A 228,335-nucleotide genomic window follows, 5' to 3' on the forward strand; every position below is an offset into this window, starting at 1 on the left:
GGTTGAGTCACTCGATGTGATGAACGCGGCCGAACGCGTGGTGGCATCTCGTACGGGTGCCTACGATCAGTGATCGTGAAGCTGGTGGTGCAGGTCAAACTGGAGCCGACGCCCGCACAGGCGGCGGCGCTTGAGGCGACCCTGCGCGCCTGCAACGAGGCCGCCACCTGGGTGAGTGAGATCGCTTTCGAGCGCGGGGAGTTCAAGAACTTCCCCCTGCGCAAGCACACCTACGATGCCGTCAAGTCCCGCTGGAACCTGGGTGCGCAGGCCGCCCAGCACGTGATCAAGAAGACCTGTGATGCGTACACCACGCTGAAGGCGAACCTGAAGGCCGGCAACCTCGGCAAGCCCGGCTCGAAGCGCTACCGCAAGGCCACCGAGAAGCCGATCGCCTTCCGCCCGCAGGGCGCCCAGCCCTACGACGACCGGATGCTCTCGTGGCAGATCGTCGAGCGCACGGTGTCGGTCTGGACCACGTCGGGGCGGGTCAAGAAGGTGGCCTTCACCGCCTCGGTGGAGCAGCTCGCCACGCTCGCCCTGTACCGCAAGGGCGAGTCCGACCTGCTGGAACGCGATGGCATGTGGTTCCTTAGCGCCACATGCGAGGTCCCCGAGGCGGAGCTGAACACGGCTCCGGTGGACTTCCTCGGCATCGACCTGGGCATCGTGAACATCGCCACCACCTCCGACGGCGAGATCATGGCCGGGCGCGAACTCAACCGCGTCCGGGTCCGCGAGCGCGGCCTGCGCACCAAACTGCAGAAGAAGAACACCCCGTCCGCCAAGCGTCGGCTGAAGAAGCGGCGGCGCAAGGAGGCGCGGCGGGCGCGGGACATCAACCACAAGATCGCGAAACATGTGGTGGCCGAGGCAGAACGCACCGGTCGCGGAATCGCCCTGGAAGACCTGACGGGCATCCGCGAGCGGGTACGGCTTCGCAAGCCCCAACGGGCCACCCACTCCAGCTGGTCCTTCGCCCAGCTCGGCAGTTTCATCGCGTACAAGGCCCGCAAGGCCGGGGTGCCGGTGGTGCACGTCGATCCGGCGTACACCTCCCGCACCTGCGCCGAGTGCGGGCACATCGACAAAGCGAACCGGGTCTCGCAGGCCTGGTTCGCGTGCCGGAACTGCGGATTCGTTGATCACGCAGACCGGAACGGCTCCCGCAACATCCGCGCCAGAGCGTGGCAGTTGTGGCGACGCGGGGCCCAGTCAACGGCCCCTGCCCCACCACCGGAGCATGTGCGCCGGGGTGGGGCTGGACGCAAACGCAGCATCACCGCCAGTGATGCCCGTTGTGCAAGCCCGTCGCTTTAGCGACGGGTAGTTGACCTCCCGTCCGAGGCCTCCAGCACGAAGACCGGAATCTCCCGGGATGTCTTCTCCTGGTAGTCGGCGTACGGGGGGTACGCGGCGACGGCGCGCTCCCACCACTCGGCCCTCTCCGCGTCGGTGGCCTCACGGGCCGTCATGTCCTGCTTGGCCGGGCCGTCCTGGAGTTCCACGTGGGGATCGGCCTTGACGTTGTAGTACCAGACGGGGTGCTGGGGCGCTCCGCCCTTCGATGCCACCACGGCGTACTTCCCGTCGTGCTCGACGCGCATGAGTGGCGTCTTGCGTATCTTGCCGCTCTTCGCGCCCTTGGTCGTCAGCAGGACGACGGGCATTCCCGTGTCCATCAGCGTCGTTCCCTTGGTGCCGCCGGAGCTCTCGTACAACTCCACCTGGTCGCGCACCCACTGCTCCGGGCTGGGTTCGTACTCGCCCTCGAGAGGCATTGGTATCCATCCCATCGTCATCGACTACGGCTTGCTCGTACGGCAGTTCAACATTGTACGAACGGCTTTCATCCATACCGCGTTCCCGACGGCCCCAAAGGGAGTCATCCGGCCATTACTTCGCGGGTAATCGCCCCGGCCCGGCGTGTACGGCACAGTCGTGACCGCACCGCACGACAGCCGTCCGTCCCAGGGAGAGGGCCCATGACCACGACGACCCCCGACACGGCGACTCCCGCCACGACGACCCGCGCCGTGGTCGAGGAACTGCTGCTGAGGATCGGCCGGGGAGAACCGGAGCGGATCGCCTTGCTGTACGCCGAGCCCGCCGACTGGAAGCTGGACTGGCCCGAGGACGAGCACGGCAGCGGCGCGACTCCGTGGATCCGGCACCGCGCCACCCGCGCGGATGCCGCCGCCCACTACCGGGAGGTGGCCGCGCACCACGTCCCGGGAGAGGCGGCGACGGAGATCGAGCGCATCCTGGTGGACGGCGCCGACGCCGTCGTGCTCGGCGAGATCCGGCAGACCGCCGCCACCACCGGGCGCGCCTATCGCGCCAGGTTCGCCCTGCATCTCACCGTCGAGGACGGACTGGTCGTCCGCCACCACGTCTACGAGGACAGCCTCGCGGTGGCCCGCGCCTTCGCACCGTGACCGCCGGCCCGCTCACGAGGGACCCACCAGCATCCGCACGGCCAGCGCCGTCATCACCCCGCTCGACAGCAGCGCCGTCGCCAGCCGCCCCCGACGCCCGGTCAGGGCCCGGCCCAGCAGCGCACCGCTCCCGGCGAGCAGCAGCTGCCAGCTCGCGGACGCGACGAACGCCGCCAGCACGAACGCCCCTTGTTCCAGGGGCCGTACGCCTTCCTGGGCACGGGTGCCGAGCACCAGGGCGGCGAAGTAGATCACGGTGGTGGGGTTGAGCAGGGTGATCCCGAGCAGCGCCAGAAAGGCCCGCGCGGGGCTCGGGGGCGGCGGGTCGACCCGGGTGGCGAACCGGTGGCCGCGGTATCGCCGTACGGCTGTGACCGCGCCCAGGACCGCGAGCGCCACCAGCACCAGGGCGGAGGCCCAGCGCAGCGGCCCGAGCGCCGGCCGCAGCGTGCCGGCGAGGGCGGAGCCGCCGAGGGTGGCCACGAGGGCGTAGAGTCCGTCGGCGGCCGCGACGCCGAGCGCGGCGCAGGCGCCGGTCCGCAGGGACGTACGAGCGGTGAGGGAGACCAGATAGGCGCCGACCGCGCCGACGGGGATGGCGATGCCGTACCCCGCGAGCAGCCCCGCGACGAGCGCGGCGGTCATGAGCGCGCAGGCGTGGGCCTCCATGGACGGCCGGGCTGCTGCTGGACGCGCACCGGACGAACGGCGGTGGCGGTCGGCGGCAGCGGGGTATCGGGTTTCAGCATGGGCAGATCCTGGGGGTGGCGGCCGTGCGGGGACAACCGAATTTCCGAGGTGCGACGACCGGCCCCGGCCGGGCGGTGAATCCGGCCGTCCGATTCACGCCCGAGCAGCGGCGGTCCCCGGCCATATCGCCCTCGCCACCGATCTGGCCGAACTTCTCGTCCCCCCATAGATGCCCGGGGCATCTAATAAAGATCTGCACGACGCACCCTTCGTCTGCGAGGTCTGTCATGACGGAAACGGAACCGGTCGCCTTCCCCCAGAGCCGGACCTGTCCCTACCACCCGCCGCCCGCCTACGACCCGCTGCGCACCGCCCGCCCGCTGACCCGGATCACCCTCTTCGACGGCCGCCCGGCCTGGCTGGTCAGCGGTCATACCGCCGCCCGCGCCCTGCTGGCCGACCCGCGCCTGTCCACCGACCGGACCCGCCCCGAGTTCCCCGCGACCACGGCGCGCCTGGCGGCCGTACGGAACCGGAAGACCGCGCTGCTGGGCGTCGACGACCCCGAGCACCGCACCCAGCGGCGGATGATGATCCCCAGCTTCACCCTCAAACGCGCCACCGAACTGCGTCCGCGCATCCAGCAGGTCGTGGACGAACGCATCGACGCGATGATCGCGCAGGGGCCGCCCGCCGAGCTGGTGACCGCCTTCGCGCTGCCCGTGCCGTCGACGGTGATCTGCGCCCTGCTCGGCGTCCCGTACGCCGACCACGACTTCTTCGAAGGACAGTCCAGGCGTCTGTTGCGCGGTCCGACGGCCGCCGACACCTTGGACGCGCGCGACCGACTCGAGGAGTACATGGGTGAGTTGATCGACCGCAAACAGAAACAGCGCGAGCCCGGCGACGGCGTGCTCGACGAACTCGTCCACCGGCAACTGCGCGACGGCGAGGTCGACCGCCAGGAAGCGATCGCCCTGGCGATCATCCTGCTGGTCGCGGGTCACGAGACGACCGCCAACATGATCTCGCTCGGTACCTTCACGCTGCTCCAACACCCTGAGCGGCTGGCCGAGTTGCGCGAGTATCCCGCCCTCCTGCCCACCGCGGCGGAGGAACTCATGCGGATGCTGTCGATCGCCGACGGTCTGCTGCGGTCGGCGACCGAGGACATCGAGGTCGCGGGCACCACGATCCGGGCCGGCGAGGGCGTGGTCTTCGCGACCTCGGTCATCAACCGGGACGAGGACGTCTACCCCGACCCCGACACCCTGGACTGGCACCGGCCGGCCCGTCACCACGTCGCGTTCGGCTTCGGCATCCACCAGTGCCTCGGCCAGAACCTGGCCCGCGCCGAGCTGGAGATCGCCCTGCGCACGCTCTTCGCCCGGCTGCCCGGGCTCCGCCTCGCCGCCCCCGCCGACGAGATCCCCTTCAAACCCGGCGACACCATCCAGGGGATGCTGGAACTCCCCGTGACCTGGTAAGAGGCTCCGGTCATGCACATCGACATCGACAAGGACGTCTGCATCGGCGCGGGCCAGTGCGCCCTGGCCGCCCCGGACGTCTTCACCCAGGACGACGACGGCTACAGCACCCTGCAGCCCGGCCGGGAGGACGGCGGCGGCGACCCCATGGTCCGGGAGGCCGCCCGGGCCTGCCCCGTCGGCGCGATCACGGTGTCGGAGACGGTCGGCTGACGCCCTCCGGTCGGCAGGCGAGTTCAGTAGGGTGCCGGGGTGAGCGAACCGGACGGGAAGCCCTTCCTCTACGTCGTCGTCTGCGCCGCCGGGATCGCGGCGGACGTCAGCAAGTTGATCACCGCCGCTCAGGAACGCGACTGGGAGGTCGGCGTGATCGCGACGCCCGTCGCGACGAACGGCTTCTTCGACACCGAGGCCGTCGAGGCGCAGACCGGACGGCCGATCCGTTCGGCCTGGCGCAGCCCCGGCGACCCGCGCCCGTTCCCGCCGCCGGACGCCGTCGTGGTCGCTCCCGCCACCTTCAACACCGTCAACAAGTGGGCGGCCGGGCTCGCCGACACCCTCGCCGTGGCGACCCTGTGCGAGACGTACGGCCTGGGCGTCCCGGTCGCCGCCCTGCCCTGCGTGGCCGACGCGCTCGCCGCCCACCCCGCCTACCAGGACAGCCTGATACGACTGCGCGCCATGGGCGTGAAGTTCGGCGAGCCGTACTCCGGCGAGCCGGGGGAGGACGGCACACGCCCGGAGTTCGGCTGGGAGCGCGCGCTCGACCTTCTGGGATGAACCCCGGGACGCGCTGCCGGACTTCGAGCGGGGGTGAAGTCGTACGCTCCCTTTCGTACCCATCCCGAAGGCAGGAGCAGCGACGATGCAATACGTGAAGCTCGGTTCGACGGGCCTGGACGTCTCGCGGATCTGTCTGGGCTGCATGACCTACGGCCTGCCCGGCCGCGGCGTGCACGAGTGGACCCTCGACGAGGAGGCGTCACGTCCCCTGATCCGGCAGGCGCTGGAGGCCGGGATCAACTTCTTCGACACCGCCAACGTCTACTCCGACGGCACCAGCGAGGAGATCGTGGGCAGGGCGCTGGCCGACTTCGCCCACCGTGACGAGGTCGTGCTCGCGACCAAGGTGCACGGTCGGATGCGGCCCGGGGTCAACGCCGCCGGACTGTCCCGCAAGGCGATCATGACCGAGATCGACCACAGCCTGGCCCGCCTCGGCACCGACTACGTCGATCTCTACCAGATCCACCGCTTCGACCCGCACACCCCGGTCGAGGAGACGATGGAGGCGCTGCACGACCTGGTGAAAGCCGGCAAGGTGCGCTACATCGGGGCGAGTTCGATGTACGCCTGGCAGTTCTCCAAGATGCAGTACACGGCCGAGCGCAACGGCTGGACCAAGTTCGTCTCCATGCAGAACCACTACAACCTCCTCTACCGCGAAGAGGAGCGCGAGATGCTGCCGCTCTGCGCGGACCAGGGCGTCGGTGTCCTGCCGTGGAGCCCGCTGGCCCGCGGCCGCCTGACCCGGGACTGGGGCACCGTCACCGAGCGCAGCGCCACCGACGACTTCGGCAGCCGTCTCTACGCGGAGGGCGACCGCACCATCGTCGAGGCCGTCACCCGCATCGCGGGCGACCGGGGCGTGCCGCGCGCGCAGGTGGCCCTCGCCTGGCTGCTGCACCAGAAGACGGTGGCCGCCCCCATCGTCGGCGCGGCCAGGCCGCAGCACATCGAGGACGCCGTGGCCGCCGTCGAACTCGAGCTCAGCGACAAGGAGATCGAGGAATTGGAGCAGCCCTACGGCCCGCACCCGATCGTCGGTCACTCCTGATTCGCTCAGTGCGGTCCGTGCGGTGCGAACAGAGTGCCGCACGGACCCGGGCCGGTGCCCAATGGTTGACAGGTGAACCGGGAAGACCCGCCGGAGGTGCGGTGGGGTGGCCGTTCAATGGTTGGCGCGAAGTCGACGCGCAACCAGGTGAATACCGTTCCCATTTACAAAAGCGATACCGCGGCATCTGTAAAGGTGCCGCAAAGGGGTCGCTATTGACCCGTTGTCGAATACCGTCGACGCGAACGCTATGGACAAAACCGCGAGATCCCTTGTTACGTCTCGCTGACCTGTGTAAAGGTGTGTGCTGTCGGCGCGCGGACAATAACTTTTCCGGTGCGCACGAGGCCTCTCCCGTACGCTCCTCACGCTTCAAAAGAGCTGCCCCTGGCGGGCGTTCGAGATGCCGAACCCTTTGCGGACAAACCCCGGCGTCTTGTCGGCGGCACCGCATACCCTTTGGTATGGACTTTGTGCAGAACGCCCTCGGAGGAATGCCGCTGTGAAAGACGCAGGCCTGTCGAATTCCCCGACTCCCGCTCGTCCCTCCGACGCCACGGACGAGCAACTGAGCGCCGAGCTCAAGAAGTGGAGCGGGGCGACACCGGCGCTCCAGCCTGTCGGTGAACTCCTCGACCGGCACTGGGAAGCGGCCTTCGCCTACGCGCGGCTGTGCACCGACGGCCCCCGCCCCGCGGGAATGCTCACCACCGCCGCATTCACCCGGCTCTTCGGGGAAACACTGCGCCAGAACGGGCCGACGTCAGCCTGGCGGCCCCAACTGCTCGTCACCGTGCGCCGTATCGCGGCCGAGTGGGACGCCGACCACAGACGCGAGCTGCTGCACCCGGCGTTGAGAACGGAGGGCAGCGGGGACCGTGCCGTCGCCCGCCTGCTGCCCCCGGCCCACCGCCGCCTGCTGTCCGGGGCGTTCCAGCGGCTGCCCCAGTCGGCCCGCTGTCTGCTGTGGCACACCGAGGTCGAGTCCGAACCGCTCGCCCTGCCCGGTGCGCTGCTTGGCCTGGACGAGGAGGACGCCGGCGTCGAACTGCAGCGCGCCCGCGAGCGGTTGCGGGAGGAGTGCCTCCAGGTCCACCGCGAACTCGCGCCCGAGCAGGAGTGCCGCCACTACCTCCGGCTGCTGGACGTGACCTATCGGCGCGGCGCTGTCGACATCGACGCCGACCTGCGCGCACACCTGGAGGGCTGCAAGCACTGCCGGTACACCGCCGACCAGTTGCACCAGTTCAACCAGGGCCTCGGCGGCGCGCTCGCCGAGGCGGTGCTCGGCTGGGGCGCGCGTGCCTATGTGGAGGTACGCGCACGCGTGGACGACGTTCCCGACGATGCGCAGGCGCAGGCGGTGCTGGAGGCGCAGGCCCAGCGCCCGGTCGTCGTGGGCGAGTCCTTCATGAGCGGGACGGAAGCCCGGCCCCCGGTCGGCCCGGGCGAGTCCTTCGTTCCGGTGCCGGACGCCCGGCCGCCCGCGGTCGCGGCCTTCGGGGTGCCCGCCCGTCCGGCCTCCGCACCACGTACCGGCCGGCGCCCCGGCTCCCGCCGCTCAGCCCACAAGGCCGCCCGCCGCACGGCCCGCCGCAACCTCTCCGTGGCCGTGCTGACCGTGAGCGGGCTGATCGTCCTGCCGCTGGTCCTGTGGTCCTCGCTCGGCTCCTCCGACGACAGCCCCCAGGCCGACGACGGCCGCACCTCCGACGCGCCCGGCGGCGACGCGGGCACCGCGACCTCCAACCCGTCCTGGGCCGGCTCGGGCGACGCAGAGCAGGGCACCCTGCACGGCCGGCTGCACAACGTGGCGTCCGGGCTGTGCGTCGGCGTGGTCGGCGAGAAGGCCGTCAAGGACGCGGAGACCGAGCTCACCGACTGTTCCTCGGCGCCCGCCCAGCAGTGGACGTACGACCCCGACGGGCTGCTGCACAACGCCGAGGACCCCGATCTCTGTCTGGACTCCCACCTCGGCTACTCGGTGCGGCTGGCCCCGTGCACGGGCGCGGCCAAGGCGGCCGACAAGAGCATCCGCTACGACTTCACCCTCCAGGGCACCCTGGTGCCGCGCTGGGACCAGGACCTGGCCCTGACCCCCGCCGCCACGGACGGAGCGGGCTCGCTGGTCGTGAAGACCCGCGACGACGGCCCCGCGCAGCGCTGGGTGATCGACACATCGCGGACCGACCTCCAGATGGAGGTGGTCAACTGGGGCGCGGACAGCACCCTGTCGAGGGTGCCCGCGCCGGCTCCCGAGCCGTCGAGGACACCGAGCCCGAAACCCACGCCCACACCCACGCCGTCCGCGTCGACCCCCGCGGCCTCGCCCACACCGACGCCGACGTATCCGTACCCCACCAACGGTTCCTGCTACTACAACCCGTACGCCTGCTCCTGGAACGGCCAGAGCGGCGGTCAGTACGGCGGCGGCCAGTACGACGGCGGCGGGTCCGGGTACGGCTCCGGCGGCGGCCGCGGCGGCTACTGACCGCCCTCGCATCGACCGGGCGCTTCAGGCCCCGACGACCTGGAGCGACGCCCACAGCGCCACCACGGCGGGCACGAGCGCGGCCGGCGTGGCGAGCAGACCGAGCCGGGTGAACTCCTTGAGCCCGACCTCGTGCCTGTGGCCGTGGGCGATGCGCCGCCACAGCAGCGTGGCCAGTGATCCGGCGTAGGTCAGGTTCGGGCCGATGTTCACTCCGAGCAGCACCGCGAGGAGCGCGCCGGGTCCGGCGGACGCGGTCAGCGGCAGCAGGACCAGGACCGCGGGGAGGTTGTTGATCAGGTTCGCCAGTACGGCGGCCAGCGCGGCGATGCCGAGCAGCGCGGCCAGTCCCGTCCCCTCGGGCAGCGCCTGCCGCAGCGCGTCGGCGAGGCCGTGGTCCACCACCGCCCGCACGACGACGCCGAGCGCGAGCACGAACGCGAGGAAGGCGGGCGCCGCCGCCCGCACCACGGTGAGCGGGGTGGCCTGCCGCCGGAGAAGAGCCCGGCCGGCCAGCACGAGCGCCCCCGCCAGCGCTGCCCAGGCCGGCTCGACACCGAGGGCGGAGGTCACCACGAACCCGGCCAGCGTGCCGACGACGGTGACGAGCGCGAACAGTGGCGGTTTCGGCGCCTCGGCGGTCTCGGGGGAGTGGGTGACCTCGTCCAGGTCGCGCTCGAAGAAGCGCCGGAAGACCGCGTACTCGGCGACGATCGCGACCAGCCACGGCAGTGCCATCAGCGCCGCGAACCGCGTGAAGCTCAGCCCGCTCGCCGCGAACGCCAGCAGGTTGGTGAGGTTGGAGACCGGCAGCAGCAGCGAGGCCGTGTTCGACAGGTGCGCGCACGCGTAGACGTGCGGCTTGGCCGGGACCCCCGTGCGAGCCGCGGTGGCGAACACCACCGGCGTCAGCAGCACCACGGTGGCGTCCAGACTGAGCACGGCCGTGATCGCCGAGGCCAGCACGAAGACCCCGGTCAGCAGCCGCCCGGGCGACCCCGCCGCCCGCCGGGCCAGCCACGCCCCGCACGCCTGGAAGAGCCCCTCGACGTCGCAGAAGTGGGCGAGCACCAGCACCGCGGCGAGGAACCCGATCACCGGCCCCAGCTGCTCGGCCTCCGCCCGCGCGTGTGCCGGCGAGATCGCCCCGATCGCTGTCACCACGCCCGCGGCCGGGACCGCCAGCACCGCCTCCGGCCATCCGAAGGGGCGAAGTACGGCCCAGGCGAGCACGGCGACGAGCAGAGCGACGGACAGGACTTCGGCGAGCGGGGCGTTCAGGGCGGATCCTTCGGGAACGTGATCAGGCGGTGCCCGGCCATCAAAGCAGGCGCCGGTAAGAGTCGGGCGAGGGCCCCTTCAGCGCCTGGTACCGGCGGCGTGGACCGTCAGGCACACCGAGGACGCCTCGCGTCGCCGGACACCGTCACCTGAAGTGCGTGCGCCGTCTACTCCTCGTCCACCAGGCTGATCTCCGACCAGATCGTCTTGCCGTCGGTGGTGTGCCGGCTGCCCCAGCGCTGGGTGAGCTGGGCCACCAGCAGCAGACCGCGGCCGCCCTCGTCCCACGTCTTGGCGCGGCGCAGGTGCGGGGCGGTGTGGCTGGTGTCGGACACTTCGCAGATCAGCGTGGTCTCGTCGTGGATCAGGCGCAGCCGGATGGGCTGGGAGCCGTACCGGATCGCGTTGGTGACGAGCTCGCTGACCACCAGCTCGGCGGTGAACGTCGCCTCGCTCAGCCACCAGCGGTCGAGCTGGGCGACGACCTGCTTGCGGATCGGGGCGACGAGCGCCGGGTCGGCCGGGATGTCCCAGGTGGCGACCTGGGAGGCGGGCAGCCCCCGGGTTCGGGCCAGCAGCAGCGCCACGTCGTCCAGCGCGCCGCCCTGCGGCAGCAGACCGTGCAGCACCCGGTCGCAGGTCTCCTCCAGCGAGGCGGAGGGAGCCGCCAGGGCGTCGCAGAGCAGGGCGTGGCCGGCGTCCACGTCCCGCTCCCGCGACTCGATCAGCCCGTCGGTGTACAGGGACAGCACGGTGCCCTCGGCCAGTTCCAGCTCCGCGGACTCGAACGGCAGCCCGCCCAGGCCCAGCGGCGGCCCCGGCGGCATGTCGACCTCCTGGGGTGCGCCGCCCGGCAGGAGCATGACGGGTGCCGGATGCCCGGCCCGGGCCAGCGTGCAGCGCCGGGACACCGGGTCGTACACCGCGTACAGACAGGTCGCGCCGACCTCACCGGGGCGGCCTTCGCCGCCGGCCTCCGTGGACAGCCGTACGACGAGGTCGTCGAGGTGGGTCAGCAGTTCGTCCGGGGCCAGGTCGATGTCGGCGAGGGTGCGTACGGCGGTGCGCAGCCGGCCCATCGTCGCCGAGGCCTGGATGCCGTGGCCGACGACGTCCCCGACGACCATCGCCACCCGCATCCCGGACAACGGGATCACGTCGAACCAGTCGCCGCCCACCCCCGCCCGCGCGGCCGGAAGGTAGCGCGAGGCCGCTTCCACGGCGGCCGTGCGCGGCAGCGACCGCGGCAGCAGGCTGCGCTGCAGGGCGAGGGCGGTCTCGCGTTCGCGGGAGTAGCGGCGGGCGTTGTCGATGCAGACAGCGGCCCGGGCCGTGACCTCCTCGGCCAGCAGCACGTCGTCCGGCGTGAACGGGTCCGGCCGCCTGAACCGGGTCAGGACGGCCACGCCGAGGGTCTGGCCGCGGGCCTGGATCGGCACGGACATCGTGGAGTGGACGCCGTACTCCTTGATGCGGTCCTTGCGCACCGGGTCCCAGGCGAGCCACTCGGCGATGTCGCGGGTCTCGGTCGACGCCACGATGGTGTGGCCCGCCACGAGGGAGTCGGCCTGGGGGGAGGGGGCGGGGTAGACGTCGGTTTGGCCCGGCTTGGCCACCGCCTCGGGGGTGCCCGGGTTCACGGACCGGTGGGCCGCGCGGCGCAGCCTGACGGGGGCGGTCAGCCGGCCCGTGAAAGGCTCGCCGCCGTCCGGGGGGTCCAGCAGGTCGACGCTGACGAAGTCGGCGAGGGCGGGGACGAACACGTCCGCCAGTTCCTGAGCCGTTCGGGTGACGTCCAGGGTGCTGCCGATGCGGATGCTGGCCTCGTTGACCAGCTGGAGCCGCTCCCGGGCCAGGTACTGGTCGGTGAAGTCGTGAGCGGCGACGCAAACCCCCCGCACCCGTCCCTTGGCGTCGGTGATCGGCGCCATCCGGGCCAGCCAGGCGTACATCCGGCCGTCGCCGCCGATCGGCACGTACGTCCGCACGTCGTGCCCCCGGCCGGTGGCGAGCACCCGGTGCAGATGCTGCTCGATGTCCTCGCTCTGCAATCTGCCGCTCATCTCGGGCACCCGCAGCCCCCGCACCCGCTCCTCCGGCAGCCCGAGCACCTCGGCCATGGCGGCGTTCATCCGGCGCAGCCGCAGCCGCTCGTCGTAGATCGCGACGGCGCAGGGGGACTGGACGAGCTCGGCCCTGTACAGCGGGTCGTCGGGCGCGTGCGGGCCGTCGCCCGTGAGCGGGGTGACCAGGAGCCAGTGGTCCGGGCCGTCCTCGGGCTGTCTGCGATGGGCGAGCAGCCACACGGACACCGTCGAACCGTTGCGGTGGCGCAATGTGAGAGTGCCGTCCCAGCGGGCCTTCTCCGGCAGCTGAAGCTCCCCCGGGTCGGCCAACAGTTCGAAGGCCGGGCGGCCCACGACCTCGGCGGCGGGCCAGCCCAGGAGCAGACGGGCGCCCTCGTTCCACTCGACCACCATGCCCGCGTCGTCGATGACAGCCCGCGCCGTCGCGGCATCGTCGAACGGATACACCGGGCTCATCGTCGCCACTCCATCGCGGACACTCACAGTGAACAGGCGCGCAACTTCGGTCCCAGCCTAGTGGGTCGCGGCCGCGCGCGAACGGGGAACGGCAGTGCCGGTGGGAGCCGGCCTCGAGCCGTGGTCAAGGGGGAAATCCGGCCGTTGTGACGCCCGGGGCGGAAGCAGCTCACCGCACCCTTGACGGACGCGAGTGGCACACCGTCAGAATCTGTTTGTTCACGATCAGTTGTGAGTACTTCTGGGCCCTAATGAGGGAGAGCCGCCATGACGGTCACTCGCAGATCGCTTTTACTCGCCTCCGCGGCCGCACCGACGGCCGGGGTGCTCCTGGGCACGCCGACGGCGTGGGCGGCCGATGCCACCGATGCCGCCGGGGGTGCCTCCGGCCGCCGTACGGTCGCGCTCCGCGACGGCTGGCGCTTCGCGCTGGTCAATCCGGGCGGGATCACCGACCCGACCGGTGAGTACGCCGACGCCGCCGCCCCGGCGTACGACGACTCCGGGTGGCGCGAGGTCGCCGTGCCGCACGACTGGAGCATCGAGCTGGCGCCGACCACGCAGAACGGCACCACCAGCGGCACCGGGTTCTTCCCCGGCGGGCTCGGCTGGTACCGCCTCGCCTTCACGTTGCCGCCCACCCTGGCCGGCAAGCGCATATCGGTGGAGTTCGACGGCGTCTACATGGACTCCTACGTCTACTGCAACGGCACGGAGGCGGGCCGGCACCCCTACGGCTACACCGGTTTCGCCTTCGACGTCACCGACCTGGTGCACACCGACGGCACCACCGAGAACGTGATCGCGGTCAAGGTGCACAACCGGCTCCCCAGCAGCCGCTGGTACTCCGGCAGCGGCATCTACCGCGAGGCCCGCCTGGTGGTCACCGACCCAGTGCGGGTGGCGCGCTGGGGCACGTACGTCACCACGCCGGACATCACCGAGGAGCGGGCGCTCGTCCAGGTGCGCACCTCCGTCGTCAACGGGACCGGCACCGCGCGCGAGGTCGAGATCCGATCCCGGATCAAGGACGCCGCCGGCCGCACGGTGGCCCGGACGGCCACCACGGTCGCCGTCGACACCGAGGCGACCGAGACCCATGAACTGACCGTCACCAGACCCAGGCTCTGGGACTTCGCCTCGCCGCACCGCTACACCCTGGAGACCGAACTCCGGGTCGGCGGCAGGACGGTCGACACCTACCGCACCCCCTTCGGTATCCGCACCTTCCGCCTCGACCCCGACGAGGGCTTCCACCTCAACGGCCGCTACGCCAAGATCAAGGGCGTCGACCTGCACCACGACCTGGGCGCACTGGGCGCCGCGGTCAGCATCGACGCGATCCGCAGACAGATGACCATCATGAAGTCGATGGGCGTCAACGCCTTCCGCACCTCCCACAACCCGCCCTCCCCTCAGATGATCGAGGTCTGCGAGGAGCTGGGCATCGTCATGATGGTGGAGGCGTTCGACTGCTGGAAGAGCCCCAAGACGCGCTACGACTACGGCCGGTTCTTCGACGAGTGGGCCGACCGGGACATCACCGAGATGGTGCTGGCCGCCCGCAACTCGCCCGCCGTCATCATGTGGTCGATCGGCAACGAGATCTCCGAGTTCACCTCCACCTTGGGCCTGGCCATGGCGGACCGGCTGATCGCCGCGGTCAAGGCGTCCGACGACACCCGACCGGTCGTGATCGGCTCCCACCGGCACCGCAGCGTGCCCGCCGTGGGCTCCCCGGGCGACCTGATCCTCGCCAAGCTCGACGGACTCGGGCTCAACTACAACACCGCCAAGTCGGTGGACGCCCTGCACGCCCGCTACCCCCACCTGTTCCTCTTCGAGTCGGAGTCGTCCTCGGAGACCTCCACCCGCGGCACCTACCAGGAGCCCGAGCGCCTCAACACCGGCGAGAACCACACGCCGGGCAAGCGGGCGACCTCCTCGTACGACAACAACCTCGCCTCCTGGACCATGAGCGGCGAGTACGGGCACAAGAAGGACCGGGACCGGAAGTGGTTCGCCGGGGAGTTCCTGTGGTCGGGGATCGACTACATCGGGGAGCCGACCCCCTATGACGTCTTCCCGGTGAAGGCGTCCTTCTTCGGCGCGGTCGACACGGCCGGTTTCCCGAAGGACATGTACTACCTCTTCCAGAGCCAGTGGACCGGCGAGCCCATGGTCCACCTGCTGCCCATGACCTGGAACCACGAGCAGGGCGACACGGTCGAGGTGTGGGCGTACTCGAACGTCGCCACCGTCGAGCTCTTCCTCAACGGCAAGTCCCTCGGCACGCGGACCTTCGACACCAAGAAGACCATCGACGGCCGGGAGTATCTGGAGACCACCGAGGCGACCGGCGACGACAAGACCTTCACCGACGGCCCCTACCCCGGCAGTTACACCAGCCCGAACGGCAGCGCGGGCAAGCTCCACCTCACCTGGAAGGTGCCGTACAAGCCCGGTGAGTTGAAGGCGGTGGCGCGCCGCGACGGCAAGGTGGTCGCCACCGACGTCCTGCGCACCGCCGGCAAGCCGCACGCCGTACGCCTCACGCCCGACCGCAAGTTCCTGGCGGCCGACGGCCGTTCGCTGGTCTTCGTGACCGCCGACATCGTGGACGCCCGCGGAGTGGTCGTGCCCGACGCCGAGCACCTGATCTCCTTCGACGTGACGGGCGGCTCCCTCGCCGGTCTCGACAACGGCCGTGAGGAGAGCGCCGAGCGCTACCAGGCGAGCACCCGGACCGCCTTCCACGGCAAGGCCCTCGCGATCGTCCGGTCCGGCACCGGGCCGGGGTCCCTGAAGGTGACCGCGCGCGTGGAGGGCTTGCGGTCGGACACGGCGACCGTGCGCACCACGCCCGTCAGGTCGGCCGCCACCACCCCGTCGGCAGCCTTCCAGACCGACCACCCGGCGCCCGCGAACTACCCCTGCGCGGACGCCAGTTACTGCGGCCGCCCCGACACCCTCCCCGCCGCGATGCTCGACGGCGACCCGGCCACCGGCTGGTCCAACGCCTTCACCAAGGCGGCCACCGCCCTGCTGCCCGCGTTCAACGGCGCCAGGGCCGAGGACTGGGTGTCCGTGGACTTCGGCCGGACGCGGACCTTCGACCGCGTGGAGGTCTCCTTCACCCTGAGTACGACCCACAGCCCGCCCGCCTCCGTCGAGGCCGAGGTGTGGGACGGCGGCCGGTACGTGCCCGCCGAAGGGGCGGCCGTCGACTGGGGCACCGCCTCGGACGAGCCGACGGTCATCACCTTCGACGCCGCCCGCGGCTCCCGGCTGCGACTCACGCTGACCAGCGCCTACCCCGGCGAGGCCCGGGGCGCGGTGCGCATCAGCCGGCTGGAGGTTCCGGCCGGCTAAGAGCTCCGAACAAAAGTGGAGCCCGGCTCGCGACGCCTGGCACGCACGCTCGCCGCGTTGCCGAAAGCCCCTAGTAGCTCCGCTACGAGGAGCTTCCGGCGCCTTGCGATCGCACGCACCAGACGCCGCGAGCTGATCGGACTCCACCTTTGTTCGGAGCTCTAAGCGGCTCCCGGTGCGGTCCGGACGGGAACCGGTCCCGTCCGGACCGTTGACTGGGTGTCATGACTCCAACAAGCATGGCCTGCGCCCGCATCTGGGAGCGCTCCCACGACGAGCGTCACCCCGCACCTCCCCCGAGGAGCCCAGACGTGAAACGACGCAGAACCGCCTTGCTCTCCTTGACCGCCCTGCTGGGGGCGGCACTCGTGGGCCTTCCCGCCCCCGGGGCCGCCGCCGACGAGGTCGAACAGGTCAGGAACGGCACCTTCGACACCACCACCGCCCCCTGGTGGAGCACCAGCAACGTCACCGCGGGCCTGTCCGACGGACAGCTGTGCGCGGACGTGCCGGGCGGCACCGCCAACCGCTGGGACGCCGCCGTCGGCCAGAACGACCTCACCCTGGTCAAGGGGGAGTCGTACAAGTTCTCCTTCACCGCCACCGGTTCGCCCGACGGACACGTCCTGCGCGCGATCGTGGGCCTGTCGGCGGCCCCGTACGACACCTACTTCGAGGTGAGCCCGCAGCTGAGCGTGTCGGGGAACGCGTACTCCTACACGTTCACCTCGCCCGTCGACACCGCCCAGGGCCAGGTCGGCTTCCAACTCGGCGGCAGCGCCGACCCGTTCCGCTTCTGCATGGACGACGTGTCGCTGCTGGGCGGGGTGCCGCCCGAGGTGTACGAGCCCGACACCGGACCCCGGGTGCGCGTCAATCAGGTCGCCTATCTGCCCGCGGGCCCGAAGAACGCCACCCTGGTCACCGACGCGACCACGAAACTGCCCTGGCAGCTCAAGAACTCCGCCGGCGCGGTGGTGGCCCAGGGCTGGACCGTGCCGCGTGGCGCCGACGCCTCCTCCGGGCAGAACGTCCACTCGATCGACTTCGGCGCCTACCAGAAGCAGGGCACGGGCTTCACCCTGGTCGCCGACGGCGAGACCGGCCGCCCCTTCGACATCGGCACGGGCGCCTACGAGAAGCTGCGCCTGGACGCCGCGAAGTACTACTACACGCAGCGCAGCGGCATCGCGATCCGCGACGACCTGCGCCCGGGCTACGCCCGCCCCGCCGGCCATGTCGGCGTCGCGCCCAACCAGGGCGACTCGAACGTGCCCTGTCAGCCGGGCGTCTGCGACTACACCCTCGACGTCACCGGCGGCTGGTACGACGCCGGCGACCACGGCAAGTACGTCGTCAACGGCGGCATCTCCACCTGGGAGCTGCTGAGCACCTACGAGCGCTCCCTGACGGCCCGCACCGGACAGCCGGCCAAGCTGGGCGACGGCACCCTCGCCATCCCGGAGAGCGGCAACAAGGTGCCGGACCTCCTCGACGAGGTCCGCTGGGAACTGGACTTCCTACTGAAGATGCAGGTACCGGACGGGCAGCCGCTGGCCGGCATGGCCCACCACAAGATGCACGACGAACAGTGGACCGGGCTGCCGCTGCTGCCCAGCGACGACCCGCAGAAGCGTGAACTGCACCCCCCGAGCACCCAGGCCACGCTGAACCTGGCGGCCACGGCCGCGCAGGCGGCCCGCCTGTACGCACCCTACGACAAGGCCTTCGCGGCCAAGGCCCTCGCCGCCGCCCGCAAGGCATGGACGGCGGCCCTCGCCCACCCCGAGATGTACGCCGACCCCAACGACGGCATCGGCGGCGGCTCCTACGCCGACTCCGACGCCACCGACGAGTTCTACTGGGCTGCGGCCGAGCTGTACCTGACCACGGGGGAGAAGTCCTTCGCCGACCACGTCCTCGCCTCGCCCGTCCACACGGCCGACATCTTCGGCCCGCTCGGCTACGACTGGGCCAGGACGGCGGCCGCGGCCCGCCTCGACCTCGCGACCGTACCGAGCAAGCTGCCCGGACGGGACAAGGTGCGCCAGTCCGTGATCAAGGGCGCGGACCGCTACCTGACCACCCTGAAGGCACAGCCGTACGGCATGCCGTACGCCCCCGCCGACAACCTCTACGACTGGGGTTCCAACCACCAGGTCCTGCACAACGCGGTCGTCATCGCCACCGCGTACGACATCAGCGGCGCCTCGAAGTACCGTGACGGCGCCGTCCAGAGCATGGACTACATCCTCGGCCGCAACGCGCTGAACATGTCGTACGTGACCGGTTATGGCGAGGTCAACTCCCACAACCAGCACAGCCGTTGGTACGCCCGCCAGCTCGACCCGAGCCTGCCGGCCCCGCCCGACGGAACCCTCGCGGGCGGGCCGAACTCGTCCATCCAGGACCCCTACGCACAGAGCAAACTCCAGGGCTGCGTCGGCCAGTTCTGCTACATCGACGACATCCAGTCCTGGTCGACGAACGAGCACACCATCAACTGGAACTCGGCCCTGACCCGGATGGCGTCCTTCGTGGCGGATCAAGGCTGACGCTCACCATCCACCAGTTCCTTCGGCCGCTCATGCTCCACGAGCTCCCCTGGCCGCTCATGGGCGGTCAGGGTGTGGAGCCGGGCCTGATCGAGCGGCTGGTGCACCTCGACGTACTCGCCGTGCGGCAGCCGCTTGATCACGCCGGTCTCGCGACCGTGCAACACCAATGCCCTGTCGCGGAGTTGGAGACCGAGACAGATACGCCGGGTGACGACGAAGACGGCCACCGGAACGACGAACACCGCGACGCGGACCGCCCACGTCACCGTGTTGATCGACAGATGGAGCCGGGTCGCCACGATGTCGTTGCCCCCGCCCGCCAGCAGGATCAGGTAGGCGCTGATCCAGGCCGCGCCGATCCCGGTACGGACGGGCCGGTTGCGTGGGCGGTCGAGGAGGTGGTGCTCGTGCTTGTCACCCGTGATCCGGGCCTCCAGGAACGGGTACACGCCGATGAACAACAGGAGCAGCGGGAACACGACGATCGGTATCAGCACACCGAGGACGAGGGTGTGGCCCCACAGGGTGATCTCCCACCCCGGCATGACCCGGACCAGGCCCTCCGCGAACCCCAGATACCAGTCGGGCTGGGCGCCCGTGGAGACCTGGTCGGCGCGGAAGGGGCCGTACTCCCAGACAGGATTGATCGACGCCACGGCCGCGATCAGCGCGAGCGCCCCGAAGACCAGGAAGAAGAAACCGCCCGCCTTCGCCATGTACACCGGGAAGAACGGGGCACCGACGACATTACGTTCGCTGCGCCCGGGCCCCGCGAACTGGGTGTGCTTGTGGTAGACGACCAGCAGTACATGAGCCACCACGAGCGCCGCCATGATGCCCGGGATCACCAGGATGTGCAGCGAGTAGAAGCGGGCCACGATGTCGTCGCCGGGGAACTCGCCGCCGAACAGGAACATCGAGAGGTACGTCCCCACGACCGGGACCGACAACAGGGCGCCGTCGACGAACCTCAGGCCCGTCCCCGACAGCAGGTCGTCCGGCAGCGAGTAGCCGAAGAGGCCCTCGAACAGGCCGAGGAAGAGCAGGGACCAGCCGAACAGCCAGTTGATCTCACGCGGCTTGCGGAACGACCCCGTGAAGAAGTGCCGCATCATGTGCGTGAACATCCCGGCCACGAAGACCAGCGCCGCCCAGTGGTGCAGCTGCCGGATCAGCAGCCCGCCGCGCACGTCGAAGCTGATGTCCAGCGTGGAGGCGTACGCCTCGGACATGCGGACGCCGTTGAGCGGGGTGTAACTGCCGTGGTATGTCACCTCGTTCATCGACGGGTGGAAGAACAGTGTGAGCCACACGCCGGTGATGATCAGGACGACGAAGCTGTACAGACAGATCTCGCCGAGGAGGAAGGACCAGTGGTCGGGGAAGACCTTGCGCAGGTACCGCCTGCCGAGGGTGTGGATGCCGACACGGCCGTCGAACCAGTCGGCCACTCGCTCGCCCTTGCTTGTCACGTCTCCTCCCGCTGCACGTGCGTGAGCTTCTCGGGGTTGGTCACGATGTAGACGCCCGACACCTGGTCGCCCTGAGGGGTGAGGTCCATGACCATCACCGCGTACGGCGAGTCGCCCTCGAACAGCACGGCCGCGTCGTCGCCGTTGACGCGCCGGTAGCGCAGGTCCAGGTTCTGCGGGCCGCGCCGGCCGGCGTACCCGGTGATGAGGCGGACGGCCTTGTCCCGGCCGTGCACCGGGCGCAGTCCCGCCGGTTTGCGCAGCCCCCCGCCGTCCGTCCACACCGTGACGTCCGGCGCCAGGATCTCCATCAGCTCGGCGATGTCCCCGCCGAGCGCGGCCCGCACGAACCGCTCGGTCGCCTCCCGCCGCACCCGCGGATGGGCCCGGTACAGCGGCCGCCGCGCGTGCACATGGCGCCGCGCGCGATGCGCCAGCTGCCGTACCGCAGCCGGGGTTCGGTTGATGATCTCCGCGATCTCGGTGTGGGCGTACCCGAACACCTCGTTCAGGACGAACACCGCCCGCTCCAGCGGAGACAGGGACTCCAGCACCACCAGCATCGCCATCGACACCGACTCGGTACGCAGCGCCGGATCCTCAGCCCCGCCGTCCTCGCCGGCGACCAGCGGCTCGGGCAGCCACGGACCGACGTACGTCTCCCGGCGGCGACTGACCGCGGCACGGCGGGCCAGCGCGTGGTTGACGGCGATACGGACCAGATAGGCCCGCCGGTTGTCGATCCCGTCGAGCGAGGCGCCGCCGCGCCGCCCCGTCCACGACAGCCAGGTCTCCTGCAGCACGTCCTCGGTGTCGGCGACGCTGCCCAGCATGTTGTAGACGACGCCGAACAACAGTTCGCGATGCCCGACGAACACTCCGGTCGCGTCGACGGACGGTCCGCCGGTCTCGGAACGGTCGGGAACGGTGTGCTCGGACATGTGTGGGCCTCCCCAGTGGCGCGCTCACCACTGCGACGCCCCGCGGGGGCCGGAGTGTGACATCAGACCGGTTGAATGTGACCCACGCCTCATCCTGGACGCGTCGTGATCAATGCACCTGGGACGCGTCGTGGAAGACGATCCCCAGCGCGTGACCTCGCCCCCTCGCTTCCTCGCCCCCTACCGTTCGCGGTCTCTCGCCTACGAGTCTGCCGTCCCGCCCCCCGGGCGTCCGGCGGGAACCGGACACGGCGTTCGCACCCTCCGGTACCGCTGCATTACCGGTGTGACCTGGTGATATTTACGAGTAAGTACCCGCGCGGTACCGTGAGGGCATGCCAGCTCTCAATGTGGAGTTCAGCGACCGCGAGCTAGAGGACCTGCGGCAGATCGCCAAGGAGCGGGGTACGTCCATGAAGGCCCTCGTGCGTGAGGCGGCCGCCGCCGACATCGCCCGGCACCGAGCACTGCAGGAGGGCGCGGAGGCGTTCCGCCGGTTCTTCGCGTCCCACGCCGACGAGTTCGCCGAGGCCTTCCCGGACGACGAACCGGCCGCCAAGGGCGAGGGGCGGGTCGCCTGACCCATGGCTCCCGTCGTTCACATCGACGTGCCCTGGCTGCTCCAGCGGCACGAAGAGGTTCTGCCCGACCAGCCCACGATCAACGACTTCTCCGCCTTAGTGGCCGCCGTCGCCCGGCACCGCGTCGACCCGCCCCGCCTCGGCGTGGACTCCGACCCGGCTTGGCGGGCCGCCGCACTGCTGCACACCCTCGCCCTGCTCAAGCCGCTGCCGGCGGCCAACGCCCGCTTCGCGTGCGCGACGGCGGTGGCGTACATGTTCGTCAGCGGCGTCGGCATCGACCCGCCCTACGGCGCCCTCGTCGACCTCGCCCGGGACCTGATCTCCGGGAAGGTGGACGTGTACGGCGCGGCCGACCGGCTGCGTTCCTGGCAGATCTGACGCTTCCCACGCGTGGGATCCGCCGCCCGCCCCGGGGCCGCCGGCCGAGGGCGGGAGGAACGGGGCCGGCGGCCGGCTGCGCGCAGGAGAGCCGCCGTCCTGCGCGGGGGCCTCCGAGGAAAAGGCCGGTTCCAGTGCACTACGCGGCGGTGTGCGCCGGGAGCGTGCGTACCGCTCCGGCGCGTGCGCGTGAATCACACGGGGCGCATGCGAGGCGAAAATCCGTACGGGCCCGATGAGTTGCCCGCTGCCTCGGCGCCGTATCTGACTTTCTTTCAACGGTGTGGATGTTTCCCAAGTGCCTTGTTGGTCATGAGTGACTGTGCGAGGGTGAACAGCCGGTGTGGGGGGTAAGGGGCCGACTCGCATTCGTGCCGTGGGGAACCGGGACGGACGGACGTCGGTGAATTCACGCTCCTCGCGCCGCGCCTGAAAAGTGAGCGCCCGTCAGGGCTTCTTTTCCGGCGACCAGAATCTGTGTCCCCATGCGCGTGGGAAGGAATCCGCTCAGTGCCCACCCCCCACCCCCCTCGCCCTCCTTACCCCCCGGTCGGCGGGGTTCCCGAAGAATCCGACGAGGCCCTCGGCGCCGCGCTCAGAGGCCGCCCGGACGTCGAGGCCGGCAAGTCCGTCGCGCTGCTCATGGCGCGGCACTGGCGGCCGGTCCACGAGTACGCGGCGATCTGCCTTGCCTCCCCGCAGGACACCGCCTCCATGGTCACCGCCGCCGCCTTCCACCAGGTGTTCGACCGGCTCACCGTCGGCGAGCCGGCCGTGGCGCTGCGCCCGCGGTTACTCGTGACAGTGCGGGACACCGTCAGACAGTGGTCGGCCGAGGAGCACATATCGGAAGTACTGCCGGAATTGGGGAAACCCTCCGGAGGTCGCGGTATGCGCGCGGCCAAGTCGCTGACGCCCGAAAATCGCATGTTGGCGGAGCGTTCATTCCACGCGCTTCCCGGACTCGCTCGGTGTTTGCTGTGGCACGTCGAGGCCGAGGCGGAGGGTATTGCCGTACCCGCCGCTCTCCTTGGCATGGATACCGGCACCGCGTCGGCGGCACTCGAACAGGCGCGTGAAAAATTCCGCGAAGGTTGTGTACATGCCCATCGGGAACTCGCGCCGACCAAGGATTGCCGCTTCTACAACCGGCTCCTCGACGTCCCCATTCGCCGCGGCGGAGCCTTGCTGCCGGATGTGCAACAGCATCTGGGGGAGTGCCGCCACTGCCGAAACGCCGCCGAACAACTGAGCCATTTCGAGGGCGGTTTGGGCGTACTTCTCGCCGAGGCGGTGCTCGGCTGGGGCGGCCGGCGCTATCTCGAGTCCCGTCCGGCACGGGCGCAGCAGCCGCGCACGCGCGGCTCCTCCCGGCACGGCGGCGGACGCCGTCGGCTGCTGCCGGGGATCCCCGCGCCCGGCCGCCGGATCCCGGGCGGCCTGCGGTCCTCGAGGACGCTCCTGACGGGAGTGGGCCTGGCCTCCGCCGGACTGCTGGCGACCGTGCTCGTCGCCAGCATGTGGTCGGGTGAGGACGGCGTCGATCCGGCCGCCTCGACGAGCGCGACCGGCGGCGTCGGCGCGGCCCCGGGCGCCGGCTCCCAGGCCCCGCCGACGGCGTCCTCCGGCACCGCCCAGCTCCCGGGCGCACCGGGACGCACCAGACTGCGCAACATCGACGCCGACCTGTGCCTCGACATCACGGGCGCACCGAAGTCCGGCGCCGGTACCGAACTGGCGGCATGTTCGTCCGCGCCCACGCAGCAGTGGTCGTACGAGAGTGACGGGCTGCTGCGCAGCGTGGCGGAGCCCGACCTGTGTCTCGACTCGCACGCCGACGCCGGTGTGGTCATCCTCGGCACGTGCGCCGGGGAGAAGGCGAAGCGGGCCGACGACGTGCGCTACGACCTCACCGTGCAGGGCGAGTTGCTCACCCGCTGGGACGCGCAGCTCGCCCTCGCCTCCACCACCGACGACCCGGGCGCCGACATCGTCGCCAAGGTCCGCGACGGCTCCGCCGGCCAACGCTGGCTGACCGACCCGACGTCGACGGCGACCCCCGGCTCTCTGTCGGTCACCGGGACACAGACGCCCGGCGCGCGGGTGGTGGGGATGTCGGACCAGGCCTAGACGGAGCCCGCCCGGCTCTCAGGAGGGGTCCTCCATCAGGTCGGCGGGGCCGACGGTCGCCGGTGTGGCGTGTCCGGACAGGGCCAGGGTGAGGTCCAACTCCGCCAGCAGGCAGCGGATCACGTGCTCGACGCCCGCCTGGCCGTCGAGTCCGAGCCCGTAGACGTACGGCCGTCCGACCAGGACCGCTCGGGCGCCCAGGGCGAGGGCCTTGAAGACGTCGTCGCCGGTGCGGATGCCGCTGTCGAACAGGACGGTCAGGCGGTCGCCGACCGCTGCCGCGACCCGGGGCAGCGCGTCGGCCGCCGCGACCGAGCCGGCCACCTGACGGCCGCCGTGGTTGGACACCACCACGCCGTCCATCCCGGCGTCGGCGGCGAGCCGGGCGTCGTCCGGGTGCAGGACGCCCTTGAGGAGGATCGGCCCGTCCCAGTTCTCCCGCAGGAACGCCAGGTCCGGCCAGGTCTTGGCGGGATCCGCGAACATGCCGACGAAGTGCATGACCGCCGCGTTCGGATCCTCGTGCACCGGCTTGGCCAGACCCGCCTGGAACGCCGGGTCGGAGAAGTAGTTGGCGGTGCCCACGCCGTGCAGGAACGGCAGATACGCCTGGTCGAGGTCGCGGGGACGCCAGGACAGCAGGGGCGTGTCGAGCGTGACGACCAGGACGGTGAACCCCGCCGCCTGCGCCCGGCCCAGGAAACTCCGGGCCACCTCGGGGTCCTTCGGCCAGTACAGCTGGAACCAGCGCTCGGCGTCGCCCATCGCCGCGGCGACCTGCTCCATCGGAGTGCTGGACGCCGACGACAGGATGTACGGCACGCCCTGCGCGGCGGCGGCCCGTGCGGCGGCCGGCTCGGCGTCCGGGTGCATGATCGACAGCACCCCGACCGGTGCCAGCGCCAGCGGTGCGGGCAGCGCGCGGCCCGACACCTCGACGGACAGGTCGCGTTCGTGGACATCCCGCAGCATGCGCGGCACGATCCGGCGGCGCTCCAGCGCGGCCCGGTTGGCGCGGGCCGTGCTGCCGTCGCCCGCGCTGCCCGCCACATAGCCGACCGGGCCGGGGCCGAGCCGCTGTTCGGTCAGCTCCTCCAGTCGCGTCAGATCGGTGGGCAGGCGCGGTACGGCGCCCGACATCCCGTTCAGATAGATCTCGTACTGGAAGTCCGCCCAGTGCTTGCCCATCCCTACCGCCCTGCCTCTCCTCGTCGAGCAGCGTCGCCGCGACCATACCGGCGAGTACGCGCGAGTCCGCCCACCGGGAGCGAACTGACTCAGCCGACGACGTATCCGACGGACAAGGGGGCTTCAGCGAGGGGACGGCGGTGGAGAGCCTCCCGGTCACTCACTGTCCGACGCCGGCTCCTCCGGCTCGGTGTCGGGCCCCTGGGCACGCACCCGCTGAACGTGTTCGAGGGAGTCCCGCAGTTCGGCCAGCCAGTCGTCGGTGTGGCGCTGGACCAGGCGGACGCACCAGGCGAGGGCGTCGCTGCGGCTGCGGGCCACGCCGGCGGCCACCAGGGTGTCGAGGACCTGGCGCTCGGGCTGGCGCAGGCGGGTCATCACGGGCGCCGCCACGTGCGTGAACAAGACCCGCTCCGCCCCGCACTCCACACCCCAGGACACCTTCCGGCGGAACCGGTGCTGGGCCTCCTGCGCCACCGTCATGCGTGCCTCCCGGGTGCGCTCCCGGAATTCCTGGACCCGGCCCTGCACGGCCGCCTCCCGCTCGGCGGCCGATACGTCCTCGGCCAGCCGGGGTTCGGGGATGCGGCCGATCACGGTGATCTCCTCGCGGTCGGCCGTCACCTCGACCAGCGCCTCGAAGAGGTCGTCCGGCACGCGGCCGGCGAACCAGCCGCGCAGCTTCTCCTGCTGCTCTGTCGTAATCATGTAATCACGATTACTCGGCTGGACCGAGAACGCAAGGGTCGAAGCGGGAGTGCGCTGACGGCTGAAGTGGAATGTTTCAGGACTATTAACTGACAGGGGGAATCCGGCCATCCGGCCGGAACGGGCGATCAAGAACCGCGCGATTCCAGGGTCGCAACGTTCGAATTCCGTTACTTCGCGCCACTGATTCAATACGCAAGGTTACCGAAACCGGTGGGGTCGATGTGAGTTCCGGTGCCGGACTCGGCAGACTCGCGCTCGCCGCACCGGCACCGACCGAGCCGGATCGCGGCGCATCGACATCTCGTCGAACCGAGCGGAAGGATGCACACAATGCGGAACACCGCGCGCTGGGCAGCGACCCTGGGCCTCACGGCCACCGCAGTCTGCGGACCCCTGACAGGCGCCGCCCTCGCCGAACCCTCCACCACCCCGTCCGCGCTCTACGCCCCTTCGGCCCTGGTACTCACCATGGGCCACGGCGACAGCGCCGCCACCGTCACCCCGGAACGCGCCGTCACCCTGAGCTGCGCCCCGACCGCCTCGGGCACCCATCCGGCCGCCGCCTCCGCGTGCCCGGAACTGCGCGCCGCCGCCGGGGACTTCGACGCCCTCGCGGTGAGAGACGGCGTCCAGTGCACCAAGGAGTACGACCCTGTCGTCGTCACCGTCGACGGTGTCTGGCGCGGCCGGCGCGTCTCCTACCAGCGCACCTTCGCCAACGAGTGCGTGAAGAGCGTCCACGGGAGCAGCGTCTTCACGTTCTGAGGGACCGGGATCGCACGTTCCCCGGGAACGTCCCGAGGGGCCCGCAGATGGGGAGTGCGGCCCCCTGTCACGGGGACCTGTGATCCCGCACCGGGGGTCGGCGGGCGGAGTGGGGCCGCCCGCCGATTCCTCCGGTTCATTCCCCGTCCTTCTCCATTGGGGATGTCCGCCGGCGGAGGAAAACGGACCGACAGGCCCGAGGTATGCGGTCGTTGGTGAATTTCCGCGGGTTCGATCGACGAACCGCGTGCTGTCAGCGCCGTTCGCGGTGGCTGGTGTCGCACCAGGGATACCGCCGGCTGCGGCGGCAGGTGCACAGGGCCACGCGGAAGCGGTCGGAGGACACCGTGGTGCCGTCCTCCAGTTCCACTTCCACCGGACCCTCCACCAGCAGGGGGCCCCGGCGCCGCACGGTGATCCGGCGGGGCCTGTCAGACGGGGAGTTCGGCACGGACGACCACCAGCTCTTCCTTCTCCTCGGCGGGAGACAGCAGCCCGCGCTCCCGCAGCCAGTGCTCACGCCCCCGCAGCACCGGGCCGAAGCCGATCCGGCACCGCCGGGTCACGGACGCCTTCAACCCGGCCGCACGCAGGTGCTCCAGCGTTCGGCCGGGGTCGCTCAGCGCGGAGTGCACGATCAGCAGGACGCCCCCGGGGCGCAACAGGGCGGGCGCCTCCCGGCAGATCCGGTCCAGTACGAACCGCCCGTCACGGCCCGCGTCCCAGGCCCGGGCCGGCCCGTGCGGCAGCCGCACGCCCAGGGGCGCCGGCACGTATGGCGGGTTGGTCAGAATCAGATCGAACGACTGGTCCCGTACCGGTCCGAAGAGGTTCCCGCGCCGGATGCGCAGCGGCACCCCCGCCAGCCAGGCGTTCAGCCGGGCCGTCCACACCGCCCGCCAGGACACGTCCACCGCGGTCACCCGGGTGCCGCGGCGCGCGGCCTCGAGCGCCAGCGCGCCGGACCCGGTGCCCACGTCGAGCACGTCCGCGCCCGGTGGCAGCGGCTCTTCCGAAAGGGCCCCGGCGAGCAGGGCGGTGTCCTCCTGAGGGGCGTAGACGCCCGGCAGGACCAGCGGCAGTACCAGTGGAGTCACGTCGCTCGGGTACCCCGACAATCAGGAGGTATGGGGTGTTTCGGAAGCGATGGGTGTTCGCAGTGACGATCGTCCGGCCCGCCAGTCGGTGAGCAGGCCGGCGGCCAAGCGGTCCTCGAGGTGGCCCGTGGCGTCGACGCCGAAGACGACATCGGTCGCCAGATCCGGCTCCTGGGCCAGCAGCCCGCCGATGACCTCGTGGCGTACGACCTGCTCGTGCACCGCGTCGGCTTCGACGTGTTCGTCGTAGAAGAACTCGGCGGCCCTGCCGGCGCCGGTCCGGCGCATCGCCTCGGCCAGCCGCCGGGAGCCCGGCGACGAGGTGATCTCGACCGCCGCGAAGTGGCCCACCAGGGCGCCCCGGAGGGATCGGTGCAGGCCGAAGAGGGACATGAGGTTCACCGTGGCCAGTACCTCGGCGGACGCCGCGTCGAGGTAGCGGCCGTACGTCGTGTCGAGGCCCAGGTCCGTCATCAGGTCGGCGAACAGTCGCGCGTGCACGCGGTCGGGGCGGCCGCCGCCGTACTCGTCGAACTCCACCGCCGCCATCCCCGCCTTGGCCCGGCCCCACAGCCGCGGCAGCACCCAGGCGTGCGGATCGGCCTCCTTGAGGTGGTACAGCGACCGTTGCGCGGCGTACTCGCGCAACTGCCACAGCTCGCCCTCCTTGGAGAGGTAGTGGCTGACGCCCGTACCGTCGACGGGTTCGACGAGGAGCTCCGCGAGCGAGTCGTCCACGCTCTCGTGTACGGCGGTGTCGGCGCGCAGCGTCGACAGGAAGCGATGCTCCAGCGCGGCACGGGTGCGCAGCAGGTCCGGGTCCCACTCGCGGTCCGGGGCGACGCCCTCGAAGCCGCGGTAGTGCAGCTCGTAGCAGAGGTACAGAGAGAGCTGGAGGTCGTCGCCGTACACGGTCGCCCCGGCGACCTCCTCTTGCGGCGGCAGCGGTCCGGCACCTCGCAGGTACTCCGCCACGGCTGCCGACACGGGCCCTCGGGCGGGGGGCAGCCGTGGTTCCTGGCTCTTGTGTGGCATGAGCCCCGGGTACCCCGCTCCGGTGGGCTGCCACTCCCGGCGTGGAGCCGGCCCAAACGGGTACTCCGCGTCGGCATGAAGGCACTCGTGATCAACTGCACACTCAAGAGGTCGCCGAATCCCTCCAACACCGAGGCCCTCGCGAGGGTCGTCGCCGAGCGGCTGGAGAAGGACGGCGTGGACGTCGAGATCGTGCGGGCCGTCGACCTGGCCATCGAACCCGGCGTGATCAGCGAACCCGTACGCGCGGGCGACGCCTGGCCGGGCGTCCACGACAAGCTGCTGGACGCCGAGATCCTCGTGATGGCCTCGCCGACCTGGCTCGGCCGGCCCTCCTCCGTCGCCCAGCAGGTCCTGGAACGGATGGACGCGCTCATGTCCGAGACCGACGACGAGGGCAGGCCGGTCGCCTACAACCGGGTCGCCGGCGTGGTCGTCACCGGCAACGAGGACGGCGCCCACCACGTCATCAGCGAGATCTCGGGCGCGCTCGCCGACATCGGCTACACCATCCCCGGGCAGGCGTGGACCTACTGGCACCTCGGGCCGAGCCCCGGCCCCGACTACCTCGACGACGAGCAGGGTCGCGGCTGGTCGCACCGGACGGGCCGGGCCATGGCGGCCAACCTGTACGGCGTGGCGAGTGCCCTGGCGGCGCGCCCCTTGGGCGCACCGCCAGGCTAGTCAGTCGCCCTCCGACTCCTCCTGGGCGCGGGTGTTCGGGGTGATGGCCTCCGATGCCTCACCCCGGTGCCGGCGCTGCTCGGCGGAGTCCCGGGTACGCGTCTCGGCGTCCTCTATCTCGCGGAGGACCTCTTCGAGCGCCGTCTCGGGCCCGTCCGTCCGGTCGTTGTTCCGGCCGTCGTTCCTGTCATTCCGCTCGGCGTTCTTCTTGGCGTCGGACACGGCTGTCTCCCTTCTCAGGTTTCCTCCGGCTTCTCCGGCTTCCCCGGTTCAGTCGGTCGCCGTCGCGATGCGCAGCGGTACCGGATCCGGAGGAGCCGCTTCCTCATTGCGGCGGATGATCTCCGCCCACCAGGGCGCCCCGTCCTCGATGTGACGCAGCAGCACCCCTTCGCGGATCGCCCACGGGCAGAGCGTCAGCGTCTTGATCCCGGTCAGCTTCATGGCCGTGTGCCCGACCACCGCGCCGGCCAGGCTCTGCACCGCTCGGGGCGCGGAGATGCCGGGCAGCGCGGCGCGTCGGTCGGCCGGCAGGACGGCCAGCCGGGCGACCGCCTCCCGCAGGTCGGCGCGGTGCAACCGCCGTTCCATGAACGGGCCGTGCCGCCCGGGCGGGGCCCCGCACAGGCGGCCCAGCTGCTGGAAGGTGCGCGAGGTGGCCACTGCCGTGTGCGGTCCTTCCCAGCGGATCCGCGCGGCCACGTCCCGCAGTTGATGGCGGACCTTGCGGCGCAGCGCCCGCACCTGCTCAGGCGGCGGCGGGTCCTGGCCCTCGAAGAACTCGTGGGTCAGCCGGCCCGCGCCGAGCGGCAGCGAGGCCACGAAGTCCGGCAACCGGCCGCGCCCGAAGGCCACTTCGAGCGAGCCGCCGCCGATGTCCAGCAGTGCGAGCGGCCCCGACCGCCAGCCCATCCAGCGCCGCGCCCCGAGAAACGTGAGCTCGGCCTCGACCTCGCCCGGCAGGGTGCACAGCCCGACTCCCGTCCGGGTCCGTACGGTACGCAGCACCTCCTGACGGTTCGGGGCGCTGCGCACCACCGCGGTCGCGAAGGCCAGGGGGCTCGCGGCGCCCCAGCGGGTCGCGGTCCTGCTCGCCTCGGTGACCGCCTCGACGAGCCGTTCGACAGCTTCCCGCGGCACCGGGCCGCCGGGCTTCACATGATCGGACAGCCTCAGGCGCCACTTGGCGGTGTGGACGGGCAGCGGCACCCCACCCTCCGCGTCCGCGACAACCAGTCTGACCGTGTTCGAGCCCACATCAACGACGCTGATTCGCATGGCCCGTGAGTACCCGGTTGCGGGACCGTCCAACGTCATCCGCCGCGCCGCGGCCACCCGCCCGCCACCCGGACGGTCACCCCGGCACCAGGACGGCCACGGTGCCGGGGGAGGTGGCGAGCGCGGGAAAGAACGTGCTGCCGAGCGCCGCGACCGGTCTGTGCATCCGGCCACGACGGCGCTCGCTCCTGCGCCCACCATGGCCCCGGCGCCCCGGACAGCGAAGAGGGGCCGCCGTCTCCCTGCAGACGGCGGCCCCTCGGCCCTACGGCGGCTCGGTCGAGCCGGATCACATGTGGACGACCTGCGCGGCGTCCGGGTCCTGCTCCGGCACCCCGCGCCGGTAGAGCAGGAAGGCGATCAGCGCGCCGGCGGTGAAGAAGCCCGCCGACCACCAGAAGGCGGTGGTGTAGCTCTCGATCGTCGCCCGGGCCCGGACCAGCTTGTCGGTGGGGTCCTTGCCCACCAGGTAGTCGGTCGCGGCGCTCGCGGCCAGCGTGTTCAGCAGGGCGGTACCGATCGAACCGCCGACCTGCTGCATGGCGTTGACCGTGGCGGAGGCGACGCCCGCGTCCTCGGCGGCGACCCCGCCGGTGGCCATCTGCATGGCCGAGGGCATGACCAGGCCGAGGCCGGCGCCGATGATGATCAGCTGCGGCAGCACCGCGGTCGTGTAGTCGGAGCCCACGCCGATGTCGGTCAGCCAGGCCATGCCGGCCACGGCGACCGCGAAGCCGAACGGGATGACCGCCTTGGGGCCCATCCGCGGGACCAGAGCGGTGGTGCCGACCTGTGCCGCCACCATCAGCGCGGCGACCATCGGCAGGAACGCCACACCGGTCTTGGTCGGGCTGAAGCCCAGGTTCAGCTGAAGGTAGTAGGTGAGGAAGAGGAACACGCCGAACATGCCGGCGCCGGAGATGAGCACGGCCAGGAACGAGGCCGCCCGGTTGCGGTCCAGCAGGATGCGCAGCGGCAGCAGCGGGTGCTCGGCGCGGGTCTGCCACCAGGCGAACGCGGCCAGCAGGACACCGCCCGCGATCAGGAAGCCCCAGGTCGCGGGGGAGTTCCAGTCGTGCGTCTCCGCGTTGGAGAAGCCGTAGACCAGGGAGAACAGACCACCGGCGACCAGCACGGTGCCCGGCACGTCCAGCTTGGAGTTCGTGGCGTCGCGGCGGTGGGTGAGCAGCATCCAGCCGCCGACGAAGGCGACGACGGCGATGGCGACGTTGACGTACAGGGTCCAGCGCCAGTCGAGGGCGTCGGTCAGGACGCCGCCGAGCAGCAGGCCCACCGCGCCGCCCGCACCGGCGATGGCGCCGTACACGCTGAACGCCTTGGCACGCTCGCGGGCGTCGGTGAACGTCGTGTTGAGCAGGGAGAGCGCGGCGGGTGCGAGGAGCGCGCCGAAGGCGCCCTGGAGGGCACGGGCTGTGACCAGCATTTCGAAGTTGGTCGCGGCACCACCGAGGGCGGAGACGGCCGCGAAGCCGACGACACCGACGAGGAAGGCGGGCTTGCGGCCGAACAGGTCGGCGATCCGGCCGCCGAGCAGCAGCAGGGAGGCGAACGCCAGGGCGTACGCGGTGACGATCCACTGCCGGTTGCCGTCGGAGAACCCGAGGTCGGCCTGGGCCGAGGGCAGGGCGATGTTCACGATGGTGGCGTCCAGGACCACCATCAGCTGGGCGAGGGCGATGACGGCGAGGATCCACCACCGCCTGGAGGAGGCGGCGGCGGGTGCCTGGACGGCGCCCTCGGGGCCGCTGTCGGTCAGTGTCTTGTCGGACATCGGGGGACTCCAGGGAAATCGGCCGAAGGCAATGGGTACCTAAACGAAACCGTTTCGTACACGTTGAGGTTAGACCACATTCAGCGAAACGGCAAAGTTTCGTTGGAGCGCCCTGGAGGCGGTCTACGCCATCTGTCGCCGCACCAGCTCGTGCAGCCGGCCGCCGGTGTCCGCGAGGAGCTGCGCGGGCGGGCCCTGCTGGGCGACCTTGCCGTCCTCCATGACGATCACGCGGTCCGCGTCCAGCACGGTCGACAGGCGGTGCGCGATGACGATCCGGGTCGCGTTGAGGGCCTTGGTGCTCTCGATGACCGTGCGCTGCGTCTCGTTGTCGAGGGCGCTGGTCGCCTCGTCGAAGAAGAGGATGCGCGGCCGGCGGATCAACGCCTGGGCGATCATGAGCCGTTGGCGCTGGCCGCCGGAGATCGCCCCGCTGCCCGAGACGATCGTGTGCAGGCCCATCGGCATCCGCTTGATGTCCTCGGCGAGCCCCGCCATCTCGGCCGCGGCGAGGGCCTCCTCCGGCGTGTACGGCTCGGTGCCGCAGATGACATCCAGGATGGAACCGGTGAACGGCTGCGCGTGCTGGAGCACCACACCGCACTGCCGGCGTACGGCGGACTGGTCGAGGGCGGCCAGGTCCTGACCGTCGTACAGCACGCTGCCCGAGACCGGCCGGTCGAAGCCGATCAGCAGCCTGAGCAGGGTCGACTTGCCGCAGCCGCTCGGGCCGACGATCGCCACGAACTCGCCGGGCCGTACGTCGAAGGACACGTCGTCGAGGACCAGTGGACCGTCGTCCGAGTAACGGAAGGAGAGCCGGCGGGCCTCGATCCCGCCGGACAGGGGACCGGGGCGGGTGCTGGCCGTGCGCACCTCGGGCGTGGCGTCCAGCACCGGCTTGATCTCCTCGAACAGCGGCAGCGCGGCCACCACCGAGACGAAAGAGCCGGTCAGCTGGGTGACGGCGGTCAGCAGCATCGTCACCGAGGTGTTGAAGGTGAGGAACGCGGCCGCCGACATCGCCCCGCGCGCCGGACCTGCCAGCAGCATGAACATCACCAGGGTGCACAGCGGCAGGTACACCGCGCCCATCACCGTGGTCAGGTTCTTGATGCGGCCGACCTTCTGCTGCAGCTCGCGGCTGCGCGCGAACTGAGAGGCCCAGGCCGCGTAGGCGTAGTTCTCCGCCGCCGCCACCCTGAGCTTCGGCAGGCCGCGCAGGGTCTGGAACGCCTGGTTGTTCAGCTTGTTGCCGAGCACCACGAGACGTCGCTGCCAGCGCACCTGCCACAGCCCGAGCCCCAGGAACACCGCGGCGATGACGACGAGCATGCCGATCGCCGCCAGTGCCATCGAGGCGCTGTACCAGAACAGCAGTCCCAGGTTCATCGCGCCCACGGTCACCGACTGGGCGACGACCGGTCCGATGCCCGCCATCATCCGGCGGATCGCGCTGATGCCCATGGCCGCGCTCGCCAGCTCGCCGGTCGAGCGCTCGGTGAAGAACTTGGTCGGCAGCCTCAGCAGCCGGTCCCACACCGCCGGTTGGAGCGTCGACTCGATACGGCCCTCCATGCGGAGCATGGTCAGGTTCTCCAGCAGCATGAAGGCCGCGGCCACCACGCTGCTGATCATCACGGCAAGACACACCTGCACGATCAGGTCGGTCTGCGCCCTCGGCACGTACTCGCCGAGCACCTTGCCGGTGGCGATCGGCACCAGCGCCCCGATCGCGACCGTCACCAGCCCGCTGATCAGCAGGTTCCTGAGGTCTCCGCCCGTGCCGCGCATGCTGAAGCGGAGCAGCCCGAGGGGAGTGAGCGGCCGGTCGGGCAGAGGACGGTAGAACATCACCGCGCGCGGCTCGAACTCCTCGGCGTTGGCCTTCTCGATCGGCGTCTCCCGACCGGTCGCCGGGTGCACGGACACATAGCCGCCGCGCCGCCACAGCAGCGCGACCGGCGCACCGGACAGGGTCCGGTGGCCCACCAGCGGGCCGACGTTGTCCCGCCACCAGCGGCCGTCGAGCCGTACGGACCTGATCCGGACCCGGGAGGCCAGGGCGATCCGCTCGACCGGGTCGAGACGGTCGCTCTCGGTGCCGGACTGCGCGGGCTCGGCGAGCGGGATGCCGGCCGCGCGGGCGACCAGCCTGCACGCGGCGTAACTGGCGTCCGCGTCGGCGGCCGTCGCGCGCTTCGACGACTTGCCGATGGACGCCAGCAGGGTCCGGTCGGCCTGGGCGCGGACCGCTTCACCGGCCTTGATGCCGGCGGCCGTCCGCGTCTCGTGGGTGTGCTCCAGCTGCTCGATCCACCGGTCCAGCGTGGTCAGCAGCCGGTACTGCTGATCGACCATGCTCTGCCACACGGCGGGGTCCATCAGCAGGTCGGACGCAGCCTCCGCACCGTACAGCGAGCCGTACTGCACGCTGCCCGGCGGCACCTGCATCCAGAAGACGTCGTCGTCGGTCGGCGCCGCGGCCCGGTCGGTGGCCATCGGTGCCTGGAAGAGGATGGACAGACTGCGGCCGACGCCGAGGGCGAGGGCGTACTCCAGCGGGCTCGTCGTCGGCGGCACGTACTGGGGGTTGCCGTACTCGTCGTAGGACCACGTCTGGGTGTCCGCCGGCTGGTACAGCTCCCGCAGGTTGATGCGGTGCACCACGCAGTCCCTGAGCGGGCGGGCGACCAGGGTGTGCTGGGGCCCCGCGACCGGCCCGAGCAGCAGCGAGCCCGCCTCCAGGCGGCCGAGGTGGTGCCAGTGGCCCTGTAGCTCGGCGTCCACCGCGAACAGGTCCACGGCGCCCGCCGCCACCAGCCACAGCACCTGTGGCCCTGCCAGCTCGATGCGGCTCAGGCCGGTGCAGTCGATCGGCGTGCCCATGGACCCGAGCGCGCCCAGAACGAGGTCCGGCTCGTGTGCGGTCGTCATCTCACCGCTCCCTGACCAGCTCGGCGTACGCGCCACCGCGCACCACCAGCTCCTCGTGCCGCCCGCGCTCCACGATCGTGCCGTGCTGGAGTACGACGATCTCGTCGCTGTCGCGCACGGTGCTGAGCCGGTGTGCGATCACCACACAGGCACAGCCGCGCTTGCGCAGGTTGTCCATCACCGTCAGCTCGGTCTCCGCGTCCAGCGCGCTCGTCACCTCGTCGAGGACCAGGATGCTGGGCCTGCGCACCAGGGCCCGGGCGATCTCCAGACGCTGGCGCTGCCCGCCGGAGAAGTTGCGGCCGTCCTGCTCGACCTTGCTGTGGATGCCGCCCGGGCGGCGCATCACGACGTCGTACAGGGCGGAGTCCCGCAGCGCGTCCACCACGGCGTCGTCGGGGATCGACGGGTCCCACAGCGCCACGTTGTCGCGGACCGAGCCCTCGAAGAGGAAGACGTCCTGGTCGACGAAGGAGACGGACGCGGCCAGGGCCCCGCGCGGAATGTCGTCGATGCGCTGCCCGTCGATGCGGATCACGCCCTCCCACGGCGCGTACAGCCCGGAGATCAACCGGGACACCGTGGACTTGCCGCTGCCGGAGCCGCCGACCAGCGCGACCTGCCGGCCCGGACCGACGGTCAGGTCGAAGCCGGACAGCAGGGGCTTGTCGAGCGGGTTGTAGCCGAAGGAGATGTTCTGCAGCTCGACGTGGCCCTGCAGACGCCGCGTCGACTCGCCGGCGCCGGGGCGGCCGTAGAGCGGGTCGGCCTGGAAGCTCTCCACGTCCTTCAGCCGCGCCACGTCGGCCGCGAAGTCCTGGATGCGGCTCGCGACGCCGTTGAGACGGGTGATCGGGGCGGTGAAGCGGGTCACCAGCGCCTGGAAGGCGACAAGGAGGCCGACCGAGATGCCGCCCTCCACGGCCCGCATCCCGCCGATCCACAGGATGAGCGCGCTGTTCAACGAGGCGAGCGTCGGCGCGACCACGCCCAGCCAGGCGCTCGGCACACCGAGCCGCTGCTGCTCTTCCAGTGTGGTGGCGTGCTGCCCGGCCCACTTGCGGAAGTAGCCGTCCTCGCCGCCGGTCGCCTTCATCGTCTCGATCAACTGCAGGCCCGTGTAGGCGGTGTTGGTGAGCCGGGCGCTGTCGGCGCGCAGCTTCGCCGTACGGGTGGCACGCAGCCGGATCACCACCCGCATGGCCACCACGTTCAGCAGCGCTACACCGATGCCGACGTAGGTGAGTTGCGGATCGTACGTGTACAGCAGCACCGCGTAGAGGGCCACGACCACGGCGTCCACGCCCGCCGCCGCGAGGTCGCGGGCCAGCGTCTCGGCCACCTGATCGTTGGACTGGAGGCGCTGCACCAGGTCGGCCGGGCTGCGCTGGGAGAAGAAGGTGACCGGCAGCCGCAGCAGATGGCGCAGGAAGCGGGCGCTGGAGAGGGTGGAGGAGATGATGCGGCCGTGCAGCAGGTTCGCCTGCTGCAGCCAGGTCAGCACGAGGGTGAGCAGCACGGACGCGCCCATCGACGCGAACAGCACGCCCAGCAGGGACGTCTGGCCCCCTATCAGGAACATGTCGATATAGGTACGGCTGAGCGCGGGCACGGCCGCGCCGACCAGCACCAGCAGCAGGCTCGCCAGCACCGCCGCCGGCATGGTGCCCGCGGTGCCGCGCAGCCGGGCCGGCATCGCGCCCAGCACACCCGGCTTGCGCCCGCCCTTGGTGAAGCTTTCGCCGGGCTCCATGACCAGGACGACACCGGTGAAGCTGCCGTCGAAGTCCTCCATCGGTACGAAACGGCGGCCTTTGCCGGGGTCGTTTATGTACACGCCGCGCCGCCCGAAACGGCGCCCCATGCCGTCGTAGACGACGTAGTGGTTGAACTCCCAGAACAGCACGGCCGGCGTGCGCACCTCGGCGAGGGCGGCCGTGTCCATCTGCATGCCCTTGGCGGTCAGGCCGTAACTGCGGGCCGCCTTCAGCAGGTTGCTGGCCCGCGAGCCGTCCCGGGACACACCGCAGGCGATGCGCAGCTCCTCCAGCGGGACGTGCCTGCCGTAGTGGCCGAGCACCATCGCCAAGGAGGCGGCGCCGCACTCGACGGCCTCCATCTGGAGCACGGTGGGGGTATGGACCGTCTTGACCCTGCCCTTGGGGACCGGTCGCTTGGGCGGGGCGGCTCTGCGCCTGCTTCTGGTGTCCTGTGCGGCACTCACGGCAGCAGCCAGTCGACGGGACGCTGGTCGGCCAGCCGGATCGACGCGTCGGCCATGGTCATGGAGGTGAGGGAGAAGGGCGGCCCGTCCGCCGAGGACCACTTGTAGCCGCTCTTCGTGCCGGCCGACTTGTCCAGCCTGACCAGCACGGCCACCGGCCGGCCGTCCTTGGTGAACTGCTGGCCGAGCTGGCTGTCCCCGAGGAACGCGCCGATCTGCTGGGCCGACTGGGCCGAGCGGTCCACTGTCTTCACATGGCCGCGCAGCACGCCGTACTCCTGCGTGGGCACCGAGGAGACGGTCAGGTCCACGGCGGCGTTGGCGGGGATGGAGGCCGCGTTCTCGGCGGGGACGTACACCGTCGCGTACAGCGGGTCGGTGGCGTGGGCGACCTCTTCCACGGCGGCGACGTTCGCGCCGGTCTGGATGATCTGCCCGATGGTGGCGGCGAGCGCGGTGACCCGGCCCGCGGCGACGGTACGGACGACGGTGTCGCCGTCGGCCGTACGGACCTTCAGGACGGGGGAGTTCGCGGGCAGCCTGACGCCCTCTTCGGCGACGATCGCCGTGACCTGGCCCGCCACCGGGCTCTGCAGGATGTAACTGCCCTCGCCGTGCGTGAGGATCGCGGGCGCACCGACCGTGGAGGCCACCGAGCCGGTCACCGCCCACACGGACGCGGCTGCCATCACGACCACCGTCACGGACAGCACGAGCCAGCCCTGGGGACGGGCGAACCGCACCGGAAGGTCGAGCTCCTCAGGCGACTGGAGCTTGGCGAGGGCCTGTTGGCGGAACTGCACGGACTTTCCCTCACCTGTGGGGGAGATCTTTTACGGCACCCGAGAATCCCGGAGCCGGGATACGGCTCCGGGACTCTACGGTCACAAAAGTGCGATCAGATACCGGCGACCAGGCTGGTGACCGGGGCGGTGTTCAGGCCGGTCACACCCTCGACGGTGCCGACGGCCGTGTTGACCAGGCCGGAAACCGGGGCAATGCCGTCCACCAGGCCGGTGACGGTGCCCAGAGCGTTCACGGACAGACCGCCGGAGACGTTGTCGAGGTCGGCGTCGGAGATCTCGACGGTCTCAACCTGGGGGGTGGAGTTCATGATGGAACTTCCCTTCATATGGATATTCACAAGGGGGAGCGGCCCCCTCTGGGGACAGACGGACGGCCGCGACCGCAGGCGCCGGACGCCCGTTTCCGGATGAGCCCTTGGCGGCTCCTGCGGTGCGATGGATCAAAGCACGCGGCAGGTCCGGGCATCCAATCAACCACCCTTCTCACCAGGGCACTTGTGGCTCTGGAGTACCCATCCGTGCAGGAGTGGGCACGGCTTGGCGGCGACTTCTTCACACGTGGCACGGCCGTGTGCCGCTACGGGCTCTTGCGCTCGCCGTCGCGAATCCGACACTCCGCGCCAATGACGTGCGGGCCACCACGGCTTGTGCAGATCCTTCGCGTGCGGTGACCTCGTTGGGCATTCGATGTGCAGATTCCCGGGAGCAAGGATTCGGTCCGGTGTTCACGACGGACCGTTGCAGACCAGTTGCCGAACGTGTCAGACCAGAAGTGCGTAGACCGTGCTCGCCCGTGCCGCGATCTGTCCGGACCGCTCGTCGGTCATCGTGATGTCGGCGAACGCCATCCGGCGGCCCAGCTTGGTGACGACCGCTTCGATCAGGACATCCGAACCGGTCACCGCCCGCTGGAAGGACGTGGACTGCTGCACGGTCGTCATCGGTCCGTAGGCACCCCGGGCGGCGGACACCGCGATCACGGTCGCCGTGTCGGCGGCGGCCATCAGGGCCTGCCCGGACAGCCCGCCGCCCTCCCGGGACAGGCGGTCCGACCAGGGAAGTCGCAGGTTCGCGCGGTCGTCCCCCAACGCCTCCACACGAAGTCCCAGTTCGAGGACCCATGGGGCGAAGTTGGCGGCGAGGATCTTGTCGGCTTCGGCGGTGGTCATCGTCATATGGGGGATTGTTCCCCGCACCGGACCGATGGGTGCGGGACGTGGCCGATTCGGTGTTTCACGCGGGGCGCACGGAAACGGAATTGAACGCCCCGTGAGCCCCGTGCGTACCCACTGCCATCCAGGCGCCCTTAACAACTGCCGCACACCGGCAGCAGACTCCGGTCCCTCAGGAGGTCGAGAAGTTTGAGTCACAAGCGAATTCCGAAGCGCAAGGTCGCGATAGCGGCGGGCAGTGTGGTGGCGCTCGGAGCGGCCGCGATCCTCTTGCCGAACGCCAACGCCTCCCAGGACGGCTCGTCGAACGACACCGCCGCCGCGCCCAGAACCCTCAAGGCCGGGGACGCCTCGGATCTCGCCTCGCAACTCGCCGGGCTGCTCGGTGACGCTTTCGCCGGCTCCTACTACGACACCGACAGCCAGCAACTGGTCGTCAACGTCATCTCGGGCGACAACAACAACGTGATCGTCCAGGCGAAGAAGGCGGGCGCGAAGGTCCGCGAGGTCGAGAACAGCATCCGCGAACTCGAGGCCGGCGCCCAGACCCTCAAGGCCGAGGCGACCATCCCGGGCACCGCGTGGGCCGTCGATCCCAAGACCAACAAGATCCAGGTCACCGCCGACAGCACGGTCACCGGCGCCAAGTGGGACACCCTGGAGTCGACCGTCGAGAGCCTCGGCTCCGGCATGGCCACCATCAAGAAGTCGGCCGGCACCTTCAAGACGTTCCTCTCCGGTGGTGACGCCATCTTCGGCGGCGGTGCACGCTGCTCGGCGGGCTTCAACGTCACCGCGGGCGACGGCAGCCCCGCCTTCCTGACCGCCGGTCACTGCGGGGTCGCGGAGGCGGCGTGGTCCGACGCGCAGGACGGCGAGCCGATCGCCACCGTCGACCAGGCCACCTTCCCCGGCGACGGCGACTTCGCGCTCGTCAAGTACGACGACCCGGCGACCGTGGCGCCCAGCGACGTCAACGTCGGCGGCGGCCAGACCGTCGCGATCTCCCAGGCCGCGGAGGCCACGGTCGGCCTCGCGGTGTCCCGGATGGGCAGCACCACCGGGCTGAACGACGGCCAGGTCCTCGGACTCGACGCCACCGTGAACTACCCGGAGGGCACCGTCACGGGGCTCATCCAGACCGACGTCTGCGCGGAGCCCGGCGACAGCGGCGGCTCCCTGTTCACCCAGGACGGTCTCGCGATCGGCCTGACCTCGGGCGGCAGCGGCGACTGCACGGTCGGCGGCGAGACCTTCTTCCAGCCGGTCACCACCGCACTGGCGGCGGTCGGCGCGACCCTCGGCGCCGGTGACGCGGCGGGCGGCGAGGAGGCCGGCGCGGGTGAGGAAGCCGGCGCCGGTGAGGAAGCCGGAGCGGGCGAGGAGGCCGGCGCCGGTGAGGAAGCCGGAGCGGGTGAGGAGGCCGGCGCCGGTGAGGAAGCCGGAGCGGGCGAAGAGGCCGGCGCCGGTGAGGAAGTCGGCGGCGAGGAGGCCGGTACCGGTGAGGACACCGGCGCGGGCGTCGAGGACAACTCCGGCCTGACCGAGACCCACTGATCCAGCGTCGAGAGCGGTTCGCCCCCACTGAGCCGCTCTCGACGCGCACGACACGGACCGGTTCGACCCTCCGGCGGGAGGGCCGGACCGGTCCGTCCGTCTCTCGGCCCCGCGTCAGCCCTACGCCCGCGCCCTCAGCAGCAGCGCCACGTCGTCGATCCGCTCGCGCGTGGCCCCGCTCCGGCGGACGAGTTCGCCGGCCGGCTCGTCCAGCGGCCGGTCCCCGGCCTCGGCCGGCCGCCGCCCGAGCGCGGCGAGCGCGTCCTCGATGTCCACGCCGGGCGACACTCGATCAGCCCGTCGGTGTAAAGGAGGGCCGCGGCCCGGTCAGGTTCATCTCCGCCACCGCCACCGCCACCGCCCGCGCCCGGCTGACGCGCACGCTCAGCCCGGTCGTGCTCGGATACCGGGGGAACGACAGCCAGTCGCCGGGCGGGCGCAGCGCCACGAACGACGTGGTGGGCCGGCTCAGCAGCGCGGCCCGACAGCGATCCTCGTAGGCCGGGTCGTTGAGCCAGGGCACCGACACCCACAGCGGTGAGCCGTGCCCGGCCGAGCGCCGGGTCCCAGGGCTCATATCTCCTCCCTGGCGGCTCATCGCGCACGGCGAGCGGCGCGATCCCCGCACCAGCCAGCCGTGCGTCCCGTGCGCCCGGCGCCGGCCGTCCGACGAGGCGACCGGCCACCTGGACCGGGCGGCGCAGGAGCGCGCCGGCCCGCCGCCCCTGCTCCACGGAACAGTCACAGGGGCTGCGCAGGTGCTACATAAGCGTTGTAATGGCGGACGTGGTCAGTGAGGGCGCGGCGGGAGGCGGAGCGAGGACGCTGCGTGCCTATGTTGCCCTCACGTCCCTCATGGACGAACCGGACTCACCCGAACGGCTCCGCCGCGTCCTCGAACAGGGGCTTGTCTTCGCGCGGGCGACGTTCGCGGCCGTGTACACCTCGGGCGAGGGCGGCGACCAGCTGTGTCTGGTCGAGTCCGTCGGCGTGCCCAGGAGGCTGTACGGGCTGCGTGACACCTACGCCCGCTCCGGCCGCTCCCCGGTGGCCGACGCCCTGCGCGACGGACGGCCGGTGTGGCTGGGCCCCGAGGAACTCGCGGCCTGCGCCGAGTCCCGGCGGGCACCCTCGCGGGAGTTCCACCTGGCAGCCCTGCCCACGCACGGCGGCGAGGGCGGGGCCTGTCTGCTCGCCGTCAGCGAGGATACGGCCGGCTTCGACACCGACGGCCGCAAGTGCCTCGAACTGATCGCCGACGCCGTCGAGCTCCCGGTCCCGGGCGAGCGAACCGAGGGCGGCGAACTGCCCGCGGGCGCCTTCAGTCTCGCCATGGACACGGGCCGCGTCGAGGTCGGCGCCGAGATCCTGGAGCTGTTCGGGATCGGTCCCGAAGAGTTCGACGGCAAGGTGGAGACCCTGCTCGGCCTGACCGTTCCGGAGGACCTGCCCTCGCTGATGTCCGTGGTGGAGGCCGACCACATGTCCATCGGCGAGCGCGAGCTGGAGTTCCGCGTCCTACAGCCCACCGGACCGCCCAAATGGCTCAGGCTGCGCGGCCGGCTCCTGCCCGGCGGCGACGGCCGCCCGGCACGGCTGGTGGGCACCGTCGCCGACGCCTCCACCCTGCGCTCCGACGTCACCGACGTGGCCCGCGTCCAGCGCCTGGCCGCCGCCCTCGCCATCGCGGGCACCGTCCGGGATGTCGGCCAGGCCGTCGTCTCGGCGCTGCGCGGGCCGTTGAGGGCCGACCGGATCGCCCTCGCCGAGCTGGAGGGCGACCGGCTCGTCGTCACCGTCCTCGACCCGCCCGAACCGGAGGCGTGGCCCGAGCTGTGGCGCACCGAGTGGCGTTCCGAATGGCCCGACGCGCCCGTGCGCTCCATGCCCACCCTCGCCGCCGCCCTGCGCGAGGGCCGCTCCCAGATCTGGCCCGCCGGTACGGCCCTGGAGCCCGCCCTCGCCGAGGTCGGACCCGGCGGTCTCGCCGTACTGCCGTTGCCCGGCACCGGCCGCATGGCGGGCGCCTGTCTCATCGGCTGGGACACCCCGCACGACTTCGGCTCCGACGAACGGGCCCTGCTCACCGCCTCCGCGGGCCTCGCCGGGCAGGCCCTGATGCGCGCCCACGCCTTCGACGCCGAGCACGAACTCGTCGGCATGCTGCAGCGTCAGCTGCTGCCGCGCCGCCTGCCCAAACTGCCCGGCGCGGTCGCCGTGGCCCGCTACCTGCCGAGCACGGCGGGCCTCGAGCTCGGCGGCGACTGGTACGACGTGATCCCGCTGCCGGACAACCACGTGGCCCTCGTCATCGGCGACGTCCAGGGCCACAGCGCGGGCGCCGCCACTCTCATGGGGCAGATGCGCACCGCCCTGCGCGCGTATGCCATCGAGGGGCATCCGCCGGACGTCGTCGTCTCCCACGCCAACCGCCTCCTCATGGACTTGGAGAGCGACCTCTTCGCCACCTGCGCCTACGTCGACGTCGACCTGGAGGAGGGCTCCGCCTGGTACGTGCGCGCCGGACACCTCCCGCCGGTGCTGCGTCACCCGGACGGCAGCACCGAGATCCCCGAGGCGGAGGGCGGCCCGCCGCTCGGCGTGGTGCGGCAGGCCGACTTCCAGATGAGCCCGCTCAGGCTGCAGCCCGGCACGGTCCTCGCCCTGACCACGGACGGCCTGGTCGAGTCCCACGAGGCCGACATCGACGAGGGCATGGACCACTTCGCCCACGAACTGGCCGTCTCCGACCCCGCCCACCTCGGACTCGTCGCCGACGCCCTGCTCGGCAACGCCCGCCGCAGCGACGACGTCGCCCTGCTCCTGATGCGCTACGACGGCATGGCGGTGCGCCCGCAGCGCGAGGGCTGGACCGTGTGGCGCGTCCCGCAGGCCGTCGGGCAGGCCCGCCGCTTCACCCGCCGCACCCTGCGCACCTGGGGCGTGCCGGGCGACGCCATGGACGCCGCCCTGCTCGTCGTCTCCGAGCTCGTCACCAACGCCCTCGTCCACACCGACGGCAGGGTCCGCCTCGACCTCATGAGCATCAACCACAAGCTGCGCGTCGCCGTCTCGGACTCCTCCCCGCGCACCCCAGTCAAGCCGACCAGCATCGGCTGGGAGGCCACCGGAGGGCGCGGCATCCTCCTCGTCGAGGCCATGTCGACGGCGTGGGGGACGGTGCCCGTCAGCGGCGGCAAGCAGGTGTGGAGCGAGGTCCCGCTGGAGGAGTGACGACGGCCCGCTCACCTGGGTACCCGGGGCAGGCAACCCCCCGAGCAGAGAGGCACGTCATGACCCAGCACGTCAGCGACATCATGACCAGCGCGCCGGTCACCGTGGAACCGCAGACCTCCGTGACGGCGGTGGCCAGGATCATGCGCGACCAGGACCTCGGAGCCGTCATCGTCACGGACGGCGACGAACTTCGCGGCCTGGTCACCGACCGCGACCTCGTGGTGCGCTCGCTCGCCGAGGGTGGCGACCCCGAGCAGACCACCGTCGCCCAAGCATGCAGCGACGACCTGGTCACCCTGACCCCCGAGGACGACGTGATCCGCGCCGTCGAGCTCATGCGCGAGCACGCCGTGCGCCGGCTCCCGGTCGTCGAGGGCGGCCGCCCCGTCGGCATCGTCGCCCTGGCAGACCTGGCGATGGAACGCGACCCCGACTCGGCCCTGGGTGACATCAGCGCGGCCCGGCCCAACACCTGAGGACGACACCACGCACAAACGTGCTAAGCCGGTGCCCGTGAAGGGGGCGCCGGTTTGGCACTACCGCCTCAGGGGACTCGGTGGCACAGCACGGAAGGACGGAGCGCCCCGGCTTCGGAGCGGGCCGAGGGCAGGACCGGACGCAGAAGGAAGATGAAGTGCCGTGACCGCGCAGATCAATGAGAAACCCGTTGCCCGCAGGCCCGAGACGGGCTGGTCGAGGGCCCGCCGCCTGCGCGACGGACGCGCGCTGCGGACCTGTCTGCCCGCCGTGGCGGACGAGAGCGCGGAGCGAGCGACGCAGCCGGGATCCGAGGGGAACATCTTCAGGGGCGAGGACTGACCGCCGCGGAGCTGCCGTAACACGGCGGCCACGCGCTCGCCATGGTCCGTTCGACGGGGCTATGGTGACGCAGATGAAGGCTCTCGTGTTGTCCGGCGGCGCCGGTACACGGTTGAGGCCGATCACACACACGTCGGCCAAACAGCTGGTGCCCGTTGCTAACAAAGCTGTCCTGTTCTACGGCCTGGAATCGATCGCCGCGGCCGGTGTCACCGACGTCGCGGTGGTCGTCGGCGACACGGCCGCCGAGATCCAGGAAGCCGTCGGTGACGGCTCGAAGTTCGGGCTGGACATCACCTACATCCCCCAGGAAAGACCCCTCGGCCTCGCCCACGCGGTCCTGATCGCACAGGACTATCTGGGTGACGACGACTTCGTGATGTACCTGGGCGACAACTTCATCGTCGGCGGCATCACCGACCTCGTCGACGAGTTCCGCGCGCACCGGCCCGACGCCCAGATCCTGCTCACCCGGGTCCCCGATCCCCGCGCCTTCGGCGTCGCCGAACTCGATCCGCACGGGCGCGTGGTGAGTCTGGAGGAGAAGCCGGAACACCCCAGAAGCGATCTCGCCCTTGTCGGGGTGTATCTCTTCACTTCCGCGATCCACGAGGCGGTGCACGCCATCGAGCCGTCCTGGCGCGGCGAGCTGGAGATCACGCACGCCATCCAGCACCTCATCGACGCCCGCGCCGACGTCCGTTCCACCGTCATCCAGGGCTACTGGAAGGACACCGGGAACGTCGAGGACATGCTGGAGGTCAACCGCAGGGTCCTGGAAGCCATGAACCCCCGGATCGACGGTGAGGTCGACGAGAAGTCCGAGACCATCGGGCGAGTCGTGGTGGAGGAGGGGGCGCGCATCGTGCGGTCACGCATCGTCGGCCCCGTCGTGGTCGGCGCCGGAACCCTGGTCAGCGACTCCTATGTCGGCCCCTTCACCTCGATCGCGGAGAACTGCCGTGTCACCGACAGCGAGGTGGAGTTCTCCATCGTGCTGCGGGACTCCTCGATCGACGGTGTCGGCCGCGTCGAGTCCTCGCTCATCGGCCGCCACGTCGAGGTGACTCCGGCACCCAATGTGCCCAGCGCCCACCGTCTCGTCCTCGGAGACCACAGCAAGGTGCAGATCCACACATGAACCTTCTCGCCACCGGCGCCGCCGGGTTCATCGGCTCGACCCACGTCCGCACGCTGCTCGCAGGCGAAGCGGCCGACGCGCCCGAAGCCACCGACCCTCCGCGGATCACCGTGCTGGACAAGCTCAGCCACGCCGGCACCCTCGACAACCTCGAACGCGACCACCCCCGCCTGGAGTTCGTCCAGCACGCCTTCACGGCCGGTCTCGCCGACACCGTCACCTGGTACCGGGACAACCGCGCCTGGTCGGAGCCGCTGAAGCGACGCGCCGCACTCCAGGGCACGTCATGAGACCGCTGGTCACCGATGCGGGCGGCATCCCGCACTCCACCGACTCCGGCGAGGGCACCCGGTACGCCCCGGCCCGTGAGGCGTTGCGCCTCCGCGGCGCCGACACCGGCCGGGTGCGCCCCGTCGGCAGCGAGGCCCCCCGGCCCGCATCCCGCTCCACCCTGCACGAAGCCCTTCCTCGGATCCGCAAGGAGTCCCCTGCGTGAAACGCCATGAGTTCCTGCGGGAGCTGCACAAGGTCAGCGCCAACCGCAACTACCTCGAAATCGGGGTCAACGACGGCCGCAGTCTCGCCCTGTCCCGCGTTCCCAGCATCGCGATCGACCCCGCGTTCAAGGTGGTCACCGAGATCCGGTGCGACGTCCACCTGGTGAAGGCCACCAGCGACGACTTCTTCGCCCGGGACAACCCGCTCGGTCACCTCAAGGGCGGCCGTCACCCGGTGCGCAACCTGCGCCGGGGCCGCAGTCCGATCGGCTACTGGCGGCGCACCACCCTCGATCTGTCGTTCATCGACGGCATGCACCTGTTCGAGTTCGCGCTGCGCGACTTCATGAACGTGGAGAAGCACTCCGACTGGTCGAGCGTCATCGTCCTCGACGACATGCTGCCCCGCAACATCGACGAGGCGGCCCGCGACCGGCACACCGGTGCCTGGACGGGGGACGTCTACAAGGTCGCCGAAATCCTCGGCCGCTACCGGCCCGACCTGGTCACCGTCTTCGTCGACACCCAGCCCACCGGCCAGCTCGTGATCTTCGGCGCCGACCCGGACAACAGGGTCCTGGACGACAAGTACGACGAGATCATGGCCGAGTTCGACGTGCCGGACCCGCAGAAGGTCCCCGAGGCGATCCTGGAACGGGTCCAGGCGGTGCCGCCGAAGGATCTGCTCCAGGCCCCCTTCTGGGGCCCGCTGGCCAAGGCCCGCAACCTCGGCGTCGGCCGCTCCCGCGGCTGGGAGCCGCTGCGCACGGCCCTGGAGAAGGTCGCCGTCAGCCGCTGATCCCCGGGCCGCGCAGGCCCTCGCAGAAGGCGGAGCAGGTCCGGCACGACAGCACCGGCCGGACCGCTCCGCCTCGGCGAGCGACGGCGCCGCGGTGTCCCTCGGGGACAGCAGCGGCTCAGTACTCTCGTGGAACATGCCCCGCTCGTGCGGGAAGACCGAAGACCGAGGGCCCCGGCACCCCGGCGCCCTCGGTCTCCAGTGATCGCCTGCTTCTACGCCCGCCAAGCCCTGACCTGGGAAACGGCCTTCCTGCGGGCCCGCCCCAGCACGCGCCGTGCCCCGCGCGTCAGCCGCCGTACGACACCGGGACCGGGCGGGCGCGCGACCTGTACCGAGCCCCCACTGACGCGCAGGGCCGTCGGCAGTGCGAGGAAGCGGGGCTCGTCGGCGGCAGCCGGACTCAGCGCGAGTCGCCAGATCCCGCCCTTGAGTTCGGCGACGGGGAGCACCGCCTCCAGGAGCGCACGGGAGCCGTCCGGGGACGGCGACAGCGTGCCGGGGATCTCGCGGGAGGCCGGGCCGGTGAGCCGCAGCAGCACTTCGGTGTCGCCGGGGAGGTACAGCGGCAGAGGCGCGCGCAGCCGGTCGCCGGTGACAGTGACGTCTGCGGGGGACAGGCCGCCCAGGCCCAGCCGCCGGTCCGCGCTGTCGACGGCCAGGGCCAGATGGGCGTGTGGGTCGGTCCAGTACGGCAGCACGACCCGGCCGGCCACGACACCGGCGGACGCGGCCGTGCGGTCCTTGCGGGCAACCGGGCGGATCGGACCCAGGCGACAGTCCTTGGTCCAGCCGCCCAGCTTGACGCGGACGAAGAAGTCCCACAGTCCGGCGCCCGCCGGGGCCCCGTCGGCCGCGGTGGCGGCGTCGACGACGGCCGTGGCGCGCAGCACCAGCCGCACCCGCCCGTCCTCCTCGGCCGGGACGGTCTCCCGGGTGACCCGCACCGGCTGGAAGTACTGTGCGGAAGTGGCGCGTTCGCGCAGCAGCAGGTCCGCCGTGGCCGTCCCGAAACGGGCGACGCTGTCGGCCGCCACCCGGGCGACCGCTTCGGCGACGTCCGCGGGCGGACCGGACGCCGCGGCATTGGCCGGGTCGGCCGGGAACGTCATCGGTTCACCGCCGACCGTGTACTCGACGGCGAAGTCGACGCGCAGCGCCCCGTCCTCCCACCGCACGCCCAAGGGCTCGGCCCTGAGCGCGACGGAGGCCTCCCACTCGGCGAACGCCACCACGTCGTCGTACCGGTCGGCGGCGATCAGCGCGGCGATGATCCGCTGCGTCGGCGGGAGCCCCGCCGCGACACCGGGCCCGAAGCGCTCGACGACGACCCCGTGGATCTCGTCGAACAGCTCCCTGCGGTAGTCCGCGGGCAGTTTGAGCAGCCGTCGGCCGCGCATGCGCTCGACCATCTCGTTGCGCAGCCAGCGCCGCAGGAGCCGGTCGCGCAGCGGCCCCGGATCGGTGTACTCCTCGACGATGTCGAGGGCCTCGCGGAGGTTCTTGAAGTACCCGCCCGGATCGAAGCGCTGGAAGCCGGCGTTGGACGCGTCGTCCCGCTTGACGTGGTAGTAGCAGACGTAATCGCTGAGAACGGAGATGTTGCCCGCGCGCAAATACGCCTCGGTGACGAACACGTGGTCCTCGAGGCGCCGTCTGCCCTCCGGGAAGCGCAGCCCGATGTCGTCGAGGAACTTCCGGCGGAACATCTTGTGCGGGGTGAGGCTGTCGATCAGCGGGGCGTTCTCGACGGTGGCGCGCGGATGGTTGCGGCGGAACAACTCCACCGGCACGCCCCGTCCCTTGCCGGCCATCTTTCCGATCACGACGTCGGCGTCGTTGGCCACCCCGTAGTCGTGCATCCGTTCCAGGGCTTCGTCGCCGAGGTAGTCGTCGTTGTCGACGAACATGACGTAGTCACCCTCGGCAGCGTCGATCCCCACGTTGCGGGGCTTGCCCGACCAGCCGGAGTTCTCCTGGTGGACGACGGTCACCCGGGGGTCGGCGGCGGCCACCTCGTCGAGCCGGGCGGGTGTGCCGTCGGTGGACCCGTCGTCGACGAAGAGCACTTCGTACTCGTCGGGAGGCAGTGACTGCCTCAGCAAAGAGGCGATGCAGTCCTCGATGTAGTTCCCCGGGTTGTAGACGGGAACGATGACGCTGACCTTCACCGGCATCGGGCTCCGGGCCCCCTCAGTTCGCTTGCCGTGGGTGATGTCGCTGGTATGCGTTGGCAGATGCTAACGCCACCGGGACCGTTGTCCATCTCCGCCTCACCGGCCACAGCGCGTGGCGTGACCGGGTGGCGCAGGCGCGGCGGGCCTGCGGGTCCCGTCGCCGCCGCGCGGTTAATCTGACGCGGTGCGCCTCCTGTTGATGTCCGACACCCACCTCCCGCGGCGCGCCAAGGAACTCCCGGCGCCGCTGCTCGCCGAACTCCCGCGCGCCGACGTCGTGTTCCACGCCGGGGACTGGGTCGACACGGCCACCCTCGATCTGCTGGAGGCCCGCAGCGCCAGGCTCATTGCCGTGTACGGCAACAACGACGGACCGCGGTTGCGCGCCCGGCTCCCTGAGGTGGCGTACGCCGAACTCGGCGGCCTGCGTTTCGCCGTCGTCCACGAGACGGGCCCCGCCCAGGGCCGCGAGGCACGCTGCGCCGCCCGCTTCCCCGACACGGACGTCCTGGTCTTCGGGCACAGCCACATCCCCTGGGACACCACGGCCCCCACAGGCCTGCGCCTGCTCAACCCCGGCTCGCCGACCGACCGCCGCCGCCAGCCGCACTGCACCTACATGACCGCCACGGTGGCCGACGGCCGCCTCACCGACGTACACCTGCACCGCCTGCCCCCGCGCTGAGAACCGGGCACACCTTCACTCTTCCGTGTGCCGCGCCTACCCTTCCGAAGCGGCCTCACACCGCTAATTCGTTGGACGCCCGCGCCGTCGCTCCGCTGAACTGGACGGCGTGCTGATCGACGAAGGCCTCGTACGCCGTCTGCTCGCCGCCCAGTTCCCGCGGTGGGCGCACCTCCCCCTGGCCCCGGTCCGGCAGTCCGGCATGGACAACGCCACCTTCCGGCTCGGTACCGACCTGTCCGTACGGCTGCCGCGCTACGCCCACTGGGCGGGCCAGGTGGAGCGCGAACACCGTTGGCTGCCGCACATCGCTCCGCAACTGCCGCTGCAGGTCTCCGAGCCGGTCGCGAAGGGCGAGCCCGGCGAGGGCTACCCGTATCCGTGGTCGGTGTACCGGTGGCTGGAGGGGGACACGGCGACGACCGAGGGACTGGCCGATCCCGTCGGGGCCGCACGTGACCTGGCCGGGTTCATCAAGGCCCTGCGGTCGATCGATGCCATGGGCGGTCCGGGGCCCGAGCAGAGCAACGCCTTCCGGGGCGTGCCGATGGGCGACGAGCGGGATTCCGTGGCCGCCGATTCACTCGTACGGGGCAAGATCGAAGCCCTCAAGAAGACGCGGCTGGTTGACACGGACGCGGTGACGGAGGTCTGGGAGGCCGCGCTGGCGGCCCCTGCCTGGGACCGGCCGCCGGTGTGGATCCACGGCGACCTCGACGCGGGGAACCTGCTGACCGTGGACGGCAGGCTCAGCGCGGTCATCGACTTCGGGACGCTGGCGGTGGCCGACCCGGCCGTGGACCTGCAGCCCGCCTGGAAGTTCCTGCCCGACCCGGCGCGGGACGCCTTCCGGGAGGCGGTCGACCTCGACGACGCCACCTGGGCGCGGGGCCGCGGCTGGGCCGTCGCGGGGTCACTGCCGGTGCCGGACGACCCGTTCTTCCAGGCGGACCCCGCCCGGGTGACAGCGGCCCTGCGTCACCTCGACGCGGTCGTCGAGGACCACCGCCGACACGGTTCCTGAGGACTCAGGCCCGCCCCCGCCGCCGCATCCGCGCGACCGCGAACACCACGATGACCGCCGCGGCCACCGCGACGGCCGCACGCTTGGCGACCGGGACTCCGGCCGTGCGCAACAGGTCGAGAGGGGGCCCCTCGGACGTCTCCTCCGCTGCCGTCCTCGGTGGCTCGGCCAGCCGTTCGGACAGGCACCCCGCGAACCGGCCCACCAGCCGGTCGCCGACCTCCGCCAGCACGCCCCGCCCGAACTGTGCCGGACGCCCGGTCACCGTCAGGTCGGTGCGCACCGAGACGGCCGTACCGTCGTCGTGCTCGGTCAGCGTGCCGGTCACCGTGGCCCGGGCGGTGCCCTGGCCGCGGGTCTCCCGGCCGCTGGCGAGCAGCACCAGGCGGTGTGTCGTCTCGTCCTGTTCCTCGAAGACGGCGGTGCCCCGATAGGTGACGGTGATCGGGCCGACCTTGACCTTCACCGAGCCGGTGACGGTCTTGCCGTCGTAGTCCTCCACGGTCGCGCCCGGCAGGCACGGCGCGACCCGCTCGATGTCGAGGAGTGCCCGCCAGGCCTCGCCGACCGGCACGGGCACGGTGAACTCGTGGTGCAGCTCCATGACTTCCTCCAATGACCAGCACGGGGACGGGGACGGGAACGGGGACAGGGACGGGGACCATGCCTACGGGGACTCGGTCGGATGGATCGCTCCCGCCGTCGCCGTCAGCGGGGCGCCGCTGCCGCCCCAGCGCAGCGCGACGATCTCCGCGGCGACGGACACGGCGACCTCCTCCGGGGTACGGGCCCCGAGGTCGAGCCCCACGGGGGAGCGCAGCCGGGACCGCTCGCCCTGCGTGAGGCCGGCCTCCGTCAGCCGGCGCATCCGGTCGTCGTGGGTGCGACGGCTGCCCATCGCCCCGATGTACGCGGCCGGCCGGCGCAGCGCCTCCTCCAGCAGCGGCACGTCGAACTTCGGGTCGTGGGTGAGGACGCAGATCACCGTGCGGTCGTCGGTGCCGGTGCCCCGCAGGTAGCGGTGCGGCCAGTCCACGACCACCTCGACGCCCTCCGGGAACCGCTTCGGCGTGGCGAAGACGGGGCGGGCGTCGCACACCGTGACCCGGTAGCCGAGGAAGTCGCCGATACGCGCGACCGCGGCCGCGTAGTCGATCGCGCCGAAGACCAGCATCCGCGGCGGGGGCGCGAAGGAGTGCAGGAACACGGTGACCGCGTCCTCCCGGCGTTCCCCGTGGGGGCCGTAGTGTCTCAGGCCCGTGGCGCCCAGGGCGAGTTCGCCGCGGGCGTCGGCCGTGACCGCCACGTCCAGGCCCCGCGTGCCGAGCGTGCCGGCGACCCGGTCCGGCCACACCGCGAGAGTGGCTCCGCGCGGCGCCGGCCCGTCGGTCACCGTGGCCACGGTCACTGGGGAACCCGCGGCGACCGACTCGGCGACCGCGCCGAAGGACGGATCCGACTCCGGGGTGACGGGCCGGACCAGCAGCGTGATCTCGCCGCCGCAGGTGAGCCCGACCGCGAAGGCGTCCGCGTCGCTGTAACCGAAGGTCTCCAGGCGGGCCTGACCGCTCGCCACCACCTCCTGGGCGAGCTCGAAGACCGCCCCCTCCACACAGCCGCCGGACACACTGCCCACGACCTCGTCGCCGGGACCCACGGCCATGGCCGCACCGGGATCACGCGGCGCGCTGCGGCTGACCGCCACCACCGTGGCCAGGCCGAAGGGCGCGCGGGCCGCGTACCAGCCGCTCAGTGCCGGGAGAATGTCACGCACGATCCGCTCCTCCTACGGAAGCCACGTCGGCTCCTGTCACCGCCGCCGCCAGACGCTCCAGCGCGGCCAGGCTGTGCCCCTCGACGAAAGCGTCCACGCTCGGCAGCGCCGCCGCCATCCCGGCCGCCAGGGGCGCGTACCCGGGGCGTGCCTTGCGCGGATTGGCCCAGATCACCCGGTGCGCCAGCCGGTGCAAGCGTCGCATCCGGTCCGCGAGCAGCTGCGGATCGCCACGCTCCCAGCCGTCCGAGAGCAGCACGACGATCGCGCCGCGTGCCATGCCCCGCTGTCCCCAGCGGTTGAGGAACTCCCGCAGCAGCTCACCGAGCCGGGTGCCGCCGCGCCAGTCGGGCACGGCCGCCGCGAGCGCGGCCATCGCCAGGTCGGGGTCGCGGTGCGAGAGCTCCCGGGTCACCCGGGTCAGCCGGGTGCCGATCGTGAACACCTCCGTCCGGGTGCCCCGCACCGCCGCGTGCGCGAACCGCAGCAGGGCGTCCGCGTACGGCGCCATCGAGCCGCTGACGTCGACGAGCAGCACGACCCGGCGCGGCCGCACGGCCCGGGCCCGGTACCGCAACCGCGCGGGCTCCCCGCCGCCGCGCAGCAACTCCCGTACGGTCCGGCGCGGATCGACGTCACCGCGCCGGACCGGCCGCCGCCGTGCGGTGCGCCTGGCCTGGCCCGGCAGTGCGAACGCGGCCAGCAGCCGGTGCACCGCGGCGCGCTCGGCGGCGTCCAGTTCGGCGAAGTCGCGGTGCCGCAGCACCTCGGCCGAGCCGGCCAGCGCGGCGACGGGCGGTGCGTGGGGTTCCTGCCCAGTCGCCGTACGAGAGGCGGGGGCATCCCGTACGACCATCCGCAGCCGGGGCGGGGGAGCGGCTACCGGGGCCCGGCCGGCGGGCTCGGCGACGCCGAAGTAGGCGGCGAAGACCCGCTCGTAGCGCTCCAGGTCGTCCGGACTCCCGCACAGGGTCAGCCGGCCCGCCCAGTACACGTCGGTCTGCATCCCGGGCCCGAGTGTGTCCACCGCCCGCAGGAACGCGTGCAGCCGCTCGGTGCTCGCGTCGACGCCGGCCGCCCGCAGGGCACGGGCGAAACCGAGGAGGGCGGCGTCCGGGGAGAGCATGCCCGTCACGCCCCTCGGACCTCTCGGGCGGCGAGCACCGCCGTCAGGTCGAGGCCCCGTGCCCGTTCCGCGTCTTCCCGGTACTTGAGCACCGAGCCCAGCGTGGCCACCGCCAGCTCCGCGTCCACCTCACTCGCGCCCAGCGCGTCCAGCGCCTCGGCCCAGTCGATCGTCTCGGCCACACCCGGCGGCTTGATCAGGTCCTGGCCCCGCAGGGCCTGCACCAGCGCGGTCACCTGCTCGGCCAGCCGCGCCGAGACCTGCGGCAGGCGTCGCCGCACGATGGCGAGTTCACGGGCGAAGCCGGGATGGTCAAACCAGTGGTACAGGCAGCGCCGCTTCAACGCGTCGTGCACCTCCCGCGTGCGGTTGGAGGTCAGCACGACCACCGGCGGCACCTGAGCCCGCAGCGTGCCCAGTTCCGGGATCGTGACCGAGAACTCGGACAGCAGCTCCAGCAGGAACGCCTCGAACTCGTCGTCGGCGCGGTCGATCTCGTCCACGAGCAGCACCGACGGCTGGGTCTCCAGGGCCTGGAGCAGCGGTCGGGCGAGAAGGAACCGCCGGTCGTACAGTTCGCCCTCCAGTCGCTCGGCATCGACGACGCCGGCCGCCTCCGCGGCCCTCAGATGCAGCAGCTGACGAGGGAAGTCCCAGTCGTACAGGGCCTGCGAGGCGTCGATGCCCTCGTGGCACTGCAGCCGGATCAGCGGGGCGTCCAGCGCCTCGGCGAGGGCGGACGCGAGCGCGGTCTTGCCGACGCCCGCGTCGCCCTCGCAGAACAGCGGCCGGTGCAGCCGGAGGGCCAGGAAGCAGGCCACGGCCAGCCCGTCGTCGACGAGGTACCCCGTCTCCTCGAGGCGGGCCCGCACCTGTGCCGGGCCGTCCACGTCCGTGATGGTCTCTCACCCCATCCCGGCGGCGGCCAGTACCGCCCGCCTGGTCAGCACTCGCGCCAGATGCGCCCGGTACTCGGGGGAGGCCGACAGGTCCTGCGACGGCCGGGTCCCGATCGCCGCCGACTCCGCCGCCCGCGTCACGGCCCGCGCGTCGCCGGCTCCGGACAGGGCCTCCTCGGTCGCCGAGGCGCGCACCGGGGCCGGCCCCATGTTGGTCAGCCCCACCCGGGCCTCGGCGATGTGCCCGTTCTCGCGGCGCACCAGCGCGGCCACGCCGACGGTCGCCCAGGCCTGCGCCACCCGCTGGAACTTCTCGTAGCGAAAGCCCCAGCCGTCCGCCTTGGGGATCCGGACCTCGACGAGCAGTTCGTCGGGTGCCAGCGCGGACTGCAGGTAGTCGACGAAGAAGTCCCGCGCTCGGATCGTGCGCCGCCCTCGCGGTCCCACGACGACCAGCTCGCCCTCCAGCACCAGCAGCACCGCGGGCAGGTCACCGGCCGGATCGGCGTGTGCGAGCGAGCCGCCGAGGGTGCCGCGATGCCGTACGGCGGGATCCGCGACCGTGGCCGTGGCGGCCGCCAGCAGACCCGCGTGCCGGCGCACGAGCGGGTCGTGGATCACGTCGTGGTGCGTGGTCAGCGCGCCGACGACCAGCGTGTCGGCGTCCTCCCCGACCCCGCGCAGCCCCGGGATCCGGCCGACGTCCACGAGCAGGTCGGGAAAGGCCAGCCGCAGCCTCAGCAGCGGCAGCAGGCTCTGCCCGCCGGCCAGCACCTTCGCCTCCTCGCCGCCGTCGGCGAGTGCGCGCACCGCCTCGTCGACGGTCGTCGGCCGGGCGTACTCGAATGCCGGAGGAATCATCGCGAGGCCTCCTCGATCGCCTTCCAGACCCGCTCGGGGGAACAGGGCATCCGGATGTCCGTCACGCCCAGCGGCCGCAGTGCGTCCACGATCGCGTTGACGACGGCGGGGGTGGAGGCGATGGTCCCCGCCTCACCGACTCCCTTGACACCCAAGGGGTTCGAGGACGCCGGCGTCTCGTTCCGGTCCGTCACGAAGTCCGGCAGATCCGCCGCCGACGGCACGAGATAGTCGGCCATGGTCCCGGAGACCAGGTTGCCGTCGTCGTCGTACACCGCCTCCTCGTACAGCGCCTGCGCGATGCCCTGGGCGAGGCCGCCGTGCACCTGGCCCTCGACGATCATCGGGTTGATCACCCGGCCGACGTCGTCCACGCAGACGTAGGACCGGATCCGTGTCCGCCCGGTCTCCGTGTCGACCTCGACCGCGCACAGGTGGGTGCCGTGCGGGTAGGAGAAGTTGTCCGGGTCGAGCAGGTGTTCGGCGTTGATGGTGGGTTCCATGCCGTCGGGCAGGTCGTGCGAGGAGAACGTCTCGAAGGCGACCTCCTGGATGGTCCGCCGGGCTTCGGGGGAGCCCTTCACCGAGAAGACCCCGCCCGTGAACTCCAGGTCGTGCTCGCTCGCTTCGAGCAGATGCGCGGCGACCTTCCGGGCCTTCTCCACCACCTTCCGCGCCGCGTGGTGCACGGCCGCGCCCCCGACCACCAGCGATCGCGAGCCGTAGGTGTCCATGCCCTGCGGGGACGCCTTGGTGTCCCCGTGCACCACTTCCACGTCCTCGAACGGCACGCCCAGCACGTCGGCGGCGATCTGGCTCCAGCAGGTCACATGTCCCTGCCCGTGCGGGCTGGTCCCGGTGACCACCTCGACCTTGCCGGTGGGCAGCATGCGGATGCTCGCCGCCTCCCAGCCGCCCGCCGCGTACCGCAGATCGCGCAGCACCCGGCTCGGTGCCAGCCCGCACATCTCGGTGTACGTCGACACACCGATCCCGAGCCGTACGGTGTCCCCGCGTTCGGCGCGCTTGTGCTGCTCGGCGCGCAGCTCGTCGTACCCGAACAGGGCGAGGGCCTTGTCCGTCGCCGCCTCGTAGTTGCCGCTGTCGTACGTCAGGCCCGCGATCGAGGTGTACGGGAACTCCTCGTGCCCGATCCAGTTCCGGCGCCGCAACTCCACCGGATCCAGGGCGAGCTCGACGGCAAGCTCGTCCATGATCCGTTCGATGGCGTACGTCGCCTCCGGGCGTCCGGCGCCGCGGTAGGCGTCGGTGGGCGTCCTGGTCGTGAAGACGCCGGTGCAGGTGAAGTCGTAGGAGTCCATCTTGTAGATCGCCGGGTACATGAAGGCGCCCAGGATCGGGATGCCCGGTGTGACCAGCATCAGGTAGGCGCCCATGTCGGCCAGCAGGTCGACCTTGAGGCCGAGCAGCTTCCCGTCGCGGTTGGCGGCGATCTCGACGTCCTGGATCATGCCGCGGCCGTGATGGGTCGCCAGGTAGCCCTCGGAGCGGGACTCGGTCCACTTCACCGGGCGGCCGAGGCGGCGGGCGACCGCGAGGGCGAGGGCCTCCTCGCCGTAGACCTGGAGCTTGGAGCCGAAGCCGCCGCCCACGTCGGGGGCGATCACGCGCAGCTTGTGCTCGGGGATGCCGGTGACCACGGAGAGCATGACCCTGAGGATGTGCGGGATCTGCGTGGCCGAGTACACCGTGTACTCGCCGGACGCGGCGAGCGGGGTGACCACGACCGCGCGCGGCTCCATGGCGTTGGGGATCAGCCGCTGCTGGTGGTAGCGGCGCTTCAGCGTCACCTCGGCGCGCCGCCGTACGGACTCGAAATCCTCGCCGGTCTTCAGGGGCCAGACGTAACAGCGGTTGGTGCCCTTGTCGGAGTGGACCAGCGGGGTGCCGGGCTCGAGCGCGGCCTCCAGGTCGAGGACCGGCGGCAGTGGCTCGTAGTCGACCTCGATCGCCTCCAGGGCGTCGGCCGCCGCGTACCGGTCGCGGGCCACCACGACCGCCACCGGATCTCCCGCGTACCGCACCTCGTCGATCGCGACCGGCGGATGGTCGGGCAGCACGATGTCCTCGGTCACCGGCCAGGCACAGGGCAGCGATCCCATCCCGTCCGCGAGATCGCTGCCGCTGAACGCCGCGACGACCCCCGGCCGATCGAGGGCGGGCGTGACGTCGATCCGGTCGATGCGGGCGTGGGCCATCGGGCTGCGCAGGATCGCGAGGTGCAGCAGGCCTGCCGCATCGATGTTGTCGGTCCAGTTGGTCTGTCCGGTGATCAGCCGGGCGTCCTCTTTGCGGGGCCGGGACCGGCCGACCTCCTGTTCGGTGAGCTGCTCGGTCATGCCGTGACCTCCTGTCCGGAGGGCTCGGAGGGATCGGAGGGCTGGGACGACTCGGCGGGGTCGGGGGCTTCGGCCGCGGCCAGTACGGCCCGCACGATGTTCTGGTAGCCCGTGCAGCGGCACAGGTTGCCCTCCAGGGCGTGTCGTACTTCGTCCGAGGTCGGGTGCGGGTTCTCGCGCAACAGATCCCGGGCAGCCATGATCATGCCCGGGGTGCAGTAGCCGCACTGCAGCGCGTGCTGCTCGTGGAAGGCGCGTTGCAGGCCTGTCCACTCCCCGTCGCGGGCGAGACCCTGGATGGTCGTGACCTCGCCGCCGTCCGTCTGGACCGCGAGGACCGAGCAGCTCTTCACGCTCTCGCCGTCCAGGTCGACCGTGCAAGCCCCGCAGTTGGAGGTGTCGCAGCCAACGGGGGTGCCGGTCAGGCCCAGCCGGTCACGCAGGTAGTGGACCAGCAGTAGACGGGGCTCCACCTCGTCCTGGTACGTCGTGCCGTCCACCTTCACCGAGATACGGGTCATCTGCCCTCCCAGGACCATGGGACGTGATGTGCGTCACTCTAGGACTGCTCCGGGAAGGGGGCGAGGGTTGGGACGCCACTGGTTGAGCGTTAATCCGTTGCCGCCGCGGCCCCGGAGCTGTTGCACTTCAGGTGACCTTGTCACCGCACGATCCAGGAGCAGCAATGCGCACACCGTTCATGTCCGCCCCCGAAGGAATGACCCCCTCTTCGAAGGACATGACACCTCGTGCACATGCTCAACCTCGGAATCCTCGCGCACGTCGACGCGGGTAAGACCAGCCTGACCGAGCGGCTGCTGCACTCGGTCGGGGTGATCGACGAGATCGGCCGCGTCGACGACGGGAACACGCAGACCGACACCCTCGCGCTGGAGCGCCGGCGCGGCATCACCATCAAGTCAGCCGTCGTCTCCTTCGCGATCGACGACGTGACCGTCAACCTCATCGACACTCCCGGCCACCCCGACTTCATCGCCGAGGTGGAACGGGTGCTCGGCGTCCTCGACGGCGCCGTGCTCGTCGTCTCGGCCGTCGAGGGCGTCCAGGCGCAGACCCGCGTGCTGATGCGGACCCTGCAACGCCTGCGCATCCCCACGCTCGTCTTCGTCAACAAGATCGACCGACCGGGCGCGGACCACGAGGGTGTGCTGCGGGCCATCTCCGAACGGCTCACACCCTCCGCGGTCCCGATGGGCATGCCCACCGGACTCGGGACCCGCGCCGCCTGCTGCACCCCCGGCCTCGGCCCGGCCGCGCTCGACGTCCTCGCCGACCACGACGACGACCTGCTGGCCGCCTACGTCGAGGGCGGCGTCTCCGACGCCCGGCTGCGTGCCGCCCTCGCCGTCGGGACCCGCCAGAGCCTGGTCCACCCGGTGTACTTCGGCTCCGCCGTCACGGGAGCGGGCGTCGCCGAACTGATCGCCGGGATCAAGGAGTTGCTGCCCGCCGCCGACGGCGACCGGGACGGCCCGCTGTCCGGCACCGTCTTCAAGGTCGAACGGGGCCCGGCGGGGGAGAAGATCGCCTACGCGCGGATCTTCTCCGGAACCCTGCGCACCCGCGACCGGATCCCCTTCGGCGACGCCCGCGAGGACGGCAGGATCACCGCCATCAGCGTCTTCGACCACGGCACCGACGTCCGCCGGGACACCGTCCCCGCGGGCCGGATCGCCAAGCTGTGGGGCCTCGCCGACGTCAGGATCGGCGACGCCCTCGGTGAACCTCACAAGGCGTACGGCCACTTCTTCGCCCCGCCGACCCTCGAAACCGTCGTCGTCCCCGGCCCGGGCACGGACGGCGGAACCCTCCACCTCGCGCTCACCCGACTCGCCGAACAGGACCCGCTGATCGGCCTGCGGCACGACGAGGTACGGCGGGAAACCTCCGTGTCCCTGTACGGAGAGGTGCAGAAGGAGGTCATCCAGGCCACCCTCGCCGACGAGTTCGGGCTCGACGTCACCTTCCGCGAGACCACGCCCCTGTGCGTCGAGCGGCCGGCCGGGTCCGGCACGGCGGTGGAGTTGATCAAGAAGGACGCCAACCCCTTCCTCGCGACCGTCGGCCTGCGCGTCGATCCGGCCCCGCCCGGCACGGGGGTCGACTTCCGGCTGGAGGTGGAGCTCGGCTCCATGCCGTACGCCTTCTTCAAGGCCGTCGAGGACACCGTCCGCGACACCCTCGGACAGGGCCTGCAGGGCTGGCAGGTCACCGACTGCACGGTCACCATGACCCACTGCGGCTACTGGCCCCGGCAGAGCCACTCCCACCAGGGCTTCGACAAGAGCATGTCCAGCACCGGCGCGGACTTCCGCGGGCTGACCCCGCTGGTGCTCATCGATGCGCTCAAGCGGGCGGGCACCCGGGTGTACGAGCCGATGCACCGCTTCCGCGTCGAGGCCCCGGCGGACACCCTGGGCGCGCTGCTTCCGGTGCTGGCCGCCTTGCGGGCCGTACCGCAGACCACCGAGACGCGCGGCGACACCTGCGTTCTGGAAGGTGTTGTTCCGGCGGACCGGGTACACGAACTGGAGCAGAGACTTCCGGGACTCACCCGGGGCGAGGGTGAACTGGAGAGCGGCTTCGACCACTACGCGCCCGTCACACGCGGCGAGTTGCCGCGCAGGGCGCGCACGGACAACAACCCGCTGAACCGCAAGGAGTACCTGCTGAACGTGACGCGCCGGGTCGGCGGGTGAGGTCCCGGCCGCCGAAGCGGAGGCCCAAAGTAGAAACTTACTCAACAGTCAGAACTGTTGACGTTGTCACCAAATCACCGGACTGTAATGGACATGCCGAATATACGCGCGCGTCTGCTCGTAGTTCTGGTGGTCCTCTCCGGATTCCTGACGGCGACGGGCGTGAGACCCGCCACCGCCGAAGCCCTCCCCGACTCCCTCTGGTTCGACGACACGCCTCTCACGGTGCAGGACGGCCGCTTCACCGACGGCCTCGGCCGCGAGGTCGTCCTGCGCGGCTACAACGTCTCCGGCGAGACCAAACTGGCCGAGAACAACGGCCTGCCCTTCGCCTCCGTCGCCGACGCGAAGAAGTCCGCGACCGCGCTGCGCGCCCTCGGCGGCGGCAACACGGTCCGCTTCCTGCTCTCCTGGGCGTACGCCGAACCCGTGCGCGGCCAGGTCGGCGAGGCCTACCTGGCCGCCGCCACCGACCAGATGCGCGCCTTCCTGGATGCCGGGATCCGCGTCTACCCCGACTTCCACCAGGACCTCTACTCCCGCCACCTCTTCGACCCCGACAGCTGGTACACGGGCGACGGCGCCCCCAAGTGGGCCGTGGACGCCGGGAACTACCCGGACGAGAGCTGCGGGATCTGCCTGTTCTGGGGCCAGAACATCACCCAGAACGAGGCAGTGAAGCGGGCGACGTACGACTTCTGGCACAACGCGTACGGCCTCCAGGACGCGTTCCTCACCACCGCCGAGAAGACCATGGCCTACGTCAAACAGCACCTCAGCGCCGCCGAGTTCGCGGGCGTCGTCGGCTTCGACCCCTACAACGAGCCGCACGCCGGCGTGTACGACTCCGGCCAGACCAGCCGCGCGTGGGAACGCGACGTGCTGTGGCCGTTCTACGAGAAGTTCCGTGCCCGCATGGACTCGGCCGGCTGGCAGGACAAGCCCGCCTTCGTCGAGCCGAACCTGTTCTGGAACGCCAACATCAGCTTCCAGAAGCAGGAGGGCGGACTCCTCGACGCCGGCACCCTGGGCCCGGACTACGTGTTCAACACCCACTTCTACGACCAGAAGGCCATCTCCGGGATCTTCATGCCGGGCAAGGCCGGGGACGGCCAGTACTCGACCGACTTCGGCACGGTCCGCGACCGGGCCGCGGCCACGGACACGGCCGGGATCATCAGCGAGTTCGGCCACCCGCTCGCGGGCAACGTCTCCGACAAGGCGCCCACCGTCCTCAAGGCGATGTACCAGGGCCTCGACTCCCGCTTGCCGGGGGCGAGTTGGTGGTCGAACCCGACCGCGTCCGGCCCGGTCCTCTCCGGTTCGCAGTGGCAGTGGGACATCTACAACGGACGTCACCACGAGCTGATGAACGGCAACCCCGACAAGGTGCTCACCACCGGCGACGCCTGGAACGACGAGGACCTGTCGGCCGTACGCCTCGACGACTCCGGCAAGGCCGTGCTGCGCCAGGACGCCCGGCTCCTCGACCGTCTCTACCCGAGCGCGACGGCCGGTACGACCGTCGCCTTCGCCTACGAGGACCGTTCCCGCGACGGCTCCACGACCCTGACCTGGAACCAGGTGCCGAGTTCGCTCCCGAACGTCTCCCGGCTGGTCGGCTCGGGGCAGTACGGGCTGCTGATGTGGCGCTCCGACGGCACCTCGGCGCCCACGGAACTGCACCTCCCGGCGTCCTTCCCGACCGCGGCGACCACGGTGGTCTCCGACCTGGGCACGTCCTACGGCCCGCCCGCATACACCCGGACCATCCCGATCGCGGCCGCCGCCGAACCGGGCGGCACCGGAAGCCGGCGCCTCCTGCTCACCGCCCCCGACAACGGCGTCCTGCACTACGCGCTGGTGACCAACGGCGCTACGGCACCCTCGGCGACCCTGCTGAACGCGGCCAGGTCCGAACTGTCCGCGTGGGCGGCGCAGCGGGCCGGCTGAGCCGCGGCCCCGGGCCCTTCCGAAAGGCGCGGCCCGGGACCGCTTGACCCTCCCCTTGCGTCAGGGTTGAGCCTGGACCTCGACGAAAGGGCAGGTGAATGAGGTACTCCGTGCGGCGGGTCGCGTCCTTCGCCTTCCTCGCGGCCGGACCCCTGCCGGTGTTCATCGGGTTCGGCAGCATGGCGGCCGGTCACGGAGAGCGGCTGAGTGAGATCGCCGTACGGGCGCTGCGGCAGGCCGGACTGCGGGGGATCCTCCAGACCGGGCGCGCCGGACTCGCGGCCGACGGCGACGACGTCCTGACGATCGGGGATGTACCGCACGAGCTGCTGTTCCCGAGGGTCGCCGCCGTGGTCCACCACGCCGGGGCGGGCACCGCGGCCGCGGGGCTGCGTGCCGGGTCGCCCGCGGTGCCGGTGCCGGTGACGGCGGACCAGCCGTTCTGAACGGGGCGGCCGGCCGCGACCGGTGCCGTGACCACCCCGGTCCCCTTCCGGTCTTTCAGCGCCGACCGGCTCGCCGACGCGCTGGAACGGGTCGTACGACAGCAGGGCCGCGCCCGCGCCGCATCGGTCGCCGCGCAGCACATGGCGACCGAGGACGGAGCGGGCGCGGCGGTCAAGGCCGTCGATTGACGGGGATTGACGGGGGCTGACGCGGCGATCCTCAGGAGGCCGGTCCCGTCCAGCTCGCCGACACATGCCCCAGACGGACGCGCTGCGGGTGGTCGCCCACCGCCACCGACACCGTCTTCTGCCCGGTGGCGAAGTCGATGGCGGTGACCTGGTCGGCGCCGCTCTCGGAGACGACGCAGCTCTTGCCGTCGCCGCTGACGGTGGCCCAGTAGGGCTTGGACACGGCGACGAGCGGGCCCTCCTTGAGGGTGGCGCGGTCGACCACGGTCGCGTAGTCGTCCATCGTGCCCGCCACGCACAGCTTGGAGCCGTCCGGCTTCATCGAGATGCCGTGGTGGCGCGAGTCGTTGACGAAGGTGGTGCGGTCGTCGCTGGTCGCTGGGTTCTTCGGCAGCGTCTTCGTGCGGGTGATCTTGTCGGTGGCGATGTCGTACTCGAAGAAGCCGTTGAAGAACGACACCTGGAAGTACAGCTTGGACTCGTCGGGGGAGAACACGGCGGGCCGGACCGCGTCGGAGTAGTCGGTGAGGCCGATCGCGTCCAGCCGCTCCCGCATGTCGATCACCTTGACCTGCTTGTACGTCGTGGCGTCGACCACCGTGATGTGCCGGTCGCCCTTCGTCCAGTCCAGCCAGGGGGCGTCGGTCGCGGTGTTCACGTCGCCGATGGCCATGTTCCAGATGTACTTGCCGTCACTGCTGAAGATGTTCTCGTGCGGCTTGTCGCCGGTGGCGAACGAACCGAGCTGCTTGCCGGTGGTGATGTCGAGCACGTGCACGGTGTTCCCGGTCGACGCGGACACCGCGACCCGCTTGCCGTCCGGCGAGACCGCCATGTGGTCGGCGCGGTAACCCGACACCGGGAAACGCCAGTTGATGGCCCCGGTGGTCAGGTTGATCGACACGACGTCGGCGAAGCTCGGCCGTGAGACGACCACCGAGGTGCCGTCCGGCGTGGAGTACATGTCGTCGGCGAACTGGTCGTGGCCCTCGCCGACGCTGTTGCGGATGGTCATGTAAGCGATCCACCGGATCGGGTCGGCGTTGATCTCCGCCATGCGCTCGGCCTTGTCGGGGATCACGTTGACGCGGCCTATCTTCGCGAGGTCCCCGCTGGACTTGATGACGTCGGCGGTGCCGTCCCAGTTGTTGGCGACGAACAACACCTCACGCAGGGCGGCGGCGGAGGTGTCCGGGGCGGCGGTGGCGGCGGTCGCGGGAGCCGTGAGGGTCAGAACGAGGGCGGCGGCTACGGAGCACAGGTGCCTGGGCCTGATGGCAGGCATGACTGCTCTCTTCCTCTGTGAGGGGCATGGGCATGCCAATACGGCATGAAACTGAACACGCTTGGCTTCAGACTGAACTTACTGCAAAGTAAGGAAGAGGTGCCCTTCTCCACAAGACTGCGCACACGACAAAATCGGTGTTCGAGCGGAGCGTCCGACGGTCGGGCGGGACAGGGAGGCGCGGTGACGGGCAGGCTCAGGGCGCCGACCGGCCGATACGGTGGCAAGACGGCCGAGGAGCGGCAGGCCGAGCGGCGCCGCCGCTTCCTGGGCGCCGCCCTTCAGCTCTTCGGCGACACCCCCGGCTACCGCGCCACCACGGTCGCGGCGCTCAGCGAGGCCGCGGGCCTGTCCACCCGCCAGTTCTACGAGGAGTTCCGCACCCTCGAGGACGTCCTGGCCGCCCTCCACCTCCAGGTCAACGAGTGGGCCGAACAGGCCGTCCTGCTCGCCGTGGCCGGCGCGGAGAACCTGCCGCTCGCCGAGCGCGTCGCCGCGATCTTCCACGCGTACGCCGCCAACGTCACCCGCGACCCGCGCCGGATCCGTATCACCTTCGTCGAGATCATCGGCGTCAGCCCCCGTCTGGAGGAGCAGCGCCTGGCCCGCCGCGCCCGCTGGGTCGACCTCATGTGCGCCGAGGCCGAGGCGGCTGTCGGGCGCGGGGAGGCGGCCCCTCGCGACTACCGGCTCGCCGCGGCGGCATTCATCGGCAGCGTCAACGGCCTGCTCCACGACTGGAACGCCGGGTGGGTGGGCGCCACGCTCGACGAGGTCGTCGAGGAACTGGTCCGGCAACTGCTGGGGATCCTCCGACCGCCGGGCTGGACACCGGCTCCCTCCCGAACGGGCGGGACCGTCTCGGGGTGTGACCCGGATCCGCGTCAACGGACAATGGGTTGATCTCGAAACCCTGAAGGGCCCGGCCCTGACGCTGACGCCGGCGTCGTGGGCTGCCGAAGGGCACGCTGCCGGTGATCGGGTGACCAGGACCGCCAACCACCGCCGGGACTAGGGGTGTGGTGAAAGTCCCGCACAGCACCCACAGCACCCACAGCACCCACGGCGCCCGGCACGCTCCCCCACTGCCTCAAGGGCGTGGGAGGTGCCCCCACTCGCCGCACCGGCCAAAGACCCAAGTACGGCCAGTACGAGGGCCTTCGTCCGGCACTCCCCCAGCCTCCGGCCGGGGGGACCCCCAGGGCACGCACCGAACGCCGCGGGCACCGCACGGGACTTTCGCAACCCCCTGGTCCGCGCGCAGTCGGCGTGGCGTACGACCAGGCGCAGGCACGCCAGGCTGAGTCCTGCCCGCCAGAACGTCAGCGCGCTACCCGGGTGGGCGGTCCAACCGGCAGTGCGCGTTGGAGCAGGTCCGTTTCGACGATGCCTGCCACCGGCAATCCGGCGGACACCGTGGCCGCTGTGCGCCCTCCCGAAGACGCCGCCGACAGCCGCGTCGCCAACAGCGCCGCACGCCTGACGCCGACGGCGGCGGCGACGACCGCCAAAGATCAGGCGGGCTCGCTGCCCGCGCTCGGTGCGGCGGGCAGAGTCCGCGGGTTCACGGGAAACAGGTGCCGCACGCCGCCCGCGCACAGGTCGAGAGCGAGTTCGCAGAACATGGCGTTGGCCCAGCCGAACCAGTCCCGGGTGAACCGGCCGGGGTCGTCGACATGGAAGCTCTCGTGCATCAGGCCGGTGCCCGCGGTCGTGGCCGCCAGCGTTTCCAGGGCCTGTGCCGCGGCGTTCTGGTCGCCGGTCAGGCCGGCGGTGGCGATGGCCAGTGGCCAGACGTGATCGTCCGGCGTATGCGGACTGCCGACACCGGACGCGTATCTGCCGCCGAAGAACGAAGGATTCGCCTCGGAGAGCACGAGACGCCGGGTGGCCTGATACAGCGGGTCCTGCGGTGTGCACCAGCCGCTCAGCGGCAGGCTCAGCAGACTGGGGAGGTTGGCGTCGTCGGCGAGCAGCACCGCCCCGAGGCCGTCCACCTCGTAGGCGAGTACGGAGGCGCCGCCGGCCTCGACGACCGCGTACGCCAGGATTCCGGCGTCGATCTCGTCGGCCAGCATCGAGGACTCGTGGGCGAGTTCGGCGTCGTGGAGGACGGACGAGGCCAGTTCGGCCAGCCCGTGCAGGGTCGCCGACGCCAGCGCGTTGGCCGGGACGAGGTAGCCGTGTGTGCAGGCATCGTCGCTCGGCCGGAAGCCCGACCACGTCATACCGGTCCCCCCGACCAGGGCTCCGTGGCCGTCGTGCGGCAGGCTGTCACCGGCGAAGGGGCCGGACGGCCGGACGAACCGGTAGGGCGAGTGCGCGTGGGACTGCTCCGCCCGCCACAGCCGTACGATCGTCCAGGCGGCGCGGTGAAAAGCATCGTCGAGGTGGTCCTCGCGACCGGTGGCCCGCCGGATCGCGTACGCCAACTGCAACGGCGCGCACAGCGAGTCGAGTTCGTACTTGCGCTCCCACACCCACTCACCCGGCGTGGGCTGATCAGCTGGCTCGCCGTGCGCGCCGGTGGGGCCGTCGTTGAAGGCGTTGGCGTACGGGTCCAGCAGGACGCAACGGATCTGGCGGCGAGATACGCCGACCAGGACGTCGCCGACCTCCGGATCCGTGGCCACGGCGAGGTAGGGGCGTACCTGGGCCGTGCTGTCACGCAGCCACATGGCCGGGATGTCTCCGGTTTTGACGAAGACGTCCGACGGCTCGGCGCCCCAGCTCATCGACGTGGTCCATGTGTTGGTCAGGCAATGCTCGACGATGTCCGCCGCCGGGCTGCCCCGCAGTTCGGTGGCCAGCCGTCGTCCGAGCGACCTCAGCGACTCAGGAACCGCCCACACGGTTCCGGAGGTTGATCCGGGAAACGTTACCATCGGCCCTCTTGACTCCCTCTGTGGCGTACGCCACCGTGTGGTCGCAGGAAATGGAAACGTTACCTTGAAGGAGCTGGAGACCACCAGACGGTCGGGTCCACCCCCGGTCTGCGGCCTCGCCAACTCCTGGGAGGAGAAGGTGAGCGCGTGTGACAGCCACTCCGGACCAGCAACTGCACCGACCCCCGCACCCACCGCCGCATCCGCAACCGCGCCGCCCTTGGCGCCGGCGAGGGAAGCTGGGGTCGGACACCCGGGCCGCGTACGTGTTCATGGCGCCGGCTCTCATCGGCTTCACGGTCTTCGTCGTCTACCCGCTGATCCGATCGGCCTACTTCTCGCTGACGCGGTACAACGGCCTGACGGCCCCGACCTTCGTCGGCCTCGACAACTTCCGCAGGATGTTCACCACCGACCCGTCGTTCTGGCCCTCGGTGCGCGCCACCCTGCTGCTGGTCGTCCTGTACGTGCCACTGTCGCTGGCCATCGGGCTGGCGCTGGCGGTGTTCTGCAACCGGCGCATCCGTGGCGTCCGGATCCTGCGCACCCTGGTCTATCTTCCGGTGGTGCTGCCGGTGGTCGCCACGATCACCTTGTGGAAGTTCGTCTTCAACCCGCAGGTCGGCCTGGCCAACCAGGTGCTGACGTGGTTTCACCTCCCGACCAGCGAGTGGCTGTCCGGTTCGAGCTCAGCGATGCCGTCGATCGTGATCGTCATGCTGTGGAGCGTCGGCTCCACAATGATCATCTTTCTCGCCGCGCTCCAGGCGGTGCCCACCGAGCTCTACGAGGCGGCCCGCATCGACGGCGCCGGCCCCCGGATCATGTTCTTCCGGATCACCCTGCCGCTGATCAGTCCCATCATGGTGCTGCAGGTCGTGCTGCAGTTGGTGACCGCCCTGCAGACCTTCAACCAGCCGAAGATCCTCTCGCCCGACGGGCAGGGCGGACCCGGCTTCAGCACCAGGGTCCTGATGCTGTCGATCTACAACAACGGCTTCCCCACGCTCGGCCGGGTCGCAGACTTCGGCTACGCATCCGCCCAGGTGTGGGTGCTCTTCCTGATCATCGTGGTCGTGATCGCCGCCACCGCCCGCTTCTCCTCGGTCTGGACCTACAGTGACCATGTCTCCTGACGTCACGACGGCGCCGAAGCCGGTGCCCCCTTCCCCTGCGATCGCCGCCACGAGTGCGCCCCGGCCGCCCCGGAAGACCGTACGGACCGCGTCCTGGTACGCCGTCGCGCTGCTGATCTCCTCGGTGATGGTCCTGCCCATCCTGTGGATGGTCACCATCGCGCTGAAGGGCCACACGGCGGTCTTCCAGGTCCCGCCCCGGCTGCTGCCCGACGAATTCCACTTCGAGAACTTCATCGACGGCCCGAAGGCGATCCACTTCCCCCGCCTGCTGCTCAACTCCTTCGTCATCACCGGCCTGTCGGTGATCGGCGGCGTCATGACCTCGATGATGGCCGGATACGCCCTGGCCCGGCTCCGCTTCCCGGGCCGGAAGGTCTGGTTCTACGTCTTCGTCGGCAGCATGATGCTGCCCCCGGTGGTCGGCATCATCCCGCTGTTCCAGCTCTTCAAGGACATCGGCTGGTACGACACCTGGCTGCCGCTGATCGTGCCGGCCTGGCTGGGCGGGAATCCGCTGTTCATCTTCCTCGCCCGCCAGTACTTCCTGTCGGTGCCCTACTCCATCGACGAGGCCGCCAAGGTGGACGGCGCCGGACACTTCCGGATCTTCTTCAGCGTCATGCTCCCCATCACCCGGCCGGCCTGGATCACCATGGCCATCCTGGCCTTCCAGCTGTCGTGGAACGACTACCTCAACCCGCTCATCTACCTGTACTCGTCGGAGAAGTGGCCGCTGAGCGTCGGCATGGCCTCCTTCGTCTCCCAGTTCGCCGGCCAGACCCCGGACTGGAACCTCTACATGGCCGCGAACCTGCTCTACATGCTCCCCCCACTGGCCGTGTTCTTCGTGGCCCAGCGCTACTTCATCCAAGGCCTGAGCGCACTGGGCACCGTCAACCAGCGCTGACCCGTACCGCGGTCAGCCGATCCAACCACGCACCATGGAGACCACGTTGAAACGAACACTGCACGCCGCCGGAGTGCTACTGGTGGCAGGGGGACTGCTGGCCACGTCCGCATGCGGCGGCTCCTCGGGGAAGGCGTCCGGGGGGAAGACCACGGTCACCGTGATGACCTGGGAGTCGAGCGCGACCAACAAGCTCATCGACCAGGCCCTGGCCGGCTTCCACGACCCCGACATCACGGTCAAGCGCATCGACACCCCCAACGGCAACTACGGGGACAAGCTCGCCTCCCTCACACAGGCCAAGAAACTGCCCGATCTCTTCTGGTGCGGCAACGACACCGAACTGCAGTACACCGGCCAGGGCCTGCTCACCGACTGGTCGTCCAAGCTGTCCGGCTCCGGTGACTTCACCTCCGGCAGCTTCGAACCCACCGCCATGAAGAACTGGAAGACCGCCGACGGAAAGATCGGCGGAGTCCCCTCCCTGATGAACACCTACGGCATCTGGTACGACATCGACGCCTTCAAGGCCGCCGGAGTACCGCTGCCGGCCGCCGGCTGGACCTGGGACGAGATGTACGCGGCCGCCGACAAGCTGCACAAGAAGGGCGCCAAGTACGGCCTGGTCGCCGACGCCATGACCAATGCGGACGCGCCCTTCAGCCTCAGCCTCTACTCCCTGTCCGCCGGCGGCGCCCCCTTCGCCGACAGTGTCAACCAGCCCACCAAGACGACCGTCGACGCCAAGTACACCGAAGGCGTCGGCAAACTCGTGGCGGGCATCAAGAGCGGTGCCGTGGCGCCTCCCGGCTACGACGTCTCCAACTCGCAGTCGCTGTTCGCCGCGGGACAGATACCGATGCTGTGGAGCGGTCAGTGGCTGGCCGCCGGCTTCCTCACCGACAATCCGAAGATCAAGTACGGCTTCGCGCCCCTGCCCCAGGTCGACAAGCCGGCCACCCTGTACGACGCGGTGGGCATCTGCACCCCGTCGTACACCCAGAACGCGGACGCCACCTTCAAGGTGCTCTCGTACCTCGACTCCACCGTGTGGACCAAGGTGCTCCCCGACTCGCCGGTGGCCGTGCCGGCCTACTCCGCCGCCCAGGACTCGTACTACAACGCCCTGAGCAAGGCCGGGCTGACGACCGTGGCCTCCACCGTCAAGTCGGACCTGGACGCACAGCTGACCATCGGCGTGCGCTTCACCACGCAGTGGGCCAGTCAGTCCAACGACCTGATCACGGCGTACTGGCCCGACATCCTCCAGGGCAAGAAGCCGCTGTCCGATCTGCAGACCATGACCGACAAGATCAACGATGTGATCAAGAGCAACGGTTAGTGCCCGAGCCGCACGGGCCCGAAGCCCCGGTCACCCTTGCTGACCGGGGCATGCGCCCTGTCCCGGAACCGTATCCTGAGGGCCGTCACTCGGCCGCCCGGTGAAGAAAGTTGGTCTCCGCCCCACGTGAGCAGTCGTCCCCCACAGCGCCAGAACACCAGGCCGACAATGCGCGATGTCGCAGAGCGGGCCGGAGTCGCCCTCGTCACCGTGTCGCGCGTCGTCAACGGCATCGGAACCGTCCGCGAGGAGACGGCCGAGCGGGTCATCGCCGCCATCAACGCCATCGGGTACCAGCGCAACGAGATCGCACGATCGCTCCGCCCCGGGCAGAACTCCATGACCATCGGGCTGTTGCTCGGTGACCTGACCAACCCCTTCTACGCCTCCCTGGCGAAGGCGGCCGTCGACGTGGCGAACCGGGCCGGGTACGCCGTGCTGCTCAGCACCGCCGACGAGGACCCGGAGGTCGAGCGCCGTGCGGTGGGCGAGCTCATCGGGCGGCGGGTCGCGGGGCTCATCATCGTGCCCGACCAGGGCGACCACGCCTTTCTCGACGAGGTCAACGCCCACGACCACGTGCCCATCGTCTTCGTCGACCGACCCGCCACCGGCGCCGAGGCCGACGTCGTGATGGTAGACAACGAGGGCGGGGGAGCGGCGGCGACACAGCACCTCATCGACCACGGTCACCGCCGCATCGCGATCCTCGTCGCGCCCTCCTACTACACCACCGGCCGCAGGCTCCGCGGCTACCGCAAGGCGCTGCGGCGCAGCGGCATCCCCGTCGACGAGGACCTGGTCGTCACCCTGCGACGCGGCACCACGGAGGACGCCGCCGCCGCCACCCACGCCCTGCTGACGTCGGCGCGACCGCCGACGGCGATCTTCTCGACCACGGGCTTCCTCACCGAGGGCGTCCTGCGGGCGAGCCAGCGACTGCGGTTGCCCGTCGCGGTGGTGGGGTTCGACGACTTCAAGCTGGCCGACATGCTCCCGACCCCGGTCACGGTGGTGACCTCCGACACCGAGGAGCTGGGCCGTCACGCCGCCCGTCTGCTCATCGACCGCGTCAACGGCGAGGGTGCGCCCTTCCGCAGGACCGTGCTGCCGGTGCGGCTCATCGCCCGGGGTACGGGGGAGTTGGGCCCTCAGTCTCAGTCTCAGTAGAGCGTCGGCCAGAGGGTGCGGGGCCACGCGAGCACGGCGTAGAGCTGTGCGAAGGCCGCCTGCTGGATCGCCTGTGTGCCACCGGACGAGTCGAAGTGCACCAGCCCGGTCGCGGGATCGCGCATGGTGGACCACACCTGGTCGGCGTAGTCGGCCATCGCGCGGTGGTACTTGCCGTCGCCGGTCACCGACTCCAGGAGCAGCAGGTTCTTGAAGAAGATCGAGTTGAAGAACACCGGCTGGCTGAACAGCCGTCCCTGCGTGACGTAGTAGGCGTACGCGGCCTCGGCGATCTGCTCGGCCCGGCGCAGATAGACGCCGTCACGGGTCGCCCGGTGGAGTAGGACGTTGACGCCGACCGGCACGCCCTGGTTGTACGACCAGATGGTCTTCTCGATGGTGCCCTGCAGGTCGAGATGGTCCCAGTAGAGTCCGCCGGGGCTCTGCAGATGGGTGTTCGTCCAGTCGTAGAACCGCTTTGCCCAGTCCAGGTAGCCGCTCTCGCCGGTGATCAGGTGGAGGCGCAGGCCGAGTTGGGCGCCCGGCATGTTGGAGACGGTGTTGCGGTCATGGCTCCAGGTCGCCTGGGTCCAGAAGACGCCGCCGGGTGCGGCGTGGGTGGTGTCGGTGTCCCAGCCGGACCTGACCAGCGCGAAGATCTCCTTCGCGCGTGCCAGCGCGGCGGTGTCCCCGGTCTGCAGGTGGCGCTGGACCTTCGCCAGCCCGACCCACTCGTTGTCGTCGTAGAACATGTCGCCGCCCGAGCCGTACGGAGCGTCGGGGTAGGAGTCGTATCCGGGCAGCCCGGTCGTGCCTCCGCCCGCGTTCCAGTAGTGCTCCTGGGCCTTCGCGCGGGCGGCCAGCTTTGACTGGTACGCCGTGTCCACCGCCGCGAGGTCCAGAGCGGCGATGTGCACCTGGGAGAAGGGCCACTCGTAGGAGTACGGGTTGTCGCCCGAGGCCGCCGGATACTGCTCGCGGACCAGTCCGGACCCGTCCGTCGCGTCGAGGTGTCTCTCCAGGGCGGCGTAGGCGGCTCTGCCGCGGGACAGCGCGCGGGACCGGTGTTCCGCGTCTTCCGCGTTGCCGCCGCTCGCGGTGGCCGCGTTCGCGGTGGAAGTCGTCGCCATCGTGGCCATGGCCACGGCTGTCAGACCGGAGCCGACCAGCGCTCGGCGGGAGGGGTATCGGCGCATGGAAACGTCTCCATTCGATTGAGGGATGGGTGAGGCCGCGGGTAATGGAAACGTTGTCATGACGCTGTGGAGTCGTCAACGGTCCGAACAGAACCAGTAGTCGGCAGCGGTGACGGTATGGTCCGGGACCCGCTGGTCGGCGCATCCTCCAACCGCTGTCCGGCCGCGTACCGCAACCGAACGGTCTCGAGATCCAGGACTGCGGCGGTGGCGCCCACCAGGCCGTGACCATCCCCGCCGCCGGTGAACTCCGGCTCCACGGCGGTAGGCGGTGCCTGCCCCGCCCGCACCGCCAGCGGCTCGAAGCGGGCGTGGGGTGACGAGGGTGAGCTCGTGCCCGGCACGCGCCAGGCCGTGCCCCAGACCGGTGAACGGGGCTACGTCGCCCGGGATTCCGCCGTCATGGCCGCTACGCGCACGACGGACAGTATGGCGGCGAGGGCCACCGCCCGGGGTGAACAAACCGAGAAGACCGGCAACTTCACACCTGTCACATCCGTTGACTTGCTCCTCTCATGGCTCTACGTTCGGCGCGCACAGCGTTCGGTTCACCGATCTCAGTTCGAAATGTCGAACGCATTGGGTGTCCCTCCCGCACGAAGGAGCCGCATGTACCCCCCACCCTCACCGACGGCCACAGGCGTCATGGGCCGCTTCAGAGCCACCGCCGTCCGCGCCCTCGTCTTCGCCCTGACCGTGACCGCCGCCCTGCTGTTCGCCCAGCCGAACGCGGCACAGGCGGCGACGACCCGTCAGATACCTGTGTCCGCCGCCCCGATGGGCTGGGCCTCCTGGAACAGCTTCGCCGCGAAGATCGACTACAACGTGATCAAGCAGCAGGTCGACGCGTTCGTCGCGGCGGGCCTGCCCGCGGCCGGCTACCAGTACATCAACATCGACGAGGGCTGGTGGCAGGGCACCCGCGACAGCGCCGGCAACATCACGATCGATGAGACCGAGTGGCCCGGCGGAATGAAGGCCATCGCCGACTACATCCACAGCAAGGGCCTCAAGGCGGGCATCTACACCGACGCCGGCAAGGACGGCTGCGGATACTACTACCCGACGGGCCGGCCCGCCGCACCCGGCTCGGGCAGCGAGGGCCACTACGACCAGGACATGCTCCAGTTCTCGAAGTGGGGCTTCGACTTCGTGAAGGTGGACTGGTGCGGCGGGGACGCCGAGGGCCTCGACGCGAAGACGACGTACCAGGCCATCAGCGACGCGATCACCAGGGCCACGGCCACCACCGGCCGCCCGATGACCCTGTCGCTGTGCAACTGGGGCAGGCAGAACCCGTGGAACTGGGCCCCGGGGCAGGGCGCGATGTGGCGGACCAACGACGACATCATCCTCTTCGGCAACCAGCCGTCCATGACCAACCTGCTGACCAACTACGACAGGAACGTGCACCCCACCGCCCAGCACACCGGCTACTACAACGACCCGGACATGCTGATGGTCGGCATGGACGGCTTCACCGCCGCCCAGAACCGCACCCACATGAACCTGTGGGCGATCTCCGGCGCCCCGCTCCTGGCCGGCAACAACCTGGCGACCATGACCGCCGAGACGGCCGCGATCCTGAAGAACCCCGAGGTCATCGCGGTCGACCAGGACCCGCGCGGCCTCCAGGGCGTCGAGGTCGCCGAGGACACCACCGGAGCGCAGGTCTACGGCAAGGTCCTGTCCGGCGCCGGCAACCGCGCGGTCGTCCTGCTCAACCGCACCTCCGCGGCGAGGAACATCACCGTCCGCTGGTCGGACCTCGGTCTGACCAACGCCAATGCCACCGTCCGTGACCTCTGGGCGCGGTCCGACATCGGTACCTACGGCACGAGTTACACGGCGAGCGTCCCGGCGGGCGGCTCGGTGATGCTCAACGTCACCGGCGGCACCGAGGCGGCGAGCAGCACGTACACCGGTACGTCGAACTTCACCGGCGTGGTCGCCGGGAGCACCGGCCTGAAGACGGTCGACGTCTCCTACACCAACAACACCTCCACCGCCCGCACGGCCACCCTCCAGGTCAACGGCCAGACGCCCACCAAGGTCTCCTTCCCGCCGACCGGATCGAGCCCGGGCACCATCTCCGTCGCGGCCTCCCTGTCCAAGGGCTCCGCCAACACGCTCGCCTTCTCGGGAGCGTCCGGCATCGACTCGATCACCGTCCGGCCCCTGCCCGGCGCGAACGGCACCCTCGCCGTCGGCAAGCAGTCCGGCCGCTGCCTCGACATCTATGACAACACCATCACCAACGGCACCCAGGCCGAACTGTGGGACTGCAACGGCGGCCCCAACCAGTCCTGGACCTACACCTCCCGCAAGGAACTCGTGGTGTACGGCAACAAGTGCCTGGACGCCTACGACCGCGGCACCACCAACGGCACCAAGGTCGTCATCTGGGACTGCAACGGCCAGAGCAACCAGCAGTGGAACGTGAACAGTGACGGCACCCTCACCAACGTCAACGCCGGTCTCTGCCTCGACGCGAACAACAACGGCACGGCCAACGGCTCGCTGCTCGTGCTGTGGTCGTGCAACGGCGGCGACAACCAGAAGTGGACGCTGACGTAGCTCCCGCCTGACCGGGACACCTCAGCATCACCACCGCGGCGCCGCCCTGCAGACAGCAGGGCGGCGCCGCGCACATCAGCGGCGCCATCGTTGCGACGAGCGTCACGCAAGACAGGTGTGACGTTCACGAAGGTGCCGGACACGAACGGAACATGAGCAACGACGAGGATTTCGCCGCTGCCTATCGCGAGCACTACTGGGCGGTCAGCCGCTACGTCGCGCGGCGGTTGGACGGGCGTACAAGTGAGGTGGAGGAAGTGGTGGCGGAGGTGTTCACGGTCGCCTGGCGCCGCCGGGCCGACCTGCCGGCGTCTCCGCTGCCCTGGCTGTACGGCGTGGCCCGCAACTGCCTGGCCAACGCGGTCCGCGGCCACGGGCGCCGCCGCCGGCTCGTCGACCGGCTCGGCAACGACGACACCGTGCACGGGCGGCACATCGCGGCGGGCCCCGACGCCGAGACGCCGGGCGGCTGGGTGCACGACGCGCTCGCCCGGCTCTCCCCGGCAGACCAGGAGGTACTGCGCCTGACGGCGTGGGAGGAACTCGGCATCGACGAGGTCGCCGTGGCCCTCGGATGCGGCAGCCGCGCCGCCTCGATGCGGCTGCACCGGGCCCGCCGTCGGCTGAGAGCCGAGATCGACCGCCTCCACCCCGCGATCGCCGCGGACGCACACCCGTCGAAATCGTCGAAGGAACACGGCCATGGCTGACGAACTGGAACTTCTGCGCCGCGCCAATCCGGTCCCGGTCGACGCCCCTCACTTCGGCGACGGGCCGCTGGACCATCACGCCGAGCAGCGGCTCAACCGGCTGCTCCACGAGCAGACCCCCGGCCCCCGCAGCCGCGCCCGGCTGGCCTGGGGCCTCGGCGCCGCGGCCGCCGTCGCCGCCCTCGCGCTGACCCTCGTGCTCGGCGGCCCGACCACGCCCCCGGCGGTCGCGGCCCCCCGCCCGCTGGTGGTGCAGGCCGACTCCACCCCCGTACCCCTTCGGCTGCTGGCCGAGCGTGCCGGGCGGGACGCGGCCGACCGTTCGCCCGGGCTGCGCAAGGGCACGCACGTCCTGTCGTGGAGCATGGGCATGTCGCAGGACAAGCCCCCGATCACACTTGCCCAGGAGCGGATCGTGCGTTGGAAGGCCGACGACACGCACACCGAACTGGTCGTGGCGACGGACCCACGGCATCCCGGTCGGCCGGTCCTGTCCGACGAGGACGGCGAGCCCAGCCTGGTCGAGGACGGTCATGTCGTCAGCAGGCAGAGCTTCGGGCCGAGTTGGAGCGACGCGCCGCCCGAGTCGCCGCCCCCGCACGACCCGACGCGGCTGCGCGCCTACTTGCAGGAGGCGGACTACCGTGACGCGTCGCTCACGACGCCCCAACTCCTCGACGCGGTCGGTGTGTTGCTCGACCACTGGACTCTCGGCGCCCAGGAGGACGCGGCGCTCGTCCGGCTCCTCGCGGATGCCGAGGGACTGCGGCCGGTCGGTGAGGTGACCGACCGTCTCGGTCGGCGCGGTCAGGCGTATGTGTACGACGGCTCCGGCGCCCGCCGGATGCTGATCATGGACCCGGCCACGGGCGCCGTCCTGGGCCTGGAGAGCACCGCCACCGTCGCCGAGCCCGAGTGGGGCCTCAAGATCGGCGACGTCATGGAGTACAACGCCTGGATGCGCTGAATCACCCTCCGAGTTGCCGGGCGGCCGCGTCCACCGTCTGCTCCAGCAGCGTCGCGATCGTCATCGGACCCACGCCGCCCGGCACCGGCGTGATCAGGCAGGCCCGTTCCACGGCGGAGTCGAAGTCGACGTCGCCGACGTTCCCGGCGTTGTACCCGGCGTCGATCACCACGGCGCCCGGCTTCACGTCCTCGCCCCGGATCAGCCGCGGCCGGCCCACGGCGGCGACCACGATGTCCGCCTCGCGGACGGCCGCGGACAGATCCCGGGTACGGGAGTGGCAGTAGGTGACGGTCGCGTCACGCGCGAGCAGCAGCATGCCCACCGGCTTGCCGAGGATCGCACTGCGACCGACGACCACCGCGCGCCGGCCCGCCGGGTCGACGTCGCCCAGGCGCACGGCATTCGTTTTCCGCGGGCCGCTTCCCGGTGGTGCTCCACCTCAGCGCCAGTCACGGCCCGCGCCCAGCGTAACCCCCTACGTTTCCTCGTCCCAGGCCTGGATCATGGTCTGGTCGACGATCTTGCCGTCCCGCAGCGACACCATCGACTCGGCGAGGACACGTACCCCGTCGGGGTACTGGCAGGACTCGCTGAAGGCGGCGCGGTCCTCCTGGATGACGCACTGTTCCAGCTTGTGCGACATTTCCCGGCCGTAGACGTCCTCGAGCATTTCGCGGATCTCGTCGCGGCCGTGCAGGACCTTGGGGTGGCTCGGTTGGGTGTTGTGGTCCACGATGCGGAGCTCGGCGTCGTCCGAGTAGAGCTGCAGAAGAGTCGACGCCGTGTGTCCTTCGATGCCCTGGCGCAGGGTTTCGGTGTCGAAGCCGGGGCGTGCGGTGGTGCCCATGGTGACCTCCTTCGAAGGGCGCGGCCCAGCGATGAGGCGGGCCGCGAGGGGCCTCTCCTACCGAGGCTCCTCCGGCCGGGCGGGCTCGGCAAGCGCAGGCCGCGCGCTGCGCCTGACATGTGAGCGACAGCAGCCGTCCGTGTCCGGCACGGCCCCGCCGCCGTTGCTGAAGGCATGAGCTCAACACGACGTGTCATCGCCGCCGTTGGTCTCGCCGTCGGGGTCACCGGCCTCGCCGCTCCCCTCGCGAACGCGGCCGACGCGGCTGCACCGGACACCGGCCAGTTGAACCCCATCGCCACGTTCGACTCGCTCGTCGTCAGCGACATCCCCGCGGAGCACAAGGACGAGATTCCGCGGATCTCGCGGCAGCCGGCCGCGCTCAACCAGGTCGATGAGCTGAACGAGCTGCACCAGGTCACCGACCTCGTCGCCCCTGTCACCGGGCTGGTGCCCGCCGTCGGCTGACCTCTCTCGCCTGCTCCCCGAGGGCCGCACGGATCTCCGGGCGGCCTCGACGCATGCCTGGGTCCCATCAGGCGGACGCGGTGTCCAGGAAGTGGAAGCCGGGCGCTGGGTGCATCAGGAAGTCGTGATGGGAGATGTTCCACGCGTAGGCGCCCGCCAGCGAGAACGCCACCCGGTCACCTGCCCGCAGCCCGGGCGAGGGCACGTGTCGGGCCAGCACGTCCTTCGGGGTGCACAGCTGTCCGGCCACGGTGATCCGGTCGCCCTCCGCCGCCGGCCGCGGCCACGGGTGCGGCCAGGTCTCCACCTCCAGCACGGAACAGGGCTGGTCGTGACCCTTCGTCGCCGGGGTCCGCAGATGGTGGGTGCCGCCCCGGACGACGGCGAACTCCTCGCCGTGGCTGTGCTTCACGTCGAGTACCTCGGTGGCGTACCAGCCGCAGTACGCCGTCAGCGCCCGCCCCGGCTCGATGCGCAGGGTGAGCTCCGGGTGCGCCTCGGTCAGCCGGGCGAGGCCGCTGCCGTACGCGGCCCAGTCGAAACGGCGCTCCGGGCGGGTGTAGTCGACGGTCATGCCGCCGCCGACGTTCACCTCGGCGAGTGGCACACCGAGTCCCGTCGCCCACGAGACGACGGTCTCGGCCACCGCCAGTTGCTCCGCGGCTTCCAGGCCGCTCGCCAAATGGGCGTGCACGCCCCGCAGTTCGAGCTGCGGGTGGGCGCCGTCGGAGAGCGCGCGGACGACCTTGACAGCCCGGGCCGGGTCCATGCCGAAGGGGGTGGGCCTGCCGCCCATCGCCAGCGAACTGTCCGCCAACGAGCCGTCCGCCACAGGCAGGTTGACGCGCGGCAGCACCGGGATCCGCCGTTTCGGCGCGACTCGCCGCGCCAACTCGGCCAGCATGCGCAGCTCGTACTCGCTCTCGACGTGGAAGCGCTCGACTCCCTGTTCCAGGGCGGCCGTGACCTCGTCCGGTGTCTTGCCGGGCCCCCCGAAGGCCAGCGGCCGGCCCGGTACCGCCTTGGTGACGTGGGCGAGTTCTCCGCCGGAGGAGACCTCGTAGCCGTCGACGTGGGGACCGAGCGCGGCGAGGATCTCCGGCTCCGGGTTGGCCTTGGCGGCGTAGTACAGCTCGACCCGCTCCGGTAGGGCGTCCCGCACGTCTGCGACGTGCGCGCGCAGAGCCGCCAAGTCGTATACGTAAGCGGGTAGTTCAGCGGAAGGCAGGGAGAGGACGCGGTCGCGGACCGCGGACGTCGGGTCGGTCATCGGGTGCCCCCGGTCGTGTCGCGCAGGATGTCCTCGGCGAGCGGGGACGGCAGCCGGACGTACCCGGCCTCGCGGTCGGCCTTGCGTTCCCAGCGGGTGAGCAGGTTGGCCTTGGCGGGCAGCGGCACCCCGGCGAGCAGGGCGGCCAGGCGCGGCGGACAGCCGCTCCGCTCGGCGTACGCCCGCAGCGTGTCCCGCAGTCGGCCCCACAGCGCGGCCTCGGCCCGCGGGTGCAGGTCGGCGAGGGCGGCGAGCAGCTCGGCGGCATGGTTGACCAGCAGGCAGTACACGACCCGGTCCCAGCCGCGCTGCGCGTCGTACGTCAGCGGCCCCGCCACCTCGGGCGGCAGCGCGGCCAGGGTGTGTGCGTGGTGCTCGGGGAGGAGCTTGGCGCCCTCCAGGTCGCGGAAGAGGACCTGGGCGGGCATGCCGTCGCCGTCGACGCAGATGAGCACGTTCTGCAGGTGCGGTTCCAGGACCAGACCGTGGTCGAAGTAGGCGGCCAGGACCGGCGGGACGAGGAGGTCGAGGTACGCCGACCACCAGGCGAGGGCCCGCTGCCGGTCCGCGCCGCCGAGGAGGCGGGAGATGTGGGCGGCGCCGGTCGGGTACTCGTCGGCGACGGCGGCGGCGAGCAGGGGAGTGGCCCCGGGCGCGAGGCGGCGCGGCAGGCCTTCGCGGACGATCACGCCGAAGCCCTCGAGGAGTGCGCGGTCCGGGGTGCCGTCGGGGCCGGGCAGGGCGAGGGTGCGGTAGGCGGGCTCGCGCAGCACGGCGCTGCCGGGGAACCGCTCGTCGAGGTCGGCGAGCGCCGGGGCCAGCGCGCGGGTGAGGGCGACCGCACCGGACAGTTCGTAACTGCTGTTCTTGCGCACGCAGTTGGTGATCCGCACGTTCAGGCTGAACTTGAGGAACGTCTCGCCGTCGTACAGGGTGCGCACGGACGCGGTGGCGGCGAAGGGCCGTCCGCCGGGTCCGAGGTCGAGGATGTCGCCGGCCGCGAGGGCCGCGCGCAGTGCCGGATGCTCGCCGAGCGTCTCGTACTGCCAGGGGTGGGCGGGCAGCAGCCGGTAGCCTTCGGGGACGTCCTCGCGCTGGTGGTCGAGCGGGGCGAGGGCCGCGGGGTCGGCGTACTCCTCGGCGATGAGGTGGTCGCGGACCGCGAGGTGCCGCAGCGGGAAGGCGGCTTTGGCCTCCGGCGCGTACGCGGACCAGGCGCGCGGGTCGCCGGTGCGGGCCTTGGGCGTGGGGTGGAAGCGGTGCCCGAACAACAGCGACTGCTCGGAGGCGAGGTAGTCCGACAGCCTGCTGTCCGGGGCCCGGTCGGACCGTACGGCGGTCAGGGTGGAAGTGATCGCCGCATGGCTGGAGGCGATCTGCTCCAGGAACTCCTCGTTGCGCACGCCGGTGCGCAGCCACAGCTCGTCATGCGTGTACCCGGCCAGGCGCCGCCAGTCCACCGCCGCCCAGCCGCCCTCGCGCTGTTCGCTCACCGGGCCGGTGAACCGGTGCGCGCCGAGCAGCGAGGTGCGGCGCAGGGCGACGCGCAGCAGAACTCCGCGGCGCGGCAGCCGCAGCAGCATCCGGCCGTCGGTGACGACGGACTGGTGTTCGGGGCCGGACACCTCGCGCAGCAGACAGTTGAGGAGGGTGTGGGCCACTACCTCGTCGGCGGTGGGCAGTTCGGCGGGGGCGATGGGGATCCCAACGGCCTCGAGCGAGGTCGAGAGCCTGGGGGAGCTGCCGGGCGAATGGGTCAGCATGGGCATCAACGGCTCCAGCGGGTGCGGAACTTCAGCGGGGGGAACGTGACAGCGAGGACGGTGACGGCGGCAGCGGCACCGCCGGTCAGCAGGGGTGCGGCCGGACTGAAGCGGGCGTTCATGCCGAACCCTCGGCCGTCAGCAGGTGGTCGGGTGCGTTGGCCTCGGCCGTCAGCAGGTAGTTGGGGCCGGTGGTGTAGTACTTGTTGATGTCGGCGGCGCCCGACCGTTCCTTGGACAGCAGCGTCCCGGCCGTGACCATCGCCTTCACCGGCAGCGTCGGCGCGTCCAGGACCCGGGCACGCAGCACGTCCCCGGCGTCCGCTGCCTCGGGTCCGAGCCGGTCGACGGCCTCCGTCAGCCGCTCCCGCACCAGCCCCAGCAGCGCGGGCAGCGGGGCGCGACCCCGCCGGGCGAGCCCGAACGCGTAGGCACCCGCGCACAGATGGACGGTGATGGTGGCGAACAGGTCGGCGACCGGCCCGTCGCCCCGGGCGAAGGCCCGTACGTCGTCGAAGCCCCACGGCCGGGGGAGTACGGCCTCCAGCCGCTCGGCGTTGATGCGGGGACCGTCGTTGTCCTTGAACAGCAGCCGCACACTGCCCGGTCGCAGCACGAGCGAGATGTTCTGCTGGTGGGACTCCAGCGCGATCCCGTACCCGAACAGTGTCGTCTGCCAGTCGAACAGCAGCCTCAGGCAGGCGTCGAGGAGGGCGAGGGGATCCCCGTCGAAGAAGCGGTCGGCGAGGTGGTCCACGACCGGCCGTCCGTCGGGGGCCTCGGCGAGAAGTGCCGCCATCGGTACGACCACCGAGTCGTCGAGCCCGGCCGGGTAGCGGCGGCACAGGACGGCGAGCAGTTCATGCCCGGCGTGCGCGTACGTCGTCTCGTCGGCGTGCAGGATGGTGTCCCGGAAGCGGGGTTCACGGGCGATCACCGCCTCCAGCAGCCGCTGCCCCGCCGCACCGTCGATGAGCGTCCCGGGCTTGATGGACCGTTTGTTGCGCAGGCCCAACGTAGCTGTGACCAGGGGCAGTTTGAGATGCAGGGCCGGGTCCGCGGCCGTCGCCACGGTACGCATCGACAGCGTCGGCACGACGTCGAGGTGGGCCCGGTCGACGAGCACCGCGCTGTCCGTGAGACCGGCGGACCGCAGCGCCTCGTCGAGATGGGTGCCGAGCGTCAACGGGTGGACCGGCAACGCCACATGCGTGCGCTGCAGCTCGGGCAGACCGAGCACCGCCGGCGTCGGCCAGACCTCCGGAAGCGTGCCCGCCAGGGTGACCGCGTCCCGGGGCACGGCGAGCCAGCGTAACGCGAACCGAGGATGGAACTCGGGTGCGTACGTGCGAAGTTGGTCGTCGGTGAGCCCGGAACGTCCGCGTGCCGTCGGGTAGACGGGGTGGTCCAGCCGGGCGGCGAGTGTGTCGTACGCCAGGCCGGCGGTCGGGCCGGTCCATCGTGCCGGGTCGTCGCCGTGTTGGGCGGTCAGCAGACCGGCCACCTCCGATCGCGTCGCCGCGTGCAGCCGTAGCGTGCTCAGGGTCTGACGGCACTCCTCGGCGAACGCCTCGAAGCCGCCCCGGTCCTCCGGCTCGGCGAGCGCGCGCAGCGCGCCGAGCACGCTGTCGTACGAGGTCAGCTCGGTGCCGTCCGACTCGCGAAGGAGGAGCGGCAGCCGCGCGGCGTACACGCTCTGGTAGCCGTCCTCGGCGACGGGCAGCAGCAGGGCATCGCCGTCCGGTGTCGGCAGCCGCAGCCAGTCGCCGTCCGGCCGGTGCGCGAGGGTGCTCCGGGTGCGCAGCCCGACCACGTCCTCGCGCAGGAGGGCGCTCAGTACACGGGTGAGCAGTTCCGCCGCGCAGGCTTCCGCGGTGTCCGTGGCGTCCGGCGAGGTCACGGGCGGATCGGGGGTGGTCGCGGCGGCCCCGGACCAATCGTGCGTCGGCGAGGTCACGGCCGGATCTCCCAGCGCCGGGCGGCCAGGAACTCGGCCGAGACGCGGTCCACCGTCGACTGGTCGGTGCCGGTGGCCCGCAGGACGCCGAGGTAGTCGCGGTTGGTGCGGTACAGCTCGTGCCGCTCGCCCACCGCGCGCAGCGGACGGTAGGTCAGATGCACGCCGTCGACGGTGAGTTCGGTGGCGGCGGGGGCGTCGACGAGGGTTCCGGCGCGGTCGGCACACGGGTACTCCAGGCGCGCGGCCCCGTCATGGCGGGCGCCCAGGTCGGCCGGGAGCGGCTCGCCGAGGTGGGTGCGCAGGACGTGCTCGAAGAGCGGCATCTCCAGCAGCCGGGCCAGCAGCAGGTCGCACTGATCGCCGATGGCGCGGTAGTTGACCTCGATGATGCGCGCTCGGCCGGCCTGCACCACGAACTCGGTGTGACAGGCGCCGAACCCGACGCCCAGCGCGTCCAGTTGCTCCAGAACCCGCGCGACGACCGGCTCGGGATGCGCCGGGACGAAGGTGAGACTCTCCTCGACGAAGTACGGCGGCGGCGACAGCTCGGTGTGGAAGCCGCCCAGGACATGCCGGGTGGTGTCGTCGCCGAGGGTCTCCAGGGTGTACAGCTCGCCGGGGAGGTACTCCTCGACGACCAGGACGGCACCCGGGCGCCGGTCCAGGATCTCCTTCGCGCGGGTGACCAGTTCCTCGGCGTTCTCGACGAGCACGACGTCCTCGCTGGCCACGCCTTCATTGGGCTTGACCACACAGGGGTACGGCGCGTCGAGCGCGGCGGCTTCGGTCAGCTCGGCCGACCACACGCAGTCCACGCCGGCCGCCGCGAGCCGGCGGCGCATCTCGGCCTTGTCCTTGGTGCGCAGGGTGGCCCGCCAGTCCTTGCCGGGAAGGCCGAAGTAGGCGGCGGCCAGGGCGGCCTGGGTCTGGAGGTGGTCGCTGTTGGTGAAGACGGCGTCGGGCCGGTGGTGCGTGGAGATCCGGGTGATCACGGCCCGGAAGTCACGGACGTCGCACCCCAGGATCTCGACGGCGGGGATCTCGGCGGCCGGATACGCGGCACGGTGCGCGTCGGGCTGGTCGGTGAGGACGGTGACGTCCAGGCCCAGCCGGGCGGCGGCGGGCAGGAAGCCCTCGGTGACCGAGTCGGTCGGGTTGAGGGCGAGCAGGTACAGGCGCATGGCGTAAGGACACTTCCGGCGGTGAGTGGGAGGTGGGGGCGGGTCGCGTACGTGCCTGCGACCCGTCCCGAGAACAGCGGGCGTTCTCGACTGACCGTGGCGTCGCCGTGACGTGCGGTTTTCTCGATCGCGCACGGCAACCCCTTTGATCACCTCACCAAGATCCTACAGGTAAGGTAAGCCTTCCCTATTTGGATTCAGCCCCATTTCCCTGCTCTGGAGGGCCGATGTCCGTGACCCTGCACACCTCGCCGGACGGTGCCGTCGCCCATGCCCTCGCCGACGTCTACCGGCGTCTGACCGACGTCTGCGAAGCGCTCGACGTGCGGGTCGCGGAGCCGGGCGACGGAGCAGCTCGACCGAGCCCGACCGCAGCGGAGCTGACATCGGATCAGTCGGTGCTGGACGCCTTCGTCGACGCCGAGGCCGCCCGGATCGAGGACCGCTACGGCTTGGTCCCGCGACGGCATGTCGCCGCATCCCGCGCCCTGCACGACTACGCCTGGTCCGTCGGGTTGCTCATCGGCGGCGCCTGGTACCTCGAACGGCGGGTGCCCCGGATCCGGCCCGAGGATCTCCGGCTGGACCTCGCCTCCGGTACGTACGTGATCACCCCGGGCACCGACCTCGCCTGTCTCCCCGGCGACCCCGTGGCCGCACTGCCGGGCGTGCTGACGCTCGCTCAGGAGGAGCAGTTGCGGGCGGCGTTGAGGATGGCGGTCGCCGACCACATGCGTCCGCTGCTGGCCGCGATCGGCCCGACCGTACGACGCGGGGCTCGCACCCTGTGGGGCATGGTCTGCGACGACCTGGTCTCCGGGATCTGGCATCTGGGCCGGATGCTCGGCCAGGAGGGCGCCGCCCTGCGGGCCGCCACCGAGGTCCTGCCGGCCCCCGTACCGCCGTACCCGTCGGGCGCCGACTTCCGGTACCTGGTGGGCGACGACGGCCGACGCCACGCCACGCGCACCCGCGCCGGCTGCTGCATGTTCTACGCGATCCGGCCGGCCGAGGCCTGCGTCACCTGCCCCCGCACCGGCGACGCGGAACGGCTGCGCCGACTCGCTAACTGAGAAACCGGACGGCTCACCCGGCCGTGGCCAGGAACTGCGTGGCGGCCAGCTCCGCGTACAGCGGATCGGCGGCGACCAGTTCACGATGGGTGCCCACGGCCCGTACCCGCCCCGCGTCCATCACGACGATCCGGTCGGCCATCGTCACCGTCGACAGCCGGTGCGCGACCACGAGCACCGTGGTCGTACGGGCGACATCCGCGACCGTGTCCCGCAGCGCCGCCTCGTTCACCGCGTCCAGCTGCGAGGTGGCCTCGTCGAGAAGGAGCAGCCGGGGGCGGCGCAGCAGGGCGCGGGCGATGGCGACCCGCTGGCGCTCGCCGCCCGACAGCCTGGTCCCGCGATGGCCGACGAGCGTGTCCAGGCCGGCGGGCAGGCGGGCGACCAGGCCGTCGAGCCGGGTCGTCTTCACCACCCGCGTGACGGCGTCCTCGTCCGCGTCCGGGTTGCCCAGCAGCAGGTTGTCCCGCAGCGAACCCGACAGGACGGGGGCGTCCTGCTCCACATAGCCGATGGCGGAACGGAGCCGCGGCAGATCCCAGTCCGCGAGGTCCCGGCCGTCGAGCGTCACGGTCCCGGACTCCGGATCGTAGAACCGCTCGATGAGCGAGAAGACGGTGGTCTTGCCCGCCCCGGACGGCCCGACGAAGGCCGTCATGCCCTGCGCGGGCACGTCGAACGTCACCCCGTGATGCACGTACGGCAGGTCCTCGGCGTACCGGAAACGGACGTCCTCGAACGCGACGGACGCCGGCTGCGAGCCCGCGGACGGCAGCGGTGCGGGGGCCGCCGCCGGTTCGGCGGGCAGCAGCATCGCCTCCTGGATGCGGGTGAGGGCCGCGGCGCCCGTCTGGTACTGCGTGATCGCGCCGACGACCTGCTGGATCGGCGACATGAGGTAGAACACGAACAACAGGAACGCCACCAGTGTGCCCACGTCGATCGCCCCGGTCGCCACCCGCGCCCCACCGGCCGCGAGCACCGTGATGAACGCGATCTGCATGGCCAGCCCCGCCGTGTTGCCCGCCGCCGCGGACCACTTGGCGGCCCGCACACTCTGCCGCCACGACTCCTCGGCCGCCGCGTGCAGCGTGCGCTCCTCCCGGTGTTCGGCGCCGGACGCCTTCACCGTGCGCAGCGCGCCGAGTGTCCGCTCCAGCGAGGCACCCATCACGCCGACCGCGTCCTGCGCCTGCCGGCTCGCCCGGTTGATGTGCGGCACGATCACCCCGAGGACCGTGCCCGCGCCCGCGATCACCGCCATCGTGACCCCGAGCAGCACCGGATCCACCAGGCCCATCATGACCACCGTCGCCACGAGCGTGAGCCCGCCGGTGCCGAGGCCCACCAGCGAATCGGTGGTGACCTCCCGCAGCAGCGTGGTGTCCGAGGTGATCCTGGCCATCAGGTCGCCCGGCTCACTGCGGTCCACGGCCGTGATCCGCAACCGCAGCAGATACGACGACAAGCTGCGCCGCGCGCCGAGCACCACCGACTCGGCGGTGCGCCGCAACACGAACGAACCCAGCGCCCCCAGCGCCGCGTTGGCGATCACCAGCGCCGACATGAGGACCAACCAGCCGGTGATGGCGCGGTCGTGCGACAGGTCGTCGATCAACTCCCGTGCCACCAGCGGCAGCATCAGTCCCGTGCCCCCCGTGACGAGCGAGAGCACCGCGCCCGCCAGCAGCGCCCACCGGTGCGGCCGTACATATCCGAGGATCAGCCGCCACGCGGGCGGTCCGGTCTCGGTCTCTGCGTTGCTCACGGGGCTCCTTCATGCCTGCGGAGCGTTCAGGCTACGTCGGCGCCAGTCCGGGGTGCCCGCCGGTTTCGGGCGGCCGACATCCGGGGCGTCGCCTCGCCCCGACGCCCGCAGCGGCCCGCACGGCGATGATGCCGTCCCGTTACTGATCAGTCCGACGTAGGGTCGGGGCAGGGACGGACACGAGCCGAGGGAAGGGGCCGGCACCATGGCGCAGGAAGTACGCGGCGTGATCGCACCGGGCAAGGACGAGCCGGTGCGGTTGGAGACGATCGTGGTGCCGGACCCCGGCCCCGGTGAGGCCGTGGTGCAGGTGCAGGCCTGCGGGGTCTGTCACACCGACCTGCACTACAAGCAGGGCGGCATCAGCGACGACTTCCCCTTCCTGCTGGGCCACGAGGCGGCGGGCGTCGTCGAGTCGGTCGGCGCGGGGGTGACCGACGTCGCCCCCGGCGACTTCGTGATCCTCAACTGGCGTGCGGTGTGCGGGCGGTGCCGCGCCTGTCTGCGCGGGAAGCCGTGGTACTGCTTCGACACCCACAACGCCGAGCAGAAGATGACCCTCGCCTCGACCGGCCAGGAACTCTCGCCCGCCCTGGGCATCGGCGCCTTCGCCGAGAAGACCCTGGTGGCGGCCGGCCAGTGCACCAAGGTGGACCCGTCGGTCTCGGCGCAGGTGGCGGGCCTGCTGGGCTGCGGCGTGATGGCCGGGATCGGTGCCGCGATCAACACCGGCCAGGTCGGCCGCGGGGACACGGTCGCCGTCATCGGCTGCGGTGGCGTCGGTGACGCGGCGATCGCCGGAGCGAACCTCGCGGGCGCGGCGAAGATCATCGCGGTCGACATCGACGACCGCAAGCTGGAGACGGCCCGCTCCATGGGCGCCACCCACACGGTCAACTCCCGCGAGACCGATCCGGTCGAGGCCATCCGTGAGCTGACCGGTGGGTTCGGCGCGGACGTGGTCATCGAGGCGGTCGGCCGCCCGGAGACGTACAAGCAGGCGTTCTACGCCCGCGACCTGGCCGGCACGGTGGTCCTGGTCGGTGTGCCCACCCCGGAGATGAAGCTCGAACTGCCGCTCCTCGACGTCTTCGGCCGCGGCGGCTCCCTGAAGTCCTCCTGGTACGGCGACTGCCTGCCCAGCCGGGACTTCCCCATGCTGATCGACCTGCACCTGCAAGGACGCCTGGATCTAGGCGCGTTCGTCACCGAGACGATCGAACTCACCGACGTGGAGAAGGCCTTCGAACGCATGCACCACGGCGACGTCCTGCGTTCGGTGGTGGTGCTCTGATGGCCCCGCGCGTCGAACGCCTCGTGACCTCCGGCCAGTTCAGCCTCGACGGCGGCACCTGGGACGTCGACAACAACGTGTGGATCGTCGGCGACGACCACGAGGCGATCGTCATCGACGCCGCCCACGACGCCGACGCCATCGCCGAGGCAGTCGGCGACCGCCGGCTGACCGCCATCGTGTGCACCCACGCCCACAACGACCACATCGACGCCGCGCCCGCGCTCGCCGAGCGCACCGGAGCCACCATCTGGCTCCACCAGGACGACCTGCCGCTGTGGAAGCAGACCCACCCGGACCGGGACCCCGACGCCTGGCTGCAGGACGGTCAGGTCATCGAGGCCGCCGGCGCCGACCTGCGCGTCCTGCACACCCCGGGGCACGCACCCGGCGCGGTCTGCCTGTACGGCCCGGGCCTCGCCACCGTCTTCACCGGCGACACCCTCTTCCAGGGCGGCCCCGGCGCCACCGGCCGCTCCTTCTCCCACTTCCCGACGATCATCGACTCGATCCGCGACCGCCTGCTGGCACTCCCGCCCGAGACGAAGGTCCTCACCGGTCACGGCGATCCGACGACGGTCGGCGCGGAGGCCCCGCACCTTCAGGAGTGGATCGCCCGTGGCCACTGACGAAGCCGCGGTGCCCGCCGACGAGGTCGTGCCCCTGCACGGTGTGGGCGTCCTGCGCTGCGCCCCCGACGGCCCGCCCCTGGACGGCGAGAACGCGGCCCTCGACCTCATCGGCGACGCGATGGGACGCGACGCGCAGATCGTCGCCGTCCCCACGGAGCGAGTGGCAGATGAGTTCTTCCGACTGCGGTCGGGGGTCGCGGGCGCGGTCATGCAGAAGTTCGTCAACTACCGGCTGCGCCTGGCCGTCGTGGGGGACGTCTCCCGGCATGTCGCCGGGAGCACCGCTCTTCGGGACTTCGTCCACGAGACGAACCAGGGCGGCCACATCTGGTTCCTGCCGGATTTCGAGGCACTGGACGAGAAACTGCGCACGGCCGGGTGACCCCACCCTGAAAGACGACAGAAGATGTCCGGCTTACCCGGCACCCTCGTAGCGAGACGGATCGCACGCACAGGGAAAAGGGAGGCCGGACATGCCGGAACAGCTCAAGGGCAGGATCGCACTGGTCGCCGGGGCGACCCGGGGAGCCGGGCGGGGCATCGCCGTGGAACTCGGGGCGGCCGGCGCCACGGTGTACGTCACCGGCCGCAGCACCCGGACCCACCGCTCCGAGTACGACCGCCCCGAGACCATCGAGGACACGGCCGACCTCGTCACCGAAGCCGGCGGCCACGGCATCGCCGTACCCACCGACCACCTCGACCCGGCACAGGTCCGCACACTCGTCGACCGCATCGCCGGCGAACAGGGCCGCCTCGACGTCCTCGTCAACGACGTCTGGGGCGGCGAGAAACTCTTCGCCTGGGACACCCCCCTCTGGGAGCACGACCTCGACAACGGCCTCAGGCTGCTGCGCCTCGCCGTCGAGACACACGCGATCACCAGCCACCACGCCCTGCCGCTGCTCCTGCGCCGACCCGGCGGACTGGTGGTCGAGATGACCGACGGCACCGCCGACTACAACCGCGACACCTACCGCAACAGCTTCTTCTACGACCTCGCCAAGGCGTCCGTCCTGCGCATGGCCTTCGCCCTCGGCCACGAACTCGGGCCGCTCGGCGCCACCGCCGTCGCCCTCACCCCCGGCTGGCTGCGGTCGGAGATGATGCTCGAGAACTTCGGTGTGCGCGAGGACAACTGGCGTGACGCTCTCGCACGCGTCCCCCACTTCGCGATCTCCGAGACACCCCGCTACGTGGGCCGCGCCGTGGCCGCCCTCGCCGCCGACCCCGACGTGGCGCGCTGGAACGGCCAGTCCCTCTCCAGCGGCGGGCTCGCCCAGGTGTACGACTTCACCGACCTGGACGGCAGCCGCCCGGACGCCTGGCGCTACCTCGTCGAGGTGCAGGACGCGGGCAAGCCGGCGGACGTCACCGGCTACCGCTGAAGTGTGGTGCCACCCGAAGGCAGCGGCCAGCGCGCCGAATGCCCCGGAGGCAGCGCCAGATCGTCCCGAACGGCCGCGTAGTAGCCCTCGCGTCCGGCGCGCTGCCGCTCCAGCAGGGCCTGCCACGCCCGCGGATCACGCGTCCCCTCGCGCAGGAACCGCTCCATCTCCATCACGGCCACCACCCATGTCCGGGCCCGCTCAACCACCTCGGGACTCCCCAGCAGGATCAGCGCCTCCCCGGACGGATCCCTGGCGAGCGTCGCCTCGGCCATCAGCGGTGCCGCCTCCTGCGGGGACAGCGGGTGCGGGTGCGGGTCGTTGCCGAGGTGGGCGGCGACCCGGTACGTCAGGGTGACGGACTTCTTCAACGTCCGTGCGTAGTCGGCGTACACGGAGAGCTTGCGCTCCTCCCAACGGGCCGCCTGCTCACGATGGAACCGGGCCCGGTCGCTGCGCACGACCGCGAAGTACGAGCCGAGCGCGCCGATCACGACACCGAACAGGGCGGGGAGCTGCTGCAAGAACGCGGACATGGCCGCACGGTACCTGCCGCGGAACTTAACCGTTCTGTCACAGCCCGACCGGCCCTACAACCGCCACCCCCGCACATCGGTCTAGCAGTCGAAGAAACGTCACACGCAGGGGAGATCCAGGCCATGGGGGACATACGCAGACGGGGAGCCGTCGCACTCGGGATCACCGGACTGGTGGTACCGCTCACGCTCGCGCTGGGCGCCGCGCCCGCGCAGGCCGCGAGCTGCACCACGCAGACCGGGCCCTATCAGAAGCAGGTGGAGAAGTTCCTCGGCCGGCCGGTCGACGGCAAACAGTCCGCCGCCGACTGCAAGGCCATCCAGGCCTTCCAGAACAAGCACGGCATCACGCCGAACGCCGGCTACGCGGGTCCGGTCACCTGGGGTGTGATGGACCTGATGAACAAGCAGAAGGCCGTCGGCACCAACCCCAACAAGGCCGGCAAGTGCCCCGTCAACAAGGGCCGCATCGCCTGCGTGAACCTGACCCTCCAGCTGAGCTGGATCCAGGACGGCAACAAGCTCGTCTACGGCCCCGTCCCGGTCCGCACCGGCCGCGACGGCTACGAGACCCGCACCGGTCTGAAGAAGATCTACTGGCGGGACATCGACCACGTCTCCAGCATCTACGACGTGCCGATGCCCTACAGCCAGTTCTTCGACGGCGGCCAGGCCTTCCACTCGGTCGGCCTCAGCATGTGGAACCCGCCCGGTTCGCACGGCTGCGTCAACATGACGACGACCACCGCCAAGAAGTACTGGTCGCTGCTGAAGAAGGGCGACGACGTCTTCGTGTACGGCCGCAAGCCGGGCACCTGAGGCAGCACAGGCACCCGGCCGGCACGGGACGCTCAGGCCCCCGGCGCGTCCCCGAAGTCCGGGATGTCCAGCCTGGCCCCGCCCTGCCGCGCGGAGTCGTGCGCGACGATGCCCGGCAGGGTGTAGCGGGCGGCCACCCACGCGTTCACCGACGGCAGCGTCCGCGTGTTCACGGCGGTCACGAAGTCGTCCACCAGGAAGTGGTGGCTGCCCTCGTGACCGTTGTGGAGGTTGTCGAACTCCCGCGGCAGCCGCGCCCGGTCGTGCACCGGCGCCGATCCCGAGGTGAAGGCGGCCCGCAGGTCCGGCGCGATGTGCTGGAGCGAGGGGTCGTCGGGGGACATGGTGGGCTTGGGCTCCAGCAGTTCGCTGATGTCCTTGACCCCCTTCTTGTCCTGCCACAGGGCCACCGTGGCGAGCTGCTCCATGCTTGCCTCCGTACCGAAGAACCTGAAGCGGGACTCCCTTATGTGGGAGGGATAGCCGACCCGCCGGAACTCGTTGGTACGGAACGACCCGCCGCCCGCCACCTCGAACAGCGCGGTCGCGTTGGAGACGTCGTTGCCGAACTGGCTGACCTCCTTGTCGAAGACTCCGTCCCCGCGCTCGTCGACCACTCCGATCGCCGACACGCTCACCGCGTGCGTCTGCCAGGCGCCCAGCACCCCGCCGACCGCGTGTGTCGGGTACAGCAGCGGGGGATAGCTGGCGGTCGCCTTCCAGTCGTCCCCACCGCTGTACTGGTACGCCTCGTAGAACCCCAGATCCATGTCGTGGACGTAGTCGCCCTCGGCGTAGAAGATCCGTCCGAAGGCGCCCTCGGCGATCTGGTTGCGGGCGTGCACGGTCGCCGGGTTGTACTGGCTGGTCTCACCCATCATGTAGGTCAGCCCGGTCGCCTTGACCGCGTCGATGATCGCGGCGATCTCCGCGGCGGTGATCGCCATCGGGACCGCGGAGTACACGTGCTTGCCGGCGCTGAGGCCCTTGACCACCAGGGGTCCGTGCGTCCAGCGCTGGGTGAAGATCGCGACCGCGTCGACGGCCTTCGACTCCAGCATGGCCTCGTACGAGGGGAAGGTGCCGGTGAGGCCTTCGGCGGCGGCGAGCTGCTCGGCCCGTTCGGGGAGCAGGTCGGTGACGTAGACGTCGCGGACGCCGGGATGGGCCAGGAACAGCTTGGCGAACTGGCCCGAGAACTGTCCGGCGCCGACGATGCCGAGGGAGAACGTCATGGATGGCGTGCCCTTCAATGGTCGATTGTCTGGTCGATTCACTGGTCGAGAATCAGGTTGATCTGGTCGTTGGTCTGGTCGAGGCTGCTCACCGGCTTGCCGTTGCCGAAGATGTCCTGCATGGCGGGGTGCATCAGCGCGAACATGTCCGCCGAGTAGTTGGTGATCGGGAAGGAGAAGGTGGTGAAGTCCTTCTTGTCGGCGACCGGCTTCGTGAAGGCCGTGACGTCGATGCCCTTCTTCTTGTAAGCGGCCACCGCGGCCTTCGTGCCGTCGGTCGTGGCCGGGAAGACGATGCCGTAGCCGCCCACGGTCTTCTGGCACGCGTCGGACGACAGGTACTTCACCCACTTCAAGGCGCCCTGCTTGTTGCCGGCGTTCTTGGTGACGGAGTCGGCGAGGCCGTTCATCATGGTGGCGCGCTTGCCGGTGGGGCCCACGGGGGTGAAGGCGGTGCCCACCTTCAGGCCCTTGACGCCGTAGTACGTCGAGATCATCCAGGCACCGTCGAAGGCCGTGGCCGCCTTGCCCCCGGCCACCTGCGCGTTCGCCGGGTTGGCGCCCGCGCTGTAGTCGGTGAGGGGGGCCAGGTAGCCCTTCTTCGCCAGACCGAAGTACCACTTGGCGACGGACTGGAAGGTCTTGCTGTCGTACTGGTACTTCGTGCCCCACCGCTTTTTGTCGGTGTAGTTCCAGCCCGCCGAGGCGGCGAAGTTGCTCCATGTCGTCTGGCCGTCGCCGTCCCCGGCGCCGCCCGTCGCGAGGCCGTACACCTTGACATGGTGCCTGTCGAAGCCCGGTTCGTCACCGCGCTTGCCGTTCCTGTCGACGGTGAGATGGGCGATGGCCTTCTCGAAGGTGCCGCCGTCCTTCGGGTTCCAGGAGAGGGTGTTCAGCTCCTGAGCGGTGAGCCCGGCGGCGTCGGCCATCTTCTGGTTGTAGAAGAGGGCGACGGTGTCCCAGTCCTTGGGAGCGCCGTAGCGGTGCCCGTCCTGGCCGGTCCAGTTGGCGGCGAGTCCGGACTGGTAGTCGGACGCGTCGATGCCCAGGTCGTCGAGCGGCTCCAGCACCTTCAGATCGGCGAACTGGCCGAACTTCTGGATGTGGTCGGTGAACACGTCGGGTTCGGTGCCCGCGATGAAGCTCGCGGTGAGCTTGGTCCAGTAGTCGTCCCAGCCCAGCTGCGTGATCTTGACGTTCAGTCCCGGGTTCTCCCGCTCGAAGCCCTTCGCGCAGGCCTGGTAGGCGGGCAGCTGGTTGGCGTCCCACAGCCAGTACGACACCGTGTGCGCGGACGATCCCGCGCCGCCTCCCTTCGCGCAGCCGGCTGTCAGGGTCAGCGCCAGCGCTCCGGTCAACGCCACGACGGTACGAATTCGCATGCCCGTCCCCTTACTTGATTCCGGTGAAGCTGATGGAACTGACGATGCGGCGCGCGAAGATGCCGAAGAGCACGACCATGGGCAGCGCGGCGATGAGCGTGGCCGCCATCAGGCCGGACCAGTCGTAGCCGGTCTGCGGCGTCTGCGCGCGGAAGATGGCCAGCGCCACGGTGAGCACGCGCGAGCTGTCGCTGTAGGACACCATCAGCGGCCAGAAGTAGTCGTTCCAGGAGGTGATGTACGTCAGGACGCCCAGCGTGAGGACGGGGGTGGACGCCATCGGCAGCATGACCCGGAAGAAGATCCGGATCTTTCCGGCGCCGTCGAGCAGGGCCGCCTCCTCGACCTCGCGGGGCACGTTCATGAAGAACTGCCGCAGGAAGAACACCGCGAAGGGCGTCATGAACATCGTCGGCAGCGAGATGCCCAACAGGGTGTCCACCAGGCCGAGTTGTTTGATGAGCACGAAGTTCGGGAGCAGGGTGAAGATCGCGGGCACCATCAGCCCGGCGAGGAACAGCCCGAACATCTTGTCCCGCCCGCGCCACCTGAGGCGCGCGAAGGCGTACGCGGCCATGGCGGAGAAGAAGATCTGGCAGACGGTGATCAGGGTGGACACGATCACCGAGTTGATCAGGTAGCGCCAGAACTTCAGACCGCCGCCCGCACCGCCCTGGGCTATCGCCTCCTTGGTGGACTGCAGCCCCAGGGCCCGTTCGAAGCCGCCGGACGTCAGGTCCACGGGCAGGGGATCGCCGGGGTGCGCGGCGAGCGCGGTGTTGGTGGACAGCGCGGTGCGCAGGATCCAGTAGAACGGCAACAGGGTGATGAGCACGATCGCGGCCATCACCGCCCAGGCCATGATCCGGCCGAAGGAAGGCCGGCGCCTCGTGGTGGGCCGTACGGTCGTCGTGGTTGCCACGGCAGCCATGTCGGTGTCTCCTTCCCCGTCAGCCGAGGTCGGTCTGGCCGGCGCGGGTGAGCCGGTACTGGACGAAGGTGATCGCGCTGAGCACGACCAGCAGGGCGACGGACATCGCCGAGGCGTAGCCGAACTGGAAGCGACCGAAGGCGGCGCCGTAGATGTAGTACTGGAGCACGTTGGTGGCGTTCGCCGGTCCGCCCAGGGTCGTCACGGCGACCGTGTCGAACACCTGGAACGAACCGATCACCGTCATGATCAACACCACCGCGAGGACCGGCCGCAGCAGCGGCATCGTGATCCGCCAGAACATCCGCCACTCGCTCGCGCCGTCCACCTTGGCGGCCTCGTACATGTCGTTAGGGATGGCCTGGAGTCCGGCGAACAGCAGCAGCGCGGTGTAGCCGACGTGCCGCCACACATTGATCAGAGCGATGGTCGGGATCGCCCAGGTGTCGTCCGCGAGGAAGGGGATGCGGTCGAAGCCGAGCCCCGAGATGATCTCGTTGCCGATGCCGAGCTGGGTGTCCAGGATCCAGCGCCAGACGATGCCGGCGACGACGTTCGCCATCAGGTACGGCGTGAGCACGATCCCGCGCAGCACCGCCGACTGCGTCAGCCGCTGGAGCAGTACGGCGATGGCGAGCGCCGAGACCGTCTGCACCCCGATGTTGATCAGTACGTATTCGACGGTGACCTTGAGCGAGTCCCAGAAGATCGGGTCGTTCACCATGCGCACGTAGTTGTCGAGGCCCACCCACTCGGGCGGTGTGAGCAGGTTGTAGCGCGTGAAGCTCAGGTAGATGCCCCGCAGCGTCGGCCACAGCAGGAAGACCAGGAAACCCAGCAGGGCCGGCGCGATGAACACCGCGGCCAGCCGCCCGTCGCCCCCACGTTCGTCGACCTGGGCCCGGCCCGTCCTCGGCTTGGTTCGGGCCCCCTCGGCGCTGCCCAGTGGCAGACGCGACGGGGGGCTGCTGGAGGCGATGGTCATCGGGAGACTCCCTTGTCCGCGGCGGCTCGTCCTCGGGCACTTACTTTTGTAGCGAAAGAATCCTCGCGTCAAGTGGCGTGCAAGCATCTATTTCAGACGGTGGAAGTGCCGTAGAGTGGCCATGTTGTTTTCATGGCAAAAAAAATCATGTGGGAGTCTGACCTTCATGAGAGAAGTTGCCGCCAGCTGGCATCCCCTGAGCTCAGGCGAACGTTCCGTGGCGATCGAGGTGCTCGTCCACGGCCCGCTGTCACGCACCGAGCTGGCCCGCCGGCTGAACCTCTCCGCGGGAAGCCTCACCCGGCTGACCAAACCGCTGATCGAGTCCGGCCTGCTGATCGAGGTCCCCGAGGCGGGCACCACTGCGGCGGAGGTCCGTCAGGGCCGCCCCTCGCAGCCGCTGGACGTCGTCGCCGAGTCCCGCTCCTTCCTCGGCTTCAAGATCACCGAGGACATGGTCTACGGCGTCGTCACCACCCTCCGCAGCGACATCGTCGCCCGCCACGACCGACCGCTCACCACCCACGACCCCGCCCAGGTCGCCGACCTGCTGGCCGAGATGACCGGCGAGCTCGCCCGTGTCCACCCCCGGATCGCGGGCGTCGGCATCGGGGTCGGTGGCCTGGTCCAGGACCGGGCCGTGGTGGGGGAGTCCCCGTTCCTGCACTGGCGCGAGGTCCCGCTGGCCGAGCTCGTCGAGGAGCGCACCGGCCTGCCCGTGGTCGTCGAGAACGACGTCGCCGCCCTCGTCGAGGCCGAGACCTGGTTCGGCGCCGGGCGAGGCCTCGACCGGTTCGTCGTCCTCACCATCGGCGCCGGCATCGGCTACGGCCTCGTCCTGGGCGGCAGGCGCGTGCCGTACGCGGAGGAGGACCGCGGCTTCGGCCGGCACTGGATCGTGAACCCCGACGGCCCTCTCACCCCCGACGGTGAACGCGGCAGCGCCGTCTCCCTGCTGGCCATCCCCAACATCCGCTACCAGGTGCGCGCCGCCACCGGCCGCGACCACACCTACGAGGAGATCCTCGCCCTCGCCGCCGCCCGGGAGCCCATGCCCGCCCGCGTCATCGACGAGGCCGCGCGTGCCCTGGGCACCCTGGTCGCCCAGATCGCCAACTTCGCCATGCCCCAGAAGATCCTGCTCGCCGGCGAGGGCGTCGGACTGATGGACGTGGCCGGCAAGACCGTCGAGGACACCATCCGTGCCCACCGGCACCCGCTGGCCGCCCCGATCGACCTGGAGACCAAGGTGTCCGACTTTCACGACTGGGCGCGCGGCGCGGCCGTGCTGGCGATCCAGGTGCTGGTGCTGGGAGCGGGCGAAGAGTGAAGTAGGCCACGGGGATTGACAGATGGACGTGATCAGCAACACGGTCCGGAATGTCCATTTAGCTCACCATTACTCACATGGCCTTCACGTCCGGAGCCGTATGCTTCACATCATGTCCACCAGTGTTGAACCCGCTACCGAACGATCGGCTGACGAGGTCAACGAGGAGATCAGGGCCCTGTGGCTCCGGTCGGGCGGGACGCTGAACGGCGAGCAGCGCGAGGAGTACAGGCGGCTCGTTCTGGAGTGGGCCGCCGCGGCCCCGCAGTCGGCGGAAGCGGCCTGAGCGCGCTCCTCGAAGACCCCGCTGTCCCTCGTGAGTACCGCCATCCCTTCATGAATCCCGCCTCTCCCGTCATCACTTCGTGAATCCCTCCGTCACCTCCTGAGCCCGGCCGCCCCGGCATCCCGGCTCAGCCCGTCAGGAATCATGGCGCGGCCCAGGGGCACCCCCGACAGGATGGGCCCCTTCCTGGCACTGGCTTCGGCCGTCTGCTACGGCATCGTCGTCCCCCAGCTCTCGGCTTCGCTCGAGCCGGGAGGTGCCCCCATCGCCGGCGGACTGCTGTCCCGGCGTGCCCACTTCGCCGCCGTCACCTTCCTCGGCCAGCTCGGCGGACTGCTCCTCGCCCTCGCGGCCGCCCTCCTCCTGCCCGCCGACAGCGTCCGGTCGGCGGATCTCCTGTGGGGTGCGCTGTCCGGCGTCGGCAGCGGCACCGCCATGCACTTCCTCAACCGCGGGCTGAGCCACGGCGCGATGAGCGTCGTGGTGCCGGTGAGCGCGGTCACGGGGGTCGCGCTGTCCGTGCTGTGCGGGGTGCTCCTCGGCGACCGGCCGACGCCCCTGGCCTGGGTGGGCATCGCCGTGACGGCGCCCGCGCTCTGGCTCGTAGCTGGGGGCGGCACGGACGGTGGCGCAAGAGCGTCGGACGGCCTGCTCGCCAGCGCGGGCGTCGCCGTGCAGTACATCGCGCTCGCCCAGGCGGACGCGTCGAGCGGGCTGTGGCCGGTGGCCGCGGGACGGCTCGCCGCCGTACTCGTCCTGCTGCCCGGTGCGGTACAGCACGCCGGGCGCCTGCGGATGCCGCCGACGCGATGCGCCCAGGCGCTGCTGATCGGAGCGGGAGCCGCCCTCGGGCTCGTCCTGTATCTGCTCGCCGCGCAGCGGCAGTTGCTCGCCGTCGCCGTGGTGCTCGCCTCCCTCTATCCGGCCCTCCCGGTCATCCTCGGACTCGCCCTGCTGCACGAGAAGGTCACCCGGAGACAGACGGCCGGTCTGCTCGGGGCAGCCGCGGCCACGGCGTTGCTGACCCTCGGGTGAGGGCCGGCCGGTCATCCCCAGGTCGCCGAGTAGTAGCGCCGATACGCCTTGCGGTCCTGCTCCGCCCGGATGTACCGGGTGGCCACCAGCGCGATCAGGCTGCCCGCGATGACCAGTAACCCGGGACCGACGTTCCTGCGGTCGGTGAGCCGGGACAGCAGCGGCTCGCCCGCCGTGCCGCCCGCCACCGGGGCCGACGCCCCCGGCGTGGCCGCACCAGGAGCGATCGCGCTCTGCGTCGCCGAGGCCGACGGCGCCTGCGAGGGCGTCGCGCCCGCGGCCGGGGCCGACACGAGCAACTGGACGTCGAGGTCGGTCAGCGCCTTCGTGATGGGCTGGAAGAACGTCGTACCGCCCGCCTGGCAGTCTCCGCTGCCGCCCGAGGTCACGCCGAGCGCGACCCCCTCGGAGAACAACGGCCCCCCGCTGTCGCCCGGTTCGGCGCACACGTTCGTCTCGATCAGTCCGGTGACCGTTCCTTCGGGGTAGTTCACCGTCGCGTTGAGCGCCGTGACCTGACCGTCGCGCAACCCGCTCGTACTGCCGCTGCGGAACACCCGCTGCCCGACGGACGGATCGGCGGCGCCCGTGATCTGAACGCCCTTGCCGTCCCCGATGGCCACGACGGCGGCACCGTCGCCGGCCTTCCCGTTCGCGTACTGCACGAGGGAGAAGTCGTTGCCCGGGAAGCTCTGTGTGACCGTCTTGCCGACCTGCTTCGTGCCCCCGGTGTCCGAGAACCAGACGGAGCCGGTGGGCCCGCAGTGCCCGGCGGTGAGGATGAAGTCGCGTTGTCCGTCGGTCACGTTGAAGCCGGCCGAACAGCGTCCGGCGGTCGACAGGATGGGCAGGGCGCCGTTGAGCCGGGGCGTGAACATGCCCTCGGCGCGTTCCATGCGGACGAACGTGCCGATGCCGCCCGCGACCTGCGTCATCCGGGACCAGTCGTCGGCCGAGACGGTACTGTCCCCGCGTACGACGACCTGGTTGGTCCGGTAGTCCATGGCCCACGCCGTGCCGGTCACCCGGGGCGCCGAACGCAGCGTCGAGGTCGCCGATTTGAGCTCGTTCATGCTGTGCGACACGACCTTCGCCTCGGCGCCCGCCCGCCGGACCTCGGCGGCTGCCTCCTGGTCGGTGACCGCGACGACCGGCCGGCCGTCGTCACCGATCCAGGTGCCCGCGGTACGGGAGCTGCCGAGCCGCGAGACGAGATCTGCCCCGGTGTCGGTGGCCTTCTGGGCGTACGTGCGTGGGAGGGCGGAGGCGTCGGGTGGCTCGCTCGCCATGGCCCGTGTGACCATCGTGCCTCCCAGGAGGAGGCCACCGACGGCCGCCAGCCGTGTCACTCGCCGGACGACCCGTCGTCGTGCGTGCCTCATGCATGGCTCCCGAACCCGAACACGCGGTGTGAACACCGCGGGGCACTCCCGTCGTTGAGCGCCCACCATCCATACGTGGCCGGGGACCGGCATGTTCACGGCACAGGTGATCTCTCCGAATCCGCCGAGGCCGGCCCCCCGGCCCGACCGGCGCCTCGACGGGCGTCAACCGGTGTCGGCGGGCGTCATCCCGCGGACCGGACGCCGGAGTCCACCGGTGTGCCGCCCGGCGTCGGCCGGAGCCGCGCCCAGCTGGGGGCGTCGCCCCATACGGACGCCGTGTCGACGTAGGGGCGCAGCAGTGCGGTGAGGACGGGATCGCCGCGTCGGTTCAGTTCGTCGGAGGCGATACTGCGGGCGATACCTGCGAGGAAGTCGGCGCACTGCACCCGCGGATCCTCCCGCGCGACCACCAGCCGAAACCCTTCGAGGCCGGCCCCGGCCTGCCGGGCCGTCTCCTCGATCCACGCGATGCGCTCCTCGGTCAGCATGTTCTGACGATCGTGCACCAGCCGGACGGGCCGGCCGTCCCCGCTCCAGTGGGCGGCCGTGGCGACGACGGCGGGTAGCAGGGGGTTGAGCAGCGGGATCAGGGTGGGGCCGCCGGTGACGACCTCCCGGTAGGAGTCGGCGCGGGACCGGGCCGCCGCGAGACGATCGAGGATGCCCGCCACGGGCGTTCGGGAATGTGCGCGCCGCAAATCGTCCACGGTCCGGAAGAAGGCGTCGGCGGGTTCCTGCGGCCGGCCGTCGTTCCTGACGCGCAGCAGTTGGTTGGCCGCCGCCAGGAACGCGCGCCACCGCTCGGTCCCGAAGGTCCGCGGCCCCTCCCGGAACAGCGTGACGGCCTCTACCGACGAGTCGCCGTCGTGGTCGTGGCCGCCGTTACCGTCGCCGAGCAGCAGGCCGACGGCCCGGTCCACGATGAAGAACGCCTTCTCGGTGAGGTGCACGTGGGCTTGCCCGTGGAGCGGGCCGGCGGGCGCGAGCAGCCACTCCAGTACGGCCCGGTGCTTCTCCCGCAGCAGATGGTTCGCCTTGTACTCCTCGGCGGGGGAGCGGATCCGGTCCCGTATCTCCTGCACATGCGCGGCGGCGGACTCCACGGACAGCCGCACACTCGCGTGCGCGAACACGTCGGTGTTCCCGCCGGTGAGGTTCTCGCCGTCCGACCCCGACTCGTCGCAGGCCACCTCCACGACGCCGCCCCCGCCGACGGACACCGGACGCGCTCCCCGCACCCCGTCCTCCCGATTCCAGGTCACACCACGGCCCCCTATCTTTTGCCTCATGACCAGGATCCCGCACGACACGTCCGGTGAACCGAATCCCCTGCGGGCACTCACCCTGGACCGCCTCCGACGTCGTACGAGCATGAAATGGCGCACCTACCCCGACGACGTCCTTCCGCTCTGGGTCGCCGAGATGCCGCGGATCGCTTCGTGCGGTGCCCCGCACTCCCGCCGCAGGTGTGCGGCTGCCTAGACTGCGAGCCATGGACGACACGCGGCTGGAGCGGCTCGGTGCGGGCAAATATCTGCTGCTCACCAGCTATCGCAAGAACGGCACCCCGGTCGCGACCCCGGTGTGGGTGGTCCGCGACGGCGACACCCTCGGCGCGTGGACGGCCGCCGATTCAGGGAAGGTGAAGCGGATCCGGGCGCGCGGTGACGTCCTGGTCGGCCCCTGCGACCTGCGCGGCAACCCGACCGGCGAACAGGTGCCCGCGACCGGCGAGATCACCGACGCGCAGACCACCGCCCGCTACCGCAGGCTCATCGCCCGCAAGTACGGCATCGTCGGCCGCCTCAGCCTCTTCGGCAGCCGACTGCGCCGGGGCCTGGACGGGACCGTCGGAATCCGCGTGACGTTGTGACGTACGGGGCACGGGCCGGGCGGTCCGTGCCCCGTACGTGAGCGGCTACCGAGTTTCATCGGCAGTGCATCGGCGTTCACGCCGGTGGTGAAGCCGATCTCGTGACTGTGGGGCGGAGCGCCACGGTGGCGTTCCGGCGGAGCCGGACGCTGCGGCCCCAGGGTGAGACAGGGAACGGATGTTCCCGGCGACATCGAGTGCCGCTTGTTCGTACGATCGCCGAATGCAGCTTCGGTACGCCTTCCGGTTGTACCCGGAGCCCGGTCAACGCGCCGCGTTGACGGGCGTTCGGGTGTGCCCGTGTCGTGTTCAACGACGCGGTGCGCGTCGCCCGTGAGGATGCCCGCGCGGCCCGGCGGCCCTACCCCAAGGCTGCCATCCTGTCCCAGCAGTTGATCACCCACGCCAAGAACACCCCCGAACGTTCCTGGCTGGGCGAGGTCTCGTCAGTCGTCCTGCAGCAGGCGTTGCGGGATGCGGAGGCCGCGTACCGGAACTTCTTCGCCTCGCTGAAGGGCGAGCGCAAGGGGAAGCGGGTGGGTGCGCCGCGTTTCAGGTCGCGCAAGGATTCCCGGCAGGCGATCCGGTTCACCACGAACGCCCGCTGGAAGATCACCGAGGGTGGGCGGCTGTCGCTGCCGAAGATCGGCGACGTGAAGGTGAAGTGGTCGCGGGTACTGCCCGCCGTGCCGTCCAGTGTCACGGTCATCCTTGACTCGGCCGGCCGGTACTTCGCCAGCTTCGTCATCGACACCGACCCCGACACCGATCGGGCCCCCTGGACGGAGCCGCACCCCGAGGCCGCCATCGGCATCGACCTGGGGCTGACCCACTTCACGGTCCTCTCCGACGGCACGAAGATCGACAGCCCGCGGTTTTTGCGCCGCGCGGAGAAGAAACTGAAGAAAGCCCAGCGGGAACTCTCCCGCAAACAGAAGGGATCAAGGAACAGAGCCAAGGCCCGGCAGAAGGTCGCCCGCGCCCACGCGGGCGTGGCCGATGCGCGCAAGGAGTTCCATCACCAGCTCTCCACGAAGTTGATCCGCGAGAACCAAGCGGTCGCGGTGGAGGACCTGGCAGTGGCGGGACTGGCGCGCACGAGACTGGCCAAAAGCGTGCACGACGCGGGCTGGTCCCAGTTCGTGACCATGCTCGAATACAAGGCGCAGCGGTACGGACGGACCTTCGTGAAGGTCGGCCGGTTCGAGCCCACCAGCCAGAGGTGCTCGACCTGCGGCCACCGGGACGGGCCCAAACCTCTGGCCGTGCGGGAATGGACCTGCCGCGCCTGTGGCACCGTCCACGACCGGGACCACAACGCCGCGATCAACGTGAAACAGGCCGCCGGACTGGCGGTATCGGCCTGCGGAGCGCCGGTAAGACCAGAACCTGTTCTGGCACAGCGCGAAGAAACAGGAAGCCACGGAATCCCTGCCGGTTGCCGTGCCGCGTAGCGGCACAGCAACCGGTGGGGACGGCCAGAATCCTCGGGCTTCAGCCCGAGGAGCATGTCAAGACGCGTCCAGCACCGTCCCCGTCAGCACCGGGCGGTCGGGAAGCGGCTCGGCGTCGAAGTCGGTCAGCGCGAGGCGCATGGACTCGGTCGGCTCGGCCACCTGGTCCCGTACGGTCCGCACGTCGAAGTCGATGCGGGTGCTCCCGGCCGGGATGCCCATCCACACCCACAGGTTGGCCTCGGACAGCGGGCGCTCCGGGTCGGGCGAGTCACCGGAGTAGTCCAGGAGCCACTGCGGGTCCACGTCCTTGGTGGACAACTCGGCGCCCTCGGAGACCGCGAGCACCCGCACCGGCTGCCAGATCTCCACGTCGGCGGGCTCGGTCAGGGACATCCTCCAGGTCAGCGTCTCCCCTTCGGTCACCCGGTCCGCGACCGGCGCAAGAGTGATCACGGGCTCGGGGTCGTCGTTCTGCGCGGTGACCCCGCCCCGGTGCGAGCCGACCACCGCGTCGCGCACCGCCTTCACGGCGATGTCGTGCTGCACGTCGTAGGAGAAGCGCGTGTCGCCCTTCACCTCGACCGGTATGTCGATGGCGTTGCTGCCGGGCCGTACCGTCACCAGTTCGTCCGTGCCGAGGCCGGTGTCGGGATCAAGGACGTAGACGCGGACCTGGCCACTGCCGCGCCCGGAGATCTCGACCGGGACCCGGTAGGTGCGGGTGCCGGAGTCGCCCTCCTTGACGATCGTGCGGCCGACGTCGACACGCGGCAGCGCCGCCGCCCGCACCGCCGGGGTGCCGGGGGCCCAGCCCCAGGCGTCCATCAGCCAGGCCTGCCCCGACTGTGAACGGGGCGTCAGCTCAAGGGACTTGACGTGCTTGAGGTCGAGTCCGGCCCGGGCGGCGGCGGCCAGCGGGACGCGGACCTCGCGCGCCCAGTACGAGGCGGTGCGGTCGCTGCCCGGCAGACCGTCCACCTGGACCCGGCCGAGCGTGACCCGGCGTCCGGCGGCGTCGGTGACGGAGACGTCGAGCTTCGTGCCGGTCGTGTTCGGCGGCACGAAGACCCGCAGCGCCAGCTCCTTGTCACCGGCGAGCGAGAGCGGTGCGGCCGGGCGGACGCGGGCCGCCGTACCCGGCGCCGACCACTTCAGTGCGACCGCGCGGCGGCCGGTCTCCCGCTCTGTCTCCCACACGGCGAAGTGCGGCGAGGACCCGGCGGCCTCGGGGTCCAGGCAGGCGACGGCCGGGTCCGGGTCGATCGCCGAGCACAGCTTGGCGCCGGTCACCCGCACCGGGCCGTCCGGCAGGAATCCGGCGTTCCGGCGTGCGCCGACCGCGTGGGTCAGGACCCGGGCGGGGTCGGCGGAGGGGGCCCGCTTGCCGGAGCCGTCGAGCAGCGGACGCACGCGGTCGTCCCCGGCGACGAACAGGCGGGCCGCGGCGGCGATGTAGGTGGCGCCGGCCCGATGCTGCTGGTCGGCGGTCAGCCGGGTCGGGGCGGCCGTCGCCGAGCACACCGGGTCCGGCTGTTCCTCGGCGTCCCCGAAGTCGTCCCAGGCGGGTGCCTCGGCCTGGCCCGGGGTCCACTCGCTGTTGAAGTAGTTGTGGTTGGCGCCGACCACGTAGACGGCGCTGTGCAGCGCGCTGCCCCGGCCGGTGCCGCGCGTCCCGTCGACGTACACCTCGCCCTGGAGGTCGGACACGTCGCCGTCGCAGCCCGGCAGGATCGTCGCCGACGGCACGTCGGCGACCGGATTCTGGCCGAAGATGGTCGGTCCGATGAGCACGGTGCCGCGCACCTTCCAGCGCACCGGGCCCCGGTAGCCGTCCTGGGCGGCGGGCGGCGGGTAGAGGCTGTCCATGGCGGCCCGGTTCACGCCCTCCCCGCCACGCGAGTGGCCGACGAGCAGGACGCGGGAGAGGTCCGCCTTCGGCGCCCCGCGTACGACGGCCGGGGCGCCGGCCGGACGAGCGGCCCAGTCGGCCCAGCGGGCCAGGTGCTGCCGCACCAGCGAGGAGCGCGCCTGCGCGCCGGCGTCCTCGGCGTCCCAGTCCTGGCCGTTGATGCCGTTCGCCGAGATCGACACCGTCACATAGCCCTGGGAGGCGAGGAGCTTCTGGTCACGCAGGTAGCCCTGGTGGCTGGGGATCGGCTTCGTGCCGGCCGGGCAGGGCCACTCGCCGGTCACGTAGTCCTCGGCGCCCGGCTTGTAGCAGGTGGAGTGGCGGCCGTGCAGGAACAGCGCGAGCGGGCGACTGCCGGTGGCGCCCTGCGGGGCCACTACTTCGGCACGCATCTCGACCGGGACGGGGAACCCGGGCAGTTTCACCGGGTCGAGGTCGTACGCGCCGGTGACCGTGCGGTACGAGCCGGGCTTCCCGGGGTCGACACCGCCCGCCGGCAGCGGGGCCTGCGGCTGCCCGGCGGCAGGGGACTCCCGCTCGCGGGGCCGGCCGGGCTGGTCGGTCGCCGCCGCATCCAACCGGCGCCCGCCGGAGAGCACTTGAAGACCGGTCAGTTGCTCCGAGCGGGCTTCTTCGAGGTCCAGCCGGAACGTCCGGCCGTCCTTCCCGGCCTTCGGCACCCCGAGCAGCCGGCCCTCGGCATGGAACTCGACGCGCGCGTCCCCCATGGGCACGGGCTTCGGTGCCCACCAGACCAGCTCACGCGCGGCGCCCTCCCCGGCCAGCCGCCAGCCCGGTGGCAGTGCGCTGTCGGCGTTCGCGCTCAACCGCCCAGCCTCTGGAGGCTGTTGGGCCTGTGCCAGTCCGGGCGATCCCGCCAGGGCCGCCAGTACCGCCACGGCGGTCACACATATTCGCCGGGCACGGATCAATGGTTCCCCTCCTCAACAACCAAGCGCAGGCGCCTCGTTGGTCCCGAGCACCTCTCGCGTCCCAAAGGACGGGGGGCAGGGGGCTGTGGGTTGTCTGTGATGCGGAAATGACCGCGGCCGAGCGATGCGATCAAGCCAGTGGGAGGGGGCGGACCAGGGAAGGACTAGTCGGGACCGCCCAGGGGGAAGCGCTTTCCATGAGCCGAACCGCCCACCACCGCGCGGCCGTCGTCGGTACCGGCCACCGCGCCCAGATGTTCACCCGGGCCCTCGCCGCACGCCCCGACCACCGCGTCGCCGCCCTCTGCGACCCCAGCCCGACCCGGATGGCCTTCCACAACCGGCTGCTCACCGAGGCCGGCGAACCCGCCGCCACCCAGTGGGAACCCGACCACTTCGCCGACCTGCTCGCCAAGGAGGACATCGACGAGGTCGTCGTCACCACCGTCGACGCCGCACACGACCGCTACATCGTCCCGGCCCTCAAGGCCGGCTGCCGGGTGATCACCGAGAAACCGATGACCGTCGACGCCGAACGCTGCGCCCGCATCCTCGACACCGTCCGGGAAACCGGCAACACCCTGACCGTCGCCTTCAACTACCGCTTCAACCCCGTCCACGAGAAGGTCCGCGCCCTGCTCGCCGACGGTGCGATCGGCGAGGTGCTGTCCGTGCACTTCGAGTGGCTGCTCGACGTGCGGCACGGCGCGGACTACTTCCGCCGCTGGCACCGGGAGAAACGGAACAGCGGCGGGCTCATGGTGCACAAGTCGAGCCACCACTTCGACCTGGTCAACTGGTGGCTCGCCGACCAGCCGCACGAGGTCTTCGGCTACGGACGGCTCGGCTTCTACGGCCGCGAGGCGGGGGAACGCCACGGACTGCGCCGCGACTACGTCCGCGCCCACGGCGCCGCCCCCGCCGCCGACGACCCCTTCGCCCTGGACCTCGGCGCCGACGACACCCTGCGCGCCCTCTACCTGGACGCCGAGCAGGACGACGGTTACCTCCGTGACCGCAACGTCTTCGACGGCCCCGTCACCATCGAGGACGACATGGCGCTCCTCGTCCGCTACGCCCGCGGCGCGACCATGACGTACCACCTGACCGCCTACTCCCCGTGGGAGGGCTATCGGGTCATGTTCAACGGCAGCGCGGGCCGCCTGGAACTCGAGGTGGAGGAGAGCCGCTGGCAGCCGCCCCGGATCCGGGTCACCTCCGGCAGCGGCGCGCTGCACGGCGACACGGCCGCCGAGCACGCGGGCGGGGCGAGGCTCACCCTGCGCCCGCTGTGGGAGCCTCCGGTCGACATCCCGCTCGACACCGAGCACGAGGCCCACGGCGGGGGTGACCCGCGCATGCTCGACGCGCTGTTCGGGAGCGCGGATGCGGGGACGGCGCCTGCCGACCCCGGGGCCGAGGGGCATCCGACGGCCACCGAACGGGACGGGGCTCTCGCGCTGGCGGTCGGGCTGGCCGCCAACCGGTGCTTCGAGACGGGGCGGCCCGTGGGGGTGCGGGAGCTGGTGCCCGGGGTGGGGGAGCGGTGAGGCTTGTGAGGCGGAAGCGGTATGGCGTCTGTCCGGCCGCCGGCCTGGGACGAGGTCGCGTCAGCTCCAGGCGCGGTAGGGCTCGTCGAGCAGCTGGAAGACCGGTTCGCCCCGGACCGGGTCCTTGGCGGTGGACAGCCGGACCCGGTCCCCGCTGTGGATGCCGATGGGCGGGCCCATGACCCGGCCGCGCAGAACGAAGCCCTCGGCCATCTCGATCAGGGACACGTTCCGCGCGGCGGGGGTGTTGCGGTGCACCACCGTGGAGTGACGGACCGTCCCGGTGCCCTCGCTGCGCTCGGTCCGCAGGTCGCTGCCCTGGCAGACCGGACACAGCAGCCGGTGGTACATGGCCGTGCCGCACCAGGTGCAGCGCTGGAAGAGTATGGCGTCCGTGTCCGCGCTGCTGCGATCCGGAGCTCCGGGATCCAGGACGCCCGTCGCGAAACCGGCTGTCTGACGAACAACGCTTCCTGAGTGGTGGTACACGCTGGTCAACTCCCTGCGCTCGGCCGGAATCCCACGTGCGCGGATCACCGTGCACGCACGTGCCCGGTCGCCGTGCCACCGTGCACGCCAACAGAGTATGGCACTCAGTGCCACTCGTAAAGGCACTGCGTACCCCTGATCTCGGACCTCTGAGAGAGGGGTGCCTGTCCGGGTGCCGGGCTCAGTCGCGCCCGAGCGCGGTCTCGATCTCCTGGACGACCCGCCACAGGGGCGCCCCGCGCCGGGAGACCACGACCACCACGTCCTCGGGCTGCTCGCCGACGGGAGACGCGGGAGGGCTGCCGAAGGCGGACCGCACGTATCCGAGGGCGTTGTCGACCGTGGTGCCGGCGTCGCCCTGTCCGTCCGAACGGAGCCAGGAACGCAGCGCGTTGTTGTGCGCCGCGACCACCGCGGCGGCGATCACGTCGGCCCGCAGGGTTCCGTCGCGCCGGCCGGCGAACCGGCCCCGCAGATACTCGGCGAGGGCCCGCTCGTAGCGCCACACCACGGACAGCTCGTACGCGCGCAGGCCCGGCACCTTCTTGGTGAGGCGGTAGCGCTGCACGGAGAACGTCGGGTTCTCGGCGTACATCCGAAGCACCAGCCGGGCCGCGTCGCAGACGCGGCCCACCGGCTCGTCCCGGTCGTCGCCGGCCGCCAGGAACTCCGTCATGTCGGCAAGGCACCGCTCGTGGTCGGGAAAGACCACGTCCTCCTTCGAGGGGAAGTAGCGGAAGAATGACCGCCGTCCGACCCCGGCCAGCGCCACGATGTCGTCCACCGTGGTCTGTTCGTATCCCCGCTCCAAAAACAGCCGGAAGGCCGCCGCGACCAGCGCGTCCCGCATGGGCGGCTTCGCGGCCGCCGCCTCCGCCTTCTCGCCGCGACGGGGCGCCGCGCTGCTGGAGCTCATGGACGCGAAAGTAGCACCTGACCGGCGCTGATGGCACTCAGTGCAGCATTTGGAGGGGACTGAGTGCTCTCCACGGGTTCGACGCACATCAGTCGCATACGATCGCCTTTCCCGCAGCCGAGGAGTCCCGCATGTCACGCGCCCGCCCCCGCCTTCTCTACGTCACCGACCTGGCCTACCAGGCGCGCGGGCGGCGCTACTGCGACGAGGACGTCTTCCTCACAGCCCGCCTGCGCGAGGACTTCGACCTCGCCCTGTGCCACCCGCGGGACGCGGCCGCGCTGATGGGCGCCTTCGACGGCGTGGTCGTCCGCAACAGCGGTCCGGTCCTGACCCACCAGGAGGCGTACGAGGCGTTCCGCGAGCGTGCGGTCGCCGACGGCGCCCGTGTCTACAACCAGCTCTCCGGCAAGGCCGACATGGCCGGCAAGCAGTACCTGCTCGACCTGAGCGCCGCCGGGTACCCGGTCATCCCCACCGTCGACCGCCTGGAGGATCTGCACCGGCTGCCCGAGACGGACCGGTACGTCGTCAAGCCCAAGCTCGGCGCCGACTCCGTGGGCCTGCGCTTCGTGCCCGCGGACGGCGTGCGCGACCTGGTCGACGGGGAGGTCCTGGTGCAGCCGTGCGTCGACTTCGCCTACGAGGTGTCCTTCTACTTCGTCGACCACGACTTCCAGTACGCCCTCCACGCTCCGCACCCCGACCGGCGCTGGCAGCTGGAACCGTACGAACCCACCGCCGACGACCTGGCCTTCGCCCGGCGGTTCATCGAGTGGAACGGCATCGACCACGGCATCCAGCGGGTCGACGCCTGCCGTGCCCCGGGCGGGGAGCTCCTGCTCGTCGAGCTGGAGGACCTCAATCCCTACCTGTCCCTGGACACCCTGAGCGACAGGGAAAGGGACGCCTTCGTCAACGCGATGAAGGCGTCCCTGCACCGGTTCCTCGCCGCTTCGCGGTGAGGCCATCGGTGCGGCAGGTGCTGAACTCCTCGCGCGCCAGGCGCGTATCACTCCCCGGGGAATGCCGGAGGTCCCGGCGGAGGGGACGGAAGGAGAGCTGTATGCCGACACCGACCGATCGCGGGCAGCCGCCCGAGCGGCCCGACGACCAGCCCCTCGAACCGGTCCGGGTGCTGCGCCCGCGCAACACCGACGCCCTCGCGGAGCTCATCAGGGAGTTCCGGGAGCACACCGGGGCCCAGGAGCAGCGGGAACACACCGGGGACTACGAAGTGGTGGCGTTGCCCCACGGCGAGCCGAAGACGCAGGAACTGCCTCCCGTCAGCGACAACGGGCAGGTGAAACCCGGCCACGGCCACCAGGCCCCGAGCGACGGCTACCGGGTACGGGGCGCCCGTCCCGTCGGCCGCGGGCACGGCCCGCGTCGCACCACCGTCCTGGGCGCCGTGGCCGCCGCGGCCCTGATCGGGTTCGGCTGCGCCTTCCTGCTGCCCGACCGGAGCGACGCGGGTGCGGCGGAGCCCGCCCTCCCCTCAACCACCACGTCCGCGTCCGCCGCGCCCGCTCCCACCGCCTCGGCCGCCACCGACCCCGACGGCCCGGGCACCCTCCGCGAAGGAGCCGCCGGCCCCGAGGTGACCGACCTCCAGCAACGTCTGCTGCGCATCCCGGACGTGTACGCCCACGGCTCCACCAGCGGCAGCTACGACGCCGACCTGACCGAGGCGGTGGCCCGCTTCCAGGTCTGGTACGGCATCCGCGGCGACGAGACCGGCGTCTACGGCGACGACACCCGACTCGCACTGGAATCCCGTACCGGCGGATGACGGGAGGGCGTCCTGACGGTCGGCCGACGTGTCCGGATGGCAAGGCCGGCGGTGCCGTGGTCAGCTGAAAGCTGGGTACCCACCACGTGACACCCAGCGAAACGGGAGCGACGTGAGCATGACGGGCATCGACGCGTTCATCGACCGGCTGGACCCGGACATGTACGTGGTCACCGCCTGCGCGAACGGGGAGCGGGCGGGCTGTCTGGTCGGGTTCGCCTCGCAGTGCTCCATCCACCCGGTGCGGTTCGTGGTGTGGCTGTCCAAGGTGAACCGCACCTACCGCGTCGCACGGGACGCTCGGTTCCTCGCCGTGCATCTGCTCACCCGCGAACAGCGCGAACTGGCCGAGCTGTTCGGCGGGCGCACCGGCGACACGACGGACAAGTTCCAGCACGTCGGCGTGCGGAAGGAGCACGGCGGCGCGCTCGTACTGGAGGAGGCGGCGGCCTGGTTCGTCGGCGCGGTCGTGCTGCGCGCCGACGGGGGCGATCACGTCGGTTTCGTCCTCGAGCCGGTGGCCGGCGGAGCGCGTGCGGAGGCCGACGACGGACCCGTGCTGCGGCTCGACGACGCCAGTACCATCGAGCCCGGTCACCCGGTGGACTGACGCTCCGCCCCGCTGCTCGAACACCCGGCAACGCGTCGGGAACGTGGTGGCGGCCACGGGGTGGCTGCCGTCAGCATGGGCAGCTCCTCCGTGCGAGCGACCCCGCACCGTACGAACCGAAGGCACGCCGATGAGCGGCTCCCGTATCCCTGGCCTGGTACTGCCCGCCGTCTTCCTGTTGGCCCTCGTCGTGGGCGCGATCTGGTACTGGCGGCATCGCGGGGACGACTGAGGCGGGCATCGCGGGGACGGGTGAACGACGACAGGGCCGCCAGCCCCCTTCGCCGCTCGTTACTCCGGCTCGGTGGGCACGCGGACGTCGACGACGCACACGTCGTCCCTCCGCTCACCCTCCAGCAGCGCGGCGAGCAACGGCCTCAGCGAGCCGGGCCCGTCCGTGTGGTGGGCGACGACCGCCTCGGCGAGCCGCGCGAGGCCCCGGTCGATGCCCTCGGCGGGCCGCTCGACCAGCCCGTCCGTGTACAGCATGAGCCGGTCCCCGGGCTCCAGGCGGCACTCCGCCTCCTGGAAGACCGGCGAGGAGCTCGCCCCGAGCAGCATCCCGCCCGGGCGGCCCAGATAGCGCACCTCGCCGTCGCGCAGCAGCAGCGGCGGCGGATGGCCGGCCTGCGCCCAGACCAGCCGGCGCTCACCGGGGGTGTAGCGGGCCAGGACCATGGTCGCGGTGCCGTGGGAGTCACGGGAGTGCAGCAGCAGCGCGTTGAGACGGGTGAGCGCACCGGTCAGCGACGAGCCGGTGATGACCATGCCCTTCGCGGTGAAGCGCAGCTGCGCCATCGTGGCGACGGCGTCGATGCCGTGCCCGGCGACGTCACCGACCACGAACAGGGCGTCGCCGCCGGGCAGTTCGATGGCACTGAACCAGTCGCCGCCGACATGGACCCCCGACTGGGCGGGCAGATAGGCCACTTCGACGCGCAGGCCCGCCAGCCGCACGGGCCGGGTGGGCAGCGGCAGCAGCGCGTGCTGGAGTCGGGCGGCGAGCATCCGCTCGGCGCGGAGCACACCGTGCTGGGTCAGGATCTCCTGCTCGCTCTCGACGAGCGCGAGTTCCGCGCTGCGCTGCGCGGTGAGGTCCTGAACGAAGCCGTGCACCTCGACGGGTGTGCCCTCGGCGTCCGGCACCGCCTCGGCGACGGCCCGCAGATGCCGGACCCCGGCCGTCGTCCTGATCCGGAACGAGACGTCGAACGGGCGCCCGTCGTGCACGAGTTCCCGGATGGCGCGGGCCAGCACCGGCGCGTCCTCGGGCGGCACCAGGCCCGGGAGGTCGGTGAGGTGGACCGGGCCGTGTGCGGGGTCCCGGTCGAGGATGGCGAAGACCTGGGACGACCAGTTGACCTCGTGCGTGGCCAGGTTCCAGGTCGCCCAGCCCAGGTTGCCCAGCCGCTGGACGTCCGCCAGCCGCTGCTCCTGCCGGTCGGAGGAGTCCTGCCGGATCCAGGCGAGGAGCAGCCCACCGCCGAGCCGCGCCGCCCGCACCGAGTACGTCGAGAGCTCCGCGGAGCCGGCGACGACCTGCTGGTGGGCGAACGGCGGTCCCTCGAACGGCTCCCCGGTCCTCAGCGTGCGCAGGCAGCCGTGCCACGGCTCCTCGCCCGCCATGCTGGGGAAGCACTCGACGAGCCGGTGCCCGACCAGCTCGCGGCCGGTACGGCCGACGATGTCGACCGTGTCCGTCGTCGCCGCGTCGATGCGGTAGTCCTCGACCTCCCCCGAGGGGGCCGTCAGCGGAGAGAGCAGCATCGCCGCGCCCGGCAGCGCGTCGAACACCGCCTGGACGGCACCGTCCGCGGCGTACTCCGGCCGGGCGCCGAACGCCCGAAGCCGGCCCGAGCACAGTCGGGCGGCGGCCCGCAGGAGCTGCCGGACCGGCGGCGTGAACGGCCCGCCGCGGTCACGCAGGACGCCGATGCAGACCTCGGCCGTGTCTCCGGTGGGCACCGGCAGCCAGGCGCGCGAGCGCCAGCGCCCGGGCGGGTCCCCGATGATCAGGTAACGCTCCCGGTCCGAGTCGAGGTCCTCCAGCCAGCGCGGCTCCCGCGACAGGAGCGCGTCGAGGGCGGCGATCCCGGTCAGCGGAGGCACCTGGTGCCACTGGGCGGCCAGGGTGTCCTCGATGCCGGCGTGCCCGACGAGTTCCAGCCCACCGGCGGGCAGGCGCCGAAAGATCATGACCGCGTCGGCGCCCGCCTCGGACGCCAGGTGGTCCAGCAGACACCGGGCGAGGTCCTGCGGAGTGCCGACGCGAACCAGGGCCTCGCCGAGTCGGCCGAGCGCGGCGAAGTCGTCGTCCGTACCGTCGGTGCCGTCCGCTTCGTCGAGCGTGCCCCTGGTGGTCGGCACCCCGTGCCTGACGCGTTCGGTGGGGAAACCGGCGGCCCCGGAGACGGCGGGTTCACTGAGGCAAGGCTCGGAGAGGGCGGGCTCGGAGTCGGCCGCCTCGGTCCGCGGTCCGGCGTGCTGCAGTGGGGGCACCAGCCCGCCGAGGATGATCCAGCACTCCTCCAGGACTGTCCGGTTCGCGGCCTTGGCGCGCTGCTGCAGCTCCTCGCCCGCGGCGTCCGGCGTGCAGCCGGTCAGCGCCATCAGCACGCCCTTGGCCCGCTCCAGGACGGCCGATGTGGCCGCCTGGTCACGCAACCGGTCCATCTCGGCACGCTGCCGGGCGACGACCTTGGCCAGTGCTGCCAGGTCGGGCGCGGTGCCTGACTCGACGGGGCCGGCGGGCTCGCTGGTCATGGCTTGAGCATCGCACACCGGGGGTGCTTCGATCGCGGCCTTGTGGAGGCAGATCGCACGCACCGATGGGGCCCGGCATCAGCGGGTTCGGCACCTCACCCGCCGGACCGCGCGTCCGCGCACTCCTCAGCGGTCCGGCGGCGGGTACAGCCACAGCCGCAACAGGCGGCTCAGCTGTGGCATGACCAGGTAGGTCAGCGTCGGCAGCAGCACCACCGGGAACACCGCGGCACGCAGCGGCAGGGGCCAGGTCGTCGCGTGGGGCGCCACCAGCCACTGGATCAGGAACGTCAGCGGATAGGCGCCGAGGAAGGTGGTGAGCGCCATCTTCCATCTGGGCGGTGCCTGCACGGTGGTGCCGGGCAGGGCGAACCACGTCTCCAACCCCGTCGTCGACTGCCGTTCACTGCCGATCTCGGTCGCGATGCCTTCGATCCGCGCGTGCCACGCGGCCCGCTCGTCCGACTCCAGCCAGGCGGCCAGCCGGTGCGGATCGGACCAGCGCAGTACCGCGTGGAAGAGGTGACCGTCCTCGGGGCGCAGCCAGGAGACGCCCTCGTTGCCGGGGAAGCGTCTGGCGCAGCGGGTGATCCCGTGCGTCCACTGCTCGAACTCGTGCTCATGGCCGGGGCGCACCTGCCAGGTGAGGACCGTGGTGATCGGATCGCCCAGCCGCCGTACCTCCGTGGTGCTCATGCTCACCACGGGTGCCACGCGAAAGGCGGCTCATGCCCCTGGGGGAGGCAGCGTCAGCGTCCGTGCCCGTGCTCGACCAGAGCCTGGGTGACCGCCCGCACGCTGCGGGCGATGTGCTGCAACTGCAGGACCTCCGCCGCGTACAGCTTGATGGTGTGCTCGATGACCGACTCCGGCATGCCGAGCCCGGGCAGGTCGGCCCGAGCGGTCTGCAGGGCGGTGCGGGCGACCCGGACCTCGTGCTGGACCTGGATCTGCGCGTGCCGGGCGAGCAGTACGGGGTGGCGGATCAGGGCCGGGTAGCTGGCGTAGCGGGCCGGCACCAGTTCACGCAGCCACTTGGCCGCCGAGCGCTCCCAGTCGTAGCTGCCGGGGTTCTTGACCTGGCACGGCCAGTCCGGGCTGATCCGCCGGGTGGTTCGGGTGGTCGTCAGGGGCATGGTCATCGCTCCCGGGTGTGCGGCGTCGTGGGGGGTGATCCGACGGGGTGGGGCGGCGGCCCCGGCCTAGGGGATGACCGGGGCCGCCACGGGCGCTCGCGCAGGCGATGCCCGACCGAACACCCTGGGCGCCGACGCGGGTAGGAGACGGCGGCTTCGGGTGTCCGTGCAGGAGCCCGCGACGGCAGACGGTGCCCGCGCGGCGTGTGGTGCTGCGTGCGCATGGGCGGACCGTTGTCTCTGTGCGGGCGGATGCAGGTGTGGAACGTGTGTCCCGGAATGGCCGGGGGTGCGATCCGTGAGCAGTATTTATATATGCCGTCCGCTTTGCAAGAAGCATGAAAACATTCATGCTCGATATGAGACGGATCGCCCCTCTGTGTCCTGATTTGAGGGGTGCGGATCAGTCCCGCAGGAAGAACTGGTGCTGGTCGGAAATGTGCTCGTAATCCTCGAGCCGCGCCTGGGTGCGCTCCGGATCGGCGTCGGTCATGGCCTGCAGCAGCGCGGCGGCCATCACGCCGGGCGCGGCGTAGGAGTCGAAGACCAGACGGGACCCGGTGCCGGTGGCGAAGACGACGTCCGCCTCGTCGGCCACCGGCCCGAGCGCCAGGTCGGTGACCAGGGCGATCTTGAGTCCGGCGCTGCGCGCGACCCGTGCGGCGGTCAGGGTCTCCTGGGCGTGCCGGGGCATCGAGAACGCCAGTACCCAGGTGCCACCGGCCTCGCGCGACTGCAGCAGGGCGTCGTAGGCGACGCTGCCGCCTCGGGTGACCAGCCGCACGTCCGGGTGGACGCGGCGGGCGGCGTAGGCGAAGTACTCGGCCAGTGAGGCCGAGATGCGCAGGCCCAGGATGGTCAGCGGGGTCGACCGGGACAGCTTGCGGCCGATGTCGATCACCTGGTCGGGATCGGCGAAGTCGCGTCGCAGGTTCTCCAGGTTGTCGATCTCGGCGTCGACCGCCGCCTGGAGTTCGTTGTTGCCGTTCTCGTCCGCCGCGGGGGGACCGCCGGCGAGGGTGGCGAGGGCGATCGCCTGGAGCTTCTCCCGTAGCGCGGGGTAACCGCTGAAGCCCACCGCCGCCGCGAATCGAGTCACCGAAGGCTGGCTCACGCCGACGCGTTCCGCGAGATCGGTGATCGAAAGGAAGGCCGCCTCGGTGATGTGCTCGATCAGGTACTGGGCGATGCGGCGCTGTCCAGGGGACAGCCGGGGCCCGTCGAACAGGCCCCTGAGCTGGGACGTCGGAGAGGCCTCCGCCTCCGGTGCGGTCTTCCCCGAGGTGATCGCGGACGCCTGGGCGCGTGCCTGCTGCGGCGATGGCACGGCTGCGCCTCCTTTGTCTCCCACAGTGCCTCAACATAGCTCACACACCGTTGCGGCCAGGGCTCGCGCGAACCCCCCCCGACGAGCGGCGGGGGCGACGGATCGACCCGCCCGAAAGACGGATACGCGCGCTCCGGTCGGGAACCCGCCCGTGCGAAAGCCCTTCGACGACGATCGCCGACGAGCTTAGAGACCGGCGGTACACACAACCAGAACCTTCGGCAGGTGAGAGGCGAATGAGCGCACTCAGCGCGGTGGAACAGGCCCTGGAGAACCGGTGGGAGGCGCTGTGGGCGCGGGTCTTCGACAAGGAACCCGTCGAACTCCTCGACGCGCTGCGACGCGAGTGCGACAGCAACGTGGTCGTGTGCAGCGAGACCAGGGTCGTGGTCCCCAACGCCTACGACATCGAACTCGCCGACTCCGTCCACGACGAACTCACGCGCCGGGGCACCCACGTGGGCCAGGCGCTCACCGACAGTCTGATGCGGCACGCCGCACACAAGGGCTACGAGTGGGCCGGCCCCCTCGCCGTGCACATCACGAGGTCGTCGCACGTGCCCAACGGCCGCTACCGCGTGGCCAGCAGCGTGATGCCGCACGTGAGCGCCGACGGTTTCCAGTACGCCGCCCACTAGTCGCGCACATCAGCGGCGATAGATCGTGATCGAATGACCGACCTGGTCGATCGGACGACTGCTGTCGATCAACTCGGCCAGTCGGCCCTTCGCTTTGGCAACCGAGGAGTCCGACACGACCAGCAGTCCGCGTACCTCACGTCGGGGCACCGCAGTCGGGTCGGACGCGTCGATGCCGTAGTACGACGGGACGCCGCTGCCCTTGTACACGAGCCAGATCCGCTCGCCCGGGTACCGCTCGCGCAGCCGGTCGGCGAGCCGGCCGAGATCCTGGCCCCAGTCGACGTTGGAGTCGTGCAGCCTGAGCCGGGTCGCGGCCGGTCCGCCGAACGCCTCGTTGGAGTACGGCAGATAGTAGGGGAACGTCCGCACGGAGCTCACCGCGACGAACAAAACCAGCGCCCCCGTCACCACCGGTGCCCAGCGCCACCGCAGGACCAGGACACAGCCCGCCGCCACCGCCAGGAACATCGGCAGGAAGACGACGTACCGGGTGCCGAAGTCCCTCGCCCCCTCCATGGCCGCCGCCAGCAGCACGGCGGCCGGCAGCAGCAGGTAGGGCGCCACCGGCCGCAGCCGCCGTACCGCCACCACCACGACGGCACCGGCCGCCCACAGCGCGAGCATCCCGAGCGGCGTCTTCACCAGCAGCGCGACCGGCAGGTAGTACCAGAGGGACCCGGTGTACACCCGGCCGAACAGGAAGCCCTGCCACGGCCGGTTCTCCAGACTGAACTGGATGCGCATCCCGTCCCGGAACGCCTCCGGGAACGGCAGCAACTGCACCAGCAGCCCCCGCCGCCCGTGCACGACCGGCACCTGCTGCTGCGGTGACCAGCGCAGCAGTGGATCGACGGCCAGATACGACGCCCATACGACGGCGACGGCGGCCAGCGCCACCAGGACGGCGCCCCCGGTCGCCCGCAGCAGCTTCGTCCGCCGATCCGCGAAACCCGGACCCGATCCCGAACTCGCGCACCACACCGACACCGCGGCCAGCATCACCAGCACCGGGAAGGCCGCCAGCGCGCTCATCTTCGTGGCCAGCGCCGCCCCCAGCGCCGCCCCGGCGAGCGGCAGATACAACCGCGGTCGTCGGCGCGCCCGCCACAGCAGCCACACCGAGGTCAGCAGGAACCCGGCCATCGGCACGTCGAGCGTGGCCAGCGAGCCGTGGGCGATGACGTCGGGGGAGAAGGCGTACACGGCAAGAGCCGCCAACCCGCCGGCCGAACCGGTCAGTTCACGGGTGAAGGCGAAGACGACGAGGCCGAACAGCAGCGTCAGCGCGATCACGGGCAGCCGGACCCACAGCATCAGCCGCCAGGGGTCGTTGCCGGACTCGTACAACAAGTGCTGTCCGAGCAGGCCCTGATCGCCGGTGAAGGACGGATCGACGTGCGGATCGGCCAATGCCACGCCGACGGCGACGACCAGTTTCCCCAGCGGCGGGTGCTCGGGATTGAAGCGCACGCGGTGCTCGTGCAGATAGTCGGCGGCCGTCCCCACGTACACCGGCTCGTCGATGGTCGGGGTCTGCTGGACGGCGGTGGTCATCATCGCGGCGGCCATCTGAGCGAGCAGCACGACCACCAGAAGCGGCACCAGCCGGCGTCGGTAGGACCGTGCACGCCCCGGTGGCCGGATGTCGAGAACCTCGGGGGCCGGTTCCAGGACCGAGTGCTGTTCGTGCGTCATCATCAGCCCCGCGGTGACACCGGGCGGGTGGTGGCGGGAGCGATCCAGGGGCGTCTCATGCGCCTACTCTGCACCAGCTCCCGCCACCGCGGGCGTCACCGCTTCAGGAGTCGTACCGACAGACCTTCCGCCGTGTGGACGGGTACGGCCCGCAGCGTGTCGGAGTTCAGCTCGACGCGGTCGAACTGGCCGCGCAGTACCGGGGCGCACAGGACGCGGACCGTGCTGCCCGCGGCCGGCGGCCTGTTCGCGTCGAGGCTCAGGGCCAGCGCGCTGCCCCGGCCGAGCACCGCACGGCGGGTGACCTCCAGGACCGGCTCCTGGCCCGACCGTAGCGTCACCTCCAGCGTCCCGGACTCCTGGGTGTATGTGCCGTGGACCTGCAGCGACTTGCCGAGCCTCAGCGTCCCGCCGGTCACCCGCACGTCGCCGTGGCCCAGCGCGTGCACCGAGCCGGCGACCAGCACACCCTCCGCCAGCACGGTGCCGCCCGTGTACCGGTTGTGGCCGGTCAGGGTCAGCGTGCCGCTGCCGCGCTTGGACAGGCCGCCGTCGCCGTCGATGTCGTTGCGCCAGCTGTCGGCCGCCTTGAAGCCGCCGGCCGCCGCGTCGAGCGTGACGCTCACGTCGGAGTCGAAGGCGCCGTAACCGTCCGCCGCGGCGAACAGGTTCAGCCGCCCCCACTGCTCGAAACCGTCCAGCAGGACATACCCCGAGGGCAGCGCGGTCGTCCGCAGCACCTCGCGGCGCTGGGCCGCGTCCAGGTACGGCAGCCGCGTCTCCAACAGCACCTCCGCGCCCTTCGGCACGCTCAGCGGCTCGTTGCGGCCGCGCCGGGTCAGCACGTACGTCAACCGGGGCCCAACGGCACGCTCGTTGGCGTCCCGGTCCGCGTACGGGTCGGAGCCGTCCGAGTGGGCGTACGTGTACAGCGTGTCGGCCGTCGTGCCGGTCTGCTGCCGGAAGTACGCCAGCGCCTGGGCCCGCGCCGCGGCCTTGAGGTCGGCGTTCGCCGGGTCGGCCAGCGCGGCGGCGGCCAGGGCGGTGGCCATGATGCGGCCGCCGAGGACGTCGACGGTGGAGTGCATGCCCGACATGATCCGGGTGTGGCTCAGCTCGAAGGCGCGGGTCACCAGCTCCTGGAACCGCTCGGGCACCGCGTACGCGAAGGCCAGCGCCGCCAGGTGGAAGGCGTTGGTGTGACCGCTGGGGAAGCCGCCGTCGTCGGTCGCGGACGTGCTGCGCTGCCGCAGCAGCTGCGTCACGACGACCACCTTGGAGTCGTACACCGGGTAGCCGAGCGCGTCCTTCGCGCCCGTGTCGACGACCTCGCTGTCCTCGTTCATGCGCCACGGACGCGGGTACTGGAAGGCGTACTTGCCGGGGTTGCCCGAGGCGAACGGCCCGCGCACGGTGTCGACCAGCTTGGCCACCTGCCCGAGCGCCGAGTCGTAGGAGCCCGCGCCGAGCGCGGAGCCGGCGGGGGCACCGGCCGGGACGGCGTCGCTGATCGTGGTGGCCGGAATGCCCTCGGGAGCGGCGGTGATCGAGGTGACCGCCTTGGCGCCCGTCCGGTACAGGTCGGCCAGCGGGCCGAGGCCCGCGATCATCGCGTAACTCTGGTGCTGGCGGTCGTAGACGAACGCCTCCTTCGCCTGCTCCTCGGTGCGCGCGGACGTGATCCGGGCGCAGTAGCGCATGTTGGCGCGCAGTACCTCGGGCATCAGCGGCGTGCCGGTGTTCCAGGCGTCGCCGGTCTTCCACACCTCGGCCATGCCGCCGAGGATCCGGACCACGGCGTTGGTCTCGGGCGTGAGGTTCGTCAGGACGTTCGTCTTGTAGTCGTCGACGAACGGGGCGAAGGACGTGGCCGCCTTGGCGTCCGTGGCGGCCAGCCAGGTGGCGAGCGTGGGCGCGGCCAGCACACCGGCCGAGGCACCCAGGGACGTCTTGAGGAACCCCCTGCGGTTCACGGCGCGTTCACGGACCGACGAAGGGGAGGGGTGCCCGGCTGGTGACGGCATGCGTCTGCCTCTCTTGAGTTCATCGGCCCTGCGGCCGGATAAGGAGATGGTGCGATCGGTGGCGGCTCGTGGTGCGGCAGCCGACGCGGAAGTCGAAAGCGCTGTTCCGAGCCGTACGAGCGAGGATCTACGGGCGAGTCGTGTCGGATCGGGGATGATCCGGCGGCCGTCGGCTGTCATACGAGTGAACGGGCCATCGCCACCGCCCCGTCGACCGGCGGCACCGTGAGGGGCCTCGGCCGGGCTCTCGGCACGCGCGCGGCCAGGGACGACACGAAGGCGTCATACAGGGCGGGTTGGGCGAGAACGGTGGTGCCCGCGACCACCACGTCGTCGACGGCGACCCCGCGTGCGGCGAGCCGTTCGACGAGCGCGGCCAGCGCGCGGCCGCCCTCGGTGATGACCGTTCGGGCGAGCGAAGAGCCCGCCTCGGCGGCGGCGAACAGCACGGGCGCGTGCCGGCCCCACTCGGCGGAGACGTCCCTGGCACTCTCCAGCGCCGCCCCGAGCGCCGGTACCTCGGTGACGTCGAACGCGGCGATGAGGCCCTTGGCCAGCTCGTCGGGTTCCTCGCCGCGGTCGTGCGCCGCCCACACGGCCCGCGCGGCCTCACGGACGAGACCGGCCGAGCCGCCCTCGTCGCCGAGCGCCGCGCCCCAGCCGCCGACCTGGACGGGGCTGCCGTCGTCGAGCCGGCCGACCGCGACCGAACCGGTGCCGGCCACCAGACCGACCCCACGGTCCAGACCCGCGGCGGGCACGAGGAGTTCGGCGTCGCCCGAGACCAGCGCGGGCGCGTCGAAGTGGAGTTGCAGAGCGGTGCGGATCTGGGCGCACTGCCGGGGTGTCTCGCAGGCGTGCCCGCCCACGGCGACGGCGGCCGGGCGTGCGCCCGCCGGCAGCGCCTCGGCGACCAGCGCCGCCAGCCAGCCGGCCGCGGCCACGGGGTCGTGCGGACGCCAGCCGCTGCTCGGCCGGACGTGATCGGCGACGGACCGCTCGCCCGCGAAGGCGCGCAGTTGCGTCTTGGTGCCGCCCACGTCGATGCCGACCACGAGAGGGCACGAGGGAGAGTCCTGCACGGATCCTCTTTCGTCGTTGCGCTTTGGCTGCGACGGTGGGCGAACCGTGCCTGGAGCAGGGGGAATTGGGGGAGTTGAAGAACTAGGGAAGCCCCGGGACGGGCCTCTGACGGACCACGGCAGGCGAGTACCGTGACGTTCGTTAGGAAGTTAGCTAACGAAGTACAGTGCGTGTCAATAGGCATCGCACACTCGACCACCCAAGGGCCCGTCCGGCCGCCGGGGTGGGGAAATCCGCGACGCCAGGGCATCCCATCGCCGCGTCCCGCGAAGACGATCGACCCGGGAGCGCGGCCTTGACCTGTGTGGGAGAACTGTGGAACACGACGTGGCGAAAGCCCCTCGTCTGACGGAGAGCGCGAGCGCGGTGTTCGCCGTGCTGGCCGGGGCGGGCAGCGCGACCCGGCCGCAGCTCGCGAGCCTGGCGGGCCTGTCCAAGCCGACGGTGTCCTCCGCCGTGGCGGAACTGGAGGGCGCCCGCCTCGCGGCCTGCTCCGGCACCTCATCCAGCGGCACGGGCCGCAGCGCCGCCGTGTACGGCCTCGGTCCCGCGGCCGGGGCCGTGCTCGCCGTCGACCTCGGCCCCGCCCTCACCCGGGTGCGCGGCTGCGCCCTGGACGGCACCCTGCTCGCCCAGGCCACCGGCTCCCGGGACGAGGCCGCCGACGTCGTGCGCGAAGCCCTCTTCGCGCTGCCCGCCGACGCCCCGCTGCGCACGGTCGTCGTCGCCGTCGGAGACGTCACCGCGCCGGAGAAGGAGGGCGCCCGAGTGCGCCCCGCGACCGCCAAGGCGGGCCCCGTCTTCGACGCGATGGCCGTCGCGCTGCCCCCGGGCGTGCCCGTCCACCTCGAGAACAACGTCAACTGCGCCGCGCTCGCCGAACTCCACGAGGGCGCCGCCCGCGGCCACCCCACCTTCGGCTATCTGCGGATCGGGGTGGGCATCGGCCTCGGCATCGTGGTCGGCGGTCAGGTGCTGCGCGGAGCCAACGGCGCCGCCGGTGAGCTGGCCCGGCTGCCCTATCCCTGGGACGAGGGCCGCGTGCCCCGCCAGGAGGCCCTGGAGGAGTACATCGGAGCCCGTTCGCTGCTGCGGCGGGCCGCCGAGGCCTGGCACGAAGCCGACGGGCCGTGCCCCCGCACCGCCGAGCAGCTCTTCACCCTCGCCGCCGAGGGCCGGGCCCCGGCCCGCGACGTCGTCGGCCGGCATGCCACGGACGTGGGCCGCCTCGCCGCCGCCGTGACCGCCGTGCTGGACCCAGGACTGATCGTCCTGGGCGGCAGCACCGGCGCGGACCCGCAGCTCCTGCCCGGTGTACGTGCCGAACTGGCACGGCTGAGCTGGCCCACCGAAGTGGTCAGCAGCACCGTCGGGGATCTCGGCACGGTCGTGGGCGCCTCCAGGCTCGCGGTCGCCCGGGGAGTCCAAACCGTGACCGAGGCGGCGGGGGCGAAGGATTGACGGCCTCCGACTCGATCTGCCAATGTCCGGACAAGCGCTTTCTAAGTCGGCCGGGACGCCGACTCCGGGTGAGCCTCCCGCCCGTACGCGAAGTACGGCAGCCGCACGAGGGCGTGCTTGTGCGACGCCGGCCGTCATGGCCGGGGACCCCACCCGTCAAGGCGACGCGGCCGGGCGAGGCCGTGCCCCCGGAAAGCCCAATTTCCTGCAAGATGCACCCGTGCCGCCTCGGCTGGCGCCGTGCTTCCTTCGCTACGACGAAAAGGGATCGAACATGACCAGTGTGGGTGTGCGGCGCTCCCGCCGACTCGGCCGCGGCGGCATACGCCGCCTGGTTCCCCTCGCTGCCGTCGCCACGGCAGGTGCCCTGCTGCTCTCGGCCTGCGGGTCGGATTCCGGCTCGGGCGGGACCTCCAAGTCCCTGACGTTCTGGATCTCCACGGTTCCGGGGCAGGACGCGGGCTGGAAGAAGATGGTGGCGCAGTACAAGAAGGAAACCGGCGTCAACGTCAAGCTCGTCAACATCCCCTACGACGGCTACACGACGAAGCTGCACAACGCCGCGCAGGCGAACTCTCTGCCCGACGTGGCGGCCGTGCCGGCGCTGGACCCGATCTGGTCGAGCAAGCTGATCGACCTCAGCTCCATCGCCAACAACAAGAGCAACAACATCAACGCCAACTTCCTCGCCAAGGACTCGTCCGGGAAGGTGCTGTCCATCCCCTCGGACGTCACCGCGTCGGGCCTGTTCATCAACGAGACGCTGTTCAAGAAGGCCGGCGTCTCCGTCCCGGCCTCGCCGTCGAAGACCTGGACCTGGACCGACTTCATCGCCGCGGCGAACAAGGTCCGCGAGAAGACGGGCGCCAAGTACTCCCTGACCTTCGACCAGTCGCCGTCCCGGCTCCGCGCCATGGTGTACGAGATGGGCGGGAAGTACGTCCACGCGGACTCCTCCGGCAAGTTCTCGGTGGACGCGGCGACCAAGAAGGCCGTGAACTACTTCGTCGGACTGAACGACGACAAGACCATGCCGAAGTCGGTGTGGACCAGCGGCGCCGACCCGTCGGCCATGTTCCAGAGCGGTGACGTGGTCGCCTACTGGTCCGGTGTGTGGCAGGTTCCCGCCTTCGCGGAGAGCATCAAGAAGTTCGACTGGGCGAGCGTCCCGACTCCCGCCGAGCCGGTGCAGGCCAGCGATGTCAACAGCGGCGGCATGACGGTGGGCTTCAACAACAACGGCGACGCGGCCACCGCCGCGACGAAGTTCCTGTCCTGGCTGTACGAGCCGGCCCACTACCAGGCGCTGTGCGAGGCGTCCGGGTTCCTGCCGGTCGAGAGTGGCCTGAACCCGAAGTACCCCTTCAAGTCCGAGGCGGCGCAGGCGGCGTTCAAGCTGTACAACGAGTCGATCCCGCTCTACGCCCCGATCTCCGGGTACTTCAACACCGCGCAGACGAACTGGGTGCTGAAGGGCAAGAGCCTCACCGAGGACCCGACCAAGACGGAGCTCGGCAAGGCGATCAACGGCCAGCAGTCGGCCGACAAGGCCCTGGAGAACATCGTGTCCGGCTACAACCAGCAGGTCGGCGGCGGATCGTAGGCCACAGGGCCGGGGGGGGGGGGGGGGGGGGGGGGGGGGGGGGCGGGCGGGGGGGCGGCGGGGGGGGGGGGGGGGGGGGGGGGGGGGGGGGGGGGGGGGGGGGGGGGGGGGACCTCGCCCGCCCCCCCCGCCCCCCGCCCCCCCGCCCCCCCGGGCCCCCCCCCCCCCCCCCCCCCCCCCCCCCCCCCCCCCCCCCCCCCCCCCCCCCCCCCCCCCCGGCCCTGGGTGCCCGCGTGATGCCGGGCTCATGGCGTGAGCCCGCAGCAATCCATTCCACCAGCACGGAGTCAGGAAGATGACAAAACGCGCCTCGGACGTGTCCGTGAGCCCGCCCAGGAGACGCAACAAGTACATCGTCGCGCCGCTCGTCCTCATCACGGCCAATGTCGTGCTCTTCGCGCTGTTCTTCGTCTGGCCGGCGGTGATCGGGCTCGTCTACTCCTTCACGAACTACACGGGTGTGGGGGCGTTCCAGTTCATCGGACTGGACAACTACCACAACCTCTTCGGGGACTCCACCTTCTACGACGCGCTGACCCGGACGCTGCTGTACGCCGTGCTCTTCGTTCCGCTGAACTTCGCGGTCTCGCTGCTCGCCGCCAACCTGGTGGTGAGCAAGCACGCCAAGGGCGCGTCGGTCGCCCGCGTCATCTTCTTCATCCCGTGGCTTCTGTCGCCCATCGTCGTGGGTGTCCTGTGGCGGTGGCTGTTCGGTGAGAACTTCGGACTGGTCAACTACGTCATCGAGAAGCTCGGCGGAAGTGCCGTTCCCTGGCAGTCGAACGCGGACCTGTCGTTGATGGTGGTGGTAATGGCGGCATCCTGGGCCTGGACGGGCTTCTCGATGCTGCTGTTCATCGCGGCGATCAAGAACGTACCGGTGTCGTACTACGAGGCGGCCTCGCTCGACGGCGCCGGCCCATGGCGCCAGTTCATCAGCATCACGCTGCCGAGCATCGCGCCCACCTCGTTCATCGTCATCCTGCTCAACACGATCAACGCGATGAAGGAATACCCGGTGTTCGTCGCCCTCAACAACGGCGGACCCGGAACGTCGAACAACCTGATGGTCCAGTACATCTATGAGACCGGCTTCAAACGGGGCCAGATCGGCTACGCGAGCGCCGCGTCATTCGTGCTCATGCTCATCCTGATGGCCGTCGCGATCATCCAGCTGATCGTCAACCGGCGGGTGGAGAACCGATGACAACCACAGACATCCCACGCCCGGTCGACGCCGATCCCGGACGGGCCGTCTCCAAGAAGCGGCCCCGCAGTGCGGGCACCGGTGGGCTCCGGCGGGCGGTGCCCGCGACGACACTGCTGTGGATCCTGGCGTGCCTGTACGGATTGCCGGTGCTGTGGTTCATCCTCAGCTCCCTCAAGCCGGCCTCGGATCTGTTCTCCTATCCGCTGACGCTGGTTCCGCACAACCCCACCCTGTCGGGTTTCAAGGCAGCGTGGGACAGTGCCAACTTCTCCCAGTACTTCATCAACACGGCCATCGTGTGCGTGATCACGACGATCCTCACGGTGGGTGTCAGCTGCTGTACCGGGTACGCGCTGGCCAAGTACGACAACAAGTGGCTCAAGGTCTTCTTCATCTGCATCCTGGCCACCACGATGCTGCCGTCCGAGGTCATGCTCGCCCCGGAGTTCCTGGTGGTCCGCAACCTCGGCCTCTACAACTCGTTCGCCGGCATCATCCTCCCGGCCGTGCTCACCGCGACCGGATGCTTCATGTTCCGCCAGTTCTTCCTGACGGTTCCCGACGAACTCGTGGAAGCCGCACGCATCGACGGCGCCCGCGAACTGTCGATCTTCCTGCGGATCATGGTGCCGCTCTCCCGGCCCATCATGCTGACCCTCGCCATCCTGTCCTTCCAGTGGCGGTGGAACGACTACATCTGGCCGCTTCTGATGCTGAACGACCCCAACAAGTTCACCGTGCAGATCGGCATCCAGAGCATCGTCGGCGCGCAGAACATCAACTGGTCGGTACTGCTCGGCGCATCGGTCATCTCCATGATCCCTCTGATCGCCATCTTCCTGGTCTTCCAGCGCTACGTCATGAGCGCCGACATCAACGCCGGACTGAAGGACTGACCGTGCCCACCCCGCTCGACCACGAGTTCGTCCGCGCGGTGGCCGCCGCCGCCGACCGGCTGGCCGCCCCGCTGGCGGCAGGCCCCGACGAGGAACCCGCCGGTGTGCCGCACCGCGGCCTGGCCCGCCGGGTGAAGACCCTGGTCGCGGCATACCGTTCCCCGGACTCGGCACTGCACGGCAGCAGGCAGGCCATCGCCGCCACGATGACCCACCTCCGCGCCCTGCGGGCCGCGCAGACTACCACCGGCCTCTTCGCCGGCGGCGACAACGTGCAGTCACCGCCGGACTCCGCGTTCACCGTCAACGACGTGTGCGACGCGCACGTTCTCGCCGCCGGCGCGGGGCCGGAACTGCGCGACGTCACGGCCGCGCTCGCCGAGATCGCCGGCGCCGCCTTGGGCAGTCTCCTGACCGGTGGGGTGCACACCCCCAACCATCGCTGGGAGCTGTGCGCGGCGCTGGCCCGGCTCCACCGGTCGTTCCCCGACGACCGGCTGCTCGACCGCATCGAGGCGTGGCTCGCCGAGGGCGTCGACATCGACGCGGAGGGCCTGTACTCGGAACGGAGCGCCAACTACGCGGCCCACGTGTCCAACCCTTCGCTGCTCCTGCTGGCCGACGTGCTCGGCAGAGCCGACCTCGTGGACGCCGTCGAACGCAATCTCGCCACGACCTTGGACCTCATCAGGCCGGACGGCACAGTGGAGACCGTCCACTCGCGACGGCAGGACCAGAACCACCCGTTCCCGCTGGCGCCCTACCTGCCGCACTACCGGCTGCTCGCGATCCGTACCGGCCGGGGCGACTTCAGCCGGGCGGCGCGGCTGGCGGCCGCCGGCGGCATCGACGACCCCGACCTGCTCGCCGAGACCCTCCTCACCCCGGACCTGTGCCGCGCCATGCCGGACCCGGCCGCGGAGACACTTCCGCGCGACCGGTACCTCACCACCGCACGCCTCGCCGCACGCGCCTCGGCCGATGTGCACACGGTGGTGTACGGCGGATCCGACGTCCCTGAGCACCGGCGCATCCGCTCGGGTCTCGCCTGCAACCCCACCTTCCTGCGCCTGTTCGCCGGCGACGCCGTCCTCGACGCGGTCCGCCTCTCACGGGGATTCTTCGACCTGGGCCCGTTCCGCGCCGCCGGCATGCAACAGCTCGCCGACAACCGGTACCAGCTCACCGAAACCCTCACGGCCGCCTACTACCAGCCGCTCCCGCCGGACCGGCGACGGGACGACGGCGCCTACCGAATGGCGGACGAGGGACGCTTCTCGGCCGCGATGGCCTTCCCGGACCGGCCTCGGGACGAGGTCTCGCACACGACCCGAGTCGAGGTGGACCTGAGGGAGGACGGTGCCGACCTGCGGATCGACATCAGCGGACCACGGGTCCCCTGGGCCCTCGAACTGACCTTCCGGCCGGGCGGCGTGCCAGAGGGCGCCGTACCGATCGGCGACGGACGCTGGTGCCTGACGACCGGGCTGATGACCTACCGGGTCGGCGACGACGAGATCCAGGTCGAGGCCGACGTCGAGGCAGGCGAACCGCTCGCCGGGCCGGACCGGAGCGACGTACTACGCTACGACCCGGGTCAGGACTACACCGTGGTGGGCGGCACCGATGCGACGACCGGGAACCGCGTCTACATCGGTGGACTCGGCCCGCACACACTGACCGTCGCACTGCACGCCCGCCGGCCCGCACCTGTCGTGTGACCCCGCTGGCCCGGCTCACGCCGGAGGGCGACCTCGCACACCCCGACTGCGTGGACGACATCGGCGACGCCTCGCTCGGGATCACCTCGCTGTTGGCGCTCGCCCGGCAGGGCAGCAAGGACCCGCGCCTGCCGGAGGCGGTGCACCGCGGCCTCGCCTTCCACCTGAACGAGCGGATGATGGGGAAGCGGCGGCCGTCCTCGTCGTCGGGGTCCATGGCCTCGTGCGGGAGCCCCTCCCGCTCACCCGCCGGCGTCCGCTCCAACTGTCCCCGGTCCACCGCCGGCACGGTGATGTCCAGCCCCGTCCGGCCACCCCACGACGCCCCGCACCACCAGGTCGGCCCGCTCCCGCGTCGCGGCGACCAGCCCGGCGTTGTCCTGGTCGGAACCCAGTACCCACGCCACCGCCTCCTCGTGGCCCTTGCCGAACTCCTCGTGCCGGGCGACCAGCCGCCGCAGGCGCTCCTCCTCGTCGATCTCGCAGAACCACACCTCGTCCAGCTCGGCCCGGACGCGCGCCCACGCGCCCGTGTCCAGCAGCAGGTAGTTCCCCTCCGTCACGACCAGCCGGGCGGACGGCGGCACCGGGATCGCCCCCGCGACCGGCTGCTCCAGCACCCGTTCGAAGCCGGGCGCGTACACGACCTCGCCGTACGACTCCTGGGAGCGCAGTCGCCGCAGCAGCGCCGCGTACCCCGCCGCGTCGAAGGTGTCGGGCGCACCCTTGCGGTCGCGTCGGCCGAGCCGGACGAGTTCGACGTCGGCGAGGTGGAAGCCGTCCATGGGGACGTGCGCCACCCACGGGTCACCGTCGGCGTTGAGCGCCCGTACAAGGCGTTCGGCGAGTGTCGTCTTGCCCGCGCCGGGGCTGCCCGCGATGCCGAGGAGTGCACGGCGGCCGTGGCGGGTGAGGGCGTGGGCTCGGCGGAGGAGGTCGTCGAAGGTCAGCGGCACGTATGCGAGTGTGTCACCCGACCTCGGGTCGATGACTTCAGGTCGGCAGTGCAGTCTGGTTCCCAGGGGAGTTAGGGAGCCGACTCGATGTCCGACGACCAGGCGCAGATCCGCACTCTGATCACCAACTGGGCCGAAGCCGTCCACCGGGGCGACCTCGACGGCGTCCTCGCCGACCACGCCGAGGACCTCGTGATGTTCGACGTGCCGCCGCCCGACGAAGGCATCCACGGCCTGGCCGCCTACCGTGCGATCTGGCCGCCGTTCTTCGCATGGCAGGCCCAGGGCGCCTGCTTCGACATCGTGACCCTCGATGTCACGGCCGGCACCGACGTCGCCTACGCGCACGCCCTGCTGCGGTGCGGCTCACCCGAGGAACTCGCCGAACACCCCACACTGCGCCTCAGACTGACCTTCGGCCTGCGCAAAGAACGGGGCCGCTGGCTGGTCGCCCACGAGCACCACTCGTTCCCGCACGACTGAGCCCGGCGCGCGTCAGGTCGTAAGACGCGCGTCGGGCCGTAGGAGTCTGTCGTGAAGTGCTCCTTGTGTGGCGTGCGCCACCCACTGGAAGCGGTCTGGCGGGGAACCGTGTCCTGTATGACGGAGCTCGGACTACCCGAAGACATCCTGGCCTGCCTCTTCGACCTCGACGGTGTGGTCACGAAGACGGCCGTCGTGCACGCGGCGGCCTGGAAGGAGATGTTCGACGCGTTCCTGCGCGAACGCGAGGGCGAGCATTTCCGGCCGTTCAGCGATGCCGACTACGACGAGTACGTCGACGGCCGCCCCCGCGCCGACGGTGTCCGCACCTTCCTCGCCTCCCGCGGCATCGAACTGCCCGAAGGCGACCCCGGCGACCTGCCGGACACCCCGACGGTGCACGGCCTGGGCAACCGCAAGAACGACCTGGTGCTGGAGAAGATCCGCACCGACGGCGTCGAGGCCTACGACGGCACGCTGCGCTACCTCGAAGCGGTCCGCGCGCGCGGCCTGCGTACCGCGATCGTCTCCTCCAGCGCCAACTGCCGTGACGTCCTGCGCGCCATCGACGCCGAGTCCCTGTTCGACGTTCGCGTCGACGGCGTGGTGGCCGCCGAGCGGAAGCTGCCGGGCAAGCCGCACCCCGACACCTTCCTCGCCGCCGCACACGACCTGGGCGTCGATCCCTCGCGCTGCGCCGTCTTCGAGGACGCCCTGGCCGGCATGGACGCGGGCCGCTCCGGCCACTTCGGGTACGTCGTCGGCGTCGACCGGGTCGGACAGACCGACGCCCTGTACGCGCACGGCGCGAACGTCGTCGTGAAGGACCTGGCAGAACTGGGAGGCAAGGCGTGATCAGCCACAGGGCGTACACCGTCGAACCCTGGGCCGTGCGCGAGACCGACCTGGGCCTCGACGTCCTCGCCCAGAGCGAGTCCGTGTTCGCGCTGTCCAACGGCCATGTCGGCTGGCGTGGCAACCTCGACGAGGGCGAACCGCACGGCCTGCCCGGCTCCTACCTCAACGGCGTGCACGAACTGCACCCACTGCCCTACGCCGAGGCAGGCTACGGCTATCCGGAGTCCGGCCAGACCGTCATCAACGTCACCAACGGCAAGGTGCTGCGGCTGCTGGTCGACGACGAGCCGTTCGACCTGCGCTACGGCCGGCTCGTCGCCCACGAACGCACCCTGGACCTGCGCAGGGGAGTCCTCGAGCGGACCTGCGAGTGGATCTCGCCGGCCGGCTCCCGGGTACGGGTGCGCTCGACGCGGCTCGTCTCCCTGACCCAGCGGGCGATCGCGGCCGTGGCGTACGAGGTGGAACCCGTCGACTGCCGGACCCGCGTGGTGATCCAGTCGGAACTCGTCGCCAACGAGAGCCTGCCCGACCCGGACGGCGACCCGCGCGCCGCCCGGGCCCTGAAGTCACCCCTGGAACCGGAGGAGGACTTCGCCTCCGGCCTCAGGCAGCGCCTCGTGCACCGCACCCGCCGCAGCGGCCTCCGGGTCGCCGTCGCCGCCGACCACGTCATCGACGGGCCCGAGCGGACCACGACCAGCAGCGAGAGCAACGTGGACGTGTCCCGGCTGACGGTCACCTCCGTCCTGGAACCCGGCCGGCGCCTGCGGGTGGAGAAGCTCGTCGCGCACGGCTGGTCGAGCGCCCGCTCCCGGCCCGCGATGAGCGACCAGGTCGAGGCCGCGCTCGCGGCGGCCGGGCACAGCGGCTGGCAGGGCCTGCTGGAGGAACAGCGGGCGTACCTCGACGACTTCTGGGCCCGCGCCGACGTCGAGGTCGACGGCGACGAGGAGATCCAGCAGGCGGTCCGCTTCGCCCTGTTCCACGTCCTGCAGGCCGGTGCCCGCGCCGAACAACGGGCCATCCCCGCCAAGGGGTTGACCGGCTCCGGCTATGACGGCCACGCTTTCTGGGACACCGAGACCTTCGTTCTGCCCCTGCTCACCTACACCGCACCCGACTCCGTCGCCGAGGCGCTGCGCTGGCGGCAGAACACTCTGCCCGCCGCCCGCGAGCGCGCCCAGCAACTCGGCCTGAACGGTGCCGCGTTCCCCTGGCGGACCATCGAGGGCTCGGAAGGGTCCGCGTACTGGCCCGCCGGCACCGCCGCCTTCCACGTCAACGCCGCCATAGCCGACGCCGTCGTGCGCTACACGGCGGCCACCGGCGACACCCACTTCGAACGCGACACCGGCATCGAACTCCTCGTGGAGACCGCCCGCCTGTGGCGCTCGCTCGGCCACCACGACCACCACGGCGTCTTCCACATCGATGGTGTCACGGGCCCCGACGAGTACAGCGCGGTCGCCGACGACAACCTGTACACCAACCTGATGGCCCGGGCGAACCTCCTGGCCGCCGCCGACGCCTGCGGGCGCCACCCGGACGAGGCCGCCCGGCTCGGCGTCGACGACGAGGAGAGCGCCGCCTGGCGGGACGCCGCCGAGGCCGTCCACATCCCCTACAACGACGAACTCGGCGTCCACGAACAGCACGCCGGCTTCACCCGCTACCAGCGCTGGGACTTCGCCGGCACCCGCCCCGACCAGTACCCGCTGCTGCTGCACTTCCCCTACTTCGACCTCTACCGCAAACAGGTCGTCAAACAGGCCGACCTGGTCCTGGCGATGTACCTGTGCAGCGGCTGGTTCGAGGAGTTCCACGACGAGGAGCAGATCGCCCGCAACTTCGCCTACTACGAGCCGCTGACCGTACGGGACTCCTCGCTCTCGGCGTGTGTCCAGGCCGTCGTCGCCGCCCAGTCCGGGCATCTCGACCTGGCCTACGCCTACACGGCCGAGGCGGCGCTCATGGACCTCGCCGACCTGGAGCAGAACACCCGCGACGGACTGCACATCGCCTCCCTCGCCGGTACCTGGACAGCCCTGGTCGCCGGATTCGGCGGCCTTCGCCGCGACGGGCGCTCACTCCGGTTCACGCCACGCCTGCCCGACAGGTTCAGCCGCCTCGCCTTCACCGTCCAGCTCCTGGGGCGCCGCCTGCGCGTGGAGATCGGCCCGGACAAGGCCACGTACACCCTGCTCTCCGGCGCCCCTCTGACGATCCGCCACCACGGCGACCTGCTGACCGTGAACGGCGACGGCCCCGTGGTCCGCCCCGTACCGCCCCAGAACCCGCGCCCGGCACCCGACCAGCCCCCGCACCGCAGCCCCGACGTCCGCTGACTAAGCGGGAGTCCAGTCGGCGACCAGGTCCAGCAGGCCCGGGAACCGGGCCTGCAGGTCCTCGACGCGTACATGGCTGCGCCGCTCGAGGCCGTACTGCCTCTGCCTGATCAGCCCGGCCTCCCGCAGCGCGCGGAAGTGGTGCGTCAAAGAGGACTTGGGCCGGTCAAGACCGAGCCAGCCGCAGGGATGGTCGTACGCCTGTGCGTCCAGCAGCAGCGTCCGGACGATCCCCATCCGCAGCGGGTCGCTCAGCGCACCCATGACCACCTCCAACCGCAGTTCCTCACGGGTCGGTTCGGGCAGCGGGGCGGGCAGGTCGGCGGGGGCCGGGAACGGTCCGGCGAAACGGTGGGCCCTGGTGGCCGACGCCATCTCCATCACCTCGTGGGTTCGGTACGAGCCTCAGTACGAGTTGAATCGTACAGCCGTATGTGTTCGACTTCGCTCGTACCAGTAGTTCGACTTTTCTCGTACTGCTCCCGGAGGAGTGCTCATGCGTGCCACCCGTTACGCCGTCCCGTCCGCAGACGCGGCGCGTCCTCCCGGTCCGCCGCGGCGCGCGGTGTGGCTGGCCGCCTGGCCGGTGACCGCGGTGTTCGTGCTGTCCAACACGGCCACCCCGCTGTACGTGGTGTGGCGGGACCGGCTCGGCTTCTCGGCCGGGATGCTGACCCTCGTCTTCGCCGGATACATCGTCGGTCTGCTCGCGGCGCTGCTGGTGGCGGGCGTGGTCTCGGACCGGGTCGGGCGCAAGCCGGTGCTGCTGCCCGCACTGGCCCTGGGGGTCGTGGCGAGCGTGCTGTTCGCCACTGCCGGGTCCGTGCTCGCGCTGGTGGTGGCGCGGCTGCTGAGCGGGGTCGCGGTGGGGGCGGTGGTCTCGGCGGGCATGGCGGCGGTCGCCGACGTCGCAGGGCCGCGGCGCAGGCGCTTCGCCGCGCTGCTCGCGTCGACCGCGATGGTCCTGGGAGCCGGCACCGGCCCGCTGCTCGCGGGCGTCCTCTCCGAGACCCTTCCCGGGGCGACGGTCACCGTGTTCCTGCTGGAGATCGTCCTGCTCGCGCTCGCCGTCCTGGTGGTGTGGCGGATGCCGCTCGACCCTCCGGCCGGGCCGCGCGCGGGGGCGTGGATCCGGGTGCCCTCCGTGCCGCCCGTGCATCGCCCCCGACTCCTCATGGGCATCGCGGTGTTCGCGCCCGGCATCACCTCCACGTCGTTCGTCCTGTCCCTGGGGCCGTCCCTGCTCGCCGACGTGCTCGACACGACGAGCCGGATCGTCGCCGGCGCGACCGCGTTCGTCATGTTCACCGCCGCCACGGCCGTCCAGTTCGCCGTCCGCCGGCTGCCGGTGCGCACGATCCTGCTGACGGGCGCGGCCTCGGTCGTCGTGGCGATGGCGCTCCTGGCGGCGGCCGTCCGCCTCTCCTCGGCGCCCCTGCTGGGTGCCGCCGCGATCCTGGCCGGCGGTGGCCAGGGACTCGGGCAACTCGGCGGCCTGACCCTCATCGGCTCGCACGTCCCCACCGACCGCCTCGCGGAGGCCAACGCGGCCCTGAATGTCGGCGGGTACGTCCCCGCCGGTGTGCTGCCCGTCGCGGTCGGCTACCTCAGCGACGCGGTGGGGCTGTCCGCGGCGACGACCGCGTTCGCCGCGACCCTCGCCGCCGCGGGCCTGGCGGGCGCGGTGTTCGTGGCCCGCGGGACGGCCGACTGACCCGCGGGGCTTCAGCCAGGCCTCAGGCACCTGGCCGAACTCCACCCTGCACGCCAGTCCGAAGCGGGTTAGTTTGTCCATGCTTTCCGAGCTTCGTCTCATAAGCCCTACGACATGCAGGGGTGAGGGGTGGACGATGGCCCACGGCACGAACGCCATGCTGCCGGGTATGCGACGCGGCGAACCGGCGCCCGTACCGGGCACGTCCTGGCACACGCGCGGCGAGTGGCTGCTCGCGGCCGTGGCCGGCGCCTTCACGCTCGCCCAACTGGTCCTCGTACGACCGGGCATGGGCCTCGGCTGGGACGAGACGGTGTATGTCAGCCAGGTCGGCACCCAGGCCCCGGCGGCCTTCTTCAGCGCACCGCGTGCCCGGGGCGTCTCCCTGCTGGTCGCGCCGATCGCGTCCTGGTCGACCTCCACCGAACTGCTCCGCGTCTACCTCGCCCTCCTCTCCGGCCTCGGCCTCCACCTGGCCCTGCGCGTGTGGCGCGGCCTGTTCCCGACCCGGGTCCTGGCCCTGGGCGGCGCGCTCTTCGCCTCCTTGTGGATCACGCTCTTCTACGGCCCGCAGGCCATGCCCAACTACTGGGTCGCGGTCGGCGCCCTGGTCTGCGTCGGCTGCGTCCTGCGCGCCCGCGCCGACCGCCGCGACCGGGCGGCCCTGTGGGGTGTCGCGGCGGGCGCCACGCTCATGGCGTGGATGCGGCCCGCCGACGCCGTGTGGGTCGCGCTGCCACTGCTCGCCCTGGTGCTGACGGCCCGCCGGTGGCGGCTCGCGGTCGCGCTCCTCGGCGGGCTCGTCGCCGGCGCGGGGGAGTGGGTGATCGAGGCGTACGTCGGCTACGGCGGCCTGGGCCGGCGGCTGTCCGAGGCCTCCGACATCCAGGGCGGACTCGGCCTGCACTTCGCCGTCGACGACCAACTGCGCAGCCTGGTCGGGCGGACCCTGTGCCGCCCGTGCACCGGACCGATGCCCAACCCGGCGGTCATGGCCTGGTGGTTCGTCCTGCCCCTGCTCGCCGCCGTCGCACTGGTGGTCGCGGTACGGGCCCGGCGCACCGCGCCCACCCTGCTGCCGCTGGCCTGCGCCACGACGGCCGCCGTGCCCTACCTGTTCATGATCGGGTACGCGGCTCCCCGCTTCCTGCTGCCCGCCTACGCACTGCTCGCGATCCCGGTCGCCGACGCCCTGTTCCACCTGGTCACCACGCCGGCCGTCCGGTGGCGTCCGGTGGCGGCGGCCCTGCTGGCGGTCGGTCTGGCCGGGCATCTGGCGGTGCAGTACGTCGTCCTGGGTCACACGGTGGACCGCACCACCGCCGACCGCCGCGACTGGGCCCGTACCGCCGCCGACCTGCACCGGCTGGGCGTCCGCCCGCCCTGCCTGCTCACGGGCCTCGAGGCCATCCCCGTCGGCTACTACACCGGCTGCTCCTCGGCTGCGACCGGCGGTCCCAACGCCAACAGCACCCGGGCGGACATCCTGCGCACCGCCCGCCGCATGCCGACGGCCGTCCTCACCCGGCCCGGCGCCGCGCCGCCCTCGTACGCCCGCGGCTGGGAGAGGCACCGGTTGGCGGGACTGGACGCGCGCCTCGCGCCGACGCCGGAACGCCAGGACGGGCCCGCGTGACGTCCGAGCAGGTCGTCGACGGTGGAGCGCCGGGGCGGGCCCGTGTGCCGTCCGAGCCGGTCGTGGAGGCCGGGGTGCCGGGGCGGGTCGGCGTAGCGTCCGAGGGCATCGCCGTCACGCCTGCCCGAAGACGTGCCTACTGGCACACCGTCCTCGCCCTCGGCGTCCTGGTGACCGCCGTCTGGCTGGCCCGGCGCCACTGGCCCCTGCTGGAGACCGGCGCCCTCCGGCTCGCCGTGGCCGACCAGGGCTGGCTGCTGGTCGGTGCCACGGCCGCGGCTGCGACCTGGCTGTGCTCGGCGCTCGCCCAACAGGGCGCCGTGACCCGGCGGTTGCCTCCGGGGCGACTCGCGGCCACCCAGTTCGCCGCCTCCGCCGCCAACCACGTGCTGCCCGCCGGGCTCGGCGCGGGCGCGGTGAACCTGCGCTTCCTCATGCGCTGCGGAATGCCGGCCGGCCGCTCGGCGACCGCGGTCGCGGTCAAGGCCACGGCCGGCGGGATCGCGCGGGGTGCCCTGATCGCCGTACTCGCCGGCGCCTGCCCGGGCGTCCTGCGGATCCCACCCGGCTGGGGCGGCTGGGCGGCCCTTGTCGGCGCGGCGCTCGGCGGCACCGTCCTGCTGGGCGTCCGGCTGTGGCCCCGCTGCCGGCACGCCCTCGGTCTGGTGCTGGCGGACATCAGGGCCGTCCACGCGCGACCGCGGCGGGCGGCGGCCCTGTGGGGCGGCTCGCTGGCGTTCGCCCTGATGCACGCCGTCGTGCTGATCGCCGTCACCCGGGCCGTCGGGCTGCCGCTGGACCCGCCACTGGTCGCCCTGCTGTACCTCACCGCGAGCTGCGCCGCCGCCCTGCTGCCCACCCCGGGCGGCCTCGGCTCCCTCGACGCCGCGCTCGGCCTCGCCCTCGCCGCCGCCGGAGCCCCGGCCGCCGCCGCTGCCTCCGCCGTGCTCGGCTACCGCCTCCTGACCGTGTGGCTCCCGCTGGTCCCGGGCCTGCTGGTGCTCGGGATCCTGATCCGCCGCAAGGCGCTGTGACCGACCGGCGTTTCCCGTCCGCCCGCATCTGGTAGGAGTCCGGTTGTCGGTCCGCAGACGAGGGGGAATGCCATGACGTGGGACGAGAACGGCGGGCGGTTAGGAGATGAGTTCTTCACCCCGGGGACGTCGTCCTTCGCCGAGTTCCTGGCCGCGCACCGCCCGGAGCTCCTCAGCACCCGCCGCGTTCTGCCGGACGGCGTGGTCGCCGCACCCGACCAGGTGCCGCACGGCACCACCGTGCTCGCCGTCGCCTACCGCGACGGCGTGCTGATCGCCGGCGACCGCAGGGCCACCATGGGCAACCTCATCGCCCAGCGCGACCTGGAGAAGGTGCATCCCGCGGACGACTACACGGCGGTCGCCTTCGCCGGCACCGTCGGCCTCGCGGTGGACATGGTGAAGCTGTACCAGGTCGAGCTGACGCACTTCGAGAAGATCGAGGGCACCGCGATGACCCTCAACGCCAAGGCCCGCCGCCTGGCCGGCATGATCCGGCAGAACCTCGGCCAGGCCATGCAGGGCCTGGCCGTCGTACCGCTCCTCACCGGCTACGACCCCTTGGCCCCCGAGGGCGAGCGGGGCCGCATCTTCGGCTTCGACGTCGCCGGCGGCCTGTACGAGAAGACCGACTTCCACGCCGAGGGGTCCGGATCGCCCTACGCCCGGGGCGCGTTGAAGAAGCTGTTCCACAAGGGAATGGACCGGCGCGAGGCCGCCCTGGCCGCGCTCCAGGCGCTGTACGACGCCGCCGAGGACGACTCCGCGACCGGCGGCCCCGACATCAACCGCCGGATCTTCCCCATCGTGTCGGTCATCACCGAGGACGGCTTCGAGCGGCTGAGTGAACCGGAGACCGAGGAACTGAGCCGCGAGATGGTCGAGCAGCGCCGCGGCAGGCCGGATGGACCGAACGCCAGGCCGTGACGCGCACCTTGCTGACCGGGCGCTTTCCCCACTCGTGGTGAAGACCTGTCACGGGCTTTACTGCACATCACTTGCAGCTGCTGGAGGATGGCACGAGGCTGCTGGACGCGGCCGTACACCGAAAGAAAGATCCTCCCCCCGATGACGGCCGCCCCTGACTCCACTCCGCCCCTCCTCCCCGCCACCGCCCCCGAGAGGGGCTCGGCCCGGCACCGGGTCCGCGGCTCCATGACGCGGCAGGAGTGGATCAGGGTGGGCGGGATGGCCGCAGCGGTCGTGGCGCTGCATGTCATCGGCTGGTTCACGCTGGTCGCGATCGTCGCGCCGCACCACTACGGCATCGGTGAGAAGTCTTTCGGCATCGGGATCGGCGTGACCGCCTACACGTTGGGCATGCGGCACGCCTTCGACGCCGACCACATCGCGGCCATCGACAACACCACCCGCAAGCTGATGGGCGAGGGACAGCGGCCGCTGTCGGTCGGCTTCTGGTTCTCGCTCGGCCACTCCAGCGTCGTCTTCGCCCTGGCGCTGCTGCTGTCGCTCGGCGTGAAGACCGTCGCCGGACCGGTCCGCGACGGCGACTCCCGGCTCCACGACGTCACGGGCCTGATCGGTACGACGGTCTCCGGGACCTTCCTCTACGTCATCGCGGCGATCAACCTGGTCATCCTCGCCGGGATCTGGAAGGTGTTCCGCCGGATGCGCTCCGGCCACTACGACGAGGCCGCCCTCGAAGAACAGCTGAACAACCGCGGCTTCATGAACCGTCTCCTCGGCCGCGTCATGAAGTCGATCACCAAACCCGGTCAGATGTACCCGCTCGGCGTGCTCTTCGGCCTCGGCTTCGACACCGCCACCGAGATCGCGCTGCTCGTCCTGGCCGGCTCGGGCGCCGCCTCCGGCCTGCCCTGGTACGCGATCCTGTGCCTGCCCGTGCTGTTCGCCGCCGGCATGTCCCTCCTCGACACGATCGACGGCACCTTCATGAACTTCGCCTACGGCTGGGCCTTCTCCAAGCCCGTCCGCAAGGTCTACTACAACCTCACCATCACCGGCCTGTCCGTCGCCGTGGCCCTCCTCATCGGCACCGTCGAACTCCTCGGCCTCCTCGCCGAGCGACTCCACCTCCACGGCGCCTTCTGGAGCCGGATCACCGGCCTCGACCTGAACATCCTCGGCTTCGTCATCGTCGGCCTGTTCGTCGCCACGTGGATCGTCGCCCTGGTGGTGTGGAAGGCCGGCCGCATCGAGGAGAAGTGGACGGCGGGCCTGGCCCAGGCCGCGGAGCGGGGCGCCGAGTAGCCGGCCGGAAGAACCGGCCGCACTCACTCCGGTGGAGTAGCGACAGAACGATTCGCCAGGTGAAAGGCCACGGCAATCGATCAACGGCCGGGGCGAAGGGGCCATCCTGGGGCGGCAGTCCAACCCCTCACCCACCTGGGAGATTGTCTTGCGTGTTCGTCGTCTGGTGACCAGTGCCCTCGGTTCCGCCGCCCTCGTGCTCAGCTCCATGGGCGTGGTGACCACCGCCGCGGGCCCTGCGGCGGCCGACCCCTGCGGGTTCTACGAGACCGGCTCCGACGCCTTCTACAACCACTGCACGTCCGACGGTTCACACGTCGTCATCAAGGTGGAGGTCGCGTTCGCACCCGACTACGAGCGATGTGTCGGACCGGGCAGGTCCTGGCTGGGGTCCGCGAGCGAGATCAGCGGTGCCCACTACGTCGGCCGCACCTGCTGACGAGCGGTCCTTCCTCGGCAGTGCTCCGTACCGCCCGGCCCCGGGCGGTACGGAGCACTCCGTGTTTCCCGGCCCGCTCAGGCCCGCAGCCTGAACTCCCCGTGCCACTTGACGAGTTGCTTCTCCGGATCGCCGGTGTACGACCACGGCGTACGCGTCGCCCGCCGCCCCAGCATCCGCAGCAGCGACGCGCCGACGTCCTCGAGACCCGCGCAACAGGCCGCGTGCGCCAGGTAGTGGACGTCACGCAGCTCGCCCGGCGCCACCGCACTCTCGGCCCGGCCCATGATCCAGCGCTGCCAGGTGCGCCGTACGTCACTGATCGCGCCGTCGTTGTCCCAGTGCTGGCCGAGGCCCACGGACGCCCGGCTGCCCTGCGCCGCTTCCAGGGTGTGCCGGTACTCCTCGACCCGCGCGTACTGCACCAGCACCGGCAGCGCGCAGCCCGGCGGTGCCACGCCCGCCGCGTCGCGGGCGAAGTCGTACATCAGGCCGTGCGAGCCGTGCCAGCGGGACGAGTAGTAGTGCAGCACCTGGAGGTGCCCCTCCACGCTGTACTGGTCCCGCCCGTGCAACTCGTCCCACCAGCGCCCCAGTTCCTGTCGGCGCACCCCCGACGGGTACAGCCGCGCCACGGAGATCAGCGAGATCCACGGGGTGGGGTCCTCCGGATAGGCCTCGGCGGCCTGCAGGCAGGCCATGACCGCGCTGTCGACGCGCTGCCGGCCGATCGGCGCGCCCCGGCCCGCGGCGATGGCCAGGTTGAACGCCCGGGCCGTCTCGGTCGCCGCGTACAGCACCAGCGCGTCGGCGTCGTACGGCTCGGCCGCCAGCCACGTCTCCGACGTGGAACTGCTGGTGCAGGCCTGGGCGAGCAGCCGCACGCGATGGCCGCGGGCGACCCAGTCGGGACCGGTGGCGCGCAGCAGCGCGCGCACTCCCTGCCAGCGGCCGATGACGATGTCGTGCCGGGTCGAGCTGAGGGCCCTGTCTCCGCAGTCGGGGTCGAAGTCGGGGGTGAAGCGGTCTCGCGCCATCGGAGTCTCCCTCAGAAGTCGGTGGAGAGACCCTCGTGGACACGGGAGTGCGCGCCGACGCGGTCGTCGGGGACGTAGTCCGTCTCGACGGTACGGGTGGCGTCGAGCTTCGCGGGCCGGTAGTACTCGCTGCCCTGCCGCCAGTACCAGAGCATCGGGATCAGGCCCACGGCCAGTCCGCCGATGCCGATCGTGACCGCGGCGGTGCTCAGCCCGCTCAGCGACTCGACGAACACCCAGAACATGAACAGGGCGCCCAGCAGCGGCCACAGCCCGCCGAAGACGAAGTTCGCCGCCGACTTCAGCAGCATCCTGCGATAGGCGACGACCACCGCGAGCCCGGCCAGCCCGTAGTAGACGGCGATCTGCAGACCGATCGCCGAGATGGCGTCGGAGAGGATGTCGCCGACCGTGCCGAGGGCGTTGGAGGCGATCAGCATGACCAGCGCCACCGTGCCGACGACCAGGATCGCGACCCACGGTGTGTTCCACCGGGCGTGTACCCGGCCGAGCGCGGACGGCATCGTACGGTCCCGGCCCATCGCGAACAGCGAGCGCGTGACCTGGATCAGCGTGGTCTCCAGCGTGGCGATGGTGGACAGCATCACCGCCACGATCAGCAGCTTGCCGCCCCAGCCCGGCAACACCTCCTCGCCGAGCACGGCCAGCACGTTGGCGTCGTTCTCCTCGATCTGCCGGGAGGAGAGGATCACGTTCACCGCGATGGTGAACGCCTCGAACAGCAGGAAGACGATGCCGACGCCGATCAGGCCCGCCAGTCCCGTCGTACGACGGCTGTTGCGGGTCTCCTCGCTCAGGTTGCTGGTGACGTCCCAGCCCCAGTAGTAGAACGCGGCGATGAGCGCCCCGGACGCGAAGCCCGACACACCGTCGAACTGGCCGAACCCGAGCCACGACCAGTCGAAGGCCCGGGCGCTGCCGGTGTGGAAGAGGGCGAGGACCGCGAACAGGGCCAGAACGGTCAGCTCCACCCCCGACATGACGAGCTGTGCGCGGACGGTGAGCCGGGCCCCGCCGAGGACGACCAACAGCATGGCCAGGAACCAGGCCGCGCCGACCGCCGTGGACAGCGCGGTGTGGTCCGCGAGCCCCTCGTCGAAAAGGGCGAGCGTCATCGATCCGGCGGGCAGCGAACCCGCCACCATGAAGATGGTCGCCGAGATCACCAGCGCCCAGCCGCTGAGGAACCCCAGAAAGGGGTGCAGCGTACGCCCCACCCACGAGTAACTGGCGCCCGCGTTCACGTCGATCCGGCCGAGATAGCTGAACGCCAGCGCGATGCCGAGCATCGGGATCGCGCAGTACAGCAGGGCCGCGGGACTCGCCAGTCCCACCGCGGAGACCAGGACCGCGGTGGTCGCGGCCAGCGAGTACGCCGGGGCGCTGCCCGCGATGGCCATCACCACCGTGTCGAACGTACCGAGGGCGTTGGCCTGCAGCCCTCTGCCCCTGAGATTGCTCATCGTTGTGCTGCTTTCCGTCGTGCACGACGCGAGGCCGGCAGGGCCCAGGCGGCGTAAAAAGGGGTGGGGGGTTGCTCCGCCCCGGACCGGAGAGGGATGGCCTCGGGCCGGGGGCGGTGAGGAGAAAGAAGGGGTGGCGGATACCGCGCGGTCGCTGCGTTGCCAAACGGTCACACCGTGTGTGCGTGTGATGATAGCGGCACTCATTGAGCTTTCAAGATTGACCGGGAAGTAACCTCCCGAGGCGTCGAAAGCCCCACTCCCGTACCTGTTTCGAGGTTGGAGATCCCGTACCGGGAAACGCGGATCGGGACACCCGACACAGACGAGTGCCACGCGCGAGGGAGGCGACGATGGACACGGAGCGGTCGAACCCCGAATCGATGGCGGACGACGCTTACCAGCCCACCGGAACCAACGAGGAGCAGGAGGACGCGGCGCCGCTGGACATGCAGGACGCCGTCGACGAGCGGACGTACGACGAGACCCTCGCGGAGGGTTACTCGCCGCCCGAGAAGCCGCTCGGCGTCACCAAGTACGGCACCACCGCCGCCGAACAGCACGACGGCGAGAGTCTCGACCAGCGCCTCGCCCAGGAGGTTCCCGACTCTCCCGTCCCCGTCGGTGACGGCATCGGCGACGCCCCCGACGGGGACGGCGAACCGATCGACCCGGAGGCGGGCACCGACCGCGCCGGCCGCCTCGTCGCCCCCGACGAGGGCGCCCACACCGACACCACCAAGGAGGAGGTCGCCTCCGACGTGGGCATCGACGCCGGAGCCGCCGGCGCCGAGGAGGCCGCCGTCCATGTCGTCGAGGACGACACGATCCTCCCCGACGGACCGCAGGACGAACTCGCGGACGTGCTATTGGACGACGAGGACGGCTGAGCGGGCCGCTCAGTCCCCGATCCGGTCGATGAGGCGGAGCTTGTTCGTGGCGTCCAGGGCGGCGACCTTGTAGGACTCCGCGAGCGTCGGGTAGTTGAATACGGCGTCGACCAGGTAGTCGACGGTGCCGCCGCAGCCCATCACGGACTGTCCGATGTGGATGAGCTCGGTGGCGCCCGTGCCGAAGCAGTGCACCCCGAGCAGGGTGCGGTCCTCGGGGGACACCAGCAGCTTCAGCATGCCGTGCGAGTCACCCATGATCTGACCGCGGGCCAGTTCCCGGTAGCGGGAGATGCCGACCTCGAACGGCACGAGGTCCTCGGTGAGTTGGTCCTCGGTCCGGCCCACGAAGCTGATCTCGGGAATGGTGTAGATGCCGATCGGCTGCAGGTTGTGCATCCGGGCGACGGGCTCCCCGCACGCGTGGTAGGCCGCGGCCCGCCCCTGCTCCATCGAGGTCGCCGCCAGCGCGGGGAAACCGATGACGTCACCGACGGCGTAGATGTGCGGCACCTCGGTGCGGTAGTGCTCGTCCACCGTGATCCGGCCCCGCGCGTCCGCCGACAGCCCCGCCTTGTCGAGGTCCAGGTCGTCGGTGAGGCCCTGCCGGCCCGCCGAGTACATCACGGTGTCGGCCGGGATCTTCTTGCCGCTCTCCAGGATGGTGAGCGTGCCCCTGGGATGGCGCTCGACGGCGGCCACCGTCTCCCCGAAACGGAAGGTCACCGCCAGGTCCCGCAGGTGGTACTTGAGCGACTCGATCACCTCGACGTCGCACATGTCGAGCATCCCGACACGCTTCTCGACGACGGTGACCTTGCTGCCGAGCGCCGCGAACATGGACGCGTACTCCATGCCGATGACACCGGCACCGACGATGACCATGGAGCGCGGCACCCGCTCCACGGCGAGCACGTTGTCCGAGTCCATGATCGTCCGCCCGTCGAACTCGACACTGTCCGGCCGCGCGGGCCGGGTGCCGGTGGCGATCACGAAGTGCTCGGCGCTGACCAGCCGTTCGTGGCCGGTGGCCTCGAGCAGGGCGACGGTGTGGGCGTCGACGAACCGGGCGGTGCCGGCGAAGAGGGAGACGTGGTTGCGGGACAGCTGGCTGCGGATGACGTCCACCTCACGGCTGACCACGTGCTGGGTGCGGGCGGTGAGGTCGCCGACGGTGATGTCCTCCTTCAGCCGGTAGCTCTGGCCGTACAGATCGCGCTGGGTGAGACCGGTGAGGTACAACACCGCCTCGCGCAGGGTCTTGGAGGGGATGGTGCCGGTGTGGATGGAGACCCCACCGACCATGTCGGGGCGGTCGACCACGGCCACCCGGCGGCCCAGCTTGGCCGCGGCGATGGCGGCCTTCTGGCCGCCGGGACCGGATCCGATGACGAGCATGTCGAAGTCGGGCACCTCCGGAGTGTGGCAGTCCTCGTGCCCGCTTGGTAAGGCCGAACGGTCAACTGCCTTGCCGCACCGGGGACACGGAAGTGCTGCCCGGGAACTGGTGACAGGAAGGCGGCAGTTGCGAGCACCGCGGGGAGGCCGGCCGCACGACGACTCGCCCCCGCGGGCGTCCGGTGCCGCGTGCCGGCTACGGCAGCAGCTTGTCCAGTGCGGCCGGGCCCTCCGTCTCCAGCTTGCGCCGGGCCCATTCCAGGGTGCGCGGGGTGAGGTCCTTGCCCGAGGCGAGCACCACGTCCTCGGGTGACACATCCGTGCCGGTGCGGGCGTGGAGCAGCGCGTCCGGGGTGACACGGTCCTCGGACGGCCCGGTCGCGTCGGGTTGTGACGTCGGCATCATGTCTGCTCCCTCGGATCCGGATGGTTCCTCAGTCCCGGTTTCCCTCACCGGTCCCGATATCACCATTCAACGCCCGCGCGCACCCTGCATCCCGAGGGACCGCGGAGCCGGCTCCAGGACGTGCGGCCACCCGACGCCCCGGGATGCCCGGAAGATCACCCGGGCGTCTAATGGGCGTATCGGGCAACTCGGACGACGGGGAAAGCAGGGTCATGTCACCAACGCGCACCAGCGAGGCGGAAGCGGGGGTGGCGACCGCCGCTCCGGGGGCACTGCGGCGGCTGGGGGAGTGGAGCGCACGCCATTTCGTGATCGTCATCGTGGCCTGGTTCGTGGTCCTGGCGGCGCTGCAGGTCCTGAACCATGTCCACGGCGGCACCTACTCCGACAACTTCTCCCTCCCCGGCGTGCAGTCCACGCAGGGACTGGACGTGCTGAAGAAGCACGACCCGGCGGCGGGCGGCTACAGCAGCCAGGTCGTCCTGCACGACGGGAAGGCACCCCTGACCTCGCTGAGCTCGCAGATGTCCACAACCGTCGGCGACCTGCAGAAACTGCCGCACGTCCTCGCCGTCCAGAACCCGCTGTCCGCCACGTCGGGAGACGTCGGCCCGCTCTCGTCGGACGGAAAGACGGCGTACATCACCGTCCGGTTCGACGTCCAGCCCTCCACTCTCGGTGACGGCTACCTCGACGGGGTCGACGACGCCGTCCAGCCGCTCCGCGCGGCCGGCGCCGACGTCGAGTACGGCGGACCGCTCGGCGAACTGGCCCGGCCGGCCGCCGACGACCGGGTGAGCGAACTGATCGGCTTCGCGGTGGCGATCGTCGTCCTGCTGATCGGCTTCGGCAGCGTCCTCGCCGCCGGGCTGCCCCTGCTGACCGCGCTGATCGGCGTCGTCGGCGGACTGGCCTGCCTCGGCCTGCTCGCCGCCGCCTTCAGCTTCGCCACCGTCTCGCCGACCCTGGCCACGATGATCGGGCTCGGCGTCGGCATCGACTACGCCCTGTTCCTGATCACGCGGCACCGGCAGAACCTCATGGACGGCAAGGATCCCGTCCGGTCCGCGGGGCAGGCCGCCGCCACCAGCGGGCGCGCCGTCCTGGTCTCCGGGTGCACGGTGATCGTCGCCCTCGCCGGGTTGTCCGCGTCCGGGGTGTCGTTCATCAGCAAACTCGGGGTGGCCGCCGCCGTGACGGTCGTCTCGGCCGTGCTGGGCGCGCTGACCCTGGTTCCGGCCCTGCTGGGCCTGATCGGCAGCCGCATCGACCGCTACCGGGTGCGGCGCCCCGTCGCCGAGACCGACGCCGCAGCGGGCGCCGTGTCCGAGGGCACCTGGCACCGCTACGCCCAGCGGGTCGGGCGGCGGCCGTGGCGCTACCTGGCCGCGGGCGTCTCGGCCGTCGTCATCCTCGCCATCCCGGTCCTGTCCATCCAGCTCGGCCACATCGGCGACGGCGCCGACCCCACGTCCTTCACCGACCGGCGGGCCTACGACCTGATGACCGACGCCTTCGGACCCGGCTCCAACGGCCCCCTCACCGTCGTCATCGACCAGACCGCCGTACCGTCGTCACAACGCGACGCCCTCAGCTCCACGGCACAGAAGGACCTCAACGCCGTCGCCGGTGCCGCCACGGTCACCCCGCTGACAGCCACCCAGGACGGCGACGTCCTCATCGCCACGGTCTACTCCAAGAAGTCCCCGCAGAACGCCGACACCACCGCCCTGGCCAACCGTCTCGTCGACGACACCCTGCCCGACGCGGTCTCCGGCACGAAAGCCGAGGGCTACGTCACCGGGACGACCGCCGCGCAGGTCGACTTCCGGGACATCGTCGCGAGCCGGCTGCCCCTGATCATCGGCGTCGTCGTCGCCCTGTCCTTCCTGATCATCCTCATCGTCTTCCGCGGCCTGCTCGTCGCGCTCAAGGCGGCCGTCCTCAACGTGCTCTCCATCACCGCGTCGTACGGTGTCGTCGTCGCCGTCTTCCAGTGGGGCTGGGGCGGGCCCGCGCTGGGCGTCTCCGGAAAGGTGCCCATCGAGAGCTACGTGCCGATGATGATGTTCGCGATCATCTTCGGCCTCAGCATGGACTACGAGATCTTCCTGCTCTCCCGCGTCCACGAGGCCTGGCTGCGCACCGGCGACGCCAAGGCCTCGGTCGCCCACGCGCTGGAGATCACCGCACGGGTCATCACCTGCGCCGCGCTGATCATGGTGAGCGTCTTCGCGGCCTTCATCGTCAGCGACAACATCGTGGTGAAGATGCTGGGGCTCGGCCTGGCGGTGAGCGTGCTCATCGACGCCACCGTCGTACGCCTGCTGATGGTCCCCGCGGTGATGACCCTGCTGGGACGGCACGCCTGGTGGACACCCCGGCCGCTCGACCGGATCCTGCCGCACATCGACACCGAGGGGCGGCACGAGCGGACCTGAGACTTCAGGGACTCTCCCGCCGCCCGGGTGCCAGGACGAGCATCGTGACGTCGTCGTGCAGGGCCCTGCTGTACCCCAGCGTCCCGCGCTGCGCCGCCCGGTACAGACCCGCACACCGCACGGGCCCCACGCAGGGCGGCAGAGGCGACATCACGGCGTGCTGCGCGGCCTGAGCCACGGACCGCTCGCGGGCGCGCTCAGCAGGGTCGAGCGGTTGAACCCGGCGCCGAGCACGGCGGTGAGCGGGCGCCCCCGGCTGTGGGTCAGCCGGCGTCCAGCACCGCTTCGGCCGCCGCGAGGATCTCGGTGACCCGCAGTCCGAACCCGGCGTCGCACGGATGCGGACGGCCGGTGCGGGCGGCGTCGACCAGGGCGTCCGCGGCCCGGGAGAGGGCGGTGAGGACCCCCTCGGAGCTCTCCGGGAGGCGGGTCACCCCGGCCTCGCCCCTCAGCTCCACGACGGCTCCCCCCGCCGCGGGCGGTGCCGTGAGACTCAGCGTCAGCGCGCTCGACGCGCCGCCCGCGTGGTCGAGGACCAGGTGCACGGTGTCGCCCGGGCCGTGCGCGGCCGCCGCCACTCGCCGGACGTCGCCGAGAACCGGCAGCAGCACGGACAGCGCATGCGGGCCCACGTCCCACAGGGCGCCCTTCTCCCGCCGCCACGGCGAGTCCGCGAAGGGGCTGTCACCGGCGAACACCGATCCCAGCCACTCGGCCCGCCCGGTGAACCAGCCCTGCGCGCCGGCCTGTTCGGCGAGCCACGTCTCGGTCTCCGACTGGAAGCGCGTCGTGAAGAAGACGACCGAGGCGACGCCGGCCGCCTCGACGGCCTCGACCACCGCCCGCCCCTCCTCCACGGTCGCGGCAAGGGGCTTGTCCAGCAGCAGATGACACCCCGCCCGCGCCGCCCGCACCGCGAGCCCGGCCTGCACGGCCGGGGGCAGCGCCACGGCCACGGCGTCCACGTCGGCGAACAGCGCGTCGACATCGTCGTAGGCACGCGTGTCGTGCAGGTCGGCCACCTCCTTGGCCGCGTCGGTACGACGGCCCCACACCCCGACGAAGTCCAGCCCGTCGTGCCCGCCGAGAGCGGGGGCGTGGGCCATCCGGGCCCAGGGCCCGGTTCCGAGCAGTCCGATGCGCATGCCGTCGCCTCTCCATGCCGTACGAGCTCGTCACGACCGTGCCGGACGCCCGACCCGTCGGGGTGAGCGTGCCACACGGACCGTCCGGACGTGCAAGCCGCCCAGGGCGCTGCTCGGCCGACGGGAAGCGGCGCCGTCACGAGACCGGTGACATCGCCGGCCCCCGCTCCGGAGCCGCCCGCCGGCCGACAGCGGCAGGGGCGGCAGCCGACGGCGCCCGCCGGTGTGGCACACCCGCGGGTGCCGTGGCCCGGCCGGGCGGCCCGCCACGGACGGAGATCAATCCAACCGATCCCCATGATCGTCGGCGCGGACGGCGACCATGCCCGCACGGGTTCCTGACGGCGCCTGCGGCATTGTGCCGGTGCAAGGGCCCCGACCGGGAACGCTGGGCACCGGCACAAGCCGTCCACCCCGTCGGACCTGCGGCTTCTGCCTCTCAGCCACGGCTACAAGGACCGTGCCGACGATGAACGGACCGAACCCGGCGGAGCGGTACATCGTCCCGGTCTACCGGCGCGCTTGACCGAACGGAGGGAATCGACCGATGCACGACCCTAGGGACCGACCGGACGGTATGCCATCCTTCGAGGCAGGACGACTCGGGTGGCAGGCGCCGCGGAAAGGGCCGTGGACCCGCAAGGGTTCCGCCGCGAGCGCGCTGCCACCCCGCCGAACGTGGAGGACCGTGATGCACCACGCCGTACGGCCACGAACAGCGCTCCGCCCTGGACCGGTGCCCGTTCCGCAGTCGCGCACCCGGCGCGTGCGGTCGTTGATCGACGCCGATGCCTTGCGCGTCCTGCACCGCGCCGCCCGGGTGCTGCTGGACGACCTGCCCGACCTGACCGATCAGCTGGTGGCCGCCCTGCAGGAGCAGGAGCCGGGCTATCGGTCCGCGCTGGAGAGCGACCCCGTCGGGACCTGGCAGGAAGTACAGCGGTCGCTGCGACACAGCGTGACTTCGCTGCTCGACCCCCGCAGCGCCCGGGACGCGGCCCGCCGCTGCTCGTGGAAGATCGGCGCCACCCGCGCCGAGCAGGGGCTGCCGCTGGACGCCCTGTTGCACGCGTTCCGCCTGGGCGGGTCGCTGGTGTGGCAGGGGCTCGTGGAGGAGACCTCCCGGACCGCTCCCGAGGACGTGCGCCTCCTGGTCCACGTGGCGTCCGACGTCTGGAACTTCGTCGACGAGCACTGCACGCTCGTGGCGGACGCCTACCGGCAGGTCGAGCGGCAGCTGACCTGGCGGCGCGAGAACCGGGTACGGCTGCTGGTCGCCGCCCTGCTCGAGGGCACCAGCCGCATCGCGGACCTGCCCGAGGCCGCCCAGGTGCTGGACCTGCCCGAACACGGGCGGTACGCCGTCGTGGCCGTCGCCGGCGAGGACCCGTCCGGATGTGCCGCCGCCCGGTGCGCGGCCGTGCCCGACGGCCTGCGCGTCCACTGGCTCACGGGCGTGGAGGTGGACTACGGAATCGTCCTGGTCGGGGCCGGCGGCCCGCCGGAGCCCGCGCCCCGGCCGGAGGGCCCCGCGGCGGGGGCCAGGATCGGCGTCGGCGGTGTCGTCGAAGGGCTGGCGGGCATCGGTGACGCCCGCAGGCAGGCCGACACAGCGCTCGGCATCTGTCCTGAGGGCGGCGGCGCGGTCCGGCTGGCCGATCACCTTCCCGCCGCCCTCGTCGTCTCCAGTCCGGAACTCGGCAGGGCCCTCGCCGACCGGGTGCTCGGCGCGCTGCTGTGCCTGGAGCCGGGGGACCGGGACGTGCTGCTGGAGACCCTGGCCACCTGGCTGGCCTGCGACGGTTCCGCGCAGCGGGCCGGCGAGCGGCTCTACTGCCACCGCAACACCGTGCTGAACCGGCTGCGCCGCTGTGAGCAGCTGACGGGACGTTCGCTGGCCCGCCCCACGGACGTGGTGGAGATCAGCCTGGCCCTCACCGCCCGCCGGCTGCTGCGCGACTGAGGACGCCGCCGTCCCCGTACCTCCTGGGCATCCGCACAGGCTCGCCGGGCGGGCACTGGGACGGCGCAGCGACCGGGCCCTGGGGCCTGTACCGGCGGCAGACGCCCGTGCTGTCGTGAGCTCCCTTCACCCGCAGACCGTGCCGCCCGGCACGGATCCGAGGAGCCGCGATGCCCGCAAGCCCACCGGACGAGGAACGCGCCGCGCTGCACGTCGAGGATCTCGACGTCACCTACGGCCGGGCCCTGTCCGCTCTCCGCTCCGTGTCACTGACCGTCCCGCACGGCGGCGTCGTCACCCTGCTCGGCGCCAACGGCGCCGGCAAGACGACCCTGCTGCGTGCGGTGTCGGGCACCCTCCGGCTGCACCGCGGGGCGATCACGGGCGGCCGGATCCGCTACGGCGACGCCCAGCTCGACGGCCGGGACCCCGTCGCAGCGGTACGCGCCGGAGTCGTCCAGGTGCCCGAGGGCAGGCGGGTCTTCGCCGGGCTCACCGTCGACGAGAACCTGCGCAGCGGCGGCCTCGGTCTCGGCCGGCGCAGCCCGGCACTGGTGCGCGAGGGCCGGGAGCGGGTGTTCACCCTCTTTCCCCGGCTCGCCGAGCGCACCCACCAGGCCGCAGGTCTGCTCTCCGGGGGAGAACAGCAGATGCTGGCCATCGGCCGCGCACTGATGGCGGCCCCCCGACTGCTGCTGCTCGACGAACCCTCGCTCGGCCTCGCTCCGCAGATGGTGCACCGGATCGCCGAGGTCGTCCGTGAGATCAACGCCCAGGGCACGGCGGTGCTGCTGGTCGAACAGAACGCCGGCATGGCGCTCTCGCTCGCGGACCACGCGCACGTCCTGGAGGTGGGGGAGATCCGGCTGTCCGGGCCCGCCGACGAACTCGCCCGCACCGACGCGGTGCGACACCTCTACCTCGGCGAGCAGACCGGCCCAGGCACCAAGGCCGGCGCAGGCGCAGGCGCAGGCACCGACCACCCGTCCGACGCCGGCCAGGGGGTCGCGTGAGCACCTCCGCACCGCGCCCGCAAGCCACCGAGCCCCCCGAGCTGTGCGTGGAGGACGTCACCGTGCGCTTCGCCGGGCTCACCGCGCTCGACGACGTGTCCTTCACCGTCTCCCCGGGGTCGGTGCACGCGCTCATCGGACCCAACGGGGCCGGCAAGTCCACCTGCTTCAACGTCCTGTCCGGCCTGTGCCGGCCCGCCGCCGGCACCGTCCGGCTCGGCGAGGCGGAACTGACCCGGCTCGCCCCGCACCGGATCGCGGCCCTCGGCGTGGCACGGACGTTCCAGAACATCGTCACCACGGAGGGAACCGTCGCAGACAACCTCATGCTCGGCCGGCACGTGCACTCCCGTGCGGGCTTCACGGCGAGCGCCCTGCGCCTGCCACGGGCCCTGCGCGAACAGCGGGAGCACCTCGCCAAGGCCCGCGAGATCGCCGAACTCACCGGCCTGGAACGGCACTTCGACACGCCGGTGGCGCTGCTGTCGTACGGCGACCGCAAGCGGGTGGAGTTCGCCCGCGCCCTGTGCCTGGAACCGAGCGTGCTGCTGCTCGACGAGCCCGTGGCCGGCATGAACGCCGCCGAACGCGCCCGCACCGCCGAGACCGTCCGGGACGTCCGGGCCGAGCTCGGCCTGTCCGTCGTCCTCGTGGAACACGACATGGGCCTGGTCATGCGCCTCGCCGACGAGGTCACCGTCCTCGACTTCGGCCGTCGCATCGCCCACGGAACGCCCGACGAGGTCCGCAGCGACCCCGAGGTGCTGCGCGCCTACCTCGGCACCGAGACCCCGCAGGAGGACGTGGCATGACCTCCCTCCTCGACAACCTCCTCAGCGGCCTCGCCCTCGGCTCGGTCTACGCCCTCGTGGCCCTCGGCTTCGTCGTCATCTTCAAGGCGTCGGGCGTGCTGAACTTCGCCCACGGCTCCCTGCTCCTGCTCGGCGGCTATCTCACCGCCGTCCTGCACGACGACCTCGGCTTCGCCGGCGCCCTGGCCCTGTCCGTGGTGGTGACGGCGGCCGTGGCCGGAGCGCTCGACCGCTTCCTGCTGCAGCGCGGCGAGCCGGACCCGCAGGCCGCCCACGTGCAGACCATCGTGACCATCGGCGTCGACATCGTGCTGGTCACCGACCTGTCCCGGCGCATCGGCGGCGACCTGCTGTCCCTCGGCGACCCCTGGGGCGACTCGGTGCACGAACTCGGTCCGGTGACCGTGGCGGACAGCCGGCTGGCCGCGATCGTCGTGTCCGCCGTGGTCATCGGCGCGGTCTTCGCCCTCTTCCGGTTCACCGCCTGGGGGCTGTCCCTGCGGGCGGCGGCCGAGGACCTGGAGGCGGCCGCCCTCATGGGCGTACGGCTGACGCGGGTGCGCACCCTCGCCTGGTGCCTGGCGGGCGCCCTGGCCGCCCTGGCCGCGGTCTTCCTCGTCGCCTTCCCGGCGCCCGGACTGGAGCGCGCCACAGGCCAGATCGCCCTCAAGGCATTCCCCGCCGCGATCCTCGGCGGCATGGCCTCACCGGGCGGTGCCCTGGCCGGCAGCGTGCTGATCGGCCTGACCGAGGCCTTCGTCGTCGGATACCAGTCCGAACTGCACGTCCTGGGCGAGGGCTTCGGCGACGTCGCCCCGTACGCCGTGATGGTGCTGGTGCTCCTCGTACGGCCCACCGGACTGTTCGGCGCGAAAGGAGCGGCACGTGTCTGAGCCCACGGCCCGCACCCGGGCGCTGCACTGGGGAAGGAGAGCCCTTCCCCTCGTCCTCCTCTGCGTCCTGCCCTTCTACCTGGACGCCTTCTGGCTGCGCATCGGCCTGTTCTCCCTGGCGGCCGCCATCGGCGCCGTCGGCCTCGGCCTGCTGACCGGCACCGCCGGACAGCTCTCCCTCGGCCACGCCTTCTTCCTCGCCGTGGGGGCGTACGGATACGTGTGGCTGGCGGGCGATCCCGGACCGGGGCTGCCACCCGCGCTCGCCCTCGTCCTGGCGGTGCTCCTCGCCGGAGCCGCGGGCGGACTGTTCAGTCCGGTCGCCGGCCGGGTGCGCGGCATCTACCTGGGCGTCGCCACCCTCGCGCTCGTCTTCCTCGGCCACCACGTCCTGCTGACCGCGGACTCCGTCACCGGCGGCTTCAACGGCCGCTCGGTCCCACCGCTGCCGGGCTTCACCGACAGTGATCCACAGCTCGTCCTGCTCGGCGTGCCGTTCGGGTCCGCTGAAAGGCTTTGGTACCTCGGGCTGGCCCTGTTCGCCCTCACCTGGTTCACGGCACGCGGCCTGCTGCGCGGACGCCCCGGCCGTGCGCTGACGGCGCTGCGCGACAGCGAGACCGCGGCCGCGGTGATGGGCGTTCACGTGGCCCGGTACCGCTCGGCGGCATTCGTCGTGTCCTCGATGTACGCGGGCCTGGCGGGAGTGCTGCTGGCACTCGCCTTCCGCCGGGTCGTGCCCGACTACTTCGCCCTGGCGCTCTCCGTCGACTACCTCGCCATGATCGTCATCGGCGGCCTCGGCTCCGTGGCCGGAGCCACCGCGGGAGCCGTCTTCGTCACCGCGCTGCCACTGCTCATGACCCGCTACGCCGACCAACTGCCGCTGGTGACGGCACCGGGGGCGACGGACGGCGTGGTCGGCCCGACCGAGGCGGCCCGCTACCTCTACGGCACGGCGATCGTCCTGGTCCTGCTGTACACGCCCGACGGACTGCGCGGGCTGACCCGGCGCCTGCGCACCAGGCGCCCCCCGAAACGTCCACCCGCCACCGCGACTTCGTCCCGGGAACCCACCCCAGCCGTACGAACCAAGGAGCACACCCCGTGAACGTCAAGCACCACAGGAACCGCCTTACCGGGATCGCCACCGCCGCGGCCGTAGCCCTGCTGATGGCGGGCTGCAGCTCCAAGGCCGGCGACCAGAGCACCGGCGACGGCGCCGACGGCGTGAAGACGGGCCCCGGCGTCACCGACAGCACGGTCAGACTGGGCGCGCTCACCGACCTGACCGGCCCCTACGCCTCCCTCGGCAAGAGCATCGTGCAGGCCCAGAAGATGTGGGCCGACGAGACCAACGCCAAGGACGGCATCTGCGGCCGGAAGATCGAGATCGTCGTCAAGGACCACGGCTACGACGTACAGAAGGCCGTCGCCGCGTACGCCGACATCTCGGCGGACGTGGTGGCGCTGCCGCAGGTCGTCGGATCGCCCGTCGTCGCCGCGCTCCTCGACGACATCGAGCGCGACCGGCTGCTGACCTTCCCGCAGGCCTGGGCGGCCTCCCTCCTCGGCAAGGACTCCGTGCAGGTCCTCGGCACCACCTACGACGTCGACATGATCGCCGCCGTCGACTTCCTCACCCGCACGAAGGGACTGCGCAAGGGCGACACGATCGGCCACGTGTACTTCGAGGGCGACTACGGGGCCAACGCACTTGAGGGCTCCCGCTGGGCCGCGGGGCGCGCGGGGCTGAAGGTCGTCGGCCAGAAGATCAAGGCGACCGACACGGACCTGTCCGCGCAGGTGTCCGCGCTGCGCAAGGCGGGCGTGAAGGCGGTCCTGATCAGTGCGGGGCCGGCCCAGACGGCCTCCCTGACCGGGGTGGCGGCCTCCCGCGGGCTGCGCGTGCCGATCGTCAGCAGCGCCCCGGGCTTCGCACCCCAGCTCATGAAGACGCCCGCGGCGGCCGCGCTGGAGGGCATGCTGAACGTGGTGAGTTCCGCCCCGGCCGTCAGCTCCGACCTGCCCGCCGTGCGCCGCATGGTCGCCGCGTACAAGAAGAAGTACCCCGGCTCCCCGGTCGACTCCGGCGTCCTGTCCGGGTACAACGCCGCCCAACTCCTGGGCGCCGACCTGAAGAAGGCCTGCGCGGCGGGCAGCCTGGCCAGGGAGGACGTGGTCAAGGCGCACCGCGCACAGAAGAACGCCGACACGGGCCTCGGCTCACCGCTGGACTTCTCCGACGTGGCACGGCCCGCGAGCCTGTCCACCTACGTGCTGAAGCCCGACCCCAAGGCGGCCGGCGGACTGGTGGGTGTGGAGGACGCGCACCGCGCTCCCGGAGTCGAGGAGTATCTGGCGTCGCGCGACTGATGACCTCGCGCTCCTACTGAGAACGGATTCAGCGGCCCGGCTGCTGAATCCGTTCTCGTTCTCCTATTGGACCTTCGGGGGTCGGTCCGGCGACGCTGGAGGGCGTCCGGCGCCGCCGCGCACACCCGTCCGGCGCGCCGGACGCCATCGGTACCGCGCGACAGCCGAAAGAGGTCAACATCCCATGCACACTCGCCGCATCGGTGACGTCGAAGTCAGCGCGATCGGTCTGGGCGCGATGCCCATGTCGATCGAGGGCCGGCCGGACGAGGCCCGTTCCCTCGCCACGATCCACGCGGCCCTCGACGCCGGCGTGACGCTGATCGACACCGCGGACGCCTACCACCGGGGCGCCGACGAGGTCGGACACAACGAGACGCTGATCGCCAAGGCCCTCGCCTCCCACGACCGGGGCGGGGACGTCCTGGTCGCCACCAAGGGCGGGCACCTGCGCCCCGGCGACGGGAGCTGGACGCTGGACGGCAGCCCCCGGCACCTCAAGGACGCCTGCGAGGCCTCGCTGCGCCGGCTCGGCGTGGAGGCCATCGGGCTCTACCAGTTCCACCGCCCCGACCCGAGGGTGCCCTACGCGGAGTCCATCGGCGCGATCCGGGACCTCCTCGACGAGGGGAAGATCCGCATGGCGGGGATCTCCAACGCCGACCCGCAGCAGATCGCGCTGGCCAATGAGATCCTCGGTGGCCGACTGGTCGCCGTGCAGAACCAGTTCTCGCCGGCCTTCCGCTCCAGCGAGCCGGAACTGCGCCTGTGCGACGAACTCGGCATCGCCTTCCTGCCCTGGAGCCCGCTCGGCGGCATCTCCCGAGCCGGTGAACTGGGCTCCGCCCACGCCCCGTTCGCGAGGATCGCGCATGCGCGCGGGGTGAGCCCGCAGCGGGTGTGCCTGGCCTGGATGCTCGCCAAGTCGCCGGTCGTCGTTCCCATCCCGGGCGCGAGCCGCCCCGAGACGATCCGCGACTCGGCCACCGCCGTCGACCTCGTCCTGACCGCGGACGAGCTCGCGGAACTGGACGCCGCCTGAGAGCCGGTGTCACACGCTCTGAGCCCGGGAAACGCGCATGGACTGGCATCCGTGAACGTCGGGTCTCTAGGATGGACTCCCTGTCCTGCCGGGCCAGTTGGCGTGGCACGAAGCTGGGGGAAAGATGGATACCGGTAACAAGCTGTCCACGTCGATCGACGCGACGGTACCCACAGCCGCGCGCATGTACGACCACTACCTGGGCGGCAAGGACAACTACGCTGCCGACCGGGCGGCGTGCGAGGAACTCGACAAGGTCGTTCCCAGTACACGCCGGCTGGCCGTGAACAACAGGCGTTTCCTCCAGCGGGTCGTCAGGACGCTGGCGGCGGAGCACGGCATCCGGCAGTTCCTGGACCACGGCTCCGGCCTGCCCACCCAGGACAACGTCCACCAGGTCGCCCAGCGCATCGACCCGGACACGCACGTGGTCTACGTCGACAACGACCCGATGGTGCTGGTTCACGGCCGCGCCCTGCTGGAGCAGGACGAGCGCACCGCCGTCATCCACGCGGACATGCGGGAGACGGACGCGATCTTCTCGCACCCCGAGACACAGCGCCTGATCGACTTCGACCAGCCGGTCGCCGTGCTCTTCAACTCGGTGATGCACTGCATCCCCGACAGCGAGACGGACGGACCCCCGGCGGTGGCCCGCCGCGTGGCCGAACGGCTGGCGCCCGGCAGCTACCTGGTGATGTGCCAGCTGGTCAGCGAGGACCCCGAGGTCCGTAAGTTCGTCACCGACTTCATGGACCAGGCGACCCAGGGCCACTGGGGCCGGGTGCGTGAGGAGAAGGACGTCGCCGAGTGGTTCGAGGGCCTGGACGTCCTCGACCCCGGCCTGGTGGAGGTCTCCACCTGGCGCCCGGACTCCGAGGTGGCGCCCCGCCAGCTCACCCACGAGTGGATCGAGTTCGGCGGCGTGGGCCGCGTCCGCTAGTCCGGCAGGCCGCAAGGGACAAAGGGAACGCCCCTCACGAGATCTCCTCGTGAGGGGCGTCGCCATGCGATGTCCGGCCTCATCCGCCGTAGCGCTGCTTCATCGTCTCGCGCAGCAGCTCCAGCGAGGCTCGCGGTTGGAGCGCCTCGTCGGCAAGCCGGTCCAGCGCCAGCCGGTACTCCTCGGTCTCGTCCTGGTCCTCGAGGAAGTTCGCGCTCTTGATGTGTTCGAGATAGACGACGTCGGGCAGATCCAGGCCGCCGAAGCGCAGATAAGTGATCGGGATGGACGGTGCCGAGGCGTTCGTGACGTCCAACGGCACGATCTGTACGGTCACATTGGGCCGCTGGGCCATCTTCACGAGATGCCTGAGCTGCTCCCGCATCACGTCCTTGCTGCCCATGACCCGCAGCAGAGCCGACTCGTCGATGACCGCCCACAGCTGCGGGGCGTCCGCGCGCAGCAGCAACTCCGCCCGCCGGGTGCGCAGTTCCACACGCCGCCTGACCTCGGCGGACGCCGCGGCGGGCAGACCACGCTCGACGACCGCCCGGGTGTAGCCCGGGGTCTGCAACAGGCCGGGAACGTACTGGATCTCGAACGTACGGATCGCCGCGGCCGCCTCCTGGAGGCCGACCAGACGGTCGAACCACTCGGGCATCAGCCGCTTGTCGTAACGCTGCCACCAGCCCGGCTCACCGGCACGCTGCAGCAACTTCAGCAGCACCGAGGCCTCGTAGTCCTCGGTGCCGTACAACTCCAGCAGTGCGCGGACGTCGCTCTGGGCCGGAGGCCTGCGGCCCTTGCCCGACTCGATGCGGGACAGCTTCGCCGCACTGAACCCAAGAGCCCGCGCCGCCTGGTCCTGAGCGAACCCGGCATCCTCGCGGAAACCCGCCAACTGCACGCCGACCAGCATCTTCAACAGGGTCGGAGCCGGCTCGGGCCGATCCAGATACGGCTGGAGTCGGGAGACGCGCTGCGAATCGGCGGACATCCAGACTCCCAGTGAACCGGCATAGAGACGACCCACATTATCGCACCCCGTCGTCTCGCAGCGCATCCGTCCGTACACGCAAGGGAGGGCCCCTGTCGGCCGATGGCCTCACAGCAGATGGTCGAACTCGCCCTCCTTCGCACCCGCGACGAACGCCGCCACCTCGGCCGGGGTGTAGACGAGCGCCGGCCCGTCGGGAAAACGGGAGTTGCGCACCGCGATGCCCCCGCCGACCAGAGTGGCCACTTCAACACAGTTGCCCTCGGCGTTGCTGTGACGGCTCTTGATCCAGCGGGCGTCCAACGAGCTCGCCCGCACTCCGTTCTGCACTGGTGGCACCGCACTCTCCTTGCTGTTCACGTTCCTTGCCGGGCGCTGTGCCCGGCTGCCCGGGTGGGTGCCGGGCCGGATGTCACCGGCCCCTCCCACCCCACCCAATATTTCGTGCAATTTCTCGTGCAATTGCACGCGGGCGCTTTCAGCGTGGATAATAGCTGTGGCGTCAACCCCTCGGGAGGCGCCCCGTCTTGACGTCGCATCAGGGAGATGCCGTGTCGTCACCTGCGAACCACGTGCTCAGAAGGCCGAGTCGGGCTGCGCCGGGAGCAGGTGGAGTGGACATGACCGGTCTTCCGCCACGGCCGCGATCGATGGACCCCGGTGCGCAACCGCCCCTGCCTCTCGCCTCCCCGGGCGAGGCCACGGACTCCGCCGCGCTGCGCATCAGATGCAGCGGGGAAGGATTCGCCCTGGCCCGCACCTTCACCCGGGACACCCTGCGCTGCTGGTCCCTCGACCACCACAGCGACGACGCGGTGCTTGTGATCACCGAACTCGCCGCCAACGCCGTGGCGCACGCGGTGCCACGGGCGCCCGTGGGCGAGACGGACGTGTGGCTCGGGCTCCTGCTCGACCCCACCCATGTGATGCTCACCGTCTCCGACTCGGGTGACAACGTGCCCGAGTTCACCAGCGCCGACGCCACCGACCTGCGGGAGCACGGCCGAGGTCTGTGCATCGTCGACGCCCTGGCCGAGGAGTGGGGCTGGACCCTCAGAACCCCGGCCGGCAAGACCGTCTGGGCCAGGCTGTCGATCTGCCCTCCCCCTTGAGATGACCGCCTGAGATGACCGCCGCGGAAAGGCCCCACGCCATGCGCACCGCTCCGACGCACGTACCGAGCACCGAGCGCACCGACCACCACATGCCGCCGACCGGGGTGGCCAGGACCACGCCCCTCATGGCACTCGAACGGGTGCCGTGGCGGGACATCCAGGACTCCACCGGCTGCGCGGCCGCCATCCCCCTGCTCCTGGGCAGCATCGCCTGGGGCGACCCCGAGACCGCCCGGGCCGCCCTCGCCGACCTGCGGACGCGCATCTGCCAGTACGGCTTCGTGGTGGAACAGGCGACCGCCGCCACCGTCCCCTTCCTGTGGGAACTCGCCCAGCTTCCCCACGTGACCTGCCGGGCCGAGATCATCCAGCTCCTCAAGAGCATCGCGGACGCCCGGCAGTGGGAGAGCACGGCCGCCGTCTACCCCAAGCTGCTCAACCACCGTGAGAACCCCGTGGTGTGGGAGCGCGAGGCGCGCCAGGCCGTCCGTGAGCGGCGCGGCGTCCTGCGGCGGCTGATGGCCGAGGAGGACACCGAGATCAACCGGGCGACCACGGAACTGGCCCGCACGCTCGGCGAGTGACGACCGGCCCGCCACCCGTCCGGGAGGCGCCGGCCCGGTTCTGCACCGCCTCTCCACCGTGCGCGGCGCGGACCGCATCGTGGTGATGGCGACGGCCGCATCCAGGAGATCGGTACGCACGCGGAACCCCTGCGCACAGACGGGGCGTACACGGCACTGCACAGCGGCCAGGGCGCCTGACGGCGCACGGACCGCTCGTTGCCGCGCACACGGGTCACACGTCGGAACGTAACGAAATCGCGCCAAATGCGCCGTCGATGGCGGTGAAGACGATTGTTCTTCCGCGGTTCGGGCATACGCAGCGAAAAATCGAGAGAGGGGCGCTACGTGCTCGTTCCGGACCCGAAGGTCGTCAGGACGCTGCTGACTCGCTACGCATCACTGCGGATCGCTCAGGCGGAAAGGGAAAGGGAGGCCACGGCACGTGAACTGGAGGACGTCAGCTACACGCTGTGCGTGATGATGGGCACCACCGACATCCACGACGCGGTCGGCAAGGCGGACACCCTGCTCGCCGAGGCCGGGCGCGCCCCGGTCGACACCACCGACCCGGACGGGGAGAACGGTCTGCGGCTGGCCGTGTGACGCCGTACCGTCCCGGCGGCCGAAGGCTCAGGAGCGCGCCGCCGGGACGGTGTCCGTCTTTCCGTGGAAGGCGGCGCGACAAGCCTGCGGGGTGGCGCCGACCACCCGGCGGAAACGTTCGCGGAACGCGGTGGGCGAACCGATCTTCAACCTGCTGTGGGCGACCGTCACCGTCCTCGTGATCGTTCGGCGCGGCTCCACCACGGGGGCCTGAACCGAGAACGGCAACCGGTGCTGACGTCAAGCCCTCCGCCGGAATGTGTGTGTCGGTGTTCCGGGGCGCCTACACTCGACAACCGTGCCCAAGTGCATGGGCAGTGACACGAAAGGCGTGTTGACGGGTGTTCCAGGATTCCCCCATCTACGACCGACTCGTCGCTGAGCGCGGCGACGTTCCCGCCCAGGTACGCAGGGAGGCCGAGCGGGTGAGCAGGGAGCTGGAGTACGCCATGCGACCGTTGCAGTCCTCCCTCGGCCCTTCTCTCGGCTCCTCCCTCCCCACCGACCGCCAGGCAGCCCCGGGCGCGGGCTGGCAGCGGGCGGCCCTGCCCGGTCCGCGGTCCTACTGATCCGTACTCAGCGCGCCGCCGCATCGGCGCCGTCGACGTGGGCCCGCGGCGGCGGGCCGGGGTGGGCGAGCCATTCGGCGACGCCGAGCGCGATCGGCTGGCCCGTGTCCACCTCCACGAAGCCGAACTGCCCCGACTGGTTGCACTCCAGGAACCACCACGTCCCGTCCGCGTCCTCCGCCAAGTCGAAGGCGCCATAGGCCAGCTCGGCCTCCTTGACGTATGCCCGCACCGCCCCGGCGACGCGCGGCGGCACGTCGACGGGACACCAGGGCACGGTGTTCGGCGCGAACCGGACATCCACCGCGTCGGGGTCCGCACCCTCGGCGACGGCCTTGCGGGCGGCCAGTAACCGCTCGCCCACGACGGTCAGGCGGATGTCGGCCCGTTTGGCGACCCGCCGTTGCAGCAGCGTCGGACCGAACGCGACGGCGGCGAAGTCGGTGTCCGGGGCGACCCGGCTGGTCGGCACCGCCCGGGGCGGGTCCTGCGGATGCGCGCCGGAGACCGGCTTGACCACCAGATCCGGGTAGCGATCCGCGAAGTCGCGGGCGGCCTGCGGAAACGTCGTGATGAGCGTGGCCGGCACCGGCAGACCGCAGCGCTGCGCGAGCCGGAGCTGCCAGGGCTTGTGGCGGGCCCGGCGCGCCGCGTCGGGATGGTTCATCCAGCGCGCGCCCGAGCCCCGGAGCATCCCGTACAGCGCCTGTGAGGCCTCCTCGGTCAGCCAGGCGGAGGGCGCGACCGCCCGCGCGGCCGGTATCCCCGGCCTGCGCACCCAGATGGACCGCAGTCCGTCGATGCTCACGAGGCGTCCCCCGGACCACAGATGGCCGCGGAACGTGCCGTGCACGAACTCGCCGGACAGCGCCACCCCGCCGGCCAGGTCGGCAGGGTCGAGTCGGACCACCGGAACCCCCGTCGCGTTGAGGTGCACGACCACCATGTCAGCGGTCACGTCCTCTTCACAGGTCAGAATCAACACGGTCATTTCGGCCGCGCCGTGTTCAGTCGTCGAAGTGCGTCTTGGAGCCCGCGGTGGAAGTCGTGGTCCCCAGTTCCCTCATCAGGCCGTGGTCGAGGGCGGCTATCCGCCCGTCGAAGAGCACGTTCAACTGCAGTCCGGAGTCATAGGCGTACGGAATGGTGGCTTCCAACTCCGCTGCCGGACGTGCGTAGTTGAGCGCGAACGGTTGCATCGTCTCTCCCTCGCCGGTGCTGCTCGATCAAACGACGGTCACCCTGCGGCCTCGCTCGGTCCGCCGACTTCCTCGGGCTTCCAGAGACTTATACGAATCGAACGGGTGATTGGTTTCCTTACGGTGCGTAGTCAGGGCCCGGGCGGGCCTCGTGCTCGCGTCCGCCGGGGGAGGCGCGCAGGGTGCGCAGCGCCAGCAGCAGTACGCCGATGTCGTCCAGGTACACCGGATCGGGCAGCAGGTCCGTCGGGAGCACGAAGTACAGCAGCGCACCCCAGAAGACCCAGCGCGGCCCGGTCGGCAGCCCCGCCCGCCGCAGACTGCGCCGGGCTCGCACCAGGCGCACCAGCAGCACCACGGCGACGGCCAGAACCAGTGCCGCGAGCACCGCGCCGACGACGATCACCGTTGTGGTCGAATCCACCCCGCCCCCCTCCTCCAGCGGGCGCTGAGCGCCCGTCACTTGTCGGATTCCCGGTTACGGTCCCGGTATGGCCCGCCGATTCCGGCGCTCATACCTGTGGGTCAGCGAGTTCCACACGGTATGTCAGGGCCTGCCGTCGCCGCTGTGCGCACGGTCGGCGTCGACCGGTCCGTGGAGGACGTCACCCGGCTGGTCGCCCTGCTGACGCGGTCGCCGCGCGACGCCGACAGTGCGGAGGAGGCGATCCGCGCCGCGGCCGAGTGATGTCCGCCGGAGGATGTCTCCCGGCTGGTGACGCTGGTGCACCGGACCCCGGGAACCGCACCGCGGCCAGGTGGTGGTCCGCGCGGCCGCCACCGGCCGGCCCGTCGAGGCACTCGTGGAGCTGATCGGGCGCCTCGCCGCGGAGCGGCCGGTGGACGACCACGTGCCGGCGGCGGAGCAGGTCGGGCCGGACCCGGAACAGGCAGACGAGCAGGCCGTATCCGCCGACGGCCGCTCCCCGGCGGCACCACTTTGCCGACCCGCGGCCCGGGCGCACCCCGGGGCAGCAGGCCAGCCCCGTGCATGTCCGGTCGGCTCGCCGCCGTCGCCCTCGCTCCGGACTGGCGCGTCGGCGCGGCCGCCGTCGGCGCGTCCTCGGCCGCACTCACCTCCTGCTCGCACGCCTGGCGGCGCCGCAGTCACCGCGATGCGTGCGGGCGGAACGGCCGATGGCCGGGGCGAACGGCGTCGCCGACCGAAATCCCGCCGCGTGCACCGACGCCGCCTGCCTAGGCTGCCGTCATGAGTGGGGATCACGTGAACCGTCCCGACCCGGCCGAGGTGCTGCGAGCCGCCTACGAGGCCTTCGCGGCCGTGGTGCGTCCCCTCGGGGACGAGGAGTCCTGGCTGCCCACCGGCTGCGCGGGCTGGGCGGTTCGCGACCTGGTGTTCCACTGCGTCGCGGACGCCCAGCGCGCCCTGGTGGCCCTGCATACGCCTGCCTCAGGACCGGCCGACCGCGATGCCGTCACCTACTGGCAGGACTGGGCACCGGATCCGGTCGGCGCGGCCAACGGGCGGCGCTGGAACCGGGTGAGCGCGAGTATGTTCCTCGACTTCCGGCAGCTGCAGGAGCTGTACCTGGAGACCACGGCGGCCACCGTGACGGCCGCCGAGGCGGCCCGGCCCGAGGGCCGCGTCACCACGCAGGGTCATGTCCTGACCGCCGGGGACCTGATGCTCACGCTCGCCGTCGAGGCGAGCATCCACCACCTCGACCTCGTCACGCGGCTGCCCACGGCCCCGGGGCCGGCGCGGATGGGCCTGGCCGCCGTACGCGCCACCCTGGACGGCCTCCTGGGACGGACCGTCCCGCTGGAGTGGAGCGACGAGCACTACGCCCGCGCCGCCACCGGCCGCGCACCGCTCACAGACGCCGAACGCCTCGCCCTGGGCCCGGACGCGGCCCGGCTCCCGCTCTTCAGCTGACCTCGTGCCCGGACGTGCCCGGCGGGTCCTCGCCGTCGCCTTCCGAACGGGCGGGGCGCAGCGCTCTGGTGGAGCCCTTGAACCGTTCGAACGTCCGGGTCAGCTGCTGGAGCGGCGATCCGGCGGGCGCACCGGGCGAGCTGTCGGGTGCCGGGTCCGGTACGGCCTCTCGGTAGGCGGCCAGCGCCTCGTTGGCCCGCTCGGCGGCCTCCCGGTACAGGTCCCGGGACCTGGTCATGGCCTCCAGCGCCTCGGCGTACATGGCCACCAGACTGCGCTCGCGAGCGAGTTCCTCCTCCAGGGTCAGCAGCTGCCACTGCTCCCGCAGCGCGGTGAGCGCCTCCTCCAGGCCGTCCGGCAGGGGCTTCGGCAGCGCGGCGTAGCGGGTCACGGTCTCGATCAGCTCGGTCGGCTCCGACCCGTCGAGGAAGACGCTGCGGACGCAGAAGTCGCCGTCCTCGTAGCCCGGCGGCACCGGGTGCCCGGGCAGGACCACGGCCCCGCCGCGCGGCACCTCCACGCCGAGGCCCCGCAGGGCCCAGTTCACGACCCGCAGCTGGTCCGGGGCCGCCCGGTGCTCGACCACCCGGTGCCGCAGGCCCGGCGGCAGCAGCCGCGTCAGCGGGCGCCGGCCGCGTTCGTCGGTGGTCATGGCCTCGTGGACGACGACGTGGACGGCCCAGCCGCGCACGGCGTCCTTGAACAGGCGCCGTATGGCCTTGTCGTCCGAGGGCAGCAGGTTGAGGTCCCGGAAGGGCAGGCCGGTGGCGGCCTCCTGGTCCCAGGCGGCGTCCGGTGTGTCGGGCCAGAACAGGGTGGCGGGAGAGGGCCAGGACTGGTCCCACGGCTGTTCGGCCTCGGCCACCAGCGTCCACTCGGACCCGTCGCCCGCCACGGGTACGAGCGTCAGCCGGGCGCGCACGGTCACCTCGCCCGGCACCCGCCATCGGGCCTCGAAGATCCGCTCCGGGGCGCCCTCGGCCACGGGCGGTTCCAGGAAGTCGTCGAGGACCTCGTCGTCCTTGAGGCGCCGCACATGGTGCCGGAGCACGTCGTCGGCGTCGGGCCCGGCATGGCGGCCGCGGGCGGCCCAGAGGGTGGGGGGAGTGGTGGGACGGTCGGTGGGGGTGCTTGGCATGGATCCATCTGTGAGTGGGGGCGGGTGCGGGTTTCAGTATCGTCGCCGCGGGCGGGTGGAGATCAACCGGGGGTCCGTCCCGTGCACGCGCGCGGTGTACTGCGGTGACGTTCCCGCCTGCGGTGACGTGATCGTCGGCGATGGTGGGCAGGAGGACAGCGGCTGACCGTACTGCGCTGGAAGGAGTGACTCGAGTACGGACTCGTCGACCGCGACCTGCCCTGGGAGGAGGCCCAGTGTGCTCCGAGCGGCCTCCGCCGCGACCGGCGGCTGCGTCGACTCGATCCTCCCCTGGCGGGCGCACTCGGGGGGTGAATGTTCCGCACCCATCGGCAGCCGTTCACTCCTGCCCCGCTCGCGGCATCCCCTCCACAATGACTCCTCGAACGGGGCCCGCCCACCATCCGCTTCGGGGCGGGCCCTGTTCACCACGGCGCACCGCTACTCGCGGGTGAACGTCCCGAGGTAGTACTGGCGGATGAGCCCCGCCTCGCGCAGGACGTGGACGTGATGCGTGGCCTGAACATGCCCACCTACCCGGTCCACGAGACGACCAGGGACCCGGAGCGGCTGCGCCGGGCCCAGGCGTTCGTCGCCTCCGGTCTGCGCGCCGGCGCCTTCGTGCCCGTCGTGGACCGGGTGTTCGGCCTGGACGAGATCGCCGCGGCGCACCACTACCTGGAGGAGGGCACACAGGCCGACGAGATCATGGTCACCGTCGACCACTGACAGCACGGCCACGAAAAACGGCCTCGACGGGGCCGGAGGAAACCCGGCACCGTCGAGGCCGTCGTCGTATTACGCGCCGCTCGCCTTGAGCATGTCCTCACGCTCGACGAGCTTCACGCGCTCGCGGCCCTGCGGCTCGCCCAGCGCCTTCTCGGCGGCGTCCAGCTGGTACCAGCCCTCCCAGGTGGTGAAGCGGACGTCGCGCTCGGCGAGGAACGCGTCCACCGCCTCCGGCTCGGGGGAACCCGGCGTCTGCAGACGGCCGTTGGTGTAGTCGTCCAGCAGGTTCGACACCGTCTCGTTGGCGTCGCCCTTGGTGTGGCCGATCAGGCCCACGGGGCCGCGCCGTATCCAGCCGGTGACGTACGTGGACTGCAGGTGCTCGCCGCTCTCCTGGACGACGCGTCCCCCGGCGTCCGGAACCGTGCCCGAGTCGAGGTCCCAGGGCAGCTTGGGGAGCTTGTCGGAGAGGTAGCCGACCGCGCGGTAGATCGCGGTGACGTCCCAGTCCTTGAACTCGCCGGTGCCCTTGACGTTGCCCGTGCCGTCCAGCGCGGTGCGCTCGGTGCGCAGACCGACGACCTTGCCGTCCTCGCCGAGGATCTCCGAGGGCGACTCGAAGAAGTGCAGGAAGAGTTTGTGCGGCCGGTCGCCGACGTCGCGGATCGCCCAGTTCTCCAGGGTCTTGGCGACCATGTCGGCCTGCTTGTTGCCGCGCCGGGTCTCGATCGAGCCCTCGTCGTAGTCGATGTCCTCGGGGTCGACTATGACCTCGATGTTCGGGGAGTGGTCCAGCTCCCGCAGCTCCATCGGGCTGAACTTCGCCTGCGCCGGGCCACGACGGCCGAACACGTGGACCTCCAGCGCCTTGTTGGCCTTCAGGCCGTCGTGGACGTTCGGCGGGATCTCCGTCGGCAGCAGCTCCTCGGCCGTCTTGGCGAGGATGCGCGCCACGTCGAGCGCGACGTTCCCGACGCCGAGGACGGCGACCTTCTCGGCCTCCAGCGGCCAGGTGCGCGGCACGTCCGGGTGACCGTCGTACCAGGAGACGAAGTCCGCCGCGCCGTACGAGCCGTCGAGCTCGATGCCGGGGAGGGACAGCTCGCGGTCGGCCGTCGCTCCCGTGGAGAAGATCACGGCGTCGTAGAAGGCCCGCAGATCGTCCAGGCTGATGTCGGTGGGGTAGTCGACGTTGCCGAACAGACGGATCTGCGGCTTGTCGAGGACCTGATGGAGGGCGGTGATGATGCCCTTGATGCGGGGGTGGTCGGGGGCGACGCCGTAACGGATCAGGCCGAACGGGGCCGGCATCCGCTCGAAGAGGTCGATGGACACACCGGGTTCGGCGGCCACGTCGGACTTGAGCAGGGCGTCGGCGGCGTAGATCCCGGCGGGGCCGGCTCCGACGATTGCTACCCGCAGGGGGCGGGGCATGATCAGTTCCCTTCGAGCGATGACAGGCGACTCGACGGGAAGCCTAAGCTAAGGCAAGCCTTAGTTGGTACGCGGGTCCGGTCTATGAGCTCATAAGGTCACTTTATGAGTAAGAGCTCCGAACAAAAGTGGAGTCCGATCAGCTCGCGGCGTCTGGTGCGTGCGATCGCAAGGCGCCGGAAGCTCCTCGTAGCGGAGCTACTAGGGGCTTTCGGCAACGCGGCGAGCGTGCGTGCCAGACGCCGCGAGCCGGGCTCCACTTTTGTTCGGAGCTCTAAGTCCCGTGGATCAAGGGAGGGTCTGTTCGGCCCAGATGACCTTTCCCTCGGGCGTGTAACGGGTGCCCCAGCGTTCGGAGAGCTGGGCGACGAGGAACAGGCCGCGGCCACCCTCGTCGGTCATGGCCGCGTAGCGCAGATGCGGCGAGGTGCTGCTGCTGTCGAAGACCTCGCAGATCAGGGTGCGGTCGCGCAGCACACGGACGTGGATGGGGTCACCGCCGTAGCGGATCGCGTTGGTGACGAGCTCGCTCAGGATCAGCTCCGTGGTGAACGTCAGCTCGTCCAGGCCCCATTGGGCGAGCTGCCTGCTGACCGCGGCGCGCACCTCGCCGACGGCCGCCGGGTCGCCCGGCACCTGCCACTCGGCGATCCGGTCGGCGGTCAGCGACCGCGTGCGCGCCACGATGAGGGCGATGTCGTCGACGGCGCGGGCCGTGAGCCGGGAGTTGTCGAGGACGACCCGGCAGGTGTCCTCGGGTGAGCTGCCGGCCCGTTCCAGCGCGGTGCGCAGCAGTTCCAGGCCCACGTCGATGTCCCGCTCCCGGTCCTCGACGAGCCCGTCCGTGTAGAGCACCAGGCGACTGCCCTCGGCCAGTTCGAGGTCGGCCGTCTCGAACGGCAGACCCCCGAGCCCGAGCGGGGGACCGGCCGGCACCTCCGGGAACTCCACGCTGCCGTCCGGGTGGATCAGCGCGGGCGGCGGGTGGCCCGCCCGGGCGATCGTGCACACCCGGGAGACCGGGTCGTAGATCGCGTACAGACAGGTCGCCCCGGTGACGGGGGCGTTCGCGCCCTCCGCCGCCTCGTCCTGGTCGATGCGCCCCACCAGCTCGTCCAGGAGCGAGAGGAGTTCGTCCGGCGGGAGGTCCAGGGCGGAGAAGTTGTGCACCGCCGTACGCAGGCGGCCCATGGTGGCCGCGGCGTGAAGCCCGTGCCCGACGACGTCGCCCACCACGAGTGCGACGCGGGCACCGGACAGCGGCAGTACGTCGAACCAGTCACCGCCGACGCCCTCCTGCGCGGGCAGATACCGGTAGGCGATCTCCAGGGCGTCCTGCTCGGGCAGGTTGCGGGGCAGCAGGCTGCGCTGCAGCGTCACCGCCATGGTGTGCTCGCGCGTGTAGCGGCGTGCGTTGTCGATGGAGACCGCGGCCCGGGCGACCAGTTCCTCGGCGAGGGCCACCTCGTCCGTGTCGAACGGCTCGGGCTTCTCGGACCGCCAGAAGTTGACCACGCCCAGCACCAGGCTGCCCGCCCGCAGCGGCACGGCGATCAGCGAGTGGATGCCGTACGTCAGCACCTGCGCGGAGCGCTCCAGGTCCTGCGCCTGCCAGCCGGCGGCCTCGCTCAGCCGCGGCTCGACGACGGCGTGCTCCGCGGCGAGGCTGCGCGCCTGCGGCGAGGTGTCGACGAGCCGGATCCGCTCGCCGACCGGATACAGCGGGGCGTCCTTGCGGATCCCGTTCATGGCCGTGCGGCGCAGCGCGGTCGCCGCCTCCGGCTGTCCGCCGCTCAGGACGGCCTCGAACAGGTCGACGGTGACGAAGTCCGCGAACCGGGGAACGGCCAGTTCCGCCAGCTCCTCGGCGGTACGGGTGACGTCCAGACTGGTTCCGATGGCCACGCCGGCGTCGTACAGCATGTTCAGGCGCTCACGCGCGGTCTCCGCGCGGCCGGACAGGGCGCGCAGCTCGGTGGAGTCACGCAGGGTGGCGACGCTGCCCGGCGGGCCGCCCTGGCTGTCCGTGGTCCGCTGGTTGATCGCCAGCAGCCGGTCCTTGACCAGGTGCACCTCGTCCGTGGCGACCCGCCCGGAGGCCAGCAGGCCGGCCGTGTCGGGGGCGAGGCCGAGGTCGACGACATGCCGTCCCTCGGCGTCATGGGGCAGGTCGAGCAACCGGTGCGCCTCGTCGTTGGCGAGCAGCAGGGTGCCCTCGCCGCCGACGATGAGCACGCCCTCCCGCACGGCGTGCAGTACCGCGTCATGGTGCTCGTACATCCGGGTCATCTCGTGCGGACCGAGGCCGTGCGTCTGCCGCAGCAGCCGCCGGCTCACCAGCGCGGTGCCCGCGGTGGCCAGGGCGAGCCCCGCCGCGGCGGCGAACAGCACCAGCGGGAGCTGCCGGTCGACCGCGCCGCCCACGCTCTTGGTCGTGATGCCCGCCGAGACCAGACCGACCACCTTGCCGTCGTCCGCCTTCACGGGCACGACGGCCTGCACCAACGGGCCGATCGTTCCCGTGATCTCCTCGGTCACGGTCCGTCCGGCCAGCGCCGGGGCGATCGTCCCGACGAACCTCTTGCCGATACGGTCCGGCTTGGGATGGCTGTAGCGGATGCCGTCGGTGTTCATGACGACGATGAAGTCCACCTTCGTGGCCTTGCGGGCCGCCTCGGCGCGCGGCTGGAACACCGCTGACGGCTCGGGGGCGCTCAGCGCCTCGACGGTCCCCGGCGCGTTGGCGAACGCCTGGGCGACGGCGACCGAACGGTTGCGGGCCTCGCGCGTGCTGTCGTGCCGTACCTGGAGCACCAGGGCCACCACCGCGGCCACGACCAGCAGCAGGACGATCACCACTTGCAGGACGAACACCTGTCCGGCGACGCTGCGTCCGGCTAGTGCCGACCGCGGCCCCGACCGGCGCGCATCGCGCTGCCGCTGGGCGAGCGGACCGCCCGGCTGCCGCCGCGGATGCCCGTCGGGCGCCGCGAGGGCGCGGTCGGGCGCAGGGCGCGGACCGCTGGGGCGACGGGTCGACCGGGCCCCGGATCGACCCAAGAGCCGGACCATGTGCCATGTCTACACTGCCGGGCCCCAGGAGGCGAGGGGTGTCACAGGGCGTGACAGGCAGAGCTCCGGATGTCGACCGTCACCGACGCGCGGTGACCGCCTGCCATCGGCCTCACCCCGCGATGCGGCGCGTGGCCAGCAGGAGGGCGATGTCGTCCGGGCGGTCGACGGCGTGGCGGGCCGCCGCGGTGAGCCGGTCGGCCACGCCGGCGAGTGCGCGTCCGCCCGGGCGGACGGCGGGGGCGCCGGCCTTGGCCAGCGCCACGCGCAGGGCGCTGATGCCGTCGTCGATGTCGCCGCCGGGCTTCTCGACCAGCCCGTCGGTGTAGAGCGCGAGGATGGCTCCGGGCTCCATACGCAGCTCCGTCACCGGGTAGCGGGCCCGCGGGTCCACGCCGAGCACCACTCCGCCGGGCAGGTCCAGGACGTGGGTACGACCGTCCGGGCGGCGCAGCAGCGGCTGCGGGTGCCCTGCGCGGGCCGCCAGGGCCACCCCGGTGGCGGGGTCCAGCCGGACGTAGCAGCAGCTCGCGAACAGGCCGGGATCGAGGTCGATGAGGAGGCGGTTGGTGCCGCTCATGACCTCGTCGGGCGGCCGGTCGCCGAGCGCGAAAGCCCTTACCGCGCTGCGCAGTTGCCCCATGGTCGCCGCCGCCTGCACGCCGTGCCCCTGCACGTCCCCGATGACCAGGGCGAGGCCGTCGCCGGCCTCCACGACGTCGTACCAGTCCCCGCCCACCTCCATGCCCTGCGTGCCGGGCAGATAGCGCCCCGCGGTCTCCACCTGCGGGTGCGCCGACAGCCGCCGGGGGAGCAGGGCCTGCTGCAGCCCGCGGGCGAGGGCGGCCTCGGTCTCGTAGCGCCTGGCCTTCTCCATGGCGTGGGCGATGAGCCCGGCGAGCGCGGTGAGCACCGTACGTTCCTCGGTGCTGAAGCTGCGCGAGCGGTCGAAGCCCAGGATGCAGGAGCCGACCGAGCGGCCGGAGGCGATCAGCGGCAGGAAGGCACGGGCGCCCTCGGTCGCGTCCAGCTGGATTCCGGGGTAGGCGGCGGCCAGTTGCTTCATCGAGTCGAAGAAGAGCGGCCGGCCGGTGGTGAGCGTCTCGACGCCGGGCAGCCGCGCGTCGAGTCCGACTCCGTCGAACGGGGCGAGGAACCCCGGCGGGAAGCCGCTCTCCCAGGCCAGGTGCAGATGCCGGTCCTGGAGCAGGTAGATGGCGAGCCGGCGGCATCCGAAGGCGGGCAGCAGCTCCCGCATCACGACGGCGGACACCTGGCGGGCGGTGACCGCCTCCGTCAGCGCGATCGCCAGGACGATGGGGCGGTACACGGGCGCCGGTGCGGTGAGGCCGTTCCCCGGCGCGAGGTCGGCGGGGGCGGTGTCCGTGACCCGGCTCGCCGGACGGACCGTGCAGGTCAGCCTGTCCGGGCCGGGATGCACGGCGAGCGCCAGCCAGTCGCCCTCGGACGGTTGCTGCACGGGCTCGGTGGCGCTCACGGCAGGCCGCTCCGCGTGGAAGTACACCGGGTCGGGCGACAGCAGGGCGCCGCGCAGATGGTCCTCGATGTCGGGCTTGCCGAGCCACGGCACGGCGTCCCACAGAGCGCGGCCCAGCAGTTCGGTCCGCGGCCGGCGCAACAGCTGTGCGGCGCGCGGATTGGCGTAGACGACCAGCCCTTCCCGGTCGAGGCAGAACACCCCGTCCGGCAGCAGGTCGGCCGCCGCGTCGGCGGTGGCGCGGAGGCCCGGATCGAGGACGATGCCCCGCACCGGCCCCGCCCCGGACGGTACGTCGGTCGGGGCGGTCGTGGCGTGGGGGGCCCATCCGATCCCGCCGTAGGGGCTCCACAGATCCATCAGCCGCAGCTCACCGTCGGCCGCCCGCAGGGACAGTGGCAGGGTCGGCGGCCTGCCGACGGCCGTGTCCCGCAGCGCGACGAGAATCCGGTCCCTCTCGGACGGGGACACGGCGTCCGCGAACGCCTCGACGGCTCCGGTGAACTCCGTCGGCGGCACGCCCAGCAGGGCATGCAGACCATCGTCCCCGGTCACCAGACCCGTCTCCGGCGACCACACGAAACGCCCGATGCGGGCGAGCGGCGGGCGTGCGGGCGGCGGCCGGACGCACAGCGGCTCCTGGTTCCAGGCGACCGGGGTCGCTTCCTCGTCCAGGTTCCGCAGGGCCGCACCCAGGTCCTGGGCCAGCCGGGTCAGACGGTCGAGCTCGGGCAGCACCTCGGCGGCGTCCGGGACGGCGGGGCGCAGCACGGTGAGGACGCCGTACGCTTCGGAACCGGCCACGACCGGCATGTACAAGGAGCCGAACTGGAACGGCAGACCGGCCGCGAACTGGGGGTAGCGGCGCATCGTCTCCGTGGCGTTCGGCAGGACCACCTGCACGCCGAGCCGATGGGCGTCCGCGACGGGGAACGGGCTGTCCGCGTGCAGCTGCCACCAGGGGCGGAACAGCGGCCCGGGCAGTCCGCAGAGCACGGCCAGGCGCAGCAGTCCGGGCGTGGAGGAGCGCAGGTAGACCCCTCCCGCGTGGCCGCCGGCCGTGCTGATCGCCTCCGTCGCGGCGTCGATCAGCAGCGCCGGCAGCCGTCCGGGCTTCGGCTGTGCGTCCTGGGAGTTCCCAGTCATCGGCCCTACCTCGTCCGTGCGCCGTCACGCGGGCGACACAGCAAGAATGCGCCACGACGGGCCCGGACCGCACCTGGGCGGCGAAAGGAACCTCGTGAGGAACCCCGTCTCCCTCCGTGAGGGGCGGCGTCAGCGGCTGCCGGTCCAGTTGTGGGCCACGTCCACCACGACCCGGTCGGCGAGGAGCTGCACCCGGAACGGCAGCCGGGCACGGACTCCCAGCCCGACCTGCGTCTCGCCCTCGAAGCTGCCCGCGAACCGGGTGTCCCTGAAGGTGCGGTAGCCGGAGATGTCCACTCCGGGCAGAGGGCGGGCCACCCGGCCGGGATACGTGGGTGTCCCGGACTCGGGGTCGTAGGCGGGTGCGGCCACCCGCACCTCGAGGACGGCTCCGCCGCCGACGGAAATGGGACGACCCGATCCGTCCTGACGGAGTCGGTCGACGTAGCGCACCCGGTAACCGAGGCCGCTGCCGCCGCCGGGGACGTCGATGACCATCCGGTCGTAACAGGTGTGGCTTCCGGTCCTGATGTTCTTCACCGGCGTCGTCGTGCCGGCGGCACGGGACTTGTCGAGGCTGCCCCAGCCGGTGGGGCATGCCGTGGCCGCGTCGGCCGGGATCGCGGTGACGGCCCATGCGGCACTCATCAGGACGGCCGCGGCCCATGCTGTTCTGCTTCGTCTCATGATGTCCCTCGAGACGTAGATGTGACTGATATCCGGTGAGACATCCGGCTTGGCCGAAAGGTTGTGCTGACTTCGCGGAATGACCTACGTCCGAAACATTCGGCGAATGCGGCGAATGTTGCCGTTTGGCTTGCTGTCGCAGAGCTTTCTGAGCCAATCGCGATTGCCGGTGCGCATTCCGTTGACGCTTTCGAAAGCCGCTCGTAGGGTCTGCGACGCCATTCCGGAATTGGGCTCGAAACTTTCGGTTGATCCATGGTCAGACACCCGGACAGAAGAAAGGGGACGAGATGGTCACCCGCACGTCCATCCGCCTCGGCATGGCGAGTCTGCTCGCGTTGGCCGGCGTCACCGCCCTGTCGGCACCGGCCGACGCCGCGAGCACCCTCGGCGCCGCGGCGGCCCAGAAGGGCCGCTACTTCGGCGCCGCGGTCGCCGCCAACCACCTGGGCGAATCCGCGTACGTCTCCACGCTCGACACCGAGTTCAACTCGGTGACCCCCGAGAACGAGATGAAGTGGGACGCCGTCGAGGGCACCCGGAACTCCTTCAACTTCGCTGCCGCGGACCAGATCGTCAGCCACGCCCAGAGCAAGGGCATGAAGGTCCGCGGACACACCCTGGTCTGGCACTCCCAGCTGCCGGGCTGGGTGGGCACGCTCGCCGCCGCCGACCTCAGAACGGCGATGAACAACCACATCAACCAGGTCATGGGCCACTACAAGGGCAAGATCCACTCCTGGGACGTGGTCAACGAGGCATTCCAGGACGGCAGCAGCGGAGCCCGGCGCAGCTCGCCGTTCCAGGACAAGCTCGGCAACGGCTTCATCGAGGAGGCGTTCCGCACCGCACGCGCGGCGGACCCGGCCGCCAAGCTCTGCTACAACGACTACAACACCGACGGCGTCAACGCGAAGAGCACCGCCGTCTACAACCTGGTCAAGGACTTCAAGGCCCGCGGCGTGCCCATCGACTGCGTCGGCTTCCAGTCGCACTTCAACAGCGCCTCCCCGGTCCCGGCCGACTACCAGGCCAACCTGCAGCGCTTCGCCGACCTCGGCGTCGACGTCCAGATCACCGAGCTGGACATCGAGGGCTCCGGCACCGCCCAGGCCACCGGCTACGGCAATGTGGTGAAGGCCTGTCTGGCCGTCTCCCGCTGCACCGGCATCACCGTCTGGGGGGTCACCGACAAGTACTCCTGGCGCGCCAGCGGCACACCGCTCCTGTTCGACGGCAACTACACCAAGAAGGCCGCCTACACCGCCGTACTCACCGCGCTGGGCGGCACAGGCTCCGGTGGTGGCGGCGGTACGGCGGCCTGTTCCGTGACCTACAGCAAGCAGGAGGAGTGGAGCGACCGCTTCAACGGAAAGGTGACCGTCACCGCGGGCAGTTCCGCGATCAGCAACTGGAGCACGACCGTGACCGTCACCTCCCCGCAGAAGATCTCCACGACCTGGAACGGCACGCCCTCCTGGGACAGCAGTGGCAACGTCATGACGATGAAGCCGAACGGCAACGGCAGCCTGGCCGCCGGAGCGTCGACGAGCTTCGGCTTCACGGTCATGACGAGCGGAAACACCGCCGCCCCGGTGCTCGGCTCCTGCACGGCATCCTGACCACCCCGCAAACGGTCACGGCACAGCCCGGGCCCCCGGCCGATGTGGCCGAGGCCACGTCGCCGAGGAGGCCCGGGTCATGTCGTACGGCAGAACCCGCGGGCTACCTTCTTGTGCAGTTCCTTGTCTCATTAGCGCAGTCCCTTGTCTCACCACACCTATCGGGCGGCCCGGCAGTGCAAGCAGATCTCTCCCCGCTCATCGCGGCGACCGCCCAGTGGCTGACCTGTGCCTACCCGTCGGGCGGCGGCGCGCTGGCCTCCGCCCTGTGCGAGGTGCAGGCGCGCCAGGCAGTGACGGTCGCGGCATGGCTCAGATATCCGACGCAGATGGACGCCGCGCTGGTCGGCATCGCCGGGCCCGGAGGCTCGGGCCGGCTCGACTGGATCACCGGCGCGGACGGGACGGGCGCCCCGGACACGGACGAGGACGCCTGGCGCACCTGGGTCGACGAGGTCGTGGCGAGCTGGGCCGCCTGCCTGCTCACCGACCCGGAACTGGCCGGCCTGGCGGTGACCGCACTCGCCGGGGGCAGCCACACGGCCGGTGTCCCGGCCGAGTTCCGCCGTCTGCTCGCACCCGACGAGGCGGACCGCCGCGCGGCGGCCCTCCTGCGCCACCCCGACCTGCTGGCCCCGGTGGCCGAACTCCACCACTCCCAGCTCCTGGAACGCCTCAGGCCGGGACAGGCCCTGATCGCCTGAGACCGCCGACGGGTCAGTCGTGCTTGCCGCGGCCCGTCAGCGCGTCCCGCAACCGGTCGACCAGTCCGGCACCCGGAGCCAGCAGCTTGTTGGCCGGAGGCGTGTCCGGGGCGGACGGGTGCGGCCGGGTCGGCGCCATCTTCTTGGCCATACGGACCTTGTCGCCCAGGCTGTCGAGCGCCTCCGGCGGACACGCCGTGCGCAGCTGCGGGAAGAGGTTCCCCTCCTCGTCGGCGATGTGGGAGCGGATCTCGCCCATGAGCATCATGATGAGCCGGTCGAACTCGGGGTCCTGGGCGTCGCAGCCCTCCAGATCCTTCATGAGCCGTTCGGCCTTGGAGTGATCCTCGATCTCCTTGTCCGCCAGGGCGTCGCCGTTCACCAAGTGCTCGCGCACGGCGGGGTACAGGTACTCCTCCTCGGCCACCGAGTGCCGTACCAGCTCCATCGTCGCCTGGTCGGCGTACACCTTGCGGTCTTTGTCACCGGACGGCAGGGCCTCGATACGGCCGAAGATGTCCTCGACCTCCCGGTGATCGGTCACCAGCTCGTCGATGACGTTTCCTCCGTGTCCCATGCTCTCCACCTCCAGCGAGAGGCGGCGGCTCCGGGGTGGACCCGCCACGGCCCCCGAGTGCCCTGCGTCGTCCGCCCTACGCGTGGTCGAAGCCCTGTCCGGCGGTCCAGGGCGGGGCACGTCGTCCGGATGGGTGTGGGCAGGGCGCATCGAAGGAACTCGCACCGGGACACCGGCGTACGACGCCCTGGGAGGCCGACGTGACCGACGCTGTGGACGAGGTGCTCGCACGAGTACGCGGGGAAGTGGCCGCCAGGGCCGAGCGGCTGTGGGACGTCGCGCTGACCCTGCACACCGAACCCGAGTACGCCTTCCAGGAGCACCGGGCGGCGGCACTGCTGTGCGGCGAACTCGCGTGGGAGGGATTCACCGTCGAGCGGGGCGTCGCCGGACTGCCCACCGCCTTCGTCGCCCGCTGGGGCGCGCGCCCCAGGCCCGCGGTGGCCCTGCTCCTGGAGTACGACGCCCTGCCCGGCCTCGGGCACGCGTGCGGCCACAACCTGATCGCCGCCGCCGGCCTCGGAGCCGCGCTGGCCGCAGGGGCCGCCCTGCCCGCGGACGCCGGAAGCGTATGGGCCGTGGGCACGCCCGCAGAGGAGGGCGGTGGGGGAAAGGTCACCGAGGTCGAGGCCGGACTGTTCGACGACGTCGACGCCGCGCTGATGTTCCATCCCGGTGTGTACAGCTGGCGGTGGGCGCCGCTGACCGCGCAGGCCCAGTACCGGGTCGCCTTCCACGGCCGCGCCGCGCACCCCACCGGCAACCCCACCGAGGGCATCGACGCCCTGGCGGCGCTGATCCAGCTGTTCAACACCCTCGCCGTGGTCGGGCGGCGGCTGCCCGAGGGGTCCCACATCCAGGGCATCGTCACCGACGGCGGGCGGGCGACGAACATCGTCCCCGAGTACGCGGAAGGCCTGTTCGGGCTGCGCGCCGCCACGACCGCCGCCCTGGACGACCTGGCGGGGGAGCTCCTCACCTGCGCGCAGGGCGTGGCCCGGGCGACGGGAACGACGGTCACCGTCGAACGCAACACGCCGCGCTACGAGCACTTCCGCGACAGCGCGGTGCTCTCCGAACGGTTCGCCCGTCACCTCACCCGCACGGGCCACGGCATCACGCCCCCCGAACCGGGCGTGTACCTGGGCTCCTCCGACATCGGCAACGTCAGCGGACGCGTCCCCGCCATCCACCCCTTCGTGGCGATCATGGATCCGGACGGCTCCGACCACACTCCCGAGTTCGCCGCCGCGGCGGCCTCCGACCGCGCCCGGGAGGCCATGCTGGCAGCGGCGGAGGCGCTGGCCTGCACGGCGGTGGAGGTGCTGCTGCGCCCGGACGTGCGGGAAAAGGCGTGGCAGGACCTCACGGCGGCCCCGCTGTGAAGTCAAGGGTCACCGGCGCTGCTGTGAGGTTCAGGGTCACCGGCATGACTGCGCGTCCCTCAGCCCGGTGGCTCAGTCGCTGTGCAGCTGATACACGTTGAACGCCCGCCGGATGACCGGCTGGGCCACGTTCCGCACCCGGACGCCACCGGCCGTCATCCCGTGCTCGGTGCCCGCGTGGGCGTGGCCGTGGACCGAGAGGTCGGCACCGGCCGTGTCGATCGCCTCCGCCAGCAGATAGCTCCCGAGGAACGGGTAGATCTCCGGCGGCTCACCGGCCAGGGTGTCGGCGACGGGGGAGAAGTGGGTGAGGGCGACCCTCAGCTCGCAGCCCTTGTCCGCCAGCTCCTCCAGCGCGGTGTGCAGCGCGTCCGCGCTGCGGCGGGTGTAGCGGACGAACTCCTTCATCAGCGGCTCGCCGAACTCGCCGGCGCTGCGTCCGACGAACCCGCCGCCGAAGCCTTTGGTACCGGCGATGCCGACGCGCGTGCCGTCGCACTCGACGACCGTGCCCTCGCCCTCCAGCACCGCCACGCCTGCCCCCTGGAGGATGGCGGTGACCCTCTCGGGCTGCTCGTCGTGATGGTCGTGGTTGCCGAGCACCGCCACGACCGGCACCGCAAGCCCCCGTACCTCCTGCGCCACCACCCGGGCCTCCTCGGGCGTGCCGTGCCGGGTGAGGTCGCCGGCCAGGAGCAGCAGGTCGGCGCAGTCGGGCAGGGTTTCGAAAGCGGGGCGCAGCAGGCCCCGGCTGTCGGGCCCCATGTGAATGTCCCCCACGGCGGCGACGCGGATCATGGCAGGTCCTCCGCATGGTCGGGGGAGGTGGTCTCCGCCACCACGACATCCGTGTGCACGGAGATCCCGGTCAGCTCCTCGCGGACGGTCCGCAGCAGCGTCTCGCGGCACTGCGTCGAGGGCACCGTGCCGGTCACCACGACCGCCCCGGCCCGCACCTCGGCCCGTACGCCGAGTTCACCGAGTTCCTCCGCGGCGAGCCGGTCGTGCAGATGGGCGACGCGGTACTCGACGTTCTCCGCGGCAGGGGCATGGCCGGCTCCGTGGGCCCGCCCCCCGCCGGTCTCGTTCATCGCCGTTCCTCCTTCGGCCTCGGCTCAATGACCTCCAGCCGCTCCAGGAAGTAGAAGAACGCGTCGGCCATCGGGTCGTCGCCGCAGGCCCGGCGTACCCACTCCCAGTCGACCTTCTCCCGCAGCGTACGCGCGATCGGGAGCACCGCCCCGAAGTCGCAGTGGTGCTCGGAGAAGGCGGCCACCAGACTGTGCACCAGGTCGGTCGGCGACAGCACCGGCATGAACACCGAGTCGACCGACAACTCCTGCGCCCGGTCCAGCAGTTCCGTGGTGACCGGCTGGTGCGCCAGCTCGAAGATCAGGTCGACCTGCTGTCCCAGACAGCTGGACTTCAGCAGCCAGTCCTCGGGCGGCGTGTACACCGGCAGTCCGGCCTCGCGCAGGGTTTCGGCGACGGCGTCCGCGTCCTTGGGCCGGAAGCAGAAGTCGACGTCGTGCTGGAGGTTCTGGGTGCTTCCGTGCGCGTACACGGCGACGCTGCCCGCGAGGGCGAACGCGTGCCCCTTTCGTTTGAGGATCGAGCCGACCTGCTTGGTGGCCTGCAGGATCGCCCGGTTGCGGTCCAGGGGAAGATCGTCGTCGAGCACGTCGTTCTGCGGGACGAGTTCGGGATCTCCCGTCGCCAGACGCAGCTCGGCGACGCCTGGCCGCTGCTCCAGGGCGTCGTCGTCCGCGTGCCGCGTCATCGCTGCCCCCTTTCCTGGTCGACTTCCTGGTCGACGGCGAGCCCCGAGTACCCGGCGCGCCGCCATCGACACGAACGCCGCACGCGGCGACGCGCGGGCGTTGGTCGGCAACCCGTTTCTGGGAACCCGGTTCCCATGAACGGCAAGGACACGCAGCAGCAGACCTCGTACGAGGACCGTCGGACCCTCGAGCGACTGGTGCCGGCCTGGCTGGAGGAGACCGAGCGGCACGACAGCGCCGCGGCCCGCGAGGCCCGTACGGGCTGGGAGCGGGGTTCGCTGTCGGACCGGTCCGCCCAGGACCTGGCCCACTGGGTCACCGCCCGGGTCACCGACACGGGCTTCAACGAGGAGGAGGGCCCCCAGGTGGAGGGAGCCGTCCGGATCACACCCGCGGACAAGGAGACCGTCCACCGCTGGCTGACGGGGCAGGGACACCGCATCTGACCCCCGGCGTAGCGTCAGGGCAGCGCGGGTGTCCCTGCCCCGTCGGCGACGCCTTCGCTCAGCCCTCGGTCTTGTGCTCGGTCCAGGTCCACGCGTACTGCAGCCAGTCCGCCACGGTCATGGCACTCAGGCCCGCGGAGACCAGACGGGCGGTCCGTGGCGTGGCGGCATAGCAGGCGATCAGGCTGCCGGCCACCCAGGCGGCGGTGCAGAAGGGGCATGACACCAGTTCTCCGACGGCTCGGCGCGCACCCCTGCCGCGGGGCGCGTCGTTCACCTCGCCGCCCGCCCCCTCCTCCGCACGGCGGGTGAACGGCGCCCGTACGAAGCTGGTGATCCGGTCCTTGGACAGCAGCCTGGACGCCTTGAACGTCGCGGTGCCGAGCAGTGCGACGTCCCAGGGCGGAACACGGTCGGGCAACTGCACGCCACGACGCCGGGCCGCCGCGGAGAACAGCACCGCACCGGCGGCGAACGCCGTGGCGAGCGTGGCATAGCCCGCGAGGGGCGCCTCGTCCTGGTCGTCGTAGCGTCGGTCGTCAGTGGTCATGCCGCCCCGAGTGCCCGGTCCGGTCGCCCGCACACGTGACGCACGCCCGTGCGCGAGCAGGCGCAAAAAGATCACCGGCCGGTGTGACAGGCACGACGGGCCGGGTACTCGGAGCCGCCGTACGGCTGTGACCGACCGGCGGCGGCCGCCGCGCAGCCCGCCGCGCGTCACAGCAGCCACGAGTCGAAGGAGCCCACGAACATGACGGACGTGTCGAGCAGGGGGCCCGCTCCGGACGACGACCGGAAGGTGCTCACCAACCGACAGGGCCACCCCGTTCACGACAACCAGAACCAGCGCACGGTCGGCGCCCGGGGTCCGGCGACCCTGGAGAACTACCAGTTCCTGGAGAAGATCAGCCACTTCGACCGGGAGCGGATCCCGGAGCGGGTCGTGCACGCCCGGGGCGTGACCGCGTACGGCTACTTCGAGGCCTACGGCGCCTGGGGCGACGAGCCGATCAGCCGCTTCACCCGGGCCAAACTCTTCCAGGAGCGCGGCAAGCGGACCGACCTGGCCGTCCGCTTCTCCACCGTCATCGGAGGCCGCGACTCCTCCGAGGCCGCCCGCGATCCGCGCGGCTTCGCGGTGAAGTTCTACACGGAGGACGGCAACTGGGACCTGGTCGGCAACAACCTGGGCGTCTTCTTCATCCGGGACGCGATCAAGTTCCCGGACGTCATCCACGCCCTCAAGCCCGACCCGGTGACCTTCGAACAGCAGCCGCGGCGCATCTTCGACTTCATGTCGCAGACACCGGAGTCCATGCACATGCTGGTCAACCTGTTCAGCCCGCGCGGCATCCCGGCGGACTACCGCCACATGCAGGGCTTCGGCGTCAACACCTACAAGTGGGTCAACGACGAGGGCCGGACCGTCCTGGTCAAGTACCACTGGATGCCCAAGCAGGGCGTGCGCAGCATGACCGAGGAGGACGCCGCGAACGTCCAGGCGGAGGGCCTCGGCCACGCCACCAAGGACCTGTACGAGGCGGTGGACCGCGGCGAGTACCCGGAGTGGGAACTCCTCGTCCAGATGATGGACGACCACGACCACCCGGAGCTCGACTTCGACCCGCTGGACGACACCAAGACCTGGCCCGAGCAGGAGTTCCCGCCCAAACCCGTCGGCAAGATGGTGCTGGACCGGATGCCGGAGAACTTCTTCGCCGAGAACGAGCAGATCTCCTTCGGCACCGGCGTCCTCGTCGACGGCCTCGACTTCTCCGACGACAAGATGCTCGTCGGCCGCACCTTCTCCTACAGCGACACCCAGCGCTACCGGGTGGGCCCCAACTACCTCCAGCTGCCGGTGAACCAGGCGAAGAACGCCGACGTACGCACCAACCAGCGCGACGGCCTGATGACGTATCACGTCGACGGCGCGGGCGAGAGGGCCGACGTCAACTACGAGCCCTCGATCAGGGGCGGTCTGCGCGAGGGCGAGTACCCGACGCTCGACGAGCGGGGACCGGAGATCCGCGGGCGGCTCACCCGTAAGCGCATCCCCCGCACCAACGACTACCTGCAGGCCGGCCAGCGCTACCTGCTGCTGGAGGAGTGGGAGCGCGAGGACCTGGTGAAGAACTTCACCGACCTGCTCTCCCAGTGCGACCGGCCGGTGCAGGAACGCATGGTCTGGCACTTCCTGCTGGTGGAGAACGACCTCGGCCTGCGGGTCGGTGACGCCCTGGGGATCAGCCCCGAGGACGTCTCCGGGCTGGAGCCGCTGGCCTCCCAGGACCTGACCGACGAGGACCGTGAGCGCCTGGCCAACCTCGGCAAGAACCCGCCGCGCGACGTCGAGGGCCTCACGATGACCCACTGCGTCCCGGACGAGCGGCACGTCGTGACCCGGTGACCGGCCGCGGCCCCGGCGGACCCGCCCGACGCCGCGCCGGAACTGCTCCGGCGCGGCGTCGGTGTCGGTCGGTGCGCGGCGGCGCGGCCGGGTGCGCGGCGGCGGCCGCGTACCGGTCAGGCCGGCAGTTTGGCGCGCAGGCGGCCGGCCGCGGCGGCGGGCCCGGCGGTGGCTCGGACGGAACGGCGTACCAGATGCGCCTCCCGGCGCAGGTCATGGGCGGTGTGCCGACCGCGCCACCACAGCGAGGGGTGCCCGGCGGTGTCGTCCGCGGCGATGAGCAGTCCACCGAGCATCGAGAGGTTCTTGAGGAAGTGGATGAGCTGCTGTTCGCGCTCGGAGGGATCCTCGGCCTCCCAGAAGCGGTGCCCGGCCAGCGTCGTGGGCACCAGGGTGCCGGCGATCGCCAGAGCCGCGACCCGCGGAACACGGCCGAAGCCGAGCAGCACACCCGCCGCCACCTGTACGGCGCCGTTGAGGCGCACGACCTGCTCGGTGCGGTCCGGCAGCGCCTCGACGCGCTCGGTGACCGCCTCCACGACGGGTTCGGCCACGGGGGCCACCGCCTCGGGATCACGCAGTGAGTTCAGGCCGCCGGCGACGAACATCGAGGCGAGCATCGGGCGGCCGACCAGACGCAGAAGACTCATGAGGCCTCTCCAGGGGTGTGGGGGCAAGGTGCGCTCTCCGGGTTCCCGACCGGTGGCGGCTCATTCGACGCAGGCCTCCCCGTCCCGAGCCGCCCCGGTTCAGTTCCGGCAGGCCGGGAACGCGGTCCGTCGTACGACCAGGATCCGACGCGAGGAAGGAACGGTGCGCCGATGACCGAGTACGAGCGTTCCCGCACGATGCCGGCCCAGCCGGAGCACGTCTTCGACCAGGCCGCCCAGACCAAGCAGCTGGGCGCCTGGCTTCCCGAAGACCTGCACGTGCGCGTCGACGACCCGCCTTCCGTCACCGTGCACGAGGACCACACCGACCAGGACACCCCGGCGCTGCTCCAGGCCCGCCGCGATCAGATGCGGCTCGAATGGGGAACGCGCGAGCAGGGCAGTTACGCCGGCTGGCTCCAGGTCGCCGGGCTCGACAGCGGGGCCAGCGAGGTGACCGCGCACCTGTCGTTCTTCGACGAAAGCCACGACCCCGGCCGCCAGACCGTCCACGACGCCCTGGACAGCAGCCTGCGCCGCCTGGAGGAACAGGTCCGGCTGCGTGTCGACAACGCGGCGGGCTGACGCAGGCACCGACCGGCCGCGACGAACCGGCCGTCAGCGCCGTGGATACGTCCCTGTCCGGTAGCTCGGCCGGATTCCGGTCCGGCGCCGGACAGCGACGACACGCAGGGCGAGCGCAACGGCCAACAGCACCCACGCGACAGCGCAGTAGGCCCACGCGGTCGCACCCCGTGCCACACCGACCGCGCTCCAGATCGCCCAGAGGGCCAGCACCACGCACAGTGCGGTCCACGCGATGTCCGCGATACGGCTGCGCAGTTGCCCCCGCTGGTTCGTACCCGGCTCGAGATCGCCGAGCCCGGTACCGTCGTTCTCCCCTCGCGCTGTCACGGGTCTCGCATCCCTTCGCTCACAGGTATGTGGTCTCCGAGTACCCCTGGTTCGGACCTACTAGCGTCGAACGGAACGTCGCCACCGGCCCGGACCACCGGCCCTAAGAGCTCCGAACAAAAGTGGAGCCGGGCTCCACTTTTGTTCGGAGCTCTAAGAGGTTTCTGTGAATTTCCGGGACGCTTGAACACATGGGCCCCCGCTTCCGTACATGGGCGGGGGATTTCCATGCCCGTACGGACGACACGCGCAGGAGTACTTCCGTGGGACACAACAGGCGCAGACGCCCAACAGGCGCACGACGTGCGACCTTTGCCGCAGTGGCATTGATGCTGGGCGGTGGTGGGCTGATGGCGGTCAACGTGTACGCCTCGGCAACCGACGGCGGTGGGGCGGACGACGAGGGGACCGGCCGTCCCAGGGTGCTGGGAGCCGCGACGATCGACTGCCCGGACGTCGGTGACCTGTTGACCACGGTGCCCGACGAGGCACGGGCGGAGGTCGACAAGGAACTCGCCGCCCTGGACCAGCAGGTGGCCGAGGCCTACCAGCAACTCCAGGATCCGGCACGGAACGCGCAGCCCGACAGCGGGATCATGGACCCCCTCAAGGAGGACCGCGCCGCGACGATCGAGCGCATAGCCGCCGCCATCGAGCGTGTGGGGGACCGCCCGGAGGGACTCGACACCCTGGCGGCCTGCACACTGCGCGAGCCCGAGAACCAGACCGGCGAGCAGAACGGCGGCGAGGAGCAGCAGGGCGACGACCAGGACCAGGACGGCGCCCAGCAGCAGGGCAACGGCGGTCAGGTCGGCAACGGCCCCGTCGCCGCCGACTACGCGGACATCACCGGTGTCCAGCCCGGCGCGGCGGCCCCGGATCCCCAGGCGGACGCCTCTCGCGGCACCTTCGTCACCAGCTGCGGGGTCAACGAGGGCGGCCTGTTCAACTCGGACAACGTGATCGTCGCCCCGGGTGTCTCCAACGGCGCCCACCACTTCCACGACTACGTCGGCAACCAGTCCAACGACGCCTTCGCCAGCGACGACGACCTGGCGAACGCCGAGACGAGCTGCGTGGACCAGGGCGACAAGTCCACGTACTACTGGCCCGTGATCCGGTTGCAGAACGGCGCCCAGGAGCAGGACGCCAACTCGCCCGGCGGCGGGATCGAGGGCAACGCCGGTGAGATCGTGACGCCCAAGGAGGTCACCCTCGACTTCGTCGGCAACCCGCGCAGCAAGGTCACGGCCATGCCGAGGCTCCTGCGCATCATCACCGGCGACGCCAAGGCGTTCGTCAACGGGACCGCCAACGCCAACGCGTCCTGGAGCTGCACCGGGTTCGAGGACCGGCAGCTGAAGGACAAGTACCCGCTGTGCCCGCAGGGCAGCGACGTGGTGCGCACCTTCAAGTTCCAGAGCTGCTGGGACGGCCGCAACATCGACAGCGCCAACCACCGCACCCATGTGGCGTTCGCCCAGGCCGACGGCGCCTGCCCGGCCGGATTCCAGGCCATTCCGCAGCTCGTGCAGCGCATCGTCTACGACGTCGACGCGCCGAGCCTTCAGGACGGCGGCCGGACGACTCCGCTCTTCGCCGTGGACTCCTTCCCGGAGCAGCTGCACAAGCCCGTCACCGACCACGGCGACTTCATCAACGTCTTCGACGAGGACCTGATGGGGGAGATGGTCGACTGCATCAACGAGGGCCGCCAGTGCGGTGCCGGCTCGGACCAGGGTCAGGACCCGGGCAACGGCGAGGACCCGCAGAACCCGCCGGCGGACGATGCGCAGGACGAGCCGACCGAGGAGCCGACCGAGCAGCCCTCGAACGCGCCGGAAGAGCAGCCGACGGCGACGCCCGCCCCCACGACCGGGGACGACAACGGCAATGGCGATGACAACGGCAATGGCGGCGGCAAGGGCGAGCAGGACGAGAACGGCCAGGCGACGCCCGACGCGTCGCCCACCGCACCGGCCGACGAACCCAAGATCTACGCCACCCCCACGCCCGCACAGAGCGCCTCCGCCACCCTCGCCGATGCCTGGTCGAACGACCTGGTCGAGACCGGCGAAACCGACGGCACCGCCTCCGAAACCCCGACGACCGGAGCGGTGGCACAGCCGCCCGCCGGCGCACAGACCGAGCCCCAGACGGCGGGTGGCTCCCTGGCGGAGACCGGCAGCCAGCTGTGGCCCGCCGCGGCCGGCGCGATCCTCCTCGTCTCCGGCTTCGTGCTGCTGCGGCGCACCAGGCGCGGCTCCCTGTAGGCCCGTCCGGCTCGACGCGCGGAAAGGTGTGGCCCTGCCTACGATCGTTTGACGTGGGACACGCATTCGAAGAGCTCGTGGAGAAGCAGCGCGCGGCGGACCAGGCGCACCATCGGGTCGAAGACCTGAGCCGCGCCTACGGGCCGCCCGCCGAGCACAAGTGGTCCAGGAAGCAGACCACCACGTACGAGACCGCGTTCCGCGCCTGGCGAGACCTGGATCGCGACATGCGGTCCGCGGTGGCGGAATACGCGAAGGAGCAGGGCCGGGCGCGTCAGGAGGTGGAGACGGACGTCCGGACGGCCGTGAGCCGTACTGAGCCGGCGTAGAGGACCCGGTACGGCGGAACCGAATTCTTGCCGTACCGGCAACTCTCCTTGGCCGTCGGCCGGGCGCGCCGCAGGCTTGGGGTCATGACCCACATCCACACGACGACGCAGGCCTCCGAGTTCTGGGAAGCCCGCTACAAGGACAGCGAACGAGTCTGGAGCGGCCGCCCCAACCCGCTCCTCGTACGGGAGGCGAGCCACCTTCCACCGGGCACCGCGCTGGACCTCGGCTGCGGTGAGGGGGCCGACGCCGTGTGGCTGGCAGGGCGCGGCTGGCAGGTCACCGGCGTCGACATCTCGCACACCGCCCTGGAACGCGCCGCCGCGCACGCCGCCGAGGCCGGGGTGGGCGACCGTACGACATGGGAACGGCACGAGCTGGGCACGACGTTTCCCCAGGGCTCCTTCGACCTGGTCAACGCCCAGTTCCTGCAGTCGCCGGTGCGCCTCGATCAGGAGCTCGTCCTGCGGCAGGCCGCCGCGGCGGTCGCCGAGGGCGGCACGCTGCTGATCGTCATGCACGCCGGGTGGCCGTCGTGGCAGAGCGAACCGCCCTTCGAGGCGGAGTTCCCCACGCTGGAGGGCACCCTCGCCGAACTCGCGCTGCCGGAGGAGGGGTGGAGCGTGGAAACCATGGGCGCGGTGCGCAAGGAAAGCGTCTCCCCCGAGGGGGTCAAGGGCTTCCGCGAGGACAACGTGTGGCGGATCCGGCGCACATGAGCGCCGGAATTCGAATCCGTTTGGGAATCACCGTGACGGCTACCCGTGACTACGACCCACCCGCAGTCACACGCGGCTTGGAGTGATGGAACGTGGCCGGAGACCAGAAGGCCAAGGCGAAGAAGGAACAGGCCAAGGGAAAGGCCAAGGAGGCGGTCGGCCGCTCGGTGGGCAACGAGCGGATGGAGGCCGAGGGCCGGGCCGGTCAGTCGAAGGGTGACGCCCGTCAGGCGAAGGAGAAGGGCAAGGACACCTTCAAGCACTGACAGCGCCCGACAGCGCCGGTAATCGACCCAAACTCTCAGCGGGATCCCCGTTCACACCGGGGATCCCGCTGACTGCTCTGTCGGCATCTGTGTCGGCAGATGACAAAGGCATCGAAAGCCACTGCGTTCCCGTGAGCATCGCCTGAGCACACAGCGTTCACGGCCCTACCGTCCGGCTATGAACCTGAGTCGCAGCAAGAGAAGAACGTGGCGAAGGGCCGCGCTTGCGGTGCTGCTGACCGCGGGGGCGCTCACCGCCGCCACCCCGGGCGACGCCGAGGCACGCACCGAGCGGACCGAGACGCCCGTGGCGTCGACGTCCCCGGTCACCGGGGTGACCGAGTCGGTGGTGCGGGTGAAAGTGCCGCTGCCCGCGTCCGCCGGGGCGCGTCCGGCGGCGTGCGACTGGCTGTCGTACCTGCGCTACCGCGCCGCGAACGGCCCCAACTCCTCGGCCGACGCCGACCGGATCCTCGTGGCCCAGCCGGGCATCCTGGAAGGCGCCGGGGCGTTCGACAGCGTCGCCCGCAACACCGTGGCACGAGCCGCCGAGCAGGGCAGCCACATCGAGTTCTGGGCGCTGGACCGCCGCTCCAACTGCCTGGAGGACCGCACCGGAATCGCCTCCGGCGACCAGCACACGGCCGTCGACTACTACTACCGGGGCAAGCAGGTCGAAGGCCGGACCTTCGACGGGTACGTCGGCAACGCCCGCCTCGGCTGGATGGCGAAGCTGGGCATCGAGCAGACCGTGCGCGACCAGTACGACCTGCTCGCCGCCGAGCTGCCCGACCAGTCGGTGCGGGGGCGCAAGGTGCTGTGCGGCGGCCACTCGCTGGGCGGCGTGATCACCGGCTACTTCGCGGCCGCCGACTTCGACGGCGACCGCACCACCACCACGGACGCCGGCTCCAACCAGTGCGCCGGCTACTTCGCCCTCGACACCACCGTCTCCACCACGCTGGCCGACCTCAGCGGCAGCATCCCGGACGACACCAACCTGCCCGACATCGGCCTCGGCTACGGTGCGGTCCAGGCCGGGCTCGACAGCGGGGTGCTGCCCCGCTCCCTCTCCGCTCCGATTCTGCTCAACCCCGAGACCATGACCGTGCTCGCCATCGCCGGCCTGGGTGCCGTTCGGGATCCCGGCGGGGAGGCCGACCTGCCCCGTTACCTGCCTTCGAACGTCAACATCGAGGCCACCAACCGGTTCCTGTTCTCGAAGGACACCGCCACCTTCCTCACCGGCTCACCCACGGTGAAGGACTTCCGGCTCACCAACGCGGCGATGCTGGGCGCCCTGATGGACGACAACTCGGTACCGCTCGCGTTCCTGCAGAGCAGCGTGGGCCTCTTCGACGGCGGGCCGGTCGTCGACAAGAACTTCCCCGTCGCCAACGGCAGCGACCAGCAGGCGGGCCTGTTCGGCACCGACTACAAGGCCATCCCTGACCGGCCGAACGGTCCGCTGTACACATGGCGTAACTACGACCGTGTCGGCGACCCCGACGACCCCGGATACCGGTCCGCCGACGGCACGCCGTTCACCTCGGCCGGCAAGGAGGTCACCGACATCCGGGAGCTCGCCCGCAGCATGGCCGAACAGCCGCTGGACTTCACCGAGCAGTATTTCCCGACCAAGCTGGTCACCGACCTCCAGCTGGCGACCTCGCCGCAGGTGAAGTGGCTCGTCGTCCACCCCGAAGGGCTCACCGCCAACCCGACGCTCACCGTGCTCGCGGGCGACGGACTCCTGGCGGGCCGCGCACCGGCCGACCTGGACCCGGTGATCGCCGAGGGCTACCAGCACCTCGACGTGCTGACCGCGGCACCCGTACAGAACAACGGCCTGCCCGAGCCCGTCTCCACCAACCTCGCGCGCTTCGCGCGCTCCCCCGAATAGGGGCAAGATGGGCCCGGGAGGTGATCACCTCCCGGGCCCACCGGTTTGTGCGGCTCGGACCTTGTGCTCAGACCTTGCCGGCGGCGAACGTGGCCGCCTCGTCGGCGTTGGCGCGGTAGCTGAGGTGGGCCCCCGTGTCACCCCCTCCGGCCTCGCAGACGGGGTCGCCCTCTGCGCAGATGTCGAGGGTGCGGCTCTGGTAGGTGCCGGTGACGCTCTTGCCGATGGCCCGGATCGGGTTGCCGAACAGCAGCACGGCGGAGACCTTCGGCTCGAGCGTGGCGGGGATCGAGGCGACGATGGGGCTGCCGACCACCGCACCCGCGCTGCTGATACCGATCGAGTTGTCGACGACGTTCGCGCCCTGCGAATATCCCACCAGAATGAAGCGCTGGTTGGGGCACGCGGCTGCTTGGCTTGTGACGTGGTTGACCAGATCCCTGTTGCCCTGTGCGGCAGAGGTCAGAGAAAGGTCCGCGGGATAGTTCACGCCGTAGCTGGACAGGGTTTTGCCGGTGATTTTCCTCTGGAGTGCGGAATACACCGGATCTCCGACGATGAAGCCGAGCGTGCCCGGCTCGAAGGTGCCGCGGGCCGATACGACCTCGACATCGGTGCAGGCGGCGGCAGTTGCGGTGGGTGCCGAGACAGTCGCCAGTCCTGCCCCGCCGGCCAATGAGAGCGCGGCGAGGCATAAGCGGATACGCATGGGGGAATCCTCCGCGTGCGGGGCGCGGGATGCGCCTGTGGAATGGAACGGCCCCGAACGTATTCGCTTTTCCGGCGGAGTGTTATGCAGAGGATTATGGAATTATCGCGGCTCTTTGAGCTCTCGTGAGCATCGTTCCCGACGGGAATTTCATCGGCTGTCCGGCGTCTGCTCCCGTAATGCCTCGGCGCGCAATGCCAGCACGAGGTCCAGACGGGCGTCCGGCTCGTGCAGCACCTCGCCGAAGAGCTTGTCCAGCTGCCGGAGCCGGTAGCGGACCGTCTGCGGGTGGATGTGGAGCCGGGCGGCGACGTCGGGGACGTTGCTGCCGCTGAGCAGCCAGGCGAGCAGGGTCTCGGCGAGCCGGGGTCGCTGACCGGCCGAGACGCCGTCGAGCGGGGCCAGGACTCGGGCCTGCAGGTGGGCGAGGAGGGGCTCGTCGCTGTGCAGCAGCAGCGTCGACAGATGGTCGGCGCAGTGCACCACGCCCTGCCGGGGAAGGATCCCGCGGCCCATCAGTCCCAGGGCCCGGGTGGCCCAGCGCAGTGACCGGGCCGCCTCGGTGACGTCGACGGTCGGGCCGATCGCGGCCGGCCGTCCGCGCAGTGCGAGGCCGAACGCCCGGCCGCCGAAACGGCCCGAGCCGTCCGGGTCGGGCACCAGCATGCGCGGCGGCCGCGACTCCATGTCCACCAGCGCGCCCGCGGCGGCCAGCGGCCGCTCCTCCTCACGCTGCTCCGGCCCGGCCGCGAGCGCCACGACGGCGACCTGCCGGGGCACCGGCCATCGCGCACCGTGCGCGAGATCCTGCACGGTCTCCAGGGCGACCGGCCCCTCGCCCAGCAGCAGGTCGAGCAGGCGCCGGCGACGCCGCTCCAGCTCGTCCGTGCTGTGCGACCGGGCCTCCGCGTAACCGGCGGCGGCCGCCTGAGCGACCTCGTGCACGGTCCGGAACGCGAGCTCGCCGAGCGCGGACACGACCGCCGAGTCCAGCCCGAGCTGTTCCGCGGTACGGCCCATCAGCCGCCAGGCGTGCAGTCCTCCGACGCGCAGCGCCGACTGCAGGGCGTCCAGGCTGCGGCCCTCCAGGGCCTCGTAGCGCCCGAGTTCGTGGTACGTCGTGGCGATCGCGTCGCTCCGGCCGCGCGGGTCGGCGATGTGGTCGACGAACAGCGTCAACGCCTGCACCACCCCGGCTCTGAGGTGGCGCCGGTAGTCCCCGTCGGCCGGGCGGGCGTACTCGGGGACCTGTCTGCGCACCTCCTCCTCCACCTCGTCGGCGACGGAATCGAGCTGGGCGCGCAGCAGTTCGGCCAGGTCGGGCGGCACCGGCGGGGCTCCGGGGCCGGCCGGCACGCCGTGCGGGACGGGGACAGCCATCGCGGACACTCCTTTCACCCGGAAGCGGCTCACCCGCGGGTTGTTTCCCGTGAGGTGAGTGGGACGTCCCGTGTTGGACGGACGGTCCCTGCGCTCCGTTCCGTGCCCCGCCGGCTCCGACATCACTCGGGCAGGCCCAGCCCACGGGCGAGCATCGGCCACGACGCCGCGAACTCCCCCTTCCAGTAGCCCCAGCTGTGCCCCCCTCCCGAGTAGAAGTGCGTGGTGACCGGGACGCCGAGGCGCGCGAGCGTGTCCGTGAAGCTGTGCGCGGAGGGCCACAGCGCGCTCTCCAGCGCCTCGGGCAGCGGATCACCGCTCCCGCCGACCAGCCCACTGCCGTTGGACACGTACAGGGCCGTGCCGCGCAGCCCTTGCGCGCGGGCGCGCGGGTTGAAGTCGCGCCAGGTGAGCAGGTTCAGGATCGGGCTGCCCCACAGGGAGCGGGGCGAGAGGTTCTCGCGGGCCACGATGGCGTCCATGACGGCAGGCACGCCGGGCGCGGTGGTGTCGAGGATGCCGCTGTAGGAGGCCGCGGCGGTGTACGCGCCCGGGTGCCGGGCCGCGTGCGCCATCGCCCCGTACCCGCCGGTGGACACCCCGGCGACGGCCCGTACGCCGGAGGCCCGGTAGTCGCGGCTCAGCAGCGCGGGCACCTCCTCGACCTGGAACCTCTCGTAGTCGCGCCCGTCGCGCCAGGCGGTGGGGATGCCGGTGGGGCCCGCCTCCGGCATGGCCACGATCAGGTCCCGGCCCTCGGTGAAGGCCTCGATGTCCGTCTCCCGGGTCCAGGACGTGTAGTCGTCGTGGGCGCCGTGCAGCAGGTACAGCACGGGGTACGTCCTGGTCGGCTGCGTGTCGAATCCCGACGGCAGGATCAGCCGCACCGCCGCGCTGCGGCCCAGTGCGGCGGAGTTCACGGACACGTCCCGGGTGCGCGGCCCGAGCCGGGTCGCGGCCCGGGCCCGCCCGGTGGCGGCCCCGGTTCCGAACAGGACGGCCAGACCGGCGACGACGGCCGCCTTGGTGACGGTACGCCGGGGCAGTTCGGTGGTGCGGTGGGGCATGGCGGCTCCTCGGCTCTCGGTTCAGTGGCTGCGCCCGGCTCCCTTGGCGGCGTGCGCCCGCTCGCCGAGCAGCCGCCGCAGATGTACGGCGATCTCCTCGACGTGCGGCGGATCGAGCAGCGACAGATGGTGTCCGGTCACGGGGACGACCTCCAGGCGCGAGCACACCTCGTCCCAGCCCAGCGCCTGGTCGTCCCGTTCGTACGCCGGGTCGCGCACGGTGTGCGGGGCGGGCTCGGTGGCCCGATACAGCACCACCCGGCCGTCGTAAGCGCCCGGTCGGTGCGCCTCGCCGACCCTCAGGTCCAGGTAGGAGGCCCGCTGATGCTCCAGCGCCGCCGCCGGCACCTCGACGGCCTCGCGCAGCACCCGCAGCACGGCGTCGATACGGTCCCCGTCGTCGTCCGTCGCCACGAGCTCGTCGTAGGGCAACTCCAGCCGGGCGCCGTAGGTCTCGGCGACGTGCCGGGCGAAGCCCTCGAGGTGGGAGCGGATCCGGTCGGCCGGGGTGGGCCCGGGCCGGGGGAGGGGCCGTACGGAGTCGATGAGCACCACCAGGTCCACGTCCCGCGCGGCGGCGGTGAGTTGCCGGGCGGTCTCCTGCGCGACGAACCCGCCGAACGACCAACCGCCCAGCAGACAGGGCCCGTCGGGGTGGGCGGTGGAGATGGCCTGCGCATAGCGGCGGGCCTTCTCCGTCACCGTGCGCGCCTCTTCCACCCGCTCCAGGCCGTACACCGGCCGGTCGTTCCCGAGGCGTTCGGCCAGCGTCCGGTAGACGTCGGTCGGCCCGCCGGCGGCATGCACGAGGAAGAGCGGGGACCCGGAACCGGCGTCCCGCAGCACCCTCACGGGCGAGCTCCCGCCCACCGCGCGCCGGACACGCCCGGCCGCTTCCTCGACGGTCGCGGTGCCGAGCAGGTCACGCAGCGGCAGCTCGATCCCGAACTCGCGCTCCACTGCGGTACGGATGCGGACGGCCATCAGCGAGTCCAGCCCGAGATCCGCCCACGCGGCGTCCGGCGTGATCCGGGCCGCGGGGTGGCCGGTGACGGCGGCGACGTGGTGGCTGAGCCGGGCCAGCACGGAGGTGGGTTCGCTGTGAACGGAGGCGGACGCGCTCCGAGTGGTCGCGACGGGCGCCTGCGCAGGCTGCTTCCCGCGGTCACGGGCGCCGTCCGTCCACCAGTGCCGGACATGCCGCCAGCGCGGTGCGGGCAGGTCGATGACCCGGCCGGGCGGCCGGGGCAGCGGCAGCCCCGCGGCGTACAGGGCCCCGAGTTGCCGTACGAACCCGGCCGAGCCGTCCGCGTCGCGGCGCAGGGTGCCGACGGCGAGGGCGTCGGGCACGGTGTCGGCGACGGCCCGCGTCAGGACCGGATGCGGCGAGATCTCCACGAAGGCGGTGTGTCCGTCGGCGCCGGCCGCCGCGAGCGCCCGGTCCAGGCGCACGGGCCGCCGCAGGTTGGCCGCCCAGTGCGCCGCGTCGAACGCGCAGTTCCCGCGCGGGTCGTCCAGCACGGTGGAGTACCCGGGCACACGCGGCGCCCGTCCCTGAATCCCGGCCAACGCCTGGGTCAGTTCCGGCAGCAGCGCGTCCACCTGCGGCGAATGTCCGGCGCCCACCACCCGCATGGCCCGCGCCGCCCGGCCCTCCCGCTCCAGCAGACGTACGAGACGGGACACCTGCGACTCGTCCCCGGTGACGACCTTCTGACGCGGCGAGGAGTGCACGGCGACCTGGACTGCGGGCAACTCCCGTAACAGGGCGTCCAGTTCATCGTCGTCGACGTCCACGACGGCCATCGCGCCCCCGCTCAGCCGGCTCAGCAGCCGGGCTCGTACGGCGATCACGCGGGCCGCGTCAGGCACGTCCAGGGCGCCCGCGCACACGGCGGCGGCGACTTCGCCCATGGAGTGACCGATCACGGCGGCGGGTTCGACGCCGTGGGAACGCCACAGCTCGGCGAGTGCCACCTGGAGCCCGAAGAGGACGGGCTGTGCGACCTCCAGGCGGTCGAGTCCGTCGCCGGACGCCAGCCGGTCGTACAGGGACAGGCCGCACTCCGGAGCCAACTGGGGATCGAGCTTCTCCACGGCGGCCGCGAACGCGGGCTCCTCCTCCAGCAGCCGCCGGCCCATGCCGGCCCACTGGCTGCCGTACCCGGAGAAGACCCACACCGGCCCGCGTCCGACCGGGCCGCGCTCGCCCGTGACCACCCGGGCATCGGGGCGCCGAGCCGCCAACGCGCCCAGCGCGTCCGCGAGTTCGCCCCGGTCGCGGGCGGTGACGGCAGCCCGTACGGGCCCCCGACCGGTGCGCCCGGCGAGCGTGTGCGCCACGTCGGCGAGACGGGCGGTGCTCCCCTCGCCCGTGCGGAGCCAGTCGGCGAGCCGGGCCGCCGTGTCGCGGAGGCGCTCGGTGTCGACGTCGGAGAGCGCGTACAGACGGGCGGCGGGCTCCTCACCCGCCTCGGGCAGCAGGGCTTCCGGCCGCCATTCCTCCAGTACGGCGTGGGCGTTGGTGCCGCTGAACCCGAACCCGGAGACCCCGGCGGTGGCCGTGCCGGCGTAGCGGGGCCACGGCTCGGGCTCGGTCACCACCCGCAGGGGTACGTCGCCCAGGGCGCCGCCGTCCGCGCAGTGCAGGGACGACGGGATGCGGTCGTGATGGAGGGCGAGGACCGTCTTGACCAGGCCGGCGATACCCGCGGCGGACTCCAGGTGGCCGAGGTTGCTCTTGACGGAGCCGAGCAGCAGCGGCTGGTCGGGGTCGCGGCCGGCGCCGAGCACGGCATCGAGCGCGCCTGCCTCGATCGGGTCGCCGAGCGGGGTGCCGGTGCCGTGCGCCTCGACGTAGTCGACGCACGCCGGATCGAGCCCGGCCCGGGCGTACGCGCTCCTGAGCACGGCCTGCTGGGCGGCGGGGTTGGGCGCCATCAGGCCGCCCGAGCGGCCGTCGGAGTTGACGGCGGTGGCACGGACGACCGCCAGCACCCGGTCACCGTCCCGCTCGGCGTCGGACAGCCGCTTCAACAGCACGGCCGCGCATCCCTCACCACGGCCGATCCCGTCGGCCGCCGCCGAGAACGGCTTGCACCGCCCGTCCGGCGCCAGCGCCCCCGCCCGCCCGAAGGCGACACCCACGGTGGGGGAGAGCAGCAGGTTGACCCCGGCGGCGATCGCCGTGTCGCTCTCGCCGGTCCGCAGGCTGACGCAGGCCTGGTGCAGGGCGACCAGCGAGGACGAACAGGCCGTGTCCACGGCCAGGCTCGGCCCGTGCGTGTCCAGGACGTACGCCAGCCGCCCCGCGGCGACACTCAGGGCCGCACCGGCCGGCGCCCACGGATCGACGGCGGCCGGGTCGGCCCCGGTGAGCTGCCCGTACTCCGGCGCGGAGATGCCGACGAAGACGCCGGTGGCGGTACCCGCCAGGGACGCGGCCGGGACGGCGGCGTGGTCGAGCGCCTCGTGGACGACCTCCAGCAGGATCCGCTGCTGCGGGTCCATCACCGCCGCCTCGCGCGGGGTGACATGGAAGAAGTCCGCGTCGAACCCGGCGACGTCGTCGAGATAGCCGCCGTACGAGGGCGCGTCGGCGGGCGGGAACGCGGTGAAGTCGCGCCACCGGTCCTCGGGCACTCGGCGGATCGCGTCGACGCCCTCGCACAGCAGCCGCCAGTAGTCGTCCGGCCCGTGCACCCCGCCGGGCAGCCGGCAACCGACCCCGATGACGGCGACAGGTTCACCTGGAGACCCGTTGAAAGCCACCGGAAGAGAAACGACCTCCTCGGTCCCGCCGCACAGCCGGGCCACCAGCGCCTCGCCGGTCGGCGTCTCCCACAGCAGCGTGGCGGGCAGTTCGCGACCGAGCAGGTGCGAGAGCTCCCCGGCCAGGACGACCGCGTCCCGCGAGGACATGCCGAGGTCCGCGAGCGGCCGGTCCATCGGGACGTTCTCCGGAGCCATGTCGTTCCACACGGCCACCCGCTCGGCGATCAGCCGGCGCAGCGCCGCCTCGTCGACGGCCGTCATCCCACGCCTCCCGGCGCCCCGACGGGCCGCCCGTAAGCACCTTCGAGATAGCGCCTGCGGGTGAGCGCCCGCGACACCTTCCCGCTCGACGTGCGTGGCACGGTCCCCGGAGCCACCAGCACCACATCCGCCGGCCGCAGCCCGTGCCGCATGGAGACCGCCGAGCGCACCGCACGCACCAGCTCCGGTACGTCGATCGTGTCGAGGCCGGCGCCGCGCGTGTGCTCGGCCACGACCACGACCCGCTCACCTCCCGAGCCGGGCACGGAGAACGCGGCGAGCCGGTCGCGGCGCACCGCCGGATGCGCTTCCTGGGCCGTCGCCTCGACGTCCTGCGGGTAGTGGTTGCGCCCGTCGACGACGATGAGGTCCTTCAACCGCCCGGTCACGACCAGCTGGCCGTCCAGCACGGTCCCCAGATCGCCGGTACGCAACCAGCGGCCACCGGCCTCGGGATCGGCCAACTCACCGCCGAAGACGTCCCGGGTCTCCGAGGCCCGGTTCCGGTAGCCGCGGCCGATGTTGGGCCCCTGCACCCGGATCTCACCCACCTCGCCCTCCGACAGGACGACACCCGTCGCGGGGTCGGCGATCCGCACCCGCTGTCCCGCCGGTGTACCGCAGCCCGCCAGCAGCACGGCCCGGGGATCGTCCGGCCGGGCGGGCAGGGCCTTCCCGGCGGCCAGGGCGTCCCGGTCGAGGGCGAACCGCCTGAGCGGCTCACCGGGCCGGGCGGCGCTGACGAAGACCGTCGCCTCGGCGAGCCCGTACGAGGGACAGTGACTGTCCGGCGGGAGGCCCAGCTCGGCGAAGGCGGCGTGGAACCGGTCGGCGGTGCCGGGGCGCACCGGCTCGCTCCCGTTGATCAGCGCGGCGACACCGTCCAGCCGCAGATCCGCCTTCTGCTCGGCCGTGACGGCGGACGCGCAGTAGTCGTAGGCGAAGTTGGGCGCGGCGGTGAGCGCCCGCGGATGCGCGGCGAGCAGCCGCAGCCAGCGCACCGGCTGGTGCAGGAACGCGGCCGGATCCATGAGCACCGACAGCAGTCCCCGTACGACGGGGGCGGCCACACTCAGCACCAGCCCCATGTCGTGATACAGCGGCAGCCAGCCGACACAGGTCACCGGATGCGCGGCGGCGCCGTAGGCGGTCAGCGCCTGGCGGGCGTTGGCGACGACGTTGCCGTGCGTGATCTCCACGCCCGCCGGCGCGCGCGTCGACCCGGAGGTGTACTGCAGATAGGCGACGGCCTGCTCGTCGACGGCGACCGGCCGCCAGTGCTGGGCGGCGGCGTCGGCGACCTGGTCGGCGATGACGACGCGCGCAAAGTCGCGCGCGCAGAACTCCCGTACCGCCTCCGCCTCGCGAGCGGTGGTCACGACGACCGCGGGGGACGCGTCGGCCAGGACGCCCGCGAGCCGGTCGGCGTGTCCCGGCAGACCGGGCGGATACAGCGGTACGGCGACCATCCCGGCTGTCAGCGCCGCCAGGAACCCGGTGACGTACTCGACGCCCTGCGGGCACAGCAGCGCTACCCGCGCGCCTGGGTCGGCCTCCTCGGTGAGCCGGGCGGCGAGCGCCTGTACCCGCTGGTCCAGGCGCCGCCAGGTCAGGGTGCGGTGCACGCCGCGCGAGTGCGGGGCGGGGTGATCGACGAAGGTGAACGCCCGGCGGTCGGGGGCGACCTCGGCCCAGTGCCGCACGTACTCGGGCAGGGTCCGGCAGGCCGGCGTGAGCGGGGGGCGGCTGTCCATCAAGGGGTGGCTCCTCACGTCGCGGAAACGTCTTGCGGGGCGGAGGCGTTGCACGGGGAAGGGGCTGGCTCAGAGCGGGATGTTGCCGTGCCGCCGCTGCGGCATGGGTGCCCGCTTGCCCCGCAGCGCGCGCAGGGCGCGGCAGACCTGGGCGCGGGTCTCGCGCGGCGCGATCACGGCGTCGACGTAGCCGCGTTCGGCGGCGAGATAGGGGGTGCCGTAGGTGCTCTCGTACGTGGCGACGAGACGGGCGCGCAGCGCCTCGGGGTCGTCCGCGGCGGCGAGTTCACGCCGGTGCAGCACCCCCACCGCGCCCTCCGCGCCCATGACGGCGATCCGGGCGGTGGGCCAGGCGAGGTTGACGTCGGCGCCCAGGTGCTTCGAGCCCATGACCGCGTATCCGCCGCCGTAGGCCTTGCGCACGACCACGGTCACCTTGGGAACGGTCGCCTCGGCGTAGGCGTACAACAGCTTGGCGCCCCGCCGGATGATCCCGCCCCGCTCCTGCCGCACGCCGGACAGATAGCCCGGCACGTCGGCGAAGGTCAGCAGCGGGATGCCGAACGCGTCGCAGAACCGCACGAACCGCGCGGCCTTCTCCGAGGCGTCGATGTCGAGCACACCGGCCGAATGCAGCGGCTGGTTGGCGACGACCCCGACCGAATGCCCCTCGACCCGCGCCAGCGCACAGATGATGTTCGGCGCGAACAGCTCCTGCACGTCGAGGAGCTCACCGTCGTCCACGACGGCCCGCAGGATGTCGCGCATGTCGTAGACCTGCCCGAGCCGGTCGGGGACGATCTCGTCGAGCCGGTCCGCGGCGGGCGCGGATCCCGGGGCGTAGTCCGGGGGCCGTTCGAGATTGTTGGCGGGCAGGAACGACAGCAGTTCCCGTACGGTCTCCAGGGCCTCGCCCTCGTCGGCGGCGAGGAAGTGGGCGTTGCCGTTGACGGCGTTGCTGGCACGCGCGCCGCCCAGGTCCTCGGCGGTGGTGCGCTCGCCGGTCACGGCCTCGATGACGTCGGGCCCGGTGACGAACATGTGCGAGGCACCGTCCACCATCACCGTGAAGTCCGTGATGGCCGGCGAATAGGCGGCCCCGCCCGCACACGGCCCCAGCACCACCGAGATCTGCGGGATCACCCCGGACGCCTGCACGTTGCGGCGCACCAGCTCGGCGTAGAGAGCGAGGGAGGCGACGCCCTCCTGGATGCGGGCGCCGCCGGAGTCGTTGAGCCCGACGACCGGACAGCCGGTCTTCAGGGCGAGGTCCATCAGGGCGACGGTCTTCTCCCCGAAGGCCTCGCCCATGCTGCCGCCGAAGACCGTGGAGTCCTGGGCGAACACGCACACCGGCCGCCCGTCGACCGTGCCGTACCCGGTGACGACCCCGTCACCGTACGGCCGACGCCCCGCGCCCTCGGTGGACCGGGCCCGGACGAACTGCCCCGTCTCGGTGAACGACCCCGCATCCAGCAGCCGGTCGATCCGCTCCCGGGCCCCGAACTCCCCGCGCCTTCTCGGCCCGCCCGGCGCCACCGCCGCCGCTCGGCGGCGTTCCAGTTCGGCGACCCGGTCGACGGTGCGGTCGGGTAAGCACGCCGCCTGAGCCGCCTCGGGTGTCGTCACCTCTGTCGTCACAGCCACCTCCGAAGTCGCCTTCGAATATGGCAGCGGGCGGGGGGAGGACCGGGTGGATCGGCGGTGCGTTTGCCTGAGGTGAGTGCCGCGGGACGCCGGTTAGTCCGTGCGTGACAAGCGGCCCGTCGTACGGCGTCAGTACCAGCCCGTCTCGGCCAGGACACGGCGATGTCCTGAAGTGCGGCCGCCGACCGGTTTACCCCGTCCGCGACCCGCCTTCGGACCCTAGGAGGCCTGAGCGCCGCGCGGTACCTGATACATGTCAGGGTGACAGCCGCCGTGACGGCCGGTCAGATCAGGTGGGCGAAGACGACCAGGTTCTCCGTGTAGTCCTTGACCCTGCGGTCGTAGTCACCCGCACAGGTGATGAGCCGGACCTCGGCCCGCGGAGTGTCGCCGTACACCCGCCGGTCGGGAAAGTCGTCCTTGTCGAAGCTCTCCGCGCTGTCGACCACGAAGGTCGCCGTACGCCGGTCCGCCCGCGTGACGCGGAACGTGTCCCCCTTCTCGAGTTCACCGAGCCCGGCGAAGACGGCCGGAGACGTCGCGGTGTCGACGTGCCCGGCGATGATCGCCGTACCCGACTCGCCGGGAGAGGCTCCGTCGGCGTACCAGCCGACGAGGTTGACGTCGTCGCCGGGCGGGGCTTCGAGCCGGCCCGTGGGGTCGATGGCGAGGGCCGTGAAGGGGGCGTCGACGAAGATCTCCGGGATGATCAGGCGCAGCGGCTTCGACCGCGGGAGTTGCTCTCCCACCTGCTGACCGGCGGTCCCCGCCGCCGCATCCGCCTGCGCGGCATGCGGCCAGCGCGCGGTGTCGTCGGGCGCGCCATGGCCGCCGATCAGGCTCAGGGCCAGCATCACAACGGCCACGGCACACAGCGTCAGCCCGCTCGACGGGGACGTCTGACCGGCCGGTTCCGGCCGGGTGTCGTCGGGGGAGGGAGAGGGGGCTGCCATCGCACACCACCTCACTCGGTCACGGCAGCACAGGGAACGGGGAATGGGAACGGGGAACAGGGAACGGGAAACGGGGCACGGGGAAACGCCGGCCGGGCCGCCACCCGGCGCGCGAGTGGCGGCCTCGGCCGCTATCGCGTCCGGCACGGGTCAGGCCAGGTTTCCGGCCGACCTGTTGCGGCGCGCCGCGTACAGGCCGGTGCCGGCGACCGCCAGGACGGCCAGCCCGCCGGCGGTCACACCCGGCGAGGCAAGCGCGCCGCCTCCGGTGTGCATCCCGCCGTGGGGCTTGCCGTGGTCACCCTTCGAGTAACCGCCGCCGCTCGAGTCCTTGTAGGTCTCCGGGTCGTACTTCGTGTTCTTGAACACGTCCGCAGCGTCGTTGTCGTTCCGGTACGTCTCCGGGTCGTGCTTGGGGTCGGGCGCGGTGCCCCACTCCACGTCGTTCGCGACGGTGAGCGCGCCGCCACCGGTGTGCATACCGCCGTGCGGCTTGTCGTGCTTTCCGTGGTCCTTGCTGTGGGAAGAGCTCTCGTGACCGTCCGAGGACTTCTCGTGACCCCAGTCACCGTCGGCCGCAAGAGCGCCGGGTGCGGCGATGCCGACGACGGCCGCGGCCGCCGCCGCGGCCAGGAGCATGCGTGTGTTGCGCATCTGCATTCCTTCCGCCTCGGCCGGGACAGCTGCCACTTCGTCAGCTGATCTGACCCGGCCTCGACGTGATCACCGTCAGCCAGCCTCCGGGATCCCACCACTCCAGAGGCTCACTCGGGCGAACGGAGGCGGCACGCGCATCCCTGTCGACCTCACTTCAGGATCGCTTACTCACGGACGAGCTCACGGCCCTGGGGCGGACGGTCCGCGTCCGGCCCACGGCCGGGAACTTCGTCGGCATCGCGGAACCGCCCACCCCACCGGATCCGAAGCCGTGACCACCCCGCCCCGGTGCGCAGCCTCACGGCACCGCAGCGCCCGGCGGCTCAGCGCAAGGTGCGGACGAACACATCCCCGATCAGGTTCGTGTCGTCGGGCACCAGGCCGGGGTAGTAGGAGTCGAAGACGACCGTCGACTCGTCCGCGCTCAGTGCCGCCCGGCCCACGGTGACGGGCGCGCCGTCCTGACCCGGTGACAGCAGCTCCTCGCGGCCGGTGCGCAGATCGCGCAGGATCAGCCCCAGTGTCCTGCGGTCCGCGTCCGCCGTGTTCAGGAGCAGCTTCGAGCCGTGCACCGACAGGTCCGACACCAGGGTGAGATCGGTGGGGGAGTGCCCGTCGTACCGCTGGAGCGTGCCGGTGCGCAGATCACGGACGAAGGCGTTCCACGCCGTGCTGGTGTTCCCGTTGGGATCGGCGCCCGGGACCAGGTTGGTGGCCACCGAGTTGAAACCGACCTTGGAGCCGTCGGCGCTCAGCACCGGAGCGACCGCCGACCTGTCGGCGGGCGCACCGTCATGGGTGGCGTCGGCCTGCACGGTCTGCCCGGTCACCCGGTCGTACACCAGGATGTCGCCCTGGTCGTTCTCGGCCGGCCCGGAGTAGCCCTCCTGATAGGCGACCTTGCGGCCGTCGGCGCTCATCGAGATCTGCTGGCACTGGTGGAAGTTCTTCGAGCCGTCCGAGGGCCGGCTGACCCGCTGAACGTGCTGCGTCCGGCGGTCCAGGAGCATGACCCGGCAGGCGAACGCGCCGTTCTCGTCGACGGTGGGCCGGGCGACGAAGGCGACGTGACGTCCGCTCGCACTGATCGGGGCGACGCCGTACGACACGTGGTAGCCCTCGTCCATCGCGGGTGCCAGGCGTTCGATGTGCCCGGTGCGCAGGTCCATGACGTGCACGGAGGACGTCCCGGTCGTGGCCGAGAACGAGTTGAAGGTCAGGTAGCGCCCCGACTCGGACAGCTGAGGCGTCGACGTCGTCTCGCCCGGCACCACCACACGCTGCAGCGGTGCGCCGGGAGCCGTCCGGTAGAAGATGCTGTTGCGCACGTCTGTGCCGGGCACCAGGTTGGTCGCCGACGACTGGAAGGCCACGACGCGTCCGTCCGCGCTGACCACCGGTTCCACCGAATGACTGTTGCCGCCGGTGCCGTCGGGGGCCACGCTGATCCGTTCGGTGCGCGGGACGTCGTCGCTGCTCGCCGCCCCCGCGGGCCGGGCGAGACAAGTGAGGGCGACCGCCACTACGGCGGTCATGGTCATGCGTAAGGAAGGTCTCATCAGGTGGCTCCCCCTTCGGCCGGGGGCGGCCACAGCCGCCCCCTGTACCCCGCGCCCCCGGCCCTGCGCAGAGGACTCACGAGGACTCACGCGATGAAAGCGCGCCGCCTGCCAAGGGTCAATGCGTCCGTACAGGATGGGACCAATTCGCCGCTGTGCAGGACCCGTTGGCGCCGCCGGGAAAGGAGGGCGATGAAGGCGCGCGGACCCGAGGCCCGCGCGCCGACGTGGGGACAGTCAGGCGATGAGGTGGACGCGCTGGTTGGTCAGCTCGTAGCGGGCGCCGACGACGGCGAGTTGGCCGGCGTTCACCTTCGCGGCGAGATCCGGCTCGGCGGCGAGCCGCGCGCGGACGGCCCGGATGTTGGCGTCGATGGTGGAGTCGACGCGGGCGTCGCCTTCCTTGGTGCGGTCGATGTTCGGTGCTATCTGGTCGGCCAGATACCTGATGTGGGCGGGCAGTTCCTCGCCGGAGGCGTCCGCCTGGACGGCGGCCTTCACGGCACCGCACGACTGGTGGCCCAGCACCAGGACCAGCGGAATGTGAAGTTCGAGGACGCCGAACGCGACGCTGCCGAGTACGGCCTCGTCCAGGACTTCCCCGGCGGTGCGCACGGTGAGCAGATCACCGAGGCCCTGGTCGAAGACGAGCTCCGGCGGTACCCGGGAGTCGACGCACCCGAGCACGACGGCGAAAGGCTGCTGACCCGACGTCAGACTCTGCCGGACGGCGGGCGTCTCGTCCGGGTGCCGCTCCCGGTAGGTGCGCCAGCGCAGGTTGCCCGCGGCCAGTTCCCGCAGGGCTTCGTCGGGGGTGCCGGGACGACGGCTGGTGCCCGCGCTCGCGGCGGAGGCGGAGGCGGGGGCGGGGGCCGCGCCGAGGGTGAGGCCGGCGCCGAGGGCCGCGGCCCCGGTCAGCCCGGCGCGCAGGAAGCCGCGCCGGGCGGGGCGGGCCGCGGCGAAGCGGGTGCGGGCGGAGGCGGCCGACTGCAGGCCGGAGAGTCTGAGGGGGGTGTCTTCGGTCTTCACGGACAGGAACGTATGTCCGAGTCGGAGGTTGATCCTTCGCGTTACCCAACCATCGCCCGGCGCGGTGAAGTCATCAGCGGTTGTTGGTCTCTTCTTGGGTCTAACCGGCGCTTGCCTTGACCCGCCGGACGGCCGGTCATCGGGACGGGCGTTTCCCGTGTGCCGGGCGCGAACTCGGGCAGCAGCTGTGACGTGCGCCGGACGATCGGCGCGGTACAGGTGATGTCGGGAGAAAGGCGGCAGCGTGGTCAAGGCACGGCCCGAGGGGCAGTCCAATCCGCCGAGCAGGGGAAACATCCCGAAATCCGTCGCGGACCTGCCACGACAGGTCCGGGAGGAACTGACCCGAAGGCTCCGCCGGAACAGGCGTGCCTTCCGGGAAGAGGACGTCCAGGTCGTCGAACCGCCGCTGCTGCGGCGCGCGGTTGGTGCCTCGGCGCTCGGCAACTGCATGGAATGGTTCGACTTCGGCGTCTACAGCTACCTCGCCGCCACCCTCGGGAAGGTGTTCTTCCCGGGCGCCTCACCGGCCGCCCAGGTGATCTCGTCCTTCGCGACCTTCGCCGCGGCGTTCGTCGTACGGCCCCTCGGCGGACTCGTCTTCGGCCCGCTGGGCGACCGTGTCGGCAGGCAGAAGGTGCTCGCCACCACCATGATCATGATGGCGGCCGGCACCTTCGCCATCGGCCTGATCCCCGATTACGGCACCATCGGCATCGCGGCCCCGGGCCTACTGCTGCTCGCCCGCATGGTCCAGGGCTTCTCCACCGGCGGCGAATACGGCGGCGCGACCACCTTCGTCGCCGAGTACTCCCCGGACCGCCGCCGCGGCTTCCTCTCCAGCTGGCTCGACTCCGGCACCTTCACCGGCTACGCCCTCGGCTCGGCCCTGGTCACCCTGCTGAACCTGCTGCTCACCGATGCCGAGATGCTCTCGTGGGGCTGGCGTGTCCCGTTCCTGATCGCCGGGCCGCTCGGCGTCATCGGCCTGTACATGCGGCTCAAGCTGGAGGAGTCCCCGGCGTTCCAGCAGCAGTTGGACGAACATGAGAAGAACCTCGCCCAGGAGTCGGCGGGAAGCGAGCTGCGCACCATCGTGACGGACCACTGGCGGCCGCTGCTGGTGTGCATGGGCCTCGTGTTGCTCTACAACGTCACCAACTACATGGTCACCGGCTTCCTGCCCACGTATCAGACGGAGACGCTGCACCGCTCCAGCGGCTCCGCCGACGTCCTGGTACTGATCGGCATGGTGTGGATCGTGCTGCTGATCACCTTCATCGGCCGGCTCAGCGACCGTGTGGGCCGGCGGCCCGTCTACGCCGTCGCCGCCGCCGCGATGATCGTCCTCGCCGTCCCGTCCTTCCTCCTCATCAAGGCGGACGGAACCTGGGCACCGATCCTGGGCGTACTGCTCCTGTCCACCCTGCTGGCCTGCTTCGCCGCTCCGAGCGCCGCCACCCTGCCCGCCCTGTTCCCGACCGCCGTCCGCTACGCGGCCATGGGCATCGGCTTCAACTTCGCCGTCGCCGCCTTCGGCGGCACCACGCCGCTGGTGACGGAGGCGCTGATCGGTGTCACCGGCAGCGACATGATGCCCGCGTACTACCTGATGCTGGCCGGTGCCATCGGCCTGGTCACGGTGAGGTTCCTGCCGGAGAGCGCACAGGTACCGCTCAACGGCTCGCAGCCGATGGTCGGTTCGCGGGAGGAGCAGCGGGAACTCATCAGCACCTCCACGGACCTGTACCGCGTGGAACGCCATCACACCGGCGTCCGCTGACGGCGCGGCTGCGCCCGCTCCGGGCGCCGGTCAGTGCGCGACGCGGTGGAGGCGGGCATCGGCCCGGGCGGACGAGTACTGGAACTCGACGACCATCGCCCCGGCTCCGATGACACCGGCGTGGTCGCCGAGCCGTGAGGTGACCACCTGCAGGTTGGCGGTCGTACGGGGAATCGCGCGCTGGTAGAGCAGTTCGCGGACGCCGGTCATGAACGGGGCGCCGGACAGGTCCCCGGCGAGCATCAGGACTCCGGGATTGAGGAGGGTGACCACGGTGACCAGGACCTCGCCCGCGCGGCGCCCGGCCTCGCGGGCCAGCCGGATGGCGTCGGGGTGGCCCTCCGCGAGCAGCCGTCGTACGTCGGACCCCGAGGCGGTGGCGACGCCCAGGGCGGACAGCTGTCTGGCCAGAGCCCGGCCACTGGCCACGGCGGCCAGACAGCCGTGGGAACCGCACATGCACAGGGCGTCGGGCCGGTCGTGCAGCCGGATGTGGCCTATGTCGCCGGAGCCGCCGTCGACGCCGCGGTAGACCTTGTTGCCCACGACGACACCGGCGCCGATGCCGGTGGACACCTTCACCAGGACGAAGGCCGAGCAGTCGCGGTGGCCTGCCTGGTGCTCGGCCAGCGCCATGAGGTTGGCGTCGTTGTCCACGAGGACGGAGACGGGGCCGTCCTCCGCACTGGCGCCCACATGATCGGCGTACGCCTTCTGCAGGCGTTCCCGGATGGGGTGCCGGTCCCAGCCCGGCATGATCGGCGGCTCGACGACCCGTCCCGTCTCCCGGTCGACGGGGCCCGGCACCGACAGCCCGATGCCGCAGACGTGGGCGGCGTCGATGCTGGCCGCGGCGATCAGGTCCGGGAACCAGCGGGCCAGTCGGTCCAGCACCTCGTCCGGGCCGTCGGTGATGTGCAGGGGTCCGGTGTGCTCGGCGAGGATGGTGCCGGCGAGGTCGAGGACGGCGGCACGGGCGTGCCGGGTCTCGAGGTCGACGGCGATGACCGAGGCGTGCGAGGGGTCGAAGACGATCCGGTGGGACGGGCGGCCGCCGGTCGAGGCGCCGCTGGTGTGGCGCAGCCAGCCGGCCCGGTTGAGAAGGTCCAGGCGCTGTCCGACGGTCGACCGCGACAGCCCCGTGGCGCGTTGCAGATCGGCGCGGGTGTTGGCGCGGCCGTCGCGGATGAGTTGGAGCACGTCTCCCGCGCTGACCTGGCTCGGCGTCGTCATGAGTGCCCCCATCGCTCAGCTCTTGTTCGGGGAGCGTGCCGGTGGCCGCCGCCGACATGATGAGTGCGGCAACCGGGCCCGGCGACGCCGACGAGACGTACCTTGATCCCGGTCTCGTGTTCGGACCCGTCGACGATCTTCTGGGTCGCCGCGACCCGGTACGGAGGGCTCTCCTGGGACGAGACCGTGATCTCCCCGTCCTGTCTCCCCGGCCCGGTGCCGCTGGAGCGGCCCGTCAGCGGCCCGAACCCCAGGGCTGCCGTGGTGCCCGCCGAGAACACCCTCGACCGGCGGCTCTTGGCGCGCATGGCGTGTCCTCGCATCGACTTACGTCGGGTCAGCACGCATCTCAGCATCAGTTTTGCGTGTTGACAAGACATAAGTGGGGGTTATTGTCGACTCAACCGACACTCGCACCCCCTCCGGAGCCATCCGTGGAATGCGCTGTCCAGCCCGCCGACCCACGACCGAGCCCGAGAGGCACCCTCAGGACCGCCGTTCAGGAACAACTCCTTCCCGGGGACACCCTGCAGGCCAAGTGGGACATCGCCCAGCAGTCCGGCTACGAGGCCATCGAACTGCGCGCCAGGGGCGACTTCCACTTCTCCGCGCGCCTCGACGAACTGCGCCAGGCCCGCAGGGACGGCGTGGTCATGCCGACGGTGTGCGTCGACATGCCGCACTTCTTCGGCGCCTTCGAGGAGGCCCAACGCCGCGACGCCATCGCCCAGTTGAAGGCCCAGCTCACCGTGATCGCGGAGCTCGGCGGCCTCGGCGTGCAGACCCCGGCCGCCTACGGCATGTTCTCGCGCCGCCTGCCGCCCTTCGAACCCCCACGCACCGAGCAGGAGGACCGCGAGGTCCTGCTGGCCGGCCTGACCGAACTCGGCGAGCACGCACGGGCGGAGGGCGTCACCCTCTTCCTGGAGCCCCTCAACCGGTACGAGGACCACATGGTCAACCGGCTCGACCAAGCCGCCGACCTGATCCGCGCCACCGGCATCGACTCCGTGCGGATCGGCATCGACAGCTACCACATGAACATCGAGGAGAGCGACCCCGTCGCCGCGATCCTCGCCCACGCCGACCTGATCGGCCACGCCCAGGTCTCCGACTCCAACCGCCTCCAGCCCGGCGCCGGACACCTCGACTGGCCCGCCTGGCTCAGCGCCCTGCACACCATCGGCTACGACGGCCACCTCGTCGCCGAGTGCCGCCTCACCGGCGACCCCATCGAGGCCGTCCGCTCCATCCCCGCCTTCCTGCAGAGGTCCGGCGCGTGAGGGACCTCCTGGACCGGCCCGCGCCCACCGCGTCCGCGGCCCTGACACTGCGACGCGGTGCGGCGCGGGTCCTGCTCGACAACTGGACCGGCACCTCCACCGTCCCCTCCCGCACCCTCTACCCCCACCAGTGGAGCTGGGACTCCGCCTTCATCGCCATCGGCCTGCGCCACCTGTCGGCCCGCCGCGCCCAGCGGGAACTCGAATCCCTGCTCGCCGGGCAGTGGGCCGACGGACGCCTGCCGCACATCGTGTTCAACCCGGCCCTGCCGCACGACGCGTACTTCCCCAGCCCGGAGTTCTGGCAGTCCTCCCGCGCCGGCCGGACGGCGGGCGCACCGTCGACCCCGGAGACCTCCGGCATCGTCCAGCCCCCCGTGCACGCCCTGGCGGCCTTGCTCGTCCACCGCGCCGACCCCGCGGAATCCCGCCGCCGGGGCTTCCTGGCCCGCGTCTACCCACGGCTCGTCGCCTGGCACGACTACCTGCTCACCCGCCGCGACCTCGGCGGCGGGGGACTGGCAGCCGTCGTCCACCCGTGGGAGCCCGGCATGGACAACAGCCCCTGCTGGGACGGACCCCTGCAACGCGTCGACCCCGCCGCGCCCGACGCCTACCACCGCGCCGACCTCAACCACGGCAACCCCGCCGACCGTCCCACCGACCTGGACTACGGCCGCTACGTCCGGCTGGCGGCCGACTACCGCGACGCCGAGTACGACGACCACACGGCGCGGCACCGCTTCGCGGTGGAGGACCCCTGCTTCAACGCCCTGCTGATCGTCAGCGAGTCGGCGCTCGCCGACATGGCCGGCGAGCTCGGCAGGCCCGGCGCACCGCACACGGCACGCGCCACCGAGCTCACCCGACGGCTCTTCACCCGCCTGTGGGACGACACGTCCGGCCTCTTCCGCGTCCGCGACCTCGCCACCGACACCCTCGTCGACGAACGCAGCGTCACCGGCCTCGTCCCGCTCGCCGTACCGCACCTTTCGAGGGACATCGTCAAGCGTCTGCACGAGACACTCGACGGCCCCCACTTCAACGCCCCCGCCACGCAGCTGATCCCCAGCTACGACGTCACCGGCCCCGCCTTCGACCCCCACCGCTACTGGCGCGGGCCCGCCTGGTTCAACACCGCCTGGCTGATCCAACGCGGCCTGCGCACCCACGGCCTGACGGCGGAGGCCGAACGCCTGCGGCAGGGTTTCCTCGCGGAGGCTGGCCGCTCCGACTTCGCCGAGTACGTCGATCCCACCACCGGCGATGCCCGCGGCGCCCGCCGCTTCTCCTGGACAGCGGCCCTCACCCTCGACCTGCTGTGCACCCAAGGTGTGCACTGCATTTGAGACAACCTGACCGGAAGAAAAGGTGCAGACCTATTCCGGACCGCGCCTTTTCCGCAGGCTGTCCGGCACTCGGGGCGTAGCCGAGGCGTCCGAATGAGTCAGGCTCGGAAATCGAATAGTCCCGCCGGTTGATAGTTCAACGGGCGCGCTGCGACAATCCCCTCCCGGCAACGTCGTCACCCACCGACGTATCGGCCGGTCGTCGAACACGGCCCTCGGTCCAGCGGAAATTCGAATCACGCGAATTTCGGATTCACGAGCCCCCCACACGGTCCGCGCAGAGCATGAAGGTGCATTTTGTCGACTCCCGAGCGTGCAGAACTACGATCGGTGTCCCACGATCCCGCTTATCAGTCCCTCCGCCGCGCCCACCGCAGATTCGCCGCGAGGTCGACGGCCGTCGCCGTCGGCGGATTCCTCCTGTACGTTCTGCTCTCCAGCTTCGCCCCCGGGCTGATGAACAGCCCCCTGAGCGGTCACCTCGCGCGGACCGACCGCAAGGGAGACGCGGCGGTCCTGCTGCTGGCGCACGACCTGGGCGGCGGTGTCCTCACCGCCCTCCTGTCCTGCCTGGCCTTCGTCATCCTCCTGGCGGTCGCGGCGGGCCTCACCCTGGCCGCGGCCTCCTCCCTCGCCCACGACCTCTACGGCGAGGTGATCCGCAAGGGCAGGGCGAAGGAGACGGAGGAGTTGGCCTGGCGGCGCTTCACCGGACAGGGCGCCCTGCTCGTCGTCTCTCACCCGTCGTCTCCTCCACCCCCTCCTCGCTCTACCCATCCGCCGACTTCGCCTGGTTCCCGCTCCAGAACCCCGGCCTCGTCTCCATCCCGGCCGGCTTCCTCCTGGGCTGGCTCGGCTCCGTACTGAGCCGGCCCGAAACGCCGGAGACCTACGACGACTTCGAGGTCCACACCCTCGTCGGAGTCGACTAAAGGTATTCGGGACGTCTGCGCCGAGAAGTCGTACCGGAGTGGGCCGTCTACCGGTCGGTCCATTCCCCCGTTCCTTTGAAGCCGGATGGCGAACATGTGGAGTTTTCGTTCGTCGGCCATGCGGAGGAGGTGCACAGGTTGTGTGGTGCGGCTCCGGGAGGCCCAGGCGCTCGATAGGGACTTGCGACAACAACTCATGTGCAGTACTCAGGTGAATCATGAATCTGTTCAGCCGGGCCACCCCGTTCCGCCGCCCGGAACCCCCCACCGTTCCACAGCCCTCCACCACGTCACCGACCGCCACCGCAGTCCTCCCTGATCCCGCACTGGAGCCCTTGACCGGGGAATGGGTCATCGACCCCGCCCACAGCAGAATCGGCTTCTCCGTGCGGCATGCCATGGTGACCACGGTGCGAGGAGCCTTCACCGAATTCCAGAGCCGCCTGTACTTCGACGGTCGCGACCCATCCCGCTCGCAGGCGGAAATCGTCATCAACACCGCCAGCGTCGACACCGGTGTGGAACAACGCGACGCCCACCTGGTGGGCCGCGACTTCCTGGACGCCAGGGCCTACCCGCGCATGCGTTTCACCAGCACCGCGGTGGAACTCGCAAGCGCCGACGTCTACCGCATGACCGGCGACCTCACCATCAAGAACACCACCTGCTCCGTCGTCCTGGAACTCACCTACATAGGACACGTCACCGATCCCTTCGGATACGACCGAGTCGGCTTCGACGGCACCACCACCATCGACCGCTCCGACTGGGGCCTGACCTACAGCACCAGACTCGCCGAAGGCGGCGCCATGGTGAGTGAGAAGGTGCGGCTCCAATTCGACATCGCCGCGATTCGCACTCCGCCCGTCGGCTGACCGGCCTCGGGACCCCGGACCTCCGTCCGGCTACCAGCGCAGTGGGAGACCGGCGAGGAAGTCGTCGAGCAGGCCGGAGATGATCCGGTGGTCGTTGAGGGAGGGGTGCCAGTCGCAGCCGAGGTAGTCCAGGCCCGGGGCGTCGTAGTACCAGTGGCGCACCCGGTCGTCGCCCTGCCGATTGCGTTCCTGGACGATACGCAAAGTGGTCAGGGAGAACGCCGAGGTGGTGTCGACGCGGGTGGCGCTGACCACGATGAACGCCTTCGGGCCGTACCGGGCGCGCAGTTTGTCGAGGAAGCCCTGATAGGCGGTCTCGTAGGCCGCGACCAGCTCGTCCTCCGTCTTCCATCGCTCGCCCGGATTGAGCGGCGTGGAGAAGTCGTTGATGCCCAGACCGACCACGACCACCTGCGGTCGCCAGCTGCCGGGATTCCGCCAGATGTCGCCGTCGACATTCAGCAGGGCCCGATCGTAGTAAGTGCGGAAATCGGCCTCGGGGCTGCTGCCGTTGTAGTTACGGACCATTCCGCGGCCGGAGAAGGCGTTGATCTGGTAGTCGGCACCGAGGCGTCGGGCCGTGAGGGCACCGAAGGCGAGATCGGCGTCGCTGTTCCGGTTCACCCCTCCGTTGCCCGAACAGTCGCGCGTGCCGGAGACATTGCCGTAGCCGGCGGTGAAGGAGTCGCCGATGAACTCGATCTGCCGGCTCCGCGCCCGAGGCCCGGGGAGGATCGCGCCTCCCGGAGCGGCGACGAATCCGCCGAACCGGCCCGCTGCCCACGGGCTTTCGGTGCGTTTGACGAGCCGCACACCGTGCTCGGTGTCGGAGAGACCGTCGACCCAGGAGACCGTCCGGCCCGGAGTCACCAGGGTCGCGAGGGTGGTTCCGTCGATCTGGACGTCGTAGTCGTTGTCGGAGTCGTCGAGCATGATGCCGACGCCACTGCCGCGGAACCGCCCCTCGAAGTAGATACCGGGCCAGGTGTACCGCACCCACCCCTGGGCGTCGCTCTTGACCCGGCCCACCGTGTGGTACCGGGTCCGAGTGCCGGCTGCCTGCGACGGAGAGGCGACCGCGGCGACCAGCCCCGCAGCAGTTGCTGTGAGCAACGTTCTCCTCGATAACCGACCAGGTGTGTGCATGTGGACCTCCTCGGACGGGTGGAACGAGTGATGGGAGCGCTCCCATCAGGGATGTCATTGAAGGTGACCGTCACAGGCGCCTCCGTCAACCCCTGGCGTAAACCGGGATCCCTACGGTCGGCGACCTCATGAGATCGTTGGCCCTCCGACCTGACCATGGAGGGAGAGGCAGGGCAGGGCCCCCGAGCACGCAGGGAGACCGATGACACCGTGCACGCGGAACACCGGCACCCCGGGCGCCGCCCGCCGCACCATGAACGCGAACCGACCCCCGAGCGAGGCGGACCCGGACGGCTCCGACAGAGACGAAGGATCGGCGCGCGCCCTCGCGCGACTCGCCCTGCTGTGCGTCGCCGGTGCCGTCGCCGCGGTCGTCGCCGGCGCCGGCCAGTGGCTGATCCTGCTGCTCGGCCTGGCCGGACTCGCCCTGGCCGGCGCGGGCATCTGGTGGGCCCTGGCGCGCCGGGGAGTGGCGCGCCTGCTCGGCGCCCTGCTGGCGCTGGCCGCGCCCGTCGGCGTCCTGACCCTGTACGCCGTATCGGGCCTGTGGCCGGCCGCGGTGACCGCGCTCGGCTCGTGGGCGGCGGCGCTGGCCTGCGCCAGGAGCGCGCTGCGCCGCCTGCGCAAGCCGCACGGCGTACGCTCCCGTTCGGCCAGGCCGCCCCGCCGCCCGGTACTGATCATGAACCCGCGGTCCGGGGGCGGGAAGGTCTCCCAGCACGGGCTGGTGGAGCGGGCCGAGGCGCTGGGCGCCCGGGTGATACTGCTCGACCTCGACGCGGCCCCGGATCCGGTGGCGCTGGCTCGACGGGCCGTGGCCGAGGGCGCGGACCTGCTCGGCGTGGCGGGCGGTGACGGCACACAGGCCCTGGTGGCGGGAGTGGCGGCCGAGTACGGCCTGCCGTTCATGGTCCTGGCAGCCGGGACCCGCAACCACCTCGCCATGGACCTGGGCCTGGACCGCGACCGTCCGGCGAGCGGCCTTGACGCCCTCTCGGACGGCGTGGAACTCCGCATCGACCTGGGCGACGTGGCCGGGCGGCCGTTCGTCAACACGGTCTCGTTCGGTGCGTACGCGCAGATTGTGCAAAGCCCCGCCTACCGGGACGCCAAGGCGGCCACCGCACTCGACCAGCTGCCGGGCCTGCTGGTCGGCGAGGCCGGCACGTCCCTGGACGTCCGGACCGACGACGCCCGCGTGCACGCCCCGCAGACCTTGCTGGTGAGCAACAACCCCTACGCACGGGCCGATCCCCTCGGCGGCGGGCGCAGACCGCGGCTCGACGGGGGCACGCTCGGTGTGATCGCGATCCGGGTGGAGGGCGCGGCGCAGGCCGCCGAACTGGCGTTGCGCGGCGAACGCGCCAGCAGCATCACGGCGCTGACGTCGCGTCGGGTGGTCGTCGAGGCGGACGAGGAGTTCATCCCGGTGGCCGTCGACGGTGAAGCGCTCACCCTGCCCCCTCCCGTGGTGTGCACGGTGCGTCCCGGCGCACTGCGCGTACGCGTTCCCAGACATCGTCCCGGCGCCTCGTACGTCGCTCCGTCCGTCGACTGGCGGCGCGTGGTCCGCCTCGCGCTCGGCGACAACCCCCTTCCGTTCCGCAAGAGCCGGTCGGGCCAGAGCCAGTCGGGCAAGAATCCGTCCCGCCAGAGTACGTCCCGCGAGAACCAGGAGCAGAGCGATGCTTGACCGTCCGCTGCCGGAAGACCGGGCCCAGCGAGGCCTGGTACGTGATCTCGCCGCCCTCGACCAGGCGCTCTACGAGGCCGTGACGGTCACCAGGACGCCCACGTTGGACTCCGCCCTGCGGCGGCTGTCCGCGGCGGCGGACCACTCCAAGATCTCCTTCGTGGTCGCCGGGTTCCTGGCACTGCGCCCCGGTCGCGCCCGCCGCGCCGCCGCCCTCGGCGTCGCCGCCGTCGGCGTCGCCTCGACGACCGCCAACCTGCTCGGCAAGCGTCTGGTACGACGCCCACGACCCCACCGCGCCGAGGACTCGCCGTTTCCCGGACGGCACGTGCCCATGCCGGCGTCCGCGTCCTTCCCCTCCGGCCACACGGCCTCGGCCGTCGCCTTCGCCGCGGCCGTGGGACCCGCGTTCCCGGCCGCCACGGTTCCGCTCGGCCTGCTGGCCTGCGCGGTCGGCTACTCACGGATCCACACCGGTGTGCACTACCCGGGCGACGTCATCGCCGGCGCCGTACTGGGTACAGGTGCGGCTGCCGCGGTCCTCGCGGCCGCCGGCTGGGACAACTGAGCAGGACCGCGTCTCGCTTCTTGGTGTGCGTGGACGACAAGCTCGGCCGGGCGGTCGCCTTCAGGGGACGGCGGGGGCGGTACGGCCGTGCATGACGCGCAGGAGGTCCAGTTTCCCCGCGTCGCCGCTTCCGGTCGCCGCCGTGTAGGTGACCATGCGCAGGTCCGCGCCGGGGACGATGAGGACATCGCAGTCGAGGAGGATGTCGCCGACCTCGGGATGCAGGATCGTCTTGCGGTCGGTCGTGTGCTGGACGGCGGCCGTCCGGGTGGCCCAGTGCCGGGCGAAGACCTCGGACGCGCTCCGCAGTTCCCGCACGAGACCACTCAGCTGGGCGTCCCCGGGATAGCGGGACACGGCGTCCTTGAGGTCGGCGACGATCGACGCCTCGAAGGCGTCCTGTCCGCGCTCGGACCGGACGGGGAGCATGGCGGCGTGTGCGAGGCCGTTGCCGAAGAGCGCGCGGGCGAGGTTGCGTTCGGCGGTCGGGACGACGGCGGCGTCGCCGTGCAGGGCGCTCCACGTGGTGTTCCACCACACCAGGGTCCAGTCGGCGGCGAACACCCCGATGGGTACGTCGTCCAGGCGCGCGGCGAGCCGTTGGATCCCGGCGGGCACGTGGGTGCTGACCGTCCCGTCCTGCGGCGGCAGGAGCCCGGCGCTTCGGTACAACTGGTCGCGCTCGGCGCGGGAGAGCTGAAGGGCGCGGGCGAGGGCACCGACGACCTGGGCCGAGGGGTTCTTCGCGCGTCCCTGTTCCAGGCGCAGGACGTAGTCGACGGACAGCCCGGCCAGCTGCGCCAGCTCCTCGCGGCGCAGTCCCGGGGCACGACGGCCGTCCGTCACGGTGAAGCCCGCGTCGGTGGGGGACAGGCGGTCGCGCCAGGCGCGCAGGAGCGCGGCGAAGTCGGAGTGGGAGGAAGCCATGGGCTCATTCTCGCCGCCCGGCGAGAACATCAGCCTGGGTACTGCCGGTCCTAGTGACGGGGACGGCACTGGTTGGCGTCGGCACCTGCGGCGAACGTGGAACCGCGCCCGGGCCGGGCGCCATCGGCCAACCAGTGAGGGAGCCTTCCTTGGAGCACACCATCGTGATGACGGGCGCGAGCCGCGGCATCGGCCGCGTCGGCGCGGCAGAGCTCCTGCGCCGGTCGCCGGACGCGCATCTCCTCGTCGTCGCCCGCGGATCGTCCGGCGCACCGCTCGTCTCGGAACTGGGCGCGGGCGGACGCCCGGTCTCGTACGTCGCCGCGGACCTCGGCTCGCTGGAGAGCGTCCGCTCGGCCGCCACCGAGATCCGCTACCGGCTGGACAGCGGTGAACTTCCGCCGCTGCGTGGCTTCGTGGGCAACGCGGGCACGCAGTACACGAACGCGCTCACCGAGACACCCGACGGCTTCGAGGCCACGTTCGCCGTCAACGTGCTCGCCCATCACCTGTTCGTCCGCCTGCTCCGGGACCGCTTCGCCGCTCCCGCCCGGATCGTGATCACCGCCAGCGACACCCATTTCGGAGACTTCAAGCACAACTTGGGCTTGGTGCCCGGCCCGGACTGGAAGTCCCCGGACGTCCTGGCCCGCCCGGGCGCCTTCCCCAAGTCGAACACCGCCACCGCCGGGCGTACCGCGTATTCGACCAGCAAGCTGGCGGGCATCTACCTCGTGCACGAGTACGCGCGCCGCCTGCCGGCCGGGGTCGACACCGTCGCCTACAACCCCGGCTTCGTCCCCGGAACGGGCCTCGCCCGCAACGCGGACCCCGTCTCCCGGTTCGCGATGCGCCACATCCTGCCGGTGATGACCCTCACCCCGTTCGCCACCAGCCGCAGCGCCGCGGGCCGTTACCTCGCCGACGTCGTCCTCGGCACGACCCGGGCGCCGACCGGGTCCTACGTCGACCGCGGCCGTACGGACCGCTCGTCGCGGGAGTCCTACGACCCGCGGCGCGAGGCCGAACTCTGCGACAGCGCCGACCAGTTCACTGCGGCATACGCGGCCGGGGCGGATGCTCTCTGACGTGAGGTGATGAACGGTTCGCCGCGACAGACCGAGCAGTGACCGGATGGCATCGCCGGCAGCAGGCGGTGCCACCCTTTCATCAGGTCACTTGTCCCGGACCCTTGACTGGGAACCCCCGAGTCGCGATCCTCGTCGCATATCTTGCGCCGGTCATGACAATCCAGCCTTCGGGCTCCGGGATGGTCAGGCTCCTCGACCGCGCCATCCCCGCCGACCGAGGGACGTGGGCAGTGACCATGACTCGACGCCCGTACCGCCGACGCAAAGACGTCACCGTCGTCTCGCTGCTCCTCCTCGTGCTGGCCATGGCCCTCGGTCCCACGCCGAGTTCGGCGGCCGGCACCGACTGGTGGGTACCGACCGCACGGCCCGCGCCGGACTCCCAGATCAACGTCACCGGCGCGCCGTTCACCGGCACCAACGCCAAGGGTGAGGTGCGCGGGTTCGTCGACGCGCACAACCACCTGATGTCCAACGAGGCCTTCGGCGGGCGGCTCATCTGCGGCAAGACGTTCTCCGAGGCGGGTGTCGCCGACGCGCTCAAGGACTGTCCCGAGCACTACCCGGACGGCACGCTCGCGATCTTCGACTACATCACCCACGGCGGTGACGGCAGGCACGACCCGGTCGGCTGGCCGACGTTCAAGGACTGGCCCGCGTACGACTCGATGACCCATCAGGCGAACTACTACGCCTGGGTGGAGCGGGCCTGGCGCGGCGGGCAGCGCGTCCTCGTCAACGACCTCGTCACCAACGGCATGATCTGCTCGGTGTACCCCTTCAAGGACCGCGGCTGTGACGAGATGACCTCGATCCGGCTCCAGGCGAAACTGACGTACGACCTCCAGGCGTACATCGACAAGATGTACGGCGGCCCCGGCAAGGGCTGGTTCCGGATCGTCCTCGACAGCGCGCAGGCCCGTCAGGTCGTCCAGCAGGGCAAGTTGGCCGTCATCCTGGGCGTCGAGACCTCCGAGCCGTTCGGCTGCAAGCAGGTCCTGGACATCGCGCAGTGCAGCAGGGCCGACATCGACGCCGGGCTCGACGAGCTGTACGCGCTGGGCGTGCGCAGCATGTTCCTGTGCCACAAGTTCGACAACGCGCTGTGCGGGGTCCGCTTCGACGAGGGCGGACTCGGAACGGCCATCAACGTCGGGCAGTTCCTGTCGACCGGCACCTTCTGGAAGACCGAGAAGTGCACCGGCCCCCAGCACGACAACCCCATCGGCACGGCCGCCTCCGAGGCGGAGGAGGACCTGCCGGCGGGCGTGGACGTCCCCGCGTACGACGACGACGCGCAGTGCAACACCCGCGGGCTCACCGAACTCGGTGAGTACGCCGCCCGCGGCATGATGAAACGCAAGATGATGCTCGAGATCGACCACATGAGCGTCAAGGCCACCGGCCGCGTGCTCGACATGTTCGAGGCCGCCTCGTATCCCGGCGTGCTCTCCTCGCACAGCTGGATGGACCTCAACTGGACCGAGCGGGTCTACGCGCTCGGCGGCTTCGTCGCCCAGTACATGCACGGCTCGGAGGGCTTCGCCGAGGAGGCGAAGCGCACGGACGCGTTGCGCGACAAGTACGACGTGGGATACGGCTACGGCACCGACTTCAACGGCATCGGCGAGCACCCCGCCCCCCGCGGAGCGAATGCGGCCGACAAGGTCACGTACCCGTTCAAGAGCGTCGACGGCGGCTCCCTCATCGACAGGCAGACCACCGGCGAACGCACCTGGGACCTGAACACCGACGGCGCCGCCCACGTCGGGATGATCCCGGACTGGATCGAGGACATCCGCCTCGTCGGCGGCCAGGACGTGGTCGACGACCTCCTCGGCGGCGCGGAGTCCTACCTCGACACCTGGGGAGCGTCCGAGCGGCACCAGGCAGGCGTCAACCTCGCCAAGGGCACGTCGGCCACGGCCAGTTCGGCCGAGTCGAACCCGTTCACCAGCTATGCGCCCGGCCGCGCCGTGGACGGCGACGACGACACCCGCTGGGCCAGCGACTGGAGCGACGACCAGTGGCTGCGGATCGACCTGGGCTCCACCAACCTCGTCGGACGCGTCACGCTCGACTGGGAACGCGCGTACGGGAAGTCGTACCGCGTCGAACTCTCCACCGACGGCACGAGCTGGCAGACGGCCTGGTCCACGACCTCGGGCGACGGCGGCCTGGACACGGCCCGGTTCACCGGCACACCCGCCCGCTACGTCCGAGTCCTGGGCCTCGACCGCGGCACCGACTGGGGATACTCGCTCCACGAGGTGGGCGTCCACAGCAGCTGACGGCCGACCCACCACAGGCGCGAGGACAGGACACGCATATGGCTCGGATGCCGTTGGTCGAACGGCGCCGGCAGCTCACGGAAGCGGCGATCAGGGCGATGGCCCGGGACGGCGTCGCCAAGACGACGACCCGGTCCATCGCCGCCGAGGCGGACGTGTCCCTGAGCGTTTTCCACTACTGCTTCGACTCAAAGCAGGCCCTGATCGAGTCAGTGATCACCACGATCACCGACCACTACGTGACCCTGGTGAAGGAGGCCCTGCGCCCCAGGGCCACGCTGGAGGAGACCGTCCGGGCCGGCTTCCAGGCGTACTGGGACCACGTCCGCGCCCACCCCGACGAACACATGCTCACCTACGAACTCACCCAGTACGCCCTGCGCCAACCCGGCTTCGAGCACCTGGCGCGCCGCCAGTACGAGCTGTACGCCGACGCGTACACCGAGCTCATCGACCAGCTCCGCCAGGACATGAGCCTGCGGCTCCGTGTACCCGTCCCGGTGCTGGCCCGCTACCTGGCCGCCATGACCGACGGCCTGACCCTCAACTACCTGGTGCTCGGCGACGCGACCACCTGGACCGACATCCTCGACACGGTCACCGCCCACATCGCCGGCCTGGTCGATGCCGACATCCCACGATGTCAGGAGGGCGCGAAGGGGCGCAGCACGTCCGCGCCGGGTCGCACCTCGCCGTAGCTGTGCTCCGGCATCTCGTTCCAGACTCCTGGCAGATCGCCCAGGGGCTCGGACACGACGAGGCGTGTCTCCTCGGACAGATCCTTCAGGAACGACATGTCGGGGTGCAGGGCACGTATCGAGTCGACGCGGCTGCTGTAGTACAGCGAGCGGGCATTGCCCCCGCTGGCGTAGCGGAACGCCCAGACGCTCGTGCCGTCGGTGGTCGCGATGGTCATCTGAAGCGGGGCGGCGATGCCGTGTGCGTGACCTGTGCGCTCGATCAGCCCGGCCATCCGGGCGACGGCACCTGGAGGGTCGTCCTCGAGTCCGAGGGTGAGCGCCAGGAAGAACATCACCTCGGAATCCGTGGACCCCTCGATGTCGCCGAACAGCGAAGGGTCCACGGCAAGGCAGAGCTCCCTGCGCATCTGGGGAAATCCGGCAATGGCCCCGTTGTGCATCCACATCCAGCGGCCGTGCCGGAAGGGGTGGCTGTTCGTCTGCTGCACCGCCGTACCCGTCGACGCGCGGATGTGGGCGAAGAAGAGGGCAGACCTGACGTGCCCGGCGATCTCCCGCAGATTGCGGTTGTTCCACGCCGGTCCGGTCTCGCGGACGACGGCTGGGCTGCCGAGGTCGGAGTCCTGCGCGTACCAGCCGACGCCGAAGCCGTCCCCGTTGGTCGTCTCCACGCCCAGGCGGGAGTGCAGGCTCTGGTCGATGAGTGAGTGCGCGGGTTTGTACAGGATGGTTTCGAGGAGCTGCGGAGTCCCTGAGTAGACGAGCCACCGGCACATGGTTACCACCAACCCCGAGCAGGGGGACCGAGTTCCGGCCGCCGAGGGTACGGGGGACGGACTCCGTACGCTCCCGCGCCGGCCGGATGCGGCTTGCCCTTCCACGGTCGCTCGGGTGGCCGTTGATCGCATACGGACAGGGCCGCACCAGCTCGGTGCGGCCCTGCGGGCAGCCGCTCAATCGTTCAGGACGATCTCAGAGGAGTTGTCTCGAGCAGTTCGGCGGCCATCTCGCGGGCGGGGGCCTCGGTCCGTTCGGCGACGCGGTGGAAGGTGTCGTGCGCCGGCTGCGCCGGCCAGTCGGCGGGGAGATGCCGGGCGGGCAGGCGCGGGTCTGTGCGGATGATGTCGAGCCATTCGCTGATCAGACGCAGCCGGTTGCCGAGCGGGTCGCCGGAGCCGGTGTCGAGCCAGGCGGTCCAGCGTTTGTCGAAGTCGGCGTAGCGGGCGGCGACGCCGTCCAGGTCCCAGGTGTCGCGGATCATCAGGCCGACGTCGGTCGCGTCGTCGGCCGTGGCGTGGAAGATCTTGACGTGTGCCGCGAGGCCGAGCTCGGCGACGATGCCGGAGACGTCGACGTCACCGGGTGCGATCCACAGTCCGCTGTACAGCGCGCCGAAGCCCGACCAGGTGAGCCGGGACCGCAGGTCGTGTCGCTGACGCTGCCACGACTCGGGGAGGGAGAAGCCGAGCAGGGTCCAGCTGCCGTCCCAGTCGTCGTTGACGGCGCTGGTGTCCCAGAGGCGTTTGCTACCGTCCTGGAGGATCTGAGCGGCCTGCGGGGTGAGGCCGAAGTACATTCGGCGTCCCTCGCGTTGGCGTTGCAGCAGGCCTCGGTTGACCATGCGGGAGAGGGTGGAGCGTACGGCCTGCTCGCCGACTCCGGCACGGGCGAGGACGTCGATGATGCTGCCCGAGTACACGCACCGGGGCCCGACGTCCAGAACGTTGTTGCCGAAGAAGGCGAGCATGAGCGACTGGGGGCGCAGCTGCGGTCCGCTGGGGGCGTCGACGGTGGTCCGCCGGGGTTCTTCGTGCACGTCGACAAGGGTACGGTCGCCCGCCGGAGCCCCGGCGGGCGGCTGTCGGCCAGCTTCTGTGGCGGTCGGCGGCGTGGACGGGGTCATAAGCACGCGGGTGGGGCGCCGGGTGGTGGCGACGTGGTCCTCAAGGGCGTGCCCGCCGCCGGGACGGCCGGGGCGACGGGGCCGCAGCGCAGCGGAGCGGCCAGTGCGACCGGTGTGCGGCTGCTGGTACGGGTTTTCACGGACGTGGCTCCCTCTCGGTCAGGTGGGCCGTGGGCGCCATCGGGGCCCGCTCGGCGGGTTTCCCGGTGGGTGTGGGGCGGGGACGGAGCCGTCGCAACCTTGCTTGTCCGGAGTACTGACAGCGCGAAGGTAGATGTGTAGATTTCCGCCGTCAAGAAAGTGCACAACATTCAGTGCTGAGTCGTGGCCGGCAGCCGCGGCCCGTTCGCCGCTTCGCCGCCTCACTCACCGTCAGCATGTCTGGTGACCGAGGCGGTTCACGCCGCTCACACCGTCCACATGTTTGCCTTCCGTCAGGAGGAGCCCATGCAAAGGCGCACTTTCGGGCTTGCCGCAGTACTGATCACGATCGTCGGCGCAGCCGGCTGCGGGTCGTCGGACTCGGGATCGAGCGGGTCGTCGAGTTCGGGCGGGGGCGAGACCGTCACGGTGAAGGTCGGCGTCATCCCCATCGTCGACGTGGCGCCGCTCTACCTGGGACAGAAGCAGGGGTTCTTCGCCGACCGCGGCATCAAGCTGGAGATGGTGGGCGCCCAGGGCGGTGCGGCCATCATCCCCGGCGTGGTGAGCGGCCAGTTCCAGTTCGGGTTCAGCAACACCACGTCGCTGATGATCGCCCAGGTCAAGGGAGTGCCGGTCGAATCCGTGGCCAACGGCGCGGCCTCCAACGGCAAGGTCGGGGCCGATGTCACCGGAGTGGCGGTGAAGAAGGACAGCCCGATCAAGTCGGCCGAGGACCTCGCCGGGCACACGGTCGCGGTGAACACCTTGCAGAACATCGGGGACACGACGGTCCGAGAGTCGGTCCGTCAGGCCGGCGGCGACCCGTCGAAGGTGAAGTTCGTCGAGATACCGTTCGACCAGATGCCGGCCGCACTGGACGGCGGGCGGGTGGACGCCGCCTGGATGGGCGAGCCCGCGATGACGATAGCCAAGGGGCAGGGTGCCCGCGTGGTGGCCTCGCCGTTCGCCGAGACGGACCCGAAGCTCACCGTGGCGACGTACTTCACCTCGACCCAGGTGGAGAAGCAGAATCCCGACCTGGTGAAGAAGTTCACCGAGGCCATGACCGAGTCGCTGCAGTACGCCTCCGATCACCCGGACGAGGCGCGTCAGATCCTCGCCACCTACACCAAGATCAGTAGTGACGTCCAGGAGAAGCTCACACTGCCCAGTTGGCCGGCGAACGTCGACATGGCCTCCCTTCGGAAGCTGGCCTCCCTCGGTGAAAAGGACGGCCTCTTCGGCGACAAGAAGCCGGACCTGGAGGCCCTGTTCTCGTGAGCGGTCACGGCGTCACCGTGTGACGGCGTGCGATCAGTCTTCGGCCGCTCCTTCGCCCTGCTGATCGTGAACCTCCTGTCGCTGACCGGAGTGTCCGGCGCGGACGCCGCCGCGACCGCGCCCGCGCCGTCTTCGGGACGGCGGCGGGGCGCGGCCGGACTGCGTCGGCCGCCGGGATTCCGCCGGGTGTGGTGGGGCTGCTGGTCAGCGGCGCAGCTTCACCTTGTTGATCGCGGCGACACCGAAGGCCGCGAGGGCGATCTGGATGATCCACTCGACCCAGTCGACGCCCTCGGTGTCGGCTACGTCGAGGCCGGATGCGATGCCGGTTCCGATGAACGCCGCGATGATGCCGATCCCGATCGTCCAGAGGATGCCGATCCGCTGACGGCCGGGGACGACGAGTCGGCCGAGAACGCCGATCACGATACCGATGACAATTGCGCTGATGACGCCTGAGATCTCCATGAGCGGTCTGTCACCCCTCACTCGTTGGTGACATACGAGTGCCCGTTCGAGACGGCATCACTCCGCCTTGCTCATGCGACGGCCCCTCGATGCGCTGACCGACGCCGTGTGCCGGGCGCGACACTCCGGCTGACCCCCGGTCAGGTAGGGGGCGTCTGCCACTGCGGAGCCGGGGGACAGCCGGGGCGAGATATGCCGGTTACGCCTATAGCGTGCCGGCACATGAGGACTTCCCCGGTGGCACGCCCTCACGTCCACCGATCATGCGGCCGGAGCCGGAGCCGGAGCCGGAGCCGGAGCCGGAGCCGGAGCCGGAGCCGAAGCCGGAGCCGTCCACTGGACCGGATCAACGCCTCGCGTCGGAGCGTGCTCGCGTTCAGCACCGCTGCGGCAGCCACACCCTTGCTCGGCGGGACGCCGGCATCGACGCCGTCCTGCGCCGGTTCCGCCTGGACGCACTGGTGATGCCGACCACCGGACCGCCGTCCAAGATCGACCTGATCCGCGGGGACAGCTACGGCGGTGGCGCGTCCCACCCGCCGCACTGGCCGGATACCCCGCGATCAGCGTCCCGGCAGGCTTCGCGTTCGGTCTGCCGGTCGGCCTGACGTTCATGGGCACGGCGTGGAGTGAGCCGACCCTGCTCCGCCTGGCCTGCGGCCACGAGCAGACCGGCCGAGTGCGCCGACCGCCGACGTGCCGTCCGGCCGA

General features: G+C 71.3%; 198 protein-coding genes, 10 pseudogenes and 1 riboswitch (1 of these 209 running past the window's edge). Of the genes and pseudogenes, 109 read left to right on the forward strand and 99 right to left on the reverse strand.

Going from position 1 to position 228,335, the window contains the following annotated elements:
• The first annotated feature begins 75 nt into the window (after positions 1-75).
• Entirely contained in the window at positions 76-1,320 is a 1,245-nt protein-coding gene (locus tag ACFYO2_RS23050; protein WP_388352032.1) for an RNA-guided endonuclease InsQ/TnpB family protein, read from the forward strand.
• Here ACFYO2_RS23050 and ACFYO2_RS23055 read toward each other — a convergent pair.
• Positions 1,317-1,781 (reverse strand): nitroreductase family deazaflavin-dependent oxidoreductase, encoded by a 465-nt coding sequence (locus tag ACFYO2_RS23055; RefSeq protein WP_388352035.1) that lies wholly within the window; start codon positions 1,779-1,781, stop codon positions 1,317-1,319. The two genes, ACFYO2_RS23050 and ACFYO2_RS23055, sit on opposite strands and share 4 nt — an antisense overlap.
• 204 nt (positions 1,782-1,985) lie before the next feature.
• Between ACFYO2_RS23055 and ACFYO2_RS23060 the strand changes: the two genes are divergently transcribed.
• The gene (locus ACFYO2_RS23060) at positions 1,986-2,438 is read left to right on the forward strand and encodes a nuclear transport factor 2 family protein (protein ID WP_388352038.1); all 453 of its coding nucleotides are present in this window, start codon (positions 1,986-1,988) and stop codon (positions 2,436-2,438) included.
• Positions 2,439-2,450: 12 nt separating this feature from the next.
• Here ACFYO2_RS23060 and ACFYO2_RS23065 read toward each other — a convergent pair whose 3' ends face one another.
• On the reverse strand, positions 2,451-3,083 hold the full coding sequence (locus tag ACFYO2_RS23065) for a LysE family transporter (protein WP_388352767.1): 633 nt from the start codon (positions 3,081-3,083) through the stop codon (positions 2,451-2,453).
• Between the two features lie 332 nt (positions 3,084-3,415).
• On the opposite strand from ACFYO2_RS23065, the gene ACFYO2_RS23070 reads away from it, so the two are divergent.
• From ACFYO2_RS23070 to ACFYO2_RS23090, 5 genes are all read left to right on the forward strand, one after another.
• Positions 3,416-4,615 carry a cytochrome P450 gene (locus ACFYO2_RS23070; protein WP_388352041.1) on the forward strand — a complete coding sequence of 400 codons (1,200 nt, stop codon included), beginning with the start codon at positions 3,416-3,418 and terminating at the stop codon, positions 4,613-4,615.
• Between the two features lie 12 nt (positions 4,616-4,627).
• Positions 4,628-4,828, forward strand: a complete 201-nt coding sequence (locus ACFYO2_RS23075) for a ferredoxin (RefSeq protein ID WP_388352044.1) — start codon at positions 4,628-4,630, stop codon at positions 4,826-4,828.
• 39 nt (positions 4,829-4,867) lie between these two features.
• A complete protein-coding gene (locus ACFYO2_RS23080; protein ID WP_388352047.1) occupies positions 4,868-5,395 on the forward strand; it encodes a flavoprotein in 528 nt (175 codons plus the stop codon).
• 85 nt (positions 5,396-5,480) lie between these two features.
• Positions 5,481-6,452 carry an aldo/keto reductase gene (locus tag ACFYO2_RS23085; RefSeq protein ID WP_388352049.1) on the forward strand — a complete coding sequence of 324 codons (972 nt, stop codon included), beginning with the start codon at positions 5,481-5,483 and terminating at the stop codon, positions 6,450-6,452.
• A 502-nt stretch (positions 6,453-6,954) separates the two neighbouring features.
• Positions 6,955-8,943 (forward strand): ricin-type beta-trefoil lectin domain protein, encoded by a 1,989-nt coding sequence (locus ACFYO2_RS23090; RefSeq protein WP_388352052.1) that lies wholly within the window; start codon positions 6,955-6,957, stop codon positions 8,941-8,943.
• Between the two features lie 24 nt (positions 8,944-8,967).
• Here the strand turns inward: ACFYO2_RS23090 and ACFYO2_RS23095 are convergent, their stop codons facing one another.
• Both ACFYO2_RS23095 and ACFYO2_RS23100 read right to left on the reverse strand, forming a co-directional pair.
• Positions 8,968-10,224, reverse strand: coding sequence for an SLC13 family permease (locus ACFYO2_RS23095; RefSeq protein WP_388352770.1), 1,257 nt, complete (start codon positions 10,222-10,224; stop codon positions 8,968-8,970).
• Between the two features lie 167 nt (positions 10,225-10,391).
• Positions 10,392-12,767, reverse strand: a complete 2,376-nt coding sequence (locus tag ACFYO2_RS23100) for a SpoIIE family protein phosphatase (protein ID WP_388352054.1) — start codon at positions 12,765-12,767, stop codon at positions 10,392-10,394.
• A gap of 267 nt (positions 12,768-13,034) precedes the next feature.
• On the opposite strand from ACFYO2_RS23100, the gene ACFYO2_RS23105 reads away from it, so the two are divergent.
• Positions 13,035-16,139 carry a glycoside hydrolase family 2 TIM barrel-domain containing protein gene (locus tag ACFYO2_RS23105; RefSeq protein WP_388352057.1) on the forward strand — a complete coding sequence of 1,035 codons (3,105 nt, stop codon included), beginning with the start codon at positions 13,035-13,037 and terminating at the stop codon, positions 16,137-16,139.
• Between the two features lie 311 nt (positions 16,140-16,450).
• Positions 16,451-18,694: a glycoside hydrolase family 9 protein gene (locus ACFYO2_RS23110; RefSeq protein ID WP_388352060.1), complete on the forward strand. Its 2,244-nt coding sequence runs from the start codon at positions 16,451-16,453 to the stop codon at positions 18,692-18,694.
• On the opposite strand, the gene ACFYO2_RS23115 is transcribed toward ACFYO2_RS23110, so the two are convergent.
• Both ACFYO2_RS23115 and sigJ read right to left on the reverse strand, forming a co-directional pair.
• Complete coding sequence (locus ACFYO2_RS23115) at positions 18,685-20,169, reverse strand: cytochrome bc complex cytochrome b subunit (protein WP_388352063.1); 1,485 nt, start codon at positions 20,167-20,169, stop codon at positions 18,685-18,687. The two genes, ACFYO2_RS23110 and ACFYO2_RS23115, sit on opposite strands and share 10 nt — an antisense overlap.
• Positions 20,166-21,110 carry an RNA polymerase sigma factor SigJ gene (gene sigJ, locus ACFYO2_RS23120; protein ID WP_388352065.1) on the reverse strand — a complete coding sequence of 315 codons (945 nt, stop codon included), beginning with the start codon at positions 21,108-21,110 and terminating at the stop codon, positions 20,166-20,168. The genes ACFYO2_RS23115 and sigJ overlap by 4 nt, the downstream gene beginning before the upstream one ends.
• Before the next feature lie 335 nt (positions 21,111-21,445).
• Between sigJ and ACFYO2_RS23125 the strand changes: the two genes are divergently transcribed.
• From ACFYO2_RS23125 to ACFYO2_RS23135, 3 genes are all read left to right on the forward strand, one after another.
• Positions 21,446-21,691, forward strand: a complete 246-nt coding sequence (locus tag ACFYO2_RS23125) for a hypothetical protein (protein ID WP_388352068.1) — start codon at positions 21,446-21,448, stop codon at positions 21,689-21,691.
• Positions 21,692-21,694: 3 nt separating this feature from the next.
• Complete coding sequence (locus ACFYO2_RS23130) at positions 21,695-22,072, forward strand: toxin Doc (RefSeq protein WP_388352071.1); 378 nt, start codon at positions 21,695-21,697, stop codon at positions 22,070-22,072.
• Between the two features lie 510 nt (positions 22,073-22,582).
• Positions 22,583-24,202 (forward strand): RICIN domain-containing protein, encoded by a 1,620-nt coding sequence (locus tag ACFYO2_RS23135; RefSeq protein ID WP_388352074.1) that lies wholly within the window; start codon positions 22,583-22,585, stop codon positions 24,200-24,202.
• An 18-nt stretch (positions 24,203-24,220) separates the two neighbouring features.
• Here the strand turns inward: ACFYO2_RS23135 and ACFYO2_RS23140 are convergent, their stop codons facing one another.
• Entirely contained in the window at positions 24,221-25,390 is a 1,170-nt protein-coding gene (locus tag ACFYO2_RS23140; protein WP_388352076.1) for a lactate 2-monooxygenase, read from the reverse strand.
• Positions 25,391-25,546: 156 nt separating this feature from the next.
• The gene (locus tag ACFYO2_RS23145; RefSeq protein WP_388352078.1) at positions 25,547-26,098 is read right to left on the reverse strand and encodes a hypothetical protein; all 552 of its coding nucleotides are present in this window, start codon (positions 26,096-26,098) and stop codon (positions 25,547-25,549) included.
• Positions 26,099-26,431: 333 nt separating this feature from the next.
• Between ACFYO2_RS23145 and ACFYO2_RS23150 the strand changes: the two genes are divergently transcribed.
• Positions 26,432-26,866, forward strand: a complete 435-nt coding sequence (locus ACFYO2_RS23150; RefSeq protein ID WP_388352080.1) for a protease inhibitor — start codon at positions 26,432-26,434, stop codon at positions 26,864-26,866.
• A gap of 253 nt (positions 26,867-27,119) precedes the next feature.
• Here ACFYO2_RS23150 and ACFYO2_RS23155 read toward each other — a convergent pair whose 3' ends face one another.
• From ACFYO2_RS23155 to ACFYO2_RS23165, 3 genes are read right to left on the reverse strand one after another with little or no spacing between them, the layout of a single operon-like run.
• The gene (locus tag ACFYO2_RS23155; protein WP_388352083.1) at positions 27,120-27,317 is read right to left on the reverse strand and encodes a CDGSH iron-sulfur domain-containing protein; all 198 of its coding nucleotides are present in this window, start codon (positions 27,315-27,317) and stop codon (positions 27,120-27,122) included.
• Positions 27,298-27,963 carry a HemK2/MTQ2 family protein methyltransferase gene (locus ACFYO2_RS23160; protein WP_388352086.1) on the reverse strand — a complete coding sequence of 222 codons (666 nt, stop codon included), beginning with the start codon at positions 27,961-27,963 and terminating at the stop codon, positions 27,298-27,300. The genes ACFYO2_RS23155 and ACFYO2_RS23160 overlap by 20 nt, the downstream gene beginning before the upstream one ends.
• Positions 27,964-27,984: 21 nt before the next feature.
• Positions 27,985-28,998, reverse strand: a complete 1,014-nt coding sequence (locus ACFYO2_RS23165; RefSeq protein ID WP_388352089.1) for an iron-containing redox enzyme family protein — start codon at positions 28,996-28,998, stop codon at positions 27,985-27,987.
• 75 nt (positions 28,999-29,073) lie between these two features.
• Between ACFYO2_RS23165 and ACFYO2_RS23170 the strand changes: the two genes are divergently transcribed.
• Complete coding sequence (locus ACFYO2_RS23170; RefSeq protein ID WP_388352092.1) at positions 29,074-29,682, forward strand: flavodoxin family protein; 609 nt, start codon at positions 29,074-29,076, stop codon at positions 29,680-29,682.
• Here the strand turns inward: ACFYO2_RS23170 and ACFYO2_RS23175 are convergent, their stop codons facing one another.
• The 8 genes from ACFYO2_RS23175 to ACFYO2_RS23210 form a co-directional block, all read right to left on the reverse strand.
• Positions 29,683-29,904, reverse strand: a complete 222-nt coding sequence (locus ACFYO2_RS23175) for a hypothetical protein (protein WP_388352095.1) — start codon at positions 29,902-29,904, stop codon at positions 29,683-29,685.
• 48 nt (positions 29,905-29,952) lie between these two features.
• Positions 29,953-30,960: a Ppx/GppA family phosphatase gene (locus ACFYO2_RS23180; RefSeq protein ID WP_388352098.1), complete on the reverse strand. Its 1,008-nt coding sequence runs from the start codon at positions 30,958-30,960 to the stop codon at positions 29,953-29,955.
• A gap of 289 nt (positions 30,961-31,249) precedes the next feature.
• Positions 31,250-32,752: an MFS transporter gene (locus ACFYO2_RS23185; protein WP_388352100.1), complete on the reverse strand. Its 1,503-nt coding sequence runs from the start codon at positions 32,750-32,752 to the stop codon at positions 31,250-31,252.
• 123 nt (positions 32,753-32,875) lie between these two features.
• The gene (locus ACFYO2_RS23190) at positions 32,876-35,689 is read right to left on the reverse strand and encodes an NHLP bacteriocin export ABC transporter permease/ATPase subunit (protein WP_388352103.1); all 2,814 of its coding nucleotides are present in this window, start codon (positions 35,687-35,689) and stop codon (positions 32,876-32,878) included.
• 1 nt (position 35,690) lies between these two features.
• Complete coding sequence (locus tag ACFYO2_RS23195) at positions 35,691-37,913, reverse strand: NHLP family bacteriocin export ABC transporter peptidase/permease/ATPase subunit (protein ID WP_388352106.1); 2,223 nt, start codon at positions 37,911-37,913, stop codon at positions 35,691-35,693.
• Positions 37,910-38,716 carry an HlyD family efflux transporter periplasmic adaptor subunit gene (locus ACFYO2_RS23200; RefSeq protein ID WP_388352109.1) on the reverse strand — a complete coding sequence of 269 codons (807 nt, stop codon included), beginning with the start codon at positions 38,714-38,716 and terminating at the stop codon, positions 37,910-37,912. Before ACFYO2_RS23200 ends, ACFYO2_RS23195 begins: the two co-directional genes overlap by 4 nt.
• A gap of 95 nt (positions 38,717-38,811) precedes the next feature.
• On the reverse strand, positions 38,812-39,027 hold the full coding sequence (locus tag ACFYO2_RS23205) for a type A2 lantipeptide (RefSeq protein ID WP_388352112.1): 216 nt from the start codon (positions 39,025-39,027) through the stop codon (positions 38,812-38,814).
• Between the two features lie 453 nt (positions 39,028-39,480).
• On the reverse strand, positions 39,481-39,894 hold the full coding sequence (locus ACFYO2_RS23210) for a PaaI family thioesterase (protein ID WP_388352115.1): 414 nt from the start codon (positions 39,892-39,894) through the stop codon (positions 39,481-39,483).
• 186 nt (positions 39,895-40,080) lie between these two features.
• Here ACFYO2_RS23210 and ACFYO2_RS23215 point away from each other — a divergent pair, with 186 nt between their 5' ends.
• Positions 40,081-41,448 (forward strand): S1 family peptidase, encoded by a 1,368-nt coding sequence (locus tag ACFYO2_RS23215; protein WP_388352118.1) that lies wholly within the window; start codon positions 40,081-40,083, stop codon positions 41,446-41,448.
• Positions 41,449-41,568: 120 nt separating this feature from the next.
• On the opposite strand, the gene ACFYO2_RS23220 is transcribed toward ACFYO2_RS23215, so the two are convergent.
• Positions 41,569-41,724 carry a hypothetical protein gene (locus tag ACFYO2_RS23220; protein ID WP_388352121.1) on the reverse strand — a complete coding sequence of 52 codons (156 nt, stop codon included), beginning with the start codon at positions 41,722-41,724 and terminating at the stop codon, positions 41,569-41,571.
• A 25-nt stretch (positions 41,725-41,749) separates the two neighbouring features.
• A pseudogene (locus ACFYO2_RS23225) lies at positions 41,750-41,992 on the reverse strand (PAS sensor protein); the annotation flags it as partial.
• Between the two features lie 233 nt (positions 41,993-42,225).
• Between ACFYO2_RS23225 and ACFYO2_RS23230 the strand changes: the two are divergent.
• From ACFYO2_RS23230 to ACFYO2_RS23260, 7 genes and pseudogenes are all read left to right on the forward strand, one after another.
• A complete protein-coding gene (locus ACFYO2_RS23230) occupies positions 42,226-44,682 on the forward strand; it encodes a SpoIIE family protein phosphatase (protein ID WP_388352124.1) in 2,457 nt (818 codons plus the stop codon).
• Between the two features lie 59 nt (positions 44,683-44,741).
• Positions 44,742-45,161, forward strand: coding sequence for a CBS domain-containing protein (locus ACFYO2_RS23235; protein WP_388352127.1), 420 nt, complete (start codon positions 44,742-44,744; stop codon positions 45,159-45,161).
• A gap of 163 nt (positions 45,162-45,324) precedes the next feature.
• Positions 45,325-45,504, forward strand: coding sequence for a hypothetical protein (locus ACFYO2_RS23240; RefSeq protein ID WP_388352130.1), 180 nt, complete (start codon positions 45,325-45,327; stop codon positions 45,502-45,504).
• A gap of 73 nt (positions 45,505-45,577) precedes the next feature.
• On the forward strand, positions 45,578-46,645 hold the full coding sequence (locus ACFYO2_RS23245) for a glucose-1-phosphate thymidylyltransferase (RefSeq protein ID WP_388352132.1): 1,068 nt from the start codon (positions 45,578-45,580) through the stop codon (positions 46,643-46,645).
• Positions 46,642-46,830 (forward strand): annotated as a pseudogene (locus tag ACFYO2_RS23250) (dTDP-glucose 4,6-dehydratase); the annotation flags it as partial. The gene ACFYO2_RS23245 and the pseudogene ACFYO2_RS23250, both read left to right, overlap by 4 nt.
• Positions 46,831-46,931: 101 nt before the next feature.
• Positions 46,932-47,141 carry a hypothetical protein gene (locus ACFYO2_RS23255; protein WP_388352135.1) on the forward strand — a complete coding sequence of 70 codons (210 nt, stop codon included), beginning with the start codon at positions 46,932-46,934 and terminating at the stop codon, positions 47,139-47,141.
• Positions 47,138-47,941: a class I SAM-dependent methyltransferase gene (locus ACFYO2_RS23260; RefSeq protein ID WP_388352137.1), complete on the forward strand. Its 804-nt coding sequence runs from the start codon at positions 47,138-47,140 to the stop codon at positions 47,939-47,941. Before ACFYO2_RS23255 ends, ACFYO2_RS23260 begins: the two co-directional genes overlap by 4 nt.
• A 215-nt stretch (positions 47,942-48,156) precedes the next feature.
• Here ACFYO2_RS23260 and ACFYO2_RS23265 read toward each other — a convergent pair whose 3' ends face one another.
• Positions 48,157-50,118, reverse strand: coding sequence for a glycosyltransferase family 2 protein (locus ACFYO2_RS23265; protein ID WP_388352140.1), 1,962 nt, complete (start codon positions 50,116-50,118; stop codon positions 48,157-48,159).
• Between the two features lie 184 nt (positions 50,119-50,302).
• Between ACFYO2_RS23265 and ACFYO2_RS23270 the strand changes: the two genes are divergently transcribed.
• On the forward strand, positions 50,303-50,803 hold the full coding sequence (locus ACFYO2_RS23270) for a metallophosphoesterase family protein (protein WP_388352142.1): 501 nt from the start codon (positions 50,303-50,305) through the stop codon (positions 50,801-50,803).
• Positions 50,804-50,912: 109 nt separating this feature from the next.
• On the forward strand, positions 50,913-51,827 hold the full coding sequence (locus ACFYO2_RS23275) for an aminoglycoside phosphotransferase family protein (RefSeq protein WP_388352145.1): 915 nt from the start codon (positions 50,913-50,915) through the stop codon (positions 51,825-51,827).
• A gap of 4 nt (positions 51,828-51,831) precedes the next feature.
• Here ACFYO2_RS23275 and ACFYO2_RS23280 read toward each other — a convergent pair whose 3' ends face one another.
• The 7 genes from ACFYO2_RS23280 to ACFYO2_RS23310 all read right to left on the reverse strand — a co-directional run bounded on the left by ACFYO2_RS23280 (position 51,832) and on the right by ACFYO2_RS23310 (position 59,368).
• On the reverse strand, positions 51,832-52,431 hold the full coding sequence (locus tag ACFYO2_RS23280; RefSeq protein ID WP_388352147.1) for an SRPBCC family protein: 600 nt from the start codon (positions 52,429-52,431) through the stop codon (positions 51,832-51,834).
• A 63-nt stretch (positions 52,432-52,494) separates the two neighbouring features.
• A complete protein-coding gene (locus ACFYO2_RS23285) occupies positions 52,495-53,601 on the reverse strand; it encodes an XdhC family protein (protein WP_388352150.1) in 1,107 nt (368 codons plus the stop codon).
• On the reverse strand, positions 53,594-54,727 hold the full coding sequence (locus ACFYO2_RS23290; protein WP_388352772.1) for a VWA domain-containing protein: 1,134 nt from the start codon (positions 54,725-54,727) through the stop codon (positions 53,594-53,596). The genes ACFYO2_RS23285 and ACFYO2_RS23290 overlap by 8 nt, the downstream gene beginning before the upstream one ends.
• A gap of 5 nt (positions 54,728-54,732) precedes the next feature.
• Positions 54,733-55,617 carry an AAA family ATPase gene (locus ACFYO2_RS23295; protein ID WP_388352153.1) on the reverse strand — a complete coding sequence of 295 codons (885 nt, stop codon included), beginning with the start codon at positions 55,615-55,617 and terminating at the stop codon, positions 54,733-54,735.
• 15 nt (positions 55,618-55,632) lie between these two features.
• Positions 55,633-56,487 carry an FAD binding domain-containing protein gene (locus ACFYO2_RS23300; RefSeq protein ID WP_388352156.1) on the reverse strand — a complete coding sequence of 285 codons (855 nt, stop codon included), beginning with the start codon at positions 56,485-56,487 and terminating at the stop codon, positions 55,633-55,635.
• Positions 56,484-58,847 carry a xanthine dehydrogenase family protein molybdopterin-binding subunit gene (locus tag ACFYO2_RS23305; RefSeq protein ID WP_388352158.1) on the reverse strand — a complete coding sequence of 788 codons (2,364 nt, stop codon included), beginning with the start codon at positions 58,845-58,847 and terminating at the stop codon, positions 56,484-56,486. Before ACFYO2_RS23305 ends, ACFYO2_RS23300 begins: the two co-directional genes overlap by 4 nt.
• A complete protein-coding gene (locus ACFYO2_RS23310; RefSeq protein ID WP_388352161.1) occupies positions 58,844-59,368 on the reverse strand; it encodes a (2Fe-2S)-binding protein in 525 nt (174 codons plus the stop codon). The genes ACFYO2_RS23305 and ACFYO2_RS23310 overlap by 4 nt, the downstream gene beginning before the upstream one ends.
• A gap of 228 nt (positions 59,369-59,596) precedes the next feature.
• On the opposite strand from ACFYO2_RS23310, the gene ACFYO2_RS23315 reads away from it, so the two are divergent.
• The 3 genes and pseudogenes from ACFYO2_RS23315 to ACFYO2_RS23325 all read left to right on the forward strand — a co-directional run.
• A complete protein-coding gene (locus tag ACFYO2_RS23315) occupies positions 59,597-61,567 on the forward strand; it encodes a GTP-binding protein (protein WP_388352164.1) in 1,971 nt (656 codons plus the stop codon).
• Positions 61,568-61,654: 87 nt separating this feature from the next.
• A complete protein-coding gene (locus ACFYO2_RS23320) occupies positions 61,655-63,520 on the forward strand; it encodes an endoglycosylceramidase (protein WP_388352166.1) in 1,866 nt (621 codons plus the stop codon).
• Between the two features lie 134 nt (positions 63,521-63,654).
• Positions 63,655-64,155 (forward strand): annotated as a pseudogene (locus tag ACFYO2_RS23325) (glycosyltransferase); the annotation flags it as partial.
• Positions 64,156-64,186: 31 nt separating this feature from the next.
• Here ACFYO2_RS23325 and ACFYO2_RS23330 read toward each other — a convergent pair.
• Entirely contained in the window at positions 64,187-65,440 is a 1,254-nt protein-coding gene (locus tag ACFYO2_RS23330) for a YncE family protein (protein ID WP_388352169.1), read from the reverse strand.
• Between the two features lie 183 nt (positions 65,441-65,623).
• Between ACFYO2_RS23330 and ACFYO2_RS23335 the strand changes: the two genes are divergently transcribed.
• Positions 65,624-66,343, forward strand: coding sequence for a TetR/AcrR family transcriptional regulator (locus tag ACFYO2_RS23335; protein ID WP_388352170.1), 720 nt, complete (start codon positions 65,624-65,626; stop codon positions 66,341-66,343).
• 611 nt (positions 66,344-66,954) lie between these two features.
• Here ACFYO2_RS23335 and ACFYO2_RS23340 read toward each other — a convergent pair.
• On the reverse strand, positions 66,955-68,292 hold the full coding sequence (locus ACFYO2_RS23340; protein WP_388352172.1) for a glycoside hydrolase family 125 protein: 1,338 nt from the start codon (positions 68,290-68,292) through the stop codon (positions 66,955-66,957).
• Between the two features lie 182 nt (positions 68,293-68,474).
• Between ACFYO2_RS23340 and ACFYO2_RS23345 the strand changes: the two genes are divergently transcribed.
• The 4 genes from ACFYO2_RS23345 (at position 68,475) to ACFYO2_RS23360 (ending at position 72,883) form a co-directional block, all read left to right on the forward strand.
• A complete protein-coding gene (locus ACFYO2_RS23345; RefSeq protein ID WP_388352174.1) occupies positions 68,475-69,461 on the forward strand; it encodes a carbohydrate ABC transporter permease in 987 nt (328 codons plus the stop codon).
• On the forward strand, positions 69,451-70,371 hold the full coding sequence (locus ACFYO2_RS23350) for a carbohydrate ABC transporter permease (protein WP_388352177.1): 921 nt from the start codon (positions 69,451-69,453) through the stop codon (positions 70,369-70,371). Before ACFYO2_RS23345 ends, ACFYO2_RS23350 begins: the two co-directional genes overlap by 11 nt.
• Positions 70,372-70,417: 46 nt before the next feature.
• Positions 70,418-71,713, forward strand: coding sequence for an ABC transporter substrate-binding protein (locus ACFYO2_RS23355; RefSeq protein WP_388352179.1), 1,296 nt, complete (start codon positions 70,418-70,420; stop codon positions 71,711-71,713).
• 168 nt (positions 71,714-71,881) lie between these two features.
• Complete coding sequence (locus tag ACFYO2_RS23360) at positions 71,882-72,883, forward strand: LacI family DNA-binding transcriptional regulator (RefSeq protein ID WP_388352181.1); 1,002 nt, start codon at positions 71,882-71,884, stop codon at positions 72,881-72,883.
• Here ACFYO2_RS23360 and ACFYO2_RS23365 read toward each other — a convergent pair.
• Positions 72,877-74,079 carry a glycoside hydrolase family 76 protein gene (locus ACFYO2_RS23365; protein WP_388352184.1) on the reverse strand — a complete coding sequence of 401 codons (1,203 nt, stop codon included), beginning with the start codon at positions 74,077-74,079 and terminating at the stop codon, positions 72,877-72,879. The genes ACFYO2_RS23360 and ACFYO2_RS23365 overlap by 7 nt on opposite strands.
• A 609-nt stretch (positions 74,080-74,688) precedes the next feature.
• Between ACFYO2_RS23365 and ACFYO2_RS23370 the strand changes: the two genes are divergently transcribed.
• From ACFYO2_RS23370 to ACFYO2_RS23380, 3 genes are all read left to right on the forward strand, one after another.
• Positions 74,689-76,656 carry a ricin-type beta-trefoil lectin domain protein gene (locus tag ACFYO2_RS23370; RefSeq protein WP_388352187.1) on the forward strand — a complete coding sequence of 656 codons (1,968 nt, stop codon included), beginning with the start codon at positions 74,689-74,691 and terminating at the stop codon, positions 76,654-76,656.
• Positions 76,657-76,808: 152 nt separating this feature from the next.
• A complete protein-coding gene (locus tag ACFYO2_RS23375) occupies positions 76,809-77,366 on the forward strand; it encodes an RNA polymerase sigma factor (RefSeq protein ID WP_388352190.1) in 558 nt (185 codons plus the stop codon).
• The gene (locus tag ACFYO2_RS23380; RefSeq protein ID WP_388352193.1) at positions 77,359-78,333 is read left to right on the forward strand and encodes a CU044_5270 family protein; all 975 of its coding nucleotides are present in this window, start codon (positions 77,359-77,361) and stop codon (positions 78,331-78,333) included. Before ACFYO2_RS23375 ends, ACFYO2_RS23380 begins: the two co-directional genes overlap by 8 nt.
• Before the next feature lies 1 nt (position 78,334).
• On the opposite strand, the pseudogene ACFYO2_RS23385 reads toward ACFYO2_RS23380, so the two are convergent.
• Together ACFYO2_RS23385 and ACFYO2_RS23390 are read right to left on the reverse strand one after the other, a co-directional pair.
• Positions 78,335-78,721 (reverse strand): annotated as a pseudogene (locus ACFYO2_RS23385) (bifunctional 5,10-methylene-tetrahydrofolate dehydrogenase/5,10-methylene-tetrahydrofolate cyclohydrolase); the annotation flags it as partial.
• A riboswitch (ZMP/ZTP riboswitch) is annotated at positions 78,715-78,799 on the reverse strand. (Overlaps the previous pseudogene by 7 nt.)
• 12 nt (positions 78,800-78,811) lie before the next feature.
• Entirely contained in the window at positions 78,812-79,183 is a 372-nt protein-coding gene (locus ACFYO2_RS23390) for a nuclear transport factor 2 family protein (protein ID WP_388352196.1), read from the reverse strand.
• Between the two features lie 174 nt (positions 79,184-79,357).
• Here ACFYO2_RS23390 and ACFYO2_RS23395 point away from each other — a divergent pair, with 174 nt between their 5' ends.
• Entirely contained in the window at positions 79,358-79,651 is a 294-nt protein-coding gene (locus ACFYO2_RS23395) for a hypothetical protein (RefSeq protein WP_388352199.1), read from the forward strand.
• 67 nt (positions 79,652-79,718) lie between these two features.
• Here the strand turns inward: ACFYO2_RS23395 and ACFYO2_RS23400 are convergent, their stop codons facing one another.
• From ACFYO2_RS23400 to ACFYO2_RS23415, 4 genes are all read right to left on the reverse strand, one after another.
• On the reverse strand, positions 79,719-80,921 hold the full coding sequence (locus tag ACFYO2_RS23400) for a type III PLP-dependent enzyme (protein WP_388352202.1): 1,203 nt from the start codon (positions 80,919-80,921) through the stop codon (positions 79,719-79,721).
• A complete protein-coding gene (locus ACFYO2_RS23405) occupies positions 80,918-82,690 on the reverse strand; it encodes an IucA/IucC family protein (RefSeq protein WP_388352204.1) in 1,773 nt (590 codons plus the stop codon). The genes ACFYO2_RS23400 and ACFYO2_RS23405 overlap by 4 nt, the downstream gene beginning before the upstream one ends.
• Before the next feature lie 112 nt (positions 82,691-82,802).
• The gene (locus ACFYO2_RS23410) at positions 82,803-84,584 is read right to left on the reverse strand and encodes an IucA/IucC family protein (RefSeq protein ID WP_388352775.1); all 1,782 of its coding nucleotides are present in this window, start codon (positions 84,582-84,584) and stop codon (positions 82,803-82,805) included.
• 53 nt (positions 84,585-84,637) lie between these two features.
• Positions 84,638-85,825 carry an acetyl-CoA carboxylase biotin carboxylase subunit family protein gene (locus ACFYO2_RS23415; RefSeq protein WP_388352207.1) on the reverse strand — a complete coding sequence of 396 codons (1,188 nt, stop codon included), beginning with the start codon at positions 85,823-85,825 and terminating at the stop codon, positions 84,638-84,640.
• Between the two features lie 227 nt (positions 85,826-86,052).
• Between ACFYO2_RS23415 and ACFYO2_RS23420 the strand changes: the two genes are divergently transcribed.
• Positions 86,053-86,898, forward strand: coding sequence for a (2Fe-2S)-binding protein (locus tag ACFYO2_RS23420; RefSeq protein WP_388352210.1), 846 nt, complete (start codon positions 86,053-86,055; stop codon positions 86,896-86,898).
• A gap of 13 nt (positions 86,899-86,911) precedes the next feature.
• Here ACFYO2_RS23420 and ACFYO2_RS23425 read toward each other — a convergent pair whose 3' ends face one another.
• Entirely contained in the window at positions 86,912-88,666 is a 1,755-nt protein-coding gene (locus ACFYO2_RS23425; RefSeq protein ID WP_388352213.1) for an ABC transporter ATP-binding protein, read from the reverse strand.
• 205 nt (positions 88,667-88,871) lie between these two features.
• Between ACFYO2_RS23425 and ACFYO2_RS23430 the strand changes: the two genes are divergently transcribed.
• The 4 genes from ACFYO2_RS23430 to ACFYO2_RS23445 all read left to right on the forward strand — a co-directional run bounded on the left by ACFYO2_RS23430 (position 88,872) and on the right by ACFYO2_RS23445 (position 91,980).
• Positions 88,872-89,960, forward strand: a complete 1,089-nt coding sequence (locus ACFYO2_RS23430; RefSeq protein WP_388352216.1) for an S-(hydroxymethyl)mycothiol dehydrogenase — start codon at positions 88,872-88,874, stop codon at positions 89,958-89,960.
• Positions 89,960-90,589 (forward strand): MBL fold metallo-hydrolase, encoded by a 630-nt coding sequence (locus tag ACFYO2_RS23435; RefSeq protein WP_388352219.1) that lies wholly within the window; start codon positions 89,960-89,962, stop codon positions 90,587-90,589. The genes ACFYO2_RS23430 and ACFYO2_RS23435 overlap by 1 nt, the downstream gene beginning before the upstream one ends.
• Positions 90,590-90,599: 10 nt before the next feature.
• A complete protein-coding gene (locus ACFYO2_RS23440; RefSeq protein ID WP_388352778.1) occupies positions 90,600-90,974 on the forward strand; it encodes a DUF4180 domain-containing protein in 375 nt (124 codons plus the stop codon).
• 91 nt (positions 90,975-91,065) lie between these two features.
• Entirely contained in the window at positions 91,066-91,980 is a 915-nt protein-coding gene (locus ACFYO2_RS23445; RefSeq protein WP_388352222.1) for an SDR family oxidoreductase, read from the forward strand.
• On the opposite strand, the gene ACFYO2_RS23450 is transcribed toward ACFYO2_RS23445, so the two are convergent.
• Positions 91,971-92,516, reverse strand: a complete 546-nt coding sequence (locus ACFYO2_RS23450; protein ID WP_388352225.1) for a hypothetical protein — start codon at positions 92,514-92,516, stop codon at positions 91,971-91,973. The genes ACFYO2_RS23445 and ACFYO2_RS23450 overlap by 10 nt on opposite strands.
• Before the next feature lie 123 nt (positions 92,517-92,639).
• Between ACFYO2_RS23450 and ACFYO2_RS23455 the strand changes: the two genes are divergently transcribed.
• Positions 92,640-93,335, forward strand: coding sequence for a L,D-transpeptidase family protein (locus tag ACFYO2_RS23455; protein WP_388352227.1), 696 nt, complete (start codon positions 92,640-92,642; stop codon positions 93,333-93,335).
• 32 nt (positions 93,336-93,367) lie between these two features.
• On the opposite strand, the gene ACFYO2_RS23460 is transcribed toward ACFYO2_RS23455, so the two are convergent.
• From ACFYO2_RS23460 to ACFYO2_RS23475, 4 genes are read right to left on the reverse strand one after another with little or no spacing between them, the layout of a single operon-like run.
• Positions 93,368-94,570 carry a Gfo/Idh/MocA family protein gene (locus ACFYO2_RS23460; protein WP_388352230.1) on the reverse strand — a complete coding sequence of 401 codons (1,203 nt, stop codon included), beginning with the start codon at positions 94,568-94,570 and terminating at the stop codon, positions 93,368-93,370.
• Between the two features lie 38 nt (positions 94,571-94,608).
• Positions 94,609-95,952, reverse strand: coding sequence for an ABC transporter substrate-binding protein (locus ACFYO2_RS23465; protein WP_388352234.1), 1,344 nt, complete (start codon positions 95,950-95,952; stop codon positions 94,609-94,611).
• 10 nt (positions 95,953-95,962) lie between these two features.
• Positions 95,963-96,883, reverse strand: coding sequence for a carbohydrate ABC transporter permease (locus tag ACFYO2_RS23470; RefSeq protein ID WP_388352236.1), 921 nt, complete (start codon positions 96,881-96,883; stop codon positions 95,963-95,965).
• 19 nt (positions 96,884-96,902) lie between these two features.
• Positions 96,903-97,868: a carbohydrate ABC transporter permease gene (locus ACFYO2_RS23475; protein WP_388352239.1), complete on the reverse strand. Its 966-nt coding sequence runs from the start codon at positions 97,866-97,868 to the stop codon at positions 96,903-96,905.
• Positions 97,869-98,034: 166 nt separating this feature from the next.
• Here ACFYO2_RS23475 and ACFYO2_RS23480 point away from each other — a divergent pair, with 166 nt between their 5' ends.
• The 3 genes from ACFYO2_RS23480 to ACFYO2_RS23490 all read left to right on the forward strand — a co-directional run bounded on the left by ACFYO2_RS23480 (position 98,035) and on the right by ACFYO2_RS23490 (position 100,519).
• On the forward strand, positions 98,035-99,198 hold the full coding sequence (locus ACFYO2_RS23480) for an ROK family protein (protein ID WP_388352242.1): 1,164 nt from the start codon (positions 98,035-98,037) through the stop codon (positions 99,196-99,198).
• Positions 99,199-99,298: 100 nt separating this feature from the next.
• Positions 99,299-99,484, forward strand: a complete 186-nt coding sequence (locus ACFYO2_RS23485; protein WP_388352244.1) for a hypothetical protein — start codon at positions 99,299-99,301, stop codon at positions 99,482-99,484.
• A gap of 144 nt (positions 99,485-99,628) precedes the next feature.
• Positions 99,629-100,519: an EamA family transporter gene (locus ACFYO2_RS23490; RefSeq protein ID WP_388352247.1), complete on the forward strand. Its 891-nt coding sequence runs from the start codon at positions 99,629-99,631 to the stop codon at positions 100,517-100,519.
• A gap of 11 nt (positions 100,520-100,530) precedes the next feature.
• On the opposite strand, the gene ACFYO2_RS23495 is transcribed toward ACFYO2_RS23490, so the two are convergent.
• Both ACFYO2_RS23495 and ACFYO2_RS23500 read right to left on the reverse strand, forming a co-directional pair.
• Positions 100,531-101,901: a S1 family peptidase gene (locus ACFYO2_RS23495; RefSeq protein ID WP_388352250.1), complete on the reverse strand. Its 1,371-nt coding sequence runs from the start codon at positions 101,899-101,901 to the stop codon at positions 100,531-100,533.
• Between the two features lie 185 nt (positions 101,902-102,086).
• The gene (locus ACFYO2_RS23500; RefSeq protein WP_388352253.1) at positions 102,087-103,166 is read right to left on the reverse strand and encodes a hypothetical protein; all 1,080 of its coding nucleotides are present in this window, start codon (positions 103,164-103,166) and stop codon (positions 102,087-102,089) included.
• Positions 103,167-103,191: 25 nt separating this feature from the next.
• On the opposite strand from ACFYO2_RS23500, the pseudogene ACFYO2_RS23505 reads away from it, so the two are divergent.
• The 3 genes and pseudogenes from ACFYO2_RS23505 to ACFYO2_RS23515 form a co-directional block, all read left to right on the forward strand.
• Positions 103,192-103,329 (forward strand): annotated as a pseudogene (locus tag ACFYO2_RS23505) (pyridoxal phosphate-dependent aminotransferase); the annotation flags it as partial.
• A 67-nt stretch (positions 103,330-103,396) separates the two neighbouring features.
• Positions 103,397-103,777: a PPOX class F420-dependent oxidoreductase gene (locus ACFYO2_RS23510; RefSeq protein WP_388352256.1), complete on the forward strand. Its 381-nt coding sequence runs from the start codon at positions 103,397-103,399 to the stop codon at positions 103,775-103,777.
• A 223-nt stretch (positions 103,778-104,000) separates the two neighbouring features.
• Positions 104,001-105,231: pseudogene (locus tag ACFYO2_RS23515) on the forward strand (RNA-guided endonuclease InsQ/TnpB family protein).
• A gap of 57 nt (positions 105,232-105,288) precedes the next feature.
• Here the strand turns inward: ACFYO2_RS23515 and ACFYO2_RS23520 are convergent.
• Positions 105,289-108,075 (reverse strand): hypothetical protein, encoded by a 2,787-nt coding sequence (locus ACFYO2_RS23520; RefSeq protein ID WP_388352259.1) that lies wholly within the window; start codon positions 108,073-108,075, stop codon positions 105,289-105,291.
• Between the two features lie 197 nt (positions 108,076-108,272).
• On the opposite strand from ACFYO2_RS23520, the gene ACFYO2_RS23525 reads away from it, so the two are divergent.
• A complete protein-coding gene (locus tag ACFYO2_RS23525; protein WP_388352263.1) occupies positions 108,273-109,625 on the forward strand; it encodes a Gfo/Idh/MocA family protein in 1,353 nt (450 codons plus the stop codon).
• 60 nt (positions 109,626-109,685) lie between these two features.
• Here ACFYO2_RS23525 and ACFYO2_RS23530 read toward each other — a convergent pair whose 3' ends face one another.
• Entirely contained in the window at positions 109,686-110,114 is a 429-nt protein-coding gene (locus tag ACFYO2_RS23530; RefSeq protein WP_388352267.1) for a Zn-ribbon domain-containing OB-fold protein, read from the reverse strand.
• 181 nt (positions 110,115-110,295) lie between these two features.
• Positions 110,296-111,030 (reverse strand): TetR family transcriptional regulator, encoded by a 735-nt coding sequence (locus ACFYO2_RS23535; RefSeq protein WP_388352270.1) that lies wholly within the window; start codon positions 111,028-111,030, stop codon positions 110,296-110,298.
• Positions 111,031-111,161: 131 nt separating this feature from the next.
• On the opposite strand from ACFYO2_RS23535, the gene ACFYO2_RS23540 reads away from it, so the two are divergent.
• The 3 genes from ACFYO2_RS23540 (at position 111,162) to ACFYO2_RS23550 (ending at position 113,432) form a co-directional block, all read left to right on the forward strand.
• Positions 111,162-111,995, forward strand: a complete 834-nt coding sequence (locus tag ACFYO2_RS23540; protein WP_388352273.1) for a hypothetical protein — start codon at positions 111,162-111,164, stop codon at positions 111,993-111,995.
• Between the two features lie 101 nt (positions 111,996-112,096).
• Positions 112,097-112,822: a peptidoglycan-binding protein gene (locus ACFYO2_RS23545; protein WP_388352276.1), complete on the forward strand. Its 726-nt coding sequence runs from the start codon at positions 112,097-112,099 to the stop codon at positions 112,820-112,822.
• A 118-nt stretch (positions 112,823-112,940) separates the two neighbouring features.
• The gene (locus ACFYO2_RS23550) at positions 112,941-113,432 is read left to right on the forward strand and encodes a flavin reductase family protein (protein ID WP_388352278.1); all 492 of its coding nucleotides are present in this window, start codon (positions 112,941-112,943) and stop codon (positions 113,430-113,432) included.
• A 291-nt stretch (positions 113,433-113,723) separates the two neighbouring features.
• On the opposite strand, the gene ACFYO2_RS23555 is transcribed toward ACFYO2_RS23550, so the two are convergent.
• The 4 genes from ACFYO2_RS23555 to ACFYO2_RS23570 all read right to left on the reverse strand — a co-directional run bounded on the left by ACFYO2_RS23555 (position 113,724) and on the right by ACFYO2_RS23570 (position 118,658).
• Positions 113,724-116,195: a SpoIIE family protein phosphatase gene (locus ACFYO2_RS23555; RefSeq protein WP_388352281.1), complete on the reverse strand. Its 2,472-nt coding sequence runs from the start codon at positions 116,193-116,195 to the stop codon at positions 113,724-113,726.
• Positions 116,196-116,321: 126 nt separating this feature from the next.
• Positions 116,322-116,891, reverse strand: coding sequence for an antibiotic biosynthesis monooxygenase (locus tag ACFYO2_RS23560; protein WP_388352283.1), 570 nt, complete (start codon positions 116,889-116,891; stop codon positions 116,322-116,324).
• Positions 116,892-116,944: 53 nt separating this feature from the next.
• A complete protein-coding gene (locus ACFYO2_RS23565; protein WP_388352286.1) occupies positions 116,945-117,337 on the reverse strand; it encodes a hypothetical protein in 393 nt (130 codons plus the stop codon).
• A gap of 397 nt (positions 117,338-117,734) precedes the next feature.
• A complete protein-coding gene (locus ACFYO2_RS23570; protein WP_388352289.1) occupies positions 117,735-118,658 on the reverse strand; it encodes a MurR/RpiR family transcriptional regulator in 924 nt (307 codons plus the stop codon).
• A gap of 236 nt (positions 118,659-118,894) precedes the next feature.
• Between ACFYO2_RS23570 and ACFYO2_RS23575 the strand changes: the two genes are divergently transcribed.
• Complete coding sequence (locus ACFYO2_RS23575) at positions 118,895-119,296, forward strand: DUF3662 domain-containing protein (protein WP_388352292.1); 402 nt, start codon at positions 118,895-118,897, stop codon at positions 119,294-119,296.
• A gap of 9 nt (positions 119,297-119,305) precedes the next feature.
• Here ACFYO2_RS23575 and ACFYO2_RS23580 read toward each other — a convergent pair whose 3' ends face one another.
• The 3 genes from ACFYO2_RS23580 to ACFYO2_RS23590 all read right to left on the reverse strand — a co-directional run bounded on the left by ACFYO2_RS23580 (position 119,306) and on the right by ACFYO2_RS23590 (position 124,100).
• The gene (locus tag ACFYO2_RS23580; RefSeq protein ID WP_388352295.1) at positions 119,306-120,997 is read right to left on the reverse strand and encodes a phospholipid carrier-dependent glycosyltransferase; all 1,692 of its coding nucleotides are present in this window, start codon (positions 120,995-120,997) and stop codon (positions 119,306-119,308) included.
• A 92-nt stretch (positions 120,998-121,089) separates the two neighbouring features.
• A complete protein-coding gene (locus ACFYO2_RS23585) occupies positions 121,090-123,018 on the reverse strand; it encodes a phosphatase PAP2 family protein (RefSeq protein ID WP_388352298.1) in 1,929 nt (642 codons plus the stop codon).
• A gap of 176 nt (positions 123,019-123,194) precedes the next feature.
• The gene (locus ACFYO2_RS23590) at positions 123,195-124,100 is read right to left on the reverse strand and encodes an N-acetylglucosamine kinase (protein ID WP_388352300.1); all 906 of its coding nucleotides are present in this window, start codon (positions 124,098-124,100) and stop codon (positions 123,195-123,197) included.
• 328 nt (positions 124,101-124,428) lie between these two features.
• Between ACFYO2_RS23590 and ACFYO2_RS23595 the strand changes: the two genes are divergently transcribed.
• The 5 genes from ACFYO2_RS23595 (at position 124,429) to ACFYO2_RS23615 (ending at position 130,992) form a co-directional block, all read left to right on the forward strand.
• Positions 124,429-125,562: an ROK family transcriptional regulator gene (locus ACFYO2_RS23595; RefSeq protein ID WP_388352303.1), complete on the forward strand. Its 1,134-nt coding sequence runs from the start codon at positions 124,429-124,431 to the stop codon at positions 125,560-125,562.
• A 274-nt stretch (positions 125,563-125,836) separates the two neighbouring features.
• Positions 125,837-127,165 (forward strand): extracellular solute-binding protein, encoded by a 1,329-nt coding sequence (locus ACFYO2_RS23600; RefSeq protein WP_388352305.1) that lies wholly within the window; start codon positions 125,837-125,839, stop codon positions 127,163-127,165.
• 295 nt (positions 127,166-127,460) lie between these two features.
• On the forward strand, positions 127,461-128,372 hold the full coding sequence (locus ACFYO2_RS23605; protein WP_388352308.1) for a carbohydrate ABC transporter permease: 912 nt from the start codon (positions 127,461-127,463) through the stop codon (positions 128,370-128,372).
• Complete coding sequence (locus ACFYO2_RS23610) at positions 128,369-129,271, forward strand: carbohydrate ABC transporter permease (RefSeq protein ID WP_388352311.1); 903 nt, start codon at positions 128,369-128,371, stop codon at positions 129,269-129,271. Before ACFYO2_RS23605 ends, ACFYO2_RS23610 begins: the two co-directional genes overlap by 4 nt.
• Before the next feature lie 2 nt (positions 129,272-129,273).
• On the forward strand, positions 129,274-130,992 hold the full coding sequence (locus ACFYO2_RS23615; RefSeq protein ID WP_388352313.1) for a hypothetical protein: 1,719 nt from the start codon (positions 129,274-129,276) through the stop codon (positions 130,990-130,992).
• 242 nt (positions 130,993-131,234) lie between these two features.
• On the opposite strand, the gene ACFYO2_RS23620 is transcribed toward ACFYO2_RS23615, so the two are convergent.
• Positions 131,235-131,948: a nucleoside/nucleotide kinase family protein gene (locus ACFYO2_RS23620; protein WP_388352316.1), complete on the reverse strand. Its 714-nt coding sequence runs from the start codon at positions 131,946-131,948 to the stop codon at positions 131,235-131,237.
• A gap of 87 nt (positions 131,949-132,035) precedes the next feature.
• On the opposite strand from ACFYO2_RS23620, the gene ACFYO2_RS23625 reads away from it, so the two are divergent.
• From ACFYO2_RS23625 to ACFYO2_RS23635, 3 genes are all read left to right on the forward strand, one after another.
• Complete coding sequence (locus ACFYO2_RS23625) at positions 132,036-132,431, forward strand: nuclear transport factor 2 family protein (RefSeq protein ID WP_388352319.1); 396 nt, start codon at positions 132,036-132,038, stop codon at positions 132,429-132,431.
• A gap of 117 nt (positions 132,432-132,548) precedes the next feature.
• The gene (locus tag ACFYO2_RS23630; RefSeq protein ID WP_388352321.1) at positions 132,549-133,286 is read left to right on the forward strand and encodes a beta-phosphoglucomutase family hydrolase; all 738 of its coding nucleotides are present in this window, start codon (positions 132,549-132,551) and stop codon (positions 133,284-133,286) included.
• The gene (locus ACFYO2_RS23635) at positions 133,283-135,637 is read left to right on the forward strand and encodes a glycoside hydrolase family 65 protein (RefSeq protein WP_388352324.1); all 2,355 of its coding nucleotides are present in this window, start codon (positions 133,283-133,285) and stop codon (positions 135,635-135,637) included. The genes ACFYO2_RS23630 and ACFYO2_RS23635 overlap by 4 nt, the downstream gene beginning before the upstream one ends.
• Here ACFYO2_RS23635 and ACFYO2_RS23640 read toward each other — a convergent pair whose 3' ends face one another.
• Positions 135,638-136,012, reverse strand: coding sequence for an ArsR/SmtB family transcription factor (locus ACFYO2_RS23640; RefSeq protein WP_388352327.1), 375 nt, complete (start codon positions 136,010-136,012; stop codon positions 135,638-135,640).
• 121 nt (positions 136,013-136,133) lie between these two features.
• Between ACFYO2_RS23640 and ACFYO2_RS23645 the strand changes: the two genes are divergently transcribed.
• The 6 genes from ACFYO2_RS23645 to ACFYO2_RS23670 all read left to right on the forward strand — a co-directional run bounded on the left by ACFYO2_RS23645 (position 136,134) and on the right by ACFYO2_RS23670 (position 142,692).
• Positions 136,134-137,351 (forward strand): MFS transporter, encoded by a 1,218-nt coding sequence (locus ACFYO2_RS23645; RefSeq protein ID WP_388352330.1) that lies wholly within the window; start codon positions 136,134-136,136, stop codon positions 137,349-137,351.
• Between the two features lie 136 nt (positions 137,352-137,487).
• On the forward strand, positions 137,488-138,987 hold the full coding sequence (locus ACFYO2_RS23650; RefSeq protein ID WP_388352333.1) for a hypothetical protein: 1,500 nt from the start codon (positions 137,488-137,490) through the stop codon (positions 138,985-138,987).
• Between the two features lie 107 nt (positions 138,988-139,094).
• A complete protein-coding gene (locus tag ACFYO2_RS23655) occupies positions 139,095-140,021 on the forward strand; it encodes a YbhN family protein (protein WP_388352781.1) in 927 nt (308 codons plus the stop codon).
• A gap of 72 nt (positions 140,022-140,093) precedes the next feature.
• Complete coding sequence (gene prcB, locus ACFYO2_RS23660) at positions 140,094-140,948, forward strand: proteasome subunit beta (protein WP_388352336.1); 855 nt, start codon at positions 140,094-140,096, stop codon at positions 140,946-140,948.
• Positions 140,949-141,089: 141 nt separating this feature from the next.
• Entirely contained in the window at positions 141,090-142,253 is a 1,164-nt protein-coding gene (locus tag ACFYO2_RS23665; protein ID WP_388352339.1) for a HoxN/HupN/NixA family nickel/cobalt transporter, read from the forward strand.
• Positions 142,254-142,401: 148 nt separating this feature from the next.
• Entirely contained in the window at positions 142,402-142,692 is a 291-nt protein-coding gene (locus tag ACFYO2_RS23670; RefSeq protein ID WP_388352343.1) for a DUF6355 family natural product biosynthesis protein, read from the forward strand.
• Between the two features lie 77 nt (positions 142,693-142,769).
• On the opposite strand, the gene ACFYO2_RS23675 is transcribed toward ACFYO2_RS23670, so the two are convergent.
• Positions 142,770-143,729 carry a hypothetical protein gene (locus ACFYO2_RS23675; RefSeq protein WP_388352346.1) on the reverse strand — a complete coding sequence of 320 codons (960 nt, stop codon included), beginning with the start codon at positions 143,727-143,729 and terminating at the stop codon, positions 142,770-142,772.
• A gap of 11 nt (positions 143,730-143,740) precedes the next feature.
• A complete protein-coding gene (locus ACFYO2_RS23680) occupies positions 143,741-145,213 on the reverse strand; it encodes an APC family permease (protein ID WP_388352349.1) in 1,473 nt (490 codons plus the stop codon).
• A gap of 353 nt (positions 145,214-145,566) precedes the next feature.
• Here ACFYO2_RS23680 and ACFYO2_RS23685 point away from each other — a divergent pair, with 353 nt between their 5' ends.
• Positions 145,567-146,103, forward strand: coding sequence for a DUF5709 domain-containing protein (locus ACFYO2_RS23685; protein ID WP_388352351.1), 537 nt, complete (start codon positions 145,567-145,569; stop codon positions 146,101-146,103).
• A 9-nt stretch (positions 146,104-146,112) separates the two neighbouring features.
• Here ACFYO2_RS23685 and sthA read toward each other — a convergent pair whose 3' ends face one another.
• Together sthA and ACFYO2_RS23695 are read right to left on the reverse strand one after the other, a co-directional pair.
• Positions 146,113-147,516 (reverse strand): Si-specific NAD(P)(+) transhydrogenase, encoded by a 1,404-nt coding sequence (gene sthA, locus ACFYO2_RS23690; RefSeq protein WP_388352354.1) that lies wholly within the window; start codon positions 147,514-147,516, stop codon positions 146,113-146,115.
• 181 nt (positions 147,517-147,697) lie between these two features.
• Positions 147,698-147,904, reverse strand: coding sequence for a hypothetical protein (locus tag ACFYO2_RS23695; RefSeq protein ID WP_388352784.1), 207 nt, complete (start codon positions 147,902-147,904; stop codon positions 147,698-147,700).
• Between the two features lie 215 nt (positions 147,905-148,119).
• On the opposite strand from ACFYO2_RS23695, the gene ACFYO2_RS23700 reads away from it, so the two are divergent.
• Complete coding sequence (locus ACFYO2_RS23700) at positions 148,120-150,348, forward strand: MMPL family transporter (protein ID WP_388352357.1); 2,229 nt, start codon at positions 148,120-148,122, stop codon at positions 150,346-150,348.
• Between the two features lie 76 nt (positions 150,349-150,424).
• On the opposite strand, the pseudogene ACFYO2_RS23705 reads toward ACFYO2_RS23700, so the two are convergent.
• Together ACFYO2_RS23705 and ACFYO2_RS23710 are read right to left on the reverse strand one after the other, a co-directional pair.
• Positions 150,425-150,535 (reverse strand): annotated as a pseudogene (locus tag ACFYO2_RS23705) (serine/threonine-protein phosphatase); the annotation flags it as partial.
• Positions 150,536-150,611: 76 nt separating this feature from the next.
• Positions 150,612-151,493, reverse strand: coding sequence for a Gfo/Idh/MocA family protein (locus ACFYO2_RS23710; RefSeq protein WP_388352360.1), 882 nt, complete (start codon positions 151,491-151,493; stop codon positions 150,612-150,614).
• 691 nt (positions 151,494-152,184) lie between these two features.
• Between ACFYO2_RS23710 and ACFYO2_RS23715 the strand changes: the two genes are divergently transcribed.
• From ACFYO2_RS23715 to ACFYO2_RS23750, 8 genes are all read left to right on the forward strand, one after another.
• Complete coding sequence (locus ACFYO2_RS23715; protein ID WP_388352363.1) at positions 152,185-153,456, forward strand: PucR family transcriptional regulator; 1,272 nt, start codon at positions 152,185-152,187, stop codon at positions 153,454-153,456.
• A 170-nt stretch (positions 153,457-153,626) separates the two neighbouring features.
• Positions 153,627-154,469, forward strand: coding sequence for an ABC transporter ATP-binding protein (locus tag ACFYO2_RS23720; RefSeq protein WP_388352366.1), 843 nt, complete (start codon positions 153,627-153,629; stop codon positions 154,467-154,469).
• Positions 154,466-155,281 (forward strand): ABC transporter ATP-binding protein, encoded by an 816-nt coding sequence (locus tag ACFYO2_RS23725; protein WP_388352369.1) that lies wholly within the window; start codon positions 154,466-154,468, stop codon positions 155,279-155,281. The genes ACFYO2_RS23720 and ACFYO2_RS23725 overlap by 4 nt, the downstream gene beginning before the upstream one ends.
• Positions 155,278-156,174 carry a branched-chain amino acid ABC transporter permease gene (locus ACFYO2_RS23730; RefSeq protein WP_388352372.1) on the forward strand — a complete coding sequence of 299 codons (897 nt, stop codon included), beginning with the start codon at positions 155,278-155,280 and terminating at the stop codon, positions 156,172-156,174. Before ACFYO2_RS23725 ends, ACFYO2_RS23730 begins: the two co-directional genes overlap by 4 nt.
• Entirely contained in the window at positions 156,167-157,285 is a 1,119-nt protein-coding gene (locus ACFYO2_RS23735; protein WP_388352375.1) for a branched-chain amino acid ABC transporter permease, read from the forward strand. The genes ACFYO2_RS23730 and ACFYO2_RS23735 overlap by 8 nt, the downstream gene beginning before the upstream one ends.
• Positions 157,282-158,550 (forward strand): ABC transporter substrate-binding protein, encoded by a 1,269-nt coding sequence (locus ACFYO2_RS23740; RefSeq protein WP_388352378.1) that lies wholly within the window; start codon positions 157,282-157,284, stop codon positions 158,548-158,550. The genes ACFYO2_RS23735 and ACFYO2_RS23740 overlap by 4 nt, the downstream gene beginning before the upstream one ends.
• A 184-nt stretch (positions 158,551-158,734) precedes the next feature.
• Positions 158,735-159,592: an aldo/keto reductase gene (locus ACFYO2_RS23745; protein WP_388352381.1), complete on the forward strand. Its 858-nt coding sequence runs from the start codon at positions 158,735-158,737 to the stop codon at positions 159,590-159,592.
• A gap of 124 nt (positions 159,593-159,716) precedes the next feature.
• The gene (locus ACFYO2_RS23750; protein ID WP_388352384.1) at positions 159,717-160,535 is read left to right on the forward strand and encodes an SAM-dependent methyltransferase; all 819 of its coding nucleotides are present in this window, start codon (positions 159,717-159,719) and stop codon (positions 160,533-160,535) included.
• A 79-nt stretch (positions 160,536-160,614) separates the two neighbouring features.
• Here ACFYO2_RS23750 and ACFYO2_RS23755 read toward each other — a convergent pair whose 3' ends face one another.
• Both ACFYO2_RS23755 and ACFYO2_RS23760 read right to left on the reverse strand, forming a co-directional pair.
• Positions 160,615-161,532, reverse strand: a complete 918-nt coding sequence (locus ACFYO2_RS23755; protein WP_388352388.1) for a helix-turn-helix domain-containing protein — start codon at positions 161,530-161,532, stop codon at positions 160,615-160,617.
• 108 nt (positions 161,533-161,640) lie between these two features.
• Positions 161,641-161,871 carry a DUF397 domain-containing protein gene (locus ACFYO2_RS23760; protein ID WP_388352391.1) on the reverse strand — a complete coding sequence of 77 codons (231 nt, stop codon included), beginning with the start codon at positions 161,869-161,871 and terminating at the stop codon, positions 161,641-161,643.
• Between the two features lie 281 nt (positions 161,872-162,152).
• Here ACFYO2_RS23760 and ACFYO2_RS23765 point away from each other — a divergent pair, with 281 nt between their 5' ends.
• The 4 genes and pseudogenes from ACFYO2_RS23765 (at position 162,153) to ACFYO2_RS23780 (ending at position 163,816) form a co-directional block, all read left to right on the forward strand.
• Entirely contained in the window at positions 162,153-162,644 is a 492-nt protein-coding gene (locus ACFYO2_RS23765; RefSeq protein ID WP_388352394.1) for an ATP-binding protein, read from the forward strand.
• A 41-nt stretch (positions 162,645-162,685) separates the two neighbouring features.
• Entirely contained in the window at positions 162,686-163,231 is a 546-nt protein-coding gene (locus tag ACFYO2_RS23770) for a hypothetical protein (RefSeq protein ID WP_388352397.1), read from the forward strand.
• Between the two features lie 37 nt (positions 163,232-163,268).
• Positions 163,269-163,411: pseudogene (locus ACFYO2_RS23775) on the forward strand (ABC transporter ATP-binding protein); the annotation flags it as partial.
• A 147-nt stretch (positions 163,412-163,558) separates the two neighbouring features.
• Complete coding sequence (locus ACFYO2_RS23780; RefSeq protein ID WP_388352399.1) at positions 163,559-163,816, forward strand: DUF5133 domain-containing protein; 258 nt, start codon at positions 163,559-163,561, stop codon at positions 163,814-163,816.
• Positions 163,817-163,843: 27 nt separating this feature from the next.
• On the opposite strand, the pseudogene ACFYO2_RS23785 reads toward ACFYO2_RS23780, so the two are convergent.
• Positions 163,844-163,957, reverse strand: a pseudogene (locus tag ACFYO2_RS23785) (AraC family transcriptional regulator); the annotation flags it as partial.
• A gap of 200 nt (positions 163,958-164,157) precedes the next feature.
• On the opposite strand from ACFYO2_RS23785, the gene ACFYO2_RS23790 reads away from it, so the two are divergent.
• Positions 164,158-164,385 carry a hypothetical protein gene (locus tag ACFYO2_RS23790; RefSeq protein WP_388352402.1) on the forward strand — a complete coding sequence of 76 codons (228 nt, stop codon included), beginning with the start codon at positions 164,158-164,160 and terminating at the stop codon, positions 164,383-164,385.
• Between the two features lie 7 nt (positions 164,386-164,392).
• Here the strand turns inward: ACFYO2_RS23790 and tgmB are convergent, their stop codons facing one another.
• The 3 genes from tgmB to ACFYO2_RS23805 form a co-directional block, all read right to left on the reverse strand.
• Entirely contained in the window at positions 164,393-165,376 is a 984-nt protein-coding gene (gene tgmB, locus ACFYO2_RS23795) for an ATP-grasp ribosomal peptide maturase (RefSeq protein WP_388352405.1), read from the reverse strand.
• Positions 165,377-165,392: 16 nt separating this feature from the next.
• A complete protein-coding gene (gene tgmA, locus ACFYO2_RS23800; protein WP_388352408.1) occupies positions 165,393-165,584 on the reverse strand; it encodes a putative ATP-grasp-modified RiPP in 192 nt (63 codons plus the stop codon).
• Positions 165,585-165,702: 118 nt separating this feature from the next.
• The gene (locus ACFYO2_RS23805) at positions 165,703-166,008 is read right to left on the reverse strand and encodes a DUF1232 domain-containing protein (RefSeq protein ID WP_388352411.1); all 306 of its coding nucleotides are present in this window, start codon (positions 166,006-166,008) and stop codon (positions 165,703-165,705) included.
• A gap of 120 nt (positions 166,009-166,128) precedes the next feature.
• On the opposite strand from ACFYO2_RS23805, the gene ACFYO2_RS23810 reads away from it, so the two are divergent.
• Positions 166,129-166,272, forward strand: a complete 144-nt coding sequence (locus ACFYO2_RS23810) for a hypothetical protein (RefSeq protein ID WP_388352414.1) — start codon at positions 166,129-166,131, stop codon at positions 166,270-166,272.
• A gap of 522 nt (positions 166,273-166,794) precedes the next feature.
• The gene (locus tag ACFYO2_RS23815; protein WP_388352416.1) at positions 166,795-167,481 is read left to right on the forward strand and encodes a maleylpyruvate isomerase N-terminal domain-containing protein; all 687 of its coding nucleotides are present in this window, start codon (positions 166,795-166,797) and stop codon (positions 167,479-167,481) included.
• On the opposite strand, the gene ACFYO2_RS23820 is transcribed toward ACFYO2_RS23815, so the two are convergent.
• Entirely contained in the window at positions 167,474-168,619 is a 1,146-nt protein-coding gene (locus ACFYO2_RS23820; RefSeq protein ID WP_388352419.1) for a hypothetical protein, read from the reverse strand. The two genes, ACFYO2_RS23815 and ACFYO2_RS23820, sit on opposite strands and share 8 nt — an antisense overlap.
• Positions 168,620-169,129: 510 nt before the next feature.
• Here ACFYO2_RS23820 and ACFYO2_RS23825 point away from each other — a divergent pair.
• Positions 169,130-169,348, forward strand: a complete 219-nt coding sequence (locus ACFYO2_RS23825) for a zinc-binding dehydrogenase (RefSeq protein ID WP_388352422.1) — start codon at positions 169,130-169,132, stop codon at positions 169,346-169,348.
• 69 nt (positions 169,349-169,417) lie between these two features.
• Here ACFYO2_RS23825 and ACFYO2_RS23830 read toward each other — a convergent pair whose 3' ends face one another.
• From ACFYO2_RS23830 to ACFYO2_RS23845, 4 genes are all read right to left on the reverse strand, one after another.
• Positions 169,418-170,782, reverse strand: coding sequence for an FAD-dependent oxidoreductase (locus ACFYO2_RS23830; protein ID WP_388352425.1), 1,365 nt, complete (start codon positions 170,780-170,782; stop codon positions 169,418-169,420).
• A 288-nt stretch (positions 170,783-171,070) separates the two neighbouring features.
• Positions 171,071-173,854, reverse strand: coding sequence for a SpoIIE family protein phosphatase (locus ACFYO2_RS23835; protein ID WP_388352428.1), 2,784 nt, complete (start codon positions 173,852-173,854; stop codon positions 171,071-171,073).
• 112 nt (positions 173,855-173,966) lie between these two features.
• Positions 173,967-176,498 (reverse strand): SpoIIE family protein phosphatase, encoded by a 2,532-nt coding sequence (locus ACFYO2_RS23840; RefSeq protein ID WP_388352431.1) that lies wholly within the window; start codon positions 176,496-176,498, stop codon positions 173,967-173,969.
• A 129-nt stretch (positions 176,499-176,627) separates the two neighbouring features.
• Positions 176,628-177,185: a hypothetical protein gene (locus ACFYO2_RS23845; protein ID WP_388352434.1), complete on the reverse strand. Its 558-nt coding sequence runs from the start codon at positions 177,183-177,185 to the stop codon at positions 176,628-176,630.
• Positions 177,186-177,475: 290 nt separating this feature from the next.
• Here ACFYO2_RS23845 and ACFYO2_RS23850 point away from each other — a divergent pair, with 290 nt between their 5' ends.
• Positions 177,476-178,807 (forward strand): endo-1,4-beta-xylanase, encoded by a 1,332-nt coding sequence (locus ACFYO2_RS23850; protein WP_388352437.1) that lies wholly within the window; start codon positions 177,476-177,478, stop codon positions 178,805-178,807.
• 176 nt (positions 178,808-178,983) lie between these two features.
• Positions 178,984-179,511, forward strand: a complete 528-nt coding sequence (locus tag ACFYO2_RS23855) for a hypothetical protein (RefSeq protein ID WP_388352440.1) — start codon at positions 178,984-178,986, stop codon at positions 179,509-179,511.
• 13 nt (positions 179,512-179,524) lie between these two features.
• Here the strand turns inward: ACFYO2_RS23855 and ACFYO2_RS23860 are convergent, their stop codons facing one another.
• Positions 179,525-180,088, reverse strand: coding sequence for a hemerythrin domain-containing protein (locus ACFYO2_RS23860; protein WP_388352443.1), 564 nt, complete (start codon positions 180,086-180,088; stop codon positions 179,525-179,527).
• A gap of 200 nt (positions 180,089-180,288) precedes the next feature.
• On the opposite strand from ACFYO2_RS23860, the gene ACFYO2_RS23865 reads away from it, so the two are divergent.
• Positions 180,289-181,473 (forward strand): amidohydrolase, encoded by a 1,185-nt coding sequence (locus tag ACFYO2_RS23865; RefSeq protein WP_388352445.1) that lies wholly within the window; start codon positions 180,289-180,291, stop codon positions 181,471-181,473.
• A gap of 72 nt (positions 181,474-181,545) precedes the next feature.
• Here the strand turns inward: ACFYO2_RS23865 and ACFYO2_RS23870 are convergent, their stop codons facing one another.
• Genes ACFYO2_RS23870 through ACFYO2_RS23880 form a run of 3 tightly spaced genes read right to left on the reverse strand, consistent with a single transcriptional unit; the run spans position 181,546 to position 183,253 of the window.
• Positions 181,546-182,271, reverse strand: coding sequence for a metallophosphoesterase (locus ACFYO2_RS23870; protein WP_388352448.1), 726 nt, complete (start codon positions 182,269-182,271; stop codon positions 181,546-181,548).
• Positions 182,268-182,564 (reverse strand): BON domain-containing protein, encoded by a 297-nt coding sequence (locus ACFYO2_RS23875; RefSeq protein ID WP_388352451.1) that lies wholly within the window; start codon positions 182,562-182,564, stop codon positions 182,268-182,270. The genes ACFYO2_RS23870 and ACFYO2_RS23875 overlap by 4 nt, the downstream gene beginning before the upstream one ends.
• Entirely contained in the window at positions 182,561-183,253 is a 693-nt protein-coding gene (locus tag ACFYO2_RS23880; RefSeq protein ID WP_388352454.1) for a hypothetical protein, read from the reverse strand. Before ACFYO2_RS23880 ends, ACFYO2_RS23875 begins: the two co-directional genes overlap by 4 nt.
• 135 nt (positions 183,254-183,388) lie before the next feature.
• Here ACFYO2_RS23880 and ACFYO2_RS23885 point away from each other — a divergent pair, with 135 nt between their 5' ends.
• Complete coding sequence (locus ACFYO2_RS23885; RefSeq protein ID WP_388352457.1) at positions 183,389-183,700, forward strand: hypothetical protein; 312 nt, start codon at positions 183,389-183,391, stop codon at positions 183,698-183,700.
• A gap of 58 nt (positions 183,701-183,758) precedes the next feature.
• On the opposite strand, the gene ACFYO2_RS23890 is transcribed toward ACFYO2_RS23885, so the two are convergent.
• Positions 183,759-184,250, reverse strand: a complete 492-nt coding sequence (locus ACFYO2_RS23890; protein WP_388352460.1) for a DUF1360 domain-containing protein — start codon at positions 184,248-184,250, stop codon at positions 183,759-183,761.
• 201 nt (positions 184,251-184,451) lie between these two features.
• On the opposite strand from ACFYO2_RS23890, the gene ACFYO2_RS23895 reads away from it, so the two are divergent.
• Entirely contained in the window at positions 184,452-186,110 is a 1,659-nt protein-coding gene (locus tag ACFYO2_RS23895; protein ID WP_388352462.1) for a catalase, read from the forward strand.
• Positions 186,111-186,226: 116 nt separating this feature from the next.
• Here ACFYO2_RS23895 and ACFYO2_RS23900 read toward each other — a convergent pair whose 3' ends face one another.
• Positions 186,227-186,760 carry a DoxX family protein gene (locus ACFYO2_RS23900; RefSeq protein WP_388352464.1) on the reverse strand — a complete coding sequence of 178 codons (534 nt, stop codon included), beginning with the start codon at positions 186,758-186,760 and terminating at the stop codon, positions 186,227-186,229.
• A 171-nt stretch (positions 186,761-186,931) separates the two neighbouring features.
• On the opposite strand from ACFYO2_RS23900, the gene ACFYO2_RS23905 reads away from it, so the two are divergent.
• Positions 186,932-187,345, forward strand: coding sequence for an SRPBCC family protein (locus tag ACFYO2_RS23905; protein WP_388352467.1), 414 nt, complete (start codon positions 186,932-186,934; stop codon positions 187,343-187,345).
• Positions 187,346-187,378: 33 nt separating this feature from the next.
• On the opposite strand, the gene ACFYO2_RS23910 is transcribed toward ACFYO2_RS23905, so the two are convergent.
• The gene (locus tag ACFYO2_RS23910; protein WP_388352469.1) at positions 187,379-187,675 is read right to left on the reverse strand and encodes a hypothetical protein; all 297 of its coding nucleotides are present in this window, start codon (positions 187,673-187,675) and stop codon (positions 187,379-187,381) included.
• 329 nt (positions 187,676-188,004) lie between these two features.
• Here ACFYO2_RS23910 and ACFYO2_RS23915 point away from each other — a divergent pair, with 329 nt between their 5' ends.
• From ACFYO2_RS23915 to ACFYO2_RS23935, 5 genes are all read left to right on the forward strand, one after another.
• Positions 188,005-189,948: a DUF1996 domain-containing protein gene (locus ACFYO2_RS23915; RefSeq protein ID WP_388352787.1), complete on the forward strand. Its 1,944-nt coding sequence runs from the start codon at positions 188,005-188,007 to the stop codon at positions 189,946-189,948.
• Between the two features lie 53 nt (positions 189,949-190,001).
• The gene (locus ACFYO2_RS23920; protein ID WP_388352472.1) at positions 190,002-190,277 is read left to right on the forward strand and encodes a hypothetical protein; all 276 of its coding nucleotides are present in this window, start codon (positions 190,002-190,004) and stop codon (positions 190,275-190,277) included.
• An 84-nt stretch (positions 190,278-190,361) separates the two neighbouring features.
• The gene (locus ACFYO2_RS23925) at positions 190,362-190,997 is read left to right on the forward strand and encodes a class I SAM-dependent methyltransferase (RefSeq protein WP_388352475.1); all 636 of its coding nucleotides are present in this window, start codon (positions 190,362-190,364) and stop codon (positions 190,995-190,997) included.
• 92 nt (positions 190,998-191,089) lie between these two features.
• Positions 191,090-191,263 (forward strand): CsbD family protein, encoded by a 174-nt coding sequence (locus ACFYO2_RS23930; protein WP_388352478.1) that lies wholly within the window; start codon positions 191,090-191,092, stop codon positions 191,261-191,263.
• Between the two features lie 178 nt (positions 191,264-191,441).
• The gene (locus tag ACFYO2_RS23935; protein ID WP_388352480.1) at positions 191,442-193,166 is read left to right on the forward strand and encodes a hypothetical protein; all 1,725 of its coding nucleotides are present in this window, start codon (positions 191,442-191,444) and stop codon (positions 193,164-193,166) included.
• A 67-nt stretch (positions 193,167-193,233) separates the two neighbouring features.
• Here the strand turns inward: ACFYO2_RS23935 and ACFYO2_RS23940 are convergent, their stop codons facing one another.
• From ACFYO2_RS23940 to ACFYO2_RS23985, 10 genes are all read right to left on the reverse strand, one after another.
• On the reverse strand, positions 193,234-193,875 hold the full coding sequence (locus tag ACFYO2_RS23940; protein ID WP_388352482.1) for a cutinase family protein: 642 nt from the start codon (positions 193,873-193,875) through the stop codon (positions 193,234-193,236).
• 150 nt (positions 193,876-194,025) lie between these two features.
• Positions 194,026-195,255, reverse strand: a complete 1,230-nt coding sequence (locus ACFYO2_RS23945) for a PucR family transcriptional regulator (protein WP_388352484.1) — start codon at positions 195,253-195,255, stop codon at positions 194,026-194,028.
• A gap of 122 nt (positions 195,256-195,377) precedes the next feature.
• Entirely contained in the window at positions 195,378-196,322 is a 945-nt protein-coding gene (locus ACFYO2_RS23950) for an alpha/beta hydrolase (protein ID WP_388352486.1), read from the reverse strand.
• A gap of 21 nt (positions 196,323-196,343) precedes the next feature.
• On the reverse strand, positions 196,344-200,357 hold the full coding sequence (locus ACFYO2_RS23955) for an acyltransferase domain-containing protein (protein WP_388352488.1): 4,014 nt from the start codon (positions 200,355-200,357) through the stop codon (positions 196,344-196,346).
• The gene (locus ACFYO2_RS23960; RefSeq protein WP_388352490.1) at positions 200,354-202,111 is read right to left on the reverse strand and encodes a fatty acyl-AMP ligase; all 1,758 of its coding nucleotides are present in this window, start codon (positions 202,109-202,111) and stop codon (positions 200,354-200,356) included. The genes ACFYO2_RS23955 and ACFYO2_RS23960 overlap by 4 nt, the downstream gene beginning before the upstream one ends.
• 69 nt (positions 202,112-202,180) lie before the next feature.
• Complete coding sequence (locus ACFYO2_RS23965; protein WP_388352790.1) at positions 202,181-203,752, reverse strand: acyl-CoA carboxylase subunit beta; 1,572 nt, start codon at positions 203,750-203,752, stop codon at positions 202,181-202,183.
• 290 nt (positions 203,753-204,042) lie between these two features.
• Positions 204,043-204,711: a class F sortase gene (locus ACFYO2_RS23970; RefSeq protein WP_388352492.1), complete on the reverse strand. Its 669-nt coding sequence runs from the start codon at positions 204,709-204,711 to the stop codon at positions 204,043-204,045.
• A 150-nt stretch (positions 204,712-204,861) separates the two neighbouring features.
• Positions 204,862-205,365 (reverse strand): hypothetical protein, encoded by a 504-nt coding sequence (locus ACFYO2_RS23975; protein ID WP_388352494.1) that lies wholly within the window; start codon positions 205,363-205,365, stop codon positions 204,862-204,864.
• A gap of 326 nt (positions 205,366-205,691) precedes the next feature.
• Positions 205,692-206,927, reverse strand: a complete 1,236-nt coding sequence (locus tag ACFYO2_RS23980) for a TolB family protein (protein WP_388352496.1) — start codon at positions 206,925-206,927, stop codon at positions 205,692-205,694.
• 237 nt (positions 206,928-207,164) lie between these two features.
• The gene (locus tag ACFYO2_RS23985; protein WP_388352498.1) at positions 207,165-207,956 is read right to left on the reverse strand and encodes a carbonic anhydrase; all 792 of its coding nucleotides are present in this window, start codon (positions 207,954-207,956) and stop codon (positions 207,165-207,167) included.
• A gap of 244 nt (positions 207,957-208,200) precedes the next feature.
• Between ACFYO2_RS23985 and ACFYO2_RS23990 the strand changes: the two genes are divergently transcribed.
• The gene (locus ACFYO2_RS23990; RefSeq protein WP_388352500.1) at positions 208,201-209,739 is read left to right on the forward strand and encodes an MFS transporter; all 1,539 of its coding nucleotides are present in this window, start codon (positions 208,201-208,203) and stop codon (positions 209,737-209,739) included.
• 30 nt (positions 209,740-209,769) lie between these two features.
• Here ACFYO2_RS23990 and ACFYO2_RS23995 read toward each other — a convergent pair whose 3' ends face one another.
• Both ACFYO2_RS23995 and ACFYO2_RS24000 read right to left on the reverse strand, forming a co-directional pair.
• On the reverse strand, positions 209,770-210,984 hold the full coding sequence (locus ACFYO2_RS23995; RefSeq protein WP_388352502.1) for an ROK family protein: 1,215 nt from the start codon (positions 210,982-210,984) through the stop codon (positions 209,770-209,772).
• Positions 210,969-211,280, reverse strand: a complete 312-nt coding sequence (locus tag ACFYO2_RS24000) for a hypothetical protein (protein WP_388352504.1) — start codon at positions 211,278-211,280, stop codon at positions 210,969-210,971. The genes ACFYO2_RS23995 and ACFYO2_RS24000 overlap by 16 nt, the downstream gene beginning before the upstream one ends.
• A gap of 126 nt (positions 211,281-211,406) precedes the next feature.
• Between ACFYO2_RS24000 and ACFYO2_RS24005 the strand changes: the two genes are divergently transcribed.
• From ACFYO2_RS24005 to ACFYO2_RS24020, 4 genes and pseudogenes are all read left to right on the forward strand, one after another.
• Positions 211,407-212,255: a sugar phosphate isomerase/epimerase family protein gene (locus ACFYO2_RS24005; RefSeq protein ID WP_388352506.1), complete on the forward strand. Its 849-nt coding sequence runs from the start codon at positions 211,407-211,409 to the stop codon at positions 212,253-212,255.
• A complete protein-coding gene (locus ACFYO2_RS24010) occupies positions 212,252-213,604 on the forward strand; it encodes a trehalase family glycosidase (RefSeq protein ID WP_388352508.1) in 1,353 nt (450 codons plus the stop codon). The genes ACFYO2_RS24005 and ACFYO2_RS24010 overlap by 4 nt, the downstream gene beginning before the upstream one ends.
• A gap of 387 nt (positions 213,605-213,991) precedes the next feature.
• Positions 213,992-214,536, forward strand: a pseudogene (locus ACFYO2_RS24015) (cation acetate symporter); the annotation flags it as partial.
• 218 nt (positions 214,537-214,754) lie between these two features.
• Complete coding sequence (locus ACFYO2_RS24020) at positions 214,755-215,411, forward strand: YceI family protein (protein ID WP_388352511.1); 657 nt, start codon at positions 214,755-214,757, stop codon at positions 215,409-215,411.
• Between the two features lie 30 nt (positions 215,412-215,441).
• On the opposite strand, the gene ACFYO2_RS24025 is transcribed toward ACFYO2_RS24020, so the two are convergent.
• On the reverse strand, positions 215,442-216,557 hold the full coding sequence (locus ACFYO2_RS24025) for a GDSL-type esterase/lipase family protein (RefSeq protein ID WP_388352515.1): 1,116 nt from the start codon (positions 216,555-216,557) through the stop codon (positions 215,442-215,444).
• A 253-nt stretch (positions 216,558-216,810) separates the two neighbouring features.
• Here ACFYO2_RS24025 and ACFYO2_RS24030 point away from each other — a divergent pair, with 253 nt between their 5' ends.
• Entirely contained in the window at positions 216,811-218,250 is a 1,440-nt protein-coding gene (locus ACFYO2_RS24030) for a diacylglycerol/lipid kinase family protein (protein ID WP_388352794.1), read from the forward strand.
• Positions 218,243-218,818: a phosphatase PAP2 family protein gene (locus ACFYO2_RS24035; protein WP_388352518.1), complete on the forward strand. Its 576-nt coding sequence runs from the start codon at positions 218,243-218,245 to the stop codon at positions 218,816-218,818. Before ACFYO2_RS24030 ends, ACFYO2_RS24035 begins: the two co-directional genes overlap by 8 nt.
• 60 nt (positions 218,819-218,878) lie before the next feature.
• Here ACFYO2_RS24035 and ACFYO2_RS24040 read toward each other — a convergent pair whose 3' ends face one another.
• Entirely contained in the window at positions 218,879-219,745 is an 867-nt protein-coding gene (locus tag ACFYO2_RS24040) for a helix-turn-helix transcriptional regulator (RefSeq protein WP_388352521.1), read from the reverse strand.
• Between the two features lie 149 nt (positions 219,746-219,894).
• Between ACFYO2_RS24040 and ACFYO2_RS24045 the strand changes: the two genes are divergently transcribed.
• The 3 genes from ACFYO2_RS24045 (at position 219,895) to ACFYO2_RS24055 (ending at position 223,825) form a co-directional block, all read left to right on the forward strand.
• Positions 219,895-220,833: an SDR family NAD(P)-dependent oxidoreductase gene (locus ACFYO2_RS24045; protein WP_388352524.1), complete on the forward strand. Its 939-nt coding sequence runs from the start codon at positions 219,895-219,897 to the stop codon at positions 220,831-220,833.
• A 239-nt stretch (positions 220,834-221,072) separates the two neighbouring features.
• Positions 221,073-223,127 carry a discoidin domain-containing protein gene (locus tag ACFYO2_RS24050; RefSeq protein ID WP_388352527.1) on the forward strand — a complete coding sequence of 685 codons (2,055 nt, stop codon included), beginning with the start codon at positions 221,073-221,075 and terminating at the stop codon, positions 223,125-223,127.
• 38 nt (positions 223,128-223,165) lie between these two features.
• Positions 223,166-223,825 carry a TetR/AcrR family transcriptional regulator gene (locus tag ACFYO2_RS24055; protein WP_388352531.1) on the forward strand — a complete coding sequence of 220 codons (660 nt, stop codon included), beginning with the start codon at positions 223,166-223,168 and terminating at the stop codon, positions 223,823-223,825.
• On the opposite strand, the gene ACFYO2_RS24060 is transcribed toward ACFYO2_RS24055, so the two are convergent.
• Entirely contained in the window at positions 223,771-224,604 is an 834-nt protein-coding gene (locus ACFYO2_RS24060) for a class II glutamine amidotransferase (protein WP_388352534.1), read from the reverse strand. The two genes, ACFYO2_RS24055 and ACFYO2_RS24060, sit on opposite strands and share 55 nt — an antisense overlap.
• Positions 224,605-224,789: 185 nt before the next feature.
• Positions 224,790-225,644: a PaaX family transcriptional regulator C-terminal domain-containing protein gene (locus ACFYO2_RS24065; RefSeq protein ID WP_388352537.1), complete on the reverse strand. Its 855-nt coding sequence runs from the start codon at positions 225,642-225,644 to the stop codon at positions 224,790-224,792.
• Between the two features lie 534 nt (positions 225,645-226,178).
• Here ACFYO2_RS24065 and ACFYO2_RS24070 point away from each other — a divergent pair.
• The gene (locus ACFYO2_RS24070; protein ID WP_388352540.1) at positions 226,179-227,156 is read left to right on the forward strand and encodes an ABC transporter substrate-binding protein; all 978 of its coding nucleotides are present in this window, start codon (positions 226,179-226,181) and stop codon (positions 227,154-227,156) included.
• 204 nt (positions 227,157-227,360) lie between these two features.
• Here ACFYO2_RS24070 and ACFYO2_RS24075 read toward each other — a convergent pair whose 3' ends face one another.
• Positions 227,361-227,624 carry a GlsB/YeaQ/YmgE family stress response membrane protein gene (locus ACFYO2_RS24075; RefSeq protein WP_266451468.1) on the reverse strand — a complete coding sequence of 88 codons (264 nt, stop codon included), beginning with the start codon at positions 227,622-227,624 and terminating at the stop codon, positions 227,361-227,363.
• 212 nt (positions 227,625-227,836) lie between these two features.
• On the opposite strand from ACFYO2_RS24075, the gene ACFYO2_RS24080 reads away from it, so the two are divergent.
• Positions 227,837-228,232, forward strand: a complete 396-nt coding sequence (locus tag ACFYO2_RS24080; RefSeq protein ID WP_388352543.1) for a hypothetical protein — start codon at positions 227,837-227,839, stop codon at positions 228,230-228,232.
• Positions 228,169-228,335, forward strand: partial view of a hypothetical protein gene (locus ACFYO2_RS24085; RefSeq protein ID WP_388352798.1) — the 5' portion only. It continues 13 nt past the right edge of the window; the window shows 167 of its 180 coding nt (coding positions 1-167); it begins with the start codon at positions 228,169-228,171; its stop codon lies off the right edge, out of view. Before ACFYO2_RS24080 ends, ACFYO2_RS24085 begins: the two co-directional genes overlap by 64 nt.

Source organism: Streptomyces sp. NPDC006602 (assembly GCF_042870385.1).
In the GTDB taxonomy this organism is placed as follows: domain Bacteria; phylum Actinomycetota; class Actinomycetes; order Streptomycetales; family Streptomycetaceae; genus Streptomyces.

Coding starts and splice junctions, on each gene's coding strand:
- ACFYO2_RS23055 (WP_388352035.1), bottom strand. CDS start 1,781: ATGCCTCTCGAGGGCGAGTACGAACCCAGCCCGGAGCAGTGGGTGCGC.
- ACFYO2_RS23060 (WP_388352038.1), top strand. CDS start 1,986: ATGACCACGACGACCCCCGACACGGCGACTCCCGCCACGACGACCCGC.
- ACFYO2_RS23065 (WP_388352767.1), bottom strand. CDS start 3,083: ATGACCGCCGCGCTCGTCGCGGGGCTGCTCGCGGGGTACGGCATCGCC.
- ACFYO2_RS23070 (WP_388352041.1), top strand. CDS start 3,416: ATGACGGAAACGGAACCGGTCGCCTTCCCCCAGAGCCGGACCTGTCCC.
- ACFYO2_RS23075 (WP_388352044.1), top strand. CDS start 4,628: ATGCACATCGACATCGACAAGGACGTCTGCATCGGCGCGGGCCAGTGC.
- ACFYO2_RS23085 (WP_388352049.1), top strand. CDS start 5,481: ATGCAATACGTGAAGCTCGGTTCGACGGGCCTGGACGTCTCGCGGATC.
- ACFYO2_RS23100 (WP_388352054.1), bottom strand. CDS start 12,767: ATGAGCCCGGTGTATCCGTTCGACGATGCCGCGACGGCGCGGGCTGTC.
- ACFYO2_RS23105 (WP_388352057.1), top strand. CDS start 13,035: ATGACGGTCACTCGCAGATCGCTTTTACTCGCCTCCGCGGCCGCACCG.
- sigJ (WP_388352065.1), bottom strand. CDS start 21,110: ATGTCCGAGCACACCGTTCCCGACCGTTCCGAGACCGGCGGACCGTCC.
- ACFYO2_RS23125 (WP_388352068.1), top strand. CDS start 21,446: ATGCCAGCTCTCAATGTGGAGTTCAGCGACCGCGAGCTAGAGGACCTG.
- ACFYO2_RS23130 (WP_388352071.1), top strand. CDS start 21,695: ATGGCTCCCGTCGTTCACATCGACGTGCCCTGGCTGCTCCAGCGGCAC.
- ACFYO2_RS23140 (WP_388352076.1), bottom strand. CDS start 25,390: ATGGGCAAGCACTGGGCGGACTTCCAGTACGAGATCTATCTGAACGGG.
- ACFYO2_RS23145 (WP_388352078.1), bottom strand. CDS start 26,098: ATGATTACGACAGAGCAGCAGGAGAAGCTGCGCGGCTGGTTCGCCGGC.
- ACFYO2_RS23150 (WP_388352080.1), top strand. CDS start 26,432: ATGCGGAACACCGCGCGCTGGGCAGCGACCCTGGGCCTCACGGCCACC.
- ACFYO2_RS23165 (WP_388352089.1), bottom strand. CDS start 28,998: ATGCCACACAAGAGCCAGGAACCACGGCTGCCCCCCGCCCGAGGGCCC.
- ACFYO2_RS23170 (WP_388352092.1), top strand. CDS start 29,074: ATGAAGGCACTCGTGATCAACTGCACACTCAAGAGGTCGCCGAATCCC.
- ACFYO2_RS23180 (WP_388352098.1), bottom strand. CDS start 30,960: ATGCGAATCAGCGTCGTTGATGTGGGCTCGAACACGGTCAGACTGGTT.
- ACFYO2_RS23185 (WP_388352100.1), bottom strand. CDS start 32,752: ATGTCCGACAAGACACTGACCGACAGCGGCCCCGAGGGCGCCGTCCAG.
- ACFYO2_RS23190 (WP_388352103.1), bottom strand. CDS start 35,689: ATGACGACCGCACACGAGCCGGACCTCGTTCTGGGCGCGCTCGGGTCC.
- ACFYO2_RS23205 (WP_388352112.1), bottom strand. CDS start 39,027: ATGAACTCCACCCCCCAGGTTGAGACCGTCGAGATCTCCGACGCCGAC.
- ACFYO2_RS23210 (WP_388352115.1), bottom strand. CDS start 39,894: ATGACGATGACCACCGCCGAAGCCGACAAGATCCTCGCCGCCAACTTC.
- ACFYO2_RS23230 (WP_388352124.1), top strand. CDS start 42,226: ATGGCGGACGTGGTCAGTGAGGGCGCGGCGGGAGGCGGAGCGAGGACG.
- ACFYO2_RS23235 (WP_388352127.1), top strand. CDS start 44,742: ATGACCCAGCACGTCAGCGACATCATGACCAGCGCGCCGGTCACCGTG.
- ACFYO2_RS23245 (WP_388352132.1), top strand. CDS start 45,578: ATGAAGGCTCTCGTGTTGTCCGGCGGCGCCGGTACACGGTTGAGGCCG.
- ACFYO2_RS23255 (WP_388352135.1), top strand. CDS start 46,932: ATGAGACCGCTGGTCACCGATGCGGGCGGCATCCCGCACTCCACCGAC.
- ACFYO2_RS23265 (WP_388352140.1), bottom strand. CDS start 50,118: ATGCCGGTGAAGGTCAGCGTCATCGTTCCCGTCTACAACCCGGGGAAC.
- ACFYO2_RS23280 (WP_388352147.1), bottom strand. CDS start 52,431: ATGGAGCTGCACCACGAGTTCACCGTGCCCGTGCCGGTCGGCGAGGCC.
- ACFYO2_RS23290 (WP_388352772.1), bottom strand. CDS start 54,727: ATGCTCTCCCCGGACGCCGCCCTCCTCGGTTTCGCCCGTGCCCTGCGG.
- ACFYO2_RS23300 (WP_388352156.1), bottom strand. CDS start 56,487: ATGATTCCTCCGGCATTCGAGTACGCCCGGCCGACGACCGTCGACGAG.
- ACFYO2_RS23305 (WP_388352158.1), bottom strand. CDS start 58,847: ATGACCGAGCAGCTCACCGAACAGGAGGTCGGCCGGTCCCGGCCCCGC.
- ACFYO2_RS23310 (WP_388352161.1), bottom strand. CDS start 59,368: ATGACCCGTATCTCGGTGAAGGTGGACGGCACGACGTACCAGGACGAG.
- ACFYO2_RS23320 (WP_388352166.1), top strand. CDS start 61,655: ATGGACATGCCGAATATACGCGCGCGTCTGCTCGTAGTTCTGGTGGTC.
- ACFYO2_RS23330 (WP_388352169.1), bottom strand. CDS start 65,440: ATGCCTGCCATCAGGCCCAGGCACCTGTGCTCCGTAGCCGCCGCCCTC.
- ACFYO2_RS23350 (WP_388352177.1), top strand. CDS start 69,451: ATGTCTCCTGACGTCACGACGGCGCCGAAGCCGGTGCCCCCTTCCCCT.
- ACFYO2_RS23360 (WP_388352181.1), top strand. CDS start 71,882: ATGCGCGATGTCGCAGAGCGGGCCGGAGTCGCCCTCGTCACCGTGTCG.
- ACFYO2_RS23365 (WP_388352184.1), bottom strand. CDS start 74,079: ATGCGCCGATACCCCTCCCGCCGAGCGCTGGTCGGCTCCGGTCTGACA.
- ACFYO2_RS23370 (WP_388352187.1), top strand. CDS start 74,689: ATGTACCCCCCACCCTCACCGACGGCCACAGGCGTCATGGGCCGCTTC.
- ACFYO2_RS23375 (WP_388352190.1), top strand. CDS start 76,809: ATGAGCAACGACGAGGATTTCGCCGCTGCCTATCGCGAGCACTACTGG.
- ACFYO2_RS23380 (WP_388352193.1), top strand. CDS start 77,359: ATGGCTGACGAACTGGAACTTCTGCGCCGCGCCAATCCGGTCCCGGTC.
- ACFYO2_RS23390 (WP_388352196.1), bottom strand. CDS start 79,183: ATGGGCACCACCGCACGCCCCGGCTTCGACACCGAAACCCTGCGCCAG.
- ACFYO2_RS23395 (WP_388352199.1), top strand. CDS start 79,358: ATGAGCTCAACACGACGTGTCATCGCCGCCGTTGGTCTCGCCGTCGGG.
- ACFYO2_RS23400 (WP_388352202.1), bottom strand. CDS start 80,921: ATGACCGACCCGACGTCCGCGGTCCGCGACCGCGTCCTCTCCCTGCCT.
- ACFYO2_RS23405 (WP_388352204.1), bottom strand. CDS start 82,690: ATGCCCATGCTGACCCATTCGCCCGGCAGCTCCCCCAGGCTCTCGACC.
- ACFYO2_RS23415 (WP_388352207.1), bottom strand. CDS start 85,825: ATGCGCCTGTACCTGCTCGCCCTCAACCCGACCGACTCGGTCACCGAG.
- ACFYO2_RS23420 (WP_388352210.1), top strand. CDS start 86,053: ATGTCCGTGACCCTGCACACCTCGCCGGACGGTGCCGTCGCCCATGCC.
- ACFYO2_RS23430 (WP_388352216.1), top strand. CDS start 88,872: ATGGCGCAGGAAGTACGCGGCGTGATCGCACCGGGCAAGGACGAGCCG.
- ACFYO2_RS23435 (WP_388352219.1), top strand. CDS start 89,960: ATGGCCCCGCGCGTCGAACGCCTCGTGACCTCCGGCCAGTTCAGCCTC.
- ACFYO2_RS23445 (WP_388352222.1), top strand. CDS start 91,066: ATGCCGGAACAGCTCAAGGGCAGGATCGCACTGGTCGCCGGGGCGACC.
- ACFYO2_RS23450 (WP_388352225.1), bottom strand. CDS start 92,516: ATGTCCGCGTTCTTGCAGCAGCTCCCCGCCCTGTTCGGTGTCGTGATC.
- ACFYO2_RS23455 (WP_388352227.1), top strand. CDS start 92,640: ATGGGGGACATACGCAGACGGGGAGCCGTCGCACTCGGGATCACCGGA.
- ACFYO2_RS23460 (WP_388352230.1), bottom strand. CDS start 94,570: ATGACGTTCTCCCTCGGCATCGTCGGCGCCGGACAGTTCTCGGGCCAG.
- ACFYO2_RS23465 (WP_388352234.1), bottom strand. CDS start 95,952: ATGCGAATTCGTACCGTCGTGGCGTTGACCGGAGCGCTGGCGCTGACC.
- ACFYO2_RS23470 (WP_388352236.1), bottom strand. CDS start 96,883: ATGGCTGCCGTGGCAACCACGACGACCGTACGGCCCACCACGAGGCGC.
- ACFYO2_RS23475 (WP_388352239.1), bottom strand. CDS start 97,868: ATGACCATCGCCTCCAGCAGCCCCCCGTCGCGTCTGCCACTGGGCAGC.
- ACFYO2_RS23480 (WP_388352242.1), top strand. CDS start 98,035: ATGAGAGAAGTTGCCGCCAGCTGGCATCCCCTGAGCTCAGGCGAACGT.
- ACFYO2_RS23485 (WP_388352244.1), top strand. CDS start 99,299: ATGCTTCACATCATGTCCACCAGTGTTGAACCCGCTACCGAACGATCG.
- ACFYO2_RS23490 (WP_388352247.1), top strand. CDS start 99,629: ATGGCGCGGCCCAGGGGCACCCCCGACAGGATGGGCCCCTTCCTGGCA.
- ACFYO2_RS23495 (WP_388352250.1), bottom strand. CDS start 101,901: ATGAGGCACGCACGACGACGGGTCGTCCGGCGAGTGACACGGCTGGCG.
- ACFYO2_RS23510 (WP_388352256.1), top strand. CDS start 103,397: ATGGACGACACGCGGCTGGAGCGGCTCGGTGCGGGCAAATATCTGCTG.
- ACFYO2_RS23525 (WP_388352263.1), top strand. CDS start 108,273: ATGAGCCGAACCGCCCACCACCGCGCGGCCGTCGTCGGTACCGGCCAC.
- ACFYO2_RS23535 (WP_388352270.1), bottom strand. CDS start 111,030: ATGAGCTCCAGCAGCGCGGCGCCCCGTCGCGGCGAGAAGGCGGAGGCG.
- ACFYO2_RS23540 (WP_388352273.1), top strand. CDS start 111,162: ATGTCACGCGCCCGCCCCCGCCTTCTCTACGTCACCGACCTGGCCTAC.
- ACFYO2_RS23545 (WP_388352276.1), top strand. CDS start 112,097: ATGCCGACACCGACCGATCGCGGGCAGCCGCCCGAGCGGCCCGACGAC.
- ACFYO2_RS23550 (WP_388352278.1), top strand. CDS start 112,941: ATGACGGGCATCGACGCGTTCATCGACCGGCTGGACCCGGACATGTAC.
- ACFYO2_RS23555 (WP_388352281.1), bottom strand. CDS start 116,195: ATGACCAGCGAGCCCGCCGGCCCCGTCGAGTCAGGCACCGCGCCCGAC.
- ACFYO2_RS23560 (WP_388352283.1), bottom strand. CDS start 116,891: ATGAGCACCACGGAGGTACGGCGGCTGGGCGATCCGATCACCACGGTC.
- ACFYO2_RS23565 (WP_388352286.1), bottom strand. CDS start 117,337: ATGACCATGCCCCTGACGACCACCCGAACCACCCGGCGGATCAGCCCG.
- ACFYO2_RS23575 (WP_388352292.1), top strand. CDS start 118,895: ATGAGCGCACTCAGCGCGGTGGAACAGGCCCTGGAGAACCGGTGGGAG.
- ACFYO2_RS23580 (WP_388352295.1), bottom strand. CDS start 120,997: ATGATGACGCACGAACAGCACTCGGTCCTGGAACCGGCCCCCGAGGTT.
- ACFYO2_RS23585 (WP_388352298.1), bottom strand. CDS start 123,018: ATGCCGTCACCAGCCGGGCACCCCTCCCCTTCGTCGGTCCGTGAACGC.
- ACFYO2_RS23600 (WP_388352305.1), top strand. CDS start 125,837: ATGACCAGTGTGGGTGTGCGGCGCTCCCGCCGACTCGGCCGCGGCGGC.
- ACFYO2_RS23605 (WP_388352308.1), top strand. CDS start 127,461: ATGACAAAACGCGCCTCGGACGTGTCCGTGAGCCCGCCCAGGAGACGC.
- ACFYO2_RS23610 (WP_388352311.1), top strand. CDS start 128,369: ATGACAACCACAGACATCCCACGCCCGGTCGACGCCGATCCCGGACGG.
- ACFYO2_RS23625 (WP_388352319.1), top strand. CDS start 132,036: ATGTCCGACGACCAGGCGCAGATCCGCACTCTGATCACCAACTGGGCC.
- ACFYO2_RS23630 (WP_388352321.1), top strand. CDS start 132,549: ATGACGGAGCTCGGACTACCCGAAGACATCCTGGCCTGCCTCTTCGAC.
- ACFYO2_RS23640 (WP_388352327.1), bottom strand. CDS start 136,012: ATGGCGTCGGCCACCAGGGCCCACCGTTTCGCCGGACCGTTCCCGGCC.
- ACFYO2_RS23645 (WP_388352330.1), top strand. CDS start 136,134: ATGCGTGCCACCCGTTACGCCGTCCCGTCCGCAGACGCGGCGCGTCCT.
- ACFYO2_RS23650 (WP_388352333.1), top strand. CDS start 137,488: ATGGCCCACGGCACGAACGCCATGCTGCCGGGTATGCGACGCGGCGAA.
- prcB (WP_388352336.1), top strand. CDS start 140,094: ATGACGTGGGACGAGAACGGCGGGCGGTTAGGAGATGAGTTCTTCACC.
- ACFYO2_RS23665 (WP_388352339.1), top strand. CDS start 141,090: ATGACGGCCGCCCCTGACTCCACTCCGCCCCTCCTCCCCGCCACCGCC.
- ACFYO2_RS23675 (WP_388352346.1), bottom strand. CDS start 143,729: ATGGCGCGAGACCGCTTCACCCCCGACTTCGACCCCGACTGCGGAGAC.
- ACFYO2_RS23680 (WP_388352349.1), bottom strand. CDS start 145,213: ATGAGCAATCTCAGGGGCAGAGGGCTGCAGGCCAACGCCCTCGGTACG.
- ACFYO2_RS23685 (WP_388352351.1), top strand. CDS start 145,567: ATGGACACGGAGCGGTCGAACCCCGAATCGATGGCGGACGACGCTTAC.
- ACFYO2_RS23695 (WP_388352784.1), bottom strand. CDS start 147,904: ATGCCGACGTCACAACCCGACGCGACCGGGCCGTCCGAGGACCGTGTC.
- ACFYO2_RS23700 (WP_388352357.1), top strand. CDS start 148,120: ATGTCACCAACGCGCACCAGCGAGGCGGAAGCGGGGGTGGCGACCGCC.
- ACFYO2_RS23710 (WP_388352360.1), bottom strand. CDS start 151,493: ATGCGCATCGGACTGCTCGGAACCGGGCCCTGGGCCCGGATGGCCCAC.
- ACFYO2_RS23715 (WP_388352363.1), top strand. CDS start 152,185: ATGCACCACGCCGTACGGCCACGAACAGCGCTCCGCCCTGGACCGGTG.
- ACFYO2_RS23720 (WP_388352366.1), top strand. CDS start 153,627: ATGCCCGCAAGCCCACCGGACGAGGAACGCGCCGCGCTGCACGTCGAG.
- ACFYO2_RS23730 (WP_388352372.1), top strand. CDS start 155,278: ATGACCTCCCTCCTCGACAACCTCCTCAGCGGCCTCGCCCTCGGCTCG.
- ACFYO2_RS23745 (WP_388352381.1), top strand. CDS start 158,735: ATGCACACTCGCCGCATCGGTGACGTCGAAGTCAGCGCGATCGGTCTG.
- ACFYO2_RS23750 (WP_388352384.1), top strand. CDS start 159,717: ATGGATACCGGTAACAAGCTGTCCACGTCGATCGACGCGACGGTACCC.
- ACFYO2_RS23755 (WP_388352388.1), bottom strand. CDS start 161,532: ATGTCCGCCGATTCGCAGCGCGTCTCCCGACTCCAGCCGTATCTGGAT.
- ACFYO2_RS23765 (WP_388352394.1), top strand. CDS start 162,153: ATGACCGGTCTTCCGCCACGGCCGCGATCGATGGACCCCGGTGCGCAA.
- ACFYO2_RS23770 (WP_388352397.1), top strand. CDS start 162,686: ATGCGCACCGCTCCGACGCACGTACCGAGCACCGAGCGCACCGACCAC.
- tgmB (WP_388352405.1), bottom strand. CDS start 165,376: ATGACCGTGTTGATTCTGACCTGTGAAGAGGACGTGACCGCTGACATG.
- tgmA (WP_388352408.1), bottom strand. CDS start 165,584: ATGCAACCGTTCGCGCTCAACTACGCACGTCCGGCAGCGGAGTTGGAA.
- ACFYO2_RS23810 (WP_388352414.1), top strand. CDS start 166,129: ATGTCAGGGCCTGCCGTCGCCGCTGTGCGCACGGTCGGCGTCGACCGG.
- ACFYO2_RS23815 (WP_388352416.1), top strand. CDS start 166,795: ATGAGTGGGGATCACGTGAACCGTCCCGACCCGGCCGAGGTGCTGCGA.
- ACFYO2_RS23820 (WP_388352419.1), bottom strand. CDS start 168,619: ATGCCAAGCACCCCCACCGACCGTCCCACCACTCCCCCCACCCTCTGG.
- ACFYO2_RS23825 (WP_388352422.1), top strand. CDS start 169,130: ATGCGTGGCCTGAACATGCCCACCTACCCGGTCCACGAGACGACCAGG.
- ACFYO2_RS23830 (WP_388352425.1), bottom strand. CDS start 170,782: ATGCCCCGCCCCCTGCGGGTAGCAATCGTCGGAGCCGGCCCCGCCGGG.
- ACFYO2_RS23835 (WP_388352428.1), bottom strand. CDS start 173,854: ATGGTCCGGCTCTTGGGTCGATCCGGGGCCCGGTCGACCCGTCGCCCC.
- ACFYO2_RS23840 (WP_388352431.1), bottom strand. CDS start 176,498: ATGACTGGGAACTCCCAGGACGCACAGCCGAAGCCCGGACGGCTGCCG.
- ACFYO2_RS23845 (WP_388352434.1), bottom strand. CDS start 177,185: ATGAGACGAAGCAGAACAGCATGGGCCGCGGCCGTCCTGATGAGTGCC.
- ACFYO2_RS23850 (WP_388352437.1), top strand. CDS start 177,476: ATGGTCACCCGCACGTCCATCCGCCTCGGCATGGCGAGTCTGCTCGCG.
- ACFYO2_RS23860 (WP_388352443.1), bottom strand. CDS start 180,088: ATGGGACACGGAGGAAACGTCATCGACGAGCTGGTGACCGATCACCGG.
- ACFYO2_RS23870 (WP_388352448.1), bottom strand. CDS start 182,271: ATGATCCGCGTCGCCGCCGTGGGGGACATTCACATGGGGCCCGACAGC.
- ACFYO2_RS23875 (WP_388352451.1), bottom strand. CDS start 182,564: ATGAACGAGACCGGCGGGGGGCGGGCCCACGGAGCCGGCCATGCCCCT.
- ACFYO2_RS23880 (WP_388352454.1), bottom strand. CDS start 183,253: ATGACGCGGCACGCGGACGACGACGCCCTGGAGCAGCGGCCAGGCGTC.
- ACFYO2_RS23885 (WP_388352457.1), top strand. CDS start 183,389: ATGAACGGCAAGGACACGCAGCAGCAGACCTCGTACGAGGACCGTCGG.
- ACFYO2_RS23890 (WP_388352460.1), bottom strand. CDS start 184,250: ATGACCACTGACGACCGACGCTACGACGACCAGGACGAGGCGCCCCTC.
- ACFYO2_RS23895 (WP_388352462.1), top strand. CDS start 184,452: ATGACGGACGTGTCGAGCAGGGGGCCCGCTCCGGACGACGACCGGAAG.
- ACFYO2_RS23900 (WP_388352464.1), bottom strand. CDS start 186,760: ATGAGTCTTCTGCGTCTGGTCGGCCGCCCGATGCTCGCCTCGATGTTC.
- ACFYO2_RS23905 (WP_388352467.1), top strand. CDS start 186,932: ATGACCGAGTACGAGCGTTCCCGCACGATGCCGGCCCAGCCGGAGCAC.
- ACFYO2_RS23915 (WP_388352787.1), top strand. CDS start 188,005: ATGCTGGGCGGTGGTGGGCTGATGGCGGTCAACGTGTACGCCTCGGCA.
- ACFYO2_RS23925 (WP_388352475.1), top strand. CDS start 190,362: ATGACCCACATCCACACGACGACGCAGGCCTCCGAGTTCTGGGAAGCC.
- ACFYO2_RS23935 (WP_388352480.1), top strand. CDS start 191,442: ATGAACCTGAGTCGCAGCAAGAGAAGAACGTGGCGAAGGGCCGCGCTT.
- ACFYO2_RS23940 (WP_388352482.1), bottom strand. CDS start 193,875: ATGCGTATCCGCTTATGCCTCGCCGCGCTCTCATTGGCCGGCGGGGCA.
- ACFYO2_RS23945 (WP_388352484.1), bottom strand. CDS start 195,255: ATGGCTGTCCCCGTCCCGCACGGCGTGCCGGCCGGCCCCGGAGCCCCG.
- ACFYO2_RS23950 (WP_388352486.1), bottom strand. CDS start 196,322: ATGCCCCACCGCACCACCGAACTGCCCCGGCGTACCGTCACCAAGGCG.
- ACFYO2_RS23955 (WP_388352488.1), bottom strand. CDS start 200,357: ATGACGGCCGTCGACGAGGCGGCGCTGCGCCGGCTGATCGCCGAGCGG.
- ACFYO2_RS23960 (WP_388352490.1), bottom strand. CDS start 202,111: ATGGACAGCCGCCCCCCGCTCACGCCGGCCTGCCGGACCCTGCCCGAG.
- ACFYO2_RS23970 (WP_388352492.1), bottom strand. CDS start 204,711: ATGGCAGCCCCCTCTCCCTCCCCCGACGACACCCGGCCGGAACCGGCC.
- ACFYO2_RS23975 (WP_388352494.1), bottom strand. CDS start 205,365: ATGCGCAACACACGCATGCTCCTGGCCGCGGCGGCGGCCGCGGCCGTC.
- ACFYO2_RS23980 (WP_388352496.1), bottom strand. CDS start 206,927: ATGAGACCTTCCTTACGCATGACCATGACCGCCGTAGTGGCGGTCGCC.
- ACFYO2_RS23995 (WP_388352502.1), bottom strand. CDS start 210,984: ATGGGGGCACTCATGACGACGCCGAGCCAGGTCAGCGCGGGAGACGTG.
- ACFYO2_RS24000 (WP_388352504.1), bottom strand. CDS start 211,280: ATGCGCGCCAAGAGCCGCCGGTCGAGGGTGTTCTCGGCGGGCACCACG.
- ACFYO2_RS24020 (WP_388352511.1), top strand. CDS start 214,755: ATGAATCTGTTCAGCCGGGCCACCCCGTTCCGCCGCCCGGAACCCCCC.
- ACFYO2_RS24025 (WP_388352515.1), bottom strand. CDS start 216,557: ATGCACACACCTGGTCGGTTATCGAGGAGAACGTTGCTCACAGCAACT.
- ACFYO2_RS24030 (WP_388352794.1), top strand. CDS start 216,811: ATGAACGCGAACCGACCCCCGAGCGAGGCGGACCCGGACGGCTCCGAC.
- ACFYO2_RS24035 (WP_388352518.1), top strand. CDS start 218,243: ATGCTTGACCGTCCGCTGCCGGAAGACCGGGCCCAGCGAGGCCTGGTA.
- ACFYO2_RS24040 (WP_388352521.1), bottom strand. CDS start 219,745: ATGGCTTCCTCCCACTCCGACTTCGCCGCGCTCCTGCGCGCCTGGCGC.
- ACFYO2_RS24050 (WP_388352527.1), top strand. CDS start 221,073: ATGACTCGACGCCCGTACCGCCGACGCAAAGACGTCACCGTCGTCTCG.
- ACFYO2_RS24055 (WP_388352531.1), top strand. CDS start 223,166: ATGGCTCGGATGCCGTTGGTCGAACGGCGCCGGCAGCTCACGGAAGCG.
- ACFYO2_RS24060 (WP_388352534.1), bottom strand. CDS start 224,604: ATGTGCCGGTGGCTCGTCTACTCAGGGACTCCGCAGCTCCTCGAAACC.
- ACFYO2_RS24070 (WP_388352540.1), top strand. CDS start 226,179: ATGCAAAGGCGCACTTTCGGGCTTGCCGCAGTACTGATCACGATCGTC.
- ACFYO2_RS24075 (WP_266451468.1), bottom strand. CDS start 227,624: ATGGAGATCTCAGGCGTCATCAGCGCAATTGTCATCGGTATCGTGATC.